This window comes from Streptomyces sp. WMMC500, assembly GCF_027497195.1.
Lineage (GTDB): Bacteria > Actinomycetota > Actinomycetes > Streptomycetales > Streptomycetaceae > Streptomyces.
Genome location: NZ_CP114905.1, coordinates 5,928,240 through 6,158,925 on the forward strand (window position 1 = coordinate 5,928,240; position 230,686 = coordinate 6,158,925).

A 230,686-nucleotide genomic window follows, 5' to 3' on the forward strand; every position below is an offset into this window, starting at 1 on the left:
GTGCGTCGAGGCTCTGCCAGCCGGACCACCGGCCGGACTCCGCCGACCTGGTCCGTACCTGCACGCGCGCGTGCAGCTCCGCCCCCGGCTCCTTCCAGACGACACCGACCATCGTGAACGGTGCGACGTCCGGCTTCGACAGGCCCACTGCGCCGGCCCCGGGGCCGCGCGAGGACCCGTCGAGCGGCGCGAGCGGCAGGGACTGCGTGCGGCCGTCCGCCCGCTCGGCCCCCTCGGCCCGCTGGGCCTGAGGGATCACGGACGCCACCGCGAACGGCGTCAGCGGGGCGAGCAGGGCGGCGGCGGATATGGCGATGATCGAAGAAGAAAATGGGTACATATGACGCATCCTGGCTATGTCGCCCACCGCTGTCCATTTGCCCCTGCCGGACGGAGTAACGCGACGGCGTAACCTGGCGGCGATGAACCCCACCGCCGCCACCCCCGCCGCCCTGCTCGACGCCGCCCTCGCAGGCGACCCGGCCCGCCCCCTGGTCACGTACTACGACGACACCACCGGCGAGCGCGTCGAACTGTCCGTCGCCACCTTCGCCAACTGGGTGGCCAAGACCGCCAACCTCCTCCAGGGCGACCTCGGCGCCGAGCCCGGCGACCGCCTCGCGCTGCTCCTGCCCGCCCACTGGCAGACCGCCGTCTGGTTGCTGGCCTGCGCCGCGACCGGCGTCACCGCCGTGCCCGCCGACCCCGACCCGGCCGCCGCCGACCTCGTCGTCAGCGGCCCCGACGCGCTGGCGCAGGCCCGCGCCTGCACCGGCGAGCGGATCGCGCTCAGCCTGCGCCCGCTCGGCGCCCGCTTCCCGCAGGCGCCGGACGGCTTCCTCGACTACGCGGCGGAGGTGCCCGGCCAGGGCGACCGCTTCCAGCCGTACGCGCCCGTCGACCCGAACGCGCCGGCGCTCGACGTCGCGGGCGCGGAGTTCACCGCCGCCGAGCTGGTCCTACGCGCCCGCGCGGACGCGGAGTCGCGCGCGCTGGCGCCGGGCTCCCGCACGCTGTCGACGCTCGGGTACGACTCGTGGGAAGGGCTCTCCGCGGGGCTGTACGCGCCCCTGGCCGCCGGCGCCGCGGTGGTGCTCTGCCCGTACCTGGACCGGCTCTCGCCCGAGCAGCAGGAGAAGCGCAGGGCCGACGAGCGCGTCGCGTAACACGCCCCCACCGCCCCACCGACCCGACTCCCGGCACCGCCCCCGAGCGACGCGCGCGAGCGAAGTTATCGGGCGTAACGCCTCATTCGTGATGCGATAGACCGAATGCGGCGGGCCGTACGACCCCGGGGGGTGCTCGGCCGTCTGCACCAGGTGGACACCGGCCGAGTGAGTGTGAGCGATGGGCGCAGACGAGACCGGCCCGTGGGAGGGCGCTTCCCCCGAACCGGGCGACCCCGGACGGGCCCGCCGCCCCGGCCGGGCACGCCGCCCCCGCACCCGCCGCCGCGTCCTCGCCCGCCGCGTCGGCCTCGCCCTGGCCGTCCTCGTCCTCGCCCTCTCCGGCGTCGGCTGGTACTTCTACCAGCGCTTCGACAGCAACATCACCGTCGACTCCGCCACCGCCCGCGAGCTGCAGCGCTACGAGGAGGACCGCCCCGCGCCCGCCGCCGGCGGGGCCACCAACGTCCTCCTCATCGGCTCCGACTCCCGCGCCGGCACCGACCGCTACGGCCGCGACACCGGCGTCGAACGCTCCGACACCGCCGTGCTCCTGCACCTCGCCGGCGACCGCGACAGCGTCACCGCCCTGAGCATCCCGCGCGACCTCATGGTCGAGATCCCCGACTGCCGCCGCCCCGGCGGCGGGAAGAGCGGCAAGCAGGTCAACCAGTTCAACTTCAGCTTCGCCTACGGCGGCGCCGCGTGCACGATCCGCGTGGTGGAGAAGCTCGTCGGGGTGCGCGTGGACCACCACGTCATCGTCGACTTCCAGGGCTTCACGAAGGTCGTGGACGCCGTCGACGGCGTGGAGATGTGCCTGCCCGCGCCGATGCGCGACGAATCGGCCAAGCTGCGGCTGCCCGCGGGCCGCCAGGTGCTCGACGGAGAGGAGGCTCTGGGCTACGTACGGGCGCGCAAGTCCCTCGACGGCGGCAGCGACACCCAACGCATGCGGCGGCAGCAGGAGTTCATGGCCTCGCTCGTCAACAAGGTGCAGAGCAACGGCGTGCTGTTCAACCCGCTGCGCCTCGCCCCGCTGCTGGACGCGGTGACCTCCGCGCTCACCGCCAACGAGGAGTTGTCGTCGCTCGCCGAGCTGTACGACCTCGTACGCCTCGTGCGCGAGGTGCCGCAGGAGCGCGTGCACTTCCTGACCGTGCCGCGCCGCCCGTACCACCTCGACTCCAACCGCGACGAACTGGTGCAGCCGGCGGCGGGCAGGCTGTTCGGGGCGCTGCGCGCCGACAGCGTCGTGCGCTTCGTCTCGGAGGGCAGGAAAGCGAAGCAGAAGCGGGACCCCGACGCACCGCCCGCCTTCGAGGGCACAACCCCCGCGGATGACATCTGCCGATAGAGCGGATCAACGCGCACAAGGGGGGCACGGTGTATGGAGTGGATGCGCGGGATGTCCTGTTACGAGTGCGTGGAATTTGTCACGGGCGTCGCCAGTCGCCGAAAGAGGCGGCTAGTGTGAGCCGACCGGCCGCCTGACAGGCGGTCGTCGAGTGTATGGAGAAAGACCGGGCGCCGGCCGGGGGAGGCGCTGACCGAGCGATGTGAGGGACCCAAGCGACCGTGGATGGGCGAGGCCGTGGACACGCCGGCGAGGTCGACCCCGCCGATCAGTGGGTGTTCAATCCCGAGACAGGCAGCTACGAACTGCGTCTCGACCCGCAGATCCCGGGCAGACAGGGCCCCCAGCCCCACGGCCAACACGCACCGGGTCCGCACGGTCACGCCCCGCAGGGCTACGGCGACGGCCCGCCCCAGGCGCCGCAGCAGTACATTCCGCAACAGAACGGGCAGCCCCCGCACGGCGGGCCCCCGGGCCCGCAGCATCCGCAGCCCCCGCATCCCCAAGCCCCGCATCCTCAAGGCCCGCATCCCCAAGCCCAGCATCCCCAGCACGCGCAGCCCCCACCGGGCCACCCCCACCCCGGCCAGGCGCAGGCCCCGCCCGGCGGGCACCAGCCCTCGCATGCCGAAGCCCCCGAACGCCCCCACGAGCCCCGCCTGCCGTCCCAGCGGCGCCGCGGCGCGGGGGGCGGCTCCGGCGGCGCGGGCGGCGGCGCCGGAACGGGCCCGGGGTCCGGCTCCGAAGGGCCGCGCAGCCGCCGCCGTCCCAAGCCGCGCAAGAGCCGCAAGAAGAAGGCGCTGATCTGGATCGCCGGCGGCCTCGCGCTCGTGCTCTTCGCCGTCGGCACCGCCGCGTTCCTCATCTACCGCAAGCTCAACGGCAACATCGACAAGGTCGACGTCGCCGGCGAGGACCACGCGGCGGTCATCGACGGCCCCGTCAACATCCTCGTGATGGGCACGGACAAGCGCACCGGCAAGGGCAACACCAGCTACGGCGACATGAACAGCCCCGGCCACGCCGACACCACCCTGCTGTTCCACGTCTCCGAGGACCGCACCAACGCCACCGCGCTGAGCATCCCGCGCGACATGATCACGGACATACCCGACTGCAAGACCAAGCAGGAGGACGGGAGCTGGAAGACCATCCCGGGCACGTACGGGACGAAGTTCAACGAAAGCCTCGGGCAGTACGGCCGTGACCCCGGCTGCACCTGGAAGACCGTCGAGAAGCTGACCGGTCTCGACGTGAACCACTTCATCCTCGCGGACTTCAACGCCGTCAAGGACCTGTCCAGCGCGGTCGGCGGCGTCGAGGTGTGCCTCGCCGAGGACATCGACGACCCCAAGTCGAAGCTGAACCTGCCGGCCGGCCGGCACACCATCGAGGGCGAGGAGGCGCTCGCCTTCGTCCGCACCCGCTACTCGGTCGGCTTCGGCAGCGACCTGAGCCGGATCGAACTGCAGCAGCAGTTCCTCAGCTCGCTCATCCGCAAGATGAAGTCCGGCGGCTCGCTCAGCAACCCGAAGAAGCTCTTCGACCTGGCCGACGCGGCCACCAAGGCGCTCACGGTCGACTCCGGCATCGGCAGTGCCAAGAAGCTCATGGACCTGGCCAACGACCTCAAGAAGGTGCCGCAGGACGAGATTACTTTCGCCACCTTGCCGGTTCTGGACAACCCTGAGGACCAGGCAACCGTCGTAATGGACGAGGCCAAAGCCAAGCCGCTCTTCAAACTGCTGGAGGCGGACAAGCCGTTCGACGGGGCGAAGAAGGACAAGAAGGACGAACCGGTGAAGAAGGCGGAGCCCGAGGAGGTGAGGGTCGAGGTCGTCAACGGCGGTGGGGAGTCCGGCATGGCGTCGGCCACCGCCTCGTGGCTGCTGGAGGAGGGCGCGGGCTACGCCGCCGAGGCGGGCAACACCCCGGACCTGCAGCCGGAGACCCGGCTTGAGTACGGCCCTGACCAGGCCGATCAGGCCGCGCGGCTCGCCGACATGATGGGACTGCCGAAGAAGGCCATGAAGAAGACGGGGGAGAACGCAGGGGCCGAAGGGACCATGACGCTCACGCTCGGTGAGGACTTCGCCGCGCCGGGCACCCCGGTCGAGGCGCCGGACAAGGCTCCGGACGGGGTGCAGAACGTCAAGGCCGACGACAAGAACGTCTGTGCGAAGTGAGGCGTACGTGCGGACTGGACACCGCACGTACGCCATCGACCAGGAGGCCCCATGCGCCGCAGCAATGTCCGCGGTAGCGGAGCGCACGGTCGTCCCGACAGAGCCCGCGAGCTCGGCTGGGACGACACTCTCTACGAAGACGCGGACGCGCCGGGTGTGCCCCGGCAGCGGGGCTACGCGCGTCACCCCGACGACGACTCGCACCACGGCCCGCACCACGACGGCCCGCCCCCCGGCGCCCGCCCCGGGGGCTACGGGGACGGCCCCGGCGACGGCGGCCCGCCGCCGCGCCCCCGACGCGGACTGCGCATCGCCCGCTGGTTCTTCGGCATCGTCGCCTTCCTCATACTCGGCACCGCGGCCGCCGGCTATCTCTACTACCGCGAGCTGAACAACAACCTGGAGAAGGACCCGCTCAACCTCGGCAAGAACAAGCTCGACGAGAAGCAGCCCAACGCCGACGGCCAGACCCCGCTCGACATCCTCCTCCTCGGGTCCGACAGCCGGAACTCCGACGAGAACGTCCGCCTCGGCGGCGCCCGCGCCGACCGCGGCCGCAAGCCGCTCGCCGACGTGCAGATGCTGCTCCACGTCTCCGCGGACCGCAGCAACATGTCCGTCGTCAGCGTCCCGCGCGACACCCGGGTGACGATCCCCGAGTGCACCGACCCCGACGACGGCACCGTCTACCCCGAGACCACCACCGAGACCATCAACACCAGCCTCCAGCACGGCGGTCCCGGCTGCACCGTCGCCGCCTGGGAGGCCATGACCGGCGTCTCCATCGACCACTTCATGATGATCGACTTCGCCGGCGTGGTGAGCATGGCCGACGCGGTCGGCGGCGTCCCCGTCTGCGTCCGCGACAACGTCTACGACGAGGACTCCGGGCTGCGCCTGGAGGAGGGCGAGACGACCATCAAGGGCGAGCAGGCACTGCAGTGGCTGCGGACCCGGCACGGCTTCGAGGACGGCAGCGACATCGGCCGCACCCACGCGCAGCACCAGTACATGAACGCGATGGCCCGCCAGCTCAAGGAGGGCGCCAAGCTCTCCGACCCCGGCAAGCTGCGCGCCCTCGCCGAGGCGGCGACCAACGCGCTCACCGTCGACGAGGGCCTGGGCTCGCTGAAGAAGCTGTACGACCTCGGCAACGACATCAAGAGGGTGCCCGCCGAGCGCATCACCATGACCACGATGCCGTGGGTGCCGGACCCGCAGAACGCCGCGCACGTCGTACCCAACGAGGAGGACGCGCCGCAGATCTGGTCCATGATCCGCAACGACGTCGCCTTCGACGGCAAGGACAAGCCCAAGAAGAAGAAGCCCGACGACCTCGTCGCCCAGGCGGAGCCGAAGGCGGACATCCCCGTCCTCGTGCAGAACGGCACCGGCACCACCATGTACGCCCCGGTCACCGGCCGGGCCGCCGACATCGCCCAGGTGCTCGTCGACGACGGCTTCACGCAGGCCGCCACCGACGCCACCCCCAAGTCGCAGGCGGACACGACCGTCTCGTACGCGACCGAGGAGCAGCACGCGAACGCCCTGGCGGTGGCCAAGTCGATCGGGCTGCCCGACCGGGCGGTGAAGCAGTCCGTCGGCGTCGACGGGGTGACGCTGGTCGTCGGCGCCGACTGGCGCGAGGGCGACGCCTACCCCGCGACCGAGGGCGGGGACGAGGGCGAGGAGACGGGTCCCGAGAAGGCCCCGGAGAGCGCCAACCCGCTGGCGGGCAGCGACAAGAAGGCGTGCATGGACATCAACCCGTCCTACACCTGGTGACCCGCGGGCCCCGTCCGCGTGCGCGGGCGGGGCCCTGAAGCAGCCGGCGGTACGGCGGTGGGCGGGCCGGCGGGTCAGCCGGCCGGGACCGCCGGGCGGCGGCTGGCGATCACCCTCTGCGCCAGCGACCGCGGGCTGGTGAGGAACCCCCAGCCCCACGACATGTGCATCGTCGCCAGCGCCACCGGGATCTGCAGCCGCGCGCGTACCGGCAGCCCGCGCCCCGCGGGCACCGAGCCGGCCGCTATCCCCAGCACGTACGCGAGCGGGACCAACAGCCCCAGCGGCGTCAGCGGGGTCACCAGCACCCCCGCGACGATCCCCGCGAGGGCGGCGGGCGGCGCGAGGTAGCGCGGGTTGATCGAGCCCTTGTGGTAGCGGGCGACGACGCGGCGCCAGCGGCCGTAGTCCTTGTACTGCCTGGCCAGCGCCCGCAGGTTCGGCCGCGGCCGGTACGAGACCTTCAGCTCCGGCGAGAACCAGACCCCGCCGCCGGCCGAGCGGATCCGGAAGTTCAGCTCCCAGTCCTGCGCGCGGATGAACTCCTCGTTGTACCCGCCCTGCTGCTCCAGCGCCTCCCGGCGGAAGACGCCGAGGTAGACGGTGTCCGCGGGGCCCGCCTCGCCGCCGGTGTGGAACGCGGCGTTGCCCACCCCGATGCGCGCGGTCATCGCCGCGGCGACGGCCTGCTCCCAGCTCGTCTCGCCCTCGGCGTGCATGATGCCGCCGACGTTCTGCGCGCCGGTCTCAGCCAGCAGCCGGACGGCGGTGGAGATGTAGCCGGGGGAGAGCATGCCGTGGCCGTCGACGCGGACGACGACCGGGTGCGAGCTGGCCCCGATGGCGGCGTTGAGCCCGGCGGGCGTACGGCCCGTGGGGTTCGGCACCGTCTGCACGCGGCAGCGCGCGCTGTCCGCGGTCTCGCGGACCAGCTCGGCGGCGATGGCGTCGGTGCCGTCCGTGGACGGGCCGAGGGCGATGACGACCTCCAGGTCGCCTGCGTAGTCCTGCTCCAGGATGTGCCGCACCGCCTCGCGGAGGTGCCGCTCCTCGTTGAGCACCGGCATGATCACGGAGACCGCGGGGGGCTTCGTCGCAGAGTCGTTCATAGCGCGGCACAGGTTACCGCGAACGGGGGATCGGGGCGTGCCCGCAGGGTGGCGTCGCGCGTACGGACGGCGTGTGCGGGGAAGGACGGCGCCCGTGTCCCTACCGTGGTCGGATCGTGCCCGTGCCACCGCCTGCCCCGCGGGCACCGACCGCCACCCGGGCACGGACGCGCGTGTACGCACCCGTACGCACCGGCCGACCGCCCGCACCCGAGCCCCGTCGGAGGTCCGTCCACCGTGCCAGCCCCGTCCGTGAAGCGCCCGCGCTGGGGTCTGCGGATCGCCACCGTGCTGTCCCTCCTGCTGCTGGCCACCGGCGGGGCCGGGTACTTCATGCTCAGCTCCATCGGCTCCGGCATCCACCGGGTCGACGCCTTCAGGGGCATCTCCGACCGCCCCCGGGAGGGCCACGGGCTCAACTTCCTCGTCGCCGGCGTCGACCGGCGCGACAGCGTGAGCGCGGCGGAGCGGCGCGAACACCACCTCGGCGGGGATCCGTGCAACTGCACGGACGCGCTGATGCTCGTCCACCTGTCGAAGGACCGCGACCGCGCGAGCGTCGTCAGCATCCCGCGCGACAGCTACGTCGAGCTGCCGCCGCACACCAACCGCGCGCTCGGCGAGCGGCGCACCGCGCACCCGGCGAAGGTCAACGCGGCGTACACGCACGGCGGCCCGCCGCTGACCGTACGCGCCGTGGAGAAGCTGTCCGGGGTGCACATCGACCACTACGTGGAGATCGACTTCGCGGCGTTCATGAAGACCGTGGACGTGGTCGGGGGCGTGCAGGTGTGCACGCAGCGCCCGCTGCGCGACAAGTACTCCGGTCTCGACCTGCCCGCCGGCACCAGCAGCCTCGACGGCGGTGAGGCGCTGGCGTACGTACGCGCCCGGCATCTGGACGGCGCGTCCGACATGGGCCGCATGAAGCGCCAGCAGCGCTTCCTGGCGGCCGTCATCGACAAGCTCACCGGCACCAGCGGCCTGATGAACCCGCTGCGCTTCCGCGAGGTCGGCTCGACGCTCCTGGGCTCGGTGCGTACGGACGCGTCGCTGGACACGGGCGCGGTGTTCGCGCTGGGCAAGGCGCTGCACGGGTTCTCGCCGGGATCGTCGGAGTTCGCGACGGTGCCGGTGGCGGACATGGACCACCGGGTGCCGGGGCTCGGCGCGACGGTCAGGTGGGACGAGGAGCGGGCGCGGCGGCTCTTCGACAGACTGCGCGAGGACCGGCCCCTCAAGGCGCGCGGCGGGGGTCCGGAGGGCCGGAAGGGCAAAGGGACCGGCAAAGGGAAGGGGAAGGGCGGGCCGACGCCGGTGGAGGTCCCGCCGGAGCGGATCCGGGTGCAGGTGGCGAACGGCACGGCGGAGACCGGCCTCGGCGGCCGGGTGGACCGGACGCTGGCCCGCACCGGCTTCGCCACGACCGGCGCGCCCACGACGGCGGCGCCGGCGGACCGCACGGTCATCACCTATGACCCGGAGTGGGACCGCTCCGCCCGCTCCCTGGCCGCGGCCCTCCCGCACGCGAAGCTGAGCCCGGTCCGCGGCCACGGCCCGCTCATGACGGTCACGCTGGGTGCGGACCACGAGCGGGTCCACCGGGTACGGCCCGCGGACCCGATCCTGGACGGCGCGGACGTCTGGTCGGCGGTCACGGGCGACGAGGTGCTCTGTACGTGACGCCGCCCGCGGCGCCCGGCACTCGCGGCGCCGAGCCGGGCCGGGTCCGCCCCGCCCTCAGGGGGTCTCGCGCCGCTCGCGCAGGTTCTTGATCGCGCGCCGGCGGGCGAGCCGGTGGGTGCGCCGGATCTGGGCCTCCTGGCAGCGCCGCTCGTCGCGCTCCGTCTCCGGGACGACGGGCGGGACCGGCCGCGGGCGCCCCTGGTCGTCGACCGCCGCGAAGACCAGGTACGCGCTCGCGACGTGCTTCGCCGGCGTCGACTCGTTCCACCGCTCCGCCAGCACCCGCACCCCGACCTCCATCGAGGTCCGCCCCGTCCAGTTGACCTGCGCCAGGACGTGCACCAGATCCCCGATCCGCACCGGCTCCAGGAACACCATCTCGTCCATCGACGCCGTCACCGCGGGCCCGCCGGAGTGCCGCCCCGCGACCGCGCCCGCCACGTCGTCGACCAGCTTCATGATCACGCCGCCGTGCACGGTGCCGAGGAGGTTCACGTCGTTCGCCGTCATGATGTGCGACAACGAGGTGCGGGAGGCCGGGGTCGGCTTCGCCTCGCCCGCCGCCGGGCGTGCCTGATCGTTCATGTGTGTCACTGTATGCGGCCCGCTGCTTTGCATCAGAACCGCTACAAGCCCGGCCCGATTCAGAACCCCCCTTCAGGTCGGCCCACCGGGCAGGGCACACTTCCCGCATGAGTGACTGGCCCGAGGGATGGACCGCAGACAGCCGGGACCGGTACGGGCGCGGCAGCCGCGCCTCGGATCCGGAGCCCCACCGCGTCATGCCCGTCGTGGGCGGCGGGGTGCCGCCGCAGCGATCCCGGGGCTACGACGACGGCCACGGTCCGTACGACGACGGTTACAACCAGGGGCAGGTCTACCGCAGCGGCGGCGGCGACCCCTCCGGCCCGTACGGCGACGACGGCGGCCGGCAGGCCGGCTACGGCAAGCCGCCGCCGGACTGGCGCAAGCGGGTCAGGATCGGCCTGATCTTCGCGCTCGTCATCCTCATCGTCGTGCCCGTGGCCACGTACTTCTGGGCGGACTCCAAGCTGCGCCGCGAGGTGGACCTCAGCATGGTCGAGGACCGCCCGGGCGACCAGGACGGCACGAACTACCTCATCGTCGGCTCCGACAGCCGCGAGGGCCTGTCCAAGGAGCAGCAGGACGAGCTGCACACCGGCTCGGTCGAGGGCAAGCGCACCGACTCGATGATGATCCTGCACAAGGGTGAGAACGGGAACACGATGATCAGCCTCCCGCGCGACCTGAAGGTCGACATACCGGCCTTCACCGGCTCGGAGAGCGGCAACCGCATCCCGGAGCAGCAGCAGAAGCTCAACACCGCGTACACCATCGAGGGCCCGTGGCTGCTGGTGCGCACGGTCGAGAACCTCACGGGCCTGCACATCGACCACTACGCCGAGATCGGCTTCGGCGGCTTCGCCAACATCGTCGACGAACTCGGCGGCGTCGAGATGTGCTTCGACGAGGCGGTCAAGGACAAGAACTCCGGCGCCGACTTCGAGAAGGGCTGCCAGAAGCTGGACGGCGCCGAGGCGCTGGCCTTCGTCCGCAACCGGTACGCGCTGCCGGGCGGCGACCTGGACCGGACGAAGAACCAGCAGAAGCTGCTGTCCAAGCTGGCCGACGAGTCAGCGAAGATGACGACGATCTTCAATCCGTTCAAGCTCTACCCGACCATGGGCGCCGGCCTGGACTCGCTGATCGTCGACAAGGACATGAGCCTGTTCAACGTGCTCCAGATGTTCTGGGCGATGAAGGGCGTCTCGGGAGGCGACGGCAAGTCGATGAACCTGCCGGTCCTCTCCGGCGGCAACGACCCCACGCTCGGTTCGGTACAGGTATTGGACGAGCCGAAGGCCGAGCAGCTCTTCGAGCAGCTCAGGAACGACGACAAGGTCACCGTGTCGGACAACTGACCAGGTTGACCGGTGGGGCGGGACCCCGGCCCGCGGCGGGCCGGGGTCCCGTCGTCGTACGGCCCCGGGGGCGCGCCGCGCTCAGCGCACCACCGTGAAGGTGTCCGCCGCCCGCGGCGGGCGCTGCCGCGGCGGCGCCGCCGCGTGGCCCACGGCCACCGCGCCCATCGGGTCCCAGTCCGCCGGCAGGTCCAGCACCTCGCGGACCACGTCCCGGCAGAACATCGTGGACGACACCCACGCCGAGCCCAGCCCCTCGCCGGCGAGCGCGACGAGGAAGTTCTGCACCCCGGCCCCGGTGGCGACGACGAACATCTCCCGCTCCGCGGCGTTGCGCCGGTCGTCGGGGTAGGTGTGCGAGCCGTCCATCACCAGGCAGGGGACCACCAGATACGGGGCCCTGCGCAGCACGTCGCCGCGGCGGATCCGCTTGGCGATGGACTCCTCGGTGAAGTTGCTCAGCTCCCGCAGGTCCCGGATCCACGCCTCGCGCATCGCGTCCAGCAGCTCCGTCCGCGCCGCCGCCGACTCCAGCAGCACGAACCGCCACGGCGTGGTGTGGTGCGGCGCCGGCGCCGTCACCGCGGCGGCCACGGCCCGCCGCACCGCCGCCGGGTCGACGGGCGCGTCGGTGAACTCGCGCACCGTACGCCGCTGCGTCACCGCCTCGCGGACCGCCTCCGAGGTGCCGAGCCGGAACATGTCCTCTGCCGGCTCCCGCACCAGCTCCCGCGCGCCGGGCCCGGCCTCCTCGCCGGCCGGGGCGACAAGCTGTGGCAGCCCGCTGAGCACCGCCACCGGCAGCCCCTCGGCCTTGCCCTTGACCAGCTCGCCGGCGGCGGCCAGTTCGTCGGCCGCGGCGACGACCGTGCCCTCCAGCGCGTTGCCGTACGTGTCCGGGGCGCCGCGCAGGTCGTCCAGCACCCGGACGCCGGCGGCGCCGATGGCGACGTCGGTGACGCCGTTGCGCCAGGGGCGGCCGAAGGTGTCGGTGACCAGGACGCCGACGTTGACGCCGAGGGCCTCGCGCAGGCCGGCGCGCAGCGCGCGGGCGGAGGCGTCGGGGTCCTCGGGGAGCAACAGGACGGTGCCCGCGGGGGTGTTGGAGGCGTCGACCCCGGCGGCGGCCATCACCAGGCCGTGCCGCGTCTCGACGATGCGCAGCGGGCCCCGGCGGGCGACGAGGCGGACGGCCTCGTCGTCGATGGCGGCCTCTCGGTCGCCGGGTGCCGCGGTGGTCCGGACGCGGCCCTCGGCCTTGCTGACGACCTTGGAGGTGACGATCAGGATGTCGCCGTCCGCGAGCGGGGGGCCGGCGGGGCCGGGCGGCGAGGTGGCCGCGGCGGCGACGAGCTTGGCGAGGTCGTCGCCCGGGCGCACCTCGGGGATGCCGGGCAGGGCCCGTACGCGGAACTCCGGGACCGGCGCCGCGCCGCCCGCGGCGGGCGGCGCGGTCCCCGTGCCGGGTTCCGTGTCCGTACCGGGGTCCGCCGTCATGCCCGTACCTCCTGAGCCAGCTCCAGTGCCGCCGCGGCCATCCGCGCCGTCGCGTCCGTGTCCCGCATCATCAGCGGCACCGCCCGGCAGCGGATCCCGGCGGCCTCCACCGCCGGCACCGCCGCCGCGTCCACCTCGTCGACCAGCCAGCCGTCGATGAGCCCTGAGCCGTAGTGCAGCGCGACCGCCTCCGCGGTCGTCTCGACGCCGACCGCGGCCAGCACCTTGTCCGCCATGCCGCGCACCGGGGCGCCGCCGACGATGGGGGACAGGCCCACGACGGGCACGTCGGCGTCGGCGATGGCCTCGCGGACGCCGGGCACGGCGAGGATCGTGCCGATGCTGACGACGGGGTTGGACGGCGGGAAGAGGATGACGTCCGCGTCGGCGATGGCCTCCAGGACGCCGGGCGCGGGCTTGGCCTGATCGGCGCCGACGGGCACCACGGCGAGCGCGGGCACGGAGGCGCGCAGCCGCACCCAGTACTCCTGGAAGTGGATCGCCTTGCGTTCGCCGTCCAGCTCGACGGCGACGTGCGTCTCGACCCGGTCGTCGGTCATCGGCACCAGCCGCACGCCCGGCTGCCAGCGGTTGCACAGGGCCTCGGTGACGGCACTGAGCGGGAAGCCGGCGCCGAGCATCTGGGTGCGCACGATGTGGGTGGCGAAGTCGCGGTCGCCGAGCCCGAACCAGCCGGGGCCGACGCCGTACGCGGCCAGCTCCTCCTTGACGGTGAACGTCTCGCCGTCGCGCCCCCAGCCCTGCCCCTCGTGGATGCCGCCGCCGAGCGTGTACATCACGGTGTCGAGGTCGGGGCAGACCTTGAGGCCGAACAGGTGGATGTCGTCGCCGGTGTTGCCGACGACGGTGACGTCCGCGTCCGGCTCTGCCTGCTTCAGGCCGCGGAGGAACCGGGCTCCGCCGATTCCGCCGGCCAGTACAACGATGCGCATGGCGCCCAGTCTTGCAGGCCGGGATCAGCGGCGGGCGGGCTCGTGCGGCTCACGGGCGGCGCGGCAGGCGGCTGCTTCTCCGGGGGGACGGTTCTCGTGCATCGGCATCTCGGTGAGGGCGGGGAAGTAGACGTGCAGGCTGACGGCCGGGGTCAGCGCGTCGTTGACGACTTCGTGGACGTACCCCGGCGCGAAGACGCGCTGCGCGCCGGGCGTGAGGGTGCGCGGGGTGTGGTTCGCGCGCTCGGTCAACTCCCCTTCCAGCACCGTGAGTACGCCGGAGGACGGGCCGTGGCCGTGCGCCCCGCTGCGCTGTCCTGGGAGCCAGCTCAGCAGCCACACCTCGTAGCCGGGGCCGGTGCGCAGCCGGTGGTACCAGCGGGTGACGGGGTCGTAGTCGACGAGCGGCGCCCAGGCGTCCCGGTCGGCGGCGAGCGCACGGGCCAGGCCGGCGAAGTCGGCGACGGTGACGGGGTGGGCGGGGGCGGGCGGGAGCAGGTGGGGGAAGGCGAGCGGGTCGCCGCCGATCTGGATGTCGCTGAGCATGGGGCTCGGGAGTCCTTGGCGTGTGTGGAGCGCGAGGAGTGCGGAGAAGCGGAGGGGAGTGCGCTGCGGGGCAGGCAACGGGCAGCAGGGAGCGGAGCTGGAGCCTCAGCGGCTACAACAGCTCGGACACTCCTCGCTCGGCCGGTACGGCCACGGACCCGACATGCGCATCAGCAGAGCGGATCGGGGCGGTGGTTGTCAACTGGATGCCCCCGTTGCCCGCAAGGATTCACACCTTCCGGTTGCGGGCCGTGGCGAAAGGTTTATGCATCCCGTTGTACGGAGAGACGGCGACCAACCGTGGGGCGACCCTCGGGGCCGGGGTGCCGTTGTGCATCCGTGACGCGACTGTGATCTTCTTCGCTTTGCCGGGCGGGCCGCAACGGCGCCGTAGCCCCGATCGTCTCCTCCGGTAGAGGTGCCTACCGGGGCCGCGGTCTATCGGACTGTCATGGTCTTGGCCGATATGAACACTATTCACGAGGGCTTGGTGCCGCAGGGTGAATAAGAGGTGCAATAGCAGATCCCGGCTTGACTGTGCCAGAGCCGCGTATCTGTAATTTCACACGTGTCCGTTCACGCGATTCGGTAACGGCAACATCACGGGGAAGCAAAGACGAGGGGCGCACATGACCGAGCTGTTCCAGCAGGTGCTGGTCGAGGAGGCGGACGAGGAGCTCGGGTGGCAGGAGCGCGCCTTGTGCGCCCAGACCGATCCCGAGTCCTTCTTCCCGGAGAAGGGCGGATCCACACGCGAGGCCAAGAAGGTCTGCCTCGCCTGCGAGGTCCGTTCCGAGTGCCTGGAGTACGCCCTCGCCAACGACGAGCGCTTCGGCATCTGGGGCGGCCTGTCCGAGCGCGAGCGGCGCCGGCTGAAGAAGGCGGCGCTCTAGCCCGCCGCCGGGTGGGCCCGCCGGGTGGGCCCGGCGCGGTGCGCGCGGCGCCCCGGCGTTCGCGCGGCGCGCGCCCGGCGCCCGTACGGCGTACGTGACCTCGGCGGAACCCGCTGCGGCCCGGGGAGCGTCCGCCAAGTCGCCCTCTGACGGAGGGACCCTCTAGTGTGGGGCACCGTCCACGACAGCCGCCACATTCCCGGGAGGTGACCCGGACTCCGCCCAGGGGTCCGCACCTCGATGTCCGAGCACCGCAACGCTGACTACGCGGCCGGCTACCCGGCATCCGCGACCGACGCAGCAGGCCGGCCCGGGAGCGCCGTTGCCGGTGGCGCCGCCGCCCCCGGCGACGGCGCCCCCGCCTTCCCGCGGCACGTCGTCACCGCCGTGCTCGTCTCGCACGACGGCGAGCGGTGGCTGCCCGACGCGCTCGCCGCGCTCACGGCGCAGGAGCGCCCCGTCCAGAACGTCATCGCCGCCGACACCGGCAGCGCCGACGGCTCCGCCCGTATCCTCACCGAAGCCCTCGGCGCCGAGCGCGTCCTGCACCTCGCCCGCCGTACCGGCTTCGGCACCGCCGCCGCGGAGGCCGCGCGCACCGCGGGCGTGCTCACCCCCGACCAACTGCCGTACCTGCGCCGCCCCAGCGGCTGGGACCCCGTCAGCCGCAGTTGGCGCGACGACGCGTACGACATGCCGGAGTTCCCGCACGGCGAGCCCGTGCAGTGGCTGTGGCTGCTGCACGACGACTGCGCCGCCGAGCCCGACGCGCTCGCCGCCCTGCTGCGGCTCGCCGACGACATGCCCTCCGCCGCGATCATCGGCCCCAAGCTGCGCGGCTGGTACGACCGCAGGCAGTTGCTGGAGGCCGGCGTCTCCATCGCCCACAGCGGCCGCCGCTGGACCGGCATCGACCGCCGCGAGCAGGACCAGGGCCAGCACGACGGCACCCGCGACGTGCTCTCCGTCTCCACCGCGGGCATGCTCATCCGCCGCGACGTCTTCGACCAACTCGGCGGCTTCGACGCCCGGCTGCCCCTCATGCGCGACGACGTCGACCTGTGCTGGCGCGCCCACAAGGCCGGCCACCGCGTCGTCGTCCAGCCCGACGCCGTCATGCGGCACGCCGAGGCCGCCGCGCGCGAGCGGCGCTCCATCGACTGCATCGGCAGAGCCGGGCAGACCGGGAAGGGCGCCAGCCCGCACCGCGTCGACAAGGCCGGCGCCGCCTACACCCTGCTCGTCAACTGCACTGCGGCGGCCCTGCCGTACATCGCCTTCCGGCTCGTGCTGGGCACCCTGCTGCGCACGCTCGCCTACCTGGTAGGCAAGGTGCCGCGCCAGGCCCTCGACGAGGTCGCCGGCCTCGGCGCCGTGCTGCTGAGCCCGCACCGCATCGCCGCGGCCCGCCGCCGGCGGGGGAACCTCTCCGGCAAGGCAGCCGTGCCGCCCGGCGACCTCAAGCCCCTGTTCCCGGGCCGCGGCGCGACCGTACGCGCCACCGTCGAGCAGGTGCTCAGCAACTTCAGCGGGCGCTCCGAGCCCGAGCTGTCCGGCGGCGGCCGGCACGGCGGCGGCGTCGAGAGCGGCCCCGGCGACGAGGACGCCGACTTTCTCGAAGTCGAGCAGTTCGCCCGGCTGAAGCGGGTGGCCCGCAAGCCGGGACCGGTGCTCTTCGCCGTCCTGCTGCTCGTCGCCCTCATCGCCTGCCGCGAGCTGATCGGCGGCGGTGCGCTCATCGGCGGCGCGCTGCTGCCCGCCCCCGCCGACGCCGGCGACCTCTGGTCGTCGTACGCCGACTCCTGGCACCCCGTCGGCACCGGCGGCACCCAGGACGCGCCGCCCTACCTGGCGTTCCTCGCCGGCCTCGGCACCGTCCTGTTCGGCAGCACCGACGCCGCGCTGACCCTGCTGCTCGTCTGCTCGGTCCCGCTCGCGGGCTTCACCGCGTACTTCGCCTCCCGGCCGCTCGTCAGCTCCCGGCTGCTGCGCGCCTGGGGCAGCGTCGCGTACGCCTTTCTGCCGGCCGCCACCGGCGCGCTCGCCGCCGGCCGCATCGGCACCGCGGTGCTCGCCGTGCTGCTGCCGCTCCTCGCCCGCGCCGCCGTCGCCGCGAGCGGGCTGCGCGGCCGGGCGAGCTGGCGCGGCGCCTGGGCGTACGCGCTGCTGCTGACCGTCACCGCCGCCTTCACCCCCGTCGTCTGGCCGCTCGCCGCCCTCCTGGCCGGAGCACTGGCCGCCTGGAGCGTCGTGCGCGGCCAGAGCCCCGTCGGCCACGTGCTGCGTCAACTCGCCGTCCTGGTGACCCCCGTGGTGCTTCTGGCGCCCTGGTCGCTGGACCTGCTGACCGCACCGTCCCGCTTCTTCACCGAGGCCGGGCTGGAGACCACCGCCGACGTGACCCCGCTCGGCCTGCTCCTCGCCTCGCCCGGCGGCCCCAACGCCGGCGGCGGCGTGCTGCTCGCCGGCGTCGTGCTCGCCGCGCTGGCCGCCCTGCTCCGCTCCGACCGGCGGCTGCCGGTGGGAGCCGCGTGGGTCGTCGCGGCCGTCGCCGGGCTGCTCGCCGCGGCCGGCGCGGGCGACGGCTGGACCGGGCCGCAGACGCTCGTCTACGGGCTGGCGCTGCTGACCGCCGCCGTCATCGGCGCCGACGGCGCCCGGCAGCGCGTGGCCGAGCAGTCCTTCGGCTGGCGGCAGCCGGCCGCGGTGCTCGTCGCCGTCGCCTGCGTCGTGGGCCCGCTGGCGCTGGCCGCCGGGTGGATGTGGCGCGGGGCGGACGGCCCGCTGGAGCGCGGCGGCGCCGACCAGGTGCCGGCGTTCGTCGCGGAGGAGAGCCGTACGGCGGACCAGCCGCGCACGCTGGTCATCGGCGGGTCGGCAGGCGAGGTCGCGTACATGCTCGTCCGCGGCGCGGGCGCCCGCCTCGGCGACGCCGAGCTGGCCGCGGCCGGCGGCGGCAACTCCCGGCTCTCCGGCACCGTTTCCGGGCTCGTGGCCGGCTCCGGCGCGGACCAGTCGGCGGAGCTGGGCGAGTACGCCGTGCGCTACGTGCTCGTACGCAACGACGCGCCCCGCACCTTCGGCCGCGTCCTCGACGCCACCCCCGGGCTGACCCGGCTCAGCCAGCAGGACGGCGGCGCGCTGTGGCGCGTCGACGTCCGGGTCTCGCGGGCCACCGTGGTCGCCGGCGAGGGCGCGGGCCAGCAGGCCGGCACCGAGCCGGTGCCGGTGCCCGCCGGGCCCGTCGAGGTACACACGGACCTCAAGGCGGGCCCCGAGGGCCGCGTGCTGCGCCTCGCGGACGCGGCGAGCGCCGGGTGGCAGGCCACCCTGGACGGCGAGCCGCTGGAGGCCACGACGGTCGACGGCTGGGCGCAGGGCTTCGAACTGCCCGGCTCCGGCGGGCGGCTGGACGTCACGTACGACACCGCCGTGACGCACACGGCGTGGACCTGGGCGCGCGGCGCGGCGCTCCTCGTGGTGCTGGTGCTTGCGCTGCCGGGGCGGCGGCGCGACGTGGACGACGACCTGCCGGAGGCGGGCGCGCCCGCGGTGCCGGCGCAGGCGCTGGAGGGCGACGGCCGGCGTGCCCGGCGGCTGCGGGCCGCGGCCGCCGCGGCGGAGGCCGAGGGCGCGGCCGGCGGGGCGCCCGCGGGCGCGGACGCGCCGGGTGCTGTGCCCGAGCCGCCCCCGATGCCGCCGGCTCCGCCCGGTGCGCCCGGTGCGCCCGACGAGCAGCCGGCCTGGGCCGGCGCGCCGGTGCCCGGCACCGGGCAGGCGGAGCAGGGCTACGGGGACACGGCCGCCGCCGACCCGTACGCGGCCCCGCCCCAGGGCTATGAGTGGGACGGCGCCGGCTACGGCGGGCAGTACGGCGGGACGCCGTACGAGGCGCCCTACGAGCCGCAGTACGACGCCGGTGCGTACGAGGGCGAGCAGCAGCCGGGCGCCCCCGCCGTACCGCAGCAGGGCGGGCAGGGCTACGGCGAGCAGGATCCGTACGGCACCGGCTCCTACCCCGACCCGTACTACGACGGACGGACCTACGGCGCGGGCGCCGAGCGGGACGGGAGCGACAACGCGTGAAGACCGGCCCTGTATCCCTGATCGCCGCCGCGGCCGCGCTCGCCGTCACCGCGGGCGTCGCCACGCTCACCGTCCCCGGCGAGGACGACGGCGGCGGGGCCGCGCCCGCCGCCGAGCGGATCGCCGTCGAGCGCTCCACCCTGCTGTGCCCGCAGCCGGGCGACACGGAGGTCGGCGAGACGACGTACACCTCTTTCGTGCCCCCGGGCGAGGACGACGAGGGCAGCGCCGAACTGCTGCCCGCCGCAACGGAGTCGGACACGGCCGACGAGGACCCCGAGGAGGAGGACCAGAAGGACGACGGGAAGAAGGACGAAGGGGACGGGCAGGACGACGCCCCGGATCCCGTGGCCCCCCTGAAGCGCCCCGGCACGCCCGCCGCGGCCACCACCGAGGAGGCCGGGGCCCCCGCGCTCGTCGGCACCGCCGAGGGCGGCTTCGCCCCCGGCTGGAGCGTGCAGCAGACGACCCTCGTCACCGCGGGCGACGGCCGCGGCCTGGCGGGCGCCCGCTGCACGGCGCCGGACAGCGAGTTCTGGTTCGCCGGCGCCAGCACGATCGACGAGCGCCGCGACTACGTGCAGCTCACCAACCCCGACGACGAGGCGGCCGTCGTCGACCTGGAGCTGTTCGACAAGGACGGCCAGGTCGAGAGCGAGGCCGGCAACGGCATCCAGGTCCCGGCCCGCGCCAGCGTCTCGGTGCTGCTCTCCACGCTGACGGAGGAGCCGTCGATCAACGTCGCGGTGCACGTCGCCGCGCGCTCCGGCCGCGTCGGCGCGGCCGTGCACGCCGCCGACGAGCAGCTCGGCGGCGACTGGCTCCAGCCCGTCTCCGAACCCGCGCCCGGCGCCGTCCTGCCCGGTATCCCCGGCGACGCCACCTCCGTGCGCCTCGTCGTCTACGTCCCGGGCGAGGACGACGCGGACCTCGCCGTGAAGCTCGCCGGACCGAACGGCTCGATCACCCCCGCGGGTTTCGAGTCGGTGCACGCCAAGAGCGGCATGACGACGGCGATCGACATGCAGAAGCTCACCCAGGGCGAGGTGGGTTCGCTGATCCTGGAGCCGGAGGACGGCAGTACGGCGCCCGTCGTCGCCGCCCTGCGCGTGACCCGGGGCAAGAACACCGAGCAGGAGATGGCGTTCATCCCCTCCGCGGCGCCGGTCGAGGAGCGCACCACCGCCTCCGGGAACTGGCCGAAGGCCGCGAGCCTGTCCCTGGCCGCGCCCGACAAGGCGGTCGAGGTCAAGGTGACCGCGTCGGCGGGCAGCGAGGGCGGCGAACCGGCGGAGGAGACGTACACGGTCAAGCCGCGCACCACCCTGACCGTCGAGCCGCCGAAGACGTCGGGCACCGAGGGCACCTTCGCGCTCACCGTCGAACGCGTCTCGGGCGGCCGCCTCTACGCCGCGCGCACGCTGGAGACGAAGGAGGACGGCATCCCGATGTTCACGATCCAGACGCTCCCCGACGACAAGGGCATGGTCGAAGTCCCGGACGCCGAGCAGGACCTGGGCGTCCTCACGGACTGACCCGCGGTGCCGCGTTCAGTCCTGGCCGTAGTGCGGATCGACCGACTCCGGGGCGACGCCGAGGAGTTCCGCGACCTGCTCGACGATCACCTCGTGGACCAGCAGCGCGCGCTCGTCGCGGTTCTTCGTGCGGATCTCGACGGGGCGGCGGTAGACGACGATGCGGTCCGGCACGCCGTCGCCCGTGACGAGCTTGCCGAGGGGCACCCCGCCGTCGTCCTCCCAGCCGGCCGGGCCGCTGCCGCCGGGAACGTCGAGGACGGCGAACTCGACGCCGGAGAGCTGGGGCCAGCGGCGCTCCAGGCGCGTGGCGGACTCGTGCACCAGGTCGACGAAGGCGTCCGAGCGGCTGACCGCCAGCGGCACCTGCGGCGGCGCCACGGGACCCCGCATGCCGCGGCCGTGGCGGTCGCGGGTGCGGCCGCGCGGGCGCGGCGAGGGCCCGGAGGGCGGTGCCGGTCGTTCTGTGTGCTCCATCACCGATGAGCGTAGCCCGCGCCGGGCCCGCCGCAGACCATCCGGGGCCAACCCCGGGAATGTCGCGAAGTGAACGGTCGGCGGAGGAATCAGCCCGCGGATGAACGGGTCGAAGCCCGCCGAAACCGGTTGGATTGACCTGATGTGCGCCCAGGGCTGATCACTTGCCCCGTCGTACGTACCGCCGATGTGACCGACGTCGCAGGTCAACTCGGCCGTACGCGACCGGCTTCGCGCCGCACGGCGACGACACGGGTGGGTGACGCGATGGTGAGTCGTCGCGGCCCGCTCAGGAGTGCGGTACCGTCCAACGTCGTGAGCCCTGTCCGTCGCTGTTCGCGCACCGCATGCGGCCGTGCCGCCGTGGCGACGCTCACCTACGTCTACGCCGACTCCACCGCGGTTCTCGGCCCTCTCGCGACCTACGCCGAGCCGCACTGTTACGACCTGTGCACGGAGCACTCCGAGCGGCTCACGGCCCCGCGCGGCTGGGAGGTCGTCCGGCTCGCGGTCCCCTCAGGGCCGGCGCGGCCCAGCAGCGACGACCTGGAGGCCCTGGCCAACGCCGTACGCGAAGCGGCCCGCCCGCCCCGCCGGGCGGCGGACGGCGACGGCATGGCCGCCCCGCGCGCCGTGGCCCCGGGCGGCCGGGACGCGGACCCCATGGAGGTCGCCCGCCGCGCCCACCTGCGGGTGCTCCGCTCCCCGGAAGGCTGACCTCCGCACCGCCGCACCGGAAGACCGCCGCCGTCTCCCGGACGGCCCCGCGCAGGCCCGGCCCCGGACGGCGCGTGTCCGCCCCATCGCGTACTGTGCAAGCCTCAGCAGCGTGCGAAGGGCGGTAACCGTGACCGATCTCTCGACGATCGTGAAGGCGTACGACGTACGCGGCGTCTTCCCCGAGCAGCTCGACGAGCCGCTCGTCGAGCTCTTCGGCGCCGCCTTCACCGAAACCACCGGCGCGGACAAGATCGTCGTCGGCCATGACATGCGCCCGTCGTCGCCCGCGCTGGCCGCCGCGTTCGCGCGCGGCGCCGTGGCCCGCGGCGCGGACGCCGTCCTCATCGGCCTGTGCTCCACCGACCAGCTCTACTTCGCCAGCGGCCATCTCGGCCTGCCCGGCGCCATGTTCACCGCCAGCCACAACCCCGCGCGGTACAACGGCATCAAGATGTGCCGCGCCGGCGCCGCCCCCGTGGGCCAGGACACCGGGCTCGCCGAGATCCGCGCCAAGGTCGAGCGGTGGCGTGCCGAAGGGCCGCCCGCGCCGGCCGCGAAGCCCGGCAGCGTCTCGGAGACCGACCTCCTCGCCGACTACACCGCCCACCTGCGCTCCCTGGTCGACCTCAGCGCCGTACGGCCGATGAAGGTCGTCGTCGACGCCGGCAACGGCATGGCGGGACACACCGTGCCCAGCGTCTTCGAGGGACTGCCCGTCGACGTCGTCCCCATGTACTTCGAGCTGGACGGCACCTTCCCCAACCACGAGGCCAACCCGCTCGATCCGAAGAACATCGTGGACCTCCAGGCCGAGGTCCGCAGGACGGGCGCCGACGCCGGCCTCGCCTTCGACGGCGACGCCGACCGCTGCTTCGTCGTCGACGAGAAGGGCGACCCGGTCCCGCCGTCCGCGATCACCGCGCTGGTCGCGGCGCGCGAGCTGGACCGCAACGGCGGCGGCACGATCATCCACAACCTCATCACCTCCTGGTCCGTGCCCGAGGTCGTCCAGGAGCACGGCGGCACGCCCGTACGCACCCGCGTCGGCCACTCCTTCATCAAGGAGGAGATGGCCAGGACCGGCGCCATCTTCGGCGGCGAGCACTCCGCGCACTACTACTTCCGCGACTTCTGGAACGCCGACACGGGCATGCTCGCCGCGCTCCACGTCCTCGCCGCCCTCGGCGGCCAGGACGGCCCGCTGTCGCGGCTCGTCGCCGCCTACGACCGGTACGCGGCCTCCGGTGAGATCAACAGCACCGTCGAGGACCAGGGCGGGCGGCTCGCGGCGGTCAGGACCGCGTACACCGGGCGCGAGGGAGTCACGATCGACGAGCTGGACGGGCTCACGGTCACGGGCGAGGGCTGGTGGTTCAACCTGCGGGCGTCCAACACGGAGCCGCTGCTGCGGCTGAACGTGGAGGCGGGCGACGCGGAGACCATGGCCCGGGTGCGGGACGAGGCGCTGGCGCTGGTCCGGGGCTGAGGCCGCGGGCGCCGCGGCGGGTCGGCTGGTAAGCCGGTAAGGGGCGCGGCCCCTGGGCGTACGGCCCTTACTGTGCCCGTACGCCGCCGCCTCCGTGCGCCCCCGTCCACAGCCCTTCGCCCGCGCGCAGGCGGGCGCGCAGGCCCGGCGGTAGGCTGGCGCCTGCCGCTCGTACGCACAGCCGAGCCCAGCACCGCCGCAGCCAGCCGAAGGGGACGTACATGCCGGTCGACGCCAGCCTCCTGGAGATCCTTGCCTGCCCGGCGTGCCACGCCCCGCTGCGCGAGAGCAAGGACGGCGCGGCCGGCGACGGCGCCTCCGACGCCCCCGGCGAGCCCGAGCTGCAGTGCACCTCCGACACCTGCGGCCTGGTCTACCCGGTACGCGACGAGATCCCCGTCCTGCTCGTGGACGAAGCCCGCCGCCCCGCCTAGGCCCCCGCCGCCATGCTGGACGAGTCGCTGCTCGACGACCCCGAGGAACTCGGCCGCGCCGACGCCCGCGGCCTGCTGCGCACCGCCGCCCAGGCCGGCGCCCAGATGCGCATCGCCGCCCGCCAGGCCGCCGAGTCCGACCTCGCCCGGGTCCAGCCCGACGGCCGCCCCCGCGCGCTGCTCGTCGCCGCCCCGGGACCCGTCGCGCACACCACCGCCGACCTGCTGCGCGCGCTGACCGCCGGCGCCTGCCCCGTCAGCGCCCTGCGCCCCACCGGCGCCCGCCCCGAGCCCAGCGCCCTGAACTGGACGCTGCCCGGCTGGGCAGGCCCGTACGACCTGCTGCTCATCGCCACCGACTACGGCCGCGAGCCCGGCCTCACCGCGCTCGTCGAGCAGGCGTACCGGCGCGGCTGCACCGTGGCCGCCGTCGCCCCCCGCAACTCCGCGGTCACCGAGATAGTCACCTCCCGCGGGCTCGCGCTGCCGCTGCTGCGCGCCCCCGGCGAGCAGATCGAGACCGGCGGCCTGTGGCCGCTGCTCACCCCGCTGCTCGCCCTCGCCGACCGCATCGGGCTGATCGACGCGCCGGACGACACCCTCTCCCGGGTCGCCGACCGCCTCGACATCGTCGCCGAGCGCTGCGGGCCGGCCATCGAGACGTACGCGAACCCCGCCAAGACCCTCGCCGCCGAGCTGGCCGAGTCGCTGCCGCTGCTGTGGAGCGAGGGCCTCGTCGCGGGCGTCGCCGCGCGCTACTTCGCCCGTCAACTGGCCGCCGTCGCCGGCCGCCCCGCGCTGCCCGCGGCGCTGCCCGACGCGCTCGCCGCCCACGGCATGCTCCTGTCCGGGGCGTTCACCTCCGGCGCCGACCCCGACGACATCTTCCGCGACCGCGTCGAGGAGCCCGCCGCGCTCCGCGCCCGCATCGTCCTGCTGCACGACGAGTCCGCCGACACCGCCCGCACCCCCCGGGAGGCCGCCCCGGCGGCCCGCGAACTGGCCTCCGCCCAGGGCACCCCCGTCAGCGCGCTGGAACCGTCCGACGGCGCGCCCCTGGAGGCCGCCGGGGAGCTGATCGCCACCGCCGATTTCACCGCCGTTTACCTCGCCCTGGCTGCGGGTTCCGCATGATCCGTACCAAAATGGCCGCATGGACCGCCTGAACAACACCGTCCGCCCGTACGCATGGGGCTCCGTCACCGCCATCCCCGAGCTGCTCGGCACCGACCCGACCGGCGAGCCGCAGGCCGAGCTGTGGATGGGCGCCCACCCCGGCGCGCCCTCCCGCGTCGACCGCGGCGCCGGACCCGTCCCCCTGGACCAGGTGGTCGCAGGCGACCCCGACGGCGAGCTGGGCCCGGCGACCGTGGCGCGCTTCGGGCCCCGGCTGCCGTTCCTGCTCAAGGTGCTGGCCGCCGCCGCCCCGCTGTCCCTCCAGGTCCACCCCGACCTCGACCAGGCCCGCGCCGGCTACCGCGACGAGGAGGAGCGCGGCGTCGCCGCCGACGCCCCCGAGCGCAACTACAAGGACGCCAACCACAAGCCCGAGCTGATCTGCGCCCTCACCCTCTTCGAGGGCCTGTGCGGCTTCCGCCGGGCCGCCGGCGCCGCCGACCTGTTCGACGGGCTCGGCGTCGACGGCCTCAAGCCGTACGCCGACGCGCTGCGCGCGCAGCCGGAGGAGGACGCGCTGCGCGAGGTCTTCGCGGGCGTGCTGGGCGCCGACCGGGACGAGCTGGCGCCCACCGTCGAGGCCGCGGGCCGGGCGGCGGAGAAGCTCGGCACGAGCGGCTCCCCGTACGCCGCCGACTACGCCGCCTACGGCGCGCTGGCCCGCGCCTGGCCCGGCGACCCCGGCGTGATCGCCGGTTTCCTGCTCAACGTCGTCAGACTGCAGCCCGGCGAGGCGCTCTTCCTCGGCGCCGGCGTCCCGCACGCCTACCTCGACGGCGTCGGCGTCGAGATCATGGCCAGCTCCGACAACGTGCTGCGCTGCGGCCTCACGCCCAAGCACGTGGACGTGCCGGAGCTGCTGAAGATCGTCTCGTTCGTGCCCGGCACGCCCGACGTGCTGCGGGCCGGTCCCGACGGCCGCTACGCCGTCCCCGTCGACGACTTCCGCCTGCACCGCCACGACCTCGACGAAGCCCCCGTCACCGTCGCCGCCCCGGCCGACGGCGCCGGCCCGCAGATCCTGCTGTGCACCGACGGCAGCGCCGAGCTGACCAACGCCGCCGGCGAGCACCTGGCCCTGCACCGCGGCGAGTCGGCCTTCGTCCCGGCCGCGGACGGCTCGCTGCACGCCACCGGGTCCGGCACGCTCTTCCGCGCCACGACGGCCACCTGACCGCACCCCGCCCGGCCCGCGCGCCCGCCGCGGGTTGTCCACAGCCGCAGGCGGCAGGGCTTGCGCCCACCGCCCGCGGTGCTGACAGAATGTGCCGCCGTGACAGGGCGCGGCCTCCCGCGGCGCCCCGCGGAAGCGGACGGAAGGGAACCGGCGCACATGGCTGCAGGCGGCGGTACGAAGGCGATCCTCGCGGCGCTCTGCGCCAACCTGTCGATCGCCGTTGCGAAGTTCGTGGCATGGGCCTTCAGCGGCTCGTCCTCCATGATCGCCGAGGCCGTGCACTCGCTCGCCGACTCCGGCAACCAGGCGCTGCTCCTCCTCGGCGGCAAGCGCGCCAAGCGGGCCGCCACGAAGGAACACCCCTTCGGCTACGGCCGCGAGAGGTACGTCTACGCGTTCCTCGTCTCCATCGTGCTCTTCACGGTCGGCGGCCTCTTCGCCGTCTACGAGGGCTATCACAAGATCGAGGACCCGCACGAGATCGACCACTGGTACTGGCCGGTGGGCGTCCTCGTCTTCGCGATCATCGCGGAGATCTTCTCCTTCCGCACCGCCATCAAGGAGTCCAACCAGGTACGGGGCAGCCAGACCTGGTGGCAGTTCATCCGCCGCTCCAAGGCGCCCGAGCTGCCCGTGGTGCTGCTGGAGGACCTCGGCGCGCTCGTCGGCCTGATCCTGGCACTCCTCGGCGTCGGCGTCGCCCTCGCCACCGGCGACGGCGTCTGGGACGGCGTCGGCACCGTGTGCATCGGCGCCCTGCTGCTGATCATCGCCGTCATCTTGGCCGTCGAGACCAAGAGCCTCCTCCTCGGCGAGGGCGCCAGCGAGGCCGACGTCGAGGCCATCGCCACCGCGCTCGTCGACGGCCAGGCCGTCACCCAGGTCATCCACCTCAAGACCCTCTACATCGGCCCGGACGAGCTGCTTGTCGCCGCGAAGATCGCGGTGCAGCACGACGACACCGCGGGCGAGGTGGCGCGCGCCATCGACGCCGCGGAGTCCCGGGTGCGCGAAGCGGTGCCGGTGGCGAGGATGATCTACCTGGAGCCGGACATCGCCCGCGCGAAGACGGACACGTAACGCGAGCGCGGCGCCCGCACGGACCCCGCCGGCCGGCTGCCTCGAACCCGCCCGCTCTCCTGCCCGGCCCGCGGTCTCACCGACCGTCCGGTCCGCGGGATGGCCGGTTCCCGTTGTCCACATGCCCTCCGCGGCAAGGCCCGCCTGCGGTAGATTCGTGGGGCAGAGCCAGACGTCGCTGCTGATGGCGATCGGGTGGCCCGCCAGCGGGCCGGCCGAGGGGGAGAGAGGGCCTCCGGCGGACTGAGCTGCAGAGGGACCGGTGTGCCCGTACGCGTGGCGGCACACACGCGCCAGGCGCACTTCCCGGCTGCGCTCAGGGAATCCGACCACCCTCAAGGAGTTGCGACGTGACTTCCACGACCACCGCCACGAGCCCGGACTTCAAGGTCGCCGACCTGTCCCTGGCCGACTTCGGCCGCAAGGAGATCCAGCTCGCCGAGCACGAGATGCCCGGCCTCATGGCCATCCGCAAGGAGTACGCCGAGGCCCGGCCGCTCGCCGGCGCCCGCATCACCGGCTCGCTCCACATGACCGTGCAGACCGCGGTCCTCATCGAGACCCTGGCCGCACTCGGCGCCGACGTCCGCTGGGCGTCCTGCAACATCTTCTCCACCCAGGACCACGCCGCCGCAGCCGTCGCGGTCGGCCCCGACGGCACCCCGGACGCCCCCAGCGGCATCCCCGTCTTCGCCTGGAAGGGCGAGACCCTGGAGGAGTACTGGTGGTGCACGGAGCAGGCCCTGACCTGGCCCGGCACCGACACCGGCGGCCCGAACATGATCCTCGACGACGGCGGCGACGCCACCCTCCTCGTCCACAAGGGCGTCGAGTTCGAGAAGGACGGCAAGGTCCCCTCGCCCGACACCGCGGAGAGCGACGAGGAGCGCGTCATCCTCCAGCTCCTCACCCGCACCGTCGCCGAGACCCCGCAGAAGTGGACCCAGCTCGCCTCCGAGATCCGCGGCGTGACGGAGGAGACCACCACCGGCGTCCACCGGCTCTACGAGATGCACGAGGCCGGCACGCTGCTCTTCCCGGCCATCAACGTCAACGACTCGGTGACCAAGTCGAAGTTCGACAACAAGTACGGCTGCCGCCACTCCCTCGTCGACGGCATCAACCGCGCCACCGACGTCCTCATCGGCGGCAAGGTCGCGGTCATCTGCGGCTACGGCGACGTCGGCAAGGGCTGCGCCGAGTCCCTGCGCGGCCAGGGCGCGCGGGTCGTCATCACCGAGATCGACCCGATCTGCGCCCTCCAGGCGGCCATGGACGGCTACCAGGTGGCGCGGCTGGAGGACGTCGTCGAGACGGCCGACATCTTCGTCACCGCCACCGGCAACAAGGACATCATCCTCGCCTCGCACATGGCGCGGATGAAGCACCAGGCGATCGTCGGCAACATCGGCCACTTCGACAACGAGATCGACATGGCCGGCCTCGCCGAACTGCCCGGCGTCGTCAAGGACGAGGTCAAGCCGCAGGTGCACACCTGGACCTTCCCCGACGGCAAGGTCCTCATCGTCCTGTCCGAGGGCCGCCTGCTGAACCTCGGCAACGCGACGGGCCACCCGTCGTTCGTCATGTCCAACTCCTTCGCGAACCAGACGATCGCGCAGATCGAGCTGTTCACGAAGACCTCCGAGTACCCGACCGGCGTCTACGTGCTGCCCAAGCACCTCGACGAGAAGGTCGCCCGCCTCCACCTCGACGCCCTCGGCGTCCGGCTCACCGAACTCCGGCCGGAGCAGGCGTCGTACATCGGCGTCAAGGTCGAGGGCCCGTACAAGCCGGACCACTACCGGTACTGAGGTACCGGACCCCGCACCACCGCCGCCCGCCCGGAACCCCCGGGCGGGCGGCCCCGCGCCGGGGCAGGGCCCGCCCGCGTAGGGTGCCGGACATGCCGCGCGGACGCTATTCCCTCCACGACCCGTACGACGGCACCCCGCTGGGCGACGAACACTTCCAGTGCGCCCCCGGCCCCTCCGGCTGGCGCTACACCGCCCGGACCACCGCCCCCGACGGCACGGCCACCGGCTCCGTCGACCTCACCATCGACCACCTCGGCCGCCCCGTCCGCCTCGAACTCCACGCCGCCGGCTGGCAGGTCCGCGGCGCGGCCCTGAACGGCGTCACCTGGGTCCGCTCGGACGCCACGGGAAACGAGGCCCGCGAGGGCAACGCCCGCGCCCAGGGCTTCACGGGCGGCTCCCCGGCCTTCCTCATCGCCACCACCCGCCTCCTCCCCGCACCCCCCACCCCCGCCGCGCACCGCCTCCGCCTGGTCGCCCTGACCCGCCCGGTCCTCGCCCCGCGCACGCTGGACCAGGCGTGGACACGAAGGGGAGAGGACACCCACGAGGCCGACACAGGTCTGCTGCGAGTGGTGAACTACGAGGTCAGCGACCTGGAGACGGGCGACACGCACCAGGTCCACATCGCCGGGGACGTGGTCCTGGCGGCCCCCGGCGTCGAACTCGAAGAACTCGACACCCCGCCCAACTCACTCGACACCTGAGGGCGATTCGCATCGCCCGCGGTTGACCTGGTACTGTTCACGTCGCTCGGGCAGGAGGTTACGACGACTCCGAAGCAGAGCATCTCTGAACTACCCGATCGGGAGCGGGAATTCGCACCGAAAAAGGTCTGGTAAGGTTCAGAACACCGAAGGGAAACGCCCGGAGAAGCCCGGTGAGGGTTTTGATGGAAGTGTCCGTTCTTTGAGAACTCAACAGTGTGCCAAGTAGTCGATGCCAAGTGTTTGATGTAGTGACACAGCAGTAGCGAGGCAGACTCGTTCTGTGGTGCCGCAAAATCTGTTTGGTTTTGTATGCATTTACGGAGAGTTTGATCCTGGCTCAGGACGAACGCTGGCGGCGTGCTTAACACATGCAAGTCGAACGATGATCCGGTTTCGGCCGGGGATTAGTGGCGAACGGGTGAGTAACACGTGGGCAATCTGCCCTGCACTCTGGGACAAGCCCTGGAAACGGGGTCTAATACCGGATAGTACCTTTGGGCGCATGCCTGGGGGTGGAAAGCTCCGGCGGTGCAGGATGGGCCCGCGGCCTATCAGCTTGTTGGTGGGGTGATGGCCTACCAAGGCGACGACGGGTAGCCGGCCTGAGAGGGCGACCGGCCACACTGGGACTGAGACACGGCCCAGACTCCTACGGGAGGCAGCAGTGGGGAATATTGCACAATGGGCGCAAGCCTGATGCAGCGACGCCGCGTGAGGGATGACGGCCTTCGGGTTGTAAACCTCTTTCAGCAGGGAAGAAGCGGAAGTGACGGTACCTGCAGAAGAAGCGCCGGCTAACTACGTGCCAGCAGCCGCGGTAATACGTAGGGCGCAAGCGTTGTCCGGAATTATTGGGCGTAAAGAGCTCGTAGGCGGCTTGTCGCGTCGGATGTGAAAGCCCGGGGCTTAACCCCGGGTCTGCATTCGATACGGGCAGGCTGGAGTTCGGTAGGGGAGATCGGAATTCCTGGTGTAGCGGTGGAATGCGCAGATATCAGGAGGAACACCGGTGGCGAAGGCGGATCTCTGGGCCGATACTGACGCTGAGGAGCGAAAGCGTGGGGAGCAAACAGGATTAGATACCCTGGTAGTCCACGCCGTAAACGGTGGGCACTAGGTGTGGGCGGCATTCCACGTCGTCCGTGCCGTAGCTAACGCATTAAGTGCCCCGCCTGGGGAGTACGGCCGCAAGGCTAAAACTCAAAGGAATTGACGGGGGCCCGCACAAGCGGCGGAGCATGTGGCTTAATTCGACGCAACGCGAAGAACCTTACCAAGGCTTGACATACACCGGAAACATCCAGAGATGGGTGCCCCCTTGTGGTCGGTGTACAGGTGGTGCATGGCTGTCGTCAGCTCGTGTCGTGAGATGTTGGGTTAAGTCCCGCAACGAGCGCAACCCTTGTCCTGTGTTGCCAGCACGCTCTTCGGGGTGGTGGGGACTCACGGGAGACTGCCGGGGTCAACTCGGAGGAAGGTGGGGACGACGTCAAGTCATCATGCCCCTTATGTCTTGGGCTGCACACGTGCTACAATGGCCGGTACAATGAGCTGCGATACCGCAAGGTGGAGCGAATCTCAAAAAGCCGGTCTCAGTTCGGATTGGGGTCTGCAACTCGACCCCATGAAGTCGGAGTCGCTAGTAATCGCAGATCAGCATTGCTGCGGTGAATACGTTCCCGGGCCTTGTACACACCGCCCGTCACGTCACGAAAGTCGGTAACACCCGAAGCCGGTGGCCCAACCCTTGTGGAGGGAGCCGTCGAAGGTGGGACTGGCGATTGGGACGAAGTCGTAACAAGGTAGCCGTACCGGAAGGTGCGGCTGGATCACCTCCTTTCTAAGGAGCACAGCGCCGCATGCAAGCAAGCGTCTTGCACGGCCAGCTCATGGGTGGAACATCGATTATCGTGCTCGCCGGCCGTGGTAGGCCGGGGGGCTTTGGCGCACTGTTGGGTGTCTGAGAGAGCGGGCCTTGGCGGGTTCGGGTCTCTTATGGGTTGTTGTTTGAGAACTGCACAGTGGACGCGAGCATCTGTGGCCAAGTTTTTAAGGGCGCATGGTGGATGCCTTGGCACCAGGAACCGATGAAGGACGTGGGAGGCCGCGATAGGCCCCGGGGAGCTGTCAACCGAGCTGTGATCCGGGGGTGTCCGAATGGGGAAACCCGGCAGTCGTCATGGGCTGTCACCCGCTGCTGAATGTATAGGCGGTTGGGAGGGAACGCGGGGAAGTGAAACATCTCAGTACCCGCAGGAAGAGAAAACAATTGTGATTCCGGGAGTAGTGGCGAGCGAAACTGGATGAGGCTAAACCGTTTGTGTGTGATACCCGGCAGGGGTTGCGCAGGCGGGGTTGTGGGAGCGAACTTTCATGGTCTGCCGGCTGTGAGGTGAGTGATAAACCGTTGCGATAGGCGAAGGGCATGCGAAAGGCCCGGCGTAGAGGGTAAGACCCCCGTAGCTGAAATCGTGGCGGCTTGCTTGTTTGTTTCCCAAGTAGCACGGGGCCCGAGAAATCCCGTGTGAATCTGGCGGGACCACCCGCTAAGCCTAAATATTCCCTGGTGACCGATAGCGGATAGTACCGTGAGGGAATGGTGAAAAGTACCGCGGGAGCGGAGTGAAAGAGTACCTGAAACCGTGTGCCTACAAGCCGTGGGAGCGTCGCACGCTGAGACTTGTTCTTGGTGTGTCGTGACTGCGTGCCTTTTGAAGAATGAGCCTGCGAGTTAGCGGTGTGTAGCGAGGTTAACCCGTGTGGGGTAGCCGTAGCGAAAGCGAGTCCTAGCTGGGCGTTGAGTTGCACGCTCTAGACCCGAAGCGGGGTGATCTAGCCATGGGCAGGGTGAAGCGGCTGTAAGAGGTCGTGGAGGCCCGAACCCACCAGGGTTGAAAACCTGGGGGATGACCTGTGGTTAGGGGTGAAAGGCCAATCAAACTCCGTGATAGCTGGTTCTCCCCGAAATGCATTTAGGTGCAGCGTCGTGTGTTGCTTGCCGGAGGTAGAGCTACTGGATAGGCGATGGGCCTTACCGGGTTACTGACCTTAGCCAAACTCCGAATGCCGGTAAGTTGAGCGCGGCAGTGAGACTGCGGGGGATAAGCTCCGTGGTCGAGAGGGAAACAGCCCAGAGCATCGACTAAGGCCCCTAAGCGTATGCTAAGTGGGAAAGGATGTGGAGTCGCAGAGACAACCAGGAGGTTGGCTTAGAAGCAGCCATCCTTGAAAGAGTGCGTAATAGCTCACTGGTCAAGTGATTCCGCGCCGACAATGTAGCGGGGCTCAAGCGTACCGCCGAAGTCGTGTCACTCCAGCATGACGGCTAACGCCGGCTGGGGTGGGTAGGGGAGCGTCGTGTGCCGGGTGAAGCCGCACCGTAAGGTAGTGGTGGACGGTTCGCGAGTGAGAATGCAGGCATGAGTAGCGATACACACGTGGGAAACGTGTGCGCCGATTGACTAAGGGTTCCTGGGTCAAGTTGATCTGCCCAGGGTAAGTCGGGGCCTAAGGCGAGGCCGACAGGCGTAGTCGATGGATAACCGGTTGATATTCCGGTACCCGCTGTGAGGCGCCAAACATCGAATCAGGTGATGCTAAGCCCGTGAAGCCCCCTTGTTGATCCTTCGGGTGATACAAGGTGTGGTGGAGCCGGTGATCCGAGCTTGTAGTAGGTGAGTGATGGGGTGACGCAGGAAGGTAGTCCAGCCCGGGCGGTGGTTGTCCCGGGGTAAGGGTGTGGCCCGTTGTGCAGGTAAATCCGTGCAACATGAGGGTGAGACCTGATGCCGAGCCGATTGTGGTGAAGTGGATGATCCTATGCTGTCGAGAAAAGCCTCTAGCGATGTTTCATGGCGGCCCGTACCCTAAACCGACTCAGGTGGTCAGGTAGAGTATACCGAGGCGTTCGGGTGAACTATGGTTAAGGAACTCGGCAAAATGCCCCCGTAACTTCGGGAGAAGGGGGGCCGCTTCCGGTGATGGCCTTTACGGCTGGAGCTGGGGGTGGCCGCAGAGACCAGCGAGAAGCGACTGTTTACTAAAAACACAGGTCCGTGCGAAGCTGTAAGGCGATGTATACGGACTGACGCCTGCCCGGTGCTGGAACGTTAAGGGGACCGGTTAGTCACCTTCGGGTGGCGAAGCTGAGAACTTAAGCGCCAGTAAACGGCGGTGGTAACTATAACCATCCTAAGGTAGCGAAATTCCTTGTCGGGTAAGTTCCGACCTGCACGAATGGCGTAACGACTTCTCGACTGTCTCAACCATAGGCCCGGTGAAATTGCATTACGAGTAAAGATGCTCGTTTCGCGCAGCAGGACGGAAAGACCCCGGGACCTTTACTACAGCTTGATATTGGTGTTCGGTTCGGCTTGTGTAGGATAGGTGGGAGACTGTGAAGCGGCCACGCCAGTGGTTGTGGAGTCGTCGTTGAAATACCACTCTGGTCGTGTTGGATGTCTAACCTGGGTCCGTGATCCGGATCGGGGACAGTGTCTGGTGGGTAGTTTAACTGGGGCGGTTGCCTCCTAAAGGGTAACGGAGGCGCCCAAAGGTTCCCTCAGCCTGGTTGGTCATCAGGTGGTGAGTGTAAGTGCACAAGGGAGCTTGACTGCGAGACTGACGGGTCGAGCAGGTGCGAAAGCAGGGACTAGTGATCCGGCGGTGGCTTGTGGGAGCGCCGTCGCTCAACGGATAAAAGGTACCCCGGGGATAACAGGCTGATCTTCCCCAAGAGTCCATATCGACGGGATGGTTTGGCACCTCGATGTCGGCTCGTCGCATCCTGGGGCTGGAGTCGGTCCCAAGGGTTGGGCTGTTCGCCCATTAAAGCGGCACGCGAGCTGGGTTTAGAACGTCGTGAGACAGTTCGGTCCCTATCCGCTGCGCGCGTAGGAGTCTTGAGAAGGGCTGTCCCTAGTACGAGAGGACCGGGACGGACGGACCTCTGGTGTGCCAGTTGTTCTGCCAAGGGCATGGCTGGTTGGCTACGTTCGGGAGGGATAACCGCTGAAAGCATCTAAGCGGGAAGCCTGCTTCGAGATGAGGACTCCCACCCCCTTTGAGGGGTTAAGGCCCCCTGTAGACGACGGGGTTGATAGGCCGGATCTGGAAGCCCTGTGAGGGGTGGAGGTGACCGGTACTAATAGGCCGAGGGCTTGTCCATAGCTGCTTGCGTCCACTGTGTAGGTTCTGAGACAACAACCCGCCCTTTTCAGGCTGCTTGTGTGTTTCATAGTGTTTCGGTGGTCATAGCGTTGGGGAAACGCCCGGTCTCATTCCGAACCCGGAAGCTAAGCCCGACCGCGCCGATGGTACTGCATGGGGGACCGTGTGGGAGAGTAGGTCACCGCCGAACAATTCTTGGATTCAACCCCTGGGCTGCCGCCCAGGGGTTGAGTCATTTCCGGGGGCCTTGCAGACTGGGACGATGGCCGAGGAGATTGCCGCGCTGCGTTGGGATGAGCCGTCGGACGACGGGGGCGCCCCCGCGGTTGTTCTGCTGGATCAGACGCGACTGCCCGCCGACGAAGTGGAGTTGGTGTGTGGCGACGTGCCGGCGTTGGTGCGGGCGATCCAGACGCTTGCCGTGCGGGGAGCCCCGTTGCTCGGTATTGCGGGGGCGTACGGCGTCGCTTTGGCGGCGGCGCGCGGGGACGACGTCGACCAGGCCGCCGACCTGCTCGCCGGCGCGCGGCCGACCGCCGTGAATCTGGCGTACGGCGTGCGGAAGGCGCAGAGCGCCTTTCGTACCTCCGTGGAGGCCGGTGAGGGCGCTGTCCGGGCCGCCGGTGCCGCGCTTGCCGAGGCGCGGGGGTTGCACGCGGACGACGCCCGGGCCAGCGCGCGGATGGCGGAGCACGGGCTGCGGCTGCTCGGCGAGCTGGTACCCCGCGGTGGTTATCGGGTGCTCACCCACTGCAACACCGGGGCGCTGGTGTCCGGCGGCGGGGGTACGGCGCTGGCCGTGGTGCTGGCGGCGCACCGGTCCGGGGAGCTGCGGCGGCTGTGGGTGGACGAGACCCGCCCGCTGCTGCAGGGGGCCCGGCTGACCGCGTACGAGGCGGGGCGGGCCGGCATGCCGTACACGCTGCTGACGGACAACGCGGCCGGGTCGCTTTTTGCGAACGGGGAGGTCGACGCGGTGGTCCTGGGCGCGGACCGGATTGCGGCGGACGGGTCGGTGGCCAACAAAGTGGGGACGTACCCGCTGGCGGTGCTCGCCCGCTACCATCGGGTTCCGTTCCTCGTCGTCGCGCCGACGACGACGGTGGACTTCGATACGCCGGACGGCTCTGCCATCGAGGTGGAGCAGCGGGCCGAGGGCGAGGTCACGGAGTTCTCCGTGCCGCACGCCGCCGGCTCCGGTCCGGGGCAGGCCGCGGCGGCGTATGCGGTCGCACCTGCGGGGACGCAGGCGTACAACCCGGCGTTCGACGTCACCCCGCCGGAGCTGGTGACGGCTCTGGTCACGGAGCGTGGGGTGGCCTCGCCGGTGACGGGGGATTCGCTCGCGGAGCTGGTTGTGCGTTGACCGCGGGTGATATTCAGGGGAAGCGGTACGTCGTGGCGGTGGCCGGGGCGTGACCTGGGACACGGGATTCTCTGTATGGGATGTGTAAATGGGATGATGTCGTCATGAAGGGACGCGTTCTCGTCGTCGACGACGACACCGCACTGGCCGAGATGCTCGGCATCGTGCTGCGCGGGGAAGGCTTCGAGCCGTCATTCGTATCCGACGGTGACAAGGCGCTTGCCGCGTTTCGCGAGTCGAAGCCCGACCTGGTGCTTCTCGACCTCATGCTGCCCGGCCGGGACGGTATCGAGGTCTGCCGCCTGATCAGGGCGGAGTCAGGTGTGCCGATCGTCATGCTGACGGCGAAGAGCGACACCGTGGATGTCGTCGTGGGCCTGGAATCCGGGGCCGACGACTACATCGTCAAGCCGTTCAAGCCCAAGGAGCTGGTGGCCCGTATCCGGGCCCGGCTGCGCCGGTCGGAGGAGCCGGTACCCGAGCAGTTGGCGATCGGCGATCTGGTGATCGACGTCGCCGGGCATTCGGTGAAGCGCGGCGGTGAGCCGATCGCGCTGACGCCGCTGGAATTCGATCTGCTGGTGGCGCTGGCGCGCAAGCCGTGGCAGGTCTTCACGCGCGAGGTGCTGCTGGAGCAGGTCTGGGGCTATCGGCACGCCGCCGACACGCGTCTCGTCAACGTCCACGTGCAGCGGCTGCGCTCGAAAGTCGAGAAGGACCCGGAGAAGCCGGAGATCGTCGTGACCGTCCGCGGCGTCGGCTACAAGGCGGGACCGAGCTGACGTGTTCCGCGTGCTGCCGCGGGAGGGCGTGCCCGGCGGGCCGGTGCAGCCGTTCGTCCGGCTGTGCGTGCGCTGGGTACGCCGTCCGTTGCGCGCGGCGACGAAGCTGTACCGGCGGAACATCCAGTTGCGGGTGGTCGCCACCACGCTGCTGATGTCCCTGGGCGTCGTCGTGCTGCTCGGCATCGTCGTCATCGGGCAGGTCCGTAACGGCCTGCTGGAGGCGAAGCTCGGTGCCGCGCACGGGCAGGCGCAGAGCGGCTTCGCGCAGGCGGAGATCCGGGGTGCTTCGGAGGAGCCCGGCAGCGGCGGCGAGGCCACGGCGTCCGTGAACTCCGCGGAGTGGCGGGCGGCCCTGGTGGAGCAGCTCATGGGCAGCGGGCAGGGGGTCGTGTCCGTCCTGGTGATGAGCTCCAGCGTGAGCAACGAGGCCACCGGCGCGACCGACAATCCGCGCGGCTCGCTCGTCTCGGACGACACGTCGGTGGACAGCATCCCGGCCGATCTGCGCGAGAAGGTCGACCGCGGCGGCGGCTCGGGGATCTACGAGCAGTACGCGCGCGTCTGGAAGCGCGGCTCGGACGAGAGCGAGCCCTCGCTGATCATCGGCAAGCGGCTGAACGACCCGAACAACAACCCTTACCAGCTCTACTTCGTGTTTCCCTTCACGCAGGAGGAGAAGACGCTGAGCCTGGTGAAGGGCACCCTGGCGACCGCGGGGGTGTTCGTGGTGGTGCTGCTCGGCGCCATCGCCTGGCTTGTCGTCCGCCAGATCGTCACGCCCGTGCGGATGGCCGCCAGCATCGCCGAGCGGCTGGCGGCCGGGCGGTTGCAGGAGCGGATGAAGGTCAGCGGCGAGGACGACATCGCGCGGCTCGGCCAGTCGTTCAACAAGATGGCGCAGAACCTCCAGGTGAAGATCCAGCAGCTCGAGGATCTGTCGCGGATGCAGCGCCGCTTCGTCTCCGACGTCTCGCACGAGCTGCGCACCCCGCTGACGACGGTGCGGATGGCCGCGGACGTGATCCACGAGGCGCGCGAGGACTTCGATCCGGTGACCGCGCGCTCCGCCGAGCTGCTGCTCGACCAGGTGGACCGGTTCGAGTCGCTGCTCTCCGACCTCCTGGAGATCAGCCGCTTCGACGCGGGCGCCGCGGCGCTGGACGCCGAGGCCGTCGACCTGCGGGAGATCGTGCGGCGCGTCGTGGGCGGTGCGCAGATGCTGGCGGACGCCAAGGGCGGGCGGCTGCTCGTCACGGGCGACGAGCGGCCGGTGATCGCGGAGGTCGACGCGCGGCGGGTGGAGCGGGTGCTGCGCAACCTGGTCGTCAACGCCGTGGAGCACGGCGAGGGCCGCGATGTCGTCGTACGTCTCGGGGCGTCGGAGAGCGCGGTGGCGGTGGCCGTGCGCGACTACGGCGTGGGGCTGAAGCCCGGCGAGGCGACGCGGGTGTTCAACCGCTTCTGGCGCGCCGATCCGGCCCGTGCCCGTACCACGGGAGGGACCGGGCTGGGGCTGTCGATCTCGCTGGAGGACGCCCGGCTGCACGGCGGCTGGCTGCAGGCGTGGGGTGAGCCGGGCGGCGGCTCGCAGTTCCGGCTGACGCTGCCGCGGACGGGCGGGGAGCCGCTGCACGGCTCGCCGGTGTCGCTGGAGCCGGACGACTCGCGGGCGCGGCGGGCGGCGCGGACGGTGCGGGAGCCGGGTGCGGTGAGCGTGGCGCCGGCCGGTGGTTCGGCCGGCGGTGAGCTGCTGGGGACCGTACCGGCGCAGGGCGGGCGGGGAACGGCCGCCGCCGCGCGGGCGGCGGCGCCACGGCCCGCGGAGCGGCCGGAGGCGGACCCGACGGCGCTGCCGGGCAGCGGGCGGCGGGTCAGCGGCTATGCGGGGGCGGCGGACGAGGCGCCGGGTGCCGAGGGCGAGGATGAGCCCGTCAGCGGGTCTGAGGGCGCTTCTGAGGGCGTCCCGGAGGGGGGCGAGGGCAGCGGTGAGGTCCCTAGTGAGGTCGGCGGCGAGGGGGAGCGCGGTGGTCGCGTCTAGGCGTACGGGAAAGACGGCGGCGGTACGCGGGCGGGTGCGCCGGGCGGCGGCCCGTACCCCGGGTCCGTACCGGCGCCGGCCTCCGGCCCGTGCGCGTCGGTACGCCACCGCCGCGCTGCTCGGCGGCTTCCTGCTCCTCACCGGCTGCGCGTCCATGCCCGACAGCGGGGGCGTGCACCAGGTGCCGCTGTCGGAGCAGCGTGAGGAGCCGCGCGCGCGTACGTTCGCGGAGCGGCCGGAGCCGGGGGCCAGGCCGCAGCGCATCGTGTCGGACTTCCTGGAGGCTCTGCGCAGCGACGACTACGCCACCGTCGCCAAGGCGTATCTGACCAAGAAGGCGCGCACGTGGACTCCCGGCGAGACGACGGTGCTCGCCGAGGCGCCCACGGTGGTGGAGCGCCCGACGGCGGGGCCGAAGCCGGTGAACGGCAGCAAGATGACCACGGCCGTCGTCCAACTGCGCGGCGACAAGGTCGCCTGGCTCAACGAGGCGGGCACGTACACGCCGGACGAGCGCCCGTACAGCCTGAACGTCGCGCTGTCGAAGGAGAAGAAGTCCGGCCAGTGGCGGATCGTGGACCCGCCGCGGGGGCTGGTGATCAGCCGGGCGGACTTCGAGCGGACCTTCCAGCCGGCGAGCACGTACCACTTCACGGCGCGCAGCAAGGACACGCTGGTGGCCGACCCCGTGTACGTACGGCGGCGGATCGACCCCGTGACGGACGCGGTGCGCACGCTGCTCGACGGGCCGGGCGGGCTGATCGGGTCGGTGACGGAGACGACGTTCCCGCAGCGCACCGCGCTGGCGCAGAACCAGCGGCTGACGGTCGACGAGGAGGGCACGCTGCGGGTGCGGCTCGCGATGGAGACGAGACCGGGGCTGCACACGTGCGAGCGGATGGCGGCGCAGGTCCTGCACACCGCGCAGAGCCAGGAGGGCGTGCGGGTCGACAACGTGGAGTTGCTGACGGCCAGGGACACCAGGATGTGCGACCTCAGCGCCACGGCGGGCGAGCGGTACGCGCCGGACCGGCTGGCCGGCCATCCCTCCTCGCTGTACTTCATCGACGCCAAGCACCGGCTGGTGCGGACCTCGTCGGGGCCGGAGGGGGGCGAGGCCGGGCCGGCGACGGTGATCAGCCCGCTCGGGGACGGCAAGCCGGCGTTCGGGTCGGCGGCGGTGGCCCGTTCGGAGAAGAAGGCGGCCGCCGTCACGGCCACGGGACGCGCGCTGTACGTGTCGTCGCTGGACGAGTCCTCGAAGCTGGGGGAGCCGCTGCTGACCAGCGGTGCCACCGAGGCGCAGGCCGAGCGGGGCGACGGGCTCACGGCGCCGAGCTGGGACGGGCTCGGCGACCTGTGGGCGGCGGACCGGGTCGGCGGGGAGTCGCGGCTGTACTGGATGGCGGGCGGCGCCGCGGAGCCGGTGCGCGTGGACGTCACGGGTCTTGACGGGCGGATCGAGGCGCTGCGGGTGTCGGCGGAGGGGGCGCGGATCGCGCTGGTCGTCAGCGAGGGGTCGGAGAGCCGGCTGGTGCTGGGGACGGTCTCGGTGAAGGACGGCGTACCGGTGGTGGCGCAGTTGCGCGACACGGGGGCGCTGGAGGAGGTGCGGGCCGTGGCGTGGGCGGGCGAGAGCCGGCTGCTGGTCGTGGGCCGGGAGTCCCAGGGCGTGCAGCAGATGCGGCTGGTGTCGACGGACGGGTCGGTGCCGCCGGCGGCGGAGCTGGGGCAGGGGCTGACCGGGGTGACGGCGGTGGCGGCGTCGGAGGACGGTACGAAGCCGCTGGTGGCGGCTTCGGAGGACGGGATCGTGCGGCTGCCGCAGAACGCGTACTGGAAGGCGGTGTCGGGCGGGGAAGGGGGCACGGCGCCGGTGTATCCGGGGTAGCGGCCGCGGGGTTCTGGCGCCGGGTTTTCCACATCCGCGGGGTTGTCCACAGGGGGGTCGCGGGTGTCGGTGGCGGCGGGCACGGTGGACGCATGCGGGGGACAGGGCGGGAACTGGCGGGGTTGGTGCTGCCGGCCGGCTGCGCGGGATGCGGGGCCGGGCGGGGCGCGGGGGCGCTGTGCGCGGGGTGTGCGGCGGAGCTGGCGGCGGGGGCGGTGCGGCGCGTGGTGCCCCGGCCGCGGCCCGCGGGTCTCCCCGCGGTGTACGCGGCGGTGGCGTATGCGGGCGCGGCCCGGGCGGCGCTGCTGGCGCACAAGGAACGCGGCGCGCTGAGTCTGGCCCGCCCGCTGGGCTCGGCCGTGGCGGCGGGGGTGCGGGCCGCGGCGGCCGTGGGTGAGCGCGTGGTGCTCGTGCCGGTGCCGTCGGCGCGGACGGCGGTGCTGCGGCGGGGGCACGATCCGGTGCGGCGTCTCGCGCTCGTGGCCGCGGAGCGGCTGCGGCGGGGCGGGATACGGGTGGAGCTGCTGCCGGTGCTGCGGCAGCGGCGGGCGGTGGCGGACCAGGCGGGGCTGAGCGCCGCGGCGCGGCGGCGGAACGTCTCCGGGGCGCTGGAGGTGGTGCGGGGCGGCGCGCTGCGGTTGCGTGCGCCCGGGTGCCGGGTGGTGCTCGTGGACGACGTGCTGACGACGGGGGCGTCCCTCGCCGAGGCGGCGCGGGCCGTGCGCGCGGCGGGGTGCCCCGGCGGGCTCGCGGCGGCCGTCGTGGCCGCGCCGCGGGACGCGTTCGAAGCAGGTCGCGCGTGTCCGCTTCCTTGACTGCATTCTTACGTTTCCGCAGGTAGAAAGGAGGTATAAGCACCTGATCAGACCGTAGGCGCCGCAGGGGGTGCCGCAGCATCTCAGGCGAGCTATGTTCGATTGTGAGGAGGCTGCGAAGACAGTGGATGGGCCGAATCCGCTGGATCCGATGGGGTGTCGATCTTGTCGGTGGGGGAGGAGGAGGTGAAAGCCGGTCCTCCCGCGAGGAGGACCCGGCGGCAGAGAACCCCGAGGCTCCGGCAACCACCGGGGCCCCAGCGCACCAAGGGACCGGCTTCGCCCGTCAGCTCAGCGGTACGCGGAGCCGCTCCAGAACGGAGTTCTGCGTGGACATCGTCGTCAAGGGCCGCAAGACCGAGGTTCCCGAGCGGTTTCGTCGGCATGTGGCCGAGAAGCTGAAGCTGGACAAGATCCAGAAGTTCGACGGCAAGGTGATCAGCCTTGATGTCGAGGTGTCCAAGGAGCACAACCCGCGGCTGGCCGACCGCTGCGACCGGGTGGAGATCACAGTTCACTCCCGGGGGCCCGTGGTGCGCGCCGAGGCGGCCGCGGCTGACCCGTACGCAGCCCTGGACCTGGCGACGGCCAAGCTGGAGGCGAGGCTGCGCAAGCAGCACGACAAGCGCAAGACCCGGCGGCCCGGCAAGGACCGCCGTACCGCCGCGGAGGTGGGCGACGTCGTCGCGCACGCGGCGCAGCTCACCGACGACGGTGAGCTGACCACCCCGTCGATGGAGACGACGGGGGAGAGCGAGCCGCGGCAGAACGGCTCTCGGCCCCTTCGCCGCGGGCCCCTGGAGGTGGACGGCGACGGCCCCCTGGTGGTGCGGGAGAAGACCCACGCCGCACCGCCGATGACGCTGGACCAGGCGCTGTACGAGATGGAGCTCGTCGGGCACGACTTCTATCTCTTCGTCGACTCCGACAAGAAACTGCCCAGCGTTGTCTACCGCCGGCACGCATATGACTATGGCGTGATCCACCTCGACCCGTATCTGATCGAGGCGTCGCTGCCCGATGGTGCGGGGGGCGCCCTGGGCGGCTGAAAGGCGACGGTAGGCGGGCGGCGGGGGCGTCACCCCGCCGCCCGATCGTGGAATCATGTGCGCGCACGGCAATGTCGGTGCCTGGGGGCAAGCGTGGCGGAGTTCGAGCTGAGCGGAGCAGGTGAGCCGAAGGCGGCGGTCGGTCCCCGGGAGGAGCCGATCCGCGTCCTCGTCGTGGACGACCATGAGCTCTTCCGCCGCGGCTTGGAGATCGTCCTCGCGCAGGAGGAGGACATCCAGGTCGTCGGCGAGGCGGGCGACGGCGCCGAGGCCGTGGACAAGGCCGCCGACCTCCTTCCCGACATCGTGCTGATGGACATCCGGATGCCCCGGCGCAGCGGCATCGAGGCGTGCACGGCCATCAAGGAAGTCGCGCCGAGCGCGAAGATCATCATGCTGACGATCAGCGACGAGGAAGCCGATCTCTACGACGCCATCAAGGCGGGCGCGACCGGCTATCTGCTGAAGGAGATCTCCACCGACGAGGTCTCCGCCGCGATCCGGGCCGTGGCGGACGGGCAGTCGCAGATCAGCCCGTCGATGGCGTCGAAGCTGCTGACCGAGTTCAAGTCGATGATCCAGCGCACCGACGAGCGGCGTCTCGTGCCGGCGCCCCGGCTGACCGACCGGGAGCTGGAAGTGCTCAAGCTCGTGGCCACCGGGATGAACAACCGCGACATCGCCAAAGAGCTGTTCATCAGCGAGAACACGGTGAAGAACCACGTCCGCAACATCCTGGAGAAGCTGCAGTTGCACTCCCGGATGGAGGCCGTCGTCTACGCGATGCGCGAGAAGATCCTCGAAATCCGCTGACGTCTCCCGGGCGCCCCGGCGGCGCGCCGATCCCCGCCGCACGCGCCGTGCCGGGGGGCCCGCGGCCCGTCGGTCAGCCCGCGGCCACGGCCTTCTCCGCCGCCCGCGCGAGCGGCGTGTGCAGCTCCGGCGGGCTGACCCGCTCCACCCGCACCGACTGCGCCCCGACCCAGCTCGCCGCCTCCGCCAGCGCCGCCGCCGTGGGCGCCACGGCCTTCGCCGGCGTCACACCGTTCGGCCGGTCGGCACCCAGCGTCACCTGGCGGGCGACGAGCGTGCTCCCCTCGCGACCCGGGTCGACCCGGCCCACGAGCCTGCCGCCGGCGAGCACCGGCATGGCGAAATACCCGTGTATCCGGCGGGGCTTCGGCACGTACGCCTCCAGCCGGTGCGTCAGTCCGAAGATCCGCTCCGTCCGCGGGCGGTCCCAGATCAGGGAGTCGAACGGGGAGAGCAGCGTCGTCCTGTGCCGCCCCCGCGGGGCGTCTGCCAGCGCTTCCGGGTCGGCCCACGCCGGCTTGCCCCAGCCCTCGACCTCCACCGGGACCAGGCCCGTGTCCCCCACGACGGCGCCGACCTGCTCACCTTTGAGACGGTGATAATCAGCCAGGTCCGCGCGCGTGGCCACGCCAAGGGCCCGGCCCGCCTGGGCGACGAGCCGGCGCAGGCACTCCTCGTCCGGCAGGTCGTCGTGGAACACCGCGTCCGGGACGGCGCGCTCGGCCAGGTCGTACACCCGCTTCCAGCCCCGGCGGGCCGTGACGACCACCTCGCCGGCGTCCAGCAGCGTCTCCACCGCGATCTTCGTCTCCGACCAGTCCCACCACGGGCCGCCGTTCTTCGCCCCGCCCAGGTCCGTGGAGGTCAGCGGGCCGTCGGCGCGCAGCCGGTCCACGACGGCGGCGCGGGAGCCCGCCGGGTCCTGCAGGTGATGCCAGCGGTAGCCGCGCGCGCGGCGCTCCCGGCGGCGGAAGGCGAACAGCGGCCACTCCTCGATGGGCAGGATGCACGCGGCATGCGACCAGTACTCGAAAGCGGCCGTCCCGGACCAGTACGCCGACTCCACCGCCTCGCGGCCGATCGCGCCCAGGCGCGCGTACGGCACCAGCTCGTGCGACCGGGCGAGCACCGAGATCGTGTCCAACTGCACCGCGCCCAGCCGCCGCAGCACACCGCGGGCACCGGCACGGCGGTCGGGCGCGCCCAGCAGCCCCTGGGCGCGCAGGGCGATACGGCGGGCGTCGTCGGCGGAGAGAGACACGTTCGTGGCCATGCCGGCGAGCGTAGAGCCTGGCTCTGACAACCCCCGGCCCCACGCTTGCCTGCAGGTCCGGCGGGCGGCGCGCACGGTGGACATCCCGTGCGGAGCCGGACACTCAGCGCGACGGAGCGGCCGGCGGGGTCGGAGCGGACGGCGCGGACGGCGCCGGCAGATACGGCAGCCGCGACTCCAGCCCCACGTCCGAGGGCAGCAGCGAGCCCACCCAGGCGTCGCGCCGCGTCCCGTGGTTGACGAACCACGAGCGCAGCGTGCCCTCCATCGTGAAGCCCGCCCGCAGCGCCACCGCCCGCGAGGGCTCGTTGCCCACCTCGGCGAACCACTCCACCCGGTCGATGCCCACCTCCGTGAACGCCCACCGAACCACGGCCGCCACCGCCTCCGCCGTGTACCCGCGCCGCCGCTGCTCCGGCACCGTCCAGTACCCCAGCTCCGCGACGCGCTCCGCGTGCCGCGCGGGGGTGAAGCCGACGAGGCCCATCGAGCCCACCAGCGCCCCGCCGTCGCGGGTGAAGACGCCGAAGTTGTACAGGGTGTCCTCGCGCCAGCCGGCCGGGCTGACCTTGAGGACGAAGTCCTCGGCGTGCCCGCGCCCGTACGGCGACGGGACGCGCGTCCAGCGCTGGATGCCGGGGTCCTGGCAGGCGGCCAGGACGGCGTCGACGTCGCCGGCTTCCATGGGCCGCAGCAGCAGCCGTTCGGTGTCCAGGGTGACGGGGTCCATCCACGGATTCTCCGCCCGCGACCCCCGCCCCGCCACGGCTTTTTCCGCCCCGCCGGCCCCGCCCGCCGCACGCCCGCCACGGGCTCCGCGGGGCCTTTGCGGCACTTTTCGCGGGGTTCGGGCGTTGACACGTACGGTGACGGCACCTAACGTCCCTGGGCCGGACCTCCCGGGGCACCCGCGTCCTCGCATACGATGGCCGGTGCGGCCGTGGGCTCCGTGAGGCCCGAGAGGAGCCCCAGAGGACAGGGGCCGCACCAGCGCACCCGACCGTGCCAGGCCCGACCGGCAAGGAGCCAGCCCAAAGTGTCCGTCTTCGGAAAGATCATGCGCGCAGGCGAAGGAAAGATCCTGCGCAAGCTCAACCGCATTGCGGACCAGGTCAACTCCATCGAAGAGGACTTCAAGGAACTCTCCGATGCCGAGCTGCGCGCACTGACCGAGGAATACAAGCAGCGGTACGCGGACGGCGAGTCCCTCGACGACATCCTGCCCGAGGCGTTCGCCACCGTACGCGAGGCGGCCCGCCGGATCCTCGGCGAGCGGCACTACGACGTCCAGATCATGGGCGGCGCGGCGCTGCACGAGGGCTACGTGGCGGAGATGAAGACCGGCGAGGGCAAGACCCTGGTCGGCACCCTGCCCGCGTACCTCAACGCGATCGCCGGCAAGGGCGTGCACATCGTCACGGTCAACGACTACCTCGCCCAGCGCGACTCCGAGTGGATGGGCCGCGTCCACCGCTTCCTCGGCCTGTCGGTCGGCTGCATCCTCGCCAACATGCCGCCGGCCCAGCGCCGCGAGCAGTACAAGTGCGACATCACCTACGGGACGAACAACGAGTTCGGCTTCGACTACCTGCGCGACAACATGGCGTGGTCGAAGGACGAGCTGGTGCAGCGCGGCCACAACTACGCGATCGTCGACGAGGTCGACTCCATCCTCATCGACGAGGCCCGTACGCCGCTGATCATCTCCGGCCCCGCCGACCAGGCCACCAAGTGGTACGCCGACTTCGCCAAGCTCGTCACCCGGCTGACCAAGGGCGAGCCGGGCGACCCGCGCCTGGGCAAGCAGGAGACCGGCGACTACGACGTGGACGAGAAGAAGCGGACCGTCGCCATCCACGAGGCCGGCGTCGCCAAGGTGGAGAACTACCTGGGCATCGACAACCTCTACGAGTCGGTGAACACCCCCCTGGTCGGTTATCTGAACAACGCGATCAAGGCCAAGGAGCTGTTCAAGAAGGACAAGGACTACGTCGTCATGAACGGCGAAGTCATGATCGTCGACGAGCACACGGGCCGTATCCTCGCCGGCCGCCGCTACAACGAGGGCATGCACCAGGCGATCGAGGCCAAAGAGGGCGTCGACATCAAGGACGAGAACCAGACGCTCGCCACGATCACCCTGCAGAACTTCTTCCGGCTCTACAAGCGTGCGGACCACGACGGCGAGGAGGAGCCGGGCCTCGCCGGCATGACCGGTACGGCCATGACCGAGGCCGCCGAGTTCCAGCAGATCTACAAGCTCGGCGTGGTGCCCATCCCCACGAACCGGCCGCTGGCGCGCATGGACCAGTCCGACCTGATCTACCGCACGGAGGAGGCGAAGTTCTCCGCCGTCGTCGACGACATCTCGGAGAAGTACGAGAAGGGCCAGCCGGTGCTGGTCGGCACGACGTCGGTGGAGAAGTCCGAGTACCTCTCGCAGCAGCTCAGCAAGCGCGGCGTGCCGCACGAGGTGCTCAACGCCAAGCAGCACGACCGCGAGGCCGTGATCGTCGCGCAGGCCGGCCGCCGCGGCGCGATCACCGTCGCCACGAACATGGCCGGCCGCGGCACCGACATCAAGCTCGGCGGCAACCCCGAGGACCTCGCCGAGGCCGACCTGCGCCAGCAGGGCCTGGACCCGGTCGAGCACGCCGAGCAGTGGGCGGCGGCGCTGCCGGGCGCGCTGCAGAAGGCGGAGGCCGCGGTCAAGGCCGAGTACGAGGAGGTCAAGGAGCTCGGCGGGCTGTACGTGCTGGGCACCGAGCGGCACGAGTCGCGGCGCATCGACAACCAGTTGCGCGGTCGCTCCGGCCGCCAGGGCGACCCCGGCGAGTCCCGCTTCTACCTCTCCCTCGGCGACGACCTGATGCGGCTGTTCAAGGCGCAGTTGGTGGAGCGCGTCATGTCGATGGCCAACGTGCCCGACGACGTGCCCATCGAGAACAAGATGGTCACCCGCGCCATCGCCTCCGCCCAGTCGCAGGTCGAGCAGCAGAACTTCGAGACGCGCAAGAACGTCCTGAAGTACGACGAGGTGATGAACCGCCAGCGCGAGGTCATCTACAGCGAGCGCAAGCGGGTACTGGAGGGCGAGGACCTGCACGAGCAGGTGCGCCACTTCATGGACGACACCATCGACGCCTACATCCAGGCCGAGACCGTCGAGGGTTTCGCCGAGGAGTGGGACCTGGACCGGCTGTGGCGGGCCTTCAAGCAGCTCTACCCCGTCTCCGTGACCGTCGAGGAGCTGGAGGAGGCCGCGGGCGACCGCGCGGGCATCACGCCCGAGTTCATCGAGGACATGGTCAAGGAGGACGTCCGCGCGCAGTACGAGAAGCGCGAGGAGCAGCTCGGCTCGGAGATCATGCGGGAGCTGGAGCGCCGGGTCGTGCTGTCGGTGCTGGACCGCAAGTGGCGTGAGCACCTCTACGAGATGGACTACCTCCAGGAGGGCATCCAACTGCGCGCGATGGCGCAGAAGGACCCGCTGGTGGAGTTCCAGCGCGAGGGCTTCGACATGTTCAACGCCATGATGGACGGCATCAAGGAGGAGTCCGTCGGCTACCTGTTCAACCTGGAGGTCCAGGTCGAGCAGCAGGTCGAGGAGGTCCCGGTGCAGGACGCGGCGCCCGCCGACGCGGCGCCGAAGGACGCGGCGCCGGCCCCGGCGATCCTCGCCAAGGGCCTGGACCAGCCGCAGCGCCCCGACCGGCTGCACTTCTCCGCGCCCACCGCGGAGGGCGGCGTCGCGGAAGGCGAGCTGGCCACGGACGGCGCCCCGGCGGGCGCGACCGCCGGCGCGGGCGACGGCCGCACCCGGGCGGAGCGCCGCCGGGCCCAGAAGGGCGGCTCGAAGGGCAAGCGGCGCAAGAAGTGATGCCGTAGGACGTTGAGGTACGGCGGGGCCGGTCCGGTGGGACCGGCCCCGCCGTCCGTCGTACGCGACGCCCGCGCCCTCAGGCCCGGCCGTGCGGACGGGCCGGGCCGACTTCGACCGCGGCGCAGCGCCAGCGGTGGTCCGGGCCCAGCTCCAGGCGGAAGGCCAGCGCCCGCAGACGGTCGCCCAGGGCGACGCGGGCGAACGCCTCGATGACGTCGGGCGCCGGGCGGCAGTAGCCGCACGCCCGCAGCTCGGGACGGGGGCCGCCGCGGAGCGGCAGCTCGTCGGCGAACGCGACCAGTTGGTCGTACGCGGGGCCGGCGGTGTGGCCGAGGAGCCAGTGCATCGGCCGCTGCCCGCTGAGCGCGAGCACCAGCCGCTCGGCGAACCACTCGTGCGGGCGCAGCTCCCCGGACGGGTGCCGTGCGGGCAGGCGGGCGGGGCGGCGGGTGTCGCGCCGGTTCGGCGGGGCGGTGCTGCCGCGGGGCCGCCGGCGCGGGCGGGCCGCGGGCCGCGCGGGCCCGTTGTCGGCCGGACGGTGTGCGGAGTCGCTCTCGGCCGCGTCGGGTGCCGGCCGGGGCGGCGGGTCCTGCGCCGGGCCGTCTGCCGGCTCGTGCGCGGGGTCGTCCCGGGGCGGCGGGTACGCCGCCTCGTGTGCCGGTTCGTGGGGCCGGCCGGGGGCCGGCCGCTCGTGCCGGGGTCCGCGCGGCGGCCCGGCCGCGGTGCCCCGGGCAGTCCCGGGCTCCGTCCCGTCCGGCGGGCCGGGCGCCGTGTCGCCGGCCGGCCCGTGCCGCTCCGGCCCGCGTTCCGGTCGGTCTTCCGGACGCCGCGCCGGTCGGTCGGCGGCCGGCCGGGTGTCTGTGGTCGTCACGCTGTCACCCCCGTGATGCGTGTGGTTCGCGATGCCCGATGGTCTACCGGCGCCCCGCGCCGCCCCGCAACACCCGCCGCCTCCTTCCCGGCCCGCCGCCGGATTCACCTGTCCAGGTGACGGCCCCCCTCCCGCGCCCGCCCGCCGGGCCTGTCGTGCCTGGCGCGGGGGTCGCCGACCGTGCCGTCGCGCCCGGCCCGGCCGTCCCACTCGGACGGGGGACCGCGGCCGTATAGTTCGCCCATGCGCGTGTACGTACCCCTGACCCTGCCCGGCCTTGCGCGGGCGTACGAGGCCGGTGAGCTGGGCCCGGCGCCGCTGGTGGCCTTCGCCGTGACGCCGGCGCTGCGCGAGTGGTACGTCTCGGACAACCTCGAGGAGCTGGAGTACGCGGCCCTCACCCGCGCCGCCCAGGCGTCGCTGCGGCTGCTGGCGATCGCCCCCGCCCCCGGCGCCCCGCCGCGCCGGGTCGTGGTGGCGGCGGAGTTGCCCGACGGCGCCGCGACGGCAGACCCCGATCGGGGGATGGACCCCGCCGCCATCGGCGAGGTGCGTGTCGCGGCGGCCGTGCCGCTGAAGCTGGCGGCGGCGGTGCACGTCGACGCGGACGACGCGGCGGCGGACGTCGCGGCGGCCGTGGCCGCGCTCGGCGCCGCGGACGCCGGGGACGACGACGCGCGGTTCACCGTCGACGGCGCGGAGGACCACGAACTGCTCTGGTACGGCGTCCAGGAGATCGAGAACCTCGTCGGCTGAGCGGATCTCCGGCCCGCTTGTCAGACCGGCCGGTTACCGTTCTGGGGTGCGTACACATCTCGTCTGGGACTGGAACGGGACCCTCTTTCACGACATCCAGGCGGTGATAGAGGCGACGAACGCCTCCTTCACCGAGCTGGGCCTGCCGCCGATCACGCTGGAGCGCTATCGCGAGCTGTACTGCGTCCCGGTGCCCCGGTTCTACGAGCGGCTGATGGGCCGGCTGCCGACGCCCGAGGAGTGGGAGGTCATGGACGAGGCCTTTCACCGGCACTACTGGGTGCGGGCCGAGGACGCCGCCCTCGCCGACGGCGCGGCGGAACTGCTGGCGCAGCGGCAGGCCGCGGGGCAGACGCAGTCGCTGTGCTCCCTCGCCCCGCACCAGCAACTGCTGCCGATGGTGCAGGCGCACGGCATCGCGGACCACTTCGTCCGGATCGACGGCCGCACCGGCCCGTCCGACGGCGGCAAGGCGACGCACATGGTGCGTCATCTCGGCGCGCTCCAGGGCATAGACCCGTCCCGTACGGTCGTCATCGGGGACGCGGTGGACGACGCCACGGCCGCGCGGCACGCGGGGGTGCGCGCCGTGCTCTACACCGGCGGTTCGCACAGCCGGGCGAGCTTGGAGGCCGCGGGCGTCCCGGTGGTGGACAGCCTGGCGGAGGCGGTCGCGGCGGCGGACGAACTGGCGGCGTAGCGGCGCCCGGACGGCCCTTCCGGCACCGGAGCGCCCTTCCGGCACCGGGCCGCACGCCCGGCCCGTACGCCCCGGGGGTGACGTTCGCCACCCGGCGGAACACCGTTCCCAACCGGGCCATACGGAAGGCTTTAGTCCAGGTGAAGGACGGTCCGCAGGCTGGAGAAGCTGTGCGGATCGTCAAAGAACGGGGGCTGCGTTTGTACACATTCGGCCGTGGACGCCGCCCGGTCCCCAGGGGATAGCCTGGTGGGCGTGATCAGCCCGATATCTCACCGGGGCGACGGAGGTGGGGCCCGCGGGGCCCCCACCGCGCCCCTCCCGGCGTCGGTCGGCGCCGGGGACCCCGACCGGGGGGCGGCTGATCGGCGAAACCGGTGCCGCCGCCCGATGATGGCCGGAAGCGGACCGGTGTGTTTCCCGTTCCGGCACGATGCCGCGCAGGGTCCGGAGGCATCCGGGCCGCGGTGCCGTGCCCGCTCGTCAGCAGGGGCCGGGGAGAACTCCCGGCCCACAAGAACCGTCACGCAACGGCGCGCGACAGGAGCCTGAGGACCATGCAGATCAAGCTGGCTGAAGCCAAGAACGAGCTGCTCGCGCGCGCCGCGCGGGCGGACGGGACGGGTGAGGGGGGATTGCCTCCCGAGACCCTCGACGCGTACCTCCAGCGCTACTACCTGCACACCGCGCCGGAAGACCTGCTCGGCCGCGACCCGGTCGACGTCTTCGGCGCCGCGCTCGCCCACTACCGCCTGGCCCAGAACCGTCCGCAGGGCACCGCCAACGTGCGCGTGCACACGCCGACGGTCGAGGAGAACGGCTGGACGTCCAGTCACAGCGTTGTTGAGGTAGTAACGGATGATATGCCCTTTTTGGTGGATTCTGTCACCAATGAGCTGTCCCGGCAGGGGCGCGGCATCCATCTGGTGATCCACCCGCAGATCGTCGTCCGCCGGGACGTCACCGGGCGGCTGCTGGAGGTCCTGGACGCCGGCCGCGACCCGAACGCGTCGCCGCCGTACGCCCGCGGCCTCGAAGACCTGCCGCACGACGCCGTCATCGAGTCCTGGATCCACGTCGAGATCGACCGCGAGTCCGACCGGCAGGACCTCAAGCAGATCACCACCGACCTGATGCGGGTCCTGTCCGACGCCCGCGAGGCCGTCGAGGACTGGCAGAAGATGCGCGACTCCGCCCTGCGCATCGCCGACGATCTCGACGACGAGCCGCTGCCCGACGACATGCCCACGCAGGAGGTGGAGGAGGCCCGGGAGCTGCTGCGCTGGCTCTCCGCCGACCACTTCACCTTCCTGGGCTACCGCGAGTACCGCCTGACGGTCAACAGCGACGGCGAGGAGCTGACCGCCGTCCCCGGCACCGGCCTCGGCATCCTGCGCGCCGACCCGTCGCACGCCGCCCACGCCAAGGGCGACGGCAAGCCGCAGCCCGCCTCCGAGTCCTTCCACCGGCTGCCCGCCGACGTCCGCGCCAAGGCCCGCGAGCACCGCATGCTGGTGCTCACCAAGGCCAACAGCCGCGCCACCGTGCACCGCCCGGCCTACCTCGACTACGTCGGCGTCAAGAAGTTCGACGCCGACGGCAACGTCGTCGGCGAGCGGCGCTTCCTCGGCCTGTTCTCCTCCGCCGCGTACACCGAGTCCGTACGCCGCGTGCCCGTCGTCCGCCGCAAGGTCGCCGAGGTCCTCAGCCGCGCCGGCTTCACGCCCAACAGCCACGACGGCCGCGACCTGCTGCAGATCCTGGAGACCTATCCCCGCGACGAGCTGTTCCAGATCCCCGTCGCGGAGCTGCAGTCCATCGTCATCAGCGTGCTCTACCTGCAGGAGCGCCGCCGGCTGCGGCTCTTCCTCCGCCAGGAGGAGTACGGGCGCTACTATTCGGCGCTCGTCTACCTGCCGCGCGACCGCTACACCACCAGCGTGCGGCTGCGGCTGGTCGACATCCTCAAGGAGGAGCTGGGCGGCACCTCCGTCGACTTCACCGCCTGGAACACCGAGTCGGTCCTGTCCCGGCTGCACTTCGTCGTCCGCGTCGACCCCGGCACCGGGCTGCGCGAGCTGACCGAGACCGACGTCCACCGCATCGAGAACCGCCTCGCCGAGGCCTCCCGCTCCTGGAACGACGGCTTCACCGAGGCGCTGGTCGCCGAGTTCGGCGAGGAGCGCGCCGCCGAGCTGGCCCACCGCTACGCCGGCGCCTTCCCCGAGGGCTACAAGGAGGACTTCGCGCCCCGCGCCGCCGTCTCCGACCTGCAGCACTTCGAGAAGCTCAGCTCCCGCGGCGGCGAGGAGAAGTTCGCCCTCAGCCTGTACGAGCCGGTGGGCGCCGCGCCCAACGAGCGCCGGCTGAAGGTCTACGGGTCGGGCGCGCCGTTCTCCCTGACCCGCGTGCTGCCCGTGCTGCACAACCTCGGCGTCGAGGTCACCGAGGAGCGGCCGTACCTGCTGCGCTGCGGCGGCGACCTCACCGACGCCTGGGTGTCGGACTTCGGGCTGCAGTTCCCGCCCTCGCAGAACGGCGGCGGCCTGGAGGTCGGCGAGGACGCGCGCGAGCGCTTCCAGGAGACGTTCGCCGCGGTGTGGAACGGCGAGGCGGAGGACGACGGGCTCAACGCCCTCGTGCCCGTCGCCGGGCTGACGTGGCGGCAGGCCATGGTGCTGCGCGCGTACGCCCGCTATCTGCGCCAGGCCGGCTCGAAGTTCAGCCCGGCGTACATGGAGGACACCCTCCGTACCAACGTGCACACCACCCGGCTGCTCGTGAGCCTCTTCGAGGCGCGCATGGCGCCGGAGCGGCAGCACGCCGGGCGGGAGCTGACGGACGGCCTCCTGGAGGAGCTGACCGGCGCGCTGGACCAGGTGGCCTCCCTCGACGAGGACCGCATCCTGCGCTCGTTCCTCACCGCCATCCAGGCCACCCTGCGGACGAACTACTTCCAGCACGACAACGACGGAAGCTGGCACTCCTACCTGTCGCTGAAGCTCGACCCGCAGGCCATCCCCGGACTGCCCGAGCCTCGCCCGGAGTACGAGATCTGGGTGTACTCGCCCCGCGTCGAGGGCGTGCACCTGCGCTTCGGCAAGGTCGCGCGCGGCGGGCTGCGCTGGTCCGACCGGCGCGAGGACTTCCGCACCGAGATCCTGGGCCTGGTCAAGGCGCAGGAGGTGAAGAACACCGTCATCGTCCCCGCCGGCGCCAAGGGCGGCTTCGTCGGCAAGCGGCTGCCGGACCCGGCGGCGGACCGCGACGCCTGGCTGGCCGAAGGCATCGCCTGCTACAAGACGTTCATCTACGGCCTGCTCGACATCACCGACAACCTGGTCGGCGGCGAGGTCGTGCACCCCAGGAACGTCGTACGGCACGACGAGGACGACACGTACCTGGTCGTCGCCGCCGACAAGGGCACCGCGACCTTCTCCGACATCGCCAACGAGGTCGCCGTCTCGTACGACTTCTGGCTGGGCGACGCCTTCGCCTCCGGCGGCTCCGCCGGATACGACCACAAGGGCATGGGCATCACCGCCCGCGGCGCCTGGGAATCGGTCAAGCGGCACTTCCGCGAGCTGGGCGTGGACTGCCAGACGGAGGACTTCACCGCCGTCGGCATCGGCGACATGTCGGGTGACGTCTTCGGCAACGGGATGCTGCTCAGCGAGCACACCCGGCTGATCGCCGCGTTCGACCACCGGCACATCATGGTCGACCCCGACCCGGACCCGGCCGTCTCCTACGCCGAGCGCCGCCGCCTCTTCGAGCTGCCGCGCTCCTCCTGGGAGGACTACGACACCGCGAAGCTCTCCGAGGGCGGCGCGGTGTTCTCCCGCAAGGCCAAGGCGATCCCGGTGAACGCCCGGATGCGCCGGGCGCTCGGCATCGGCGACGGCGCCGCGAAGATGACGCCGGCCGAGCTGATGAAGGCCATCCTCCAGGCGCCGGTCGACCTGCTGTGGAACGGCGGCATCGGTACGTACGTGAAGTCCTCGGTGGAGACGCAGGCCGACGTCGGCGACCGGGCGAACGACGCGATCCGGGTGGACGGCGTCGACGTACGGGCGCGGATCGTCGGCGAGGGCGGCAACCTGGGGCTGACGCAGTTGGGCCGCATCGAGTTCGCCCGCAGCGGCGGGCCGGACAACCAGGGCGGCAAGATCAACACCGACGCGATCGACAACAGCGCCGGTGTGGACACGTCCGACCACGAAGTGAACATCAAGATCCTGCTCAACCAGTTGGTCGGCGACGGCGACATGACCGTCAAGCAGCGCAACCGGCTGCTGGAGGAGATGACCGACGAGGTCGCCGCGCTGGTGCTGCGCAACAACTACGCGCAGAACACCGCCCTGGCCAACGCCGTCGCGCAGGCCCCCAGCCTGCTCCAGGCCCACCACCGCTACATGCGCAAGCTCAGCAAGGACGGCGCGCTCGACCGCGAGCTGGAGTTCCTGCCCAGCGAGAAGCAGATGCGCGAGCGCCTCACCGCGGGCCTCGGCCTCACCCAGCCCGAGCTGGCGGTGCTGCTGGGCTACACGAAGATCACCACCGCGGACGACCTGGTCGCCACCGGGCTGCCCGACGACCCGTACCTGGAGCGGCTGCTGTTCGCGTACTTCCCGCAGCCGCTGCGCGACCGCTTCCCCGACCAGATCCGCGCGCACGCGCTGCGCCGCGAGATCGTCACGACGGTGCTGGTCAACGACACCGTCAACACCGGCGGTACGACGTTCGTGCACCGGCTGAAGGAGGAGACCGGCGCCTCGACGGAGGAGATCGTACGGGCGCACACCGCGGCCCGCGCCATCTTCCACCTCGGCGACTTCTGGGACGAGGTGGAAACCCTCGACAACGTCATCGCCGCCGGCGTCCAGACCCGCATCCGGCTGCACTCGCGGCGGCTGGTCGAGCGCGCCACCCGCTGGCTGCTCAACAACCGGCCGCAGCCGCTGCAACTGGGCGAGACCATCGCCTTCTTCAGCGAGCGCATCGGGCAGGTCTGGGCGGCGCTGCCGAAGCTGCTGCGCGGCACGGACCTGGAGTGGTACGAGCGCAACCAGAACGAGCTGACCGACAACGGCGTCCCGGCCGAGCTGGCGCAGCGGGTCGCCACGTTCTCGGCGGCGTTCCCGACGCTGGACATCGTCGCCGTCGCCGACCGCACGGGCCACGAGCCGCTGGACGTCGCGGAGGTGTACTACGACCTCGGCGACCGGCTGTACATCAGCAGGCTGATGGACCGCATCGTGGAGCTGCCGCGGGCCGACCGGTGGCAGTCCATGGCCCGCGCGGCCATCCGCGAGGACCTGTACGCGGCGCACGCGCTGCTCACCGCGGCCGTGCTGTCGGCGGAGCCGGACGCGGAGGGCGAGGCGATCACGCCGGAGCTGCGGTTCAAGACGTGGGAGGAGAAGAACGCCGCCATCCTGGGGCGGGCGCGCAGCACGCTGGAGGAGATCCAGAGTTCGGACTCGTTCGACCTGGCGAACCTGTCGGTCGCGATGCGGACGATGCGCACGTTGCTGCGGACCAACCGGTAGCGGCGCGGGGCACGGGGCGCGGTGGTGACGGAACGGGGCGGGCGAATGGCGTAGTTTGTCCCGCATGGGGCAGACAGCCACGGACCAGCGACCGCCGCGCGTCGGCCCCGGTACGGCGTCCGTCGTCGCCGCGTACCGCCGTGCGCTCCCCCGCGCCGTCCGCCGCCACCTCGCCGTCCTCACCGCCCCGCACCACGCCGACCGGCTCCGCGCCGCCCTCCGGGCCCGCCGCGAGCAGGCCGCCACCGAGGCCCCCGGCCGCGTCGTCGTCACCGTCGACGGCCGGCCGCGCATCGCGCACCTGCAGCGGGCGCTCTCCCCGGTGCAGGCCCGCCGCGTCGGCGTGCTCGCGGTCACCCGGGCGCTGCGGACCGCGGGCGTCCCGTACTTCGCGGTGCGGGGCCGCGCGTGCGGCCCCTCGGTCGTCGCCGTGCCCGCGGCCCACCGCCGCCGGGCGGGCCGGGCGCTGGCGCGGCTGTGCCGGGTGCAGCCGGCGTACGTGACGGTGGTGGCGGGTCCGGGTGCGGGTGCGGGTGCCGCCGGTGAGTACGCGCGGCTCGTGCCCGGCTACGAACCGGGCGTCTGGCAGCAGTTGGAGAAGGCCGACGTGCTGCGCCTCACCTGGTTCCGCACCGAGCCGGGCCGCCGGGTGGTCGTCGGCGCCGACTCCGGCTGCGAGGTCGAGTTCTGGCACCGGGACGCCACCGGCGACCGGCTCCGTGCGCCGCGCCCCGGCCGCGTCGCCGACAGCGTTCCGGCCGGCGTCACCACGGTGAGGATGACCGACCGCGGTTCCTGGGGCTGCGGCCGGCTCACGCTGCGTACCCGCGAGGAGTTCGCGCACCCGCTGCCCGACGACGTCACGTACGCGATCGACGCCGTCTACACCTGGACCGACCCCGAACTGCGCCACGCGCTGCGCTCCCTCGCCACCTACGCGCCCTGGATCCGCCGCGTCCACCTCCTCACCGACGACGGCGTACCGCCGTGGCTGGACACCGCCCACCCGGGGCTGAACGTCGTCGGGCACCGCGAGGTCTTCGCCGACCCGACTGCGCTGCCGACGGTCAACCCGCGCGCCGTCGAGAGCCAACTGCACCACATCGACGGGCTGGCCGAGCACTTCCTGTACTTCGGCGACCGCCTCTTCCTCGGCACCGAGACCGTCCCCGAGCACTTCTTCCTGGCCAACGGCCGTACCCGGTTCTTCGTCTCGCCCGAAGAGGAGCCGCTGCCGCACGCTCCGCACCCGCTGCGGCGCAGCGTGCTGTGCGAGATCGAGCGCGAGTTCGGCGACCGGCACACGGCCACCGCCGCCCACCGCCTCCCGCACCGCCACGACCTGGCGATCCCGTCGTCGCTCTACCGGCACTACGCCGCCGCCACGGGCCGCGCCGCCGCGGCGACGCTGCGCCAGGCGGACGTGGACCTGGCCGCGACCGGCGCGGACGCCGCGCTGCGCGGGCTGCTGGCGGCGCGGGACCGGAGGGTGATCCGGGTCCGGGGCTCGGGGACGCCGGGGCTGCTGGGGGCGTTCCTGGAGGCGTACTTCCCCGTGCCGAGCGCGTACGAGCTGCCGGGATGAGGGCGGTGGCGGGAAGCGTGGCGGCCGAGCACCTGACGCTGCTCGACGGGCGGACGCTGAACGTGTGCGTGCGGCTGCCGGAGGCCGGGGCCGGCCGTACGGCGGCGTGGCTGCGGGCGGGTGACCGGGCGCTGCGGCTGGAGGTGGCGGGGGAGCGGGCGTTCGGCACGTACGTGGTGGAGCCGGTGGCGTGCGGGGCGGGGCGGGGGCGGCGCGGGGCGGCGGGGGCCGGGCACGGGCTGGAGGTGATCGCGGTGGAGGAGGGGGAGGCGCGGGAGTTGCGCGTGGAGTGGGCGGCCGGCCGGCGGCGGCGCCGTGGGTACGGGCTGGCCGCCGTCCCGGCCGTCGGGGAGGCCGTCGGCGCGGCGGCGGGGCCGGGGACGGGCCCCACGCGACCGGATCCGCCGCATCCGGACGGTTGGCGTGTCACCGTCACGTCGCCCGCGGCCGGCTGCCCCGCCGTACTGCGGGCGGAGCGGCTGCCGCCGCACGCCGAGGTGGACCGGGTCGAGGTGGGTTGGACGGAACTGGCCATCCACGGGCGGGTCGTGGGCCTGGCGCGGCCGGGCGTCGTGGCGCCCCGCGGCGGGTCGCCGGGCGGCGTGCTCGCCGCCGTCCTGCGCGGTGCCGCGCCCGCCGCCCCGGCCCCCGGGCCGCCCTCCGACGAGGGGCTCGTGGCTGAGCTGGTGATGCGCGGGGAGGGCGGGACGGTGTGCCGGCTGGGGACGACGGAGTGCGGGGGCGGGAGGTTCGTGGCGGCGGTGGCGGGCCGGGAACTGGCGAAGCTGGCGGAGTGGAGCGGGGAACGGACCTGGGACCTGCGGGTACGGGCCGGGGGGTGCGCGCTGCCGGGCGGGCGGTTGCTCGGCGACGTCGTCGACCCCGGGCGCGTACACCGGCTCCCGAACCGTCTGCTCGTCGCCGACTCCGGCGCCGTCGTCCGGACCGCCCCGGGCTACACCCCCGCCGGCCGGCTGATCCTCGTCACCGAGGTCGTGGGGGACGTCCGGTGAGGATCACGTTCCTGGCGGGGCCCGCCGCCGCACCGTCCGCGGCCGCCGCGTACGACAGCGCCGCGCGGGCCCTCGCGGCGTACCACGACGTGGAGTTCGCCGCCGGACCGGATCCCGCCGCCCTGCGCAGCCTCGACGCCGACGTGCTCGTCACCGCCGACCCCGGCCTCGTCCCCGCCGCCTGCACCTTCGCCCCCGCCCGCACCCTCACCGTCCACCGCGCCCCCCGGCCCGGCCACCCGCCGCCGCCCGGCGCGCCCGAGCTGGACGCGCTCGTCGTGCCGACCGAGGCCGACCGGGCGGCGTGCGAGGCGCAGTTGGGCCCGGCGGCGCCGCGGATCGCGGCCGTCCCCGACGACGCGCGCGCCGCCGGCAGGTGGCACGCACTCCTGACCGAGCTGGCCGCGCTCCGCGACGACGAACCCCGTCGCCAGCGCGACCGCGCCGACCGCGCCGCCTTCCACCGCGCCGCCACCGCCCCCGCCGCCGAGCCCCGCTCCCTGCCGCCCCACTCCGCGCCCGGGGCGGCGGAGCTGCGGCGGTGGGAGAAGGCGGTACGGGCTTCGGGGAGCGGCGGCACCCGCCGGCTCGTGTGGGCGGACGGGCAGGTGGCCGAGGTACGGGACGATCTCCTCGCCGCCGACGCGTACGCCGCCAACCTCCGCCTCGCCGCCGACGCGCTGGAGGCCGCCGACGTCCCGTACCTCCTGCTGGGCGACGCCTCCGAAGGCGCCGACGCGTCCCAGGGCACCGACGACGACGCTCCCCGCCACCGGCTCGCCGTGGACGCCGGCCTGCGCTCGCGCACCTGCCGCGCGCTGGCCGGCGCGTACCCCGGCCAGGCCGTCTACGCCGTGCCCCTCCACTCCCACGACGCAGCCGAGGCGGTCCCGGTCCCCGCCGAACTGCTCACCGCCACCGCCGCACCACCGGCGCTCCGCCTCTACCGCCCGTACGTCACCTCCGGCCGCACCGTCCGCTACGGCTCCGGCCACGGCTGCGACATCGAGTTCTGGCACCGCCGTCGGCGCGGCGGCGCGTACGCCACCCCGCGCGCTCCCACCGAGCTCGGCCCCACCCTGCCGTCGCTCACGCCGACCGCCGTGTCGTACGTCCAGGACCGGGCGTTCCCCACCCTGGGCGCGTTCGTCGCCGACCCCCGGCCGCCCGTGCACGCCGTCTACACGCGCACCGGCCCGGCGCTGCGCTACTCGCTCCGCTCCCTGGCGATGTTCGCGCCCTGGGTACGCCACATCCACGTCGTCGCCGAAACCCCGCCGCCCTGGCTGGACACCGACCGCCCCGGCCTCACCCTCGTCGGCCGGCGCCACCCCCGCGACGGCCTCTCCGCCCGCGTCCTCCCCCTCGCCGACGACGTGTTCCTCGGCCGCACGCTTCCCGCCGGGCGCTGTTCGGGCCCGCTGCGCGCCGAGGCCGCGGGCGGCCATGAGCCGCGGCGGCTCGACAGACTGTTCGCCCGCCGCGACACCGACGTCTTCTGTCTCGGCCTCGACGGCAAACTTCCGCGGGGCGTCCAGGCGTTTCTGGAGGGGTACTTCCCGGTGCCGTCGCCCTACGAGCGCGCGGGGGCGCGCAGGGAGGGCGTACGCGCGTGAGGATCGTCTTCCTGCTCGCCCGTGCCGACGAGCCGGGCGACGCCTCCCGGGCCGTCCTCACCCGCGCCGGCCACCTCGCCGCACGCCACGACGTCGAGGTCGTCAGCGTCTTCCGCACCCGAGACCGGCCGGCCCCGGCGCTCGACGCCGGCGTCCCGCTGCGCCACCTCGTCGACCGCACCGGCCCCGTCCCCGTACCGCTGCGGCCCACCGCCCTCACCGACCGCGCCCGGCAGCAGCTCGCCGCCGTCCCCGGCGCGCTCGTCGACCCCATCCTGGAACCGGACTTCGACGCGCTCACCGACACCGAACTCACCCTCGCCCTGCGCACCCTCGACGCCGACGTCCTCGTCACGGCCTCGCCCGCGCTGCCGGGGCCCGCCGCGGACCACGCCCCCGCGGGGGTGGTGCGGATCCACGAGGAGCACGGCGCGGGGGACGGTGCGTGGCCGGCGCGGGTGGGGGAGTGCGACGCGGTGGTGGTACGGACGGAGGGTGCGCGGCGGCGGCTGGCGGAGGCGCTGGGCGCGGGGTTGCGGGGTCCGGCGGCGGTGCCGCGGCTGGCGGCGATCCCGTACCCGGCGCCGGCCGGCTTCCGGCCACGCTCGTCGCGTACGACGCGGACGGCGGTGGTCGCGGGCCCGCTGACGCGGGCGGGCCACGCGGTCACGGCGTTCGCGTCGGCGTCCGCGGACGCCCCCGGCTGGCGGCTGCGGGTGTTCGGGGACGGCCCGGAGCTGCCGCGGCTGCGCCGGCAGGTGGCGGAGCTGGCGCTGTACGAGCGGGTGGAACTGCTGGGTTTGAGCCCGCACATGGCGCAGGAGTGGGCGAAGGCGAGCTTCGCCGTGCTGCCGTCGACGTGCGGCGAGGTGCTGGAGGCGTACGCGGCCGGGGTGCCGGCGGTGGCGTACGACGGGGCCGGCGGCCCGGCGGAGGTCGTCCGGGACGGGATCGACGGCCTGCTGGTCCCGCCGGGCGACGGGGCGGCGCTGGCGGGCGCGATGGCCCGGCTGATGGCGGACGACGCGGAACTGCTGCACCGGCTGGGCGCCGGCGCCCGCGCGGGGACGGGGCGGTTCGCGGCGGAGGCGGTGACGCGGGGATGGGAGGAGCTGTGCGCGGAGCTGGTCGCGGTCCCGGCGGCGGTACGGGCGGAGCGGGCGGCACGGCACCGCGTGCCGGTGGCGCGCGGGCGGTAGCGGCGCAGCCCGGCCGCACGCGGCGCTACGCCACCGGGGTGTGCGGTGCGCCGCGCGGGGCGGGAGCGCGGGTGGCCCGCGGGGGGCGCGGTGCCGCCGGCGGGGGCGTGCGGTGGCCGGTGAGCGCCGCGGAGAGCGGCAACTGCTCGTGCAGCGCCGAGCACAGCAGGACCACGGGCGCGAGCCCCAGCAGACCGTAGAGGAACGCGGGGCCCGCTTCCTTCGCCGCCGAACCCGCCAGCGTCGCCAGAGTCCCGGCCGCCGCCCCGATGACGGCGTGCACCGCGTGCCCCCGCAGCACCTCCCGCACCCGCACCAGCCCGCACCGCCCCCACCGCACAAGTTGCAGCGCGTGCCCCGCGGCCGGGCCCGCGGCGGCGGCGCAGGCCAGCAGCGGCAGGGCGTGGCCGGAGCCGCGCCACGGGAACACGAGGGCGAGGGCGGCGGCGGTGGCGAGGAGCACGACCAGGTGCGTGCCGAGGAGTTCGCGGCGCCGGCCGCGGGCGAGGTCGAGGGAGCAGCCGGCGGAGTAGACGAGTTGCAGCGCCGCCACGGCGCAGAGCCACGGCACGAGCGCCGTCGCGGACTCCCAGCCGGGGCCGAGGAGCAGCGCCAGCGCGGCGGGCCCCAAGCCGGCGGCGGCGCCGAACCCGGCGAAGGCGGCGGCGGAGGCAGCGGTGACGGCAAGGCGGGCGGCGGGGGCGTCGACGCGGCGGGTGCGGCCGGCGGTGCGACCGGCAGTGCGACCGGCAGTGCGACCGGGCGTGCGGCCGGGCGGGGGGCGGTCTCCCGGCACCCGCCGCCGGCCGGGTCCCCGGCCGGGGCCCGGCTCCCCGTCGTCGCCCGGGTCACCGCCGGGCCCGCCGCGTCGCCCCGGGGCCGGGCCGAGGTCCAGGCCGTGCTCCCCGTACGCGTCGCGGCCCGCGCCCGACGCCCGGTTCAGCACCCTGCCGTAGACGCCCACCGGCACCTCGCACAGCGCCGCGGCGCGCGCGTAGACCCCCGCCGTGCCCGGACCCAGCAGACGGCACACCGCCCACAGCGGTGCGCCCGCGGCGACGAGCCGCAGCAGCCCGTACCCGGCCGCGAACCACGAGAACCGGATCAGCCCCGCGGCCTGGACCGGAGCCCCGTCCGGCAGCGGTGTACGGGACAGGAGCAGCGCCGCGGCGCCGAGCGTCACCGCGGCGCAGACCGGCGCCATGGCGGCCAGCCCGAGGGGGTTGGCGCCGCCGCCGAGCAGAAGGATGCCGGTCGCGGCGCCGGCCGCCTGGCCGCCGGTGTCCGTCAGTACGGCGGCGCCGGGGCGGCCGGCGAGATGGAGGGCGGCGACGGCCGCGTCGGCGGCGGGCCGGCAGAGGAAGGTGCAGGCGAGGAGGCTGAGAAGGGAGGTGGTGTCGGGGGTGTGCAGGAGTGCGGCGGGCAGCGGGGCGGCGAGTTGCGCGACCGCGAAGCCGACGATCCCGGTGAGCGCGCCGAGGCGGAGCGCGGCGTGGGCGGTGGGCCGGGTCAGCGGCTCGGCGCGGCGCAGGGAGGCGGCGATGCCGGTGCCGGCGAGGAGGGTGAGGACCTGGACGGCGGTGAGGGCCACGGCGTACGCGCCGAGGTCGGCGGGGGAGACATGGCGGGCGGCGTAGGCGACGCAGCAGAGCTGGAGCAGCAGCCCGCACACGGCACCCCCCGTCCGCCAACCGGGCGGCGGAGCCGCGGCGCCGCCGCCGCGCGCGCGGGAGCCGCGCGGCCGGCCGGCGGCGGTGCCGCGGGGCTCCGCGGCGCCCGTCGCGCGCGCCGCGCCGGTGGCCCGGCCCGCCGCGCCGGCAGGTCCGCTCCCCGTACCCGACCCGGCGACCGCCGCCGGTCCGTGCCCCGCTCCGTCCCGCGCGTCCGTTCCGCCCCGCGTCCGCCGCACGCGCGGGCCCCGTCCCCTCAGCCTGGCGCGCAGCACGCCGCCCGCCGCGACCGCCGCCCGCGCCGCGCGGCGTACCGGCACCGCTCGTACCGCCGACTCCACCGCGCCCCGGCGCACCTCCCCGCCGGAGGCACCTCCGGCTGAGGCACCCTCGGAAGCACCTCCGCCCGGGGTGTCCCCGCTCACCGTCCCACCGCCTGTCGCCACGTCCACGGCAGTCGTCCCCCCAGCCCCGGCCCCAGCCCCGGCCCCAGCCCCGGCCGCGGCCCCGGCGGGCCCTGCGGCACCGCGTGCGGCGCGTTCCAGCCGCGGGGGAAGGGCTCGCCCGGGGGCACCACGACGTTCTCCTCCCTGCCGCACGCAAGCACCGCCCGCAGCCATCCCCGCTGCGTCGCGTAGAAGTCGTCCGTCAGCGGCTCCGGGGCGAACAGCCAGTCGCGGCACTGCCCCTGGACGTGCGGCGCGTAGCTCGTCGCGTCGTGCGCGCGCCACGGCGTCTCCGGGTGGATGAGATGCAGCCCGTACCCCAGATCCGTCAGCTCGCCCAGCGCCGCCGCCATCGCGCCCGCGTCCGTGCCGGGCAGCACCTCGCAGACGATCCATGGCCGGTGCTCGCGCAGCACCCCGCGCGCGCCGGCGAGGACTTCGGGCTCGTGCGTCTCGACGTCGATCTTGATCAGGAACGGCGCGTGGCCGTGCCGCTGCGCGAACCCGTCGACCGTGCCGACCGGCACCCGCACCGACTCCGTGTGCGCGCGGTGCGCGGCGTTGAGGGAGTTGGAGCTCTCCGCCTTCAGCGACAGGTACAGCTCCGCGGTGCGGCCGCGGTCCGAGAGCGCCATCTGCCGTACGTCGAAGCCCAGCCCGTTGCCGTCGCGCAGGGCGCGGCACAGCGCGGCCGTGCGCGGGGTCGGTTCGAAGGCGACGGTCTGCAGCCGCTTGGCGCCGTGCACGAGGTCGACGAGGGCCGCGTACAGCCCGATGTGCGCGCCGACGTCGTAGACCGCCGCGTGCGGCGGCGCGTACTGCGCGAGCGTCAGCAGCGTCGCCTGCGTCAGCGGCTCGTAGCCGGCGAGGCCCGCGCGGCGGAGCTGGCGCTGGACCGCGGTCTCCTTCCGGCTGAGCACGTTGATCGCGCGGGGGTACGCGGCGGCGCCGGGCGGCGCGGCCGGGTGCACCGGCGTGCGGACGGCCAGGGGCATGGCCTGCTCACCTCTCCAACGGGATCTCGAACGGGCCGGGGACGGGGAAGTACGCCTCCAGGAACGGCCGCACCAGCTCCACCTGCCCGGCCAGGTCGCCCGCGCCGGAGAGCGTGTCGTTGAGGCAGAAGACGTTCCGGTCGCGGCGGCGCAGCAGCCGCCGCAGGCGGGCGGCGAGGTCGGGATGGGCGAGGTCGACGTAGTCGTACGGGATCTGCCCCGGCACCGCGCGGCCGGTGAGGGCCGCGTAGTAGTGGTGGAACGCGGACGGGATGGACAGATCCGTGGCGCTGCGGAAGCGGCTCGCCGCGGTCTGCCGGTGCCGCTCGGGGAAGCGCTCCTCGATCTCCGCCAGGGTGCTGCGCCGCAGGGCGTGCGGCGTGTGCTTCATCTTCTGCGTGATGTGCGTGCCAAACCTCTCCTGCAGCAGCGCCCTGTTGTTCTTTCCCGCGATCGACACCGGCACGTCGCCGGCGTCGGGCGGCCCGGAGGGCAGCAGCGCGCGGGACGGGAAGTACCGGGTGATGCCGCTGGCCAGGAAGAACCGGTCGGGCAGCAGCGGGGCGCCGAGGAAGACGTCGTCGTTGAAGTAGAGGAAGTGTTCTGCCAGGCCGTCGATGTGGTGCAACTGGCTTTCGATGGCGTGGGAGTTGAACGTCGGCAGGACGCCCGGGTCGGTGAAGATGTCGCGGTGGTCGACGACCGTGAGGCGGGGGTGGGCGGTGTCGAGCCAGTCGGGGGCCTGGTCGTCGGTGACGAGGTGGACGTGCCGGATCCAGGGGGCGTACAGGTGCAGTGAGCGGAGCGAGTAGCGAAGCTCGTCGCGGTTGAGGTAGCGGGCGTCGTTCGCGGCCTCGGCGTGGTACGGGACGCCGCCCGCGGCGGCGCGGCGGCGGCGCCAGGCGGGGTCGTTTCCGTCGACCCAGGTGTAGACGGCGTCGACGGGGAAGGGCAGGTCGTCGGGGAGCGGGACGGTCATCTCGGGGCGGCTGCGGACGTCGGGGACGCGGCCGAGGGAGTCGGGGAGTACGAAGCGGGTGAAGAGGCGGCCGGGCGCGGTGACGTACGCGCCGTCGTGCGGCACGGACTCCACGACGCGGTTGAAGCGGGGCGCCACGAGCCGCGTGCCGCCCCGGCCCGCGCCGCCCTCGCCCGCCTCTCCCCGGCCCGCGTCGCCCGGGCCGCTCTCCTCGTCCGGTTCCTCCGCCCAGAACTCCACGTCGCAGCCGTAGCCCGCGCCCAGCAGCGTGTGCCCGCCGCGGTCCGTGTAGTAGCAGGTGAACCGGACGACCGCCGCCCCCGCGAGCGCCTCCCACGCCGCGGGGTCGCCGGCCGGACGTACCCGGTGCTCGGGGCGCCTGCGGCGTTCGGGCAGGCAGACGTAGCCGGGGTGTCCGGCGCACAGGGCGGTGAGGGCGGCGACGGCGCGGGCGCGGAGGGAGGCGGGCACGGCGACGGCGGTGGAGACGCTGCCGTAGCCGCGGACGGCGAAGTGCTCGACGCCGGCGGCGTCGAGGGCGGCGGTGACGAGGCGCAGGTTCTCGTTCCGGGCGTCCAGCGGCGTCGGGGAGCCCAGTACGACGGCGAGCCGGGTCTGGCCCCGGTAGTGGACGACCCGGCGGTCGGGGCGGCCGAGTTGGCCGGTGGCGCGCAGGGCGCGCAGCGCCGCGCGCTGCCCCGGCGCGGGGACCCGCCGGGAGACGGCGCCGAGCGCGCGCTCCACCCGGTGCCGGGCGGCGGGGCTCGCCACGGCGACGACGAGCCGGCGCACCCGGTGCGGCACCGCGCGCCGGTACTGGTGGACGAGCCAGGGCTGCCCGGGCTTCCCGCCGTTGGCGTCCACGGCGTACGTGGGGTACGGGCCGGGCCGCGCCGGAGCGGAGCGGGGGCGGCCGACTCCGGTCGCGGGGCGCGCCGGCGGCGGGGCGGCGGGCCGCGCGCCGCGGGTCTGTGTCATCCGTACCTCCGGCTTCCGAGCTTCCGGCGTTCGTACGCCCTGCTTCCTTCCCTCCGCCCGCCCTGCCTCCGGCATCCCCGGTCCCGCCGCGCCCCCTGACTCTTCGCGTCGTGCTCCCGCGTCCCGGTCATTCGCTGCGCACCACCGCACTCCCCGCCGGCCGCGGCAGCACCCCCGGGACGCCCCGCGCCACGCCGCCGGGCCCCGCCACCGGCGGGCACCCGGCCTCGCCCAGGAACACGTGGCGGACCACGCGCTCCGCGGCGTGCCCGTCGTCGTACGGGCAGAACCGCCGCCGGAACTCCGCGAGCCGCGCCGCGGCGGCGGGGGCGGCGTGGGCGCCGGTGGCGAGCACGTCGGCGATCTCGTCGGCGGTGCGGCAGACGAGGCCCGGCGGCCCGGCGGTGAGGTCGAAGTACGTGCCGCGCGCCACCCGGTACGCCTCCCAGTCGGCGGCGTGGATCACGATGGGGCGGCCGAGCAGGGCGTAGTCGAACATGACGGACGAGTAGTCCGTGAGCAGCGCGTCGGAGGCGAGGCACAGCTCGGTGAGCGACGGGTGCGCGGTGACGTCGAGCACGCCGGCCGGCGGGGTGCCGGGGAGCGCGGCGTCGTGGAAGTAGTGCGCGCGGGCCAGCACGACGACGTGCGCGCCGCGGGCGCGCAGCGCGCGGGCGAGGTCGCCGAGGTCGAGCGGGGGGACGTGGTCGGGCAGGTAGTCGCGGTGGGTGGGGGCGTACAGGACGGCGGTGGCGCCCTCCGGGATGCCGAGCCGCGCACGCGACTCGGCGCGCGCGGAGTGCGGCAGGGGCGCGCCGGCGAGGGCGTCGTTGCGCGGGTAGCCGTACTCCAGGGTGGTGTGGTCGGCCGGGTAGGCGCGGCTCCAGACCAGCGTGGAGTGGCGGTTGGCGGAGAGGCTGTAGTCCCAGCGGTCGACGCGGGTCATCAGCGCCGCGAAGTCCATGCCCGCCGCGCCCGCCGGGTGGTCGGCGAGGTCCAGGCCCATCTTCTTCAGCGGCGTGCCGTGGTGGGTCTGCACGTGGACCTGGCCGCGCCGCTTGACCACGTCCTGCGGGAAGTTGACGTTGTTGACGAGGTACGTGGCGCGCGCCAGGGCGCGGTGGCAGGCGCGCGAGCCGGGGCGCAGCACCCGTACGCCGGGCGGGACGGTGTGCGCGTAGCGGGGGCGGGCGATCCAGGCGGTGGCGAGGCCGGGGACCAGCTCGCGGGCCTTGGCTTCGAGTGCGGCGGGGTTGCAGGAGTAGCCGCGGTACCAGTACGCGGCGAAGACCGCCAGGTGCGGGTCGAGGGGCAGGCGGAGCTGGAGGCGGTAGTAGAGCCGGCCGCAGCCGGCGCGGGCGCGGCGGGCGGCGCGGCGGGCGAGGTCGCGGACACGGGCGAGGAGGCGGCCGGCGGCGCCGAGGAAGGAGAACGCCCGCCGGGTGCCGAGCCGTACGAGCAGATGCCGCGTCCGGACCCGTACCCCGGGCGCGACCCGCACGGCACCGCCGGCCGCGCCGCCGTCCCGGGCCCGAACCGCACCGCCCGCCCGTACGCCCGTCGCCGCCCGCGCCGCCGGCCCCGCTCCGTACCGCAGATACTGCGCCCGCGCCCGCCGGAAGAACTCCGCCCGCTTGTGCCGCGGCACCCGCTCGCCCCTGTGGAAGATCGCCGTCAGGTGGTCCACCATCCGGACGAACAGCACCGGCCGCCACCGCTCCAGCCGCCGCTCGGCGAGGAACGCGAACACCCGGTCGTACTGCTCGAAGACGTCGAGGTGCTGCTCCCCGGGCGTGCCGAGGATGTTGCCGGACCGCCGCTGCCGGTAGTGCACGCACACCCGGTCCAGCACCGCGATCCGCTCCGCGGACAGCAGCGCGGGGTACGTCCACGGGGCGTCCTCGTAGTAGCCGGGCGGGAAGCTGAGGCCCTGCGCGGCGACGAAGTCCCGCCGGTACGCCTTGTTCCACACCACCATCAGCAGCCGCAGCAGCTCCGGCCGCTCCGCCAGCGTGAAGACCTGCGGGCCGCGTTCGGCCAGGAGCTCGGCGCGTACGTTGCGGGTGTGGCGGCCGTCCCAGTAGGCGCGGGCGTAGTCGTAGACGAGGACGTCGGGGTCGCCAGTGGCGGCGAGCCGGTCGGCGATGGCCTGGAGGGCGCCGGGGACGAGGGTGTCGTCGCCGTCGAGGAAGAGGACGTAGTCGCCGGTGGCGCGCTCCAGGCCGGCGTTGCGGGCGCGGCCGAGGCCGACGTTGGCGCTCAGGTGGACGGGGGTCAGCCGCGGGTCGCGGGCGGCGGCGGCGTCGATGATCTCGCCGCAGAAGTCGGGGGAGCGGTCGTCGACCGCGATGACCTCCACGTCCGCGAAGGACTGCGCGAGCACGGACTCCAGACACTCGTCGAGATAGGCGTGGACCCTGTACGCGGGGACGATGACGCTGAACCGGGGCACGGACACATCCCAGGGCGGGCGGCGGCGGAAGGACGGTCCGCTGGTCGGAATGTCCTTCTTTCTGGTATCCGCCACGGTAGCCGCGGCGCCACACCCCCGGCCGTACGACAGGACGGCCGCCCGGGTGATGTCCCCGGGCGGCCGTCTCGCCTGCGGCTGCGCGCCGCCGCGTGCCTACTTCACCGCGCCCGCCATCACACCCGACACGAACTGCCGCTGGAAGGCGAAGAAGACGATGAGCGGGATGACCATCGAGATGAACGCGCCGGACGCGATCAGCTCGATGTTGCTGTCGAACTGCCGCGCCTGCTGCTGCACCGCCACCGTCAGCGGCGGCTTGCCCGGGTCCGCGAAGACCAGGGCCACCAGCATGTCGTTCCACACCCACAGGAACTGGAAGATGCTCAGCGCCGCGATCGCCGGCCCGCCCAGCGGCATCACGACGCGGAAGAAGAGCCGCAGCTCGCTCGCCCCGTCGATGCGCGCCGCCTCCAGCAGCTCCCGAGGGATCTCCGCGAAGAAGTTTCTCAGTAGGAAGATGGCGAACGGCAACCCGAACGCGACGTGGAAGAGCACCACGCCCGTGATCGTGTGGAACAGGTTCAGGTCCTTGTACAGCGACGCGATCGGGATCAGCGCCACCTGCACCGGCACCACCAGCAGGCCCACCACCGCCAGGAACACCCAGTCCCGGCCGGGGAAGTCCATCCACGCGAAGGCGTAGCCCGCCAGCGCGCCGATGACCACCACCAGCACGGTGGACGGCACGGTGATCCAGATCGTCGTCGGCAGCGCGCCCATCACGTCTTCGTTGCCGAAGAGCGCGTCGTACGTGTCCGTGGTGAGCTGCCCCGGATCGCCGAAGACCTTCCACCAGCCGGTCGTCGCGATGTCCGCCGGATCGCGGAACGAAGACAGCAGCAGCCCCACCGTCGGGGTCAGCCACAGGAACGCCACGATGATGAGGAACGCCCGGACCGCGCCACCGCCCGCGTACCGCCCGATGCGGGAGGCGATCGACTCCTTCGGCGGCGCCTCCGTCTTCGCCTCCCGCGGTTCCGGCTTCGGTGCGGTCTCCGCCGCTGCTGCGGTGGTCATCGGCCGGACTCCTTTCGCAGACGGCGGATATTGAAGATCATCACGGGGACGACCAGGAGCAGCAGCACGACGGAGATCGCGCTGCCCACGCCCAGGTCGGGCTCGGTGCCGGCGAACGCCTGCTGGAACAGCTCGACGGCCAGCACGTTGCCGTCCTCCAGCCGGGCGCTCGGCACGATGATGTAGACGAGGTCGAAGATCTTCAGCACGTTGATCATCAACGTGACGAGCACGACGGCCAGCACGGGCGCCAGCACCGGCACCGTGATGCGCCGGAACACCTGCCACTCGTTCGCGCCGTCGACCCGCGCCGCCTCCATCAGCTCCCGCGGCACCGACGCCAGACCCGCGGCGATCAGCACCATCGCGAAGCCGGCCCACATCCACACGTACGCGGCGATCACCGCCGGCGTGACGAGCGACGGGCCGAGCCAGTCGACGCCGCCGTACGCCTCCTCGAAGTTCGAGGCGGGCAGCCGGAGCTGAGCGCCGTCGGCCGCGGCCGGCAGCGTGAACGTGCCGTCGGAGGCCGTCGTGGCCGAGGCGACGACCTTGCCGTCCTTGACCGCCTCGACCTTGATGTCCTTCAGCGCCTTCTCACCGCTGTCGACGACGTCGGGCTCGCCGCCGCCGGGCTTGAAGTCCAGCCACACCGTGCCGCTGACGCCGTCGCCGGCGGCCTGCGGCTGCGCCGCCGGCTCCTCGCCGGCCGCGTCCTGCGGCTTCACCGCGACCAGCGGCAGCAGCGCCGTCTGCCCGGCGCTGACGGTGGCGTCGCTGGTGAACGGGCCCGTGTCCGGCCCTTTCAGATCGGCGTTGGGGCGCGGGCGGGCGCCCGGCCAGGGCGCGCCTTCGCTGAACGTGTCGTGGATCGTCGTCCACGCCGCGTTCGCGGCGCCGCGCTCCGGCTCGTTCTGGTAGACGAGGCTGAAGATGACGCCCGCCGCCAGCATCGAGATCGCCATCGGCATGAAGACGACCATCTTGAACGCCGTGCCCCACCGCACCTTCTCGGTGAGGACGGCGAAGATCAGCCCCAGTGCCGTACAGATCGCGGGCGCGACGAGCACCCAGATCAGGTTGTTGCGCAGCGCGGTGCGGATGCGGTCGTCGCTGAACAGTTCAGTGTAGTTGTCCAGGCCGATGAACTCGTCGCCGGAGATGTCGAAGAGGCTGCGGTAGACCGAGTACACGATCGGATACAGCACCAGGGCGCCGAGCAGGACCACGGCCGGCAGCAGGAACGCCACCGTGATCCAGCTCTTCGTCCGTACCACCGACTTCGGCGGCCTGCTCCGCTTCTCCTGCGTCTCCTGCGACTCGTGGCCCGGCGGGGCGAGGGGGGAGGGTGCGGCGGAGTCCGCCGCACCCCCCGCCGACGAGGTCGACATCAGGGTCTCCCTGCTCCGTCCGTCAGCTCTTGTACGCCGCGGCCGCGGCCTTTTCGAGGTCCTGCTGCGCGCCCTCGACGTCCTTCGGGTCGGCCAGGAAGTCCTGCAGCGCCTTCCACTCGCCCTTGCCCGCGGTGCCGCCGAAGTCGGCGGGCGCCTGGTCGGACATGTCGAAGCGGAAGTCGTCCCCGGCGTCGACGAGCGCCTGCGCGATCTCCCGCTGCACGTCGTTCGGGTACGTGGCCGCGTCCATGTTCATGTTCGGCGAGATGAAGCCGCCCGGCTCCGCCCACGTCTCCGCCGCCTCGGTGGACGACAGGTACGTCAGCAGCGCCTGCGCGCCCTTGGACCCGGTCAGCGTCACGGCCGCGTCGCCGCCGGTGACCACCGGCTTGTCCGGGCCGACCGCGGGGAACGGGAAGATCTTCGCGTCCTCGCCGACCTTCGCGTCGGTCTCGTTGACGAACGCGCCCACGAAGTCGGCCTCGAAGACCATGGCGGCGGCCGGGTTCTCCAGGTCGGCGAACGGAGCGGTCGCCGAGTCCGGGAACGCCATCTTCGTCGCCTTCTTGGCGCCGCCCGCGATCAGCGTGTCGTTGCCGAACAGTTCGCCGAGGGTGGTCAGCGCGTCCTTCACCGACCCGTCGGTCCACGGGATCTCGTGCGCCGCGAGCTGGTCGTACTTCTCCGGGCCCGCCTGCGAGAGGTAGATGTTCTCGAACCAGTCGGTCAGCGTCCAGCCGTCCGCGCCGGCGACCGCCACCGGCGGCACGCCGGAGTCGGAGATGAGCTGCGCGGTGTCCAGGAAGCCCTGCCAGTCCTCCGGCTCCTGGGCGCCCGCGTTCTCGAAGGCCGTGGTGTTGTACCAGACCAGGGACTTGTTGGCGGCCTTGCAGTACACGCCGTACTGCTCGCCGTCCACCGCGCCCAGATCCTGCCAGCCCTGCGAGAAGTTCTTGCCGAGCTCCTTCTTCGCGGCGGCGTTCAGCGGCTTCGCCCAGCCCTCCTTGACGAACTCCTGCAACACGCCCACCTGCGGCGCGAACACGACGTCCGGCGGCTTGCCGCCCGCGACCTGGGTTCGGACGAAGGACGCGACGTTGTCGCCGGTCGGCACGTACTCCACCGAGGCGCCGGTCTGCTCCTCGAAGCCGTCGAGAACCTTCTCGAAGTTCTCCTGCTCCGGGCCCGTCCACACGGCGCCGACGCGCAGCGACTCACCGTCCAGCTTCGGCAGCTTGACGCTGGAACCGGACTTGTCCACGTTCGCGCCGTCACCGCCGTTGTCGTCGCCGTCGTCGCCGCACCCGGCGGCGGTCACGGCGAGCGCGCCCGCGGCGACGATCGCCACCGCGGCCCGCACGACTCTCACCTGCTGCATCCCAGCCTCCCCAGGAAACGCGGGGCAGATGGGGTTGTCCCGTTCCGGCACAAACCTGCCCCGCGAGGTCTGTGCCGTTTTACCGGTGCGAAATGCTGTGGGGTATGTCCTACGCCCGGACCGGCGGCCCCGCAATAGCGCTTCGTACGCAAACCGCCTCAGCGGCCGTTTCGTGATCCGTCCGTGATGGGGAAGCGTTCGGAACGTGAAGGCGGGCGTGGGGTGGCCGGAGCCGAGGAAGGCGCAAAAACGGCTGGTGGGAGGGGGCTTGAAGAACCAACGGGTGCGGGTGCGGAGGGTGGGGAGAGAGTTCGGCCCGTGGAGGGAGGACAGGTGCGGTGGGTTGACGGCGGAGACGGGTGGGATGGCAGGTTGTTGCTGGAGGGACGTGTGGGGCGAATGGTGTGAGTGGGAAGTTGAGGGCAGGTGCGTGCGGCCGTGGGCGCGTACGAAGGGTGGAAGGTACGTACCTGCCGACTGGGGCCGTGGTGCGGAGATGAGAGCGGGCCGGTCCGGACAAGGCCGCGGGTGCTACGGGGACGGGGTGCGGGTGTCGTCCGGCTGGGCGGCGGGCGCGCCCGCGGCGCGCTGGAGGGCGCTGGCCAGGAGGGCGAGGTCCGTGGGGCCGTTGCCGAGCTCCCGCAGGGGGCGGCTCGTCGGAGGGGAGCCCATGCGGGCCCACTCCAGCGGTACGACCGTGGGCCGGGCCGTGGCCGTCCGGGGGATCCGGCCGGTGACCCGGGCCGCCTGGAACGGCACGGGCTCCGCCCCGGCGGCGCACAGCAGCCCGCGCCCGGGCGGCACGTCGTCGCCGCCGAGCACCACGTGGTGCGCGGCGCCGGAGACGGCGGCGGTGGCGGCGGTCGCCTCGGACCGCGCGGTGGCGGTGACGAGATGCATGCCGAGGGGGCCGCCGTCGCGGGCGATGGCCTCGACCACGCGGACGACCGACCCGGCGGCGGGGCGCGCGGGGCTGCCGAGGGCGGGGGCCACGAGGGCGTCGTAGTCGTCGACGAGCAGCACGACGGCGGGCGGGACCGCACGGCGCCCGGCGGTGGCGCGGGACTCCGGCTCGGCGCCGCCCCGAGCACCCGGGGACGCGCCCTGACCGCCACCCGTCCCGGTTCCCGATGCCGCCCCGGCCGGTGCGCCCGTACCGCTCGCCGTCCCCGCGCCGGGTCCCGTACCCGGTGCGTCCTCGGCGGCGGACCGGGGGCGCAGGCGCAGCGTGTTGCTCTGCGGGGCGTGTACGTCCGCCGCGCCCCCCGGCCGCGGGTCGCCCGCCGCCCGGGGGCCCGGGATCGCCGGGCCCTGCGGCGCCGGCTCGCCCTCCGGGGCGTACCGCGCGGCCCGGCGCTTGAACTCCGCCCCCAGCTCCTGCGCGAACTCCCGCATCCGCACCGGGTCGGAGGCCACCAGATACCCCGAGACGTGCGGCAGGTCCGCCGCCGCGCCCAGCGCGTCGCCCCGCTCCCGCCCCGCGCCGTCGACCAGCACCAACTGCAGCCGCTCCGGCGGCTCCCCGGCCGCCAGCGCGGCGGCGAAGGAGCGCAGCAGCTCCGACTTGCCGCCCCGCGCGGCGCCTTCGACCGCCAGCGGCCCGGCGGCGAGGTCGGTCAGGAGCCGCCCGCCGGGACCGGCGCCGAGCACCGCGGCCACGCGCGGGGCGCCCGAACGGGACTCCAGCCAGCGGGCGGTCAGCGCGGTGGGGGTGGCGCGGGCGAGGCCGAGCTCGTCCAGGAGGCGTACGGCCCCGGGGAGGGCGCCGCGGCGGGCGGGGTGCGCGTCGTCGGTCTCCTCGCGCTCGCCGTACGGGGCCAGCGCGCGGGCCAGTCGCTCCGCCCAGGCGGCGGACACGGCGTCGACCGTCCCGGCCGGCCCCGCGGCGCCCTGCCCGGAGGCGGCGACCTCGAACCAGCCGCCGGCCGCGCCGGGTTCTGCCGACGGCGCGAAGCCGTCGCCGCGCAGGCGCGCGCGGCCGGTGCCGTAGGCGGTGGCGGGGGAGGAGGCGGCGGCTGGGTCGCGGGCTGGGTCGCCGGCTGAGTCATGGGCTGAGTCGTCGGCTGCGGCACGGCCCGCGTACGGATACTCCGCGGACGGCTCCGCCCGCGCGGACGGCGCTACGGTCCCGGGGGCGCCCGGCTCTGCCGGGCGCTGGAGGAGGCGCAGGCCGGTGGCCACGTCACCGCTGAGCAGCCCGACCGCGCCGCAGGCGGCGAAGCCGGGCGCCGCCTCGCGGGCGGCGGCGTACGTCGCGGTCAACGGCGAGGCGGGGGTGGCGGGCGGGGTCTCCGCGAGGCAGACGACGTGCACGCCGGCGGCGGGGCCGTGCTCGGCCAGCCGGGCGACGGCGTCGCGGACGGCGGCCGTCCCCGGATCGCCGTCGACGACGACCACGCTGCGCAGCCCCGGCACCGGTTGCTCCAGGCGCCGCTGCAACTCGCCCACGCGCGCGGCGGCCTGCTCCCGGTCGTATGCCAGCAGCAGCCGGCAGTCCTGGCCCTGCCGCGGGCGCACGTGGGGGAGCCAGCCGGCCCACGACCAGTCCTCGACGCGCGACTCGTGCGGCCGGGCCGGGTCGGCGGAGACCAGCACGAGTTCGAGGACGTCGGGCCCGTGCAGCGCGGCGAGTTGGGCCACGACGGACCGCGCGAGCCCGGCGAGGCGGGCGCGCGGCCCGGCGAGCGCGAGCGACCCGGCCCGGCGCAGCCCGACGGTCAGGGGGGCCGTACCCCCGCCGGCCCTGAACTCGGTGCCGAGCCGCACCACGAGCGCGTCGGCGTGCTCACTGCCGCGGCGGAACACGAGCCCCCGCCCGCCGGCCCGCGCGGTGCCCGCGGTGTCGCCGGGGTGCGCGGGATGGTGCGCCGGGGCGTCGTCGGGGGTGTTGCCCGGGGCGTCGTCCGGGGCGGAGACGAAACCCGGCCGGTACGCGGCTTCGCCGGCCAGGGCCGCCAGCAGGACGGCGGCGGCGTCCGGGTACCGCTCGTGCAGCTCGGCCGTCCCGGCGCGTGCGGCGCCCGGCCGCGCCGCGGAGGGGGCGGCGGCCAGCGCCGCGGCGTCCTCCCGGCCGCCCAGCCGACGGGCCCAGGCACGGATCCCGCGGCGCGGCGGCTGCGGTACGGAGGCCGTCCCCGCGGCGGCGCCCCGGGGGCGCAACTCCGGCGGCACGACCGTGCCCCGCGTCGGCGTACCGCTCCGGCGCGGCGCGGCGCCGCCCGGCCCGCCCCGGCCGGGAGCGCCGTGCCCCTCGCCGTCTCCCGGCTCCGTCGCGGCGGAGCCGTGCGCCGCCCGCGCGTCGTCACCGTCGCCGCGCGCCGCGCCGGAGCCCTCGGCGAAGACGTGCGTCCCAACGCCGTGCGTACGGTCCGCTCCCACGGGCCCGTACCCGGCGCCCGCGCCGGGGCCCCGCCGCCCGGCTCCGGGCTGATCCGGATGTCCGCTCCCGCGCTCACCGCCGTACGCCGCACTCTCCCCGTCGCCCTCGTGCGCCCGGCCCGGCTCGGCGCCGCCGTACTCCGGGCCGCCGTACTCCGGGCCGCCGCCCGCCGGCCAGCCGCCGCCCAGGCCGCTCGTCGTCGTCCCCGGCTCCTGCGGCCGGCGCTGCTCCGGGACCCGGCTGTGCTCCGCAGACGCGGAGCCCCACGCCGGGTCCTGCGCCGCTCCCGGCCCCGGTCCGCCGCCGTGGCCCGCGCCGCCCCCGTCCGCCCGTCCGGACCCCGCGCCCCCGTGCACCGCCGCCTCGCGCGCGCCCGCCGCCGGCTCCGTGATCCGCAGCGCCGTCTCCCCCACCCGCAGCACCGCGTCCGTCCGCAGCGGCACCGGGGCCGTGCCCACCGGAACGCCGTCGACCGTCGTGCCGTTCGTGGAGCCCAGGTCCGCCACCGTGACGCCGCCGTCCGGCGCGACCGTCAGCGCGCAGTGGAGCCGCGAGACGTCCGGGTCGTCCAGCGGGACGTCGGCGTCCGCCGATCTGCCGATCCGGATCTGGCCGCCGTGCAGCAGGTGCACTCCGCCCGCGTCGGGGCCCGCGACCACCCGCAGGCTGGTGACCGCCGCCGCGTCCGCCTCCGGGGGCCGGCCGTGGTCCGGGTCCGCCGGGCCGCCGAGGCTCAGGACCGCGCCGTCCACCAGCGGGGGTTCGCCGAGCAGGGTGCGGTCCGGGTCGAGGAGCCGCCGGCCCGCGTACACGGGGACGCCCGCGCCGCCCCCCGCGCCGCCCGCTGCGCCCCCGCCGCCGCCCGCGGCCGCCGCCGCGTCGAGGAGGCCCCCGGCCACGGCGCCCAGTGTCGTGCCGGCAGGTGCGGTGACGATCACATCGCGGCCGCGTGCGGCGCCGCCGCCGCGCGTCGCCTGGACGGTCAGCCGGATCTGCATGCCGGTCACCGCTCCCTTCCCTGGGCAGGGCCGAATTCGAGGGCCGCGGTCATATTCCCATCTCCCACCGACAGCCCGCTGCCGGACCGGTGTTGGCGGATCTTGTATGGCTGCTTCCTGCCCCGACTTCGACTCGGAATTTGCCGTTACGGACCGCTCTTGACACCTTCGTCAGCCCTGCGGGGCAACCAACGACCGGGGAGCTGACGTCTTTCCTTCGCACAGGCGTCACGAAACGGCCGCGGACGGGCGATACGGCAGCACGGCACGGGTGAGAGCGCGCCGCGAACGGGTACCGCGTCCGCAGGGGACGCCGGAAGAGCGGCGGAAGGGCGGCGGAAGAGCCGCAGGAGGGCAGCGGAAGAAAACGGGAGGCGCCTTCCGGAAGACCGGGTGCCGGGGCGGGCCGGGAGGATGGCCTCCCGGGTCCGGACCGACCCCGGCGGACGCTGCGGTGACGCCACTAGAGTGGTGCAGATGGCGCACGGACCGACCGGTCCGCGGGCCGGCAGGAACGATCACGACCAGGGAGCGCATGACGTGCGGCCGGTAGGCAGCAAGTACCTCCTCGAAGAGCCGCTCGGGCGCGGCGCCACGGGCACCGTGTGGCGTGGCCGCCAGCGCGAGACGGCGGGGGCGGAAGCCGCCGTGGCGGGCAGCCCGGGCGAGGTGGTCGCCATCAAGGTCCTCAAGGAGGAGCTGGCGGGCGACCCCGACGTGGTGATGCGGTTCCTGCGGGAGCGCTCCGCGCTGCTGCGCCTCACCCACCCGAACATCGTGCGCACCCGCGACCTCGTCGTCGAGGGCGATCTGCTGGCCCTCGTCATGGACCTCGTCGACGGCCCCGACCTGCACCGCTACCTCCGCGACAGCGGCCCCTTCACGGCCGTGGCCGCCGCCCTGCTCACCGCCCAGATCGCGGACGCGCTGGCCGCCAGCCACGCCGACGGCATCGTCCACCGCGACCTCAAGCCCGCGAACGTGCTCCTCGCCGGCGGCCCCGGGCCCGACGGGGCCGGCCGGATGCACCCGATGCTCACCGACTTCGGCATCGCCCGGCTCGCGGACTCCCCGGGCCTGACCCGCACCCACGAGTTCGTCGGCACGCCCGCGTACGTGGCGCCCGAATCCGCCGAGGGCCGCCCGCAGACCTCCGCCGTGGACGTCTACGGCGCCGGCATCCTGCTCTACGAGCTGCTGACCGGCCGGCCACCCTTCGGCGGCAGCTCCGCCCTGGAGGTGCTCCACCAGCACCTCAACCAGGAGGCGCAGCGCCCGCCGGGCCTGCCGGACCCCATGTGGACCGTCGTCCAGTCCTGCCTGCGCAAGAACCCCGATGAGCGCCCCAGCGCCGAGAACCTGGCCCGCGGGCTGCGCACCGTGGCCGCCGGCATCGTCGCCGGCGCCAGCCCGGAGCAGGCCACCGCCGCCCTCGGCGTCGCCGCGCTCCTGGCGGCCGACCCGCATCCGGCGCAGGTCCCGGGCACGGGCGTCGGCGCGTCCGACCCCACGCAGATCCTCCCGGCGGGCAGCGGCGGCGCCCCCGGGCAGCAGGGGATGTACGACCCGAACGCGGCCACCAGCTTCCTGCCCGCCGGCGCCGCCGGTGCCGGGGGAGCCGCGGCGGGCGCCGCCGCCGCGCACGGCCAGCAGGGCCCCGGCGGCCCGGGCGCCCCGGGAGCCGAGGACGGCACCCGTGTGATGCCCGTCACCGACGGACCGCCGCAGCCGGAGGGCCCGCACCCCTGGGAGACCCAGATGCGCGCCGCGCGGGACCGCGGCGAGCAGACCCAGCAGATCGGCTACCTCGACCCCAGCGAGGACCCCCTGCGCCGCCGCCCGCCGCGGCGCGTGCAGCGCCGGCAGCCGCCGCCCGAGGCGTACGCGGCCCCGCCGCCCCGCCGCGAGCCGCAGCCCCAGCGCTACGAGCCCCGCCCGCAGCAGCCCGCGCCCCCGCCGCAGCAGCCCCCGCGCGAGCGGCGGCGCAGCGCGAACCCGATGCGCATCCCGGGGCTCGGCTGCCTGAAGGGCTGTCTGTTCACGATCCTCATATTGGTCGTCGGCTCGTGGCTGGTCTGGGAGCTGACGCCGGTCCAGGACTGGATCGCGGACGGCAAGGGCTTCTGGGACCAGATCACGGACTGGGCCACCGACTTCAAGAACTGGGTCTCGGACTTCAACGAGGCCGCCGACGACGCCGAGAAGACCAGGGACAACATCAACGACGGCGTCAACGATCTGAACAACCTCGAGGACGGGCTGCCGGACGGCGCGGGTCAGTGACCGCCGGGCCCGCCGGCCCGCGAAACCGCCCCCTGGCCTGTGCGCTTGCCGACAAGTCGACACCCACGGGGGGTTTCCGCGCCGGTCCGGCACCCAACGTCCGCGTCGCCGCGTAGCTTTGTCGTCATGGCACGCAGAATCGGCAGCCGATACGCCGCCCATCAGGTGATCGGACGCGGCAGCGCGGGCACGGTGTGGCTCGGCGAGGGCCCGGAGGGACCGGTCGCCATCAAGCTGCTCCGCGAGGACCTGGCCGAGGACCGGGAGCTGGTCGAGCGCTTCCTGCGGGAGCGCACCGCGCTGATGAGCCTGGACCATCCGCGGGTCGTCGGCGTCCGCGACCTCGTCGTCGACGGCCGCGACCTGGCGCTCGTCATGGACCTCGTCCGCGGCACGGACCTGCGCACCCGGCTGGAGCGCGAGCGCCGGCTGCTGCCGCAGGCCGCCGTCGCCATCGCCGCCGACGTGGCCGAGGCGCTCGCCGCCGCGCACGCCGCGGGGCTCGTCCACCGGGACGTCAAGCCCGAGAACGTCCTGCTGGACTCCGACGCCCCCGCCGGCCCCGGCGGTGCGCCGCCCGCGCTGCTCACCGACTTCGGGGTGGCCAAGCTCATCGACGCCCCCAGCCGCGCGGTGCAGCCTCCCCCCGCCGTGCCCCGCGGGCGCGGCGGCACCGCCGCCGGCACCCGGGTGCCGACCCAGCGCCGCGTCATCGGCACCCCCGACTACGTCGCCCCCGAGATCGTCGAGGGCCTGCCCGCGCGCGCCGCCGTCGACATCTACGCCCTGGCCACCGTGCTGTACGAGCTGCTGGCCGGCTTCACGCCCTTCGGCGGCGGCCACCCCGGCGCCGTGCTGCGCCGGCACGTGACGGAGACCGTCGCGCCGCTGCCCGGCATCCCCGACGAGCTGTGGGAGCTGCTGCTGCAGTGCCTCGCGAAGGCGCCGGCGTCCCGGCTGCGCGCGGTGGAGCTGGCCGCCCGGCTACGCGAGATCCTGCCGGACCTGGAGGGGCTGCCGCCGCTGGACGTCGAGGAGTCGCCGGACGGGGCGGACGGCCCGGGCGGCCGGTCGCCGGACACCATGCTGCTCGGCACGGACCGCGCGGCGGCCCCGGCGGGGGCCCTCGCCGCGGCCGGCGAGCCGACCGTGACCGGCGCCGGCGGACAGCCGCTGCGCGGCTCGGTGCCGCTGGTACGGTCCGCGGCGCCGGACTCCAACCGGGACACCCACACGAGCATGCGCATGCCCAGCGCGGACGAGCTGGCCGGCGGCGCCCGCGGCACCGCGCGCGTACCGCGGCTGGCCGGCCAGCCGCGGCCGGGCTCGGCCCGCGCCGCCCGCGCGGGCACGAGGCGGCGCGACGGGGGTGCCCCCACGCCCCTCGGGCGCAGGGGCAGGCTGAAGCTCACGGTGGCGGCGGCGGTCGTCGCCGTCGCGGGCGTGGGCGGCTGGCTGGTCGCGTCGGGCGGCGGCGACGGCGGGAACGGCGGTGGCGGCGGCGACCGCTCCACCACCTCGGAACCCTGAGCAGGCCCCCGCGCACGGGGGCCGGTCCGACCCGTAGCACGTCCACGGATACGCGCCACCTGCGACCGGAGTGTGCAGCGGTACGCTGGTGGGGTGGCAGCACCTGATGTATCCGAATCGCTCAAGGCCCTCAGCTCCAGCATGGACTCCATCGAGGCCGTACTCGACCTCGACAGGCTGAGGGCCGACATCGCCGCGCTCGAAGAGGAGGCCGCGGCCCCCGCCCTCTGGGACGACCCGGAGAACGCGCAGCAGGTCACCAGCCGGCTCTCCCTCCTCCAGGGTCAGTTGCGCAAGACCGAGGAGCTGCGCGGGCGGATCGACGACCTCGAGGTCCTCTTCGAGCTCGCCGAGAGCGAGGGCGACGCGGACACGCAGCGCGAGGCCGAGGGCGAGCTCTCCTCGGTGCGGCGCGCGGTCGAGGAGCTGGAGGTGCGCACGCTGCTGTCCGGCGAGTACGACCAGCGCGAGGCGATGGTCAACATCCGCGCGGAGGCGGGCGGCGTGGACGCCGCGGACTTCGCCGAGCAGTTGCAGCGCATGTATCTGCGCTGGGCCGAGCACAAGGGCTATCCGACGGAGGTGCTGGACACCTCGTACGCGGAGGAGGCCGGCATCAAGTCGACGACCTTCGCCGTCAAGGCCCCGTACGCGTACGGCACGCTCTCCGTCGAGCAGGGGACGCACCGCATGGTGCGCATCTCCCCGTACGACAACCAGGGCCGCCGCCAGACGTCGTTCGCGGGCGTCGAGGTGCTGCCCGTCGTGGAGCAGACCGACCACATCGACATCCCGGAGAACGAGATCCGGATCGACGTCTTCCGCTCCTCCGGGCCGGGCGGCCAGTCCGTCAACACCACGGACTCCGCGATCCGTATCACGCACCTGCCGACGGGCATCGTCGTCTCCTGCCAGAACGAGAAGTCGCAGATCCAGAACCGCGCCGCCGCCATGCGCGTGCTGCAGGCCCGCCTGCTCGCCAAGCGCAAGGAGGAGGAGCAGGCGAAGATGAACGCGCTCAAGGGCGACAGCGCCGGCTCGTGGGGCAACCAGATGCGGTCCTACGTGCTGCAGCCCTACCAGATGGTCAAGGACCTGCGCACGACGCACGAGGTGGGCAACCCGCAGGCGGTGCTCGACGGCGAGATCGACGGCTTCCTGGAGGCGGGCATCCGCTGGCGGAAGCAGCAGGAGCAGGCGGCCGCCGAGAGCTGAGTTCCCGGCCGCCGGTGGCCGGGTTGCGCCGCCGGCGGGCGGCGCGCACCGAACAAGTTATCGGCTGCAATTCCACGGCTGACCGCGGGCGTTGCGCTTTCCTTCGCGAGTGTCACAGTCGTGCACCACTTACCCCGGACAATGACCGGAAAAAGGTGCAACCCCGTCTCAACTCGCTTGACGCTCCACCGATTACCCGACAGGCTTGCCGCCGAGCTTTGTAGGTGTGTGGGGTTCGTGTGACTCAGGGGGGTATACCCGCCGCGAACAGGCCCCGTACCGACGCCAGCCCACTGACGAGTACGGCTACTGGGGGTAGCAGCAATGACGAACAAAGTGCGTGTACGGGTGGCGCGTGTCGCCGCCAGCGCGCTGATCGCCGGCGGGGCTTCCCTTGCCGCCGCCGGTGCCGCGCAGGCCACCGGCGACGACGGTGGCGACAGCGGTCGCCAGGGCTCCGGCCTTGAGGTCAACGCGATCGCCGGTGTGGCCGGTATCGGCGCCACCGACACCGGCGGCGACACCGTTGGCCCCGGCGGCGTCGATGACGGCGGGACCACGGACGACGGTGGCACGACTGACGACGGCGGGACCACCGATGACGGTGGCACGACCGACGATGGTGGCACCACCGATGACGGCGGGACCACCGATGACGGCGGGACCACGGACGACGGTGGCACGACCGACGACGGCGGCACGACCGACGACGGCGGGACCACGGACGACGGCGGGACCACGGACGACGGCGGCACGACCGACGACGGCGGCACGACCGACGACGGCGGGACCACCGACGACGGCGGGACCACCACCGACGGCGGTGCCGACGACGGTGGCTCCGGCGACGACGGCGGTCAGCAGACCACCGGCGGTCAGCAGACCACCGGCGGCACCGGCGGCGACAGCGACTGCGAGCTGGACGGCGACAGCGTGATCTGCGAGGCCGAGTCGACCTCCGGCGGCAGCGAGCCCTCGCCGGCCGGCGACAGCGAGCCGCAGGACGAGCTCGCCGAGACCGGCTCCAGCGGCACCACGTACCTGCTCGTGGGTGCGGCCAGCATCATCGCCGGCGGCGTCGGCTTCCGGCTGCTGCCGCGGCTGATGACCCGCAACGAGACGGCTGCCTGACCCGCGGCGCAGGCCGTACAGGCGACACGAAGGGCCCGGAGCGATGCGCTCCGGGCCCTTCCGCGTGCCGCACAGCGCTTCGGCACGCGTTCGATCAAGGAAATGTGATGTCGATCACATTCGCGGCTCCGTTCGCGAGCGTCGTACGCTCGCGCCCCCGCCGCGTCGCGGCTACGCCGTCCGCTGCTGCAGGAACAGCACCGCCGCCACGGCCGCCAGCAGCGCCAGCAGTATCCACACCGTGGTCGGCGTCACGCCGCGCCAGCCGTTCTCCTGGCGCATGCGCTCCCTGCTCGCCCGGCAGACGGAACAGCGGCCCTCGCTCACGGGTCCCGCACAGCTCGCGCAGACCAGCCAGTCGCGTGTCATGTGCTCCCTCCTCCCGCTTCGCTCTCCATGCCCCCTGAACCCACTCCTCCATCTACCACTGTGCCAGGTCCGGAGCGAATCGGCGCGCGTCCCCGGATCCCCGCAGGCGCCCGGGACGGTTTGTCCGTGACGAAACGCACCAACCGCCCACGGCGACTGCGCGCCCCCTCCGCCTTCGCGTAAGGTCACCTGCGACCGCGACAGGGAGCCCAGCGTGATCCGATTCGACAACGTCACCAAGCTGTACCCCAAGCAGAACCGCCCCGCGCTCCAGGACGTCTCGCTGGAGATCGAGCGCGGCGAGTTCGTGTTCCTCGTGGGGTCCTCCGGCTCCGGCAAGTCCACGTTCCTGCGGCTCATCCTGCGCGAGGAGCGGACCACGCACGGCCAGGTGCACGTGCTCGGCAAGGATCTCGCCCGGCTGTCCAACTGGAAGGTGCCGCAGATGCGGCGCCAGTTGGGCACGGTCTTCCAGGACTTCCGGCTGCTGCCGAACAAGACCGTCGCGGAGAACGTCGCGTTCGCCCTCGAAGTGATCGGCAAGCCCCGCGGCCAGATCCGCAAGACCGTCCCCGAGGTGCTCGACCTCGTGGGCCTGGCGGGCAAGGGCGACCGGATGCCCGGCGAGCTCTCCGGCGGTGAGCAGCAGCGCGTCGCCGTCGCGCGGGCGTTCGTCAACCGGCCCATGCTCCTCATCGCGGACGAGCCGACGGGCAACCTCGACCCGCAGACCTCGGTCGGCATCATGAAGCTGCTCGACCGCATCAACAGGACCGGTACCACAGTGATCATGGCCACCCATGATCAGCAGATCGTCGACCAGATGCGCCGGCGCGTCATCGAACTCGAGTTGGGGCGGCTGGTACGCGACCAGTCGCGCGGTGTGTACGGATACCAGCACTGAGCTGCTGCCCCCGGAGCTGAAAGGACGGGCATGCGCGCCCAGTTCGTCTTCTCGGAGATCGGTGTCGGTCTCCGCCGCAACCTGACGATGACCTTCGCGGTGATCGTCTCCGTGGCCCTGTCGCTGGCCCTGTTCGGGGCCTCCTGGCTCATGGGCAAGCAGGTCGACACCATGAAGGGCTACTGGTACGACAAGGTCAACGTCTCCATCTTCTTCTGCAACGAAGTGGACGCCGAAACCTCGCCCAACTGCGAGAAGGGTGCGGTCACGGCGGAGCAGAAGAAGGAGATCCAGGACGACCTGAACGCCCTGGACATCGTCGAGAGCGTGCAGTACGAGTCCAGCGAAGAGGCGTACAAGCACTACAAGGAGCAGTTCGGCGACTCCCCGCTGGCCTCCTCCCTCACGCCGGACCAGATGCAGGAGTCCTTCCGCGTCAAGCTGTCGGACCCCGAGCGGTACGAGGTCATCACCAGCGCCTTCGCCGACAGACCGGGCGTCCAGGAGGTACAGGACCAGCGCAACGTGCTGGAGAGCCTGTTCAACCTGCTCAACGGCATGACGTACGCGGCCATCGGCGTGATGGCGCTGATGCTCGTCGTGGCGATCATGCTGATCGTCAACACCGTACGGGTGTCGGCGTTCAGCAGGCGCCGGGAGACCGGGATCATGCGGCTGGTGGGCGCGTCCAGCGTCTACATCCAGTTGCCGTTCATCGTCGAGGCCGCCGTCGCCGGGCTGATCGGCGCGAGCTTCGCGGCGGTGCTGCTCGTCGGCGGCAAGCACTTCCTCATCGACAACTGGCTCGCTGACAAGATCCTGTTGATCAACTTCATCGGGTGGGACGAAGTGATCCGGGTGCTGCCGCTCGTCGTCGCGATCGGCCTGCTCATGCCGGGCATCGCCGCCTTCTTCGCCTTGCGCAAGTACCTCAAGGTCTGACAATCAGGGTGGGTGTGGCGTAGGCCACGTACGCGCCGTGGCGGGCGTCAACTCCCCATACGGCACCCGTTGCTGTCCTACACTCAGCGACATGTCGGGCCCGTCTGACGATGAGAAGCCCCGCAGCGCCTTCCGCCGCGGGGCCGGTCTGACGTTGGTCTTCGTCAGCGTCCTGGCCACCGGAGCCGCCACCGGGTCCTGGCCCGGCGAGGCGGAACGCCCGCCCAAGGTGCTCACCGGCCACGTCGCCGGGGAGCGGGTCTACGAGCCGCGCGCCGGCGAGGGCGGCACCGCCCACTCCGCGGGCGAGCTGGTCAGCCGCAGCGGAGACCGCTGGTCGACGGCGTACAGCGCGCGCGAGTACGAGTCGCTGCAGCGGATGCTGGCGGGCAAGTACGTCGGCGTCGGGCTGTGGATCAAGACCGACGGGGCCGGCCGGATGGAGATCGCCCAGGTGGGCGCGGACAGCCCGGCCGCCGAGGCCGGCATCCGGACCGGCGACCGGCTCCGCGCCGTCGACGGCACGCCGGTCGCGGGCCGGCCCGTCACCGAGGTCGTCGCGCTGCTGCGCGGCGACGAGCTGGGCGAGGGGGCGCGCGGAAGCACGGTGGTGCTCGCGCTGCAGCGCGGCGAGCGGCGTTGGGCGCGGCCCGTGCGCCGGGTGGAGCTGAAGGCCGAGTCCGTGACCGTACGGCAGCACAGGCCAGCGGACGACGGGGCCACGGCCCACGTGATCCGGGTGGAGAGCTTCACCCGCGGCAGCGGCGCCGAGGTACGCCGGGCCGCGGCCGGGGCCCGCGGCAGCGACGGCCTCATCCTCGACCTGCGGGGCAACTCCGGCGGCCTCGTCGTGGAGGCCGTCGAGGCGGCGTCGGGCTTCCTCGACGACGGGGTGGTGGCGACGTACGACCTGGAGAGCGGCCAGCAGGCGCTGTACGCGAAGCCGGGCGGCAACACCGAGACGCCGCTGGTCGTCCTCGTCGACGGCGGCACGATGAGCAGTGCCGAGCTGCTGGCCGGGGCGCTGCAGGACCGCGGCCGCGCCGTCGTCGTCGGCACCCGCACCTTCGGCAAGGGCTCGGTGCAGATGCCGAGGGCCCTGCCGGACGGCTCCGTCGCCGAGCTGACGGTCGGCGAGTACCGCACCCCGGCCGGGCGCAGCCTGGAGGGCGTCGGCGTCACCCCGGACCTCGACCTGGCCGTCACGGGCGACCGGGACGCCGAGGCGGAGGCCCGGACGGTTTTGAGTGGCCTCGGTGGCGGCGTTTAGGCGACAATGGCCCGGCTATGGGTAAAGACACGGGTCGCAAGCTGATCGCGCAGAACAAGAAGGCGCGGCACGACTACCTCATCCTCGACACGTACGAGGCGGGGCTCGTGCTGACCGGTACCGAGGTCAAGTCGCTCCGCCAGGGGCGGGCCTCGCTCGCCGACGGCTTCGCGCACCTCGACGGCGGCGAGATCTACCTGCACAACGTGCACATCCCGGAGTACTCGCAGGGTACGTGGACGAACCACACCGCGCGCCGCAAGCGCAAGCTCCTGCTGCACCGCGCCGAGATCGACAAGCTGATCGGCAAGACGCAGGAGACCGGGCTGACGATCGTGCCGCTGGCGCTGTACTTCAAGGACGGCCGGGCCAAGGTGGAGATCGCGCTGGCGCGCGGCAAGCGGGAGTACGACAAGCGGCAGGCGCTGCGCGAGAAGCAGGACAACCGCGAGGCGCAGAAGGCGATCTCCGCGGCCCGCCGCAGGTTCCGCGGCTGACCTGCGCGGACGGGCCCGTACGGCGGGGGAATGTGGTGGCATGCCGCGGCGTTCTTCCTCTACCATGGCAGCAGCGGCTCCTCGCGGGCTGCGCACCTTGAAAACACCACATGGGGATGATCGGTTTCGACAGCGGCTGTCGGAACAGGAGAAGCGAGCCGAGGAAGCGGCCATGATCTCGTTAACCACAGGCCGAAACAAATAATCGCCAACACCAAGCGCGATTCCTTCGCCCTCGCTGCCTAAGTAGCGACTTGCGAAGTGTCAGCCCGGGGGTGTTCCCGACCCGGATCCTGGCATCAGCTAGGGAACTCCACTGCTAGACCCGGTCACGGGGTGTAGCAGGACACATCACAGTGACTGAGCCCGTCGGAGACTTGTCCGCGTGATCTCCGGGGCCGAGAAAAACGTAGCGGACTGCGCTCGGAGAAGTCCTGTCCCTGCACCGTTGGACGCGGGTTCGATTCCCGCCATCTCCACGAAGGCGAGAGGCGACGTATGCCCACGGAAAGCGTGGGCCGCGTCGCCTTCGTCGTTTCTGCGCGGCTGCGCCGCGCGAGGCGGGGGCTCCGCCACCCGCACCCCCATGAGCAGGAGAGGCGACGTGTGCCTGCGAAAGCGCAGGCCGCGTCGCCTTCGTCGTTTCTGCACGGCTGCGCCGCGCGAAGCGGGGGCTCCGCCACCCGCACCCCCGTCACCGGGGTGGACCGGCGTCGTCAAGGGCGCGCAGGTGATCCGCCAACTGGATCAGCAAGCTCTGCGCCACCGGGGTGTGGCGGTACAGGAGGACCGGTGGGGAGGCGAAGTCGCCGAGTACGTGAGGGTTGGGGCGTACCCTCCGCGACATCCTCGCCAGCGTGACGCAGAACCTCGACACGTCCACCCTGCTCTCGTGGAACTCCTCCGGAGACACCCCGTAGAAGCAGCCGGGACCCAGCGACAGGTCCTCAAGCTCGTCCAACTCCGCGACGTTCTCCGTTCGTTTGAGCGCAGACTGCCGGCCCGCCCGCTCCGCCCGGTACAGCGGGCCCCGCAGGGACGACGGTGCGGTGGTCGCGCTGTCGAACCGGCGGTTCCGTAACTCTCCGTCGATGACGAGGCTTTCGAGCGCGTACGCGTGCCGGTGCACGGCCAGGGCCGGTTCGTGCGGGCGCCGTTCGCCGCGCGGCCAGCAGTGCAGGAAGTACCCCCGGCCCGCATGGTCTCTGGCCACTTCGAGCCGGAAGAAGCCCAGCGGGTGCCACAGGGCGGGAAGGCGCGCGAGGTCCAGCCGCCCGGCCAGCTCGCCGAGCGCGGCGACGACTCCGGCGGCGTCGTGAGCGTCGTAGGCCGCGGCGAGCACGGGAGCGACGGACTCGTCGCCGGACATCGAGGTCTCCGGGGCGTGGGGAGGTGGACCGTCTGTCTGGGGCGCGTTCACTATGCAAGTAGTTCTCGGCCCGGGCAATGGTGTGGGCACGGGGACCGATCGCTTTCGGACGGGGCAAGGTGCCGGGTCAGAGCGGGGGAGGGGTGTCGGGGAGGCGCTCGATGACGAGGAGCGCCGCGTCGTCGGACAACTGCCGGCGGGTGTGCCGGAGCAGGTCGGCGCGCAGGGCCGCGACGAGGCCGTCCAGGTCGACGGCGGCGTGGCGGGCGGCGCTGCCGGCGAGGGGGAAGTACACGCCGTGCTCGTCGCGGGCCTCGATGAACCCGTCGGTGTAGAGCAGCAGCCGCTCGCCCGGGCGGAAGGCGATGGTCTGGGGGACCGGCAGCGTGCCGACGAGCCCGCCGAGCCCGATCGGGAGGCCGGGCCGGGCGGGCGGGTGGCTGGTCACCTGGCCGCCGCCGATCAGCAGCGGCTCGGGGTGGCCCAGGTGCACGATGCGGGCGACGGGCTCGTCCGGCGGGATCTCCACCAGCAGAGCGGTGGTGAAACGCTCGCTGAAGGCCTCCGACGGGTCGTCGCGGTCGATCTCCCGCTGCGCCGTCTCCTCCATGCGCCCGGCGACCTCCCCGATCGTCGGCTCACGGTGCGCGGCCTCGCGGAAACACCCGGTCAGCACGGCGGACACGCCGACGGCGGGCAGCCCCTTGCCCCGTACGTCGCCGATGAGCACCCGCGCGCCGAACGGGGTGTGCAGCGCCTCGTACAGATCCCCGCCGATCTGCGCCTCCGCCTCGGCGGCGAGGTAGACGCTGCGCAGCGCGAGCCGGCCGATGCGGGGCGGCGGCGGGCGCAGCAGCGCGAGCTGCGCGGCCGCGGCCACCGACCGGACCTGCTTCAGCTCTCTCTCGCGCTTTCTCCGGATGACGGCGGCGGCGATGCTCGCCAGGCCCACGGCGGCGGCCGACGCGAGGGCCATGTCCGCGCTGAGGTCACCCCAGAGGTCGTGGTACAGGTGCGTCGCCACCGTCAGCCCGACCGCGACGAGGGCGACCGCGGCGGTGGCCAGGACGGAGATGGTCGCCGCGGCCACCACGGGCGCGGCGACCAGCAGCGGCGCGGTCCGGGTCGAGGCGGGGGTGGAGAGGTCGATGATCACCGCGACCACGATGATCAGCACGGGGAACAGGACGCGGGGGATCCGGGACGCGCCGGGTGGTGCGTGGGCCTCGGCGCCTCCGACATCGCGGCGGTGGCCGCGGTGCGGCGGGAGTCGCATGGCGAGGGCGTCCTTCGGTTGGTTTAGTCCTTATGTCCTGATTATTCGAGACTAGGTCACGGTAGGGGAGGCGACGCGACCGTGCGACCCGATCGGGGCGGGGCAGTGCTCTCAGTGGTGTTCCGGCGCGGCCCGTAGCGCCAGGGTCTCCGGGGCGAGGATCTCCACCTCGCCGCGGGCGTACGTCAGCAGGCCGTCGCGGCGGAGTCCCGACAGCGCGCGGTTGAGCGTGACGCGGGTGACCCCGAGGTGGTCGGCCAGGGGCTGCTGGCCGCCGGGGAGGGGGACGCGGGAGGAGCGGAGCCGCGCGGCTTCCGCCAGCAGCCAGGCCGCGAGCCGGGCGGACGCGGGGAGGGTCGCCGTCGCGGTGAAGCGGGTCTGCTGGTCGCGGGCCTGGGCGGCGAGGGTCCGCAGGACGTGGGCGCGTACGGCGGTGGCGTCGTCGACGAGCGCGAGGAAGTCGGCCCGGGGCAGGCTGCGTACGGTGCAGGGGGTGACGGCGGTGAGCGTCGCGGTGTGGCCGCGGTCGTCGATCACCGCGACCTTGTCCAGCGCACACGGCCCCGCCCAGGCCCCGACCCGTACGACCCGCCCGGCCGCGGACACGACGGTGGCGGCGACCCGGCCGTCGAGGAGGAGCAGCAGGTGCCCGGCCGGCTCGCCGGCCGCGCGCAGCACCTCGCCGGCGGCGTACCGGCGCGGGACGGAGCGCTGCCAGAGCGCGTGCAGCCGGGCCGGGGGGAGGCCGCGGAGCAGCGGGACGGCGTGGAGGGCGGCCGGTGCCTCGGGCGCGGCGTCCGGGTCCGCGGGCTGCCCGCCGGGCGTGCCGGCGGCCGGTGTCGGCGGGGTCGTGTCCGCCTCCGGCGGCGTGCCGTTGCGTGTATCGGGCGATACAGATCCCCTCACACCCCCGACCGTACCGTCGCCCCATGCTCGTACTCGAACTGCGCTTCGCCGCCACCCCCGCCCGTCTCGACGCCCGGCCCGCCCACCGTGACCGGCTCCACCGCCTCCACCGCGACAAGACCCTCCTCGCCGCCGGCCCCTGGGCCGACGACTCCGGGGCCCTGCTCGTCTTCGACACGACCCGCGACCGGCTCGACGCGATCATGGCCGACGACCCCTACTACCGCACCCCCGGCGTCGAGGTCGTCGGCGTCCGCGAGTGGACCCCCGTCGTCGGCCCTTGACCTCTTGACCTCGACCGCGGTTCACCCGGCACGCTGTCGGCGTGACCCGTCCCCTCGTCCCGCGCGCCTACCGGCCCGTGCTCGCGCACCCGCGGCTGCGCCGGCTGCTGCCCGCCTTCGTGGCCTCGGACTTCGGCGGCGGCATGAGCATGGTCGCGGTGGCGTGGCTGGCGATCGTCATCGCCCCGGACGGCAGCGAGGGCCTGCTCGTCGGGGCCGCGCTCGCCGCGTACGCGCTGCCCGGGGCGGCGGGCGTGCTGCTGCTCGGGCGGTGGCTGCGGAAGCTGCCCGCGCGCCGGCTGCTCATGGCCAACTGCGCGCTGCGCGGCACCCTGTTGGGCTGCGTGCCGCTGGCCTGGGGCGTCGGAGTCCTGGATCCCGTGACGTACGTCGTGCTGCTCGGCTGCTCGTCGGTGCTGACCGCGTGGGGCAACGCGGGGAAGTTCACGCTGGTCGGCGAGCTGCTGCCGGAGCAGCACCGACTGGCCGCCAACGCCCTTCTCGGCGCGAGCATGTCCACGAGCATCGTCGCCGGCCCGGCCGTGGCCGGGTTCCTCGCCACGGCCGTCAGCCCGGCGTGGATCGTCGGCCTGGACGCGCTGACGTACCTGCTGCTCGCCGTGCAGACGGCGCGGCTGGGGCCCGGCGCCGAGGAGTCCCCGGAGGCGCCCCGCAAGCCCCCCGCCGGTCGCGGGCTGCGGCTGCTGGCCAGGCAGCGTGAACTGCTCGCGATCCTCATCCTCACCTGGCTGTTCTTCGCCCTCTACGGCCCCGTCGAGGTCGCCCTTCCGCTGTACGTCACCGGGGAGCTCGACGGCGACGCCGGGCTCCTCGGCCTGTTCTGGACCGCCTTCGGCGTCGGCGCGGTCGTCGGCGGGCTGACCGTCGGCGCGCTGCGGCGGCTGCCGCTGTGGCCGGTGACGCTCGGCATCGTCGCGGGCTGGGGTGCGACGCTGCTGCTGCCGTACGGGCTCGGGGCCGGGACCGCGGGTGCGATGGCCTGCTTCGCGCTGGGCGGCGCGGTGTACGGCCCGTACCCGGCGCTGTCGTTCACCCTCTTCCAGAACCGCACCCCCGAGGGGTGGCTGACCACGGTGCTCGCGGCGCGCGGCGCGGTGCTGCTCACGTCGACGCCGGTCGGGGCGGCGCTCGGGGGGCCGCTGGTCGCGGCGGTCGGGCCGCGGGCGGTGCTGGCGGGGTCGGGGGCGGCGACGGTGGGGGTGGCGGTGGTGGGCGCGGGGGTGTGGCTGGCGTCGCGGGGGGCGCGGCCGGTGGCGGCGGGGGCCGCGGGGGGAGAGGCGGGCGGGGCCGGAGGCGGGAAGGGGGCCGGCGCCGCGGCCGGAGACGCCGCCGGCGACTCGCCCTGACTCCGGGCGAGAGTCCGGCACGCGGGACGGGGGGCGGGGACCGCGGGTGTCACGGGGCGGCGGCCCCGGTGTGCGGCGCGGGTACGCGCCCGAGCAGGGTCACTGCGAGCGCGCCCAGCGCCAGCGCACCGCCCAGCCACAGCACCGACCGCGTGCCGAACCCGTCCACCATCCGGCCGCCCGTGAACGCCCCCAGGGCGATGGCCCCGTTGAACACGGCCACGAACAGCGACGTCGCGCCCTCCCGGGCCCGCGGCGCGGCAAGGCCCAGCCAGGTCTGCGTACTCACCGACACACCGCCGTAGGCCAGCCCCCACACGACCAACAGGACCGCCGCACCCGCCACCGACAGCCCGGCCGGCGGCACGAGCAGCATGGCGGCGGCGAGCGTGCCGCCGATCACCAGCACGGTGCCGCGCAGCCGCCGGCCCACGCGGGCGCCGGCGGCGAAGTTGCCGGCGATACCGGCGATTCCGTACGCCAGGAGGAGGGCGCCGATCAGCGACGCCCCGACGCCCGCGAGGTCCTCCAGGATGGGGCGTACATAGGTGTATGCGGCGAAGTGGCCCGTCACCAGCAGGAACACCACGGCGAGCCCGGTGGCCACCCGGGCGTTGCCGACCAGCCGCAGCACCCCGCCGAGCGCGACCGCCTCCTCGGCGGGCAGCGGCGGCAGCAGCACGGCCATGGCCGCGGTCACGAGCAGCGCCAGCCCGCCGACGGCGAGGAACGCGGCGCGCCAGCCGAGGAGTTCACCGACGTACGCACCGGCAGGTACGCCGACGACCGAGGCGACGGCGACGCCGCTGAAGATCAGGGAGGTCGCCGCCCCGACGGACCGGGACGGCACCAGCCGCACCCCCAGCCCGCCGGCGAGGGACCACACGCCCCCGAGCGCGACGCCGACGAGCACGCGGGCCGCCATCATGACCGCGAAGTCCGGCGACCAGGCGGCGAGCGCGCTGGCGGCGGCCAGGAGCGCCATCAGGGAGCAGAGGACGAGGCGCCGGTCGAGCCGGCCGACCGCGGCGGTGACGAGCGGGGCGGAGAAGGCGGCGATCAGGCCGGTGACGGTGAGCGTCAGTCCGGCCGTACCTTCGCTGACGTACAGCGAACCGCTGAGGGGTGTGAGCAGACCGACCGGCAGCATCTCGGACGTGACCACGGTGAAGGTGCCGGCCGCCACGGTCGCCACGGCGGCCCACCCGCCGGTGGGGGAGGGCGGCGGCGCGGCGGTGGGGGAGGGGGCGTGCGCGGCGGTGGGTGCGGACAGCTCGTCGACTTTTGCCATGGCCTCAGCCAAGCCGGGCGGGAGGGAGGGGAACAAGCGTGAAGTGTTCATGCTTCTATGAGGTGGACTAATCAAACGGCGGGGGCGTACGCGCATGGCGATCACGGGCGAGGGGGCAAGCGGCGGTGGTCAGGCGGCCTCGGGCAGGGTGGAGATCCGCGAGCTGGAGTGCTTCCTGATCCTCGCGGAGGAGCTGCACTTCGGACGTACCGGCGAACGACTTTATGTATCCCAGGGCCGGGTCAGTCAGCTCATCCGCGCGCTGGAACACCGCGTCGGCGCGCGCCTGGTGGACCGCACCAGCCGCCGGGTCCGGCTCACCCCGCTCGGCGAGGACTTCCTCGCCGACCTCCGCCCGGCGTACGCGGCGGTGCGGGCGGCGGTCGACGACGCCCGGGCGGCGGCGCTGGGGATCGGCGGGCCGCTGCGCATCGGGTTTCAGGGGGTGGTGGGGTACGGATTCATGGACGTGGTCGCGGAGTTCGAGGACCGGCACCCGGGGTGCACCACCCGGATCACCGAACTCCCGCTCTGCGATCCCTTCGGGGCGCTGCAGCGCGACGAGGTGGACACGGCGGTGGTGCTGCTGCCGATGGCGGAGCCGACGCTGGTGCTGGGCCCGGTGTTCTCCGTCCAGCCGCAGTACGTGGCCGCCTCCCGCCGCCACCCCTTCGCCGCCCGTGCGGAGTTGCGGGCCGAGGACCTGGCCACGACCCCGCTGATCGGCGTGACCGCACCGGCCCCGCCCTACTGGCGCGAGGCCCAGGCCCCGACGCACACCCCGTCGGGCACGCCGGTCCCGCGGGGGCCGGCGGTGGGCACGCTGCAGGAGGGCTTGTCGCTGGTGGCGGCGAACCGGGGGGTGATGCTGCTGTGCCGCCCGACGGCGGAGCACCACCCGCGGGGGGATGTGGTGTACGTGCCGGTGAGGGGGCTGCGGGACTCGGCGCTGGGGCTGGTGTGGCGGGGGGACGGGGAGAACGCGCGAACCCGGGCGTTCGCGGAGGCGGTGAGGGGGGCGGTGGGTGGCTGAGGGGGGACGTCCGCGCCCACCCCCGTCCCCCTCGCGGGGTCTCCTCGCGGGTCCCCCCTCGCCGGGTCTCCCGCCGGCCCTCGCGGGCCCCCTCCGGCGACCTGCCCCGGACCCGCCCCGGGTGACCCACCCCTCCCCACGCCCCGGATGGCCCCGCGGCGGCGGCTGCGCCGCGCGCCCCCCAGGCGGCCGGCGCGGCGCCCCCGGCCCCCGCGCGACCCGCCTGCGCCGCGCGCCCCCAAGCCGCCCGGCAGCGGCGCCCCCGGCCCTCAGGCGGCCCGCCTGCCGCGCGCCCCCCACGCGGCCCGTCTGCGCCGCGCGCCCCCCAAGCCGCCCGGCAGCCGCCCGGCGGCGCCCCGCCCCCGCCCCTACCTGATGTTCCTCGTGTCCGCCTCCACCTCCGCCAAGTACTCCTCCATCGTCACCGGCCTCCCCCGCACCCCCGGTCGCCGCTCCCACGGCCGGGGCCCCTCCGGACGCCGGTACTCCACCCCCAGCGCCTCCAGCCGGCCCAAGTGGTGCGTCAACCGGCGCGCGAAGCCCGCCTCGTCCCGTTCCGGTGCGCACCACACCGTCTCCGCGAACGCGCTCATCCGCGGGAACGCCTGGTAGTCCAGGGCCCGGACGTTGTCGATCGCCTCCGTCCACAGGCCGCACTGCGCGCCGATGACCAGGTCCGCCGCCGGCGTGCCCCGCAGTTCCTCCGGGACCGGTTCGAAGGCGTAGACCTCCTCCACCGGAAGCACTGTGCCCACCGGGACCGGTTCTTCCGGGGCGTCCGAGGCGCGGTAGTCGAGGTAGACCTGGCGGGCCGGGCTGGTGATCACCTGGTGGCCGTCGCGGGCCGCCCGGACCGCGCCGTGGTTGTCGCGCCACGACACGATCGTCGCGGCGGGCGGCAGGCCGCCCTCCAGGATCTCGTCCCAGCCGAGCAACTGCCGTCCGCGCGCCTCCAGATGGTCCGACACCCGGCGGATGAACCAGCTCTGCAGCTCGTCCTCGTTGCGCAGCCCCAGCTCCGCCATCCGCGCCTGCGCCGCCGGGCTCGCCTTCCACTGGTCCTTCGGGCACTCGTCGCCGCCGACGCAGATGATCGGGCTGGGGAACAGCTCGATCACCTCGTCGAAGACGTGCCGTACGAAGTCCAGCGTCCCGTCGGAGACGTTGAGGATGTTCGACTTCACACCCCAGCCGGTCTCCACCTCCAACCGCTCCCCGGTGTTGCCCAGTTCGGGGTACGCCGCGATGGCGGCCTGTGTGTGCCCCGGCACGTCGACCTCCGGGACGACCAGGATGTGCCTCGCCGCCGCGTACGCGACGATCTCGCGGATGTCGTCGTGCGTGTAGTAGCCGCCGTGCGGCCGGCCGTCGCCCGTCTCGTTCCAGCCGGGCTTCGACTCGGTGCGCCAGGAGCCGATCTCCGTCAGCCGCGGGTAGCGCTTGATCTCCAGGCGCCAGCCCTGGTCGTCGGTGAGGTGGAAGTGGAGCACGTTCAGCTTGTGCAGGGCCATCTGGTCCAGCACGCGCAGCACGTCCCTCTTGGTGAAGAAGTGCCTGGCCACGTCCAGCAGGACGCCCCGCCACGCGAACCGCGGCCGGTCCTCGATCTCGACGCAGCCGACGTCCCACGGGCCCTCGTCGAGCGCGGTACGGCGCAGGGTGTGCGGCGGCAGGAGCTGGCGCAGCGTCTGCACGCCGTAGAAGGCGCCGGCCGGGCCGCCGGCGGCGATGCGGATGCCGTCCGGGCTGACCGTCAGGCGGTACGCCTCGGCCCCTGCGCCCACGCCCACGTCCCCGTCCACGCCCCCGCCCCCGTCCCCAGCGGTCAGTTCCTCGTCCAGCGTCAGCTCTATCCCGCCCCGCCCCGGCGGCAGGGTGCACCCCGTGCCCGGCAGGAGCTGTTCGCGCAGGACGCGGGCGACCGGGGCGAGCGCCGGATCGGCGACGTGCAGCGGGGTGTCCGGGCCCAGGGCGTACGAACCGGGGCGGGGGGAGCTGCGCGACGGCGTGGGGATGATCAAGGTCGGTCTCCGTTCGACGGGTTGACGATCAGCTTCGCCACTCCATATAAAGGGCTCCATCGTAAATATGTAAAGGAGTCCATCGTTAGTCGTTCGCGGCTGGTCGACGGACGACCCGTGGGCTCGGGAGGGGCGTCACGCAATGGCATCGGCAGCGGAGCTGGGCGGGGACCTGTCCCGGCTGCGGCACCTGAACTCGCTCGCGGTCGTGGACGTCCTGCGCGGCGCCGAGCCGCTCACCCTCACCGCCGTGGCCGAGCGCACCGGCCTGTCGCGGCCGTCCACCAAGGACGTCGTCGGCCAACTCGTCGGGCTGGGCTGGGTCGAGGAGATGGGGCCCGCGCCGGGCACCGTCGGCCGGCCCGCGCGGCGGTACCGGTTCCGTGCCGACGCCGGGCACGTGGCCGGCATCGACATCGGCGTGCACAGCGTGCGCGCCGCCATCGCCGACCTCGACGGCACCGTCCACGTCCAGACCCACCGCACCGTCGACCCCGCGACCCCCGTCGACGACCGCATCGCCGCCGCCGACCGGGCCGTCGCCGACTGCCTGGCCGCCGTCGGGCTGCGGCGTACGGACCTGTGGGCCGTCGGCGCGGGCACCACCGGCGTCGTGGACCGCGCCGGGACCGTGCAGTACTGCGCCGGCGTCGCGAACTGGACCGGCGTCGACCTCGCCGACCGCATCGGCGCGCTCTTCCCCTGCGCCGTGCAGATCGACAACGACTCCCGTCTCGCCGCACTCGCCGAGCGCCAGTGGGGCGTGGCCAAAGGCGTCGACGACGCCGTGTTCCTGCACGCCGGCCGGCGCACCGGCGCCGCGCTGGTCGTCGGGGGGCAGGTGCACCGCGGGTTCGGCGGCGTCGCCGGCGAGGTCGGCATGCACCCCGTGACGCACTGGGTCACCGCCGCCTCGTACCTCCACGACTGCCCGGCCGTCCCCCCGGGCGTGCCCAAGAGCGACGCCGCCCGGCACACCTTCGCCGCCGCCCGCGGCGGCGACCCCGTCGCGGTGGCGGCCGTGGAGCGGTACTGCGACGACCTGGCGCTGGGCACGTCGGCGATGGTCATGACCCTCGACCCCGAACTGGTCGTCCTCGGCGGCGCCTTCTCGCGCGCCGCCGACGTGCTGCTGCCGCGGCTGCGGCGCCGGCTGGAGGACGTGTGCCTGCGGGTGCCGGAGCTGCGCGCCTCCGCGCTTGACGAGGAGTGCGTCGCCGTCGGCGCGATCGGGCGGGCCGTGGCCCATCTGGACGGGGAACTGTTCGGCGGTGCCGCCGGGCAGATCGTCCCGCTCCACGACCTCGGCCCCGGCGGCGGCGAGCGCGCCCCCGGCGCGGCCCTCTCCGAAGGCGCCCCCCTCGCCCCCGGCAGCGCCCAGCGCGCCGAGCCGGCGGCAGAAACCCCAGGCCACCCGGGCGCCCCGCGCCACCCGGGCGTGCGGGCCCAGCGGCGCGATCCGGGCGGCCAGGGCACCCCGGGACCTGACCGAGCAGCAGGAGGTGCCCGTTGACGTCGACGCCCCGCACCGAGGCGACCGGCCATCCGACCGGCCGTCCGACCGCCCATCCCGTACGGAACGAAGGCGGCGCCCCGCCGACGTCCCCGGCCCTCCGCGCCGGTACCGCCCCGCCGCCCGCCGGCCCGCTGCGCACTCTGTGGCGGCGGACCGTCCCCGTCCGCTGGCTGGCGCCCAGCACCCTGCTCATCGCGGCCGTGATCGTCTTCCCGGCGGTCTACATGGTCGGGATGTCCTTCGTCGAGATCAACCGCATCGGCCTGACCGACGGCTTCGCCGGGCTGGAGAACTACCGCAACCTCTTCGCCGAGGACGAGCTCCCCGGCGTCGTCGGCAACACCCTCCTGTGGGTCGTGGTCGTCGTGGGCCTCACGGTCCTCCTCTCCCTCGCGCTCGCGCAGTTCCTCGCCAAGGACTTCTTCGGCCGCCGCCTCGTCCGGCTCGCGCTGATCGTGCCCTGGGCGACGTCCCTGGTGATGACCGCGACCGTCTGGCGCTTCATCTACGAGGGCGGGAACGGCCTGCTCAACCGGCTGCTGATGGATCTGCGGATCCTCGACTCGCCGGTCGACTGGTACAAGGACCCGGACATCGCCTTCTACTCCCTCATGGCGGTCGGGATCGTCACCTCGGTCCCCTTCACGGCGTACGTCCTGCTCTCCGGCCTCCAGACCATCCCCGGCGAGCTGACGGAGGCGGCGAAGATCGACGGCGCCGGGCCGTGGACCACCTGGCGGCGGGTGACGCTGCCGATGCTGCGGCCCTCGCTGACGGTCGCGCTCGTGCTCAACATGCTGCACGTCTTCAACGCCTTCGCCCTCATCTGGGTGATCATGGGCAAGACGGCCGGCAACCACGCCGACACCTCCGTCACCTTCATGTACAAGATCGCCTTCACCGGCCGGCTCGACACCGGCGAGGCCGCCGCCCTCGGCGTGCTCAACGTGATCGCGATCAGCATCCTCATCGCCGTACTCATCCGGCTGCTCAAGGGCCGCGAGAGCGCCGCGTCCGCCGGGCCGCGCCCGGGCGGCGAGGCCGCCGAGGCGCTCGGCCGCCGCGCGCGGCTCGCCTCGGCCGCCGTCGCCCGCGGCGTACGTCCGGTGACCGGGCCGCTGGCCGCCGGGTGGCGGCGGGTGCGGCACGTCGGGCTGCCGCTCGCGGGGCTCTGCGTCGCGCTGTTCTTCCTCGCGCCGTACGTCGCGATGTTCCTCGGCTCGCTGAAGACCGACGCCGAGCTGTTCCAGGTGCCCGCCGACTACCTGCCGGACGAGTGGGCCTGGTCCAACTACGCCGACGTGTGGGACAAGATCCCGCTGGCGAGCTACTTCAGGGTCAGCCTGATCGTGGCGCTGGTCTCGACGGCCGTGGTGCTGCTGATCGCCGCGCCCGCCGCCTTCATCCTGGCGCGCACCCACTTCCGCGGCCGGGGCGCGTTCCTCGGGCTCGTGCTGGTGTCCCAGATGTTCCCCGCCGTGGCGCTGCTCATCGGCCTGTACCGGGAGGCGGTGTTCACCGGCGGGATCCACAGCTACTGGTTCATCATCGCCGTCAACTGCGCCTTCAACATCGCCTTCGCCATCTGGATCCTGCACACCCAGTTCGCCTCCATACCCCTGGAGATCGACGAGGCGGCGATGCTCGACGGGCTCGGCCGCTTCCGGATCATGGTGCGGATGGCGCTGCCGCTCGCGGCCCCCGCGCTCATCACCGTCACCATCTTCACGTTCATCCAGGTCTGGAACGAGTTCGTCATCTCGCTGACCGTCTTCAACGAGCCCACCGAGAACCGGGTGCCGCTCACCGTCGGCGTCCAGCAGTTCGTGGGCCTGTACGAGACGAACTACCAGTACCTCTTCGCCGCCTCCCTGATGGCGATCGTGCCCGCGGTGATCCTGTTCGCGCTCATCGAGCGGTACCTGGTGAGCGGCCTGACGAAGGGCAGCACGAAATGAGCCACCCCATGCCCGGCAGAAGGGCCGTCCTGCGCGCCGGCGGCGCGCTCGCCTCCGCGTCGGCGCTCGCCGCGCTGGCGGCCTGCGGGCGGCCGATCCAGGCCGGCGACCCGAACGCCATCAAGGTCGTCATCGCGCAGTACACCGACGGCACGCAGCCGTACTGGCGCAGGCTCGTCGCGAAGTTCGAGGCCCTGCACCCCGGCAAGAGCGTCAAGCTGCAGATCATCGACTGGGGCAACCTGCAGACCCAGATCAACACCATGGTGCAGACGGGCCAGTTGCCCGACATCGCCAACCTCAACCTCTTCGCCGACTACGCCGACGCCGACCTGCTACACCCCGCCGAGGACGTCCTCACCCCCGAGGTCCGCGCCGACTTCCTGCCCGCCTTCGCCGACAACGCCTCCTTCCGCGGCCGGCAGTACGCGCTGCCGTTCCTCGCCACCGTCAACGGCATGTACTACAACAAGGCGATCCTCCGCGAGGCCGGCTTCGACGGGCCGCCGGCCACCCGCGACCAGTTCCTCGACGCCGTCGACCGGATCAAGGCGCTGCCCGGCGCGTACGTCCCGTACGGGCTGGCCCTCGGCATCGAGTCCGGGCACTACGAGTTCGGCACCTGGGCCCGCGCCCACGGCGGCGGCTGGACCGCGAACGGCAGGTGGGCCATCGACAGCGATCGCAACGTCGAAACGCTTGGCTTCCTCCAGGACCTCGGCAAGCGCGGCTACACCCAGCCCAACCCCGGCCAGACCAACCGCCCCGACGGCACCTGGCCGCTGTTCGCCCAGGGCAAGGCGGCGATGGTCTACGGCGCCTTCGGCGCACGGGCGTTCCTGGACCTGATCGAGAAGGGCGACGTCGACTACGGGCTGGCCGTGCACCCGGTCGCCCACGGCGCCGAGCCCGTCGCGCACGGGATCCAGGACTACCTGATGGCGTTCAGGAAGTCCGGCAACCGCGAGCTGGTCCGCGACTTCCTCAGCTTCTTCTACCGGCCCGGGAACTACGTGCCGTACCTGAAGACCGAGGGCCTGCTGCCCACGACCCGGTCGGCCGTCGACGTGCTCGAAGACGACCGGCGGGTCGGGCGGTACGTGGGGATGACGGGCCGGGCCCGGTTCGACCCCACCACGCGGCCGGTCTGGGCCGAACTGCTCGGGGTGATGGGCAACGACCTGGGCAAGGCCGTCAGCCAGAACACGGCGCCGCGGAAGGTGCTCCGCGAGTTCCAGTCGATCGCCGTCTCCGGCGGCTGACGGCCCCGACACGTCCGCGGCGGGCGGCCGTCCTCCCGCCCGCCGCGGACCACCACACCGATCAGCCGGTGCGGTGGTTGCCCTTCACCACCAGGGACGGCAGCCGCACCGCCGAGTCGTCCTCGGCGACCACGGCGAGCGCCACGGTGTTGCGCCCGTCGTCGCGGAGCAGCCCCGCGGGGAGGGTGAAGTCCCGCTGCGGGCCGATGCCGGCGCCGTACTGGCCGACGTTCCAGCCGTTGACGTACATCAGCAGCCGGTGCCCGGCGGGCGGCTCGCCGAACCGCAGGGCGAGGGCGGTGTCCTGGCCGTGCGGCAGGCCGAGCCGGAACGACGTGCGGTACCAGGTCACGGTGCCGCCCTCGACGTCCGGCCGGGACCGGCGCCAGTCACCGGACGCGGGAGCCTGCGGCAGGTGCCAGCCGTGCCGCTCGCCGTACAGGCCGCCGTTGTTGAACGGGCCGCGCTCGGTGTCGGCGAGGTCCTCGCCGCCGCGGGTCCCCTGGATCCGCCAGGCGATGTCCGCGGCCGAGCCGGGCAGCTCCGCCCGGACCAGGCCGCGCGGCTGCTTGAAGCGGGTGTCGTCGGCGATCCAGTCGTCGTTGTGGCCCATGTTCTGCACGAGGACGGCGACGACGACCTCCTCGCCCGGGGCGGTGTCCGGCAGCGTGAACGCGCCCGGCCCCGGGTCCTCGTTGACCGGCGGGTCGGAGTCCGCCTGAACGCCGCCCTGCGCCGAGCCGAGGTAGCGGCCGTCGGCCCACACCTGGTAGATCCCGCGGCGGCCGGTGATCGCGTTCAGCTTCAGCCCGGTCTCGGCGCCGGTGGCGGTGAACCGCCCGCGGTACCACAGGCTGCCGTGGTGGAAACCGTGGTCGTCGGCGTGCAGCGTCCGGTCCGCCGCCCGCCAGCGGGAGTCGTCGAAGTCCGGCCGCGCCTCCGGCGCCTCCGCCGCCGCCCGCCAGCCGGTCAGCTCCGGCGGCTCGACCGCCCGCGGCCCGGGCAGCGAGCCGAGCAGCGAACCGCTCGCGGTCCGCCGTACGGGCACCCGGTCGCCGTTCACCGCCAGCCGCCCGGCGCCGGTGAACACCTCGACCTCCCCGGCCCGTTCGGTGTCCGCCCGCAGCAGCGCCGTGCCGCCGCGGACCGCCCCGTCGCGGAGCAGCGCCGTGCCGCGTACCAGCAGCCCGCTCTCCGCGTCCTGCCAGAACTCCGCCGCGGTGGCGTCGGTGCCGAGCAGGAGCAGCAGCGGCGGCCGGCCGCCGCCGGTGATCCGCACCCGGGTCAGGTCTTCGTGGACGTAGTCGAGCGTCAGCGCGTCTCCTTCGCGGGCGTACGAGACGTCCGCGGCGCCGTCGAGCACCTCGACCCCGGGGCGGGACCCGTACTCCAGCACCGTCCGCCCGGCCTCGCCCTCGCGCCCGTACAGCAGCGCGACGTCCCGGCCGCCGGCGCTCGTGTGCGTCATCAGCTCGGAGCTGGAGAGCGCGAGCCGCTGCCCGCCGAAGGCGTAGTCGGAGAGGAGCACCTTGGCGTCCCGGCCGTCGAGGCGCACCGGCAGCGTCCGTCCGTCGCCGTAGTCGAGGACGGCGGAGTCGTCGGTGGTGGCGGGCGGGTCGGCGTGGCGGAGGAGGGTGAAGCGGGCGCCGGTGTCGGGGTTGACGCGGGCGGCGGTCTCCAGCGCCGGGTTGTCGGACGCCGGTGCCGCCGCCTCGTCCGTCTTCGCCAGTTGCCCGGCCGCCGCCCGCAGGAAGTGCGACTGCAGCTTGAACTCGTCGTACTTCTCCGTCAACTGCCGGTCCTCGGTGATCATCGCGCCGTAGTCGTACGAGGTGTAGACGTCGTTCGGCTGCGCCAGGTAGCCCCAGTTGGTGCCGCCGAAGCCCATGTAGTAGCTGAAGAGGGTGGCGCCGCTCCTGATCAGGTTGGACTTGTAGAAGTACTTCATGTAGGCGGGGCCGGTGAGCTTCCGGCACGCCTCGTACCCGGCGTTGTTGAGATCGATCGCCCCGCCCTGGTACTCGGCGGCGTACACGGGCGCGTCGGCCTTGAGCCGCCGCGTGATGCCGTCGCCCCACGGGCCCCAGACGGTGTCTGCGTTCTGGCACTCGAAGGACTGCGGGTAGTCGTCCAGACCGGGGATGTCGACGGCGCCCAGGCCCTCCGCCCAGTGCGGCGTCCAGGACGCCTGGCAGCACTGGTTGTGCGTGACGGGCACGTCCACGCCCTGCGCGTGCGCGAGGTCCTGGAGGTCCTGCATGTACTGCGCGTCGGTGTTCTGCGCGTACTCGTTCTCGACGTTGTAGAGGACGACCGGGCCGCCGCGGGTGACCTGGTGCGGCACGATGATCCGGTTGATCTCGGTCAGCCACTCCCGGTACGCGGCGGTGTACCCGGCGTCCGACGACCGGGCCCGCCCCTCGACGGTCTTCAGCCACGCGGGCAGCCCGCCGCCGCTGGTCTCGGCGTTGATGTACGGACCGGGCCGGACGACGGCGTACAGCCCGACGTCCTCGACGACGTCGAGCAGCCGGTCGACGTCGCGGACGCCGGAGAAGTCGTAGACGCCGCGCTTGGGGGAGTGGTAGCCCCAGTGGAAGTACAGGGACACGGTGTTGAACCCGGCGGCCTTGTACTTCTCCAGGACGTCCCGCCAGGTGTCCGGCGACGGCAGCCGGAAGTAGTGGAACTCGGCGCCCTGGAGCAGGACGCGCTCGCCGTCGACGATCAGCGAGTGGCGGTCGTAGGAGACGGTGTGAGCGGTGCGCGCGTCCGCGCGGGCGACGGGCTGCGGCCGTGCCTCCGGCGCGCGTTCCGGCGCCGGGGCGCCGGAGACCAGCCCGAGGCAGGCCGCCGCGGCGAGCGCGAGCAGCGCCGCGAGCGCGCGGCGCGGCCGCGCGTGGCGGCGGGTGACGAGTGGGTGCATGACGCTTCCTTCCGTGAGAAGGGCGAACGGCCGCCCGCCGGGTGCTGGCTGCGGCGGGCCGGGTGTGGCGGGGGCCGGTGGGGCCGGGTGGGTTGGGGGGTGTCCGGCTCGGGTGCGCTGTGCGGGGCGGTTGCGCGGGTGGTTCGGCGGGCGCTGCGCGCCGCCGTCCGGACGCCGCCCCGCGGCCCCGGAGGGCCTGGGCGACGCCTCGGACGGTCGTCGTGGCTGCGGGCCCGAGGCGCCCACCGCCGCCGGGACGCGACGCCGCGATGCCGCGGTCCCGCAGTGCCGCGAGGCGCGGGTGGTTCGGCGGGCGCTGCGCGCCGCCGTCCGGACGCCGCCCCGCGGCTCCGGAGGGCCGGGGCGACGCCTCGGACGGTCGTCGTGGCTGCGCGGCCCGAGGCGCCCACCGCCGCAGTGCCGCGATGCCGCGGTCCCCCCCCGGTGCCGCGATGCCGCGCTGCCGTGATTCCGTGCGCGCCTCGCTCCTCGTGATGCCGGGATGTCGCGCCTCGCGATGCCGCGGCTCGACCCCGCGACCCCGCGACCCCGCGGCTTCGCGAGCCCGCGCTCTCACGGCTCCGCGGCTCGGTCTCCGCGGCCCGCGGGCAGCGGCCGAAGGCTCAGCGCAGCGAGAACTCGGACAGGCGCAGCCCTTCGGAGAGGACCAGGTACACGTCCTGGCGGCGGGACGCCCCCTTCAGCGCCGCGGTGACCTCCGTGTACGTGTACCGCGACCCCGTGCTCGGCACGGGCACCCTGCCCGCCAGGCGGCCGTCCGGGCCGCCCAGGCGGACCTCCAGCGCGCCGTCGCCCGGCGACTCCTTCGCCACCCGGGCCACCAGCCGCCGCGCCCCGCCCCGCAGGTCCGCGTCCGCGAACAGCAGCCACGCGCCCGCCGACTCCGCGCCCACCGCCGTGCCCCGCGGCTTCGACTCGTCGACCAGCCGCACGCCCGCGTAGTCGTCGAAGTTCTCCGCCCGGGTCGTCCGCCGCAGATCCCGCGGCGGCACCGTCTCGCCGTCGACGGCCAGCTCCGCCCGCCCCCTGATGTCCCCGGACGAGGCGCCGACCAGCACCTCGTACGTGCTGCGCTCCACCACCCAGCGCTCCCGGGTGACGTCCCAGTGCGCCAGCGCGTCGCGCTCCAGCGGCAGCGTCACCGTGCGCGTCTCGCCCGGCCGCAGCGACACCTTCGCGAACGCCTGGAGCTTCTTCAGCGGCTGCTTCACCCGCGAGCTGCGCTGCCGCGTGTACAACTGCACGACCTCCGCGCCCGCCCGCCGGCCGGTGTTGGTGACCGCCACCGCGACCGCGCCGCGCAGCAGCCGCGGGCGGCCGTAGCGGAACGTGGTGTACGACAGGCCGTGGCCGAAGGGGTAGAGCACGTCGCCCGTGAAGTACTGGTACGTGCGGTCGTACTTGATGTTGTCGTACTCCAGGATCGGCGGCAGATCGGCCGTCGAGCGGTACCAGGTCTGGGTGAGCCGGCCCGCCGGGTTCACGTCGCCGAAGAGCACATCGGCGAGGGCGCGGCCCGTCTCCTGGCCGGCGTGGGTCGTCCACACCAGCGCCGGGACGTGCTCCTGCTCCCAGGTCAGCGTCGTGGGGTAGCTGTTCTCGACCACGACGACGGTCCTGGGGTTGGCCGCCAGCACGGCGCGTACCAGCGCGGACTGGGGGGCGGCCAGGCCCATGTCCTCGCGGTCGTCGGTCTCCCGGGCGGTGATGAACGGCATCGAGCCGACGACGACGATCGCGGTGTCCGCGGCCCGGGCCGCCGCCACGGCCTCGTCGATGCCGTCTCGAAGCGTTTCGAGGGTGTAGCGGGAGGCTTCGGCGGCGGGGCCGAGGACGAGCCCGCCGTCCTCGGCGCGGGCGCGGAGATAGACGGCGTCGCCGAGCCAGTTCTCGTACCCCGCGTACCTGAGCACCACCGTGCCGTCGTCCTGCTCCTCCGGCCGGAACAACTGCGAGACGAACCAGCCGTTGGGCTGGTCCTGGTCGTTGAAGAACCGGTAGCCCTCCGGCCCGTCGCCGTCCGGGTCGCGCATGCCGACGACCTTGCCGTTGGCGACGGACCGCAGCGTGACGATGCCCTCGCCCCAGCCGAAGACGTCGAACTGCTCGGTCTCGCCCGCCGCCGTCGCGCTCTCGGCCAGCGCCGCGCCCTCCGCGCCGGCCCCGGCGGTGACGTAGCGGCCGGTCGCGGCGTTCTTCAGCGCGACGCGGTCGACGGCCTCGCTCGTGGTGACCTCCGCGCCGGCGCCGAGCCGGTCGGCGATGCCCTTCAGCGGCGTGATCGCGTACGGCAGGCTGCCCGAGTACCAGTCGGTGTACAGGGTGTCGGCCAGCGGGCCGACGACCGCGACCTTCCGCAGCGCGCGGGCGTCGAGCGGCAGCGCGCCGCGGTCGTTCTTCAGCAGCACGACGGCCTCGGCGGCGGTGCGGCGGGCGAGCCTGCGGTGCGCGGGGCTGTCGATGACGGACCTGTCGAGGTGCCCGTACGGGCCGCCGTCCGCGGTGAAGTCGCCGAGGCGCGCGCGGATGTCGAGGATGTGCCGTACGGCGGTGTCCACGTCCGCCTCGGTGAGCAGACCCTGCGCCAGGGCCTCCCGGACGGCGGCGGCGGTCGGGCCGCCGTCGGTGTCGTCGGTGGTGAAGCTGTCGACCCCCGCCTTGAGGATGGCGGCGTCGGCCTCGGCGAGGGTGTCGAAGTACTTCTGCGAGCCGGTGGCCGGCAGGTTGTTGGGGGCCCAGGCGTCGGTGACGTTGAGCAGGGCGCGGTCGGTCCAGGTGCGTACCGAGGCGTTCAGGTCGGTGACCGTGCAGGGGCGGCCGTTGACGAGGTTGTACGCGGTCATGACGCCGCACGCCGCGTCGGCGGAGATCGCCGCCCGGTAGGCCGGCTCCTCGTACTCCCTGAGCACCCGCGGGCGGAGGTCCGAGGAGGTCTGGTCGCGGCGGACCTCGTTGTTGTTGGCCAGGTAGTGCTTGACGAGGGGTGCCGTCTTGAGGTTGTCGGGGTCGCCGCCGCTCAGCCCGCCCGCGTACGCCGTGGAGATCACGCCGGTCAGGTACGGATCCTCGGAGTAGCCCTCCTCGTTGCGGCCCCAGCGCGGGTCGCGCAGCAGGTTCACCACCGGCGCCCACACGTTCAGGCCCCAGCCGGCGGGGCGTTCGTGCTGGAGGCCGCGCACCTCGTCGCCGACGGCGGCGCCGACCTCGCGGATCAGCGCCGGGTTCCAGGTGGACGCGAGGCCGACGGCCTGCGGGAAGACGGTGGCGGGGCCGAGCCAGGCCAGGCCGTGCAGGGCCTCCGTGCCGGTGCGGAACGCCTTCATCCCGAGCCTGGGGATGGCGGGTTGCCACTGGTGGAGCAGGGAGATCTTCTCGTCCAGGGTGAGTTCGGCGAGCAGCGCGCGGACCCTGGCGGCGGTCGCCGGGGGCGCGGCGGCTGCCGGGGCGGTTCCGGCGAGCGTGGTCACGAGCGGGACGGCCAGCGGGACGGCGAGGACTGTTCTGCGTTTCACGTGTGCGACTCCTTCTGATCTTGTCGAATCGCTTCGACTGCGAGATGAGTTGCTCCGTTCCGTAGCGCGCGGCCGTGAGCCGGTCGGCCAATCGGCCGGCCGGCGGCTCGGCTAGCCGGCGCGCGGCGCCGTCGTGGCCCGCCGGGTCAGCCACGGCGGCAGCATCGTCGCCTCCGGCACGTCCAGCCGGTCGAGCTTGCGCATCAGCAGCTCCACGGCCCGCGCCCCGATCTGCGCGGACGGCACGGCCACCGACGAGATCGGCAGCGGCGCCTGCTCCGCCAGCTCGTCCGGGCAGATCGCCACCACCGACAGGTCCTCCGGCACCCGCAGCCCGAGCCGCCGAAACGCTTCGATCAGCGGCTGCACCACCGGCTCGTTGTGCACCACGACCCCGGTCAGCTCCGGGTGCTCGCGCAGCAGCCGCTCCGCCATCGCCTGCGCCGCCGCCGGGGTCGCCTCGCAGGGGTGCACCGTCGACGTCAGCCCCCGCTCGTCGGCCGCCGCGGTGAAGCCCTGCGTCACGCGCTGCGCGAAGCCCGTCCGGCGCAGGTACACGGCCGGTGGCGAGCCGACGAGGGCCACGCACCGGTGGCCCAGCTCCGCCAGATGCGTCACGCACGCCCCGCCGGCCGCCGCGAAGTCCAGGTCGATGCAGGTCAGTCCGGCCGCGTCGGCGGGGAAGCCGATGAGCACCGAGGGCCGGTCCAGGGTGCGCAGCAGCGGCAGCCGCGCGTCGTGCAACTGCACGTCCATGACGATGAGCGCGTCCACCAGCGCCGTGTCCGCCACCCGCCGCAGCCCCTCCTCGCCCTCCTCCTGGGTGAGCAGCAGCACGTCGTGGTCGTGCTGCCGGGCCGTCGTCACCACCGACACCGCGAACTGCATGACCACCGGCACGTGGATCCCGCTGCGGAACGGGATCACCAACGCCAGCACGTTGGACCGGCTGCTCGCCAGCGCGCGGGCGCCGGCGTGCGGGCGGTAGCCCAGCTCGCGGATGCTGGCCTCGATGCGCAGCCGGGTCTCCTCGGAGATCGGGCGCTTGCCGCTGAGCGCGTACGAGACGGTGCTCGGCGACACCCCGGCGTGCCGGGCCACATCGGTGATCTTGACCATCAACTCCCCCTGCTCCCCGCGCTCGACGTACCGGCCGTTCGGCATGCCGGACAGCCGGACCCTAGCCCAGCTCCGCCACGACGACCCCGCGGCCCGCCTCCGCGCGCACCGTCGGACCGCCCACGACCTCCAGCGCCCACGGCTTCCCGGCCCCGTCCGCTGTGCCGTCCTCCGCACCGCCCGCCGACGCCCGTACCGTGCCGCCCTCGCACACCACCGTGAAGACCGTCCCCCCGACCGGCACCCGGACCCGCTGCCCCGGCCGCAGCCCGTACGCCCGCAGCGTCACCCCGTCCGCGTAGTCGTAGTCCGGCCGGTCGTCCACCGCCCCCACCGGCAGCACCGCGCCCGGCCGCACCAGCACCGGCGCGCTCGCGAACCCGTGCCGCTCCCGCACCCACCGCGGCCCCGCCACCTCCGCGCCGCTCAGCAGATGCGTCCACGTGCCCTCCGGCACGTAGTACGACACCTCGCCCCCGTCGCTGAACACCGGCGCCACCAGCAGGTCGGGACCCAGCATGTACTGCCGCTCCAGATGCGTGCACGCCCGGTCCTCCGGGAACTCCAGCGCCATCGGCCGCATCATCGGCACCCCCGACTCGTGCGCCTCGCGCGCCACCGCGTCCAGATACGGCATCAGCCGCAGCTTCAGCTTGGTGAACACCCGCAGCACGTCCACGGCCTCCTCGTCGAAGAGCCACGGCACCCGGTACGACGACGAGCCGTGCAGCCGGCTGTGCGACGACAGCAGCCCGAAGGCGATCCACCGCTTGAACAGCGCGGGCGACGGCGTGCCCTCGAAGCCCCCGATGTCGTGGCTCCAGTAGCCGAAGCCCGACATCCCCAGCGACAGACCGCCGCGCAGCGACTCCGCCATCGCCTCGTACGTCGACTCGCAGTCGCCGCCCCAGTGCACCGGGAACTGCTGGCTGCCGGCCGTCGCAGACCGCGCGAAGACCACCGCCTCGCCCTCGCCGCGGTGCTTCTTCAGCACGTCGAAGACCGTCTGGTTGTAGAGGTAGGTGTAGTAGTTGTGCATCCGCTCCGGGTCGGAGCCGTCGAAGTACGCGACGTCGGTGGGCACCCGCTCGCCGAAGTCGGTCTTGAAGCAGTCGACGCCCATGTCGAGCAGCGCCGCCAGCTTGCCCGCGTACCAGGCGCACGCCTCGGGATTGGTGAAGTCCACCAGCGCCATCCCCGGCTGCCACAGGTCCCACTGCCACACCCCGCCGTCCGGCTTGCGCAGCAGATAGCCGGCGTCGCGGCCCTCGGCGAACAGCGGGGAGCGCTGCGCGATGTACGGGTTGATCCACACGCAGATCTTCAGGCCCCGCTCCTTCAGCCGCCGCAGCATGCCCGCCGGGTCGGGGAAGACCCGCGGGTCCCACTCGAAGTCGCACCAGTGGAACTCGCGCATCCAGAAGCAGTCGAAGTGGAAGACGGACAGCGGCAGGTCGCGTTCGGCCATCCCGTCGATGAAGGAGGTGACGGTCTCCTCGTCGTACGAGGTCGTGAACGACGTCGACAGCCACAGCCCGAACGACCAGGCCGGCGGCAGCGCGGGCCGCCCGGTCAGCGCCGTGTACTTGCGCAGGATCTCCTTCGGCGTCGGCCCGTGGATGACGTAGTACGTCAGCTCCTGCCCCTCGACGCTGAACTGCACCCGCGACACCGCCTCGGAGCCCACCTCCAGCGACACCCGCCCGGGGTGGTCGACGAAGACGCCGTAGCCGGCGTCGGTGAGGTAGAACGGCACGTTCTTGTACGCCTGCTCGGTGGCGGTGCCGCCGTCGGCGTTCCAGATGTCGACGACCTGGCCGTTCTTCACCAGCGGCCCGAAGCGCTCGCCGAGCCCGTAGACGTGGGTGCCGACGGTGAGCCCGAGCTGCTCGCGCAGGTAGTGCCGGGCCGGGCCGCCGCCGGGCGGCTCCGTCTCCATGATGCCCATGCCCTTGGGTCCCGAGGAGGTCAGCGGCCTCAGCCCGTCGGCGGTGAGGAAGTCCAGCCGCCACGGCCCGCCGCGCGCCACCCGCAGGGCGAGGCTGCCGGCGGTGAGCAGGGCGTGTTCGTCGTCGTAGCTGACGTGCGCGTGCGGCCCGGAGTCCGCGAGCTGGAAGCGGGGCCCGGTGTCGGTGCCGCCGTCGAAGTGGGTGAGCGTCACCCCGATCACGTCGGGCATGGGGGAGTGGCAGGAGACCGTCATGACCGGGCCCTTCAGCAGATCGCCGCGGTGCCGGATGGGCTGGGTCGGTGCGTGGACGTCCAGCGTGCCGTCCCCGGCGGTGACGTCGAGCACCTCCACGGGGTACGCGGCGCGGACTCCCGCACGCAGCATCCAGTAGCCGTCGGTGAACTTCATGCGCAGCCTCTCGGGGGTCGGTTCCGGGTCACTTCACCGCGCCCACGGCGATGCCGCGGGTCAGGGTCCGCTGGAAGAGGAGGAAGAACGCGATCGCCGGCAGCACGCCCAGCAGGGCGGCGGCGTTCGTCATCGTGGCGTCCATGTCCCGCTGGCCCTGGAGCACGCCGAGGGCGACGGACACGGTCTGGTTGTCGTCCGAGACGAGCATGACCAGCGGCAGCAGGAACTCGTTCCACGTCCAGATGAAGAACAGCACCAGCAGCACGCCGATCGTCGGCCGGCTGACGGGCACCACCACCCGCCACAGCACCTGCCACTTGCCCGCCCCGTCGATCCGCGCCGCCTCGATCACCTCGCGCGGGAACCCGCCGAGCACCGAGGCCAGCAGGTACGTGCCGAAGGCGGACTGCACGACGGTGAAGACGATCACCACGCTGAGACGGGTGTCGTACAGGCCCGCCTCCTTCGACAGGTAGTAGACCGGGTAGACCAGCGCCTCCTGCGGCAGCATGTTCGCCAGCACGAAGAACGCCAGCACCCACGCCCGCCCGCGGATCCGCCCGATGCCGATCGCGTACGCGCTCAGCACCGACAGCACCACCGCGAGCACCGCGACCGACCCGGAGATCAGCACCGAGTTCCACAGCTTCTGCCCGAAGTCGACGCGCTCCCAGAAGTCCGCGAGCCCGTCGAGGTACACGCCGTCGGGCATGCTCAGCGGCCCGTCGCTGCTGTACTCCTCCGGCGACTTCACCGCGTTCATCAGCACGACGAGGAACGGCAGCACCATGAACGCCGCGCCCAGCACCAGCGCCACGAGCACGGGATACTTCCTGACCGCGGTCATGTGGCCTCGTCCTCCGCCCTCGTCTGCAGCTTCAGGGCGACGACCGCCAGCGCGAGGATGAGCACGGTGAGGACCGTGGAGATCGCGGCGCCGTAGCCGGCCTGGAAGTTCTCGAAGAAGTTCTGGTACGCGAAGTACGACGGGACGTTCGTCGCCCCGCCCGGACCGCCGCCGGTCAGGACGTACACCATGCCGAAGACCTTCAGCGCCGCGATCGTGCACCACAGCAGCACCACCGCGATCTCCGGCCGCAGTTGCGGCAGCGTCACGTGCAGGAACCGCCGCCACCAGCCCGCGCCGTCCAGCTCCGCCGCCTCGTGCAGCGCCGGGTCGAGGCGCTGGAGTCCGGCCATGAAGATCACCAGCGGAAAGCCGATCTGCACCCACACCATCACGGCCATCACGCTGTACAGCGCCCAGTCAGGGTCGCCCAGCCAGTCCTGCTGGAGGGCGTCGAGCCCCATGGCGCCCAGGAGTTCGTTGAGCGAGCCGCTCTCCGGCGCCAGGATCCAGCTCCACACGATGCCGGCGACCGCGATCGGCAGCACCTGCGGCAGGTAGAAGCAGGCGCGCAGCACGGCCACCCAGCGGCTGCCGGCGTGCCGGCCGACGAAGTCGAAGAGCGCCGAGGCCAGCACGAGACCGAGCGCGGTCGGCAGCAGCGCCATCGCCGCGACCATGGCCAGGCTGTGCCGGAAGGACTCCCAGAAGTCCTCGTCGCCGAGGAGCCGGTCGTAGTTCTCCAGACCGGTGAACTCCGGCGAGCCGACGCCGCTCCACTCGGTGAAGCTGATCCCGGTGTTCATCACGAACGGCACGACGATGACGACGAGGAACGCCAGCGCGCCGGGGAGCAGGAAGAGCGCGTACGAGCCTTCGGTGGACGACCGGCGCGCACCGCCGGGGCGGCCTTTGCGCCACCGCCGGCGGGAGGGGGTTCGGCTCCCGCCGGCGGGGCGAGCCGCGTCCTTGGAGGCCGCGGTGACCGGGGCGCTCATTCCTGCAGCACGTTCTCGTCGTACTCGGCCTGGAGCGACTCCAGCACGTCGGCGGGCTCCGCGCTGCCGGTGAGGAGCTTCTGCGTCTCGGACGTCATCGAGTCGTAGAAGCCGTTGGCGGGCCAGTCGGGGTAGTAGGCGAGGCCGTCGGCGCCGGCGAGCGCCGTGTAGTCCTCGATGAGGGCCTTCGACTTCGGGTCGGTGATCGCGGCGGCGTCGGCCGCGACCGGGACGCCGCCGTTGTCGCCCAGGATGTTCTGGATGCCCTTCTTCATCGTGATGTCGATGAAGTCGTACGCGAGCTCCTTGTTCTCGGCGCCCTCCGGGACCACCCACAGGTTGCCGCCGGAGCCGAGGGTCAGGTCGCTCTCGGGCCACAGGAAGGTGTCCCAGTCGAACTTCTGCACCTCCGCCTGGAAGCGGCCGAACCACCAACTGCCGGAGAACAGCATCGGGTGCTTGCCCTGGATGAAGGAGACGCCGGCGTCCTCGGCCTTGGTGCCCGAGGAGTTCTCGGCGATGTAGCCCTTGTCGACCCAGTCGGCGAAGGTCTCGGCGGCGTAGGTCCAGGCGGCGTCGGAGAAGTCGGTCTCGCCGCCCATCTGGAAGGAGTCGACCCACGCCTTGTCGGCCCGGCTGAGGGCGAGCTGGTAGAGGTACTGCTGCGCCACGTACTCGGCGCCGGCGTTGGCGAACGGGGTGATCCCGGCGTCCGCGAACGTCGCGAGCGCGTCCTCCAGCTCCGCGAACGTGGTCGGGACCTCGACGCCGTGCTCCTCGAAGAGGTCCTTGTTGTAGTAGACCATCGTGAACTCGGCGTAGTTGGGGATGCCGTACCAGGCGCCGGAGCCCATGACGCCGCTCTCGTCGTACTGGCTGGTGGTCGCGACGGTCGGCGGGATGGCGTCGGCCCAGCCGCGCTTCTCCGCCTCCTCGCTGAGATCGGTGAGGAGCCCCTGCCGGGAGAGCTGGCCGGTGGTGGCGTTGCCCTTGTTGTACTCCAGGAGGTCGGGTGCCTCGTCGGAGTTGAGCACCTGCGGGGCGGTCTTCTGGATCTGCTCGAAGCCCTTCTCCTCGAACTCGACCTTCACCCCCGGGTGGCTCTTCTCGAACTCCTCGATGGCCTCGGCCCAGGCCTTGCCCATGGCGCTTTCGGGATTCTCGTAGTGCCAGAGCCGCAGGGTCTTGCCGTCACCCGACCCGCCGTCGCCGGAGTCGCCGCACGCCGCGAGCGTGCTCAGCGACAGGGCTCCCGCCAGGGCGGCGGCCAGCAGGCGCGCCCTTCTCCGTGCCTTCAACATCCACTGCCTCCGGGAGAGTCGTCCTCGCCTCGTCGAACCGTTTCGATGAGAGGTGTCGAAGCGCTTCGACGGAGGAACGTAGGGAGGGCCCGCCGGTATGTCAATGGCGTTGACAAAAGGCGTCGAGAAAGGGGACGGGCGCCCGCCGGCACCCGTCCCCTGCTGCGGTGGCGGCGGTACGCCGCGCGCCGCCCACGGCAGCCCGCCGCCTTTGGCGGTACGCCGCCTGCGGCAGAACACCCCCTACGGCAGTGCGCCCCCGAAGGCCACGCACGCCGGGCTCGGCGCGGCGGTGGTGGCGCCCGTGCGGCGCAGGGCGCCGGAGCGGGTGACGCGGAACGACACCACGTCGTCGCTGTTCTGGTTCGCCACCAGCAGCACGTCGCCGCCCGGGGCGAGCGCGAAGTGCCGCGGCCACGCGCCGCCGGTCGAGGTGGTCTCGCGCAGGTCCAACCGGCCGTCGGCGCCGACGGCGAACCGGGCGATGCTGTCGTGCCCCCGGTTGGACACGTACACCGTCCTGCCGTCCGGGTGCACGGCGACCTCCGCGCAGTAGCTCTCGCCGGTGAAGCCGCGCGGCAGCGTGCCGAGGGTCTGCAGCCAGCGGAACGTGCCGCGTTCCGCGTCGTACGTGAAGGCCGTCACCGACGACGTCAGCTCGTTCACCACGTAGACGAACCGCCCGCCCGGGTGGAACGCCAGGTGGCGGGTGCCCGAGCCGGAGGCGACCTGCATGAAGGGCAGCGGGTTCGGCGTCAGCTTGCCGGCCGCGGCGTCCAGCCGCCACGCCCAGACGCGGTCGGTGCCCAGGTCGGCGCCGAAGACGTGGCCGTACGCCGGGTCGAAGACGACCTGGTGCGGGTGCGGCCCGGTCTGGCGGTCCGGGTCGGGGCCGGTGCCCGTGACGGTGACCGTGTCCGAGACGGGTGCGGGGGTGCCGTCCGCGCGGAGCGGGACGACGGCGAAGGTGCCGCCGCCGTAGTTCGCGACGACCAGGTGGTCGCCGCGCTCGTCGAGCGCGCCGTGCGCGGGGACGCCGGGCACGGGCTGGTCGCCGGTGCGGGTCAGCTCGCCGGTGGCGGCGTCGATGGCGTACGAGACGACGCCGCCGCCCTTCTGCCCGTTCCAGGTGCTCACCTCGCAGACGGCGTACAGCACGGGCAGCCGCGGATGCACCGCCAGCCACGAGGGGTTGGGGACGCCGGGCACCTCCTGGACGGGGGTGAGGCGCCCGTCGCCGGCCATGCGGAACACGGCGAGTCCGGCGGGCGCGCCGGGGCCGCCGGCGTAGCCGCCGACGTAGACGGCACGGGGTCCGCGGGCAGCCGCCGCGGCGGCGGCGGGCGCCGCGGGTGCGGCCGACGCGGGCGAGGCGGAGCCCAGCGCGGGCACGACGCCGGCCAGCGCCGCGGCGCCGAAGACCGGCAGCATCTGGCGCCGGCTCGGTCCCGCGGGGTTCTCGGGGGCGGCGTCGGAGTCGGGATCGGGGGCGGCGTGCAAGGCGGTGCTCCTTTCGTGGCGGGCCGGTCACCGGTGGAGCGGAAGGGGCTCGGGGGCTGGAACGGCACGGTACGTGAACCGGTTCGACGGGCAACCGAGCCCGCTGGGCGGGCCGTTGCCGTACGGAACCGGCCGCGGCCCTCCGCCCGTACACCATCGGCTCACCGGCCCGTATCCGTCCACGGCGCGCACCGCCCTGCCCGGGTCCCCCGGTCCCCGGGCCGGCCGGCGGAGCGCCCCGTCCGCCCTACTCGGGCAGGCGGACGGACTGGGCGTGGCGGAAGACGTTCCCCGGGTCGTACGCGGCCTTGACCTGCTGGAGCCGGGGGTAGGCCTGCTTGTAGTACAGGTCGTGCCAGGGCGTGTCCGAGGTGTTCCAGCGCGGGTCGCCGAGGTCGATGTCCGGGTAGTTGATGTAGCAGCCGTCGTTGACCTCGTCGGGGACCGGGACGCCGCCGGTGGCCGCGTACACGTCGCGGTACATGTTCCGGATCCAGTCGAGCTTCGCGGCCTCCTCGGCGTCCTCGCTCCAGTACGCCTGGTACTGGAGCTTGAGGATCGAGTCCCGCTGCGGCGCCGCGGTGTCGTCCGTGCCGACGGCGTTGACCTGGGCCCCGTACGAGTCGATCGACACCAGCGCGCTGCGCTGGTCGGTCTCGGTGAGGTTCTCGTACATGGCGGATATCTGCTCGTCCGGGAACGCCTGCCGCAGGTACGCCGACTTGTAGTCGCCGCGCCCGCCCCAGCCGGAGCCGCCGAGCTGCCGGGTGGCGACCAGCCAGGGCCGCGCCTGCGGCGCGAACAGCTCGGGCATCGCCCGCATCTCGTTCGTCGACAGCGTCGTCGGCTGCGCCTCGCCCATGTGGCCGCCGATCTCGGCGAGGAAGTCGTCCAGCTTGCGCGCCGCGTCCGGCTGGGTGGCGTCGATCTGGGTGGTCATCGAGATCGAGCCGCTGGCCTTCGTGCTGCACACGAGCATGCTGAACATGCCGGCGTACGGATTGCCGGGGGCGCTGTACTCCTCGTAGAACGCGCTGTAGTTGCGCAGCAGCGTGCGGAAGCGGTCCTCGGTGATGGTGCTCCAGGACCACGACTGCTGGTGCACGTACACCTCGCCGGGCGGCTGCGGCAACTGCTTCTCCGGCGCCATCCCCTCGGTGCCGGGGGCGCGCAGGAAGTAGCGGGTGACGATGCCGAAGTTGCCGCCGCCACCGCCGGTGTGGGCCCACCACAAGTCGCGGTGCGGGTCGTTCTCGGCGCGGGTGGCCACGATGGCGCGGGCCTTGCCGGCGGCGTCCACGACGACGACCTCGACGGCGTAGATGTAGTCGCACGTCAGCCCGAACTGCCGGGACAGCAGCCCGAAACCGCCGCCCTGGATATGGCCGCCGGCGCCGACGGAGGAGCAGGAGCCGCCGGGGATCGTCACGCCCCAGACGCGATAGAGCTCCATATAGACCTCCATCAGCGTGCAGCCCGGCTCGATGACGAAAGCGCGCCGCTTCTGGTCGTACGAGACGTTGTTCATCGCCGACAGGTCGATGATGACCTGGGTGTCGGAGTGGTAGACGAACGCCTCGTAGCAGTGGCCGCCGCTGCGTACGGCGACGCGCTTTCCGGCACGTACGGCCTCCTCCACCGCGGCCACCACCTGCTCGGTGGTGGTCGCCACCCGCACCGCCTCGGGGCGGGCGCGCCAGCGGCCGTTGCTGCCGGAGACGAAGTCGGGATAGCGGGCGTCGGCGGGCGTGATGGTCGAGGCGGGGACGGCGCGGGAGGCGGCTCCGGCCGAGGTCGCGGCGGCGAGCTGGCCGGTGCCGAGGGCGGCGGCACCGCCTACGGCCGCGCTCGAAAGAAGTATTTTCCGGCGTGAGACGTTGTCCATGAGAAACTCCCGGCGGCGCAGAGGGAAATGGGCAGCACAAATTCCGGCGGCACGCACGTGCGTAGGCAGAAGAATTTCGTCGGGGGCGGCGCTCGATGCGGGAAGATGTTAATCCGGGGTGGCCGGGACGTAAACGCCGGTTTGGGAATGGCGGTATCCGGTTCCCTGATACTCGGGGGGAGTCGGGGCGCTGCCGTGGGGCGTTGCACGGAGCGCAGCCGGCGGAATGCGGCGGTCTGCTCGGTGGGGCCGTACGAGACGCCCTGCCGGCCGCCCCGAGGGCCTGCTCGACCCGGGACCGAGGCCCTACGACCGAACCGGCCGGACCGCGGTGGGCCGTCACCCCTGGGCCGGCAGTATGGTCCACCGCGTCCGCTGCGGCGACCCGCCGTCTCTCCGGTGGCGCGGGAACGGTCAGCGCATGGCGCAGAAGAGGATGCTCGGACAGTTTGCGGCAAAGGCCTAGAAGGAGATGTTCAGTCGCGTGACAGCATGGCTGTCACTGACCAGCGCTTGGCGAGGGAATCCCCGTTTAACGCGACCTCTTCGGGCGGGGAGGCGGAGTCGGAGAACGCCGCTGTGCCGGCTGATTGGTGGAGTGTTGTTGACCCTCAGGAGACCTTTCCGGGGCGCTCCCGGTCGGCCCTGAGCGGCCTGGCAAAAAATCTCCGGCGGTACCACGAATATTCGGCAGCGGCCACTGACGTTTTCTCAGCGAGTTGGTTTTCGTGAAGCGGGTTGATGTGGGGTGCGCCCTTGGGTCAGGCCGGACAGTGGTGCCCCCGAGTGCAGACGGACGTGAAGCCCCTGGTAGGACGGTTCTCACCACAAGATCGTCCACGTCACCAGAGGCTTCACGTTGGTCCCCTATGCTGCCATGCTCGACGTCCCGCGCCACGTGGTCGAGTACACCGCCCGCTTACTGGCCGCCCACCGCCGCCAGATCGGCACCCCGAAGGGCTCACGTGCACTGGGCCCGTTCCGCCAGGCCGTGTTCGTACTGCGCTGGTTCCGCGAGGCCGGCTGCGTGCACTGCCTGGCCCGCGACGCCGGCATCTCCCAGGCCACCGGCTACCGCTACCTTCACGAAGCCATCGATGTCCTGGCCGAACGCGCGCCCGACCTCCACGACGTCCTTGCCCGCTGCCGCATGCAGGGCATGAGCCATGTGGTCCTGGACGGCACCCTGATCTCCTGTGACCGGGTCGCCGGCACCACCGAGAACGGCAACGACCTGTGGTACTCCGGCAAAGCGAAACACTTCGCCGGGAACGTCCAGTTCCTCGCCGCCCCGGACGGCACCCCGCTGTGGGTCTCCGACGTCGAGCCCGGCTCGGTCCACGACCTGCGTGCCGCCCGGATCCATGCCCTGCCGGCCCTCTACCCGGCGGCCCGCGACGGCGTGCCCACCCTGGCCGACGTCGGCTACACCGGCGCCGGCATCGGCGTGCACACCCCCTTCCGCCCCCACCCCGACATCACCTCCCCGCTCGCCACCGACACCCGCGCCCACAACCGGCTCCTGCGCGGCATCCGCGCCCTGGGCGAACGCGCCGCCGCCGAACTCAAACAACGCTGGCGTGCCCTCCAGCACGTCACCCTCAGCCCAAGCCGCATCGGACACATCGCCCAGGCCGCCCTCACCCTCAACAACACATGGAAATGAATGACGTTGAGAAACCGTCACTGTGTACTGTTGCCAGAGTAGTGCGGCGGCGGCGAATATGGAGGAACAGCAGGTGATGTCGGATATACAGGAAGCTGGACCTGGAGCTGACTGAGTCGATCCGGTGGGTTTACCCTGAGCGCGAGCTGCGTCTGTTGTATCCTGCCCCATTTTGCTTCGTGGTCATAGCTTGATTGCCAAGTGTCAGCATTGCGACGCAGTTCGCCCAGCCTACGCAGGTCAGCGTCAGCACTTGCGTGGTGCCCTACGCTGTCTACATCTGCAAACCATTCATTCTCGAGCCGTAGCCAGTTTTCCGCCTCCCGATACAGCTAATGCCCTCGAGTCTGACGCTGACCCTGATCCATTTTTTCATTCAGGGCCTGATCGTGGCTCTTATGCAATTTATCGAACTTGCGCTCAAGTTCAGCCCGACGCTTCTGAAGATCTGCCAATCGCATGCTGACCGTCTGCGGTAGCAGTCGCTCCCACTCGGACGGACCCGGCCCTGTCGGGCTCCCTTGTCGTGGCTGCCCATCGCCGCCCGGGCGCGGATTACCCCAAGTGGGCTCTGGTTTCCTTGGATCGACCATTATGTCTACCTCGCCGGTCCCTTCACGATTTACCCGTCTCCTTTCTCGGCGTGTCGATGAGCCGCCTCGGCTGTGTGGCACGGATCGGTCTCCTCGCGCACTCGGCGAGTAGCTGGGAGCCGTTGAGGCGATGACGGTGTCGGAGTCGCCGTAGCCCCTGGACGGCGTCAGCCAGTGCCGAGGCAAGAGCGCAGTTCCCTGGCAATCTTCAGGGCCTCGTTCCGGGCCGGCTTCTCAGCCATCTGTGACGCATCGTGTCGGGTAATCTCATGCGCAGCAGCTTCTGCCGGAGACGCGGGGCCGGCGCGTGCTCAGGCGCCGCTTTGAATCAGACGGTCGTGGACTCCCACCATCTGATTCACTTGCGGTGCCAGGCATCGCGCCTCACCGGTTCCTTCCACATCACCATCCGCTGCAGTGAGAAAGCCGCTCCACAGGAGTCGAGACGCCGTTCAGCAGCGGGATGGCGCTCAGCCGTCAGGTGAACATGGCACAGTCCACACGTGATAACGCATCAGCCGCCCGTCTGGTTCAATACCGCTGCCGTGTGCTTGTGGTCACGCAGACACGTCCCCACTTTGCCGGGTTCCGATCGCGTTCAGGCCGTTACCTGGAGGGAGGGAGTCCCGACGAGTTGACTCAGGCCGGGCGGCGTTGCGCCGTGGCCGCGAGGGCCGCCGCCACGGCCGCGGCGAGGGGGACGGCGTAGCCGGCGGCGGGGTGCTGGTCCGCCCAACCGCCCGCCGCCCAGCCGCCGGTGGCGGAGCCGGCGGCGATGCCGGCGAGGAGGGCGGTGACGGCGAGGGTCATGCCCTCGTTGAGCTGCCCCGGCGGGGTCCGGGCCTGGACCAGGGACATGCCGGTGATCATCGTCGGGGCGGTGGCCATGCCGGCGACGAGGAGGGCGAGGGCGAGGAGCGGCAGGCGGCCGGTGGTGGCGGCGAGGAGCGGGAGGAACATGAGGGCCGCCATGGCGAGGACGCAGCGGAGGAAGAGGGGTTCGGGGGCCGCGTCCGTGCCCGTACGCCCGGCCGCTCCGGGTCCCCGCGCCCCGTAGACCAGGCCCGCCGCGCACGAACCGGCCGCCAGCAGCGCGAGGATGCCGCCCGCCGCAGCCTGCCGCCCGAGGCGGTCCGCATACGCGATCGTGACCACCTCCATCGAGCCGAACACCGCCCCCGCACAGCAGAACGCCGCGAGCAGCGGCGGGAACCCGGGCCGCCGCAGCGGCGACCGCGCCCGCTCGCCCGGCGCCCGCGGCCGGGGCGGGGGCTCGGTGGCGCGCTGGGCGGCGAAGAGGAGGATGCCGGTCATCAACAGGACGGCGCCGGTGACCGTGCCCGCCTCGGGGAAGACCGCGGTACAGAGCAGGGCGGCGAGGACGGGCCCGGTCATGAAGCACAGTTCGTCGGCGGCCTGTTCGAAGGAGTTGGCGGTGTGCAGGGCGGCTGCGTTGTCGGGGTCGGAGCCCGGGCCGGGGCCGCGGAAGGCGTGGGCCCAGCGGGCGCGGGACATGCCGCCGGTGTTGGGGGTGGTGGCGGTCAGGACGTACGCGGCGAAGAGTGTCCACGCGGGCGCGCGCAGATGGACGCAGAGCGCGAGTGCGAGGGAGCCGAGCGCGGCCGTCGCCGCCGCGGGGACGGCGATACGGGCCTGGCCGCGCCGGTCGACGAGGCGGGCGGTGAGCGGGCCGACGACGGCGGTGGCGGCGAGCCCGGCGGCGGGGACGGCGCCGGCGAGGGCGTACGAGCCGTAGCGCTCGGCGATCATGATGACGGCGCTGACGGAGAACATGCCCATGGGCAGCCGAGCGACGAGGTTGCCGACGGTGAAGGCGCGGGCGCCGGGGACGGCGAAGAGCCGGCGGTACGGGCCGAGGGCGGCGGCGAGCGGGTGCCTCGGGGTACGGGGAGGGGACATGCCGGAAAGGCTGGCCGCAGGCGGCCGCGGGGGTCCAACACCTGATCGCTGGCCATTCACGCGCGTACGTTGTCAAATAGCCGGATGCCCACCGCACCGAGGGACGTCGAGCCGCGGCTGCTGCGTGCCTTCGCGGCGGTCGCCGAGACCCTGCACTTCACCCGCGCCGCCGGCCGCCTGTACGTCGCGCAGCAGGCGCTGAGCCGCGACATCCGCAGGCTGGAACGCGAACTGGGCGCGGAGCTGTTCGTCCGCACCACGCGCCAGGTGCGGCTGACCGCGGAGGGCGAGCGGCTGCTGCCGTACGCCCACCGGGTGCTCGCCGCGTACGACGACCTGGCCGGCGCCGCGGACCCGCGGACCCGGCCGCTGCTCGTCGACGTCAGCGCCCGCTACAGCACGGGGCAGCGGGTCCTGGACGCGGCCCGCACGACGGCTCCGGACCTGGAGCTGGTCGCCCGGTTCCACAGCGGCCTGACCGGCGCGGCGGCGGAGATCGCCGCGGGGCGGCTGGACGTGTCCTTCGGCCGGGTGGCGGGTCTTGCGCCCGGGACCCGGGAGGGGCTGCGGCACGAGCTGGTCCGGCTGGAGCCGATGGCGGTGCTGCTGCCGTCGGCCCACCCACTGGCGGCCCGGCCCACGGTGCCGCTGGCGGCGCTGGCGGGCGAGACGCTGTACGCGGCCGACGGCAACGCGGCGACGGCGGAGTGGACGGACCTGGCCCGCGAACTCTTCGCCGCCCACGGCATCCGCCTCGCGGCGCCGTTCCCGGAGATCGACGGCGAGGCGGAGTTCGTCCGGCTGGTGCACAAGCACGGCTGGTCGGTGCTGGCGACGACGGAGTTCGCCGACATCCCCGGCATGACCCTGCGCCCCCTGACCGACCCGGTCCCGCTGTCCCCGGTCTCCCTGACCTGGCGCCGCGGCCTGACCCACCCGGGCCTCCGCGCCCTGCGCACGGCGGCCGCCCGCCTGGCCCGCGCACACGACTGGCTGCACCGCCCCGGCGGCGCCTGGCTCCCGGAGGCGGACCGCCACCTGCACGGGATTCCCGCCGAGCCCGCTCACGGGGGTCAGGCCGGGGGCGGGGCGGTCAGCTCGGAGGTGGCCCAGCCGGCCAGCAGGGGGAGCGCGCGGGCGGTGGCGGAGCCGGGTTCCACGTTGTAGACGCACAGGGTCTGCTCGGCGTCGCCGGGGACCTGGAACGACTCGTACGCGAAGTGGAGTTCGCCCGCGAGCGGGTGGACGTAGCGCTTCGCGCCGTGGGTGCGGCGCAGCACCTTGTGGTCGTGCCACCAGACCGGGAACTCCGGGCAGGCGACGGTGAGTTCGCCGACGAGCTCGGCGAGGCGCCGGTCGCCCGGGTGGCGGCCGGCCTCCAGCCGCAGGATCGCCACCGTCTCCGCGGCGATCCGCTCCCAGTCGCCGACGCGCTCGCGCGCCTGCGGGTCCAGGAGGTAGTAGCGGGCGAGGTTGCGCCGGGTGGCCGGGAGGGCGTCGAAGTCGGTGAGGACGGCCCGCGCGAGGTGGTTGGCCGCCAGCACGTCGGTACGGCGGCCGAGGATGAACGCCGGCACGTGGCTGAGCGTCTCCAGCATCAGATACAGGCCGGTCCTGACCCGCTGGGGCCGGTGGGGCGCGCGGCGTGCCGCGTGCGGCGCGGGCAGCAGGAGGTCGCTGAGGTGCTCGCGCTCCGACGCGTCGAGCCGCAGGGCGCGGGCCAGGGCCCCGACGACCTCGGCGGACGGGTTGCCCGCCCGGCCCTGTTCCAGGCGGGTGTAGTACTCGGTGCTGACGCCCGCAAGGCGCGCGACCTCGTCCCGGCGCAGGCCCGGGACGCGGCGGACCCGCCCGTCGGCGGGCAGCCCGGCGCGTTCCGGGCTGAGCGCGGCGCGCCGCCCGCGGAGGAAGTCGGCGGTCTCTCTGCTGCGGTCCATGGCTTCCAGTGTGGAGCGCCGCGCGCCGTTGCGGCCGCCTGAGGGTGGCCCTGGCAGTACCTGCCTGGTCAGGGCCTCTTCGGGCGCCCCGGCGGGGGGCGCCGGGCTGGTGTGCTTGAGCCGTGCCCCGGAGCAGCCCGGGGCGCGATCCCGTACCTCACTCACTTCCTTCGGAAGGTGTCTGCACCATGTCTGTACAGAACTCCGCCGGCCCGCTCCAGGGCCGCGTCGCGGTCGTCACCGGAGCCTCCAGCGGCATCGGCGAGGCCACCGCCGAGAAGCTCGCCGCTCTGGGCGCCCACGTGGCCGTGCTGGCACGCCGCGCCGAGCGGCTGGAGGAGCTGGCGGCCCGGATCGTCAAGAACGGCGGTCGCGCCCTCGCGATCACCGCGGACGTGACCGACCGGGCGGCGGTCCGGTCGGCGGCCCGGCGGGTGGCCGCCGAGCTGGGCGGCGCGGACCTGCTCTTCAACAACGCCGGCGTCATGCTTCCCGCGCCCGTCGAGGAGCAGGCGACGGGCCAGTGGCAGCACCAGATCGACCTGAACGTCACCGCCCTGACCCACGTGACCGGCGCGTTCGTCCCGCAGTTGGTGAAGGCCGCGGGGGAGCGCGGCGTCGCCGACCTCGTCAGCACCTCCTCGATCGCGGCGCAGAACATCTTCCCCACCTTCGCCGTCTACTCCGCCACCAAGGCGTACGTCACGCACTTCTCCCGCCATCTGCGCACCGAGCTGGGCCCGAAGAACGTACGGGTGTCGGCGATCGAGCCGGGCATCGTGGGCACCGAGCTGCAGAGCCACGTCACGGACGAGGGCGCGCGGCAATGGCTGGCCGGCTCGAAGGAGACCATGGAGTGGCTCACCCCGCAGGACGTCGCCGACACGGTCGCCTTCCTGGCCACGCTGCCCCCGCGGGCGAACCTCCAGCAGGTCACCCTGATGCCCACGGCCCAGCCCGCCTGATCCGGGCGCCGGGGTGGCCTCCCGGTGTCCATGACCGGGAGGAACGCGGGCGACCTTCCGGGACCGGTTCCTGTCCGGCCGGTGCGGACAAAGAGGCGTCCTGCCGCCGTCTCGCCGCCGGATCAGGTTTTGTCCAGCTTTCGTCAAGAAGCTGCCTCCAGAATGCCCGGGAACAGGTGGGAGCCGTGGACAGCGGTCCGGACGCCGGGGCATAGGGGTGAAGGTGGAAGGACCGGGCGGAGGCGGCGGGGCCGCGGTGGACGTGGCAGAGGGGCGCGGGGACACCGCAGGGCTCGACGGGCTGCTGCACGAGGTGAGACGCCAGGTGTCCCGCGGAGCCGAGCCGGATGAGCGGCAGGTCCTGGACTGGCTGCACGGACGCACCGGCGCGGACTTCGCGCTGGTCGCGGAGGACGGGGACACGGTGGAATCGTCCACCGCGGGTTTTCCCCGGGAGCTTCTGCGTTCGCTCGCTCCGCTGCTCGCGCGACTGTCAGGCGGGCAGTTGGCTGCTGCCGTGACGCGCGTCGACGTGTGGAACGTGCGCTGCGAGGTTCTCGGCGTGCACGGGGCGCGCCCGGTGCTGGTGGCCGCCGCCCGGTCGGTGCTGCGTCCGGAGGCGATCGCGCTGACCACGCACACCGGGAGCGTCATCACGCTGCTGCGCCGCGCCAGGGACGGCGAGCGGACGTGGCGCGGCTTCCACTACAAGGCGCGCCAGGTGCGGTTCGGCGTGTTCTCGGCGCTGCTGGTCGGAGAGCCGCTGCTGGCCCGCCGCATGACGACCGGTGCCGTTCCACCCTTGCTGCAGGCCGGCATGCTGCGGGTCCATCTGCTGCATTGCCCGCCTGCCGACCGCGACCGGATCGTGCGGACCTACCAGGATCCCTCCGGGTACCACGGCTCAGACCTGATGGTGCACTGCCCCGTCTTCAAGGAGCACGTGATCTGTCTCATCGCCGACGACACCGGTGCCCGGGCCGGACACGGCTCCGGCAACCACACCACCGGCCTGGGCGAGGCGCTGCGCCGCCTGGTGCGGGACAACGCCGGCTATGCGCTGGGCGCCAGCGGTCCGCATCCGCTCGGCGCGACGGCTGAGGCGTACGGACAGGCTGCCCATGCCCTGGCGGCCGCCCGCACCACTCCGGGCCGCCTGGCCTCCTACCACGGGCAGACGGCGCTGGACGGTGTGCTGCCCCGCCGGCCCGCTCTCGCCTGGGCTCGTGCCGTCCTGCGCCCGCTCGACTCCTTACCGAAGACCACCGTCGACATCACCCGCCTCCTGATGAGCATGCCCCGCGGGGCCGTGGCCCGCCTGCTCGACCTCAGCCGCAACACCGTCACCGCCCACATCAGACGTGCGGAACTGGCCCTCGGGCTGGATCTTGCCGATGTCCGCTCCCGCGCCGCCGTCCACCTCGCCCTCGCCCTCACCGGCGGCAGCACCACACACGAACCCGACGAGCCCCAACCACCCCCCAGCCTGGACGACTTGCTGCACACCGAGCCTGCCGCCGTCTGGGCCCGAACGTTCCTGAAGCCTGTGCGACCCCCGCAGCGCCGCACCCTTCAGGCGTGGATCGACGCCAACACCGACGGCCAGCAGGCGGCCCTCCGCCTCGGCATCAGCCGCAACACCGTCCGCGCCCACCTGCGAACCGCCGAGAGCCACCTCCGCCGCGACCTGCTGACCGCCGGCGCCGGCATCCACGACGTCGTCCACGCCCTCCACGTCGGTAACGCCCCGGCCATCTGAGCAACGTGCACAACCAGGACCCGAAGTTCAGCACCGTGCACATTGCCCCGCGTGTAAAGCGTCTCCTACGGTTCCTTGACGACGGCCCATCTGCCGAACGGTGAACAATGGCGGCCGTCCCACGAATGCCGAAGGAGAATGCCGTGGCAACCGTCAGGAATTTCTCGCTCCCCGGAATGGCCGCGGCGTCCTGCGCCGCCCTCGCGCTGACCCTCTCGATGCCGGGTACCTCCGCCGCAACGCCGGCCCCGGACCCGGACGGCGAGCACTGTGTCCTCGTCCTCAGCGAGTCGAGCGAGGAAACGGTGTGCTTCGCAACGGCGCAGGAGTCGACCACCTACAGGTCTGTCAAGCAACTGCGGAACTGGGTGACCCTCTACGACTGGGTCAACTTCAATGACTCGGGCCCTACCACCGCGATCGTCGCGGACGACTTCGAGGTGTGCACGGCGGGTACCGGCGACACCGACGCGGTACGGAAATCCCTCTACGGTCAGCTCTTCGTCTCGCGAAATCCCGACGGCGTTTCCGAGAACAACGCGTACAGCTCGATTCAAACGTTCAACGGGTGCGACATCAAACTCGCCGACTGGGTCAACAACAACGTCGACGGCGGTCGCTCAAGCTGGATCAACTCCTGCTCCAACCTCGACGGGAGCGGCGAGGGGGACTGCCCCACCGAGCACAACTGGAACAACCGCGCCAGTTCCTGGCGGATCAGCTAAGACACGAGAAGCTCGTCTCACCTCAACCGTGCCCTCCGGCGGCCCATGCCCCGGAGGGCAGGTCGGTGCTGCCCGGAAAGGGGCGACATGACACACCGGCACGGATTGCGCAGACGCCGCCTGTGGGCGACCGGCGTGCTCGCGCTGGCGCTCGGCGCCGGTCTCATCCAGGCACCGGCCTCGCGGGCGGAGGCGCCCCCGCCCTCGTCGGTCGAGGAGGTGTGGGACCAGCTCCAGCCGGCCGTGCCGGCCGGCGAGCCCGTCTCCGCACCCCCGGCCGCCGACGCGGTGGCCCCCGGCGAACGGGCCGAAGTGCTGGGTGAGAACTGGAAGTCCTCCGGCGACCGGGCCTGGACCACGTCCGGGGACGCCACGGGCTTCCACGTCCTCGTCGCCGACTCGCGCGACGGCTACGCCTGGCGCACGGCGGCCACACTCTCCGAGCCCGGCTTCGACACCGACACCTGGATCGGCAACGCGTGCGTGACCGGCTCCGGCGACCGGGCCGTGGTGGTGTACGCACCGCGGACGTTCACCAACGATCCCGTGCTGATGGGGCGTGGCGGGTTCACGGCCGTGGTCGACCTGGAGACGGGCAAGGTACGCAAGCTGCCCGTGAAGAGTTCGCTGTCGTACTACAACCCCGGCTGCGGAACGGGTGACTCGGCCGTGCTGACCCAGTCGGGCGGGGACCGCGACGCCACCCGGCTGACGCTCGTGGACGTGCCGCGTGCGGCCCCGGCCGAGCCGGTGGAGGTGGCGGGACAGGTCACCTCGGCGGTGCCCGTCGACGGCGAGGTGTACGCCGCTGCCGCGGGCCGGGTCGTACGGGTGGCGGAGTCCGGGCGGATGGAGGCCGTCGCCCGTACCGGCGGGGTTCCGTACCGGCTGACGCCGGACGCCGACGGCGGCCTGGCCTTCCTGGACCACGGCGGCCGGGAGACGGCGCGCGCGGCGCACCTGACCGCCGGGCAGCTCGCGGAGGGCCCGGCCACGCCGCGTACGCTCGCTGAGGGCCCGCTGAACGGCGCCGGCCTGACCCGGACCGCCGCCGGCGAGGTCTGGCTGACCGGCGAGATCAAGCAGGTGGCCGCCGGTCTGCCGGACGGCGTCAGGGTGAAGGCCGGTATCCCGCGGGACGCCGCGGCGTCCACCCGCGGCGCGGCGGTGGTGACCGCCGTGACCGGTGCGGACGGCGGCCAGACCGACGGTGCGGTGGCCGATGCCGCCGCGCCGCGTCCGGTGCGTATCGAGATGACCGCGCTCGCCACCGGCGAGGACGTCTCCTTCAGCCTCGCCCCCGGGACGGTCGCCTCCGGCGAGGCCGCCGACGCCGCGGCGGCCGAAGAGCCGCCCCGCACCATGGCCTCCCGCACCGAGCTGATCGAGAGTGAGCGGACCTGTTCCGTGCCGCGCAACGCCCCCCGCAACCAGGCGATGCAGCCGAAACCGCGGCAGGTGGAGTGGGCGGTCGACCAGGCGGTCAAGGGCACGCTGAACAGCCACATCTCGCGTCCGGCCAACTGGAAGAACCTGGACATGCCCGCCTACCAGCCGCAGTCGGCCGACATGTTCCCCAGGCCCACGCTCTCCGGCGGCGGCCAGATCCCCGCGCAGATCGCGCTCGGGGTGGCCATGCAGGAGTCCAACATGTGGCAGGCGTCCCGCTACACCGTCCCCGGTGTCACCGGCAACCCGCTGATCGGGAACTACTACGGCATCGACCTGTACGACGGCGACTCCGCGAACGACTGGGACATCAACTGGGCGGAGGCCGACTGCGGCTACGGCATCATGCAGATCACCGACCACATGCGGCGCTCCGGGAAGGAGGACGGCGCGCCGACGGCCTGGCCGTACCAGAAGCAGCGTGCGGTGGCCCTGGACTACACCGCCAACATCGCCGCCGGCCTGACCATCCTGGCCGAGAAGTGGAACCAGACCCGCAACGCCGGAATGACCCTGAACAACGGCGATCCGGCGAAGCTGGAGAACTGGTTCTTCGCCCTGTGGGCCTACAACTCCGGCTTCTATCCGGAGTCCGAGGCCGGGGCGAACGGCGGTGCCTGGGGCGTCGGCTGGTTCAACAACCCCGCCAACCCCGAGTGGGATCCGGCCCGTGACAACTTCATGGAGGACCGCTACGGCAACCCGCAGCACTCGGACGCCGCCCACCCGCAGGACTGGCCGTACCCGGAGAAGGTGCTCGGCTTCGCCGCCCAGCCGCCGGAGGCACTGGAGGCGCCCAGCACCACCGTCCCGGCCTTCCGCCCGGCCACCTGGAACGGGACCGACGGCGACGCGCTGACCCCGGGCTCCGCCAAGTACCACCGGGCCGGTGTCAAGCCGCCGATGACACTGTTCTGCACCGGCGCCAACGACTGCGATCCGGAGGCCGTCACCTCGCCCGCCGGGCCCTGCGGGCGCTCGGACTCCAAGTGCTGGTGGAACGGGGACGCGACCTGGAAGGACGACTGCGCCGCCACGTGCGGCAACGAGTTCGTACGGTTCAACTCCAGCTATCCCGAGGAGGCCGACGGGACCGCCTACCCGCCCAACTGCGCGCTCGACGACGTTCCCGCAAACGCGCTCCTCATCGACAACCTCGGCGAGAACATGCCGTCCATCCGGCCGGGGTGCGAGAAACGGTGGACCAACGCGGGCGAGTTCACCGCCGACTTCGGACCTGGTGAGACCCAGAACGGCACGCAGGTCTGGCCCGCCAAGACGGACTTCCACCAGATCGGCGGGGGCTTCGGCGCCGGGTTCTACTTCGCGCACGGCCGGGCCCCCGACGAGAAGGGCTGGCGCCTGCGGGTCGAGGGCACCTGGGCCTTCGACAGGGGGGTGACCGGCCCCGGCCTGGTCGCCGTCCACCTGCCCGACCACGGCGCCCGAACGGAGTACGCCCGGTACGAGATCGAGACGGCGAACGGCACCGAGGAACGGATCATCAAGCAGCACGGCGAGGGCAACCGCTGGGTGCTGCTCGGCGCGTTCCCGTTCGACAACAAGCCCATCGTCCGGCTGGACAACCTCGTACCCGGCGGCCAGGGCGAGGACAACGTCGCCTTCGACGCAGCCATGGTGATCCCCGTCGCCGGCGAGTTCGTGGAGAACCGAGTCGACGCGGCAGCCTACTTCGACGAGAACCAGAACCTGGACGCATACCCGTTCGCCGAGGTCCTGGCCACGCCCTTCGCCGACCGCGGCGAACTGCACGACTGGGCAACGAAACGCAGTGGCGACGCCATCGGCGCCGACGCCTGCTCCGGCGACCCCACCAGCAGTTGCGTGGGCCCGGCCATGAAGCAGGCCATGCAGTCCTGGCACAACCAGGCCGAGGCAGCCGGCACCGACCCGGTCGACCATCCACCGGGCACTTCCATACCGGCCTGGCTGAACTTCTCCAACCCCCACACCCAGCGGCCGGACAGTGCCGACAAACCCGGCTGGTTCGACCTGGACGACGGATCGTTCAAGATCAGATCCAGCGTGACGGTGTCCTACATCGTGCTCGATACCGGGGACATCCTCCAGGGAACGGAACGCGCCGAGTTCGACGACCGCACGGGAGACACCCATCTGCCGCAGTTCGTCCGGGACACCTTCGCCGCCGTCGAGGAGGACTACGGAATCGAGGCCCCGAACCTCGACTTCAGCGCCACCGACCTCAACGAGCACACCGGCACGACCACCCCCACCGACACCAACCGCACCGGCGTCATCCCCGGCCGTGCGTACGAGCCCGCCGCCAGCGGACCCACGCCGATCACCGACACGGGACAGCCGGCCTCAGACAGCGTGCCGGCAGACTGCGTGGCCGTTCAGTACACCTCCGGCGGATCGATCGGCTACCGGATCGCGGTGAGCGACGAGGCGCTTCTCCACCAGTCCGTCGGCAACTGGGCTTCCGAGCTGCAGTTCCACCCCAACGTGGCACCGGAGGTCTGGCTGGTGGCATCCGACATCACCAACTACTTCTTCAAGGACACCATCGGCGCGCTGTTCAGCCACGCGCCACCGATCTGGCAGGAGCTGCACTTCTGGTCCTGCGCCGACGGCAGCGTCCGCAAGCCCGGCGACCACGAACTGCTCCGCTCCAGCTACATGCCCAACCAGTACCTGTACGTCAACGACCGCGCGGCAGGCACGGACGGCCGCCCCTCCAACTCCGCGGCGCCCGTCCGGCGCGGTGACTACTACGCCTTCACCAACCCGCTCGGCGGCGACAGCCCGTACGGCCGGTGTACGAACACCTCCGGGCATGCCAGCAACCCCTGGGACATCGACCTTCTCGACAGCCCCGGCATCAATCCCGAGGGAGGGCACTGCACGACGGCTTCGTACTTCGACTAGGGAAGCCGGGTCTTCGATCTCGACGGGTCACGGCGGTGACGGGCGGGCTCACGTAGCCCGCCCGTCTTCGTGGTCACGGTTGCCGTCCGGCTAGTCCGCTACCGGTTCCTCCGCGTTGCGCCAGATCGTGAGGTCGAAGGTGACGTACGTCGCGTCGCCCGACTCGCCCTCGCCGCCGTACGTCGCCACCGCGATATGGCCCGCGTCGCTGAGCACGCAGAACTGCGATCCCGCGCTGATCTGGTCGAGGGTGATCTTCTCGGTGTAGCGGGTTTCCGCACGGCAGGTCTCCAGAGAGCCTTCCTGCGCGTTGTTCAGCAGGATGAACTTCCCGTTGTCGGAGCCGATCCAGGAGTCCGAGAAGAGGGTGTCGACGTAGTAGTACAGGTCGTGGCCGCTGTACTGGACGTCCCCCTCCTCCGGCCGCGGGGGGTCGTCGGCGAGCATGACCGCGTAGTTCTGCGTGATGTCGATGCCCTCGTACGAGACCGGCTCCGGGTCGGGCCGCGGCTTGTCCTTCGCGCCCGAGGCCGCCTCCTCCTCCGGACCGTCGGCGCCGCCACCGGTGTTGGCGCCGGCGCTGCTGCCCGGTGACTTGCTCGCGTCGTCCTTGCCGGAGTCGTTCGGCAGCAGGGCGCCGATGATCGCGAGGACCGCGATGGCTCCCACGACCGACGCGGCGACGATCAGCCCGGTCCGCTTGCGCTTGGGCGGCTGAGGGTGTGCGTAGGGACCGTGGACGGCCGGCGGCGGGGGGCGGTGGCCCGGCGGGGGAGTGGGCCGCATCGGGTGGCCGGGCGGGGGCGGCATCGCTCCGGGGACGCCCGGCGCGGTCTGCGTCGGCGCGGCGGCGGCCGGGGGGAACCCGGCCGGCGGGTACGGGTTGGCCGGGCCCGGCGCCGGTTGCTGCGGCGCGTACTGGGTCGGTGTCGGCGCGACGGTCGGCTGCGGCGGCGGGGTCTTCGCCGGTTCCGGCAACTGCAGCCGCTCGGTGATCGAACCGGCGACCGACCGGGGCAGCCAGTCCTCGCCCTGGCGCAGCGGCTCGGGCGAGATCTCGTGGCACAGCTCGATGACCTCCGTCAGGCTCGGCCGGCCGTCCGGGTCGCGGGTCAGGCAGCGGGTCACCAGGGGCAGCAACTCCGCCGGCACCCGGCTGAGATCGGGGTCCTCGTGCACGATCCGGTAGAGCACCGCGTGCGAGGACCCCTCGCCGTAGGCCGGTGAACCGATCGCCGCGAAGGCCGCGATCTGGCCGAGGGCGAAGATGTCGGTGGCCGGCCCGATCGTGCCGGCCGCCGCCTGTTCCGGCGCCATGAACGACGGGGTGCCCACGCTGACCCCGGTGCCGGTGAGCGCCGTGCTCTCCGCGGCGCGGGCGATACCGAAGTCGATCACGCGGGGGCCGTCGGAGGCGAGCAGCACGTTGGCGGGCTTGAGGTCGCGGTGGACGATGCCCGCGCCGTGGATGACGTGCAGGGCCTCGGCGACCCCGACGGACAGCAGCAGCACGCTGCCCAGCGGCAGTGCGCCGTGCTGCGCCACGGCGTGCGCAAGCGAGGGGCCCGGCACGTACGCGGTGGCCAGCCAGGGCTGCGGGCCTTCGGTGTCGGAGTCGATGACCGGCGCGGTGTACAGGCCCTGCACCCGCTGCGCGGCCTGGACCTCCCGCTGGAAGCGCCGCCGGAACTCGGGGTCCTCACTGAACTCGGCCCGGATCACCTTGATCGCGATGGGCCGGCCGCCGGGCGTGTAGGAGAGATACACCTTTCCCATGCCGCCCGTGCCGAGCACGGCGGCGAGCCGATAACCCCCGACGACGGCCGGGTCGCTCTGTTCCAGCGGCTTGAAAAGGCCGGCTGAAGGCGTGCTTGTCATGGTGATCGTCCCCCTGTTCACGGCGGTCGGGCTCCTGCCGACACCCCGAAGTCAACGCGGAGCGTACCGACTTTCCTTCGATGTCCTCGCCGCGGAGCGCAACAACCCTGCAACAACGGGTTGTGCGCGGGGGGTTGACGGGCCGCGTGGGCGTCCCTAGCTTCCGAAATCGATTTCATATCGAGGCGTCGAGGGATGCGGAGGCCCGCCATGACCGTCGACCACGCCGGCAGAACCGGCGCTCACGACTGCCGTCCCGGCACCGGCTGCTGCCCGCCACGGGGCTCCGCCGTGCCGGACGGGCTCAACCGGCGCGGGTTCGTCGCGCTCGGGGCCGCCGCCGCCGTGGCGCTGGGGCTGCCGCCCCGGGGTGCCGTGGCCGTGCCGGCCGAGAAGGGGCTGGACCAGAGGTGGTTCAAGGAACTGGGGCGGCGGGGGGAGGGGACCGCGTACCGCGGGGACGCGCTCCGCAACGTCGGGATGCCCGTGGGCGGGGTGGCGGCCGGGCAGGTCTATCTCGCCGGGGACGGGCGGCTGTGGCTGTGGGAGGTGGACAACCCCGACAGCTTCCCCTACGGCGGCGCCGACTGGCAGGGGCTCCACTACGCCGAACCGCTCCCGGTGACCACGCCGTTCGCCACCGGGTTCGCCCTGCGCTGGAAGTCGGAGAAGGGGACGGGCGGAACCCGGGCGCTCGACGGCACCGGGTTCGGGGACGTGGTCTTCCGCGGGCGCTATCCCGTCGGCACCGTCACCTACGCCGACCCCGCCGTCCCGCTCGCCGTCACCCTCGACGCGTACTCCCCCTTCGTCCCCACCGCCGTCGACGACTCCTCGCTCCCCGTCACCGTTCTCGAGTACGCCCTGCGCAACACCTCCGACCGTCCCCTCGCCGCCGAACTCCTCGGCTTCGCCGAGAACCCCGTGTGCCTGCGCAGCCGCACCGCCCAGCCGGTCACCCTCACCGCCGCCGCCTTCGACGGGGAAGCCGTCGGTGTGCAGTTCGGCGCCCGTCGGGGCACGCTTCCCGAGCCGCCGCGTGAAGAAATCGTTTTCGAAGACTGGGAGCGTACGGACTACGCCCGCTGGACCGCCACCGGCACCGCCTTCGGCACCGGACCCGTCACCGAGGTCGAATGCCCCGACTACTTCAAGCGCTTCGGCGACCTCGGCGTCTCCGGCACCCGCTTCGTCACCTCCCACCACTTCCGCGCCGGCGGCGACGCCGCCGCGGCCGACGGCCATCAGGGCAAGCTCGTCAGCGAGCCGTTCACCATCGAGCGCCGCTACGTCGCCGTCAGCGTCGGCGGCGGCAGCCAGGCCGGCAAGGCGTGCGTCAACGTCGTCGTGGACGGCGCGACCGTCGCCTCCTTCACCGGCCGCAACGCCGAGCCGATGGCCCCACGCGCGTACGACGTCAGCGCCCACGAGGGCAAGCGCGCCACCATCGAGATCGTGGACGAGTCGACCGGCGGCTGGGGCCACCTCAACGTCGACCGCATCCGGTTCACCGACGTCCCCGTGGCCGAGCAGCCCCTCGACGACCTCACCGACCACGGCACCTTCGCGCTCGCCGCCGCCCACCCCGACGCCCGTGTCCGCCCCTCCGTCGCCGACTGGTCCACCCCCGGCGCCCTCTTCGACTCCCCCGACGCCCCCGCGGAAGCGGACGGCGGGCGCGCCCGCTCCGGGGAGGGCCAAGCCGGGACCGTCACCGTCCCCGTACGCCTCGCGCCCGGCGCGACCGCCCGGGTCCGCTTCGTCCTCGCCTGGCACTTCGACCGCGTCGACCGGCAGCTCTTCGGCTACCTCACCGGCGCCGGCTCGCTCCGCCGCCACTACGGCACCCGCTTCGCCGACGCCCGCGCCGCCGCCGCGCACATCGGGCGGCGCGGCGACGAACTCGCCGCCGCCACGCACGACTTCGTCCGCACCTGGTACGAGGACGCGACCCTCCCGCACTGGTTCCTCGAACGGACCCTCGCCCCCGCCTCCACCCTCGCCACCTCCACCGCCCACCGCTTCCAGGACGGCCGCTTCTACGCCTGGGAGGGCCTCTACTGCTGCGACGGCACCTGCACCCACGTGTGGAACTACGCCCAGTCCGCGGCCCGCCTCTTCCCCGCGCTGGAGCGCGACACCCGCGAGCGCGTCGACCTCGGCCTCGCCTTCCACGAGGACACCGGCGCCGTCGACTACCGCGGCGAGGCCGCCCGGCACGTCGCCCACGACGGCCAGTGCGGCAACGTGCTGCGCACGTACCGCGAACACCTCATGGCCCCCGACGCCGCGTTCCTCACCCGCGTCTGGCCGCGCGTCAGGAAGGCCACCGAGTACCTGACACGCGCCGACGCGCTCGACGGCCGCCTGGCGGACGGCGTACTCGAAGGCGAGCAGTACAACACCCTCGACGCCTCCTGGTACGGCGAGATCCCCTGGATCTCCGGCCTCTACGTCGCCGCCCTGCACGCCGCCGCGGCCATGGCCGACGAGATGGCCGACGCCGCCTTCGCCGCCGAGTGCCGCGAGCTGGCCGCGCGCGGCACGAAGGAGCTGGAGGCGCGGATGTGGAACGAGCGCTACGGCTACTTCGAGCACCTCGTCGACCCCGCCCACGCGGACGCCATCAACTCCAACCGCGGCTGCCACATCGACCAGATGTACGGCCAGGCGTACGCCTTCCAGCTCGGCCTGCCGCGCGTCTTCCCCGAGGACAAGGCGCGTACCGCGCTCGCGAACCTCTACCGGCACAACTTCCTGCCCGACGCGCAGTCCTACAAGGAGGTCTCCGGCATCCCCGGCGGCCGGGTGTACTCCACCGCGGGCGAGGCGGGCACCGTCATGTGCACCTGGCCCTTCGGCGGCAGCGACACCGCGCCCGGCACCGGCGAGCCCTTCGCGATCGGTTACTTCAACGAGGTGTGGACCGGGCAGGAGTACCAGTTCGCCGCCCACCTCATGCACGAGGGCATGACCGACGAGGCGCTGGCCGTCACCCGCGCCGTGCACGACCGGCACAGCGCCGAGAAGCGGAACCCGTACAACGAGATCGAGTGCTCCGACCACTACGCGCGCGCCATGATGAGCCACGCCGTCTACCTCGCCGCCACCGGCTTCGACTACCACGGGCCGCGCGGGCGCCTCGGCTTCGCGCCCCGGATGGAGCGCGGCGGGGACTTCGCGGCGGCGTTCGTCACCGCCGCGGGCTGGGGCCTGTACCGCCAGCGCCGCCGGGGCCGCACGCTGACCGCCCGCGCGGAGCTGCGCTACGGGGTGCTGCGGCTGACGTCGCTGGCCGCGCCGGCGCGCGCGGGCGCGCGGGCCGCCACTGCGGAGGTGACCGGGCGGGACGGGCGCCGCCGGCGCGTCACGGTACGCGGGACGGTGGCGGAAGGGGCGCGGACGGCGGCGGAGTTCGCCGAGGAGGTCGTGCTGCGCGCGGGGGAGACGCTGGAGGTGACGTACCGGTGAGGCCGTCGCGTACGGGGACGGGGCCGGCCGGCGCGCCCGGCCCGGCTGCACCGGCCGGCCCGGCTGATCCAGCCGCCCCCGTGACCTTCGCCGCCGTCGGCGGCTTCCTCGGCGCCGGCAAGACCACCACCCTCGCCGCCCTCGCCCGCGAACTGCGCGCCCGCGGGCGGCGGGTGGCGATCGTCGCCAACGACCAGGGCGACGACCTCGTGGACACCCGCCTCGCCGCGGCCGCCGCCGGCTGGGCCGGCGAGGTCACCGGCGGCTGCTTCTGCTGCCGCTTCGAGGACCTGCTCGACGTCGTCACCCGGGCGGTCGGGGAGTACGGCGCGGACACCGTCCTCGCCGAGGCGGTCGGAAGCTGTACGGACCTCAGGGCCACGGTCGTACGGCCGCTGCAGCGGCTGTACGGGGCGCGGTTCCGCGTCGCGCCGCTGCTCACGGTGGTGGACCCGGCCCGCTTCGCGGCCATCGGCCGGGCCGGGGAGGCGGACCTCGCGTACCTCTTCGACCGGCAGCTCGCCGACGCCGACGTGATCGCGCTCAACAAGGCGGACACGACGGACCCGGCGCTGCTGACGGCGGTACGGGCAGCGCTGGCGGCACTGCACCCGACCACGCCGGTGCGGACGTACGCGGCCCGCACCGGCACGGGCGTGCCGGCGCTGGCGGCGATGCTGACGGGCGGAGGCGCGGAGGCCCCTGCGGGGGCGGCGGGCGCGGACACGCCTGCGGGCGTCGATGCGGTTCGGGGCCTGGACGCCCGCGGAGGTCCGGGCGCCCCTGCGGGCCGGGATGCGTCTGCGGGGCCGGACGCGCCCGCGGGGCCGGATGCCCCCGCCGGGCCGGATGCCCCCGCCGGGCCGGACGGCCCCGCGGGCGCCGGCGGCCTCATGTCCCCGAACCCCTCCGCGGGCTCGAACGCCGCCGCGGACCCCGCCCCCGCCGGGCCCGGCGTCGCCGCCGGTCCCGGGCCGGGCGCCGACCGCGACCTCGTCATCGACTACGACCGCTACGCCGCCGCCGAAGCACGCCTCGCCTGGCTCAACCACACCGCCGAGATCCGCGCCGTGCCGCAGGCCCCCGCCGCCGGCTTCTCCTCCGCGCGCTGGGTCGCGGTCCTGCTCGCCGAGCTGACCGCCGGCGTCGCGCTCGTCGGCCACGCCAAGGTCCACCTCACCGCGCCCGACGGGCGTACGACGAAGGCGTCCGCCGTCGGCGACGGCCGGGCGCCGGAGGTCGACTCCGACGGCGGCGCCATGCGCTCGGCGCGGGCGCTGGTCAACGCCCGCCTCGCCTGCCCCGCGGCCGAGCTGGACGCCGCGCTCGCCAGCGCGGTGCGCGCCGCCGACGCCGCGGCGGGCGCGGCCACCACGGCCGCGGCACCGCCCGCCGCGTTCCACCCCGCCTACCCCCGCCCCGTCCACCGCCTCCCGGCCTCCGCACCCCCGCCCTGACGCCCGCGGTGCCCGCGCCGCGGCCCCCGCATGACCGCCGCCGCACCCCTGTTACATCTGCGTGAAATCCGGCGATACACCAGGACCTGCGCGCGTAAACCGCCTGCCCACCGCCCTCCCCGCGACCGCGACACCCGTTTCCTCACCTGTCAAGACCCCCTCCCGTGAGGGCACGGTTGCGCGCGCGTCACTTGTCAACACAGGGTGGAAACCCGCCGTCCCTACGGTCACCCTGAACCAGATCCGCCGCCCCCGAAGGGCCGGCGACCCGCGACGAAGGGCAGGGACGGCTGCGATGACCGGCTCCGGGCAGACCGCGCGCAGGGGGAAGCGCTGGATCGAGGAGTGGGATCCCGAGAACGAGGAGTTCTGGGCGGAGAAGGGCGAGAAGACCGCCAACCGCAACCTCCTCTACTCCGTCTTCTCCGAGCACATCGGCTTCTCCATCTGGACTCTCTTCTCGGTGCTCGTCCTCTTCATGGGCGACGAGTACGGCATCGACGCGGCCGGGAAGTTCTTCCTCGTCTCCGTCGCCACCCTCGTCGGCGCCTGCGTGCGCGTGCCGTACACCTTCGCCGTCGCACGCTTCGGCGGGCGCAACTGGACGGTGTTCAGCGCGCTGATGCTCCTGCTGCCGACCACCGCCGCGTTCGCGGTGATGGAGCCGGGAACGTCGTATGGCACTTTCTTGTTGGTCGCCGCGCTCGCCGGGGTCGGCGGCGGGAACTTCGCCTCGTCGATGACGAACATCAACGCCTTCTTCCCGCTGCACCGCAAGGGCTGGGCCCTCGGCCTCAACGCCGGCGGCGGCAACATCGGGGTGCCCGTCATCCAGCTCGTCGCGCTGCTCGTCATCGCCGTCGCCGGCGACGGCCGGCCGCGGGTGCTGCTGGCGGTGTACATGCCGCTGATCATCGTCGCCGCGACGCTCGCGTGGCTGCGGATGGACAACCTGGCGCCCGTACGGAACGACACCGGGGCGGCGAAGGAGTCGGTCAGGGACGCGCACACGTGGATCATGTCGTTCCTGTACGTGGGCACCTTCGGCTCGTTCATCGGCTACAGCTTCGCCTTCGGGCTCGTGCTGCAGACCCAGTTCGACCGCACCCCGCTGCAGGCCGCGGCCGTCACGTTCATCGGGCCGCTGCTCGGCTCGGTGATCCGGCCGGTCGGCGGGTGGCTGGCCGACCGGTACGGCGGGGCGCGGATCACGCTGTGGAACTTCGCCGCGATGGCCGGCGCGACGGCCGTCGTCGTCTTCGCCTCCGTACGCGAGTCGCTGCCGGTGTACCTGGTCGGCTTCGTCGCGCTGTTCCTCTTCTCCGGGCTCGGCAACGGCTCCACGTACAAGATGATCCCCGGCATCTACCAGGCCAAGGCCTTCGCCATGGGGCTGCGGGGCGAGCAGGCGAACACGTACGCGCGGCGGCTGTCCGGCGCCGCGATCGGGCTCATCGGGGCGGTCGGCGCGCTCGGCGGCCTCGGCATCAACCTCGCGTTCCGGCAGTCCTTCCTCGCCAACGGCAACGGCACGGCCGCCTGCGTGGCCTTCCTCGTCTTCTACGCTGTGTGCTTCGTGGTGACCTGGGCCGTGTACCTGCGCGGGCCGCGCACGCGCGCGGCCCGCGCGGACGGCGCGGACGACCCGGAACCCCGGCAGCCCGCGTACGCCGGGGTGTGAGCGGAACGCCACAAACGGCACAGAACGGCACGAACGGCACCGACCGGGGAGCAGCGAACCATGACCGTAACCGCCGGGGTCAAACCCCTGGAGGGCTTCTCCGTCGGAGTCACGGCCGCCCGCCGCGCGGACGAGCTGAGCACCCTGCTGGAGCGGCGCGGCGCGGTCGTGCAGCGCGCGCCCGCGCTGCGGATCGTGCCCCTGCACGACGACGACGAACTGCTCCACACCACCCGCGCGCTCATCGACGACCCGCCGGACGTCGTCGTCGCCACCACCGCCATCGGCTTCCGCGGCTGGGTCGAGGCCGCCGGCGGCTGGGGCCTCGGCGAGGCGCTGCTCGACAAGCTCGCGGGCGTGGAGCTGCTGGCGCGCGGCCCGAAGGTGCGGGGCGCGATCCGGGCCGCGGGGCTGACCGAGTCGTGGTCGCCGGCGTCGGAGTCGATGGCGGAGGTGCTGGAGCGGCTGCTCGCGGAGGGCGCCGAGGGGCGGCGGGTGGTGCTGCAACAGCACGGCGAGCCGCTGCCGGGGTTCGTCGAGTCGCTCCGCGTCGCGGGGGCGGAGGTCATCGTGGTGCCGGTCTACCGGTGGATGCCGCCGGAGGACCCGGCGCCGCTGGACCGGCTGCTGGAGGCGGTCGTCGTCCGCGGCGTCGACGCGGTGACGTTCACCAGCGCCCCGGCCGCCGCGAGCTTCCTGGACCGGGCGGCGGCCCGGCGCTGCCGCGACGAGGTCCTCGACGCCCTGCGCCACGACGTGCTGCCCGCCTGCGTCGGACCGCTCACGGCGCTGCCGCTGGAGCGGCACGACGTGCCGACCTTCCAGCCGGAGCGCTACCGCCTCGGGCCGCTCGTCCAGCTCGTCGCCCTCGAACTGCCCGGCCGCGTACGGCCGCTGCCGGTCGCCGGCCACCGCATGGAGATCCGCGGCCACGCCGTGATCATCGACGGCGGGCTGCGCGCGGTGCCGCCGGCGGGCATGGCGCTGCTGCGGGCCCTGGCCCACCGGCCGGGCTGGGTCGTCTCCCGCGCGGAACTGCTGCGCGCGCTGCCGGGCGCGGGCAGCGACGAGCACGCGGTGGAGACGGCGATGACCCGGCTGCGTACGGCACTGGGCGTGCCGAAGCTCATCCAGACCGTCGTCAAACGCGGCTACCGGCTGTCCCTGGACCCGCCCACGGACGACAAGTACGCCGAAGGGTAGGCACCGCCGCGTATCCGCGGGTGCGCCGCTTTGAACGCTCCGGCAGCGCTCTCCGTACTCCTCGACCCGGAGGTGAGGAATGCGGGACGATGCCGTGGTGGCAGCGCAGCGCTCGAAGCCGACTCCCGACGAGGAGTTGATGCGGGTCCTCTACCGCGAGCACGCGGGCCCGCTGTTCGGCTTCGTCCTGCGCCTGGTCGCCGGGGACCGGCACCGGGCGGAGGACGTCGTGCAGGAGACGCTGCTGCGCGCCTGGCGGCACGCCGACGAGCTGGCCGCCGCCGACGGCTCGGTGCGGCCCTGGCTCGTCACCGTGGCCCGCCGGATAGTGATCGACGGGCACCGCAGCCGGCAGGCGCGCCCGCGCGAGACCGACCCCGCGCCGCTGGAGAGCGTCCCGGCCGCCGACGACACCGACCGGGTGCTGCGGCTGATGACGATCTCCGACGCGCTCGCCGACCTGACGCCCGCCCACCGCGCCGCGCTGGTGGAGACGTACTTCAGGGGCCGGACGGCGAACGAGGCGGCCGAGGTGCTGGGCGTACCGGCGGGAACGGTGCGCTCCCGGGTGTTCTACGCGCTGCGCTCGCTGCGGTTGTCCCTGGAGGAACGGGGAGTGGTGCCGTGACCGAGCAACGGCATCCGGACGTCGGCGCGTACGCGATCGGCGCGCTGGAGCACGACGAGGCGGAGCGGTTCGAGGAGCATCTCGCCGGCTGCGAGCGGTGCGCCGCCGCGCTGGCGGAGCTGGTCCCGGTCGCCGACATGCTGGCCGACGTGCCGCCGCCGCAGGAGCAGGAGCCGCCGCCCGGCGCGCTCGACCGGCTGCTGGCGGAGCTGACCGCGGTACGGGCCCGGCAGCGCCGGGTGCGCCGGAAGCTGGTCGTCGCGGTGGCGGCGGCGGCCGTGGTGGCGGTCGCGGCGCCGGTGGTGACGGCGGTGGTGCTGACCGGTGACGAGCCGGCGGAGCAGCGGCAGGAGGACGTCGCGGGGCAGGAGGTCAGGGCCGTGGACCCGGAGACGGGTGTGGAGGCCAGGATCGGCATGCGCCCGGTGACCTGGGGGACGAGCGTGGACCTGGATCTGCGCGGGGTGACGGGCCCGCGCCGCTGCGACCTCCAGGCCGTGGGCAAGGACGGCTCGCACGAGACCGTGACGAGCTGGGGTGTCCCGGCGGACGGCTACGGCGCCGGGACCGGCAGAAACGCGGGCGCCAGCGGCCAGGGCGGCGGGAACAGCCTGCGGACCTCCGGGGGGACGAGCATGTCGCCGGACGACATCGACCACTTCGAGGTGGTCACGTCGGACGGCGACCGCCTGGTGGTCGTCCCGACGGACGCCGGCTGAGGGCGGCGGACCGGCCGCCCCCGCCCCGCCGTCTCCGCCCCGCCGCCCTGCCTGCACCCGGCCACTCCGCCCCGCTGCCGGCTCCGTCACGCCCGCACACCCCCGCCGACCTGGGCTGACCTCTGCTCGCCTGTGCGCGAGAGGTAAGATGAACGGCTGCCTTGTCCGCACGAAGGGGGCCGCGGGTGACCGCGCACATCACCGCCCCGGACTCCGTCCGGGACCGCGAGATCCAGGCCGAGCAGGACCACCTGGACCGCGTGTACGACCGCCTTGAGGAGAAGATCCACGAGGCGGAGTTCCTCATGAGCGACGCCGCCAAGCGCGGCCAGGTCGGCACCCCCGGCGCGCTCGCCGAGCGCGACGCGCAGGTCTTCCGCGCCGGCGTCCATCTCAACCGGCTGAACAGCGAGTTCGAGGACTTCCTCTTCGGCCGCATCGACCTCCTGCCCGGCAAGGACGGCGTCCGCGGCCCTGACGGCGCGTACACCTCCGTCGAGCCCGCCGACGACGCCGTGGAGGGCGGCACAGCCGACACGGACGGCACGGGCACCGCCACCGGCACCGACACCGGCGGCGGCGGGCCACGCGCGCGGATCGCCGAGACGCTGCACATCGGCCGCCTCGGCGTCCTCGACGCCGACTACGCCCCGCTGGTCATCGACTGGCGTGCCCCCGCCGCCGCGCCGTTCTACCGCGCCACCCCCGTCGCGCCCGGCCGGGTCGTCCGCCGGCGCGTGATCCGCTCCAAGGGCCGCCGGGTGCTCGGCGTCGAGGACGACCTGCTGCGGCCGGAGCTGTCGGTGACGCTGGCCGGCGCCGCGCTGCCGGTCGTCGGCGACGGCGCGCTGATGGCGGCGCTCGGCCGGGCCCGTACGCACGCGATGCGCGACATCGTCTCCTCCATCCAGGCCGAGCAGGACACCGTCATCCGCGCGCCCGCCGCGTCCGTCACGGAGGTGGAGGGCGGGCCGGGCACCGGCAAGACGGCGGTGGCGCTGCACCGCGCCGCGTACCTGCTCTACCAGGACCGGCGGCGGTACGCGGGCGGGATCCTCGTCGTCAGCCCGACGCCGCTGCTCGTGGCGTACACCGAGGGCGTGCTGCCGTCGCTGGGCGAGGAGGGGCAGGTCGCGATCCGGGCGGTGGGCTCGCTCGTCGAGGGCGCCGAGGCGGCTCTCTACGACGAGCCCGCGGTGGCCCGGGTCAAGGGGTCGGCGCGGATGGTGCGGGTGCTGCGCCGGGCGGCGCGCGGGGCGCTGACGGCGGGCGACGTGCCGCAGCGGCTGCGGGTGGTCGCGTTCGGCGCCCGGGTGGAGCTGGACGCGCGGGAGCTGCGGCGCGTACGGCAGGCGGTCCTGGGCGGTACGGCGCCGGTCAACCTGCTGCGGGCCAGGGCCCGCCGGTTCCTGCTGGACGCGCTGTGGCAGAAGTCCGGCTCCCGGCCGCGCTACGACGATCCGGAGCTGGCCGCGGAGGCGCGGGCGGCGTTCGACGAGGACATCGCGACCGAGGACGACTTCCTCGCCTTTCTCGACGCCTGGTGGCCGGAGTTGACGCCGCGCGCGGTGCTCGCGTCGCTCGCCGACGAGCGGCGGCTCGCGGGCTTCGCCCGGCGCGTGCTGAATCCGGCGGAGGTCCGCGGCCTGGCCCGCTCGCTGGCCCGCGACGGGCTGACCGTGCACGACGTGGCGCTGCTGGACGAGCTCCAGGTGCTCCTCGGCGCGCCCGCGCGGCCGGCCAGGAAGCGGGAGCAGGACCCGCTGGACCAGTTGACGGGCCTGGAGGAGCTGACGACGTACGCGGAGCGCACCGCGCCGGCGGTGCGCCGCCGCGACGAGGAGCGGCAGGAGTACGCGCACGTCATCGTCGACGAGGCGCAGGACCTCACCCCCATGCAGTGGCGGATGGTGGGCCGCCGCGGCCGGCACGCGACGTGGACGGTCGTCGGCGACCCGGCGCAGAGCTCGTGGCCGGACCCGGAGGAGGCCGCCGCGGCCCGCGCGGAGGCGCTGGGCACCCGCCCCCGGCGCCGCTTCACCCTGACCGTCAACTACCGCAACCCGGCGGAGATCGCCGAGGTCGCCTCCCGGGTGCTGGCGCTGGCGATGCCCGGCACCGAGCCGCCGGAGGCGGTGCGGTCGACCGGAGTGGTGCCGGCGTTCGCCGTGGCCGGCGCGGATCCGTACGACACGGTGCGCGGGGAGGTCGGCCGGCTGCTGGCGGACGTGGACGGCACGGTGGGCGTGGTGGTGCCGATGGGCCGCCGCGACGAGGCCCGCGGGCGGCTGGCGGACCTCGGCGAGCGGGTGGTGGTGCTGGGCAGCCTGGAGGCCAAGGGGCTGGAGTACGACGCGACGGTGGTGCTCTCGCCGGCGGAGATGGCGGACGAGTCGCCGGCGGGCCTGCGGGTGCTGTACGTGGCACTGACCCGCGCGACGCAGCGGCTGACGGTCGTCGCCGCGCCGCCGGACCTGCCCGACGCCGACGGCGTCCCGGACCTGCTGCGCGCGTAGGTCCCGGCGACCGCGGGGAGCCGGGGGGCCGCCGAGACGGGAATGGCCTTACGGGGACGGTTTGTTAGCCTGGCAAGTGGCACCGGCCCGATCCATGCCCCCGGGCCCAACCATCGGCGCTTCGAGCGCCCACTTGCCGCGAGGCGAGCTGGCGGGTCGGTGCCACCAGGCTTCTCCGGGCCGGGTGTGCGGCAGTGCCGCGCACCCGGCCCGCGGTCTTTCCGGAGCCGCGTGTGCGTCCGGGAGCCGCGCGTTGCCCGCCGTCCCGTGCTGTGGAAAAGTGATTCCGCTTCCCGGAGGGTTTCCGGATACCGCCCGGTAGGTGCGACCATCAAACCGATCCGCAGCGGGGCGTGTCGCGCCCCGTGGCTTCACCACACAAGAGGGAACACACGGCCATGGCAACGGCGCCAAGCGTCTCCTACTCGAACACGGTCCGGCTTGAGGTGCCCGCGGGGGGCAACGCCGTCAGCCAGCTCACCTCCGCCGTGGAGTCCTCCGGCGGCAGCGTCACCGGCCTCGACGTCACCGCCTCCGGCCACGAGCGGCTGCGCATCGACGTCACCATCGCCGCCGCCTCCACCGACCACGCGCGCTCCATCGTCGAGAAGCTGCGCGGCATCGAGGGCGTCAGCGTCGGCAAGGTCTCCGACCGTACGTTCCTGATGCACCTCGGCGGCAAGATCGAGATGCAGTCCAAGCACCCGATCCGCAACCGCGACGACCTGTCGATGATCTACACCCCCGGCGTCGCCCGCGTCTGCCTGCAGATCGCCGAGAACCCCGAGGACGCGCGCCGGCTGACCATCAAGCGCAACAGCGTCGCCGTCGTCACCGACGGCTCCGCCGTCCTGGGCCTGGGCAACATCGGCCCCAAGGCCGCGCTGCCGGTGATGGAGGGCAAGGCCGCGCTGTTCAAGCGCTTCGCCGGCATCGACGCCTGGCCGCTGTGCCTGGACACCCAGGACACCGACGCGATCGTGGAGATCGTCAAGTCCATCGCCCCCGGCTTCGCCGGCATCAACCTGGAGGACATCTCCGCGCCCCGCTGCTTCGAGATCGAGGCGCGGCTGCGCGAGGCGCTGGACATCCCGGTCTTCCACGACGACCAGCACGGCACCGCCATCGTCGTGCTCGCCGCGCTCACCAACGCGCTGCGGGTGGTCGGCAAGGAGCTGGCCGACGTGCGCGTGGTGATGTCCGGGGCCGGCGCCGCCGGCACGGCGATCCTCAAGCTTCTGATCGACGCCGGCGCCAAACACGCCGTCGTCGCCGACATCAACGGCGTCGTCCACTCCGGCCGCGCCGACCTGGTGGACTCCGCGCCCGGCACCGCGCTGCACTGGATCGCCGAGAACACCAACCGCGACGGCCTCACCGGCACGCTCAAGGACGCCGTGCGCGGCGCGGACGTGTTCATCGGTGTCTCCGCCCCCGACGTCATCGACGGCGACGACGTGGCCGCCATGGCGCCCGACGCGATCGTCTTCGCGCTGGCCAACCCCGACCCCGAGGTGGACCCGGCCGCCGCCCGCGAGCACGCCGCCGTCGTCGCCACCGGGCGCAGCGACTTCCCGAACCAGATCAACAACGTGCTCGTCTTCCCCGGCGTCTTCCGCGGCCTGCTCGACGCGCACTCGCGGACCGTCAACTCCGTGATGATGATCGCCGCGGCCCGCGCCATCGCCGACGTCGTGCACGCGGACGAGCTGAACCCGAACTACATCGTCCCGAGCGTCTTCAACGACCGGGTGGCCCCCACGGTCGCCGACGCGGTCCGCGACGCCGCCCAGGCGGCGGGCGTCACGGAGCCCCCGACCAGCGGACCGTAACCGCCCCTGTACGCCGCGTGGGAACGGGCCCGGCCCCGGCGCGTCGGCTGGCTTTCGGACCGTGCGTACGTCATAAGTGTGCGGATGGACGGGCTGCGGTGTACGACGCGCCAGGGCGCCGGATTGGCGTTTCCGCCGCAGGTGAGGGCAGGATGCGTAGTCGGGCGCGAGGCGCTGTCACGGGACCCGGTTACGGGGACTGTCAGCGGGTCCTGGCAGCATCGGCTTTGATCTCACGCCTCAATGGCAAGAAAACACGGGAGACAGATATGAACCGCAGTGAGCTGGTGGCCGCGATCGCAGAACGCGCCGAGGTGACCCGCAAGGACGCCGACGCCGTCGTGGCCGCCCTCGCCGAGGTCGCCGGGGAGGTCGTCAGCAAGGGCGACGAGAGGATCACCATCCCCGGCTTCCTGACCTTCGAGCGCACGCACCGCAAGGCGCGCTCCGCCCGCAACCCGCAGACCGGCGAGCCGATCCAGATTCCCGCTGGCTACAGCGTGAAGGTCACGGCCGGCTCGAAGCTCAAGGAAGCGGCGAAGGGCAAGTAAGGCCCGCAGACCGAAGGAGGGCGGCCGAACCCCGGCAGGGGCGGCCGCCCTTCGCCTGTCCCGGCCGCCCTCCGCCTGTGCCGCTTGTACGGGCCCGTACGGCCCGTGCGCGCCCGCCGGTGCTCAGCCGGCCGCGGCGGCGACGGCCGGGACCTCCGGCAGCTCGGCGCGCGCGCCGAGGTCCGCGAGCTTCTGCAGGAAGTTCTCGTAGCCGCGGTTGATCAGGTCGATGCCGTGCACCCGCGAGGTGCCCTGGGCCGCCAGTGCCGCGATGAGGTACGAGAAGCCGCCGCGCAGGTCCGGGATGACCAGGTCGGCGCCCTCCAGCTTCGTGGGTCCCGACACGACCGCGGAGTGCAGGAAGTTGTGCTGCCCGAAGCGGCAGGGCGTGCCGCCCAGGCACTCGCGGTAGAGCTGGATGTGCGCGCCCATCTGGTTCAGCGCCGAGGTGAAGCCGAGACGCGACTCGTAGACCGTCTCGTGCACGATCGACAGCCCCGATGCCTGCGTCAGGGCGACGACCAGCGGCTGCTGCCAGTCGGTCTGGAAGCCCGGGTGGACGTCGGTCTCCAGCGCGATGGCGTTCAGCGGGCCGCCGGGGTGCCAGAAGCGGATGCCGTCGTCGCCGATGTCGAAGGCGCCGCCGACCTTGCGGAAGGTGTTGAGGAACGTCATCATCGAGCGCTGCTGCGCGCCGCGTACGAAGATGTCGCCCTCGGTCGCGAGCGCCGCGGACGCCCAGGAGGCGGCCTCCAGCCGGTCCGGCAGGGCGCGGTGGGTGTAGCCGCCGAGCTTGTCGACGCCGGTGATACGGATGGTCCTGTCGGTGTCCATCGCGATGATCGCGCCCATCTTCTGCAGGACGCAGATGAGGTCCTCGATCTCCGGCTCGACGGCAGCGTTGGACAGCTCGGTGACGCCCTCCGCCAGCACCGCCGTCAGCAGCACCTGCTCGGTGGCCCCGACCGACGGGTAGGGCAGCCGGATCTTCGTGCCGCGCAGCCGCTGCGGCGCCTCCAGGTACTGCCCGTCCGCGCGCTTGTCGATCCGGGCGCCGAACTGGCGCAGCACGTCGAAGTGGAAGTCGATGGGCCGGCCGCCGATGTCGCAGCCGCCGAGGCCGGGGATGAAGGCGTGGCCGAGGCGGTGCAGGAGCGGGCCGCAGAAGAGGATCGGGATCCGGGACGAGCCCGCGTGCGCGTCGATGTCCGCGACGTGTGCGCTCTCGACGTGCGTCGGGTCCAGCACCAGCTCGCCGGGCTCCTCGCCGGGGCCCACGGTCACGCCGTGGAGCTGCAGCAGGCCGCGCACCACCCGCACGTCGCGGATGTCCGGGACGTTGCGCAGCCGGCTGGGGGAGCTGCCGAGCAGCGCGGCCACCATCGCCTTGGGCACGAGGTTCTTGGCCCCGCGGACGTGGATTTCGCCCCTGAGGGGCGTACCGCCGTGGACGAGAAGGACATCGGCGCTGTCAGGAGCTGTCATGAGGCTCGCGATCCTGGAGACGGGCTGGGACAGACAGAAATGCTAATGCCCCGCCTACCCCCGTTCCCCGGGTCGGGTCGGGCCGGGGAACGTCATGAATTCGCTACAGAACCGGAACGGCGCCTTCGGGGGACTCTGCGTACGGCACGTGGGTACGCGGGGTGACCGCGCGGCGCGGTGCGGCACGGCGTGCGGGTGCGCGTGGTGACCGGCGGGGGCGTGGGGGAGTGCGGGTCGGGGGCGGTGTGGGCCAAGGCGCGGGTCCGCGGGTACGGGACCGCGCAGCGTGGCGACCGGCCGGGGCCCAGGGGTGTGGCGCCCCCGGGGAGCGCGCGCGCTGCCGGGCCCCGCACAACCGCCGGGGGTCCGGGGCGTGGCGCCCCCGGGGGTCGCGCCCCGCGCGCGCTCGTGCGCGCCCCGCAGGGCGTCGCGTGCGGACCCGGTGGGCCGGGAGAGGCGCCCGGGCCGGGGCGCGCGGCGCGCGGGTGCGCGCATTGCCGTATTCCTGAGACGTCCGCTCCCCACACGCCCGTAACTGCGGGATCATGTCCGCATGACGGAGGTGTCATCCCTCACGGGCCGGTTGCTGGTCGCGACGCCGGCCCTGACCGATCCGAACTTCACCCGCACCGTGGTGCTCCTGCTCGACCACGACGAGGAGGGGTCGCTCGGCGTCGTGCTCAACCGCCCGACGCCCGTCGGCGTGAGCGACGTGCTGCGGGACTGGGCCGACCTCGCCGGCGACCCCGGTGTGGTCTTCCAGGGCGGGCCGGTCTCCCTCGACTCCGCGCTCGGCCTCGCGGTGGTCCCCGGCGACCAGGGCGGCGGATCCAGCGGAGAGGGGCCGCTCGGCTGGCGCCGGGTGCACGGGGCCATCGGGCTGGTCGACCTGGACGCGCCGCCGGAGCTGCTGGCGGCGGAGCTGGGCACGCTGCGGATCTTCGCGGGGTACGCGGGGTGGGGCCCCGGGCAGTTGGAGGAGGAGCTGGACGACGGCGCGTGGTACGTCGTGGAGTCCGAGCCCGGGGACGTGTCCTCGCCTGCGCCGGAGGGGCTGTGGCGGGCGGTGCTGCGGCGGCAGCGCGGCGAGCTCGCCATGGTCGCGACATATCCGGACGACCCGAGCCTGAACTGATCCGCGCCGCCGTCGGTACCCTTGGCCACCATGAGCACTCCTCTCCCCGAGCCCGAACGCGGAACCGGCACCGGCACCCTCGTCGAACCGACGCCGGAGGTGTCGCACGGCGACGGCGACCACGAGCGCTTCGCCCACTACGTCCAGAAGGACAAGATCATGGCCAGCGCGCTCGACGGCACGCCCGTCGTGGCGCTCTGCGGCAAGGTGTGGGTCCCGGGGCGCGATCCGAAGAAGTACCCCGTCTGCCCCATGTGCAAGGAGATCTACGAGTCCATGGGCGCCGGCGGCGGCAAGGACCGCGACAAGGACGGCGGCAAGAAGAAGTAGCGGCACTCGGCCACGGTCCCCGGTCCCCGGACCGCGCCGGCGGCGCCCGCGGCGACGCGGGGCCCGTACCCCCGCCCGCGTCGCGTACGCCCCGTGTGCGGGCCGGGCTGCCCGCGTACGGGGCCGTCCGGGCGGCCCGATCCGCGGACGGAATGGTCTAGTCCAAATCGCCGTCCTGGGGCAGGATGAGTTCATGGATCTCATCCCCGCGCCACGCAGCGCCGCCCGCACCAGCGACACCGCGACCTTCGCCCTGGGCCAGGGCACCGTCCTCGCCGCAGGCGCCGGGGCCGACGACGTCGCCCGGTGGCTGCGCGCCCAGCTCGGCGCGGCCACCGGGCTGCCGCTCGCCCCGGGAGACCCGGACGACGGCACCCTCACCGACGCCGTACGCCTCGCCGTCGACCCCGCGCTCGCCCTCGCCGGCGGCCCCGCGGGCGGCCCGGTGGGTACGGCGGGCCCCGAGGCGTACCGGCTGGAGATCGGCCCCGACGGCGTCCGCCTCACCGGCGGCGGCCCCGCCGGGCTGTTCTGGGGCGCGCAGACCCTGCGCCAGCTCCTCGGCCCCCGGGCGTACCGCACCGCCCCCCTCGGCGAGCACGCCTGGGAACTGCCCCACTGCCGCGTCGAGGACGCCCCGCGGTTCGGCTGGCGCGGCTTCATGCTCGACGTCAGCCGGCACTTCCTCACCAAGCGCGAAGTGCTGCGCCACCTCGACCTGATGGCCGCGCACAAGCTCAACGTGCTGCACTTCCACCTCACCGACGACCAGGGCTGGCGCATCGAGATCAAGCGCCACCCCAAGCTCGCCGAGGACGCCTCCTGGCGTCCGCGCACCAAGGTCGGCCACCGCGCCTCCGACATCTGGGACGAGCGCCCGCACGGCGGCTTCTACACCCAGGACGACATCCGCGAGATCGTCGCGTACGCCGCCGCCCGGCACATCACCGTCGTCCCCGAGGTCGACATCCCCGGCCACTCCCAGGCCGCCATCCACGCCTACCCCTGGCTCGGCAACACCGACGTCGTCGACACCGAGGCGCTCGGCGTCTGGTGCGAGTGGGGCGTCTCGGAGAACGTCCTCGCGCCCACCGAGGAGGTGCTGCGCTTCTACGAGGGCGTCTTCGAGGAGGTGCTCGACCTCTTCCCGTCCACGTTCGTCCACGTCGGTGGCGACGAGTGCCCCAAGCACCAGTGGAAGTCCTCGCCGGCCGCCCAGGCCCGTATCCGCGAACTCGGCCTCGCCGACGAGGACGAGCTGCAGTCGTGGTTCATCCGGCACTTCGACCGCTGGCTCGCCGACCGCGGCCGGCGCCTCATCGGCTGGGACGAGATCCTTGAGGGCGGCCTCGCCGACGGCGCCACCGTCTCCTCCTGGCGCGGCTACGCCGGCGGCATCGCCGCGGCGCGGGCGGGCCACGACGTCGTCATGTGCCCGGAGCAGCAGGTCTACCTCAACTACCGCGAATCGGGCGCCCCGGACGAGCCCGTACCGATCGCCCAGGTGCGCACGCTGGAGGACTTCTACCGCTTCGAGCCCGTACCGCCGCAGCTCGACGGCGACGCGGCGGCGCGCGTCATCGGCACCCAGGCCAACGTCTGGAGCGAGGTGCTGGAGAGCCCGCAGCGCTTCGACTACCAGGTCTACCCGCGGCTCGCGGCCTTCGCCGAGGTCGCCTGGTCCGCCCTGCCGCCGTCCGCGGAGCGGGACTTCGCCGGGTTCGCGGCCCGCATGGAGGAGCACTACGGGCGCCTCGACGCCCTCGGCGTCGACTACCGCCCGCCCGGCGGCCCGCGGCCGTGGCAGCGGCGCCCCGGGGTGCTCGGACGCCCGATCGAAGGGCCGCCCCCGATCGTGTGACCCGGACGGCTGCCCCGGAAGTCGTACAAGCCTCCCCGAAGAGTGACAATCCCCACTCGGCGTCGCCGACCAGGTCCCCGTCCGGGCCCGCGAGTTGGCCGCCGAGCGGGGTACGCTCGTGTTCTTCCGCGCCGCCGGAGGCGGCCCCGGACCGTGACGGATGTGCCAGAGTTGCCACGTCCCGGCCGGGAGCCCGTACCGTACGGCGGAACGGCCGGAACTCCTGGGGGACACTGCGGAAGGGGCAGCCGGGTTGACCACTCACGCACCGCAGGCCGCACAGACGGTGGTGCTGCCGGACTCGCTCGACGAAGCGGTCGCGGCGCTCACCGCCATGCCCGCCGCCGTGCCCGTCGCCGGCGGGACCGACCTCATGGCGGCCGTCAACGCGGGCCTGCTGCGCCCGTCCGCGCTCGTCGGCCTCGGCCGGATCAGTGAGCTGCGCGGCTGGCACTACCAGGACGGCGCCGCCCTCCTCGGCAGCGGCCTGACCCACGCGCGCATCGGCCGGCCCGACTTCGCCGCGCTCATCCCCGCGCTCGCCGCCGCCGCGCGCGCCGCGGGCCCGCCGCAGGTGCGCAACGCGGGCACCCTCGGCGGCAACATCGCCTCCGCCGGCCGCACCGGCGACGCGCTGCCGGTGCTCGCCGCGCTCGACGCCACCGTGCTCATCGCCGAACCCGAAGGCGGACACCGCGAGATCCCGGTCAGCCACCTGCTCGCGGGCGTGGAGATGCTGCGCACCGGCGAGCTGATCGCGTTCGTACGGGCGCCGCTGCTGCACGCGCCGCAGGTGTTCCTGAAGGCAACGGGCCGCACGGGGCCGGGACGCGCGGTCGCCTCCGTCGCGTTGGTGCTCGACCCGGCGCGCCGCTCGGTGCGGTGCGCCGTCGGCGCGGTGGCGCCGGCGCCGCTGCGGCCGATGGAGGCCGAGCAGTGGGTCGCGGGGCTCATGGACTGGGACGGCCACCGCGGGCTGCCCCCGGAGGCGCTGGCCGCCTTCGGCGAGTACGTCGCCGCCGCGTGCATCCCCGACCCGCCGCCCGGCCCGGAGGGCGAGGAGGCGCCGCGGCTGCCGGCGGCGGCGTTGCACCTGCGGCGCACGGTGGCGGTGCTGGCGCGCCGGGCACTGGGGAGGGCGCTGTCGTGAGCCGGGAGCAGACGGGCGGAGAGCAGCAGCCGCAGTACGGCACCGGGGGCTGGCAGCCGATGCCGCAGGGCCCGGAGGGCGACCCGGACGCCACGGCGTTCGTGCAGTTGCCGCCGGAGGTGTTCCAGGAGGCGGACGCGGGCGCGCCGCTCGCGGCGCCGGGGCACGGGTACGTGCCGCCGCCGATAGCGGTTCCGGCGACGGACCCGGGGCAGACGGGGGCGTTCCAGATCCCGGAGGGGCTCAGCGGGCAGACCGCCGGGCAGGTGCCGGAGGCTCCGGAGGAGTACGGGCAGGGCGCGCCGTACGGATACGGGGAGGGCGCGCCGGATCCGGGCCAGGGCGGCGGCTACGGACAGGCCGAGGGCCAGGGCCGGCGGCCCGGGCCCGGGGCCGGGGGCTTCGGGCAGGCGGGCAGGCGCGCGGTGGCGGAGAGCCGGCGCGCGGCGATGGCGGACGGCGCCGCAGGCTACGCGCAGGGTGCGGGAGGTGCCCCGCAGGGCGCGGGGGGTGACCCGCAGGGCGCGTACGGACTTCAGCAGGACCCGGGCCGGACCGCGCCGAGGTGGAGCGCCGACCCCGCCTACCCCGCGGACCACGACCCGGATCCGGGCACCTGGTCCGGCGCCGCGCACCCCGGAGCCGGCGACGGCCCGTACGGCGACGTGCCGGGCCACGCCGAGCACCCCGCCGACCGCGAAGGACCGCCCGCCGAGGGCCAGATCAGCGCGTGGCGCCCGGTGCGGCAGGACGGCGGGACGGCGCCCTCGTGGGCGATCCCGACCGCGCCCGACGACCTGCCGGAGGACTCCGGCGAGTACGCGCTGCACGATCGTTCCGCGGGCGAGGCGCAGCCGGACGGCGAGGCGCGGGAGCACGCGGCGCCGGAGGCCCGGGACGTACCGCCCGGCCCACCGGACGCGGACCAGACAGAGCAGACAGACCAGACAGACGAGCTCCCGGAGGCGGCCGCCGTCGGGACGGCCCCGTCGCCCGCCCTGCCGCCCGACGAACACCCCCTCGCGTCGTACGTGCTGCGCGTCAACGGCGCCGACCGCCCGGTGACCGGCGCGTGGATCGGGGAGTCCCTGCTGTACGTGCTGCGCGAGCGGCTCGGCCTCGCCGGCGCGAAGGACGGGTGCTCGCAGGGCGAGTGCGGCGCGTGCTCGGTGAAGGTCGACGGCCGGCTCGTGGCGGCGTGCCTGGTGCCGGCGGCGACGGCCGCGGGCGCGGAGATCCGCACGGTCGAGGGCCTGGCCGACCAGGGTGTGCACTCCGACGTCCAGCGGGCGCTGGCCGCGTCGGGCGCGGTGCAGTGCGGGTTCTGCGTGCCGGGCCTGGCGATGACGGTGCACGACCTGCTGGAGGGCAACCACTCGCCGAGCGACCTGGAGGCCCGCCGGGCGCTGAGCGGCAACCTGTGCCGCTGCACGGGCTACCGCGCGGTCCTCGACGCCGTCCAGGAGGTCATCGCGGGCCGCCGCGCCCCCGAGGACGAGGACGCCGCGGACGACGCCGAGCGGGCCCGTATCCCGCAGCAGGCGGGCCCGGGCGAAGGCGGCGCCCACCCCGTCCAGGACACGGTCCGCATGCCCCCGCCCCGCCCCCCGAACCCCCACGAGGGAGGCCCACGGTGACGCCCCCCGCCCCGGAGCACACGGCCGCGACCGCTCTCCCCGCGTGCGCGGGGACGGACCGCGGGCGTGCGCCGCGGGACGACGCCGGACCGGGCGTTCCGCGCGTGCGCGAAGCCCGCCCCGCGCCCGGGCGCCCTCGTGACCACCGTCTCCACAGGAGGGAATCCGCCCCGTGAACCCTTCCCAGGAGCGCACCGCCACGCCCTCCGCCACGAGCGCCCTTCCTCCCGCGGACCCGGAGGGGCACGGCATCGGGGCCTCGCTCCCCCCGGCCGACCTCGCCGCCAAGACCGAGGGCACCTTCCCGTACGCCGCCGACCTGTGGGCCGAGGGCCTGCTGTGGGCCGCCCTCCACCGCTCCCCGCACGCGCACGCGCGGATCGTCTCCGTCGACACCTCCGCCGCCGAGGCCATGCCCGGCGTCCGCGTCGTCGTCACCCACCGCGACCTGCCGGACGCCGCCGACCACGGCCGCGGCGTGCGTGACCGGCCCGTCTTCGCGCACGACGTCGTGCGGCACCACGGCGAGCCCGTCGCCGCCGTCGCCGCCGACCACCCCGACACCGCGCGCCTCGCCGCCGCCGCCATCGCCGTCGAGTACGAGCTGCTCGACCCGGTCACCGACCCGCAGACCGCCTTCGAGGCCGAACCCCTGCACCCCGACGGCAACCTGATCCGGCACATCCCGCTGCGCTACGGCGACCCGCAGGCCGCCGGCGAGGTCGTCGTCGAGGGCACGTACCGCATCGGCCGCCAGGACCCCGCCCCCATCGGCGCCGAGGCCGGCCTCGCCGTGCCGCGCCCCGACGGCGGCGTGGAGATTTACGCCGCCGCCACCGACCCCCATGCCGTACGCGACCAGGTCTCGGCCTGCCTGGGGCTGGCCGCGGACCGGGTCAAGGTCGTCGTCACCGGCGTCCCCGGCGCCACCGCCGACCGCGAGGACGGCTCGATGCAGTTGCCCCTCGGGCTGCTCGCGCTGCGCACCGGGTCGCCCGTGAAGCTCCTCGCCACCCGCGAGGAGTCGTTCCTCGGCCACGCCCACCGCCACCCCACCCTGCTGCGCTACCGGCACCACGCCGACGCCGGCGGCAAGCTCGTCAAGGTCGAGGCGCAGATCCTGATGGACGGCGGCGCCTACGCCGACACCTCCGCCGAAGCCCTGGCCGCCGCGGTGTCCTTCTCCTGCGGCCCGTACGTCGTCCCGCACGCCTTCGTCGACGGCTGGGTGGTCCGGACGAACAACCCGCCCTCCGGCCACGTCCGCGGCGAGGGCGCCATGCAGGTGTGCGCCGCGTACGAGGGGCAGATGGACAAGCTCGCCGCCGCCCTCGGCATGGACCCCGCCGAGCTGCGCGCGCGCAACGTGATGGCCACCGGCGACCTGCTGCCCACCGGCCAGACCGTCACCTGCCCCGCGCCCGTCGCCGAACTGCTCACCGCCGTACGGGAGGCGCCGCTGCCGCCCGAGGAGGAGGCCCTGCTGCCCGGCGGCCCCGAGGGCGCGGGCGAGCCGGGCGTCGTGCGCCGGGGCGTGGGATTCGGGCTGGGCATGGTGCACATGCTGGGTGCCGAGGGCGCCGACGAGGTGGCCACCGCGACCGTGCGCGTCAGCGGCGGCGTCGCCACCGTCATCTGCGCGGCCGTCGAGACCGGCCAGGGCTTCGCCACGCTGGCCCGGCAGATCGTGCAGGAGGTCCTCGGCGTCGACGAGGTGAACACCGCGCCCGTCGACACCGACCAGCCCGCCGCGGGACCCGCCTGCCACGGGCGGCACACCTGGGTCTCGGGCGGCGCGGTGGAGCGGGCCGCGAAGATGGTCCGTACGCAACTGCTGCAGCCGCTGGCGCAGAAGTTCGGGATGTCCACGGAGCTGCTGACGATCGCCGACGGCAAGATCACGTCGTACGACGGCGTGCTGTCGACGACGGTCGCGGAGGCCCTGGAGGGCAAGGAGCTGTGGGCCACGGCGCAGTGCCGCCCGCACCCGACGGAGCCGCTGGACGGCAACGGGCAGGGCGACGCGTTCGTGGGCATGGCGTTCTGCGCGGTGCGCGCGGTGGTGGACGTCGACGTGGAGCTGGGCGCGGTCAGGGTGGTGGAGATGGCCGTCGCGCAGGACGTCGGCAAGGTCCTCAACCCGCGGCAGCTCGCCGCCCGGATCGAGGCGGGCGTCACGCAGGGCGTGGGCGCGGCGCTGATGGAGAACCTCCGTACGAACAAGGGCATCGTCCGCCGCCCCGACCTCACCGGCTACCCGCTGCCCACGGCGCTGGACGCGCCGGACGTGCGGATCGTGAAGCTGGTGGAGGAGCGGGACGTGGTGGCCCCGTTCGGCGCGAAGGCGGCGAGCGCGGCGCCGGTGGTCACGTCCCCGGCGGCGGTCGCGGCGGCGGTGCGGGCGGCGACGGGCCGGCCGGTGAGCCGGCTGCCGATCCGGCCGCAGTCGGCGGCGGTGCAGTAGGGCCGTGCGCTAGCGGCACGGGGTCGTGCGAGAGGTGACACCTCGCGGGCCGCCGGGCGCCCAATGCCCGTTATGCGGTGGTTGGGGCGGTACGGTCCGCGGGGAGCCGCGGCGCCACCGATGCCGCGCAGGCAAGGAGCACGTATGAAGACCTCGGCCCCCTCGACCCGGGCGACGTCCCAGGCCCCGCTGCCTCCCCAGGTCACCATGACCCTCGCCGCGCTCGCCGCCACGGCGGCGACCCCGCGCCCGTCGGGGGAGACGGTGGCGGAGCAGGCCGCGCGCGCCCGGCGCGGCATCGTGCAGCAGTTGGCGAACTCCCCGATCGTCAGCGGGTGGCACCTGCTGTGGCTCGCCCTCAGCCCGGACCACGCCCACCTCGTCTACGTCGCCCACAACACCGACGGCTCGAACCAGATCGCCGTCGTCGTCCGCGGCACCGCCGGCAGCCCGGCCGACATGGTGGAAGACCTCGACGTCGGCACGCTGGTGGCGTTCGCCCCGGCCGGCGGGGCTGAGCTGCTGCCGGTCTCGGCGGGCGCGATGGCGGCGTTCACGCGGGTGGTCACGGCGCGCGGCGCGACGGGGCCGGCGGCGGCCACGCCGGCCGGCGGGGACGGCCCGACGCTCACGGAGGAACTCGCCACCTTCCTTGAGAGCGCCCCGACCTCACCGCAGCCGACGGTCTGCGTCATCGGGCACAGCCTCGGCGGCTGCGTCGCCACCATGCTGGCGCCGTACCTCCAGGCGTGGGACTGGCCGGCGAACCCGCCGCGGTTCGGGCTCGTCACGTACGCCGCGCCGACCGCCGGCGGGAAGAGCTTCGCCGACTACGTCGACTCCCTGCCCTGGGTCCCGTACGAGCGTCACGTGAACGCCTACGACCTGGTCCCGGCGGCCTGGTGCGACCTGCGGACGGCGCTGGACTGGTACCCGGCGCCGGGGCCGCCGGCGACCGACGAGGTGAAGGAGCTGCTCCGCGCGATCGACGGTCTCCGCAGGGGCACCGTGTACGTCCAGCCCAGCGCGGACAACCCCCTCACGGTGAACCCCCACTACGAGACGCACGACCCCGCGCTCGTCAACAAGACGACGGCGGACTTCCTTCGCCAGGTCGCGTACCAGCACGCCGACGCCACCTATCTGGCCCTGCTCGGCGCCCCGCCCGTCCCCGGCGGCCCGACGGTCACCGGCCTGAGCCCCACCACCGGGCAGCGCGGCACGAAGGTCGCCCTCACCGGCAGCGGCTTCGACGCGGACACCACGGTCGACTTCGGCACGGTGCCCTGCACGGACTTCAGCGTCGACTCCGCCACCGGCATCACGGCGTACGCCCCGGACGGCGCCGGCCTCGCCGACATCCGCGTCACCAACCTCCTCGGCACGTCCCCCGCCGCCCCGGCGGCCCGCTTCGCCTACGGCCCCTCGTCCCCGGTGGCGATCACGGCCATCTCCCCGAACCGCGGCGGGGCCGACACCGTGGTCACCGTCGACGGCACCGGCTTCACCCCGGACGCCAGGGTCCTCTTCAGGAACCACCCCGCGGCACACGTCGACCACGAGTCCTCCACCCGCCTCACCGCCAGGGCCCCCCGCCACCTCCCGACCGACCCGGCGACGATGGACATCACGATCGCCACCGGCGTCGCCACGTCCCCGACGGGCCCGTACGACGAGTTCACCTACGGCGACTGAGCCGGCGCGCCGCCGGCCCGGGCGATGAGTTCCGCCGGGCCGGCTGGTCGGTCCGTGGTGAGCACAGAACCCGACGAGAGAGGTACGCGACATGAGCCACGACGGGATGAAGGTCGGCATGTACTCCTTCGACTGCGCCGACGCGGCGGCCCTGGCGGGCTTCTGGGCGGCCGTGCTGGAACGCCCGGTCGACGAGGGCGCGACGGCGGCGTACGCGACGATCGGCTTCGACGACGACGGCCCCACGTGGATGTTCCACCAGCCCGACGGCGACCTCCCCACGGGCGACAACCGCCTGATGCTCGACCTCGGCGGCGAAGCCGACTGGTCGCGGCAGGCCGACCGCGTGGAGGCCCTGGGCGCGGAGCGCGTCAGCGACAACGAGGTGACCGGCGTCCGCTGGGTCGTCTTCCGCGACCCGGAGGGCAACACCTTCCGCATCTTCGCCCCCCGCCCGCCGGCGGAGTGAGAAGCCCGCGCCGGAAAGAGGCCGGGACCGGTCCCGGGGCCCGGCCGTTAACCTGCGGCGCACGGTGCCCGACCGGGCGGGGCGGTCGGGCCCGGCCGGGCGAGAACGAAAGGGAGAGCCATGCGCCGTGCGCCTTCGCGCCACCTGATCGCCTGGACGGTCCTCGCAGCCGCCGCGGCCCCCCTCCTCACCGGCTGCGGAGACGACGGCGAGAACACCACCGACAACGCCGCCCGCAACACACCCCGCTCCTCGCCCCCGGCGACACCGAAGCCGGCCGAATCCCCGTCCCCACCGAAGCCCATCGCGGTCGACGGCGCCAAACTCGGCGCCATGGACACCGTGCTCGTCTACTGCGGCCCCGGCCTGCCGGGCAGCCCGAGGGAGGGCTGCGACTTGGGCCGCATCGGCACCGGGATCACCGATATCACCCGCCCGATCCACAAGAAGATCGCGGCGAGCCAGGACGAGGAGCAGTACGCCGACGTCTCCTCGGCGGCCAAGGGGCTGGAAAAGGCGGTGAAGACCCTGGAGAACTGCGGTGACTGGTACAGCGGGCGCGGTTCCGGCGGGGAGCGGGACGTGGCATGCGGTGTCGCGTGGAACACCCTCACCCACGAGTGGGGGGCCCTCAAAACGGCCCTGCCCTGGCCGTCCGCATAACCTCAGCCCTCGTTCACAGGGCCTCCGGCGGGAGGCCGTGGCGGGAATCGAACCCGCGTAACTCGCTTTGCAGGTTGGCCCCGCAGGTCAGCCCCATGATCCGCCCCCGTCCGCAACCGTTCAGACCCGTACGAACTCTGCGCTGGCCGGGCCTGACCGCACCCCCCTGGACGCCCGCGTACGGGTGCGAACGAGACGGAAGCTGAGACGGCACTGGGCCTCGCTGCTAGTACTCCAGCCGTAGATCGTGATCTTGCGGGTGGGGCACCGCTGATATGGGCGTGGCCACCGTTGGCCATCTGGACGAGATCGGCCGCGCCATCGGTGGCGTCCGTCGTTCTTCGCCTACTCAAGTCCACCGAGGCGAAGGGCGTCCTCGATCTCGCCGAGCTTCGCGGACGGCAGGACGCCCACCTGCCCGATCAGGTCTTCCCTGGTCAGGGTGACCAGCCAAGTGCAAGGGATGAGGCCGGGACGTGGCAGCGCGACTCTGAGGACGCCTTCGAGGGGCAGTCCTTCGGGGGCGCCTACTGTCACCTCAACGGCCACGCCGCTGAGATCGGTGCCCGCGGGAGCGACGACCTGCATCGCCAGGAAACCGGACGCCTCTTCTCCGGACAGCAGTACGACTGCCCTGCGCTCGTCGAAATCTGCCCACCAGACCTCGCCACGTCGCATATGTCCTCCTGACACGGGACGGCGCGCCTGCATCGCCCCTTCGGTCGCCGCCTACTCCAGCCACAGATCGTGAGGTTGGCTGGTCAGCGCCTGGTGAGGAGACGGCTGCGGCCACTGCTGATCATCGGTGTGTGAAGACAGAAGATCATGTGGTGGCCGCAGGTAACAGCGTAGTCCCTGCTGGCTGGCGGGATGTGTTCGAGGGCCTGATGGGTCGGATCGCGGGCCGGTTCGCCCGGGTCGAACCCCGTTTTCGGGCACGGCAGTTGGTACTGGGGCTGCTTGCGGACCTGCCGCGCAAGAACTGCTGGACGATCGCCGAGCACGTCGGGGACGCCACTCCGGGCGGGCTGCAGCACCTGCTGGGGCGAGCGAAGTGGGACGCCGATCTGGTCCGTGACGACCTGCGCGAGTTCGTGCTGGAGCACCTGGCCGACGACGAGGCCGTGCTGGTGGTCGACGAGACCGGTGATCTGAAGAAGGGCACGCACACCGTGGGCGTCCAGCGCCAGTACACCGGCACCGCGGGCAGGATCGAGAACTCCCAGGTTGCCGTCTACCTCACCTACACCTGCTGCCACGGTCACGCGGGCATCGACCGCGCCCTGTACCTGCCGAAGTCCTGGACCGGCGACCGGGACCGCTGCGAGCAGGTCTCTGTTCCGGACGAGGTCGGCTTCGCGACCAAGCCGCGGCTGGCCCAGCAGATGATCGAACGTGTCCTGGACGCCGGAGCCCCCGCTGCCTGGGCCGCCGGCGACGAGGTCTACGGCGACAACCCGAAACTGCGCGCCGCGCTGGAGAAGCGCGGGCTCGGCTACGTGCTCGCGGTCTCGTGCACCCACCGTGTCCTCACCGCGGCCGGTCCCCAGCGCGCCGACCACCTGGCCAAACGCGTCCCGCGCCGGGCCTGGCAGAAGCTGTCCGCCGGACGCGGCGCGAAGGGACACCGCTGGTACGACTGGGCGCTGGTCGCCATCACCGCAGGTGATCCGGCGGCCATCAGCACCTGATGATCCGCCGCAACCGCACCACCGGTGAACTGGCCTACTACCGCTGCTACTCACCCCGACCCGTGCCGCTCTCCACGCTGGTCAAGGTCGCGGGAAGCCGCTGGACCGTGGAGGAGACGTTCCAGAGCTCGAAGGGCCTGGCGGGGCTGGACGAGCACCAAGTGCGCCGCTGGGACTCCTGGCACCGGTGGGTCACGCTGGCCCTGCTCGCGCACGCCTTCCTCGCCGTCACCGCCACCCTCGAACGCCGCGACCAGGTCCCGACAGACGACGGGACCAGCCCAGGCGGACTCATCCCGCTCACCTGCAACGAGATCCAGCGACTGTTCACCGCCCTGGTCGTCCGGCCCGTCCGCGACACCGCCCACCGACTGCGCTGGTCGACCTGGCGCCGACGCCATCAAGCCCGCGCCCGCCACAGCCACTACCGCCGCCAGACCACCCTGCAGCCATGAAGATCACGATCTACGGCTGGAGTATTAGGCGCCCATCGGCTCGACAAGCTCAAGCCCGAGCACATCGAGACCTTCTACGCGAAGATGCAGGCCAACGGCAGCAAGCTCGCGACCGCTCACCAGGTGCACCGCACGTTCCGGACTGCGCTGAATGAGGCGGTACGCCGCGGGCACCTCGGCAGGAATCCGGTGCAGTTGGCCAAGGCCCCGAAAGTTGGTGAGTACGAGGTGGAGCCCTACTCCGTGGCGGAGGTTCAGCGGCTACTGAAGGCGGCCGACCGACACCGGAATTCCGCGCGCTGGGCTGTCGCGCTCGCGCTCGGACTCCGACAAGGGGAAGTGCTTGGACTCCGGTGGGAGGACGTAGACCTTGATGTCGGGTTCCTGGTGGTGCGCCGTAGTCGGCACCGGCCGCAGTACGCGCACGGGTGCACGGAGCCCTGCGGGCGGAAAGCCGGGTATTGCCCTGAGAGGAGACGAAGCAACCCGGAGACGTCCACCACGAAATCCCGCGCCGGCCGCCGCGCGGTCGGCCTCCCGCAACAGCTCGTAGACCTCCTCAAGGCTCGCCGAAAGGAGCAGGACGCGGAACGGCAGGCGGCCGGGGATCGCTGGGAGGAAGGAGGGTGGGTCTTCCCCGACGCACACGGCCGGATCGCCTCCCACCGCCACGACTGGGCCGCATGGAAGGTTCTGCTCACCGACGCGAAATTACGTGACGGGCGGCTGCACGACGCGCGCCACACCGCCGCGACGGTGCTTCTCATCCTCGGGGTCCCCGAGCGGGGCCGTCATGGTCCTCATGGGGTGGTCCACCACCGCCATGGCCGCGCGGTATCAGCACATGGTCGACGCGGTACGGCCGACGTCGCGCGCCAGGTCGACGGGCTGATCTGGAAGGCCGAGGGGACGGACCCGCCGGAGGACGACGACGGCGCGGCCGGCGCGCTCGTACCGGCCAACTGAGACGGGAACTGAGACGGACGCGCGAAGAAGGCGGCACCCGCGAGGGTGCCGCCTTTTCGTCTTTGCTGGTCACCGCATAGAGGCCGTGGCGGGAATCGAACCCGCGTTACTCGCTTTGCAGGCGAGCCCCTCAGCCACTCGGGCACACGGCCTTGGTGCACCGTCGAGCGTAGGCCGGGGGCGGGCGCGGCTCAATGCGGGGCGGGGGGATGTCACACGGTGGCAACGGCGCGTGCACACCGGGGACGTGCCGGGCGCGCGGGCGGGTCGGGGAGGCGCGGCCTAGGACCAAGGGACCGGGTGGGGCCCGACCTTCGACAGGGGCACATGTCGGTGTCGGGCCTTACCCTGCTGCTCATGGCCAGCCTCGAATCGCGCGACACCGACGTCGCCCCCGCCGGCGCCCCCGTCGCCCCCGAGGGTGTGCTGCGGCGGCCGTACCGGGCGCTCAGCATCGGGATCGTCACCGTCGTTCTGCTCATCGCCTTCGAGGCCACCGCCGTGGGTACCGCCATGCCCGTCGCCGCGCACGACCTGGACGGCATCGGGCTCTACGCCTACGCCTTCTCCGCGTTCTACACGACCGCGCTCTTCGCCATGGTCTTCTCCGGCCAGTGGTGCGACCGCAGCGGGCCGCTGCGGCCGCTGACCGCGGGGATCGGCGCGTTCGCCGTGGGGCTGGTCCTGTCCGGGACCGCGCAGGCCATGTGGGCGTTCGTCGCCGGGCGGGCGGTGCAGGGGCTCGGGGGCGGGCTCGTCATCGTCGCCTTGTACGTGACTGTGAGCCGGGCGTATCCGGAGCGGCTGCGGCCGTCGATCCTCGCCGCGTTCGCCGCGTCCTGGGTGGTGCCGTCCGTCGTGGGGCCGCTCGCGGCCGGGGGTGTCACCGAGCACCTGGGGTGGCGCTGGGTGTTCCTCGGCATACCGCCGCTGGTCGTCGTACCGCTGGTCGTCGCCCTCCCCGCGATACGCCGCCGCGCCCGCGGCCCCGTCGACCCCGCCGCGCCGCCCGCCCTCGACCGGCGCCGCATCCGGCTCGCGCTGGCCATCGCCGCCGGCGGCGGGCTGCTGCAGTACGCGGGGCAGGACCTGCGCTGGGTCTCGCTGCTGCCGGCCCTGGCCGGCGCCGTGCTGCTCGTGCCCGCGGTGCGCGTGCTGCTGCCGCGCGGTACGTACGTCGCCGCCCGCGGGCTGCCCACCGTCGTGCTGATGCGCGGCATCGCGGCGGGGTCGTTCATCGCCGCGGAGAGCTTCGTGCCGCTGATGCTCGTCACGCAGCGCGGGCTGTCGGTGACCGAGGCCGGCATGTGTCTGGCGGTCGGCGGCGCGACCTGGGCGCTGGGTTCCTGGACGCAGGCGCGGCCGCGGCTGGACCCGTACCGGACGCGGCTCGTCCGGATCGGCATGCTGCTGGCGGCCACGGCCATCGCGACCGCGCCGCTGGTGCTGGTGGAGTCGCTGCCGGTGTGGATCGTCCCCGTCGAGTGGGCCTTCGGGTGCTACGGGATGGGGATGGTCATCTCCGGCACGAGCGTGCTGCTGCTGAAGCTCTCCGCCCCCGAGGAGGCCGGCACCAACTCCGCCGCCCTGCAACTCTCCGACAGCCTCGCCAATGTCGTCCTCCTGGCTGTCGCCGGCGTCATCTTCGCCGCCCTCGGCGGCGCGGCCGTCGGCCACGGCGCCCTGGGCGCGGGCGGCGAGGCGCGGCCGGGCGCGTTCGTGGCGGTGCTGCTGCCAATGGCGGCGGTGGCGCTGGTCGGCGCGGCGGTGGCGGGGCGGCTGCGGACGACGCCGGGGTCTCATCCGGTACCGCATTGATACGCCTCGCGGTACCATTCTGGTATGGCCATGAACCTGAGGCTGCCGGATGACCTCCAGGAGGCGCTGAAGGAGCGCGCCGACGAGGAGGGCCGGAGCATGCACGCCATAGTGCTGGTGGCGGTCGAGCGGTATCTGACCGAAGAGGCCGACCGGGCCACGGTCCGCAAGCTGGGGGCGAAGTACGCCACGAACCATGCGGATCTGCTCCGGAGGCTGGGGGAGTAGCGCGTGAAGTACCTGACGGTCCAGGAAGCCCTGGACCTGGCGGAACTTGCCTGCGCCGGACAGCGGGTGGTGGTACGGGATCTGGGGCTGCTCACGTCGGCGCTGGGCCGGCCGCAGTCGCAGATGTTCGGCATCGAGGCGTATCCCGACCTGGTCGAGAAGGCCGCGGCGCTGCTGCAGTCCCTCACGACCAACCACCCGCTCGTCGACGGCAACAAGCGCATGGCCTGGATGTGCACGGTCGTCTTCCTCGACATCAACGGGGTGGAGATGCTGGACATCGACCAGGACCGGGCCTTCGACCTCGTCATCGACATCGCGACCGGCAAGACCGAGGACGTCGCCGTGATCGCGGCGGAGCTCCGGGCCCTGCGCCGGGGCGAGTCGGGCGAGTTGGGCGAAACGGGCGGCACGCGGCCCGGGTTCGTGTGAGGCTCCTCTCGTCCGGTGCGCCGCGGGCGGCGCGCGGCGCACCGGTAGGCTGACGCGGTTGCCGACGACCGACCGACCCCACCCGGAGACCGTGAGCACCACCTCTCATCACCTCTCACCGGCCTTCCCCGGCCGTGCCCCCTGGGGCACCGCCGGCAAGCTGCGTGCCTGGCAGGAAGCGGCCATGGACCGCTATCTCCAGGCCCAGCCCCGCGACTTCCTCGCCGTCGCCACCCCCGGCGCCGGCAAGACGACCTTCGCGCTCACCCTCGCGTCCTGGCTGCTGCACCACCACGTCGTCCAGCAGATCACCGTCGTCGCGCCCACCGAGCACCTCAAGACCCAGTGGGCCGAGGCCGCCGCCCGGATCGGCATCCGCCTCGACCCCGAGTACAGCGCCGGACCGGTCGGGAAGAACTACCACGGCGTCGCCGTCACCTACGCCGGCGTCGGCGTCCGGCCCATGCTGCACCGCAACCGCTGCGAGCAGCGCAAGACGCTCGTCATCCTCGACGAGATCCACCACGCCGGCGACTCCCGCTCCTGGGGCGAGGCGTGCCTGGAGGCGTTCGAGCCCGCGGCGCGCCGGCTCGCGCTCACCGGCACCCCGTTCCGCTCCGACACCAACCCCATCCCCTTCGTCGTCTACGAAGAGGGCAACGACGGCATCCGCCGCTCCTCCGCCGACTACACCTACGGCTACGGCAACGCCCTCGGCGACGGCGTCGTCCGCCCGGTCATCTTCCTCTCCTACAGCGGCAACATGCGCTGGCGCACCAAGGCCGGCGACGAGATCGCCGCCCGCCTCGGCGAGCCGATGACCAAGGACGCCACCGCCCAGGCCTGGCGCACCGCCCTCGACCCCCGCGGCGACTGGATGCCCAACGTCCTCACCGCCGCCGACCGCCGCCTCACCGAGGTCCGCCGCGGCATCCCCGACGCCGGCGGCCTCGTCATCGCCTCCGACCAGGACTCCGCCCGCGCCTACGCCAAGCTCATCAAGGAGATCACCGGCCACCGCGCCACCGTCGTCCTCTCCGACGACACGGGCTCGTCGAAGCGTATCGACGAGTTCACGGAGTCCGAGGACCGCTGGATGGTCGCGGTGCGGATGGTGTCGGAGGGCGTGGACGTGCCGCGGCTGGCGGTCGGGGTGTACGCGACGACGATCTCGACGCCGCTGTTCTTCGCGCAGGCGGTGGGCCGGTTCGTACGGTCGCGAAGGCGCGGCGAGACCGCGTCGGTGTTCCTGCCGACGATCCCCGCGCTGCTCGGCTTCGCCCACGAGATGGAGGTCGAGCGCGACCACGTCCTTGACAAGCCGAAGCCGGACGGCGAGGAGGACCCGTACGCCGAGAGCGAGAAGGAACTCGCCGAGGCGGAGAAGCAGCAGGACGAGGACACCGGCGACCAGGACGAACTGCCCTTCGAAGCGCTTGAATCGGACGCGGTCTTCGACCGGGTCGTCTACGAGGGCGCCGAGTTCGGCATGCAGGCCCACCCGGGCAGCGAGGAGGAGCAGGACTACCTCGGCATCCCCGGCCTGCTGGAGCCGGACCAGGTGCAGATGCTGCTCCAGAAGCGGCAGGCCCGCCAGATCGCGCACAGCAGGAAGAAGCCGGCGGAGGACGCGGACCTCCTGGAACTCCCCGCCGACCGGCGCCCGGTGGTCACCCACCGCGAGCTGATGGAGCTGCGCAAGGAGCTGAACTCCCTGGTCGGCGCGTACGTCCACCAGAGCGGCAAGCCGCACGGGGTGATCCACACCGAACTGCGCCGCGTCTGCGGCGGCCCGCCGAGCGCGGAGGCGACACCGGGGCAGATCCGGCAGCGGATAGCCAAGGTGCGGGAGTGGGCTACGCGGATGAAGTGAGGAGGGGGAGAGGGAGGGGGGCGGGGGCAAGCGCGCGCCGTCGGGCTGTCAGACCCGGCGTCTAGGCTGATCCGGCAGCCGACCTCCCGGGACGTACACATGCCCCCTTCAGACAGCAAGTACGACGTCAAGCGCGTGCTCAAGGAGTGCTACGCGCCGAAGAACACCGACTGGGCCCTCGTCGACGTACCGGCGCAGCGCTTCGTCGCCGTCGACGGCAGGGGCGACCCCAACACCAGCGCCGACTACACGCACGCGGTCGAGGCGCTGTACTCGGTCGCGTACACGATCAAGTTCGCGAGCAAGCGCACCCTGGGCCGGGACTTCGTCGTCGGACCGCTCGAAGGGCTGTGGTGGGCGGACCGCCCGGAGGTGTTCGTGACGCGGGACAAGGCCGCGTGGCAGTGGCGCATGCTGATCAGCCTGCCCGAGTGGATCACGGACGAGTTCGTCGAGGAGGCCAGGGCGACGGCGCTGGCGAAGAAGGGCGTCGACGCGCTGCCCGCGCTTCCCGCGCTGCGCGTCGAGACGCTGCACGAGGGGACGAGCGCGCAGCTCCTGCACGTGGGCCCGTACGACGACGAGGGACCGGCGCTGGCCAGGCTCCACGACGAGTACCTGGCCGCGAACGGCCTCCGGATGACCGGGCACCACCACGAGGTCTACCTCAGCGACCCGCGACGCACCCGGCCGGAGAAGCTGAAGACGGTACTCAGGCAGCCGGTCGCACGGGCCGGGTGAGGGTGATCACTCAGGCGTGGCGCAGGAGTGCGGAGGTCCGGCCGGTGACCGGATCGTGCTCCAGGACGACGTAGCGGCCGAGGACGGCCAGGGCGACGACGCAGGCGCCCATCTCCAGCCCCTCCTCCACGAGGGTGCCGAGCATGAGCGTGAGGCTGTGGTCGTTCTTGTGCGCCCAGCCGTTGAACGCCTCGACGACCAGCGCGCCCCCGAGATACACCCCCAGCGAACCCAGCAGCCCGTACCGCAGATCCCGCGGCAGGCGCCGCGCCCAGACCACGGCGCACACGGTGCCCGCCACGGCGAGGAGCGCCCCGGGCAGCACCCACGCGTGCGACGGCAGCGCGACCCCGGCGGTGTCCTTCCACGACTTGCCGACCTCGCCGAGGCGTTCGTGGAGGGAGACGGTCTCGTCGATGCTCAGCAGCGCGGTGGCGGCGGAGAACCCGAGCCACGACACCCGCCCGGGCCGGGCGCCGGGCCCGGTGAGCAGCGCCGCCGCGAGGGCGACGCCGGCGACGGCGAGGAGGAGGGTGCTGTTCCACCAGGTGGCGAGGTTGGCTTCGAGGTCGACGTTGAGCATCCGGCGGACGCTGGGTATGTCCTCGTAGGCGTTGATGGCGCGCGAGGTGAGGTCGGCGGCGAGGACGGCCAGGGTGATGCCCCCGGCTCCCCACAGCACCCACCGCCGGCCGCCGGGGGTGTGGGGTCCGGGCTTGGGCTCGGGTACGGCCGCCGCGGCGGCCGGGGGCGCGCCGGCCCCGGCGGGTTCGCCATCGGGGCCGTCCGCGTCCGGCCGGTGTGTCTCAAGGTCGGTCATAGTCGCGGAGATTAACGGCAGACCGTGGGGGAGAACTGCCCGGGGTGCCCTTGTATGAAGCAGTTCTCACGTCTCCTTCATGCATGAGGTGAACTTACCCCCGACGGCGGAAAATCAGGCAACCGGCGCCCATGCCCGCTTCATCAGCACGTCAGCGGGTGGGGGGCTCGCCGGGGCCGGGAGCCGGGCGGGGGGCGGGGGCCGGGCCCGGGGGTGGCTCAGCCGGGCTCGCCGGCGCCGGTGGCGCCTGGGGCGCCTGGGGCGTCGGCGGTGTCGTGGGCGAGGGCCCGGCGGCAGGCGGCGCGCGCCTCGGCCTCCTCGTCGGCGTCGCCGTCAGCCCCGCGGGCGTGCAGGATGTCCGCGAACCCGGTCGCCACCCTGACCAGGTTCTTCCGGTGTCTCGGCCGGTCGAGGTCGCGTTCGGCGGCCATGCGGTACGCCGTGCGCGCGGCGGCCACGGCGTCGTCGTACTCCCGCAGTTCGACGAGCACCGAGGCGAGTTCGTGGGAGGCGTGGAGGGCGTCGGAGATCCCGCCGGACTCCACGGCCCTGCGGAGCGCCTCGGCGGCGCCGGGCAGGTCGCCCGTGCCCCGTAGGACGGTGGCCTTGTCCCGGTAGGCCCGGCCGACGGCGGCGGGGTCCTCCTCGCGTTCGGCCAGCCGGTCGTAGAGGAAGACGAGGTCGCGCGGGAGGTACGTGTTCTTGATCATTTTGCGTACGTCGGCGGCCGTCGGCTCCACGTGCGCCGGCGGCTCGACGGGCGGCCCGGCGCGGTAGATCCGCACCCCGCCCCCGTACCCCTCGTGCCCGGTGATCACGCTGGCCGCGAGCATGCTGCCGTCGGGCGACCAGGTCAGGGTGGAGAGGTAACGGCCGCCCGTCCGGCAGCGCATCAGCAGCTCACCGTCGGAGACCCGCCACAGATCGATCAGCCTGGCCTCCATCCGCGTCGCGGAACTCGGACCGCAGGCCGCGACGTACTCCCCGTCCGGCCGGACGACCGCCGGGCCGCCGGCTACGGCGAGCGTGCCCAGGGCATGCCCGGTCTCCGGATCCAGGACGTGGACGTCCTTCCCCTGCCGGGCGAACATCCGGGTTTCGTCGCCGGTGAAGCAGACGTCCGAGACGGACCCCTGGCCTGGCAGAGGCAGGCGCCGCGCCGTACCGGACGAGGTCAGCACCTCGACCCGGTCCCGGGAGCCGTCGACCCGGTACCGGCCGGTGCGCGAGCGGGCCTCCCGCGGCTGCGGGGGGACGTCGACCTCGGTGCCGGTGTCCACGTCGTAGGCGCGGGTCGGAGCCTCGTCGTCCAGCGTCCCGCCGCCCTCGATGACGCGGCCGGTGATCCGGTGGGTGCCGGGCACCCACTGGATGTCCTGGCCCCAGAGGGCGCTGTCCGCGACGCGCGCGTGTTCGCTCCAGTCGTCGGTGCGGAGCACCACCAGCTCGCACGCCTGGCTGGTCATCGCGAGGTACTGCCCGTCGTCGGAGAAGGCCAGGTCGCTGGGCGTACCGGCATCGGTTTCCCCGCCCGCGAACACGTCGAGCGTCAGGGCGGGTTCGCGTAGGTCGAGGACCGTGGGGGCGTCGTCCGCCGGTATCTGGTCGGAGTCCGTCGGGTACGAGGTGGTGCCCCAGCCGTCACCGGGGCGCAGCGACTCCAGCCAGCGGCGGTCGGTCACCTCGACGTCGTAGTCGGCCTGCACGAGGAGGTCCTCGTCTTGCCAGGCGCCCTTGCGTTCGTAGTAGAAGTCGTGGAGGTCTGCCCATTTTTTAGGGAGTACGGGGTGGTTGCGGGTGGCGACCTGCTTGATGCGGCGGACGTAGCGGTGACTGTTCGCGGCCACCCAGTCGGGTTCGAGGACCTGGTCGGTGTCGAGCATGCGCAGCGGGTGGAAGGAGTCGCCGGGGCGCTCGCGGGTGGCTTCCCAGAGGACGCGGAAGAAGAAACTCGGATCGTGGGGGAGGGGCGCGTGGCTCCGGTCGTGGGTGTCGTAGTAGACGACGAAGACGCGGAGGCGTGCGCTTAGGGCGTCGGGGGCGATGGAGAGGATGCGGACGCCGTAGAGGTCGGTGGACATGTGCCCTCCGGGGTGGGGGACTTCGGAAGTGCCCCATGGTCACAGAGAGGTCTGACAGCGGGGTGGGGGGCCTGGGGGATGGGGGCCTGGTGGCCTGGGGAGGAGGGGGCCTGGTGGCCTGGGGGGTGAGGGCCTTGGGGCCTGCGCGGGTGTGCGGGTGTGCGGGGGAGCTTGATTCTTGCTCGGGTCACCCTGGCCGCTGCCCGTAGAGCCCCGCGCCTTCGGGCCTTCGGGTCTTCGCGCCCCCGCGCCCCCGCGCCTACTCCCTCCGCCCCGGTTCGCACGCCGCCTCCTGGGCTGCCATCACCTCGTCCCCGTGCGCGAAAGCCCACGCCCCCACCGCGCCGATCGGCGCCAGCAAGCTCTCCCCCAGCGCGGTCAGCCCGTACTCCACCCGCCCCGCCGCCGGCCCACGTCCCTCCACCCGTTCGACCAGGCCGTTGAACTGCAGCCGCCGCAGCGTCTCCGTCAGCACCTTCGAACTGATCCCCCCGATCCGTGCCCGCAGGTCGACCGGCCGTCTCGGGCCGTCGCGCAGCGCCCACAGCACCACCGCGTTCCAGGTGTTGGAGAGCAGGTCGAAAGCGAGGCGGGCGCGGCAGTCGGCGAGGAAGGCATCTGTCGTCACGTACCAAATGGTGCCTGAACAGCCTTCTAGCGTCGGTGGAAAAGCTCGGGCAGCAAGGCTCGTGCAGCAAGAGAGGAACGACGCGTGATGAGAATCGGCGTACTCGGAACCGGCAACATGGCCCACGCCCTCGCCACCCACTGGGTGCGCGCCGGCCACCACGTCACCATCGGCGGGCGCGACCCCCGCAAAGCGCAGCACCTCGCCTCACGCCTCGGCGCCGGTACCACGGCCGGCGGCCTCCGCGCCGCCGCCGAGTCCGGCCAGGACGTCGTGCTTGCCGCCCTCCCCTTCGAGGCAGGCGCCCCCGTCGTACGGGACCTGCGCGCCGCCCTCGACGGCAAGGTGCTGCTCGACTGTGCCAACCCCGTCGGGCCCGGCTTCCGCCTCCTGACCGACGGCGGCCCCTCGGCCGCGCAGCGCCTCGCCGCGGCGGCGCCCGGGGCCCACGTGGTCAAAGCCTTCAACCTCTGCCACGAAGACGTGTGGCGCATGCGCCCGCCCGTCTTCGGCGGGCGCCCGCTGGCCGTGCCGGTCTGCGGCGACGACGAGGCGGCCCTCGCGCCCGTACGCCGGTTGGTACGGGACGTCGGCTGCGTACCCGTCGCCGGCGGCGGGCTCGAACGGGCCGGGCTCCTGGAAGCGACCGCCGCCCTGTTCATCTCCCTCTGGGTCGGTGAAGGCGCGGACGCGCAAGCGATTGCGCCACCCCTGGCCTACGCGACCGGGCCGGCCGGGCCGACCGGCCACCAGGGAAGCGCGGTCGGCACGACCCCGTAGCCCCGCGACGGCGCGCCGCCATCTCGGTGAATCTCGACGCACGTGGCGGTGCCCCCTGGGCCCACGGACTGCCGAGAAGTCTTAAATCAGGCAATCTGCCATTATTCGGCCCACCACCATCGGGCCTCACGAATTGTGGAGCTGAGATGAGGCGTATCCGCCTGGCCGTCGTGAGCGCGGCCGCGATTGTGATGATGACCGCCGCGAGCGGGTGTTCCAGCGACGACGGAGGTTCCTCGGCCTCGGCAGAGGCGACCGCCTCGACCAAGGCATCAACCAAGGCAACGAGCAAGGCGTCGAGCGTCGCGGAGGACAGCGACAAGGGCACCGTGAAGACGGCCTCGGCCGGCAAGCTCGGCACCATCCTGGTCGACGAAGAGGGCAACACCCTCTACCTGTTCGAGAAGGACACGTCCACGACCTCGACCTGCGACGGAGAATGCGCCAAAGCCTGGCCGCCGCTGGAGACCTCCGGAACCCCCAAGGCCGGCGGCTCGGCGCAGGACAAGATGCTCGACACCTCGAAGCGGTCCGACGGGAAGACCCAGGTCACCTACAACGGCCACCCCCTCTACACCTACCAGGGCGACTCCAACCCCGGCGACACCAACGGCCAGGGCCTCGACCAGTTCGGCGCCAAGTGGTACGTCCTCGACGCCGACGGCAACAAGGTCGTCAAGGGCGACTCGGGGAAGTCGAGTTCGCCGGGCGGGTCGGGTTACTAGTCACGTCCCGACGAACGGGCCATCGACGTGACCTCGAAGACCGCTCACCGATCCCACCGCCGGCCCTCACCGGCACGCGGCGCCTTCTTCGTCGTCGGCGCCGCGCTGCCGGTGGCCACGGCGGTGGTGATCTGGCTGGTCGCTGAGCACCACACACCCGTCTACACGACGAGCCTCTTCGGCGAAACGGGCGAGGCCGCGGTCACCCTCAAGGCCCGCCTGGGCACCGCCCTGTTCGGCCTCGCAGTCGTCCAGGTCCTGCTGGCCCTCTGGATGTACGGGCTCCTGCCCGCCCTCTCCGCCGGGTCCCGCCCCGTGCGCCTCACGCACCGGGTGCTGGGGTGGGGAGCCTTCCTGCTGTCCGTGCCCATCGCCATCCACTGCATCCGCACCTACGGCGTGGAAACCACCAGCACCCGGGTCCACCTGCACTCCGTCATGGGCTGCGCGCTGTACGGAGCCTTCGTCGCCAAGGTCCTGGTGGTACGCAGCCGCCGTTTGCCCGGCTGGATGCTCCCCGCGGCGGGCAGCGCGTTGTTCGTCGCGATCGGGGTGATGTGGTACTCGGGAGCCCTGTGGGTCCTGAACGACTTCACCGTTCCCGGTCTGGAGTGACGACCAGGGCGATGAACTCGGTCCAGGCTTCGGGGGTGAAGCGGAGTACGGGCCCGTGGGGGTCCTTCGAGTCCCGTACGTGGATGGTGTCGGGGGACGGGGCTATCTCGATGCAGTCGCCGCCCTGCACGCTGCTGTAGCTCGACTTGAACCAGGCCAGCTCGTTCATAGCTCTCCTGCCACTTGCTCGATCAAGCGCACCGACTCCTCGGTGCTGAGGGCGCATGCGCGCATTGAACCGTAACGGAGCCAGAAGGCGCTCGTCTGGTCCCGGCCAACCCGAGACATCACGCAGCCTTGTGCCTCGACGTAGACGAACTGCTTACCATCGGCCGTTTCCAACAACACCATGTGCCCGTCCAGGCCGACATGCACCGCTCGTGATGAGGGCATGATCTGGACCTCGACATTCAGCAGCTCCGCGCACTCCAGCAGTCGGCGGAGCTGCACTCGCATCACCTCGCGACCCCCCACCATGCGTTGCAGCGTGGCCTCCTCGATGAGGAAGGCGAACGTCACCATGGGCTTTCTGCGGGTGAGCAGAGACTGCCGCGCGAGGCGTGCCGTCAACAACTTTTCGACCGTCTCCTCGTCGATGGGTGGGTATGCGCCGCTCAGCAGTGTCCGCGCGTATTCCTCCGTCTGAAGCAGGCCCGGGATCACCAGCGGATCGTACGAGAACCGGATCACCGCCTCCTTCTCCAGCACCGCCAAGTCGCGGAAGAATGTGGGTAACTGGGCGAAGTCCACCTCATCCTGCAACTCCGCCAACACGCCCCCCGCCTCCACCACATCCTCCGCCCGCTCCGTGAACTCCCCCTTCGCCGGCCGCCGCCCCTGCTCCACCGACGCGCAGTGATCCGGCGAATACCCCATCCGGTCGGCCAACTCCTCCTGCGTCAGCCCCGCCTTCGTGCGGAAGAACTTCAGCAGCTTGCCGTACGCGACCCAGCTCCCCGGCCTGTCGTCGTCGTTGATGCGCTTTCCCCGGCGGCGGTTGTTGTTCCCCATCTGTCCCACGCCCCTGTCTCGTCGTACGCGCGTGCTATCCGGGTACAACGACACGTATCGGCAAGGGTTTCGGTCATGGGCTCGTACAAAGCCAGCCCCCTCTCGTACGTGATGCTCCTGTCGGCCGGCAACCCTGCCCGCCCCCTCCCACCCCCCGCCACGGTTGCTTCATGCACGCACCAACCGCCGAACCGGCCCTCCCCGCCCTCCCCGTCCTCTCCGTCCTCTTCAGCCCCACCCCCCGCGGCGCCCGCCGCGCCCGCCTCCTCGCCCTGCACCAGCTCGGCGAGTGGGGCATCCCCCGCGACAGCTCCACCGCCGAGGCCGTCGCCGTCGTCACCGCCGAGCTGGCCGCCAACGCGGCCGTGCACGGGCGGCTGCGGGGGCGGTACTTCAGGCTGCGGCTGCATCTGCAGGAGCACGTCGTACGGATCGAGGTCTCCGACGCCCGCCCCGAACGCCCCGTGCCCACCGCCGCGATGGCCGGTACGACCCAGACCCACGCGGACAGCGACCACGGGCGCGGGCTCGTCCTCGTCGCCGCGTTCGCGGAACGGTGGGGGTGCTTTCAGCCCCACGTCGCCGTCAAGACCGTCTGGGCCGAAGTCCGCCGGTAGTCCCGGCCCTACTCCCCGCGCCTCAGAACAGCTTGCCCGGGTTCATGATGCCCAGCGGGTCGAAGACCGCCTTGATCTCCCGCTGCAACTCCAGTCCCACCGGCCCCAGCTCCTTCGCCAGCCACTCCTTCTTCAGCAGCCCCACCCCGTGCTCCCCCGTGATCGTGCCGCCGAGCTCCAGCCCCAGCGCCATGATCGCGTCGAACGACTTCCGGGCCCGCGCCGACTCGTCTTCGTCGGCCGGGTCGAAGCAGACGTTCGGGTGGGTGTTGCCGTCGCCGGCGTGGACGCAGGTGCCGATGGTCAGGTCGTACGTCGTGGCGATCTCGGCGACGCCGTCGAGGAAGGCGCCGAGGCGGCTGCGGGGGACGCAGACGTCGTCGATCATCGTGGTGCCGGTCATCGCCTCCAGGGCCGGGAGGGCGGCGCGGCGGGCGGCGAGGAGCAGCTCCGACTCGGCGGCGTCCGCGGCCGGGACGACCTCCGTGGCGCCGGCCGCCGTGCAGAGGGCGCCCAGGGCGGCGAGGTCGGCGGCCGGGTCGGGGGTGTCGAAGGCGGCGAGGAGGAGGGCCTCGGTGGTTTCGGGGAGGCCCATCTTCGTGAGGGCGTTGACGGCTCGTACCGTCGTACGGTCCATCAGCTCCAGCAGCGACGGCACGTGTCCGCCCGCCATGATGCGGCAGATCGCGTCGCACGCCGCCGCCGCCGACGGGAACTCCGCCGCCAGCGCCAACTGCTGCCCGGGCGCCGGCTTGAGGGCCAGCGTGGCGCCGACCACCGCGCCGAGGCTGCCCTCCGACCCGACGAAGAGGCGGGTCAGGTCGTAGCCCGCGACGCCCTTGGCGGTGCGGCGGCCGGTGGTGAGCAGGCGGCCGTCCGGGAGGACGACGTCGAGGCCGAGGACGTACTCCGCGGTGACGCCGTACTTCACGCAGCACAGGCCGCCGGAGCCGGTGCCGATGTTGCCGCCGATCGTGCATGACTCCCAGCTCGACGGGTCCGGCGGGTAGAAGAGGCCCTGGTCGGCGACGGCGCGGGAGAGCGCGGCGTTGACGACGCCGGGTTCGACGACGGCGATCCGGTTGACCGGGTCGATCTCCACGATGCGGTCCATCTTCAGGAAGGACAGCACGATCGCCCCGTCGTCCGCGTTCGCCGCGCCCGACAGGCCCGTGCGGGCGCCCTGCGGGACGACGGGGACGCGCATCGACGTCGCCGTCCGCATCACGTGCTGCACCTGCTCGACCGTCTGCGGCAGCACCACCGCCGCGGGCGTGCCGGAGGGGCAGAACCCGGCCATGTCGCCCGCGTACGACGCGGTGACGTCCGGGTCCGTCAGCACCGCCGCGGCGGGCAGGCCCGTGCGGAGTGCGGTGATCAGTGCCTCGTCCCCGACTGCTGCCTGACCGCTCATCTCTTCAGCCTGCATGTATTCAGCCTGCAACGACTCCGCTTCCGGCGAAACCCCTCACGTCACCCTCACGCCACCCGCGGGAGCTGGGCGTCCAGCCAGGGGAGACCCGCGTGGGAGAGCAGGACGAGCCCGAGCGCCACCGCCCGGAGCCCTCCACCTCCACGTCGGGGGCGGAACGCCGGGCGGCGGCGCTCGTGCGGCATAGCGAAGCCGGCGGATCAGAGGTTGCCGCGCTTGTCCTGTTCGCGCTCGATGGCCTCGAACAGCGCCTTGAAGTTGCCCTTTCCGAAGCCCATCGAGCCGTGCCGCTCGATGATCTCGAAGAACACCGTCGGCCGGTCCTGCACCGGCTTGGTGAAGATCTGCAGCAGGTAGCCGTCCTCGTCGCGGTCGGCGAGGATCTTCAACTCCCGCAGCTCGTCGAGCGGTACGCGGGTGTCGCCGACCCACTCGCCGAGGGTGTCGTAGTACGCGTCCGGCACGCCGAGGAACGCGACGCCGGCCGCGCGCATGGTCCGTACCGTGGCGACGATGTCGTTCGTGGCCAGCGCGATGTGCTGCACGCCGGGGGAGTTGTAGAACTCCAGGTACTCGTCGATCTGGGACTTCTTCTTGCCCGGCGCCGGCTCGTTGATCGGGAACTTGACCTTCAGCGTGCCGTCCGCGACGACCTTCGACATGAGCGCGGAGTACTCGGTGGCGATGTCGTCGCCCACGAACTCCTTCATGTTCGTGAAGCCCATGACCTTGTTGTAGAAGGCCACCCACTCGTCCATCTTCCCGAGCTCGACGTTGCCGACGCAGTGGTCGACGGCCTGGAACGTCCGCCGCGCCGGCGGCGCGACCAGGGGTTCCGCGGCCGCGTAGCCCGGCAGGTACGGGCCGTCGTAGCCGGTGCGCTCGACGAGGGTGTGGCGGGTCTGGCCGTACGTCGCGATGGCGGCGAGCACCACGGTGCCGTGCTCGTCCTTCAGCTCGTACGGCTCCTCCAGGCCGGTGGCGCCCTGCGCGACCGCGTGCGCGTACGCGGCGCGGGCGTCGGGGACTTCGAGGGCGAGGTCGATGACGCCGTCGCCGTGCTCGGCGACGTGCGCGTCGAGGAACCGGCCGCGGTCGGTGGCGGCCTTGACGACGGAGGTGAAGACGAAACGGGCGGAGCCGTTTTCCAGGACGTAACTGGCCGTCTCGCGGCTGCCGTTCTCCGGTCCGGAGTACGCGACCAGTTTCATGCCGAACGCGGTGGAGTAGAAGTGGGCGGCCTGCTTGGCGTTGCCGACCGCGAACACCACGGCGTCCATCCCCTTCACCGGGAAGGGGTCGTCCTGCCGGATCTGCGGAGCGGGCTGATCAATGGTCTCGGTCATGCTCAAAAGGGTCTCTCCGGTTGGCAAGGTGTGCAATAGTTGCCGAAATCACTGGACACCTTGACCGGTGTGACGCGGGACGGGCCGGGCTATCTGTGCAAGCTGACCAGCGAGGAGCGCGCGAAATGATCGATCAGCTCGACGGCCGGCTGCTGGAGCTGCTCGCGAACGAGCCGCGCATAGGCGTGCTGGAGGCCAGCCGCCGCCTCGGCGTCGCCCGCGGCACCACGCAGGCCCGCCTCGACCGACTGCGCTCCCGGGGCGTCATCCGCGGCTTCGGCCCGGACGTCGACCCGGCGGCTCTGGGCTACCCGGTGACCGCGTTCGCCACCCTGGAGATCAAGCAGGGCCAGGGCACGGACGTCCGCAGCCACCTCGCGCGGGTGCCGGAGGTGCTGGAGCTGCACACGATCACGGGCCACGGCGACATGCTGTGCCGGCTGGTGGCGCGGTCGAACGCCGACCTGCAGCGGGTGATCGACCTCGTCGTCGGCTTCGACGGCATCGTGCGGGCGTCGACGGCGATCGTGATGGAGAACCCGGTGCCGCTGCGGATCGTCCCGCTGGTGCGCCAGGCGGCTGGGGGCGCACCCGAGGGGGATCGGAGCGGGGGGAGCACCGGCGGGCCTACGGGCCCGCCGGGGCGGTGACCTTCGTCACGAAGCCCTCAAGGTTGCCCCACATGCGCGCGACGCGCTCGGCCTCCGTCAGCGACTCCTCCTGGGGCACGGTACGCAGCTTCGGCTGCCGCCTCCCGCGCAGGTAGAGCGAGCAGGCCAGGTCGGCGCAGACGTACAGGCCGACCGTGTTCCCCTGCCGCCCCCGCGCGCCCGCCAGCGGGGCGGCGAGGAGGCGGACGCCGGAGGAGGAGTGCGCGGTCAGACAGAGCTGGCACATGCGGGAGCGCACCGCGCTGGCGCGGCCGGCCGCCGGGACGCGCAGGGCTATCCCGAGGGGCCCGTCCGGGCGGGGGACGACGAGGTGGGCGCGGAGCGGGGCTCCTGGGTCCACCCAGCCGAGGAAGTCCAGGTCCGCCCAGGGCACCGCGGCGAAGTCGAGCGGCAGCCTGAGCCGGGCGGCGTCGCCTTTGGTGCTGTTCACGAAGGAGGCACGGATCTGTTTCTCACTGAGCGGTTCCACGTCGGCCGACCTTACGGAGCGGGCGTACGGACCGCACGCGAATTCCGGCCCGTACGGGCCCCGCGCCGGTCCGCGCAGCCCCTGCCGGGGCAGGAGTCAGCAGCTCGGCACGTCGCCGCCGGACTTCAGCGCCTTCAGCGACGCCACCGCGTCCGACAGCTCCTCCACCGGCACCAGCCGCAGCCCGTCGGGCAGCTCCGACTCCGCGTCGGCGCACTCCGCCGCCGGCACCAGGAAGACCGTCGCCCCGTCGCGCTTCGCGGCCTGCGTCTTCAGCGGCACGCCGCCGACCGCGCCGACGGTGCCGTCGCGGGCGATCGTGCCCGTACCGGCGATGACCTCGCCGCCGGTCAGGTCGTCGGGGCCGAGCTTGTCGATGATCCCGAGGGCGAAGAAGAGCCCGGCACTGGGCCCGCCGACGTCGGTGAGGCGCAGCTCGACGTCCACGCTGCCGGGGTCGCGGCCGAGGTGGTTCAGGGCGGCGGTGACGGCGGTGTTCTGGGACTCCCGCATCTGCTCAGCGTTGTACTCCCGGATCTCCTTTCGGGAGTCGCCCACGGGATAGACGGAGTCCTTGGGCATCACGGCCTCGTCGGTGGCGAACCAGCCGGACGCGATGTCCGCGAGGCGCAGGTCGACCTCCGGTCCGGTCGCGGCGATCGTCGTCATCCGCAACTCGCCGTCCGTGGGGTGCTGTTCCGCCCCGGAGACGGAGATGACCGGACTGCCCCGGTGGTCGCCGAGCACGTCGGCTGTCATCCCGGGCTTGGCGAGCGAGAACGGCAGCGGGACGAACGCCGCGGCGGCGAGCAGCCCGGCGACGGGCACCGCGGCGAGCGCGAGGGTCACACGGCGAGAGGGCACGGCCCCAATCTACGGTGCCCTCGCCGGGCGGGCGGAGCCGGATCCGCGCGGGGCGGGCCGCGCGGTGCCCTGGCCGGGCGCGCGGTGCCCGCCGGAGCGGGCTGCGCAGGATGCCGGGTCCGGCGCGCCGTGCCGCGTACGTTCCCGCGCCGGGCAGGCGGCGCCGGGTGGTCCCTCACCGGTCGCACCGCGCTCCGCGCGGCTAGCGCAGCGCCTGGGCCACCTCTCTGGCCGCCGTGACCACCCGCGGGCCCACCTCGCCCGGCACGATCTCGTGCAGCATCACCACGCCCACGCTGCCCTCGATGCCCGACACCCCCAGCAGCGGCGCCGCCGCCCCGCTCGCGCCCGCCTCCAGTTCGCCGTGGGTCAGGGCCAGCGCCAGCTCCGCGTCCGTCTCGCACGCGCCCGGGCCGAGGCCGCGGCCCTTGAGTATCGCCCGTCCCGCCGCGCCCTGGTCCAGGGCGTGCCGGAAGCCGGCGCGGTAGGCGACGTGGTAGTCGGTCCAGCTCGGCTCGACGACCGCGACGGCCAGCGCCTCGCTGCCGTCGACCAGCGTCAGGTGCGCGGTCGCGCCGACGTCCTCGGCGAGCGAGCGCAGCGCCGGCAGCGCCGCCTCCCGTACCAGGGGGTGCACCTGCCGGCCCAGCCGCAGCACGCCGAGCCCGACCCGCGCGCGGCCCCCGAGGTCGCGGCGGACGAGGGCGTGCTGCTCCAGGGTCGCGAGCAGGCGGTACACCACGGTGCGGTTGACGCCGAGCTTGTGCGACAACTCGGTGACGGTCAGGCCGTGGTCGGTGTCGGCGAGCAGCTTCAGCACGCGGAGTCCACGGTCGAGGGTCTGGGAGGTCTCTGCGGGCACGCCGCCTCCTCAAGTGATGTGCGGCCCTTCCCGCGCCGACGCACCCGTCCCTTGCAGCGCCGGCGCCTGGAGCCGCCGGCCGCACGTGGCGCCGGCTTGTGTCCACGGCGGCTCTGCCGTGGATCTGGGAGCCCCGCCTCCGCCTGTGCGGCGGGGTGTGCGGAAACCTAGCGAGCGGCACCGCTCAGCGGAAGACCCCGTCCAGAATCCGGTCAGGATCTTCCACGCGGGTCGCCTTTTGTGATCGTTGCGTGCGGCGCAACGGACTTGAGTGGCCGGATTAACCGCACATGGAAGAATCGTGCCATGACCGGCTCCGCAGAGATCGCCCCCACCGGCCCGCCGCACCGCGTCGCCGTCCTCGTACGGGACGGCGTGATGCCCCTCGAACTCGGCCTCGTCCACCAGATGTTCGGCTCCGCCGAGGCCGCGGGGCGGCGGCTGTACGAGGTCGTCACCTGCGCGCTGCGGCCGGGCCCGGTGCGTACCGACGCGGACTTCCCGGTGCTCGTCGAGCGCGGCCCGGAGGCGCTGGACGACGCCGGGACCGTCGTGGTGCCCGCGTCGCACGCCGAGGACGCGATCGAGGGCGCGGCGGAGGGCGCGGGGCAGGGGGAGCCGTCGCCCGCGCTGCGGGCGGCCCTCGGGCGGGTACGGCCCGACGCGCGCGTCGCGTCCGTCTGCACCGGCGCGTTCGTGCTCGCCGCCGTGGGCCTGCTCGACGGGCGCCTGGCCACGACGCACTGGAAGTCCGCCGAGCTGTTCCGCCGCCGCTTCCCGGCCGTACGGCTCCGGCCCGACGTGCTCTACACCGAGGACCGCGGCGTCCTCACCTCCGCGGGCGAGGCCGCCGGCATCGACCTGTGCCTGCACATGATCAGGTCCGACCACGGCGCCGCCGTCGCCAACGACGTCGCCCGCCGCACCGTCGTGCCCCCGCACCGCGACGGCGGGCAGGCGCAGTACGTGCCGCGGCCGGTGGCCGAGCCGGAGCTGTCCACCACCGGCCGCGCCCGCGCCTGGGCGCTGGCGCACCTCGACCGGCCCCTCGCGCTGCGCGACCTGGCCGCGCGGGAGTCGATGAGCGTACGGACCTTCAGCCGCCGGTTCCGCGAGGAGACCGGCGTGACGCCGCTGCAGTGGCTCACCCGGCAGCGCATCGAGCGGGCCCGGCACCTGCTGGAGGAGACGGACCGGAGCATCGACCGGGTCGCGGCGGACGCGGGGTTCGGCACGGCGGCGTCGCTGCGGCAGCACATGCAGGCGGCGCTGGGCGTCTCGCCGACCGCGTACCGGGGCACGTTCCGCGGCCCGGGGCAGCTCCCGGCGGGGACGGCGGCGTAACGGGCGGCGGGACAACGGGCCGCCGGGCAACGGGTCGCGGCGCTCACGTGTCGCCGGACTCGTCCGACGGCCACGGGTCGCTCAGCCACAACTCGTCCCGCGTCGCGGACCCCAGCAGCTCCCGCAGCCCCTCGTCCAGACCGAGCTGCGTCACCTCCGCACCCGGGGGCACGGCCCGCAGCGTGCGCTCCAGCCAGGTGGAGACCGCGGCGGCCGGGGCCTCGATCAACGCGTCGCCGTCCGAGGACGTCAGCGCCAGGCAGATGACGCTCCCGGCCGCGGACTTCGTCGGCCAGACGCGCACGTCCCCGTGGCCGCACGGCCGGAACACCCCCTCCACGAGCAGCTCGCGGGCGAACGACCATCGCACCGGGGCCGCCGAGCCGATGTGGAAGCTGATGTGGACGGCGTACGGGTCGGACGACCGGTACGTCAGTCTGGACGGAACCGGAACACTTCTTTCCGGCGACAGGACGAGCCGCAGCTCCAGTTCGCGTTCCACCACGGTCCGCATGGTGTGGCACCTCTCTTGTCGAGCCTCACGCAGGTCCGGCGGGCCTGTGTGAGAAGAGAGGGGCCAACCGCCGTGCTCTTACGCGACTTCCGCAGAGTTCCCCCGATCGTTCGACAAGTCTCTTAAGGCGGAACGGGGGTGAGGCGGACCCGGCCGTCCGCGGGTTCTGGTAGATGTGGTCCCTATGAGCGCCCCGACACCACCCTCCGGCGGCGGGATCCCCGGCCCCGGTTACTACCCCGACCCCTCCATCCCGGGCTACGTCCGGTACTGGAACGGTGCGGCGTGGGTTCCCGGCACCAGCCGCCGCGCACAGGAGGGCGAGGAGGAGCCGGCCGCGACCGCCGAGGGGCGGGAGAGCGCGGGCGGCACCGAAGGCCCTGCGGGCACCGGGAGCCCGGAGGGCACGGAGGGTCCCGCGGACGCCCCGCCCGCCGCCGCGTCCGGCCCGTCGCCGAGCGAGACGGGACCGGTGTTCCTCGACGAGGAGGAGCCGCTCGACGCCCCGCCCGCCCCCCGCGGGCGGCACGCGCGCGGGGGAGCCCAGGACGACGTACGCGACGACGTCCGGGACGCGGCCGAGGCCGCGGCCGCCGCCGGGGAGCCGGCGGACGCGCAGGGCGCGTGGCAGGCGGTCGACGTCGTGGACGTGGCGGAACGGGCCGACAGCCGCGTCGCCTGGGGCGCGCGTGACCCGCAGGAACCGCCGGCGCTCACGGTGCCGGCCGAGCTGGGCGGCGGCGCGCCGGACCCGGCCCGCGCCGAGGAGGAGCCCCGGGTGCCGGGAGCGCGCCGGGCGGGCGAGAGCGCGGCGGAGCAGGAGGGCGGGCAGGCCGCCCCGGGTGCGTACGACGAGGACCGGCCGGGCGTGCCGCTCGGCCGCGACCCGCGCGTGGGCGGCGGCTCGTGGGGCGAGCAGGTGCGGCGGCTGGCGGGGCCGGCACCCGTACCGGCGCCCGCGGCTCCCGAGGAGACGCGCGAGCCCGGGCCCACGGGGCGGGGTGAAGCAGGCGCCGACTCCGGGTTCGGGGCCGCGGACCCGCGGCAGGCCGCCGGCGGCTACGCGCCGTCGCCGACCGAGCCCGACGTGCCCCACGCCCTCCCCGCACCGGCCACCCCCGAACCGCCGCAGGCGCGGCCGGCGCCCACGGCCCCCGACGTACCGGTGTCCCCGCCGCCGTCGCCGGGCACGCCCGAGCTGCCGCAGCCGCGCCCCGCGCAGCCGCAGCTCGCGCCGCAGGGCGGGCACGCCGCGCCGCCGCTGACCCCGGCCGCGCGCACGGCCCCGCCCGCCGCCCCGCAGCAGCCGCCCGCCGCGCAGCTCCCCGAGCGGGCCGCCCGCGCCGAGCTGCCGCAGGGCGGCGGCGCGGGGGCGGGCGAACCGCCGGTCGTGCCGTGGCGCCCGCCGACGGAGGACCCCTTCCTCAGCGCCGCGCAGGGCACCGCCCCGCCCGCCGGGCTCGGCCGCCGCCTCGGCGCCCGGCTCGTGGACGCGCTGCTGGTCGGCGGCGTCGTCGCCGCGGTCGCGGTGCCGCTGGTGAGCAAGTCCGTGGACCACGTGCAGGACAAGATCGACGCGGCCGAGGAGTCCGGCAAGACCGTCACGGTCTGGCTCGTCGACGGCACCACGGGTCCGTACCTCGCCCTGGTCCTCGGCCTCTTCCTCGTGCTCGGCCTGATCGTGGAGGCGCTGCCGACCGCGAAGTGGGGGCGTACGCCCGGGAAGCGCCTCTTCGGCGTGCGGGTGCTGGACATCGAGTCGCAGGACCCGCCGGCGACCGGCTCGGCGCTGCGCCGGTGGCTGACGTACGCGGTGTTCCTGCTGCTGCCGCTGATCGGGCTGGTGAACGTCATCTGGTGCGCCTTCGACAAGCCGTGGCGGCAGTGCTGGCACGACAAGGCGGGGCGCACGTACGTGGCGCGCGGCTGAGCCGTTCGGCCGCGCCCGGAGTGCGGGCCGGTGGCGCCCGCGGTCGACTCGGTGCATGACGAGCTCCGACCACGGCGAGGGCGCCGACCCGCACCGCAGGAGGCCCACGCGCGCGCAGCAGCCGGCGGAAGGCGCGCCGTCCGACGGCACGCGGCGGCCGGAGGAGGAGGCGGAACCGCCGCCTGGCGACGAGCACGGGGCGCAGGAGTCACACGAGGGGCACGGGCCGCCGGCCCGCGGCAGTGGTACGACGCGTCCGGTGGGCCGCCCGACGACGTCCGAGCGGCCGGGCGGCGGCCCGGCACAGGGCGCCGCACCCGGTCCCGGCGTCACTCCGCCCACGGGTCCCGACGCGACCTCGTCCGAGGGCCCCGCCGCCACCCCGCCCACCGGGCCTGAGGCCACGCCGTCCGCCGGTCCTGCCGCCGCCCCGCCCACCGGTCCCGACGCGGCCTCGCCCGAAGGTCCCGCCGCCACACCGCCCACGGGCCCGGACGCCACGTCGCCGTCCGGTCCCGGCGCACCCCCGTCCCCGGGCGCCGGACCCGACTACGGCGGTGCGCCGCCCCCCGGCGCCGGCTCCCCGTACGACCAGCCGCCCGGCGCCATGCCCCCGCCCCCGCCCGCGTACGGCGTCGGCGACCAGGGCGGCTACGGCAGCCAGCCCGGCCCCGGCAGCCACCCCGGCTACGGCGGCTCCCCGTACGGCGCGCCCGATCCGCGGCTCGCCGGCATGCCGCCGCTCGGCGGCCTCGGCCGCCGGCTGCTGGCGCGCATCATCGACGCCCTGATCGTCTACATCCCGGTGTCGCTCTTCCTCACCCTCATCGGCCAGATCGACGACTTCGCCGACACCGACAACACCGGCTCCCAGTACGGCTGGGGCCTCTTCGGCATCCTCGTCTACCTCGTGTACGAGGGCCTGATGCTCACCCGCAGCGGCCAGACCGTCGGCAAGAAGCTCATGGGCATCCGCGTCGGCATGCTGGAGAACGGCGCGGTCCCCGCCGGGAATCCGGGCTGGATCCGGGCGGCCGTGTACTCGCTGCCGGGGCTCGTGCCCTGCATCGGCACCCTGTTCTGGCTCTACAACGTGCTGTCGTGCACCTGGGACAGGCCGTACCGCCAGTGCGTGCACGACAAGGCGGCCAGGACCGTCGTGGTCTCGACCGAGGGCCAGCGCTTCACCCCCTGACCCGCCGGGCACAGCGAAGCGGCCGGCGACCCCTCGGTCGCCGACCGCTTCGCGTGCTGTCCTGCCTCGGCCCGTCCCCCGTGGGCGCCCGGGCGGGCGCCCCCGTTGCCGTCTCAGTGCGGCGCGGACTGCGCGCCGACCGGCCGCCGGTCCGCCGCGGGTGCGGCGATCCCGTCCGGCCGCGCCACCACGACCGCCTCTTCCGCCGGTAAGGCGGGAGCGCGGCGGGAGCGCGGCACGGGAGCGGTCAGTGCGACGAGCACCCCGAGCGCCAGGGCGGTGACACAGATCGCCACGAGGGCGATGGCTGCGCCGGCCTGCGAGAGCAGCAGCATGGCTGCGGCTGAGGCGATGACTGTGGCCGACCCGTACAGGATTTGGGAGAGAGTCGGACGCGGCATGGCAGCCCCCCTGGTGGGCTCAGCATCGGTACGGACGGGTGAACGTGCCGAAGGGCGGCCCCGTGCGTGCAGCCGCCCCCCACTACCCAAGCCGTTGCCCGGCCCGGACTGCAAGTAAGCGTGACCTTACCCACTCGGGGGGTGCACGAGGGGGCGCACGGTGTCATGGCGGGGGCTGCGGCGCGGTGTTCCGGTGCCGTAGTCCTCTGAAGTGTCCAAGTCAAGACTGTCTTTTCTCTGTTCACTCCGGTCGAATGCAGGCACACCTATTCGTGCGGCGACGCGGGAGGGACAGCTCAAACGTGAAGAGCAGGCAAAGAAAGTTGTCAAATACTGCCGTCACCACGGTGGTTGCAGCCGCACTCGGCGCGGCTCTCCTGCCCCTGGGCCAGGCGGCCGCCGACACCGGCGACGGAGCGGCCCAGCTTGAGCGCCGGGACCCGGCGCAGGCGCCGAAGCATCAGGAGCACGATCTCGACGGCCCGTTCAGCAAGGAGCAGGAGGCGCGCCAGAAGGCCGCGCTGGAGCAGTTGCTGTCCGGCGAGACCGAGGCGCTGCCGCGGGCGAAGAAGGACGGCTCGACCGTCGTCAAGCTGGACGACGGCAAGTACGCCGAGCTGGGCCCCGGGACGAAGACCGACAAGATCTTCACCGTGCTGGTCGAGTTCGGCGACGACGTCGACAACGAGACCATGTACGACCCGGACGGGCCCGAAGGACCCGAGCCGCCCGTCGTGAAGTACGGCGGCGACCCGGGCCCCGCGCACAACCGGATAGCCGAGCCCGACCGGGCGGTGGACAACTCCACCGACTGGAAGGGCGACTTCAACCGGGAGCACTACCAGGACCTCTACTTCTCCAAGGACGCGGACAAGCAGTCCATGGCGAAGTACTACGAGAAGCAGTCCTCCGGAAAGTACACGGTGGACGGCGAGGTCAGCGACTGGGTCTCGGTGAAGTGGAACGAGGCCCGCTACGGCTCCAACTACTGCGGCGACTCCACCTGCGCCTCCGTCTGGGACCTGGTGCGCGACGCGACCGCGAAGTGGGCCGAGGACCAGAAGGCCGCCGGGAAGACCGACGCCGAGATCAAGGCGCAGCTCGCCGAGTACGACGCCTGGGACCGCTACGACTTCGACGGCGACGGCACCTTCGACGAGCCCGACGGCTACATCGACCACTTCCAGCTCGTGCACGCCGGCGAGGACGAGTCCGCCGGCGGCGGCGTTCAGGGCGAGGACGCCATCTGGGCGCACCGCTGGTACGCCTACGGCACCGACGCCGGCAGCACGGGCCCCGGCGAGAACAAGGCCGGCGGCACCCAGATCGGCGACACCGGCGTGTGGGTCGGCGACTACACCGTCCAGCCGGAGAACGGCGGACTCGGCGTCTTCGCCCACGAGTACGGCCACGACCTCGGCCTGCCCGACCTGTACGACACCGCGGGCGGCGAGAACTCCACCGCCTTCTGGTCGCTGATGTCCTCCGGCTCCTGGCTCGGCCGCGGCAAGGAAGCCATCGGCGACCTGCCCGGCGACATGACCGCCTGGGACAAGCTGCAACTCGGCTGGCTGGACTACGAGACGGCCAAGGCCGCGACGCGTTCGAAGCACACTCTCGGCCGCGCCGAGGAGCAGAAGGACGGCAGGCCGCAGGCGCTCGTCGTCGAGCTGCCGGAGAAGGCCGTCACCACGACCATCACCAAGCCCGCCGAGGGCACCAGGCAGTGGTGGAGCGGCATGGGCGACGACCTGTCGAACACCCTGACCCGCACGCTCGACCTGACGGGCAGGTCCGCCGCCTCGCTGAGCCTCAAGGGCTGGTGGGACATCGAGGAGGACTACGACTTCCTCTACGCCGAGGTCTCCACGGACGACGGCGCCACCTTCACCCCGCTCGACGGCACCGCCGACGGCGCGCAGATCCCGCGCGACGGCGGCGACCGGCCGGCGCTGACCGGCGTCTCCGGCCAGTACCGCGACCTGGCGTACTCCCTCGACGCCTACGCGGGCCAGGAGGTCCAGCTCCGTTTCCGCTACCAGACCGACGGCGGGGTGGCGCAGAAGGGCTTCGCCGCCGACGCGTTGACGATCACGGCGGACGGCGAGGAGGTCTTCGCGGACGGCGCCGAGGGCGACGACGCGGGCTGGACGGCGGACGGGTTCTCGCGCGTCGAGGAGTCGTTCACCAAGGACTACCCGCAGTACTACATCGCCGAGAACCGGCAGTACGTGTCGTACGACAAGACGCTCAAGACCGGCCCGTACAACTTCGGCTGGACGACCGACAAGCCCGACTGGGTCGAGCACTTCCCGTACCAGAACGGCCTGGTGGTGTGGCTGTGGGACACCTCGCAGCTCGACAACAACACCAGCGTGCACCCCGGCGAGGGGCTGGTGCTGCCGGTCGACGCGCACGCGAAGCCGGAGAAGTGGGCGGACGGCTCGCTGATGCGCAACCGCATCCAGTCGTACGACTCCGCCTTCAGCACCCAGCGGACCGACGGCTTCACCCTGCACAAGGACGGGAAGCCGGCGAAGATCAGGTCGAAGAAGGGCGTCTCGGTCTTCGACGACCGTAAGGGGACGTACTGGTACGAAAGCAACAAGGGCGGCAGCGTGAAGGTGCCCGACACCAACACGAAGATCTCCATCGTCCAGGAGCCCGGTCATGGCCGGACCATGACGGTCCAGGTGGCGCCCTCGGCTCGGTGATCCGGTAAAACAGCAGGTCAAAGGCGTATCGGCCGCTGCCCCTGGCGGGGCGGCGGCCGATCGCGTAAAGATGGCGTGAGCAGCCGGACCGCAGGACGACCACGTGAGGAGCGCCATGGGCGGTGGAGGATTCACCAAGCTGCCGGACGGCAGCATGGTCGTCGCCGTCTCCGTGCCGGGCCCCGTGCCGGGCCGGCGGATACGCGTCCTGGTCCACGCCGCGAACCGCGCCAGGGCCCTGACGCGGCTGCGCAACCTCGGCCTGCGCTCCGTCTACCTCCGCGGCAACGCGCACCCGCCCACGCCGGACGAGGTGACCGCCGTGCTGTGCCACCCCGACGGGCTGGTCTGGCGCGGCTCGCTCGACGACGACACCGAGCCCTGGCACCCGATAGCGGCGCTGTTCCGGCTGGCGACGTAGGCGGCGTCAGCCGACGACCGGCTTGCCCGTCAGCTCCACGCCCGCGTCCGCCAGCTCCCCCAGCGCCCGGTGCGTGGTGTCCTCGGCCACCCCCGCCGTCAGGTCCAGCAGCACCTGCGTGCGGAAACCCTCCGCCGCCGCGTCCAGCGCCGTCGCCTTCACGCAGTGGTCGGTGGCGATGCCCACCACGTCGACCTCCGTCACCTCCCGGGCGCGCAGCCAGTCCGCCAGCGGCACGCCGTTCTCGTCCGCCCCCTGGAAGCCGCTGTACGCCCCCGCGTACGCACCCTTGTCGAAGACCGCCGAGATCGCGCCGGAGGCGACGGTCGGGGCGAAGTTCGGGTGGAAGCCGACGCCCTCCGTACCGGCCACGCAGTGCCGCGGCCAGGTGTGCTCGAAGTCCGGGTGCGCCGAGAAGTGGTCGCCCGGCTCGATGTGGTGGTCGCGGGTGGCGACGACGTGCTGGTAGCCGGCGGTGGACCGGCCGATCAGGTCGGTGATCGCGGCGGCGACGTCCGCGCCGCCGGTCACCCCCATGCTGCCGCCCTCGCAGAAGTCGTTCTGCACGTCAACGACGATCAGTGCACGATGCATGGTGCGATGCCCTTCGTGAGTCGGCGTCGGAAGGACGGAGCGCTGGGGAACGAAGCGCCGCGCGTCCCGGTTCTCTGCCCGCTGGGCCGGGCGTCATACGTGTTCCGATAGGTACTCCGTCGGCAGGACCGGCTCGCCCCTGGAGAGCTGGGTGGCGGACAGCGGCAGCCCGTCCCTGGCCTCGACGTGCCGCGCCCTGGCGTCGTCCATCGGCTCGCGGCCCACGATCTTCCCGCCGCGCACCAGCGGCACCAGCAGCTCCCGCCCGGCCAGCTCCGCCGGCAGCTCCCCGGTGCCGACGACCTCCGCCTCCGCCACCCCGTACGCGTCCAGCCGCCGGGCCGCCCACTTCCGTCCGCCGATGGACGTCTTCCCGCCGGTCGACCGCTTCGCCACCGGCACCAGCGGCGCGTTTGGGGCGTCGGAGGCGGCGCGGGCCACCAGCTTGTAGACCATCGAGCAGGTCGGGTGCCCGCTGCCGGTGACGAGCCGGGTGCCGACCCCGTACGCGTCCACGGGGGCGGCGGCGAGCGAGGCGATGGCGTACTCGTCGAGGTCGCTGGTGACGATGATCCGGGTCTTCTCCGCGCCCAGCTCGTCGAGCTGCTGGCGCACCCGGTGCGCGACCAGCAGCAGGTCGCCGGAGTCGATGCGCACGGCGCCCAGCTCCGGACCCGCGACCTCCACGGCGGTACGGACCGCGTCGGCCACGTCGTACGTGTCGACCAGCAGCGTGGTCCCCACGCCCATGGACTCCACCTGCGCGGTGAACGCCTCGCGCTCGCTGTCGTGCAGCAGCGTGAAGGCGTGCGCGGCGGTGCCGACGGTGGGGATCGCGTAGCGGAAGCCGGCCGCCAGGTCGGAGGTGGAGGTGAAGCCGCCGACGTACGCGGCCCGCGAGGCGGCCACCGCGGACAGCTCGTGCGTGCGCCGGGCGCCCATCTCGATCAGCGGCCGGCCGCCGGCGGCGACGGCCATCCGGGACGCGGCGGCGGCGATGGCGGAGTCGTGGTTGAGGATCGACAGCACCACGGTCTCCAGCAGCACGCACTCGGCGAAGCCGCCCTCGACGCGCAGCACGGGGGAGCCGGGGAAGTACACCTCGCCCTCGGGGTAGCCCCAGATGTCGCCGGTGAAGCGGAAGTCCGCGAGCCAGTCCAGGGTCGGGGCGTCGACCACGTCGTGCTCGCGGAGGAAGGCCAGCACCTCGGGCTCGAAGCGGAAGCTCTCCAGGGCGTCCAGCACGCGGCCGGTGCCGGCCACGACGCCGTAGCGGCGGCCCTCGGGCAGCCGGCGGGTGAAGGTCTCGAAGACCGAGCGCCGCTCCGCGGTGCCGGCGTGCAGCGCGGCCTGGACCATGGTCAACTCGTAGTGATCGGTGAAGAGGGCCGTCGAGGGGACGGTGACCGGCAGCTTCAGTTCCGACATGCACCTGATCCTACGCCCATACTCGTCACACTGACGATTTCGGGTGTCCGAATGGCTGCGGCACGGCCTCGGGTGGCAGCATGGGGGGCGTCAGGGCTGCGGTAGCAGCCGGAGCTAACGAGGAGTTGCCGCCAACCGTGAGCGTCGCACCCACGGAGATCGAGCGCCCGGAGACCGTCGAGTCCCAGTCACCCGCGGCGGTGCCTGAACCGGACGTCCCCTGGGTGACGATCGTCCACAACGACCCGGTGAACCTCATGAGCTACGTGACGTACGTCTTCCAGGCGTACTTCGGATATCCCAGGGAGAAGGCACGCAAGCTCATGATGGACGTACACACCAAGGGGAGGGCCATCGTCTCCAGCGGCAGCCGCGAGGAGATGGAGCGGGACGTGCAGGCGATGCACGGCTACGGCCTGTGGGCCACCCTCCAGCAGGACCGCTGATGGCGGGGCACTTCGAGGCGGTCCCCGGCGGCGGCGCGGCCGTCGCGCTGGACGAGCTGGAGATCTCCATCCTGCGTACGCTCACCGTGCAGTTGCTGGAGCTGATCGGCCCCGGCGACGAACCCGCGGACGCCCCGCCCGCCGCCGACCCGCTGGACGCGCTCTTCGCCGAGGGCCCCAGCAAGCCGCCGGCCGACCCGGCGCTGGCGCGGCTCTTCCCCGACGCGTACGGCGAGCCCGGCAAGGGGCCGGACGACGAGGAGCGGGCCCGCTCCGCGGAGTTCCGCCGCTACACCGAGCCGGAGCTGCGCGAGAGCAAGCGGGAGAACGCCCTGGCGGTCGTCCGCGGGCTCGACATGCTGACCATGCAGGGCGACGGCGGCGCGGTGCTCAAGATCGGCCCCGAGGAGTCGCGGCAGTGGCTCGCGACGCTCAACGACCTGCGGCTGGCCATAGGCGCGCGGCTCGACATCCGGGACGACGACGACGGCGAGGTGCTCTTCCGGCTGCCGGACGAGGACGAGCGCAAGCCGATGGTGATGGCGTACCTGTGGCTGGGCGGGCTCCAGGAGACCCTGATCGAGACGCTGATGGCGTAGGCCCGTGGGCCCCGCCGCGGGACGGCCCGTTCGGGTGAATGTGCACATAATCACCCTTTTTCCGTGGTAAAGCTGCAGTCGGGGGACTGCACGGGAAAGGGCACAACTCCACATGACCACTGCGAAGGTCCCGGAGGACGGCCGCGCGGCCAGGGCCTCCGACGAGGGCTACGAGCGCGGGCTCGGCAGCCGCCAGATCCAGATGATAGCCATCGGCGGCGCCATCGGAGTGGGCCTCTTCCTGGGTGCCGGCAAGATCATCGAGAAGGCCGGGCCCAGCCTCATCCTCCTCTACGCGCTCGCCGGCGTCGTCATCTTCTTCATCATGCGGGCCCTGGGCGAACTGCTGCTCTACCGGCCGGTCTCGGGCAGCTTCGCCGAGTACGCGCGCGAGTTCCTCGGCCCCTACTTCGGGTACGTCACGGGCTGGACGTACTGGCTGATGTGGGCCGTCACCGGCATGACCGAGCTGACCGCCGCAGCGATCTACATCAACTACTGGTGGCCCGCCGTCCCGCAGTGGCTCAGCGCGCTCGGCTTCCTTCTGCTCCTCTTCGGCGTCAACCTGATCTCGGTGAAGATCTTCGGTGAGCTGGAGTTCTGGTTCTCGATGGTCAAGGTCACCGCGATCATCGGCATGATCGTCATCGGCGTCGGCGTCCTCACCCTCGGCTTCTCCGCCGCCGGATCCACCGCCACCACCACGAACCTCTGGAGCCACGGCGGCTTCTTCCCCCACGGCGTCGGCGACAGCCTCATGACCCTCCAGGGCGTGATGTTCGCCTACCTCGCCGTCGAACTCGTCGGCGTCACCGCGGGCGAGAGCGCGCACCCCGAGAAGAGCCTGCCCAAGGCGATCAACACGCTGCCGTGGCGGATCGTCGTCTTCTACGTCGGCTCGCTGATCGTCATCCTGTCCGTGGTCCGGTGGACGGAGTTCAGCGACGGCGTCAGCCCGTTCGTCGCCGCCTTCGGCAGGATCGGCATCCCGCTGGCCGCCGGCATCGTGAACTTCGTCGTGCTCACCGCCGCCCTGTCGTCGTGCAACTCCGGCATGTACTCCACCGGCCGCATGCTGCGCGACCTGGCCGCCAACGCCGAGGCGCCGAAGCTCTTCGGCAGACTGAGCCCGCGCCGGGTGCCGGCCGCGGGCATCGCCATGTCGGTCGTGGTCATGTCCGTCGGCGTGGTGCTCAACTACCTCGTGCCGGAGAAGGCGTTCGGCTACGTCATGTCCGTGGCCACCGCCGCCGGCATCTGGACGTGGGCGATGATCCTCGTCAGCCACATCCGCTACCGCCGCGCGGTCGTCGCCGGCCGGCTGCCCGCCTCGTCGTTCCCGGCGCCGGGCGGGGTGGTGTGCAGTTGGCTGGCGTTGGCGTTCCTCGCCTTCGTCACCGTGCTCACCGCGCTGGACGCCGACGCCCGCGTCTCGCTGTACGTGGGCGCCGGGTGGGCGGTGCTGCTGTCGGGCGGCTGGGCGCTGAGCCGGCGGCGGGCCGCGGCCCGCACGGGGGAGGCGGCGCCGGAGTACGCCGCGGGGGCGCAGTAGGCGGCGGGCCCGGCCCCGGGGGTGCCGCGCCCGCCGCCCGGCGCGTAGGGTCCGCGGGCTACGCCCAGAGCTGGCCGTGCAGCGCGGCGACGGCCTCCTCCGTGGTCGCGGCGGTGTAGATGCCCGTCGACAGGTACTTCCAGCCGCCGTCCGCGACGAGGAACGCGATGTCCGCGCTCTCCCCGGCCCGTACCGCCTTGCGGCCCACGCCGATCGCGGCGTGCAGCGAGGCCCCGGTGGAGACGCCCGCGAAGATGCCCTCCTCGCTGAGCAGTTCGCGGGTACGGGTCACGGCGTCCTCGGAGCCGACGGAGTAGCGGGTGGTGAGCACCGACTCGTCGTACAGCTCGGGGACGAAGCCCTCGTCGAGGTTGCGCAGCCCGTAGACGAGGTCGTCGTAGCGCGGCTCGGCGGCCACGATCTGCACGTCGGGGCGCTGCTCGCGCAGGAACCGGCCGGCGCCCATGAGCGTGCCCGTGGTGCCGAGGCCGGCGACGAAATGGGTGATCGAGGGCAGGTCGGCGAGGATCTCGGGGCCGGTGGTGGCGTAGTGGGCGCCGGCGTTGTCGGGGTTGCCGTACTGGTAGAGCATCACCCAGTCCGGGTGCTCGGCGGCCAGTTCCTTGGCGACCCGCACGGCGGTGTTGGAGCCGCCCGCGGCGGGGGAGGAGATGATCTCCGCGCCCCACATGGCGAGCAGTTGGCGGCGCTCCTCGCTGGTGTTCTCCGGCATCACGCAGACGATGCGGTAGCCCTTGAGCTTCGCCGCCATGGCCAGCGAGATGCCGGTGTTGCCCGAGGTGGGCTCCAGGATCGTGCAGCCGGGGGTGAGCCGGCCGTCCTTCTCCGCCTGCTCGACCATGAAGAGCGCCGGCCGGTCCTTCACGGAGCCGGTGGGGTTGCGGTCCTCCAGCTTGGCCCAGATCCGCACCTCGGGGGCGGGGGAGAGGCGCGGCAGGTGCACCAGCGGCGTGTTGCCGACCGCGGCGAGCGTGTTGTCGTACCGCATCAGACCGAGCCGCCGGCGACGGCGGGCAGGATCGTCACGCTGTCGCCGTCGGCGAGCTTGGTGGCGATGCCGTCGAGGAAGCGGACGTCCTCGTCGTTGAGGTACACGTTGACGAAGCGGCGCAGGTCGTCGCCGTCGACCAGGCGCTCGCGGATCCCGGCGTGCCGGGACTCCAGGTCGTCGATCAGCTCGGCCAGGGTGGTGCCGTCGCCCTGCACGGCCTTCTGACCGTCGGTGTAGCTGCGGAGGATGGTCGGGATGCGGACCTCGATGGCCATTTCGGGGCTCCTGTGGGATACGGGGAGTCGGGCTGCGGGCGCCGGCGGGCGCGGGCCGGCCGCGTCCGCGGGCGGGCGTACGCGGCCGGGGCCGCCGGGGTCGGGCCGGCGTCAGGCGCGGCCGGCCGCGCGGGGCGGCGCGGGCGGACAGGCGGCACTGGCGAGACGGCAGAGGTCGACGTGCAGACGGGCGACGAGCAGCACCTGCCGGCCCGGGGCTTTCCGGGTCACGTCGTGGTCAACCATGAACTCATCGTATCGATTCCCCGTCCGCGTGCCGGATCGCCGTTTCATGATGCGGACCGGGTGCTCAGCGCGCGGGCGCGTCGTCGTAGGAGGCGACCACGGTGACGTCCTCCTCGGTGATCACACCGTCCACGATGCGGAACGACCGGAAGGAGACGGGCCCTTCACCGTTGCCGGACTCGGCGGTGGAGACCAGGACGTAGTGCGCGCCGGGCTCGTTGGCGTAGGAGACGTCGGTGCGGGACGGGTACGCCTCGGTGGCGGTGTGCGAGTGGTAGATCACCACCGGCTCCTCGTCGCGGTCGTCCATCTCCCGGTAGAGCCTGAGCAGGTCCTGCGAGTCGAACTCGTAGAACGTGGGGGAGCGGGCGGCGTTGAGCATGGGGATGAAGCGCCGCGGCCGGCCGTCGGCGGGTGCGGGGGCCGGGCCCGCGACGACGCCGCACGCCTCGTCGGGGTGGTCCTTGCGGGCGTGGGCGACGATCTGCTCGTACAGCTCCTCCGAGATGGTCAGCATGGGCGCAAGGATGACACGGCGGCGGAGGGCGTACCTCGTACGTTCCGAACGCTGAGACGAATCGGCTCGGATGCCGGGCGGGCGCCGCCGGGCAGGGGTGCCGGGCGGCCTCAGGTGTCCGACAGGTGGCGGACCTGGTCCCACACCGCCGGGTCCACCGGGCCGGACCTGCGGCGGAAGTCCCGGAGGTGGATCTCGCGCAACTCGTCCGTCGCCAGGAACCCCGGGCGGCCCCGGGCGTCGTCGACGGTGGCGGGCGGCAGCGGGATCACGCCGGGCCGCTCGCCGTCCCGCCGGGTGGTGATCCGGGCCACCGTCACGGTGACGCCGGCGGTCTTCACCACCAGGCACGGCGCCACGCCGTCGGCGGCGTACCCGTCCTCGTCTCCGTCGTCGTCCCCGTCCGGGACGCGCGCCCACCACACCTCGCCCGGCCGCGGCCCGGCGCCCCGCTCGCCCTCCGGCCGCCGGTGCGCGCGCCGCACCCGCCCGAAGCTGTCGACCAGCCCGGCGATCACGGCCAGCACCACCACGGCCACGATGGCCGGCCACCACGAGGTGTCCATGCGCCGATCCTAGGACCTGCCCCCGTCTCCCGCCCGCGTCGTGACACCGGCGCCCCCGCGTCGTGCCGCGGCCGACGCCGCGCAGGTGGGCACGCGGACCGTGCCCCGTCGCCATACTGGTGATTCCGCCCACAACCGGGATGGCCGGGGGACCGCTGCGGCCCGTCCCGGCTTACCCTCGGCAGAGCCGGCGGGGCATCGTCGCCCCGTCCCGACCGTGCCGGAGGTCCCTCCCCGATGAAGCTCACCGTCGTCGGTTGCTCGGGCTCGTTCCCGTCCGCGGACTCCGCGTGTTCGAGCTACCTGGTCGAGGCGGAGGGCTTTTCGCTCCTGCTCGACATGGGCAACGGCGCGCTGGGGGCACTGCAGCAGCACTGCGGACTGTACGACCTCGACGCCATCCTGCTGAGCCACCTGCACGCGGACCACTGCATCGACATGTGCGCCTACTTCGTCGCGCGCTACTACCGCCACGACGGCGGCCCCGCCGAGGTGCTCCCCGTCTACGGCCCCAAGGGCACGGAGCAGCGGCTGACCACGGCATACGCGGACACCCCCTCGGAGACGTCGATGAGCGAGGTCTTCGACTTCCGGGCGCTGGAGCGCAGCGCGTTCGAGATCGGCCCGTTCACGGTGCACGCGGACCGGGTGAGCCACCCCGTCGAGGCGTACGCCTTCCGGATCGAGCACGGCGGGCGCAGCCTCGTCTACTCCGGCGACACCGGCCCCTGCGGGGCGCTGACCGAACTGAGCGCGGACGCCGATCTGCTGCTGTGCGAGGCGGCGTTCACGCACGGCCGCGAGGAGATCCCCGACCTCCACCTCAACGGCCGCGAGGCGGGCGAGGCCGCCGCGGCGGCGGGGGTGGGGCGGCTGGTGCTGACCCACATCCCGCCGTGGACGGACCCGCAGGTGAACCTGCGGGACGCGAAGGGCGCGTACGAGGGGCCCGTCGAACTGGCGCGCGCGGGCGCGGTGTACGAGGTCTGAGGGTCCCCCTCACGCCTTGTACTGGGCCTTCTCCTCCTCCGCTATCTCCTCGTCGGTCTCCCGGCCCGGGGTGGGCAGGTTGAACCTGACGATGGCGAAGCGGAAGATCACGTAGTAGACCGCCGCGAAGCACAGCCCCATCAGCGCCAGCCCCCACGGGTTGGTCGCGATGCCGAGGTTGTGCAGGCCCGTACCGAGGACCGGCCAGATGTAGCCGAAGGCGACGCCGAGGAGCAGGCCCGCGAAGGACCATGCTGCCTATCGCGACGCTGCCTGCCGCCGCGCTGCTCACCCGGCTCGGCGCCCCCGACATGCTGGGCAAGGAGTCCCTGCCGGACTCCCTCAACAGGATCGGCGAGTTCATGGCCGCGGGCGGCTGCGCGCTGCTCGACAACATGGCGATCCTCTTCGCCATCGGCATCGCGATCGGCTTCGCGCGCAAGTCCGACGGCTCCACCGCGCTCGCCGCCGTCGTCGGCTACCTGGTCTTCAGCAACGTCCTCGGCACCTTCCACGACGACAACACCGACGCCCCCGTCGACGCCGGCGTCCTCGGCGTCGTCGTCGTCATCGGCCTCGTCGCCGCGCTTCTCTACCAGCGGTACAGCCGCACCAAACTCCCCGACTAGCTCGGCTTCTTCGGCGGTCGCCGGCTCGTGCCGATCCTCACAGGCTGCGGCCCAGGCGCTGGGCGTTGGCCATGATGCGGGACCCGCGGCCCTCTTGCCGGCCTGGTCGGCACCGGCCGATACGGAAGCCGTGGACATCACACTCCTCCATCGGAACGCAGGTGGTCTACACCTTTGAGTGATGTAGGCCTGTTCTCATACGGGGAGTGCGGCTGACGGAATATTCTATTCCGATCGCGGGCGCTGCCGGGGTATTAAGTCCCGTTTTGCGGATATCGGCGAGGTCGGCGCTTCTCGCCGGCTGGCGCATAGTGGAGTAGACCAGTGCCCTCATGGGAGAAACCTGGAGCGTGTGGCATGCCCAGCAAGGCTGAGAAGATCGTCGCTGGCCTCGGCGGGATCGGGAACATCGACGAGATTGAGGGCTGCATCACCCGCCTCCGCACGGAGGTCGTGGACCCGGCGCTGGTCGACGACGCCGCGCTGAAGGCCGCGGGCGCCCACGGCGTCGTCCACCTGGGCACGGCGGTCCAGGTCGTCGTCGGCACGGACGCGGACCCCCTGGCCGCGGAGATCGAGGACATGATGTAGTCGACGGGGACGGGGACGGGGACGGGGACGGGGACGGGGACGGGCCGCGGGGCCTCGTCCGGGGGTGGGGGCTGTGGCGGGGGTCGGGGCGGGGCGCGTTGCGTATCCGTCGACGGAGCGCGTTCGGCGAGGACCGGGTGTCTGCTTCGTCCGACCTGCCTGAGTTTGCCTCCGGCTTGGTCTCCGAAATCACCAACGATCCGGATGCCTGCGGAACTTTGCCACGCCCTGCGCGTAACCGGAGCGGAGCGTTCGGATATGCCGGTTCCGGCAACTCTCATCCTGCGGAATGCAGAATGGAATTTCAGTTGCCTGGGTGTGGCGGCAGCGGAACGCACCCCTGCCTCCACGTTATCCACAGGCTCAAATCCGGGGTGGTGGAGGCCGCGGCGGCTCCGATAGCGTCGTCTGCCTGACGTATCGTCACCGCTACCGGGAGTTGATCGTGTCCCCCCGCGCCCTTTCCGCCGCCGCGCTGGCGGCTGTTGCCACCCTGAGCCTGCTGCTGACCGCGTGCGGCGGCGACGAGGAAGGTGACCCCCCTTCGGACGACAAGATCCAGGGCGCCGACAAGGGGGAGGAGTCGCCCTCGCCGAGCGCTCCGGAGGAGGCGGCGGGCAGACCGGAGATCAAGCTTCCTGAGGACATCACGTACCAGTTCGAGTGGTCCAAGACCGGTGATCCGGACAAGGACGCCGTGCTCCAGGACGGGGAGCAGCTCATCAAGGCGATCGACATGGCGATTGTGGAGCAGGATCCGACCCACGAGGCGTTGCTGTTCTACACCGAGGGTGATGCAGCGGCGGAAGCTGAGCGGTTCGTCCAGGGCTACGTAGACGACAAGGACCGCACGACAGGGCGTTACCGCTTCTACAACGAGCAGGTGCAAGTCGCAGGAGACGGCACGGCGACGCTGCTGTATTGCGAAGACCAGTCGAAGGCGTATGCCAAGTCATTGAAGACCGGCAAGGTTTACGTGACGGATCCTTCCGCAGATGACTACGTCGTCTACAACTCCAAGATGCGCAAAGACGGCAACGGCGTGTGGGTCACCGAGGAGATCTTGGCGGAGAGGGGGGCCGCACAGTGTCAGTAGTGCGAATGCTGCGCAGGATCGCCGTTGTGGTCGGTGCTTCGGTGGTCTTAGCAATCACCGCTGCACCGGTTCATGCAGGAGATGACAAGGGGGACGGCGACGTTTTCGGTGGTGGCGGCGACGGCGGCGAGTACACCGATGGCGGTGCCGAGGGGCAAGTGCTCGACGCAGGGTCCGGCGGGATGGTGATCGACGAGTCTGCGAATGGGCCGGGGGCTGGGGGAGGGCCCCGCGGGTCCGGTGGAGCGCTGGATCCGGTGGGAGATTGGTCGCCGCCGCCGTGCTGGTATGCGCCGAAGTACACGCCCGAGCAACTGAAGAAGGAGCGGGAGCACACCTGGTCGCTGGACTCCACGGGCCATCAGTTCGACAGTATGGAGCGGGCCAAGTACGTGACGGGCGGTATTGAACCGGGAACGTACAAAGACTTCAACATGGCCAAGTCTGGTAAGGGCTTCTGGTGGGACGGCTACGTGCCGGACGGTGGTGAGGGCGTCCCCGGAGCGATGGACTGCGACGAGGGGCCGTTCTGGGTGGACAGGGGCGATCCCCCGCCGGCCCAGTACGAGAATGCCGTCACGCCGCAGATTCTCGCGGAGCTCGCTTACGACCGTATTCGCGTGCCGGACACCGAGATCAGCCTCAAGCCCGACGCGGAGAACGCGCAGAAGGTGAACCTCCCCACCTGGGCCTGGCTGGACGACGCCACCTTCGAACCCGTCTCGGTCACCGCCAGGGTGCCGGTGCTGGGCTTATGGGCCAGAACCACCGCCACCCCCGTCTCGCTCACCATCGACCCCGGCACCGACGAGGCCGAGTTGCATCCCTCCTCGGGCACCTGCCCCATCAACGACGACGGCTCCATCGGCACCCCGTACTCACCGGGGTCGGCCGAGGAGACGCCGCCGTGCGGGCTGACCTACCTGCGTGCCACGCCGGACGGTGAGACCTATCCGTTCCGGGCCACGATCACCTGGTCCATCGAATGGGAAGGCTCCGGCGACACGGGCGGCGACCTGCCCGACGGTTCCTTCGGCGCGACCACCGAGCTGGAGGTCGACGAGATCCAGTCCATCGTCCGCTGACGCGCGTGAGGAGGGCATGTGAGCGATCTGTACGTGGACATGGAGACCCTCGACCGGGTCCGGCGCAACATCGAGCGCATATCGGAGCTGATGAAGCGGCCGGGCCGGGAGATGGAGGAGGTCGACGGCTGGTCCATGGGCGTGGACGCGCTGGCCAGTCGGATGGATGAGTTCGGGGACGAGTGGTCGTACGGCATCGGGCAGATCGAGAAGTTCTCCGATGCCGCGTCGGAGGCCCTGCTGAAGGTCAAGCAGGAGTTTCAACGGGTGGACGGTGAGCTTGCCGACGCCCTCCCGCGATCGCGCTCCCAGGCCGGCGGGGGACGTGCATGAGTGCGTTACAGCCGGCCGACTTCTCCTCCCTCGGGTTCATGCCCTGCCCGGGGGACCTGCGCGGGGCCGAGAACGTCGCCGGGGTGGTGCGGCGGACGGCGCGGGCGCTGTCGGAGATATCCCACGTGCTGCACGGCACCGGGCCGGGGGACTGGAAGGGAAAGGCGGCGGAGGCGTTCCGCGAGAAGTTCGAGGACGACTTCCGGCCCAAGATGGACGAGGCCCGTGACTCGTTCGGCATGGCCGCCACGGCCCTGGAGGGCTGGGCCGAGTACATGCGTGTCCAGCAGGCGACGGCGCGCCGGCTGGAGCGGGAGGCCGAGGACGCCGAGCGCGAACTGAGCAAGGCGCTGCGCAAACTGGACTCGGCCACCGATGACGACGAGCCCTCGGACAGCGGCTCCCCGGACCGGTACCGGCAAGCCAGCACGGCAGGGGACAAGCCAGATCGGGCCCGCGAGGAGGAGCAGCGCCGGGAGGCGCAGGGCGCGGTCGACGACGCCTCCGTGCGGCTGGAAGACGTACGCCGCCGCGCCCGTTCGCTGGCCGACGACTACCGGGCGGAAGGACACGCGGTCGCGAACCGCCTCCGCGGCGCGATGGAGATCGCCCCGGACGAGCCCGGACTGTTCGACAAGATCGGCGACACCATCAGCGATCTGTCCGGCTCGTTCGGCGAGTACCTGGAGACGGTCACCGAGGGCATCGCCAAGCTGGCCGACGACGTCGTCCAGTGGGTGGAGGACCACGCGGCCAACATCGCTGCGGTCGGGGATGTGTTCGCGGCCGTCAGCGCGGTATTCGGGGCAATCTCTACGGCTCTCTACATCGCTACCGCGGCGACTAAGATTCCCCACCTCGCATTGGCTGCTGCCGCTTTCGGTAACGTGGCGGAGGGTACGGCAACCCTTGCCTTCGCCGCGCACGGTCTAGCTCGGTTGGCAGGGGCCGATGTCTCAGATCGCACGTTAGCGCAGGATGCGGCGGGTGCAATCCCCTTCGGAGCTAACGTGCGATTTGTAGGGAACACTGGACGGGCTATTGCGGATAGTCGACACGCTGCAGGTGCCTCTATGCTCGGACTGCTCGACTCGTGGGCTGGGCTTAAGGAGAATCCCGAGGTGTTCGGTAATTTCATTCCCCAAAGCAACCGGCAGAAGGCGCAGATGTTCCTGCCCGGTGGGGGTGGCGTCATGCTCGTCGGGCTGGAGAACGCATGGAAATCGGCCTGATTGTCTGGGAGTGATGTGGGATGAATGATGGAGAAGTCATCGCCTACTTCGACGGACGGCCGACCGCGGAGATCACGATTCACTCGGCCTGGGACGTCCCGCGGATGGCCGACATGGCCTATGAGTTCGGTTATGTGCTTTGCCGGGTCTTTCATTGGCGGAGCACGACACGGCTGGTCTTCGAGCGAGATGACACAGATCACGCACGGCGCAGAGCCGTATGGTCCCTGAACTACTATCGAGCGTATGGAAGATGGGGTCGCCAGCAGCCCCAGTTTCAGCTTCCCAGCTATATGGGTCGCCGTGTTGAACCGCTGGATGCGGCGCGAGCACGCTATGCCTTGGCGCTTTTTCGGAACAAGGTGTGGCACGTGCGCCTGGCCATATCTGGGGCCGCGCTCATCGCCGTCGTCGTTTGGCACTACCGAGACAGCGTCGCGGTGGTTGTCCCGGTGGCGCTGGCTGGCGGTTCACTGATGTTGGTCGCGGGCATTTCACCGTGGCTGCCGAGTAAGCGACTGAGGCGGTATGAGCAGACGGTGAAGACATTCGAGCTGCAGCAGGCGGTTGAGCGGGGGTTCATCCCGCCTCCGCCGCCCAGTAACGGAGACTGAGGGCGGGCCTCATGGCATTGGTTACCTTCGAGGTTCCTGCGGGCTATAGCCAGATTCCCGTTGGGGTGACTCTGGCTCAGAGCCGTGAGTTTGTGGCCGGTCCTGCTGCTGCGTGGGGGGTGGCGGGCGACGAAGCGGAGAACCAAGCGGTCCAACTGCAGCAGTGGTCTACTGCACTGCAAGTGCTCGGTGCCATGTACGCGGGGGCGTACTGGCAGGGGGAGGGTGATCAGCCGCGGTTCGGGGTTCTGCTCGTGGCTGCTCAGCCGCTCGCCCACGGTGACCCCCACCTCGCCTCGCGGGGACTCCCGCATGCTCTGCGTGACCCCGAGGACGGTGCGATAGCCGCCAAGCCGTTCGACTTGCCCTGCGGCCCGGCGTCCGTCTTCGTACGACAGGTCGGCCTGCCCATGGGCGAGGAGCAGTCCGCCGCGGGGGGCGATGCTGTGGTGCCGGTCGGGGAGTTCCAGGCGTTCGTTCCGGTGCCTCGCGATCTGTCGGCCGGGCGTGAGGAGATGGTCGTCGTCGCCTTCCAGACGCCGGATCTGGACCACTGGGACACGTACGCGCAGCACCTCGTGTCCCTGCTGAAGAGCATCGAGTTCGACGAGGAGCCGGGGGACGGCTGAGCGGGACGTCCGTCGGCGCAGTGTCGGGCGATTGAGACAGGCAGACCGTGGCAGATTGACGACGATGCGAAGCTCCGGCGGTTCCAGGCAGCTCGGGAAGGGGTACCTGGGACAACCGGAGCTTCGTTGCGTGCGAAACGACTTTTGAATCAGCCCTGGTCGGTGGGGAACTCGTTCGCCTTGACTGCTGTCACGAAGGACCGCCAGGCGTCGCCGGTGAAGACGAGGGCGGGGCCGTGGGGGTCTTTGGAGTCGCGTACGGGGACGGCGGGGTGGCCGTCGGCGATCTCGATGCAGCTCCCGTTGCTGCCCCCGCTGTAGCTGGACTTACGCCACGTCGTCAACGTTGACGCAACGGCGATGACATGATCACGCATTCCGGAACTCCTCTGCTGCTGCCTCTAGGAGAGAAATGGACGCACGGTGAGACAGTGCATCACCGAGTGCGAGACCGTAGTACGTGTGGCACGTCGCGACCCGGCCCGGATCGTCGAGCAACTGCCCCGTGGTCACGCCCTCAACGTACGACACCGGCGCCATGGCGTCGAACGACATAAGGCTCATCATTCCCTCCATCAGCGAGTGCGCCCCGGCAGAGAAGGGGACCACGTGTAACCGGATGCGCCCGGCGTCAGCGAGGCTCGCGATGTGCTCTACCTGCGCTGCCATGACCTCCGGGCCTCCGACCGCGCGCCGAATGACGCCCTCGTCAAGGACCGTCCACAGGGCCGGAGACTTCGGATCGTCGAGGATCCGAGCCCGTTCAAGCCGGTTGAGGACCCGCCGGTCAAGCTCCTCCCACGTGTGGTTGGGCTGCACCGCCCGGAAGATCGCGCGGGCGTAGTCCGCTGTCTGGAGCAGCCCGGGTACCGCAGAGACGGCAAACTCACGAATGACAACGGCCAGTCGCTCCAGCTCTGCTGCCTCCGCGAAGTGGTCGGCGTAGGGGCCCTCAAGGTTCACGAGCCAGCGCGCGAAGAACCCGTCGGTCCCCAGAGCCTGGTCGATCCGCTGGGCGTCCTCCATCCGAGGCAGCCGCCGCCCGGCCTCGAAGTGGCTGATCAGCGTCGGAGAACACACCACCACCTCGGCCAGCGCCTCCTGCGTCATCCCCTTCGCCAGCCGCCGGAGCCTCAGTTCCTCGCCGTACTTCTGGCGCGGGGTCTTGCACGTCTCCATGTTGCCTCCCACGTGAACGACGCACCGTCAGCCGAACAACTCTGGTGCAGCGTAGTAGCACCAAGTAATGCTTGATGTACAGAAAGCGATGATTCGACAGAAGGGGTAAATCCATGGGTGAGGAAGGTCAGTGCGGGGGACGGCGCCCGGGTGGTCGCCCCCCGGTTGCAGTCGCTGGGCGACCCGCGGGGACGGGGGCGTTGGGCTTCATGGCGGGCGGATAGGGTCGGAGTCATGGCTACCTCTGAGACCCCCGGCGGCTTCGGCCGTGTCGACGGACGTACCCCCGCCGAACTGCGTCCCGTGGCGCTGGAACGCGGCTGGAGCATGCACGCCGAGGGGTCGGTGCTGGTGTCCTTCGGCGACACCCGGGTGCTGTGCACCGCCAGCTTCACCGAGGGAGTGCCGCGCTGGCGCAAGGGCAGCGGGGAGGGGTGGGTCACCGCGGAGTACGCGATGCTGCCGCGGTCCACGAACACCCGGGGCGACCGCGAGTCCGTCCGCGGCAAGATCGGCGGGCGGACGCACGAGATCTCCCGGCTGATCGGCCGGTCGCTGCGCGCCGTCATCGACTTCAAGGCGCTGGGCGAGAACACCGTCGTGCTCGACTGCGACGTCCTCCAGGCCGACGGCGGCACCCGTACCGCCGCCATCACCGGGGCGTACGTGGCCCTCGCCGACGCCGTCGCGTGGGGCCGGCGGAACAAGCTGATCAAGTCCAAGGCGACACCGCTGACCGGCACCGTGGCCGCGGTCAGCGTCGGCATCGTCGGCTCCGTGCCGCTGCTCGACCTCTGCTACGAGGAGGACGTGCGGGCGGAGACCGACATGAACGTCGTCTGCACCGGCGACGGACGCTTCGTCGAGGTGCAGGGCACCGCCGAGGGCGAGCCGTTCGCCCGCGCCGAACTCGACGCGCTGCTCGACCTCGCGGTCGGCGGCTGCGCGCAGCTCGACACGCTGCAGCGCAAGGCACTGGAGGGAGACCAGTCAACTACCCGGCCCTGAAGGGCCGGGCTTGCAGGCAGAGTGAGACGTGATGCCCCACTGTGGTTCCCTGCGTCCGGTACCGCTAGGCGGTACTGGGGCGGTTGACTGCGCCCCGCTTCCACACAGCATCGGCCCGGTGGGCGATGTTGCGGGAGCCGTTGTGGTCCGCGTGCAGGACGATCCCGCAGGACTTGCACGCGAACCGGGCCTGGCTGGTCCGGTTGGACCGGTGCGTGTGCCAGCACTCGGAGCACTGGCGGGAGGTGTTGCGCGGGTCCACATGGACCACGGGCACACCTGCCCGCTTGGCTTTGTACTCGACGAACGCGCCGAGCTGGGCGAATGCCCAGGAGCGCAGTCGTGCCCGCTGGTCTTTCTTGGCCGTGACCCTCTGGCGGATACCGGACAGGTCTTCCAGTCCGATGCCCCGGGAGGTGCGTTCAGCGGTGGCGACGAGCTTCTTGGCGATGATGTGGTTGCGCTGGGTGGCGTACCGGGATTCCTTGCGCCGCTGGCGCTTGAGGGCCCGGGCCGTGCTCTTGGTGCGCTTCTTCTGGAGCTTGGTGCGCAGGTCGCGCTTGCGCTGCCGGTACCGGTTGACCTGACGTCCGGCCATGATCTCGCCGTCGGAGGTGGTGGCGATGTTGACGATGCCGAGATCCACCCCGAGGAAACCGTCAGGCGCGTACGCCTCGGGTTCGGGGGCGTCGATGGTGGCGACCAGGAAGAACATGCCGTCCCGCATCACCAGGTCGGATTCTCCCTTGCGGGAGGCCAGGAGCGTCATCGCCTCGGGCGCGCACACGAACGGGATGCCCTTGATCCGCCCGGCAACCGTCCAGATGGACACGGTCTGGGCGTCCAGGTTCCAGGTCAGGATGCGGTCGTCGTACGGCTGCGCCGCACCCTCCCGGAAACGGATCGGCTTCGACTCCACCCGCGTACGGCGCTTGGAGCCCTCCGGGCCGTAGTTCCCCGCCCGCAGGTTGCCCTTGAGCGTGGCGTACGCATCACACACCTTCTTGACGGTGCGTACAGCAGCCTGCGCCCCGAGATCAAAGTCCGCCTTGATGTGGTGGTACACGGCATCCTGCAACCCGTTCCGGCGCTTCAGGTCCTTCGCGAACGCCACCTCGGATGCCGCGTTCGCGGCCCGGTTGCAGGCGCGCAAGGTCGCTGCCAGTGCGTCCGCGTCATGAGCGGACGCAGGCAACAACTTCACCTGCGCGACAATCTTCACGCAGAACACGCTATTACGGTGGATCATCGGAGGCCAACTTGCCGTACAGGCACGGTCTTTCGCCCTGGCGGCGAAACCCCGCCCCTAGCCCCGCTACGCGGGAGCTTCGATTCCTCCCCGGCCTGAAGGCCGGGGCATCCTCGAAGGAGACACAGTGAAGGGAAAGAAGTTCTTCGTGCGCGGAGGCGCCGCGCTCGCGGCGGCCGCCGCCGCGGTGACGCTCACCGGCGCGTGTGACGCGGTGAACAAGGCCATCGACTGCGGCCAGCTCGCCACCGAGATAGCGGCCGACGTCGACCGGTTGCAGGAGGCCGTTTCCGGCGCCGGCGAGAGCCCGCAGGGCGCCGCGAACGCGCTCGACGAGATCGACAAGAGCCTCAACGACTTCGGCGACAAGTCCGACGACGCCGACGTCGGCGCCGCCGTCGACGACCTCCAGCAGGCCGTCGACAACGCCCAGCAGGCCGCCGACCGCGGCGACGTGCCCGACTTCCGGCCGGTCGGCGACGCCGCCGGCGAGCTGACGAACGTCTGCACCCCGTGACCGCGCACCGCCTCGTCCTCGCCACCCGCAACGCGGGCAAGATCACCGAACTGCGCACCATCCTCGGCGAGGCCGGCGTCGACGCGGAGCTGCTCGGCGCCGACGACTTCCCCGACGCCCCCGACGTGCCCGAGACCGGCGTCACCTTCGCCGCGAACGCGCTGCTCAAGGCGCACGCGCTGGCGCAGGCCACCGGGCTGCCCGCGGTCGCCGACGACTCCGGGCTCTGCGTCGACGTGCTCGGCGGCGCGCCCGGCATCTTCTCCGCCCGCTGGGCGGGCCGGCACGGTGACGACGCGGCGAACCTCGCCCTGCTCCTCGCCCAGCTCTCCGACGTCGGCCCCGAGCACCGCGCCGCGCACTTCGCCTGCGCCGCGGCGCTCGCGCTGCCCGACGGCACGGAGCGCGTCGCGGAGGGGCGGCTGGAGGGCACGCTGCGGTACGAGCCGGCGGGCACCGGCGGCTTCGGGTACGACCCGATCCTCCAGCCCCTGGGCGAGGACCGTACCTGCGCGGAGCTGACCCCCGAGGAGAAGAACGCCATCAGCCACCGCGGCAAGGCCTTCCGCGCCCTGGCCCCGTCGGTGCGGGAGCTGCTCAAGGGCTGAGAACCGCCGCCTCGCGTACGGGCCGCCCCGCGCCCCCGTACCTGCGCGGAACGGGCGCCGCCGGAACCCTCCGGCGGCGCCCCTCGCGCGGTTCTGCCGCTACGCTGCCTTGATCTCCTGCCGCTGCCGGCCCAGCCCGTCGACCTCCAGCTCCACCACGTCCCCCGCCTTCAGGTACGGCTTCGGCTCCGCCATCCCGAGCGCGACCCCCGCCGGCGTACCGGTGTTGATCACATCGCCCGGGTAGAGCGTCATGAACTGGCTGAGATACCGGACCACGTGCGCCACCGGGAAGATCTGGTCGGCCGTCGTGCCGTCCTGCCGCTTCTCGCCGTTCACCCACAGCCGCAGCCCCAGGGCCTGCGGGTCCGGCACCTCGTCGGCCGTCACCAGCCACGGGCCCAGCGGGTTGAACGTCTCGCAGTTCTTGCCCTTGTCCCACTGCCCGCCCCGCTCCAACTGGAAGGCGCGCTCGGAGACGTCGTGCGCCACGGCGTAGCCGGCGACGGCGGCCAGCGCGTCCGCGTCGGACTCCAGGTAGCGGGCCGTACGGCCGATGACCACCGCCAGCTCCACCTCCCAGTCCGTCTTCTCGCTGCCGCGCGGCACGAGGACGGCGTCCTCGGGGCCCACCACCGTGTCCGGGGCCTTCATGAAGAGGATCGGCTCCGCCGGGATGGCCGCGCCGGTCTCGGCGGCGTGGTCGTGGTAGTTCAGCCCGATGCACACGATCTTGCCGATCCGGGCCAGCGGCGGGCCCGTCCGCAGGCCCTCGCCGGCCAGCGCCGGCAGCTCGCCGGCCGCGGCGGCGTCCCGTACGCGGGCGAGCGCCGCGTCGTCGGACAGCAGCGCTCCGTCCACGTCGGACACGACTCCGGAGAGGTCCCGCAGGGTCCCTCCGTCGTCCAGCAGGGCCGGGCGCTCGCTCCCCGGCGGTCCGACACGCAGCAGCTTCATGTGATGACTCCCCTCTCCGCGGTCGATCGATCATCCGTTGACCGGTGTTCACTCCGCAAGGCCCCGTTCAGCCCGTGGACCCGGTTGGCGGGGCGGGGCGGTAGAGGAGGGTGCGTTCCGCGGCGGTCCAGGCGGTGGTGGTCGCCAGGTAGAGTCCGGCGGCGAGCGGCACGATCGCGGCCGTGACCAGGGTGCCGAAGGACAGCAGGGGCAGCCAGCGGGTCAGCCCGGCGGCGGGGCCGGGCAGTTGGGCGGGCTCAGGTGCGGGCTTCCCGCCCTTCTTCCCCTTCCTGCCCGCCGCCTGCCCCGCCTGTGCCGCCTTCTGTACGGCCGCCGCCTCCGCCTTCCGCTCGGCGAGCATCCGCCGGCCGCGCCAGAACGTGTACGCGGCCACCGCGGCGATCACCGCGAACAGCCCCGCGTACACCCGCCCGTGCGCGCCGAACACCCCGCCGTCGGCGAGCGCGTCGGACCACCGCCCGCCCAGCGGGGCGCCGAGCAGGGTGTGGGTGAGCAGGTCGTGGTCGTGGCCGGTGAAGAGCCGGTACATCACCATGAACACCGGGATCTGCAGGACCATCGGCCCGCAGCCCGCCAGCGGCGAGGCGCCGGCGTCCGCGTACGTCTCGGTGAGCGCGCGGCGCAGCCGCTCGGGATCGCCGCGGTGCTTGCGCTGCACCTCGGCCACCTGCGGCGCGAGGTCCCTGCGCACGCGGTCGCCGCGCGCCGCCGCGCGGGCGAGGGGGTGCAGGGCGAGGCGTACGCACAGGGTGAAGACGATGATCGCGACGGCGGTGGCGGAGGCGCCGAAGAGGGGGTCGAGGGTGTCTGCGAGCGTGGACAGGAGCGCGGAGAGCGCGCCGAATACGGACATGGAAGGGCTCCACGGGTCTCGTCGTGCCGGATGAGGGGGCGGCGTGACGAGCCGTGCGGGGCGCCCGGCGGGCGGTGATCGCGGGGTAACGGGCAGCGCACGGGCTGCGCGCTACGGGCGGGGGTGCGCCGGTGCGCCTACACGGCCGTCGACAGGCGACGGCCGGGCGCCCGGGGCCGCGGGCGGCCCGCGGAGTCGGGGTCCCGCTGGGGCAGGAAGGCGGTGCGCAGCGCCCGTTCGCGCAGCGCGGTGCGGATCTGCGCCTGCGACGGCGGCGGTACGGCGGCGGCGACGCAGGCCACCGCGGCGAGCAGCGTCAGCGCGGCGGAGGCGGCGGCGCCGGCGAGGCCGGTGGCCACGCCGGTCTCGTCGAGGACGACGTCGGCGGCGAGGAGCAGCAGGGCGACGGCAAGCGCGCGCGTGCGGGTCATGGCCCCCAGGACGCGCAGCGTCCCGGTGGTCCTCCCCGCGCCGTCCGCCGTCTCGCCGTGCATGGGGGCATCGTACGCCGTACGCCCCGGCCCGTGAGCCCGGACTCAGCCCGCGACGGCCCGGTACACGGTGTAGATGACCAGGCCCGCGAGCGAGCCCACCACCGTGCCGTTGATGCGGATGAACTGCAGGTCCCGGCCGATGTTCGCCTCGATCTTGCGCGACGTCTGGTCCGCGTCCCAGCTCGCGACCGTGTCCGAGATCAGCGAGGTGATCTGGTGCTGGTACGTCGTCACCACGTGGGTCGCGACGTCCTCCGCCCAGCCGTCGACCTTCGCCTGCAGCCGCTCGTCCGCCGCCATCCGCTGCCCGAACGACAGCAGCGCCGCCCGCGCCCGCAGCCGCAGCTCGCTGCGCTCGTCCTCCGCCGCGCCGACGATCATGCCGCGCAGCGACGTCCACGCCGAGGCGATGAAGTCCTGCACCTCGTCGCGGGCGAGGATCTCGCCCTTGAGCCGCTCGACGCGCGCCCGGGTCGGGGTGTCGCCCTGGAGGTCGGCGGCGAAGTCGGTGAGGAACCGGTCGAGCGCGCCGCGCGCCGGGTGCTCCGGCGAGTCGCGCATCTCGCCGATGAACCGCAGCAGTTCCTTGTAGACGCGCTCGCCGACCCGGCGGTCGACGAACTTCGGGGTCCAGCCGGGCGCGCCCCCGGCGACCGCGCCGACGACCGACGGGCCGTTGAGGATCAGCCACGCCTCGGCGCGTTCGCAGACCAGGTCGACGACGCGGCGGTGGCCGCCGTCCGCGACGACCTTCTCCAGCAGCTTGCCGAGGCCGGGACCGACCTCCAGGGCGGCGGCCCGGCGGTTGATGGCCTCGCCGACGATGGCCTGCACGTCGTTGTCCCGCAGGACGGCCAGAGCGCCGCGCAGCACGGTCGACGCCTCGGCGGTGACGCGGTCGGCGTTGGCGGGCTCGGCGAGCCAGCCGCCGACGCGGCTGCCGAGGCCGAGAGCGTGCAGCCGGGTGCGGACGACGTCGGCGGAGAGGAAGTTCTCGCCGACGAAGTCGCCGAGGCTCTGGCCGAGCTGGTCCTTCTTGGTGGGGATGATCGCGGTGTGCGGGATGGGCAGCCCGAGGGGCCGTTTGAAGAGCGCCGTGACCGCGAACCAGTCGGCCAGCGCGCCGACCATGCCCGCCTCCGCCGCCGCGGCGACGTAGCCGGACCAGGCGCCGGCGCCGTTGTGCTGTGCCCAGCGGGCGAGCGTGAAGACCGCGGCGGCCAGCAGCAGCAGGCCGGTGGCGATGGTCTTCATGCGGCGCACGCCGCGCCGCTTCTCCGCGTCGGCGTCCGTGTACGCGAAGCCCCCGGGTCCTTCCGCTGCCGCTCGGTCCATCCCGCTCCGTCCGCTCACGCCGTTTCCTGACGGCCATTGTCCCCGGGCCCGGCACCATCTTTCACTTCAGGAACGGTTGGCGGGTTCCCGGTGTCCCGGGCGGGGGCCGGGGCCACGTTCGTAACTTTACCTTCCGGATGGTAAAGTTACGCTCCATGCGACCGAGCTCCCGCACCCCCATCCTCGAAGCGGCGGTCCGCGTGGTCGAACGGTCGGGCATCACCGCCCTGACGCTCGACGCCGCCGCGGCCGAGGCCGGGCTGACCAAGCCCGGGCTGATGTACCACTTCCCCACCCGCGACGCGCTGCTGCTGGCCATCCAGCGGCACCTGACCGAGTTGCTGGACGCCCAGCTCCGGGCCGAGTTGGGCAAGCCGTTCGAGGAGGCCACCGCCCGCGAGCGCGCCGCCGCCTACGTGCGGTGCTGCGGGCAGGGCGCCGGCGCGGGGACGGCGGACTTCGTCTTCATGGTCGCGTCGGCGACCCGGCCGGAGCTGGCGCGGATCTGGGACGAGTTCGCGGACCGCTGGGCGCCGGAGCCGCCCGGTCCCGATCCGGATCCGGAGGCGCTCGACCTGTTCCTGGCCCGGGTGGCGGCGGACGGGCTGTGGCTGTACCACGCCACCGCGCACGCCCCGCTCTCCCCCGAGGTGGCGGAGGCGGTGCGCCGCCGGCTCGCCGCGCTGACCGACCCGGCGCCCTGACGCCCGCCCCCGTACGCACACGCAGAAAGGAGGGTTCTCCGTGATCATGGCGCGCCGCTGGTGGGTGCTCGCGACCGTCTCGGCGGGGCTGCTGCTCATCTCCCTCGACATGACGATCCTCTACACGGCGCTGCCCACCCTCACCGCCGACCTGGAGGCCGACGCCTCCGCGAAGCTGTGGATCATCAACGCCTACCCGCTGGTGATGGCCGGGCTGCTGCTGGGCGCCGGCACGCTGGGCGACCGCGTGGGCCACAAGCGGATGTTCCTGACCGGGCTCGTCCTCTTCGGCGCCGCGTCCACGGTCGCCGCCTTCGCGCCCTCGTCCGCCGTGCTGATCGGCGCCCGCGCGTTCCTCGCGGTCGGCGCGGCGGCGATGATGCCCGCGACGCTGGCGCTGGTCCGGCTCACCTTCGACGACGAGCGCGAGCGCGGCATCGCCATCGGCATCTGGGGCACGATCGCCGTCGTCGGCGCGGCCCTCGGGCCGGTCGCGGGCGGACTGCTGCTCGACCACTTCTGGTGGGGCTCGGTCTTCCTCGTCAACGTCCCCGTCGTGCTGGTGGCGCTGGTGGCCACCGCGGTGCTCGCGCCCGGCGGCTCCGGCCGCAGGGACCGGCCGTGGGACCCGGTGGCCTCCGTGCAGGTCATGGCCGGGCTCGTCGGCCTCGTGTACGCGATCAAGGAGGGCTCCCGGCCGGAGCCCGACCCGCTGCACATCGCGGTGGCGCTGCTCGTCTCCGCCGCCGGGTTCACCGTCTTCGTACGCCGCCAGCGCACCCGTACGTACCCGCTGATCGACTTCGCGCTCTTCCGCAGCCGGCAGTTGCTCGCCGGCGTGCTCGGCGCCGGTCTTTCGATGTTCGCCACCGCGGGCATCGAGCTGATCCTCGCCCAGCGGCTCCAGCTCGTGCTCGGCCTCAGCCCGCTGCACGCCGGGCTGCTGGTGGCCAGTTCGGCCGTCGGCGCGCTCCCGGCGGGCGTCGTCGCCGGGAGCCTGGTCTACCGGGTACCGACGCGGCACCTCATCGGCGGCGGCCTGCTCGTCGGCGCCCTCGGCGCCGCGCTGGCCCTGCTGCTCACCCCGGGCGTCGGCCTGCCGGCCGCCGGGCACTCCGCGGGCTGGGTGATCCCCGGCACGGTCCTGATGGGCCTGGGGCTCGGCGCGGCCATGACCGCGGCGTCCGCGGCGATCATCGGCGGCGCGCCGCCGCACCGGGCCGGCATGGCGTCCTCGGTCGAGGAGGTCTCGTTCGAACTGGGCAGCCTCACCGGCGTCGCCGTCCTGGGCAGCGTCCTGACCGCCGTCTACACCGCCACCGTCGAGCTGCCCGCCGGCGCCCCCGGGGCGGCCTCCGACAGCCTGGACGAGGCCCGCGCGGTCGCCGGCGAACTCCCGCCGGGCGACGGGCGGTCGCTGCTGGAGGCCGCCGCCTCGGCCTTCGACAACGGCTACACGCTCACGCTGGCCGTCACGGTCGCCGTCCTGGCGGTCGGCGGCGTCGTCACCCGCCTCCTCCTCGGCCACCGCACGGCCGGCGCCGCGCCGGAGGAGCCGGAGGAGCCGGAGGAGAAGGACTCCGGCGACGGCCCGGAGGGCGTCGGGGCCACGACCGGAACGTCCGCCTCCCCTCGCTAAGATGGCGGACCGCCGCACACGGCGCGTACGGACGAACGGGGGAGCAGGCTGACGTGACGACCAGGACGGGGTACGCCGTGCTCGCCGCCCTGGTGGCGGTCGTGGCGCTGCTCACCTTCGGCGTCCACACCGTCACCGACCGCCCCGACGCGCCCGTGCCCCCCGGCGCCGGCGGCGGCGCGGACCCCGCCGCCCCCGCGTCCGTCGGCGGCTGGGCCGGCACGTGGGCCGCCGCGCAGGCCGCGGCCGAGCCGGGGACGCGGGACGGTTTCGCGGGGATGTCCGTGCGGAACGTCGTGCACACCTCCATCGGCGGCGCCCGGGCCCGGATACAGCTCTCCAACGAGTACGGCAGCACCCCGCTGACCCTCACCCGCGCCAGCGTCGCCGTCGCCGCCGGGGCCGGCGCCCCCGCGGCGCAGCCGGAGACGATGCGCCCGCTGACCTTCGCCGGCACCGGCGCGGTGACGATCCCCGCGGGGCGGACGGTGACCAGCGACCCCGTGCGGCTGCGGGTGCCCGCCGACACGGACCTGCTGGTGACGACGTACGCGCCCGCGCCGGCCGGCCCCGTCACGTACCACCCGCACGCGCCGCAGACCTCCTACCTCGCCGCGGGCGACCACACCCGGGACACCGAAGGGGCGGCGTACGACCGGGAGTTCCGGTCCTGGCGCTACGTCACCGCCGTCGACGTCTGGAGCGAGCACGCCACCGGCGCCGTCGCCGTCCTCGGCGACTCGCTCACCGACGGCACCTCCTCCACCCCCGGTGCCAACCGCCGCTGGACCGACTACCTCGCCCTGCGCCTGCGCCAGGAGCCCGGCGCCCCGCGGTACGGGGTGCTCAACCTCGGCCTTTCCGGCAACCGGCTGCTCGCCGACGGCGGCACCCGCTACCCCGGCAACGGCCCCTCCGGGCTGAACCGCCTGGACCGCGACGTGCTCGCGCGCACCGGCGTCAAGGCCGTCGTCGTGGAGCTGGGCATCAACGACATCCTCAAGTCCCCCCGGACCGCCGACCCGGACGCCCTCGTCGCCGGCCTGCGCGAGACCGCCCGGCTCTCCCGCGACCGGGGCCTTCGGGTGCTCGGCGCGACGCTGATGCCGTTCCGGGGGCACCCGGCGTACACGCCGCGGGCGGAGCGCGTACGGCAGGAGGTCAACGAGCGGATACGCGCGGGCGGCGTCTTCGACGCGGTCGTCGACTTCGACGCCGCCCTGCGCGACCCGGACCGCCCCCGGCGCCTGCACCCCGCGTACGACGCGGGCGACCACCTGCACCTGACGGACCTGGGCTACCGGGAGATGGCCCGCACCCTGGACCCCGCGGACCTGGGGCCCCGCGCCCAGGCCGTGCTCTGAGCGCGCCGCCCGGCACCCCCTAGGGGTACTCCAGCCCTACTCCAGCCGCTTGCGGCGCTCCTCGCGCGCCAGCCGCCGCTCTTCCCTGGCCAGCCGCCGCTGCTCCCTGGCCGCCTCCGCCTCCGCGCGCCGGGCGGCCTTCGTCTTCTTCCGGCTCGTCCCCACGCCGCCCCAGAAGGCGAAGCCGGTGAGCGTGACGCGCGGGGTGCCGGGGGTGTGGGGGATACCGGTCTGGGAGTGGTCGAAGCCGCCCATGATGCCGATGCCGCGCACCTCCAGCGCCATGTCCGGCGGCAGGATGACGTTTGCGCCGCCCATGACGCAGAAGCAGCGGATCTCCGCCTCCGCGGCCTCGAAGTCCGCCTCGCGCAGGTCCAGCTCGCCGCCGCCCCAGAACGAGACCATCGTGAACCGCCGCGGCACGGTCCACCGGCCCTTGCGCTGGAAGCCGCTCATGATCGCGATGCCCCTGTGCGACGTCGCCTCGCCGCCGATGCGCCCGGCCCAGCCGGACACCGGCCGGGCCGCCGGGGCCGCGGGGGCCGCCGCGCGCGGCGCGACCGCGGGCGGGGCGGCCCCGGGCGCGGGCAGGTCGCGGGTGAGCGGTTCGAGCTGGGCGTAGGTCTTCGCCCGGTACGTCTCCTCCAGCCGCTCCTCGAACTCGTCCATCGCGAGCCGGCCCTCCGCCAGCGCGTCACGCAGGATGTCGGCGACCCGCTCCCGGTCGGCGTCCGAGGCACGCAGCTCCGGCAGATGCTCCTCGCTCGTCATACGACCGAGCCTAGGCGTACATCCGCGCGATGACGTCCTCGATGTCGGGTTCCCGCACCGAGAGGTCCACCAGCGGCCACCGCTCGGCCACCTCGGCGACGAGCGGCGCCGCGCTCGCCCCGGCGGGGAACGCGAGCCACTGCCGCGGGCCCTCCACCTTCACCGTGCGGCAGCCGGCGACGTCGATGGGCGGCAGTTCGCGCTCCAGGTCGACGACGAGCATCCGCTCGCTCTCGCCGACCGCGTGCAGCCCGTCGAGGTCGCCGTCGTACATCAGCCGGCCGTGGTCGATGACCATCACCCGCTTGCAGAGCTGCTCGATGTCGGACAGGTCGTGCGTGGTGAGCAGCACCGTCGTGCCGCGCTCGGCGTTCAGCTCGCGCAGGAACTCCCGCACCTTCGCCTTGCTCAGCACGTCGAGACCGATCGTCGGCTCGTCCAGATACAGCACGTCGGGGTCGTGCAGCAGGGCCGCCGCGATGTCGCCGCGCATCCGCTGGCCGAGCGAGAGCTGCCGCACCGGCACCTCCAGCAGGTCGCCGAGGCCGAGCAGTTCGGTGCAGCGCTCCAGGTTCGCGTGGTAGCGGTCGTCCGGGATGCGGTACATGCGGCGCATCAGCCGGTACGAGTCGAGCAGCGGCAGGTCCCACCACAGGGTGGTGCGCTGGCCGAAGACGACGCCGATGCGCCGGGCCAGCCGCGTCCGCTCGCGCGCCGGGTCGATGCCCGCGACGCGCAGCCGGCCGCCGCTGGGGGTGAGGATGCCCGTCAGCATCTTGATGGTGGTGGACTTGCCCGCGCCGTTGGGGCCGATGTAGCCGACCATCTCGCCGCGCGGCACGGAGAACCCGATGCCGTCGACCGCGCGCACCTCGTGCCGCGTCCGGCGCAGCCGGCCCGCCCGGCGGCGTACGACGAAGACCTTCTCCAGGTCCTCGACCTCGATCACGTGTTCCTCCCCTTCCTCTTCTTCCTCCTCGCGCTGCCCGCACCGGCCAGGTCAGCTTCCGGTGCTGCGGTACCCGCGCAGCCCCGCGCGCCACGCCAGCCCGGCCAGCGCGCAGCAGGCGGCGGCGACCAGCGGCGAGGCGAAGTCCACCCAGCCGGGCAGGCCCAGCGGGTCGTCCCGGCCGAGGATGTGCAGGGCCGGCATCCAGTTCACGAACGCCAGCGGCACGACGAACGTGACGCCGCGCACCAGCTCCTTGCTGAAGATCGTCGGCGGGTACTGGGTCATCGTGTTCCCGCCGTAGGTGAACGAGTTCTGCACCTCCGCGGCGTCCGTGGCCCAGAACTGGAACGCCGCGCCGACGGCGAACACCGCCCCGTAGATCGCCGCCCCCGACACCACCATGACCGGGAGCAGCAGCACCGCGACCGGCGTCCACGCCACGCCGTCCAGCGCCGTCAGCGACCAGACGAGCACGATCAGCCCCTGCAGCACCCGCCCGACCCGGCGCAGCGCGAAGCGGTCGGCGGCTATCTGCGCGAACACCGGCACCGGCCGGACCAGCAGCGTGTCCATCGTGCCGTCGCGGATCCGCCTGCCGACCCGGTCCAGATTGCCCAGCAGCAGGTCGGCCAGGCCCAGGGAGGTGGAGGTGGCGCCGTACAGGAGCGCGACCTCGGCGAACGTGAAGCCGCCCAGCACGTCGGTGTGCGAGAACATGATCGCGATCGCGGCGAAGTCGGCGGCGGTCATCAGCAGATTGCCGAGCGCGGTCATCGCGAACGACATGCGGTACGCCATCGTCGTACGCACCCACATGGCGACGATCAGCCCGTACCCCCGCGCCCCCGTGGCCAGGTCAGCCACCCTGCACCACCACCCTGCGGGTCGCGACCGCCTGCAGCGCCCGCCCGGCGGCCAGCAGCGCCGCCGCCCAGCCCGCCTGGAACGCCAGCGCCCCGGCGAGACCCGCGCCGGTGTGCCGGCCGAGCAGCACGTCGGCGGGGACCTGGAGCATCGCCGCCCAGGGCAGCGCCTGGGCGACGTCGCCGAAGACGCCGGGGAAGACGGTCAGCGGCAGCAGGGTGCCGGAAAGGAGCATCGCCACCAGCGAGTTGAGCAGGTTGATCCCCTGGCCGTCGAGCAGCCAGAACGCGGTCAGCCCGACCAGGTAGCGGAGGGCGAAGCTCACCAGGCAGCCCAGCGTCACGGAGACCAGGAACAGCAGCCAGGTGTGCGCCGCCGTGGGCAGCGCCAGCTCGAACGCCAGCGCCCCCGCCGCCATCGGGACGACGCCCCGGCCGAGCAACTGGAACGCGGCCCGGCCGAGGTCGTGGGTGAGCCACCAGAGCTGGAGGTCCGCGGGCCGGTAGAGGTCCACGGCGACGTCGCCGGAGCGGATGCGCTCCTGCAACTCCTCCTGGAAGCCGTAGCCGAGGAGGGCGGCGGGCGCGAGCAGCGCCTGGCCGACCCAGACGAAGGTGAGCGCCTGCGCCTGGTCGTAGCCGCCGAGCTGCGGGCGCTCGTGCCACAGCGCGATGAAGGTGTACGCCAGGATGAAGCCGAAGACCGTGTTGGTGAAGACGCCGGCGGCGGTGGCCGCCCGGTACGTCGCGAACCGGCGGAAGCCGCCGGCGGCCACCAGCCCGTACAGCCGCAGCGCCTGCACGGCCGGTGCGTCCCCGAGGGCGTCCGTGCCGCGCATCCCCCGCCACCTCCGCTTTCTCCGGAGGGCTCCGCCGGGAGCCCCGCGCACAAAGGCCCCGACTCTAGTCCAGTCGGGTTGAGCCGGGCGACCGGTTATCCACGCGCCGCGGATATCTGCATTCAGAATGACAAACTGCTCGCAAGTCTCATATCAGGTGACAGATCGAGCCCCACGGACGGCAGATGAGCCACACGGAGATGCGACGGCCCACCCGGAGCTTCGGCCCCGAGGAGGAACCGGAGGACGCCGACGTCCCGGACGGCGCACCGGCATCCCCGCCCGTCCTGCCCCCGCCCCCGCCCCCGGCCCGGTCCGCGCCGGTCCGCCGGCGGGGCGCGTACCGCAGGACCTGGTGGAAGGTGCTGCTGGGGGCCGCGATGCTGACGGTGGCGCTGGCCTCCGGGGCGTTCGCCGTGGGCTACCTGACCGTCGACATCCCGCGGCCCAACGACATGGCGACCGCCCAGAGCAACCACTACTTCTACGCCGACGGCTCCAAACTCGCCGACAAGGGCGAGGTCGACCGCGAGAGCGTGCAGCTCCAGCGCGTTCCCGACCACGTGCGCATGGCCGTCCTGGCCGCCGAGGACCGCGCGTTCTACTCCGACTCCGCGGTCAACCCGATGGCGATGGTCCGGGCCGGCTTCCACACGCTGACCGGCAAGGGCACCCAGTCGGGCTCGACCATCACCCAGCAGTACGTGAAGAACTACTACCTCGACCAGGCGCAGACGATCAGCCGCAAGCTCCGCGAGGCGTTCATCGCGATCAAGCTGGACCGCGAGGTCACCAAGGACGACGTCCTGGAGGGCTACCTCAACACCAGCTACTTCGGCCGCAACGCCTACGGCGTCCAGGCCGCCGCCCGGGCGTACTACGACAAGGACGTCGAGGAGCTGACCGTCGCCGAGGGCGCGTTCCTCGCGACGCTGCTGCAGGCCCCGAGCACGTACGACGTGGCCGTGTACCCCGACAACCGGCCCGCCGCCGAGGCCCGCTGGGACTACGTGCTGGACGGCATGGTCAAGGAGGGCTGGCTCGCGCCCGGCGTCCGCGACAGCCTGAAGTTCCCCGTGCCGGAGCCGTCCCGGCTCGACCCCGGCCTGTCCGGGCAGCGGGGCTATCTCGTCGAGGCCATCAACAGCTACCTCATCGAGCACCGCATCATCGACGAGAAGACCCTCGCCGCCGGCGGCTTCCGCATCGTCACGACGCTGCAGCCCGGCAAGCAGGACGCGTTCGTCGGCGCCGTCGAGGAGCAACTGACGTACTACCTCGACCCGGAGTCCAACCCCGCCGACTCCTACGTGCGCGTCGGCGGTGCCTCCATCGACGTCGGCAGCGGCGAGGTCGTCGCGCTGTACGGCGGCACGGACTACACCCAGCAGTACGTGAGCAACGCCACCCGCCGCGACTACCAGGCCGGCTCCACCTTCAAGCCGTTCGTCTTCGCCGCCGCCGTGCAGGAGAAGGCCCACAACTGGGAGGGCAGGCGGATCACGCCGCGGACGATGTACGACGGCGACAACGACCGCCGGGTGATCGGCAGGAAGGGCAAGCCCCTGCGCTACTCGCCGAGCAACCAGGACGACGTCTCCTACGGCCGCATCAGCGTCGCCGACGCCACCAACGACTCGGTCAACTCCGTCTACGCGCAGATGGCCCAGGACGTCGGCCCCAAGAAGGTCCGCCGCACCGCCGTCCGCCTCGGGCTGCCGTCCGACACCCCGGAGCTGAAGGACCACCCCTCCATCGGCCTCGGCACCGCCACCCCCAGCGCGCTCGACCTCGCGCAGGCGTACGCCACGCTCGCCGGCCACGGCGACCACGGCGGCTACCGGCTCGTGGACAGGCTCAGCCGCAACGGCGAGATCTTCCAGCTCCCGCCGCGCCGCCCGCAGCCCGTGGTCTCCCGCACGGCCGCGGACGCGACGACCGCGATGCTGCAGAACGTCGTCGAGAACGGCTCCGGCGAGGAGGCGCAGATCGCCGAACGCCCCGCGGCCGGCAAGACGGGCACCGGCGAACACGACCGCTCGGCGTGGTTCGCGGGCTACACCCCGGAGCTGGCGACGGTGGTCGGCGTGATGGGGCAGGACCCCGAGACGGGCGCGCAGAAGTCGCTGCACGGGGTGCTGGGGGAGGACCGGATCAGCGGCGGCGGGGTGCCGGCGCGGATCTGGGGCGCGTACACGCGGAACGCGCTGTGGGACGTGCCCGTCAGCGACTTCGACCTGGAGATCGGCCACAGGCAGCGGATGCCGTCCGAGCCGCCCGCGGCGCCGGACCCCCTGTCCGCTCCCACCGCGTTCCCGGCCGTGCCCGCGCCGCAGGCACCGGCGCCCGCGGCGCCCGCCGGCGCGGCACCGCCGGTGCCGTAGGGGCCACCGGCGGTCGCCGCGGGAGAGCAGCACCGGCCGCGCGGGCAGCACGGCAGCACGGGGATCAGTGGCCGGACGTCGCCTTCAGGCCGACCACCGCGACCAGCAGCAGGGCGACGAAGAACACCCGCGCCACCGTCGCGGGCTCGCCCAGCACCGCCCCACCGCAGCAAGCCGCCGCGGACGGCGGCCCCGGCGGTCGTCCGGGCCCGTTACCGGTATACGGGCCCGTTACAGGTAGAGGCCCGTGGAGTCCTCCGAGCCCTCCAGCCGCTCCGAGGCGACCGCGTGCAGGTCGCGCTCGCGCAGCAGCACGTAGCCCACGCCCCGCACCTCGACCTCGCCGCGGTCCTCCGGGTCGAACAGCACCCGGTCGCCCGGCTCGACCGTCCGCACGTTCTGCCCGGTGGCCACCACCTCCGCCCAGGTCAGCCGGCGGCCCACGGCCGCGGTCGCGGGGATGACGATGCCGCCGCTGGACCGGCGCTCGCCCTCCGCGGCGTCGGTGCGGACGAGTACCCGGTCGTGGAGCATCCGGATGGGCAGCTTGTCGTGGGGCGTATTCACGGACTCGACGGTACCCGCGACGCTAGCGGCGGCGTCGCCTGCCCCGGGACTTCCCCGGCCGGCGCGACCCCAGCGCCAGCAGCCCGGCGACGGCCACGATGGTCACCGCGACCGGCACGATGCGCTCCAGCCGGGGGGCGCCGTCGGGTGAGACGAGCACGCCGCGGGCGCTGCCGACGGCGCGGTTCGCGACCACGAACGCCTGTCCCGCGGTGCGGTCCACGACGCCCTTCGTGCGCGCCTTGGCCTCGTCCACCAGGTTCTTGGGGCTCACCCGCAGCGAGATCTCGTCGAGCGTCGCGGCGAGATCCTGCCGCCGGCGGGCGATGTCCGCCTCGATCTGCGCGGGAGTCCTGCCGTCCGACACCGCGGTGCCTCCGTCCTCGCCGTCCGTCTGCTGGTCGACAGTCTGTCAGCCGTTACGCTCGGGTGCGACATCCGCCCCGCACCAGCAGTAGGGAAAAGCACCATGAGCGAGCGACTTCAGCCAGGCGACACGGCCCCCGCCTTCACCCTGCCCGACGCGGATGGCAAGGATGTGTCCCTCGCCGACCGCCGCGGCCGCAAGGTCATCGTCTACTTCTACCCGGCCGCGCTCACCCCGGGCTGCACCAAGCAGGCCTGCGACTTCACCGACAACCTCGACGTGCTCGCCGCCGCCGGCTACGACGTCATCGGCGTCTCGCCCGACAAGCCGGCGAAGCTGGCGAAGTTCCGGGAGAAGGAGTCGCTGCGGGTGACGCTCGTCGGCGACCCCGACAAGGCGGTGCTGACGGCGTACGGCGCCTTCGGCGAGAAGAAGCTCTACGGGAAGACGGTGACCGGCGTCATCCGCTCCACCGTCGTCGTCGACGAGGACGGCAGGGTCGAGCGGGCCCTGTACAACGTCAAGGCCACCGGTCATGTCGCGAAGCTCCTCAAGGATCTCGACGTCAGTTCGCCCGCGTGAGGTAGCCGGAGACCACCAGGTTGCCCGTGTAGCTCTTCGCCATCGGCTCGTACGCGCCGCCGCAGGTGAGCAGGCGGATCTCGGCCCGGCCGCGCTTGTGCTGCCCGTAGACGCGCTGGGCGTCGAAGTCGTCCTTGGCGACGGTCTCCACCCGCTCCACGGTGAACACCGCCGTGCGTCCGTCCGCGCGCATCACCGTGACCTCGTCGCCGGGGCGCACGTCGCCCAGGCGGTAGAACACCGCCGGCTTGGCGCGGGTGTCCATGTGCCCGACGAAGACCGCGACGCCGGCCTCGCCGGGCCGCGCGCCGCCGCGGTACCAGCCGATCTCGTTCGCGTTGCCGAACGGCGGCGCCTCCACCGCGCCGTCCTCGTCCAGGCCGCGGCTGAGCACCGGGCCCTCGACCCCCACCGACGGCACCGCGACGCCCGCGGGCGCGGAGCCGGGCAGCGGGCGGGCCGCCGGCGGCCCGTCGCGGAGCACCTGCGCGGCGGCGGCCCCGTCGGAGATCGCGCCGTCGCCGTCCTCGGCGCCGAGGTCGCGGCCCCACAGGACCAGCCCGAGCAGGAGCACGGCCCAGGCGGCGGCGGTGACGAGGCCGGGACGGCGGCCGGTGCGCTCAGCGGCCATCGGGGGTGCCGTCGGGAGTGCCGTCGGGGGTGCCGTGGGCGGTGCCGGCCGCGGTGCCGCGCGTGCGGCGGCGTACGAAGGCGAGGGCGAGGACCGTCGCGCCGCCGCCGACGAGCGCGAGGGGCAGGGCGGGCACCTGGCTGTTCTTCTCCTCCTGTGCCTGTGCCGTCTGCCCCGTCTCCGATGTCTCCGATGTCTGCGTCTTCTTCGCCGTGCCGCCGCCGCCCGCCGTCACCGGCGACCAGGGCTGGTGGTGCCAGTTGTTCTTCCAGTGGTCGGGCCGCTGGTGCGGGTCCTCCACCACCACCTTGCCGCGTGCCACGCGCCGGCCGCCGTCGCAGTCGACCCACACCGCGTGCGTCCCGGCCCGTACGGTCCACTTGATCTTCCCGCGCCCGGTGAGCCCGCCGTAGTTCTGCGGCCGCAGGTTCACCGGCGCCTCGAACGCCTGCGAGGTCGCCGTGGCGAAGTCGCCCCGGCAGACGCCGGTGCTCACCTCGACCGGATCGCCGCGCTGCACGCGGTAGGGGGTCACGCTCACGTCCCCCTGCGCGTACGCGTCGGCACAGGAGACGGCGGCGCCGCCCGTCAGCAGGAGAACGGCGGCGAGGCAGACACGTTCCGGGCGCATGGGACCTCCGGGAGCTCTCACTCCCAGGGTCGCGACGTGCCCCGTCCCCGCATCCGCACGGCCGCCCCGCTACGCCGATCCGGCCGCCGTCCACCCGAACGGCGGGTGCGGGCGGGCCCGTCGCGCGCCGCGCGCCGGCTCAGATCAGCTCGACCAGGTCGGCGATCGAGTCGGCGATGTGCGCGGGCCGGTACGGGAAACGCTCCACCTGGTCCGCCCGGGTGAGCCCGGTCAGCACCAGGTACGTCTCCATGCCGGCCTCCAGACCCGCCAGCATGTCGGTGTCCATCCGGTCGCCGATCATCGCGGTCGACTCGGAGTGGGCACCGATCTGGTTGAGCCCGGCGCGCATCATCAGGGGGTTGGGCTTGCCGACGAAGTACGGCTCCTTGCCGGTCGCCTTGGTGATGAGCGCGGCGACGGCGCCGGTCGCGGGCAGCGGGCCCTCGGTGGACGGGCCGGTCTCGTCCGGGTTGGTGGCGATGAAGCGGGCGCCGTCCTCGATCAGCCGGATGGCCTTCGTCAGCGCCTCGAAGCTGTACGTGCGGGTCTCGCCGAGGACGACGTAGTCGGGGCGGTGGTCGCTGAGCACGTAGCCGTGGTCGTGCAGGGCGGTGGTGAGGCCGGCCTCGCCGATGACGTACGCGGTGCCGCCGGGGCGCTGGTCGTCGAGGAACTTGGCGGTGGCGAGGGCGGAGGTCCAGATGTTCTGGACGGGCACGTCGAGGCCGATGCGGGAGAGCCGGGCGTGCAGGTCGCCGGGGGTGTACATGGAGTTGTTGGTGAGCACGAGGAAGGGCTTGCCGGAGTCGCGCAGCCGCTTGATGAAGGCGTCGGCGCCGGGGATCGGGATGCCTTCGTGCATCAGCACCCCGTCCATGTCCGTCAGCCAGGACTCGACCGGCATGCGCTCCGCCATTGCTGTCTCCAACCGGTGCCTCGGGGACGGGGTCACCAGCCTAGACGCAGGTGCGGCGGGGCCGGTGGGGGTGGTGGGGCAGGAGTGGGCAGGAGTGGGGGAGGGGTGGGGGTCAGTGGCCGGGGTCGGGTGTGGTGTGGGGGCGGGTGCCTCGGGGACGGGGTCGCCGGCCTGGGCGCAGGTGCGGCGGGGCCGGTGGGGGTGGTGGGGCAGGAGTGAGCAGGAGTGGGGGAGGGGTGGGGGGCAGCGGTCGGGGTCGGGTGTGGCGTGGGGGCGGGTGCCTCGGGGACGGGGTCGCCGGCCTGGGCGCAGGTGCGGGGGGGCCGGTGGGAGTGGTGGGGCAGGAGTGGGGGAGGCGTGGGGGTCAGCGGTGGGGCGGCCGGGGCGGGGTGTGATGTGGGGGCGGTGAGGCGCGGCGTGCGGGGGCGGTGCGGCGGAGGTGGCGGGCGGTCAGGAGGAGGGCGGTGCCGAGGAGGAGCGACCCGGCCGCTCCGGCCGCCGCGGCAGTCGCCCCGGTGCCCGTGGCCGCCAGGCTCTCCGGCATCGGGGCCGCGTCGGGGAGGAGGGGCGGGGCGGGCGGTACGTCCGCCGGCCACCTGGGTGCGGGGGTGCCCTTCGGCGCCGGTGAGCCCGCCGTTCCCGGCCCCTCCGGTGCCCGCGGCGAGCCCGCGGGTCCCGGTGCCGGCGGCGCGTCCGGTGCGCCCGGCTCGTACGGACCAGGCGGTGTCTGCAGCGCTCCCGGCCCGTACGGCACCGGCGGTGAGCCCGGCGTTCCCGCCCCGCCCGGCATCGGCGGTGAGCCCGGCGTTCCCGCCCCGCCCGGTGCCGGACGCGCGCCCGGCGTTCCCGGGGCGCCCGGTGCTGCCCGCGGTGTCTCCGGTGCTTCCGGAGTCCCGGAAGTCCCCGGCATCCCCGAAGCCCTCGGTGGCGCCGGGGTCGCCGGTGTTCCCGGCGTGCCACCCGGCGTCGGGCCCTCCCGCCTCCCCGGACCCGCGCTCTCCCGCACGCCGGGCGGCTCCGTGCCCGGCGGAGCCTCCCGCGGCTGCGCGGTGCGCTCCGCCGGGTCCCGCGGTTCCGCGGTCCCGCCGCAGCACCGCCTCTCCCGCTCGACGCTCACCTCGTAGTCCTTCGACTGCCCCACCCACTCGCCGTCGTCCCCGCGCCGCTGCACGGCGGTCACGTTCACGGTCACCCGCCCCGCCGGAGCGCCGCCCGCGAAGCCGAGGCGTACCGGCACCTCCGCGCGCTCCCCCGCCCGCAGCACGAAGCCGCGGAACCCGCCCGCGAACACCCCCGCGCTCTCGTCCGCGCCGGTCCGCTCGAACGCCACCGCCCGCCAGCGCCGCGCCTCCGCGTCGTAGAACTCCAGCCGGACGTCGTCCGGCCGGAGCCGGCCGGACGCCTCGTGGCCGAGGACGGCCACGGGGTGCACGTCGCGGCAGGTCCCGGCCGAGGCGTTGTGCAACCGCAGGGTCACGCGGCCCCGCGCGCCGCCCGCCCGCAGCGCGGCGCCGTCGCCGCGCAGCGCCGTCTGCACGGGGAAGCGGCCGGCCCCGGGGTCGCCGCAGCGCGGCGCGGACGCGCGGCCGGGCGGCTCCTGCGCCGCCGCGGCGGAGGGGAGCAGCAGGACCGCGGTGGCGGCCGTGAGGGCGAGTGCGGAGCGCGGTCCCATGCCCGCGACGCTGCCACGGCCCCCGTACCGGCGATCGGCGAGGCGGCTCCGAACGGCGCAACGCGCACCCGCGGGACGCCCGTCCGGCGCAACCCGGTCCGTACGGACGCCGCGCACCACCTGCCCCCGCCCGCCCCCGGCCCGCCGTGGGCGGTGTGGTTGAGTGACGACCATGGATGGCATCCCTGGCACCCCCCTGCGCGTCGGTCTCCTCGGTTACGGACTCGCCGGGTCCGTCTTCCACGCCCCGCTCGTCGCCGCCACGGACGGGCTCGTCCTCGACACCGTCGTCACCGGCGACCCCGGGCGGCAGGAGCAGGTGCGCGCCGCGTACCCGGACGCCACCACCGTCGCCACCGCCGACGACCTCCTCGCCCGCGCCGACCGCCTCGATCTGGTCGTCGTCGCCTCCCCCAACCGCACCCACGTGCCGCTGGCCGCCGCCGCGCTGGGGGCCGGGCTGCCCGTCGTCGTGGACAAGCCGCTGGCCGCCACCGCCGCCGAGGCCGAAGAACTGGCGGCCCTCGCCGAGTCCCGCGGGCTGCTTCTCTCCGCCTTCCACAACCGCCGCTGGGACAGCGACTTCCGTACGCTCGCCGCCCTGCTCGCCGACGGCGCACTCGGCGACGTCCACCGCTTCGAGTCCCGCTTCGAGCGCTGGCGCCCCGCGCTGCGCGGCGGCTGGCGCGACTCGGCCGACCCGGCGGACGTCGGCGGGCTGCTGTACGACCTGGGCAGCCACCTCGTCGACCAGGCGCTGACCCTCTTCGGCCCGGTGACCTCCGTCTACGCCGAGTCCGAGGCGCGGCGGGCGGGCTCGGTGGTGGACGACGACAACTTCGTCGCGCTGGTGCACGCCCGGGGTGTCCGCACGCACCTGTGGATGACCGCGATGGCCCCGCAGCTCGGGCCGCGCTTCCGGGTGCTGGGCAACCGCGCCGGGTACGTGAAGTACGGGCTCGACCCGCAGGAGGCGGCGCTGCGCGAAGGACGCCGCCCGGGGGACGGGACGGAAGGGGCCGACGGGACCTGGGGCGCGGAGCCGGAGTCCGCCTGGGGCCGGCTCGGCGCCGGGGAGTCCCCGCTCACCGGCGGCGGCGAACCGGTCCCCACGCTCCCCGGCGACTACCCCGCGTACTACGCCGGCATCGCCGAGGCCCTGCGCACCGGCGCGCCCCCGCCGGTCACCGCCGCCGAGGCCGCGGCGACGCTGCGGGTGCTGGAGGCGGCCCGCAGGTCGGCGGCGGAGGGCCGGGTCGTACGGCTCGCGGAGGGTGGCTGAGCACCTCGGGGGAGCCGGTATGCTTGACAGCGTCGTCGAAGACGACCTGCGCCGCTAGCTCAGTTGGTTAGAGCAGCTGACTCTTAATCAGCGGGTCCGGGGTTCGAGTCCCTGGCGGCGCACGCACCCCGAAGAGCCCGGTCCTGGCGGCCCGGGCTCTTCGCGTGTCCGCGCTAGCCGAGCCGGTACGCCCCGGCCGCGACGGCGTCGCGCACGGCCGCGGCGGTCGCCTCGGGCGGCTGGCCCCCGGTGTCCAGCGCGTGCCTCTCGTACGGGCCGAGGTCGGCGAACTCCCGGTGCATCGCCCGCACCGGCTCCGGGTCGGTCAGCGCGCCGGGGCCGGTGCGGGCGGTGGCGCGGGCCAGGGTCGTCCGCTCGTCGGGGCGGAGGACGACGTAGTGCAGGGGGACGCCGGCGGCGCGGGCGGCGGCGCGGTAGGCGTCGAGGAACCAGGGTCCGACGACGCCGTCGAGCACGACGCGGTAGCCGCCGGCGGCGTAGCGGGCGGCGGCACCGGCGGCGACGGCGACGACGGTCTCGTTCTGGCGCCGCGCGGCGGGCAGGTAGGGGGCGATGACGCCGCGGGTGATGAAGCCCCAGAAGTCGTCGGTGTGGA

Annotated in this window: 180 protein-coding genes, 2 tRNA genes, 3 rRNA genes, 1 other RNA gene and 4 pseudogenes (2 of these 190 only partly in view); 113 read left to right on the forward strand and 77 right to left on the reverse strand. The window is 73.1% G+C overall.

Features of this window, described 5'->3' with window-relative positions; genetic code table 11:
- Window positions 1–340, reverse strand: the 5' portion of a protein-coding gene (locus tag O7599_RS25615; protein WP_281617968.1) for a peptidoglycan recognition protein. The gene continues 950 nt to the left of window position 1, outside the view; only the first 340 of its 1,290 coding nucleotides appear in the window; its start codon is at window positions 338–340; the stop codon falls past the left edge of the window.
- A gap of 82 nt (window positions 341–422) precedes the next feature.
- On the opposite strand from O7599_RS25615, the gene O7599_RS25620 reads away from it, so the two are divergent.
- The 4 genes from O7599_RS25620 to O7599_RS25635 all read left to right on the forward strand — a co-directional run bounded on the left by O7599_RS25620 (window position 423) and on the right by O7599_RS25635 (window position 6,494).
- Window positions 423–1,166, forward strand: coding sequence for a TIGR03089 family protein (locus tag O7599_RS25620; RefSeq protein WP_281617969.1), 744 nt, complete (start codon window positions 423–425; stop codon window positions 1,164–1,166).
- 181 nt (window positions 1,167–1,347) lie between these two features.
- Window positions 1,348–2,523, forward strand: a complete 1,176-nt coding sequence (locus tag O7599_RS25625; protein ID WP_281617970.1) for an LCP family protein — start codon at window positions 1,348–1,350, stop codon at window positions 2,521–2,523.
- 221 nt (window positions 2,524–2,744) lie between these two features.
- Window positions 2,745–4,709 carry an LCP family protein gene (locus O7599_RS25630; protein ID WP_281617971.1) on the forward strand — a complete coding sequence of 655 codons (1,965 nt, stop codon included), beginning with the start codon at window positions 2,745–2,747 and terminating at the stop codon, window positions 4,707–4,709.
- 51 nt (window positions 4,710–4,760) lie between these two features.
- Complete coding sequence (locus O7599_RS25635; protein ID WP_281617972.1) at window positions 4,761–6,494, forward strand: LCP family protein; 1,734 nt, start codon at window positions 4,761–4,763, stop codon at window positions 6,492–6,494.
- A gap of 74 nt (window positions 6,495–6,568) precedes the next feature.
- Here the strand turns inward: O7599_RS25635 and O7599_RS25640 are convergent, their stop codons facing one another.
- Window positions 6,569–7,603 carry a glycosyltransferase family 2 protein gene (locus O7599_RS25640; RefSeq protein ID WP_281617973.1) on the reverse strand — a complete coding sequence of 345 codons (1,035 nt, stop codon included), beginning with the start codon at window positions 7,601–7,603 and terminating at the stop codon, window positions 6,569–6,571.
- Between the two features lie 237 nt (window positions 7,604–7,840).
- On the opposite strand from O7599_RS25640, the gene O7599_RS25645 reads away from it, so the two are divergent.
- Window positions 7,841–9,286, forward strand: coding sequence for an LCP family protein (locus O7599_RS25645; protein WP_281617974.1), 1,446 nt, complete (start codon window positions 7,841–7,843; stop codon window positions 9,284–9,286).
- 57 nt (window positions 9,287–9,343) lie between these two features.
- On the opposite strand, the gene O7599_RS25650 is transcribed toward O7599_RS25645, so the two are convergent.
- Complete coding sequence (locus O7599_RS25650; RefSeq protein WP_281617975.1) at window positions 9,344–9,874, reverse strand: acyl-CoA thioesterase; 531 nt, start codon at window positions 9,872–9,874, stop codon at window positions 9,344–9,346.
- A 197-nt stretch (window positions 9,875–10,071) separates the two neighbouring features.
- Here O7599_RS25650 and O7599_RS25655 point away from each other — a divergent pair, with 197 nt between their 5' ends.
- Window positions 10,072–11,232, forward strand: coding sequence for an LCP family protein (locus O7599_RS25655; protein WP_281623508.1), 1,161 nt, complete (start codon window positions 10,072–10,074; stop codon window positions 11,230–11,232).
- An 81-nt stretch (window positions 11,233–11,313) separates the two neighbouring features.
- On the opposite strand, the gene O7599_RS25660 is transcribed toward O7599_RS25655, so the two are convergent.
- Genes O7599_RS25660 through O7599_RS25670 form a run of 3 tightly spaced genes read right to left on the reverse strand, consistent with a single transcriptional unit; the run spans window position 11,314 to window position 14,228 of the window.
- Complete coding sequence (locus O7599_RS25660) at window positions 11,314–12,729, reverse strand: coenzyme F420-0:L-glutamate ligase (protein ID WP_281617976.1); 1,416 nt, start codon at window positions 12,727–12,729, stop codon at window positions 11,314–11,316.
- Complete coding sequence (gene cofD, locus O7599_RS25665; RefSeq protein WP_281617977.1) at window positions 12,726–13,682, reverse strand: 2-phospho-L-lactate transferase; 957 nt, start codon at window positions 13,680–13,682, stop codon at window positions 12,726–12,728. The genes O7599_RS25660 and cofD overlap by 4 nt, the downstream gene beginning before the upstream one ends.
- A gap of 24 nt (window positions 13,683–13,706) precedes the next feature.
- Entirely contained in the window at window positions 13,707–14,228 is a 522-nt protein-coding gene (locus O7599_RS25670; RefSeq protein WP_281617978.1) for a cysteine dioxygenase family protein, read from the reverse strand.
- A gap of 629 nt (window positions 14,229–14,857) precedes the next feature.
- On the opposite strand from O7599_RS25670, the gene O7599_RS25675 reads away from it, so the two are divergent.
- The 3 genes from O7599_RS25675 to O7599_RS25685 all read left to right on the forward strand — a co-directional run bounded on the left by O7599_RS25675 (window position 14,858) and on the right by O7599_RS25685 (window position 20,742).
- Complete coding sequence (locus O7599_RS25675; RefSeq protein ID WP_018840771.1) at window positions 14,858–15,121, forward strand: WhiB family transcriptional regulator; 264 nt, start codon at window positions 14,858–14,860, stop codon at window positions 15,119–15,121.
- Between the two features lie 240 nt (window positions 15,122–15,361).
- Window positions 15,362–19,207, forward strand: coding sequence for a glycosyltransferase family 2 protein (locus O7599_RS25680; protein ID WP_281617979.1), 3,846 nt, complete (start codon window positions 15,362–15,364; stop codon window positions 19,205–19,207).
- Complete coding sequence (locus O7599_RS25685; protein ID WP_281617980.1) at window positions 19,204–20,742, forward strand: DUF5719 family protein; 1,539 nt, start codon at window positions 19,204–19,206, stop codon at window positions 20,740–20,742. The genes O7599_RS25680 and O7599_RS25685 overlap by 4 nt, the downstream gene beginning before the upstream one ends.
- A gap of 15 nt (window positions 20,743–20,757) precedes the next feature.
- Here O7599_RS25685 and O7599_RS25690 read toward each other — a convergent pair whose 3' ends face one another.
- The gene (locus O7599_RS25690; protein ID WP_348652632.1) at window positions 20,758–21,135 is read right to left on the reverse strand and encodes a metallopeptidase family protein; all 378 of its coding nucleotides are present in this window, start codon (window positions 21,133–21,135) and stop codon (window positions 20,758–20,760) included.
- 351 nt (window positions 21,136–21,486) lie between these two features.
- On the opposite strand from O7599_RS25690, the gene O7599_RS25695 reads away from it, so the two are divergent.
- From O7599_RS25695 to O7599_RS25780, 18 genes are all read left to right on the forward strand, one after another.
- Complete coding sequence (locus tag O7599_RS25695; protein WP_281617982.1) at window positions 21,487–21,936, forward strand: DUF3499 domain-containing protein; 450 nt, start codon at window positions 21,487–21,489, stop codon at window positions 21,934–21,936.
- Between the two features lie 130 nt (window positions 21,937–22,066).
- Window positions 22,067–23,425: a phosphomannomutase/phosphoglucomutase gene (locus tag O7599_RS25700; RefSeq protein ID WP_281617983.1), complete on the forward strand. Its 1,359-nt coding sequence runs from the start codon at window positions 22,067–22,069 to the stop codon at window positions 23,423–23,425.
- Between the two features lie 221 nt (window positions 23,426–23,646).
- Window positions 23,647–23,859, forward strand: coding sequence for a Trm112 family protein (locus O7599_RS25705; protein ID WP_281617984.1), 213 nt, complete (start codon window positions 23,647–23,649; stop codon window positions 23,857–23,859).
- A gap of 12 nt (window positions 23,860–23,871) precedes the next feature.
- Entirely contained in the window at window positions 23,872–24,993 is a 1,122-nt protein-coding gene (locus tag O7599_RS25710) for an SIS domain-containing protein (RefSeq protein ID WP_281617985.1), read from the forward strand.
- Between the two features lie 19 nt (window positions 24,994–25,012).
- Window positions 25,013–26,209 (forward strand): mannose-6-phosphate isomerase, class I, encoded by a 1,197-nt coding sequence (gene manA, locus O7599_RS25715; protein ID WP_281617986.1) that lies wholly within the window; start codon window positions 25,013–25,015, stop codon window positions 26,207–26,209.
- Between the two features lie 159 nt (window positions 26,210–26,368).
- Window positions 26,369–27,292 carry a cation diffusion facilitator family transporter gene (locus O7599_RS25720; protein ID WP_281617987.1) on the forward strand — a complete coding sequence of 308 codons (924 nt, stop codon included), beginning with the start codon at window positions 26,369–26,371 and terminating at the stop codon, window positions 27,290–27,292.
- A gap of 350 nt (window positions 27,293–27,642) precedes the next feature.
- Window positions 27,643–29,106, forward strand: a complete 1,464-nt coding sequence (ahcY, locus tag O7599_RS25725; protein ID WP_281617988.1) for an adenosylhomocysteinase — start codon at window positions 27,643–27,645, stop codon at window positions 29,104–29,106.
- A gap of 92 nt (window positions 29,107–29,198) precedes the next feature.
- Window positions 29,199–29,816, forward strand: coding sequence for a hypothetical protein (locus O7599_RS25730; RefSeq protein ID WP_281617989.1), 618 nt, complete (start codon window positions 29,199–29,201; stop codon window positions 29,814–29,816).
- Window positions 29,817–30,133: 317 nt separating this feature from the next.
- Window positions 30,134–31,659: ribosomal RNA gene (locus O7599_RS25735) — 16S ribosomal RNA — on the forward strand.
- A 199-nt stretch (window positions 31,660–31,858) separates the two neighbouring features.
- Window positions 31,859–34,986, forward strand: a 23S ribosomal RNA gene (locus O7599_RS25740).
- 75 nt (window positions 34,987–35,061) lie between these two features.
- Window positions 35,062–35,178: ribosomal RNA gene (rrf, locus tag O7599_RS25745) — 5S ribosomal RNA — on the forward strand.
- Together the 16S, 23S and 5S rRNA genes form the textbook arrangement of a ribosomal RNA operon.
- A gap of 72 nt (window positions 35,179–35,250) precedes the next feature.
- Window positions 35,251–36,354: an S-methyl-5-thioribose-1-phosphate isomerase gene (gene mtnA, locus O7599_RS25750; protein WP_281617990.1), complete on the forward strand. Its 1,104-nt coding sequence runs from the start codon at window positions 35,251–35,253 to the stop codon at window positions 36,352–36,354.
- A 104-nt stretch (window positions 36,355–36,458) separates the two neighbouring features.
- Window positions 36,459–37,136, forward strand: a complete 678-nt coding sequence (mtrA, locus tag O7599_RS25755; RefSeq protein ID WP_018840454.1) for a two-component system response regulator MtrA — start codon at window positions 36,459–36,461, stop codon at window positions 37,134–37,136.
- Window position 37,137: 1 nt separating this feature from the next.
- Entirely contained in the window at window positions 37,138–39,177 is a 2,040-nt protein-coding gene (gene mtrB, locus O7599_RS25760) for an MtrAB system histidine kinase MtrB (RefSeq protein WP_281617991.1), read from the forward strand.
- Window positions 39,164–41,068, forward strand: a complete 1,905-nt coding sequence (locus O7599_RS25765; protein WP_281617992.1) for an LpqB family beta-propeller domain-containing protein — start codon at window positions 39,164–39,166, stop codon at window positions 41,066–41,068. Before mtrB ends, O7599_RS25765 begins: the two co-directional genes overlap by 14 nt.
- 92 nt (window positions 41,069–41,160) lie before the next feature.
- Window positions 41,161–41,883 (forward strand): phosphoribosyltransferase family protein, encoded by a 723-nt coding sequence (locus O7599_RS25770; protein ID WP_281617993.1) that lies wholly within the window; start codon window positions 41,161–41,163, stop codon window positions 41,881–41,883.
- Between the two features lie 329 nt (window positions 41,884–42,212).
- Window positions 42,213–42,932 (forward strand): ribosome-associated translation inhibitor RaiA, encoded by a 720-nt coding sequence (raiA, locus tag O7599_RS25775; protein WP_348652564.1) that lies wholly within the window; start codon window positions 42,213–42,215, stop codon window positions 42,930–42,932.
- 93 nt (window positions 42,933–43,025) lie between these two features.
- Window positions 43,026–43,745 (forward strand): response regulator transcription factor, encoded by a 720-nt coding sequence (locus tag O7599_RS25780; protein ID WP_281617995.1) that lies wholly within the window; start codon window positions 43,026–43,028, stop codon window positions 43,743–43,745.
- Window positions 43,746–43,818: 73 nt separating this feature from the next.
- On the opposite strand, the gene O7599_RS25785 is transcribed toward O7599_RS25780, so the two are convergent.
- Both O7599_RS25785 and O7599_RS25790 read right to left on the reverse strand, forming a co-directional pair.
- The gene (locus tag O7599_RS25785; protein WP_281617996.1) at window positions 43,819–45,018 is read right to left on the reverse strand and encodes a crosslink repair DNA glycosylase YcaQ family protein; all 1,200 of its coding nucleotides are present in this window, start codon (window positions 45,016–45,018) and stop codon (window positions 43,819–43,821) included.
- Window positions 45,019–45,121: 103 nt separating this feature from the next.
- Complete coding sequence (locus O7599_RS25790) at window positions 45,122–45,748, reverse strand: GNAT family N-acetyltransferase (protein WP_281617997.1); 627 nt, start codon at window positions 45,746–45,748, stop codon at window positions 45,122–45,124.
- 306 nt (window positions 45,749–46,054) lie between these two features.
- On the opposite strand from O7599_RS25790, the gene secA reads away from it, so the two are divergent.
- On the forward strand, window positions 46,055–48,898 hold the full coding sequence (gene secA, locus O7599_RS25795) for a preprotein translocase subunit SecA (RefSeq protein ID WP_281617998.1): 2,844 nt from the start codon (window positions 46,055–46,057) through the stop codon (window positions 48,896–48,898).
- A 79-nt stretch (window positions 48,899–48,977) separates the two neighbouring features.
- Here the strand turns inward: secA and O7599_RS25800 are convergent, their stop codons facing one another.
- A complete protein-coding gene (locus O7599_RS25800; RefSeq protein WP_281617999.1) occupies window positions 48,978–49,772 on the reverse strand; it encodes an Rv3235 family protein in 795 nt (264 codons plus the stop codon).
- A 243-nt stretch (window positions 49,773–50,015) separates the two neighbouring features.
- On the opposite strand from O7599_RS25800, the gene O7599_RS25805 reads away from it, so the two are divergent.
- From O7599_RS25805 to O7599_RS25835, 7 genes are all read left to right on the forward strand, one after another.
- A complete protein-coding gene (locus tag O7599_RS25805) occupies window positions 50,016–50,528 on the forward strand; it encodes a hypothetical protein (protein WP_281618000.1) in 513 nt (170 codons plus the stop codon).
- A gap of 46 nt (window positions 50,529–50,574) precedes the next feature.
- Window positions 50,575–51,228: an HAD family hydrolase gene (locus O7599_RS25810; protein WP_281618001.1), complete on the forward strand. Its 654-nt coding sequence runs from the start codon at window positions 50,575–50,577 to the stop codon at window positions 51,226–51,228.
- Window positions 51,229–51,785: 557 nt separating this feature from the next.
- Entirely contained in the window at window positions 51,786–56,780 is a 4,995-nt protein-coding gene (locus tag O7599_RS25815) for an NAD-glutamate dehydrogenase (protein WP_281618002.1), read from the forward strand.
- Window positions 56,781–56,844: 64 nt separating this feature from the next.
- Window positions 56,845–58,365, forward strand: a complete 1,521-nt coding sequence (locus O7599_RS25820) for a stealth conserved region 3 domain-containing protein (RefSeq protein ID WP_281618003.1) — start codon at window positions 56,845–56,847, stop codon at window positions 58,363–58,365.
- Entirely contained in the window at window positions 58,362–59,378 is a 1,017-nt protein-coding gene (locus O7599_RS25825) for a hypothetical protein (protein ID WP_281618004.1), read from the forward strand. The genes O7599_RS25820 and O7599_RS25825 overlap by 4 nt, the downstream gene beginning before the upstream one ends.
- On the forward strand, window positions 59,375–60,994 hold the full coding sequence (locus O7599_RS25830; RefSeq protein WP_281618005.1) for a hypothetical protein: 1,620 nt from the start codon (window positions 59,375–59,377) through the stop codon (window positions 60,992–60,994). The genes O7599_RS25825 and O7599_RS25830 overlap by 4 nt, the downstream gene beginning before the upstream one ends.
- Entirely contained in the window at window positions 60,991–62,193 is a 1,203-nt protein-coding gene (locus O7599_RS25835) for a glycosyltransferase (protein ID WP_281618006.1), read from the forward strand. The genes O7599_RS25830 and O7599_RS25835 overlap by 4 nt, the downstream gene beginning before the upstream one ends.
- A gap of 25 nt (window positions 62,194–62,218) precedes the next feature.
- Here O7599_RS25835 and O7599_RS25840 read toward each other — a convergent pair whose 3' ends face one another.
- The 8 genes from O7599_RS25840 to O7599_RS25875 all read right to left on the reverse strand — a co-directional run bounded on the left by O7599_RS25840 (window position 62,219) and on the right by O7599_RS25875 (window position 77,960).
- Window positions 62,219–64,288, reverse strand: a complete 2,070-nt coding sequence (locus O7599_RS25840; protein WP_281618007.1) for an oligosaccharide flippase family protein — start codon at window positions 64,286–64,288, stop codon at window positions 62,219–62,221.
- A complete protein-coding gene (locus O7599_RS25845; RefSeq protein ID WP_281618008.1) occupies window positions 64,285–65,304 on the reverse strand; it encodes an FkbM family methyltransferase in 1,020 nt (339 codons plus the stop codon). Before O7599_RS25845 ends, O7599_RS25840 begins: the two co-directional genes overlap by 4 nt.
- Window positions 65,305–65,311: 7 nt before the next feature.
- On the reverse strand, window positions 65,312–67,261 hold the full coding sequence (locus tag O7599_RS25850; protein ID WP_281618009.1) for a stealth family protein: 1,950 nt from the start codon (window positions 67,259–67,261) through the stop codon (window positions 65,312–65,314).
- A 127-nt stretch (window positions 67,262–67,388) separates the two neighbouring features.
- Window positions 67,389–69,719 (reverse strand): bifunctional glycosyltransferase/CDP-glycerol:glycerophosphate glycerophosphotransferase, encoded by a 2,331-nt coding sequence (locus O7599_RS25855; RefSeq protein WP_281623509.1) that lies wholly within the window; start codon window positions 69,717–69,719, stop codon window positions 67,389–67,391.
- Window positions 69,720–69,887: 168 nt separating this feature from the next.
- Window positions 69,888–70,811, reverse strand: a complete 924-nt coding sequence (locus tag O7599_RS25860) for a carbohydrate ABC transporter permease (protein ID WP_281618010.1) — start codon at window positions 70,809–70,811, stop codon at window positions 69,888–69,890.
- The gene (locus tag O7599_RS25865) at window positions 70,808–72,202 is read right to left on the reverse strand and encodes a sugar ABC transporter permease (protein WP_281618011.1); all 1,395 of its coding nucleotides are present in this window, start codon (window positions 72,200–72,202) and stop codon (window positions 70,808–70,810) included. The genes O7599_RS25860 and O7599_RS25865 overlap by 4 nt, the downstream gene beginning before the upstream one ends.
- A gap of 22 nt (window positions 72,203–72,224) precedes the next feature.
- The gene (locus tag O7599_RS25870; RefSeq protein ID WP_281618012.1) at window positions 72,225–73,583 is read right to left on the reverse strand and encodes an ABC transporter substrate-binding protein; all 1,359 of its coding nucleotides are present in this window, start codon (window positions 73,581–73,583) and stop codon (window positions 72,225–72,227) included.
- 531 nt (window positions 73,584–74,114) lie between these two features.
- A complete protein-coding gene (locus O7599_RS25875; protein ID WP_281623510.1) occupies window positions 74,115–77,960 on the reverse strand; it encodes an FHA domain-containing protein in 3,846 nt (1,281 codons plus the stop codon).
- A 540-nt stretch (window positions 77,961–78,500) separates the two neighbouring features.
- Here O7599_RS25875 and O7599_RS25880 point away from each other — a divergent pair.
- From O7599_RS25880 to O7599_RS25895, 4 genes are all read left to right on the forward strand, one after another.
- Complete coding sequence (locus tag O7599_RS25880; RefSeq protein ID WP_281618013.1) at window positions 78,501–80,243, forward strand: serine/threonine-protein kinase; 1,743 nt, start codon at window positions 78,501–78,503, stop codon at window positions 80,241–80,243.
- 126 nt (window positions 80,244–80,369) lie between these two features.
- Entirely contained in the window at window positions 80,370–81,773 is a 1,404-nt protein-coding gene (locus O7599_RS25885; protein WP_281618014.1) for a serine/threonine-protein kinase, read from the forward strand.
- Between the two features lie 93 nt (window positions 81,774–81,866).
- On the forward strand, window positions 81,867–82,988 hold the full coding sequence (prfB, locus tag O7599_RS25890; protein ID WP_281618015.1) for a peptide chain release factor 2: 1,122 nt from the start codon (window positions 81,867–81,869) through the stop codon (window positions 82,986–82,988).
- Between the two features lie 324 nt (window positions 82,989–83,312).
- The gene (locus tag O7599_RS25895; RefSeq protein ID WP_281618016.1) at window positions 83,313–84,119 is read left to right on the forward strand and encodes a hypothetical protein; all 807 of its coding nucleotides are present in this window, start codon (window positions 83,313–83,315) and stop codon (window positions 84,117–84,119) included.
- Between the two features lie 171 nt (window positions 84,120–84,290).
- On the opposite strand, the gene O7599_RS25900 is transcribed toward O7599_RS25895, so the two are convergent.
- Window positions 84,291–84,488: a hypothetical protein gene (locus tag O7599_RS25900; RefSeq protein WP_281618017.1), complete on the reverse strand. Its 198-nt coding sequence runs from the start codon at window positions 84,486–84,488 to the stop codon at window positions 84,291–84,293.
- A gap of 214 nt (window positions 84,489–84,702) precedes the next feature.
- Between O7599_RS25900 and ftsE the strand changes: the two genes are divergently transcribed.
- The 5 genes from ftsE (at window position 84,703) to ssrA (ending at window position 88,583) form a co-directional block, all read left to right on the forward strand.
- Window positions 84,703–85,392 carry a cell division ATP-binding protein FtsE gene (gene ftsE, locus O7599_RS25905; protein WP_281618018.1) on the forward strand — a complete coding sequence of 230 codons (690 nt, stop codon included), beginning with the start codon at window positions 84,703–84,705 and terminating at the stop codon, window positions 85,390–85,392.
- A 30-nt stretch (window positions 85,393–85,422) separates the two neighbouring features.
- Window positions 85,423–86,334, forward strand: coding sequence for a permease-like cell division protein FtsX (gene ftsX, locus O7599_RS25910; protein WP_281618019.1), 912 nt, complete (start codon window positions 85,423–85,425; stop codon window positions 86,332–86,334).
- 154 nt (window positions 86,335–86,488) lie between these two features.
- Complete coding sequence (locus O7599_RS25915) at window positions 86,489–87,604, forward strand: S41 family peptidase (RefSeq protein WP_281623511.1); 1,116 nt, start codon at window positions 86,489–86,491, stop codon at window positions 87,602–87,604.
- A gap of 17 nt (window positions 87,605–87,621) precedes the next feature.
- On the forward strand, window positions 87,622–88,101 hold the full coding sequence (smpB, locus tag O7599_RS25920; RefSeq protein ID WP_281618020.1) for an SsrA-binding protein SmpB: 480 nt from the start codon (window positions 87,622–87,624) through the stop codon (window positions 88,099–88,101).
- Between the two features lie 112 nt (window positions 88,102–88,213).
- Window positions 88,214–88,583, forward strand: a transfer-messenger RNA (tmRNA) gene (gene ssrA, locus O7599_RS25925).
- 212 nt (window positions 88,584–88,795) lie between these two features.
- Here the strand turns inward: ssrA and O7599_RS25930 are convergent.
- The 3 genes from O7599_RS25930 to O7599_RS25940 all read right to left on the reverse strand — a co-directional run bounded on the left by O7599_RS25930 (window position 88,796) and on the right by O7599_RS25940 (window position 91,652).
- Entirely contained in the window at window positions 88,796–89,470 is a 675-nt protein-coding gene (locus O7599_RS25930; protein WP_281618021.1) for a hypothetical protein, read from the reverse strand.
- Window positions 89,471–89,597: 127 nt separating this feature from the next.
- The gene (locus O7599_RS25935) at window positions 89,598–90,746 is read right to left on the reverse strand and encodes a PP2C family protein-serine/threonine phosphatase (protein ID WP_281618022.1); all 1,149 of its coding nucleotides are present in this window, start codon (window positions 90,744–90,746) and stop codon (window positions 89,598–89,600) included.
- 111 nt (window positions 90,747–90,857) lie between these two features.
- The gene (locus O7599_RS25940) at window positions 90,858–91,652 is read right to left on the reverse strand and encodes a Crp/Fnr family transcriptional regulator (RefSeq protein WP_281618023.1); all 795 of its coding nucleotides are present in this window, start codon (window positions 91,650–91,652) and stop codon (window positions 90,858–90,860) included.
- Window positions 91,653–91,675: 23 nt separating this feature from the next.
- Between O7599_RS25940 and O7599_RS25945 the strand changes: the two genes are divergently transcribed.
- Entirely contained in the window at window positions 91,676–91,936 is a 261-nt protein-coding gene (locus O7599_RS25945; protein WP_281618024.1) for a YciI family protein, read from the forward strand.
- 41 nt (window positions 91,937–91,977) lie between these two features.
- On the forward strand, window positions 91,978–93,303 hold the full coding sequence (locus O7599_RS25950) for an MFS transporter (RefSeq protein WP_281618025.1): 1,326 nt from the start codon (window positions 91,978–91,980) through the stop codon (window positions 93,301–93,303).
- 49 nt (window positions 93,304–93,352) lie between these two features.
- Here O7599_RS25950 and O7599_RS25955 read toward each other — a convergent pair whose 3' ends face one another.
- Window positions 93,353–94,498, reverse strand: a complete 1,146-nt coding sequence (locus O7599_RS25955; protein WP_281623512.1) for an MFS transporter — start codon at window positions 94,496–94,498, stop codon at window positions 93,353–93,355.
- 190 nt (window positions 94,499–94,688) lie between these two features.
- On the opposite strand from O7599_RS25955, the gene O7599_RS25960 reads away from it, so the two are divergent.
- Window positions 94,689–95,627, forward strand: coding sequence for a LysR family transcriptional regulator (locus O7599_RS25960; protein ID WP_281618026.1), 939 nt, complete (start codon window positions 94,689–94,691; stop codon window positions 95,625–95,627).
- A 368-nt stretch (window positions 95,628–95,995) separates the two neighbouring features.
- Here the strand turns inward: O7599_RS25960 and O7599_RS25965 are convergent, their stop codons facing one another.
- Window positions 95,996–97,648, reverse strand: a complete 1,653-nt coding sequence (locus O7599_RS25965; protein ID WP_281618027.1) for a beta-N-acetylhexosaminidase — start codon at window positions 97,646–97,648, stop codon at window positions 95,996–95,998.
- 142 nt (window positions 97,649–97,790) lie between these two features.
- Between O7599_RS25965 and O7599_RS25970 the strand changes: the two genes are divergently transcribed.
- From O7599_RS25970 to O7599_RS25980, 3 genes are read left to right on the forward strand one after another with little or no spacing between them, the layout of a single operon-like run.
- Entirely contained in the window at window positions 97,791–99,161 is a 1,371-nt protein-coding gene (locus tag O7599_RS25970; protein WP_281618028.1) for an ROK family transcriptional regulator, read from the forward strand.
- Window positions 99,158–101,122: an ABC transporter permease subunit gene (locus O7599_RS25975; RefSeq protein WP_281618029.1), complete on the forward strand. Its 1,965-nt coding sequence runs from the start codon at window positions 99,158–99,160 to the stop codon at window positions 101,120–101,122. The genes O7599_RS25970 and O7599_RS25975 overlap by 4 nt, the downstream gene beginning before the upstream one ends.
- 8 nt (window positions 101,123–101,130) lie before the next feature.
- Complete coding sequence (locus O7599_RS25980) at window positions 101,131–102,384, forward strand: extracellular solute-binding protein (RefSeq protein WP_281618030.1); 1,254 nt, start codon at window positions 101,131–101,133, stop codon at window positions 102,382–102,384.
- A 61-nt stretch (window positions 102,385–102,445) separates the two neighbouring features.
- Here O7599_RS25980 and O7599_RS25985 read toward each other — a convergent pair whose 3' ends face one another.
- From O7599_RS25985 to O7599_RS26025, 9 genes are all read right to left on the reverse strand, one after another.
- A complete protein-coding gene (locus O7599_RS25985; protein WP_281618031.1) occupies window positions 102,446–105,310 on the reverse strand; it encodes a beta-galactosidase in 2,865 nt (954 codons plus the stop codon).
- Between the two features lie 623 nt (window positions 105,311–105,933).
- Window positions 105,934–108,843, reverse strand: coding sequence for a glycoside hydrolase family 3 protein (locus O7599_RS25990; RefSeq protein ID WP_281618032.1), 2,910 nt, complete (start codon window positions 108,841–108,843; stop codon window positions 105,934–105,936).
- Window positions 108,844–108,954: 111 nt separating this feature from the next.
- The gene (locus tag O7599_RS25995; protein WP_281618033.1) at window positions 108,955–110,007 is read right to left on the reverse strand and encodes a LacI family DNA-binding transcriptional regulator; all 1,053 of its coding nucleotides are present in this window, start codon (window positions 110,005–110,007) and stop codon (window positions 108,955–108,957) included.
- 16 nt (window positions 110,008–110,023) lie between these two features.
- Window positions 110,024–112,321, reverse strand: a complete 2,298-nt coding sequence (yicI, locus tag O7599_RS26000; RefSeq protein WP_281618034.1) for an alpha-xylosidase — start codon at window positions 112,319–112,321, stop codon at window positions 110,024–110,026.
- 28 nt (window positions 112,322–112,349) lie between these two features.
- Window positions 112,350–113,171, reverse strand: coding sequence for a carbohydrate ABC transporter permease (locus tag O7599_RS26005; RefSeq protein WP_281618035.1), 822 nt, complete (start codon window positions 113,169–113,171; stop codon window positions 112,350–112,352).
- Window positions 113,168–114,169, reverse strand: coding sequence for a sugar ABC transporter permease (locus O7599_RS26010; RefSeq protein ID WP_281618036.1), 1,002 nt, complete (start codon window positions 114,167–114,169; stop codon window positions 113,168–113,170). Before O7599_RS26010 ends, O7599_RS26005 begins: the two co-directional genes overlap by 4 nt.
- Window positions 114,166–115,470 (reverse strand): extracellular solute-binding protein, encoded by a 1,305-nt coding sequence (locus tag O7599_RS26015; RefSeq protein WP_281618037.1) that lies wholly within the window; start codon window positions 115,468–115,470, stop codon window positions 114,166–114,168. The genes O7599_RS26010 and O7599_RS26015 overlap by 4 nt, the downstream gene beginning before the upstream one ends.
- Window positions 115,471–115,713: 243 nt before the next feature.
- Entirely contained in the window at window positions 115,714–116,970 is a 1,257-nt protein-coding gene (locus O7599_RS26020; protein WP_281618038.1) for a lactonase family protein, read from the reverse strand.
- Window positions 116,971–117,217: 247 nt separating this feature from the next.
- The gene (locus tag O7599_RS26025) at window positions 117,218–118,855 is read right to left on the reverse strand and encodes an FAD-binding oxidoreductase (protein ID WP_281618039.1); all 1,638 of its coding nucleotides are present in this window, start codon (window positions 118,853–118,855) and stop codon (window positions 117,218–117,220) included.
- A gap of 877 nt (window positions 118,856–119,732) precedes the next feature.
- Here O7599_RS26025 and O7599_RS26030 point away from each other — a divergent pair.
- Entirely contained in the window at window positions 119,733–120,521 is a 789-nt protein-coding gene (locus tag O7599_RS26030; RefSeq protein WP_281617744.1) for a transposase family protein, read from the forward strand.
- A gap of 1,232 nt (window positions 120,522–121,753) precedes the next feature.
- Here O7599_RS26030 and O7599_RS26035 read toward each other — a convergent pair.
- Complete coding sequence (locus tag O7599_RS26035) at window positions 121,754–123,034, reverse strand: MFS transporter (protein ID WP_281618040.1); 1,281 nt, start codon at window positions 123,032–123,034, stop codon at window positions 121,754–121,756.
- Window positions 123,035–123,118: 84 nt separating this feature from the next.
- On the opposite strand from O7599_RS26035, the gene O7599_RS26040 reads away from it, so the two are divergent.
- Window positions 123,119–124,201 (forward strand): LysR family transcriptional regulator, encoded by a 1,083-nt coding sequence (locus O7599_RS26040; RefSeq protein ID WP_281618041.1) that lies wholly within the window; start codon window positions 123,119–123,121, stop codon window positions 124,199–124,201.
- Here O7599_RS26040 and O7599_RS26045 read toward each other — a convergent pair.
- Window positions 124,108–124,971 (reverse strand): helix-turn-helix transcriptional regulator, encoded by an 864-nt coding sequence (locus O7599_RS26045; RefSeq protein ID WP_281618042.1) that lies wholly within the window; start codon window positions 124,969–124,971, stop codon window positions 124,108–124,110. The genes O7599_RS26040 and O7599_RS26045 overlap by 94 nt on opposite strands.
- A 188-nt stretch (window positions 124,972–125,159) precedes the next feature.
- Here O7599_RS26045 and O7599_RS26050 point away from each other — a divergent pair, with 188 nt between their 5' ends.
- From O7599_RS26050 to O7599_RS26065, 4 genes are all read left to right on the forward strand, one after another.
- Window positions 125,160–125,936 carry an SDR family oxidoreductase gene (locus tag O7599_RS26050; RefSeq protein ID WP_281618043.1) on the forward strand — a complete coding sequence of 259 codons (777 nt, stop codon included), beginning with the start codon at window positions 125,160–125,162 and terminating at the stop codon, window positions 125,934–125,936.
- 256 nt (window positions 125,937–126,192) lie between these two features.
- Entirely contained in the window at window positions 126,193–127,695 is a 1,503-nt protein-coding gene (locus O7599_RS26055; RefSeq protein WP_281618044.1) for a helix-turn-helix domain-containing protein, read from the forward strand.
- 143 nt (window positions 127,696–127,838) lie between these two features.
- Window positions 127,839–128,420, forward strand: coding sequence for a hypothetical protein (locus tag O7599_RS26060; RefSeq protein WP_281618045.1), 582 nt, complete (start codon window positions 127,839–127,841; stop codon window positions 128,418–128,420).
- A gap of 87 nt (window positions 128,421–128,507) precedes the next feature.
- Window positions 128,508–132,779: a transglycosylase SLT domain-containing protein gene (locus O7599_RS26065; protein ID WP_281618046.1), complete on the forward strand. Its 4,272-nt coding sequence runs from the start codon at window positions 128,508–128,510 to the stop codon at window positions 132,777–132,779.
- Between the two features lie 90 nt (window positions 132,780–132,869).
- Here the strand turns inward: O7599_RS26065 and O7599_RS26070 are convergent, their stop codons facing one another.
- Window positions 132,870–134,657 (reverse strand): serine/threonine-protein kinase, encoded by a 1,788-nt coding sequence (locus O7599_RS26070; RefSeq protein WP_281618047.1) that lies wholly within the window; start codon window positions 134,655–134,657, stop codon window positions 132,870–132,872.
- A 210-nt stretch (window positions 134,658–134,867) separates the two neighbouring features.
- On the opposite strand from O7599_RS26070, the gene O7599_RS26075 reads away from it, so the two are divergent.
- From O7599_RS26075 to O7599_RS26115, 9 genes are all read left to right on the forward strand, one after another.
- Window positions 134,868–138,128, forward strand: a complete 3,261-nt coding sequence (locus tag O7599_RS26075; protein WP_281618048.1) for a GH116 family glycosyl hydrolase — start codon at window positions 134,868–134,870, stop codon at window positions 138,126–138,128.
- Window positions 138,129–138,208: 80 nt separating this feature from the next.
- Entirely contained in the window at window positions 138,209–139,585 is a 1,377-nt protein-coding gene (locus tag O7599_RS26080; RefSeq protein WP_281618049.1) for a GTP-binding protein, read from the forward strand.
- A gap of 295 nt (window positions 139,586–139,880) precedes the next feature.
- Window positions 139,881–141,266: a nitrate/nitrite transporter gene (locus O7599_RS26085; RefSeq protein ID WP_281618050.1), complete on the forward strand. Its 1,386-nt coding sequence runs from the start codon at window positions 139,881–139,883 to the stop codon at window positions 141,264–141,266.
- A gap of 60 nt (window positions 141,267–141,326) precedes the next feature.
- The gene (locus O7599_RS26090; RefSeq protein ID WP_281618051.1) at window positions 141,327–142,469 is read left to right on the forward strand and encodes a uroporphyrinogen-III synthase; all 1,143 of its coding nucleotides are present in this window, start codon (window positions 141,327–141,329) and stop codon (window positions 142,467–142,469) included.
- A 79-nt stretch (window positions 142,470–142,548) separates the two neighbouring features.
- Window positions 142,549–143,097, forward strand: coding sequence for a sigma-70 family RNA polymerase sigma factor (locus O7599_RS26095; RefSeq protein WP_027741680.1), 549 nt, complete (start codon window positions 142,549–142,551; stop codon window positions 143,095–143,097).
- Window positions 143,094–143,816: a zf-HC2 domain-containing protein gene (locus O7599_RS26100; protein ID WP_281618052.1), complete on the forward strand. Its 723-nt coding sequence runs from the start codon at window positions 143,094–143,096 to the stop codon at window positions 143,814–143,816. The genes O7599_RS26095 and O7599_RS26100 overlap by 4 nt, the downstream gene beginning before the upstream one ends.
- A gap of 185 nt (window positions 143,817–144,001) precedes the next feature.
- On the forward strand, window positions 144,002–146,332 hold the full coding sequence (locus O7599_RS26105) for a UvrD-helicase domain-containing protein (RefSeq protein ID WP_281618053.1): 2,331 nt from the start codon (window positions 144,002–144,004) through the stop codon (window positions 146,330–146,332).
- A gap of 398 nt (window positions 146,333–146,730) precedes the next feature.
- Window positions 146,731–148,164 (forward strand): NAD-dependent malic enzyme, encoded by a 1,434-nt coding sequence (locus tag O7599_RS26110; RefSeq protein WP_281618054.1) that lies wholly within the window; start codon window positions 146,731–146,733, stop codon window positions 148,162–148,164.
- 269 nt (window positions 148,165–148,433) lie between these two features.
- Window positions 148,434–148,715 carry an HU family DNA-binding protein gene (locus O7599_RS26115; RefSeq protein WP_027741684.1) on the forward strand — a complete coding sequence of 94 codons (282 nt, stop codon included), beginning with the start codon at window positions 148,434–148,436 and terminating at the stop codon, window positions 148,713–148,715.
- A 123-nt stretch (window positions 148,716–148,838) separates the two neighbouring features.
- On the opposite strand, the gene murA is transcribed toward O7599_RS26115, so the two are convergent.
- Window positions 148,839–150,200, reverse strand: a complete 1,362-nt coding sequence (gene murA / locus O7599_RS26120) for a UDP-N-acetylglucosamine 1-carboxyvinyltransferase (protein ID WP_281618055.1) — start codon at window positions 150,198–150,200, stop codon at window positions 148,839–148,841.
- Between the two features lie 553 nt (window positions 150,201–150,753).
- Between murA and O7599_RS26125 the strand changes: the two genes are divergently transcribed.
- The 9 genes from O7599_RS26125 (at window position 150,754) to O7599_RS26165 (ending at window position 161,604) form a co-directional block, all read left to right on the forward strand.
- Window positions 150,754–151,335: a YqgE/AlgH family protein gene (locus O7599_RS26125; RefSeq protein ID WP_281618056.1), complete on the forward strand. Its 582-nt coding sequence runs from the start codon at window positions 150,754–150,756 to the stop codon at window positions 151,333–151,335.
- Window positions 151,336–151,365: 30 nt separating this feature from the next.
- The gene (locus tag O7599_RS26130) at window positions 151,366–151,665 is read left to right on the forward strand and encodes a DUF3039 domain-containing protein (protein WP_281618057.1); all 300 of its coding nucleotides are present in this window, start codon (window positions 151,366–151,368) and stop codon (window positions 151,663–151,665) included.
- Window positions 151,666–151,858: 193 nt separating this feature from the next.
- Complete coding sequence (locus O7599_RS26135) at window positions 151,859–153,526, forward strand: beta-N-acetylhexosaminidase (RefSeq protein WP_281618058.1); 1,668 nt, start codon at window positions 151,859–151,861, stop codon at window positions 153,524–153,526.
- A 253-nt stretch (window positions 153,527–153,779) separates the two neighbouring features.
- Window positions 153,780–154,676, forward strand: coding sequence for an FAD binding domain-containing protein (locus tag O7599_RS26140; RefSeq protein ID WP_281618059.1), 897 nt, complete (start codon window positions 153,780–153,782; stop codon window positions 154,674–154,676).
- Entirely contained in the window at window positions 154,673–156,313 is a 1,641-nt protein-coding gene (locus O7599_RS26145) for a 2Fe-2S iron-sulfur cluster-binding protein (RefSeq protein WP_281618060.1), read from the forward strand. Before O7599_RS26140 ends, O7599_RS26145 begins: the two co-directional genes overlap by 4 nt.
- 172 nt (window positions 156,314–156,485) lie before the next feature.
- On the forward strand, window positions 156,486–158,777 hold the full coding sequence (locus tag O7599_RS26150) for a xanthine dehydrogenase family protein (protein ID WP_281618061.1): 2,292 nt from the start codon (window positions 156,486–156,488) through the stop codon (window positions 158,775–158,777).
- 144 nt (window positions 158,778–158,921) lie between these two features.
- Window positions 158,922–160,472 (forward strand): IPT/TIG domain-containing protein, encoded by a 1,551-nt coding sequence (locus tag O7599_RS26155; protein WP_281618062.1) that lies wholly within the window; start codon window positions 158,922–158,924, stop codon window positions 160,470–160,472.
- 91 nt (window positions 160,473–160,563) lie between these two features.
- Complete coding sequence (locus O7599_RS26160; RefSeq protein WP_281618063.1) at window positions 160,564–160,941, forward strand: VOC family protein; 378 nt, start codon at window positions 160,564–160,566, stop codon at window positions 160,939–160,941.
- Between the two features lie 120 nt (window positions 160,942–161,061).
- The gene (locus O7599_RS26165; RefSeq protein WP_281618064.1) at window positions 161,062–161,604 is read left to right on the forward strand and encodes a hypothetical protein; all 543 of its coding nucleotides are present in this window, start codon (window positions 161,062–161,064) and stop codon (window positions 161,602–161,604) included.
- Window positions 161,605–161,949: 345 nt separating this feature from the next.
- Here O7599_RS26165 and O7599_RS26170 read toward each other — a convergent pair whose 3' ends face one another.
- Window positions 161,950–162,282 carry a type II toxin-antitoxin system PemK/MazF family toxin gene (locus O7599_RS26170; protein ID WP_281618065.1) on the reverse strand — a complete coding sequence of 111 codons (333 nt, stop codon included), beginning with the start codon at window positions 162,280–162,282 and terminating at the stop codon, window positions 161,950–161,952.
- Window positions 162,283–162,491: 209 nt separating this feature from the next.
- Between O7599_RS26170 and O7599_RS26175 the strand changes: the two are divergent.
- Both O7599_RS26175 and O7599_RS26180 read left to right on the forward strand, forming a co-directional pair.
- A pseudogene (locus tag O7599_RS26175) lies at window positions 162,492–163,750 on the forward strand (IS701 family transposase).
- A 24-nt stretch (window positions 163,751–163,774) separates the two neighbouring features.
- Window positions 163,775–164,716 (forward strand): annotated as a pseudogene (locus tag O7599_RS26180) (tyrosine-type recombinase/integrase); the annotation flags it as partial.
- 80 nt (window positions 164,717–164,796) lie between these two features.
- On the opposite strand, the gene O7599_RS26185 reads toward O7599_RS26180, so the two are convergent.
- Window positions 164,797–164,868 (reverse strand) — tRNA-Cys (locus O7599_RS26185).
- A gap of 205 nt (window positions 164,869–165,073) precedes the next feature.
- Here O7599_RS26185 and O7599_RS26190 point away from each other — a divergent pair.
- The 5 genes from O7599_RS26190 (at window position 165,074) to O7599_RS26210 (ending at window position 169,808) form a co-directional block, all read left to right on the forward strand.
- Window positions 165,074–166,534 (forward strand): MFS transporter, encoded by a 1,461-nt coding sequence (locus tag O7599_RS26190; RefSeq protein WP_281618066.1) that lies wholly within the window; start codon window positions 165,074–165,076, stop codon window positions 166,532–166,534.
- Window positions 166,535–166,564: 30 nt separating this feature from the next.
- The gene (locus O7599_RS26195) at window positions 166,565–166,762 is read left to right on the forward strand and encodes an Arc family DNA-binding protein (RefSeq protein WP_281623513.1); all 198 of its coding nucleotides are present in this window, start codon (window positions 166,565–166,567) and stop codon (window positions 166,760–166,762) included.
- A gap of 3 nt (window positions 166,763–166,765) precedes the next feature.
- Window positions 166,766–167,194, forward strand: coding sequence for a type II toxin-antitoxin system death-on-curing family toxin (locus O7599_RS26200; protein WP_281618067.1), 429 nt, complete (start codon window positions 166,766–166,768; stop codon window positions 167,192–167,194).
- Window positions 167,195–167,285: 91 nt separating this feature from the next.
- A complete protein-coding gene (locus tag O7599_RS26205) occupies window positions 167,286–169,067 on the forward strand; it encodes a DEAD/DEAH box helicase (RefSeq protein WP_281618068.1) in 1,782 nt (593 codons plus the stop codon).
- Window positions 169,068–169,166: 99 nt separating this feature from the next.
- Entirely contained in the window at window positions 169,167–169,808 is a 642-nt protein-coding gene (locus O7599_RS26210) for a GyrI-like domain-containing protein (RefSeq protein ID WP_281618069.1), read from the forward strand.
- Between the two features lie 10 nt (window positions 169,809–169,818).
- Here the strand turns inward: O7599_RS26210 and O7599_RS26215 are convergent, their stop codons facing one another.
- The 3 genes from O7599_RS26215 to O7599_RS26225 all read right to left on the reverse strand — a co-directional run bounded on the left by O7599_RS26215 (window position 169,819) and on the right by O7599_RS26225 (window position 173,337).
- On the reverse strand, window positions 169,819–170,628 hold the full coding sequence (locus O7599_RS26215) for a hypothetical protein (RefSeq protein ID WP_281618070.1): 810 nt from the start codon (window positions 170,626–170,628) through the stop codon (window positions 169,819–169,821).
- A gap of 218 nt (window positions 170,629–170,846) precedes the next feature.
- Complete coding sequence (locus O7599_RS26220) at window positions 170,847–172,709, reverse strand: WD40 repeat domain-containing protein (protein WP_281618071.1); 1,863 nt, start codon at window positions 172,707–172,709, stop codon at window positions 170,847–170,849.
- Window positions 172,710–172,968: 259 nt separating this feature from the next.
- Entirely contained in the window at window positions 172,969–173,337 is a 369-nt protein-coding gene (locus O7599_RS26225; RefSeq protein WP_281618072.1) for a helix-turn-helix domain-containing protein, read from the reverse strand.
- Between the two features lie 87 nt (window positions 173,338–173,424).
- Between O7599_RS26225 and O7599_RS26230 the strand changes: the two genes are divergently transcribed.
- From O7599_RS26230 to O7599_RS26240, 3 genes are all read left to right on the forward strand, one after another.
- The gene (locus O7599_RS26230; RefSeq protein WP_281618073.1) at window positions 173,425–174,117 is read left to right on the forward strand and encodes an NAD(P)-binding domain-containing protein; all 693 of its coding nucleotides are present in this window, start codon (window positions 173,425–173,427) and stop codon (window positions 174,115–174,117) included.
- A gap of 146 nt (window positions 174,118–174,263) precedes the next feature.
- Window positions 174,264–174,842, forward strand: a complete 579-nt coding sequence (locus O7599_RS26235) for a hypothetical protein (protein WP_281618074.1) — start codon at window positions 174,264–174,266, stop codon at window positions 174,840–174,842.
- 27 nt (window positions 174,843–174,869) lie between these two features.
- Window positions 174,870–175,457, forward strand: a complete 588-nt coding sequence (locus tag O7599_RS26240) for a DUF6529 family protein (protein WP_281618075.1) — start codon at window positions 174,870–174,872, stop codon at window positions 175,455–175,457.
- Here O7599_RS26240 and O7599_RS26245 read toward each other — a convergent pair.
- A complete protein-coding gene (locus O7599_RS26245; protein WP_281618076.1) occupies window positions 175,435–175,626 on the reverse strand; it encodes a DUF397 domain-containing protein in 192 nt (63 codons plus the stop codon). The two genes, O7599_RS26240 and O7599_RS26245, sit on opposite strands and share 23 nt — an antisense overlap.
- Entirely contained in the window at window positions 175,623–176,468 is an 846-nt protein-coding gene (locus O7599_RS26250) for a helix-turn-helix transcriptional regulator (protein WP_281618077.1), read from the reverse strand. The genes O7599_RS26245 and O7599_RS26250 overlap by 4 nt, the downstream gene beginning before the upstream one ends.
- A 170-nt stretch (window positions 176,469–176,638) precedes the next feature.
- Between O7599_RS26250 and O7599_RS26255 the strand changes: the two genes are divergently transcribed.
- Complete coding sequence (locus O7599_RS26255) at window positions 176,639–177,085, forward strand: ATP-binding protein (protein ID WP_281618078.1); 447 nt, start codon at window positions 176,639–176,641, stop codon at window positions 177,083–177,085.
- A gap of 22 nt (window positions 177,086–177,107) precedes the next feature.
- Here the strand turns inward: O7599_RS26255 and O7599_RS26260 are convergent, their stop codons facing one another.
- Together O7599_RS26260 and hppD are read right to left on the reverse strand one after the other, a co-directional pair.
- A complete protein-coding gene (locus O7599_RS26260; RefSeq protein WP_281623514.1) occupies window positions 177,108–178,499 on the reverse strand; it encodes an FAD-linked oxidase C-terminal domain-containing protein in 1,392 nt (463 codons plus the stop codon).
- Window positions 178,500–178,717: 218 nt separating this feature from the next.
- Window positions 178,718–179,863 (reverse strand): 4-hydroxyphenylpyruvate dioxygenase, encoded by a 1,146-nt coding sequence (gene hppD / locus O7599_RS26265; RefSeq protein ID WP_281618079.1) that lies wholly within the window; start codon window positions 179,861–179,863, stop codon window positions 178,718–178,720.
- A 125-nt stretch (window positions 179,864–179,988) separates the two neighbouring features.
- Between hppD and O7599_RS26270 the strand changes: the two genes are divergently transcribed.
- Window positions 179,989–180,513 carry an Lrp/AsnC family transcriptional regulator gene (locus O7599_RS26270; protein ID WP_281618080.1) on the forward strand — a complete coding sequence of 175 codons (525 nt, stop codon included), beginning with the start codon at window positions 179,989–179,991 and terminating at the stop codon, window positions 180,511–180,513.
- On the opposite strand, the gene O7599_RS26275 is transcribed toward O7599_RS26270, so the two are convergent.
- The 3 genes from O7599_RS26275 to O7599_RS26285 all read right to left on the reverse strand — a co-directional run bounded on the left by O7599_RS26275 (window position 180,491) and on the right by O7599_RS26285 (window position 182,729).
- Window positions 180,491–181,003, reverse strand: a complete 513-nt coding sequence (locus O7599_RS26275) for an FBP domain-containing protein (RefSeq protein ID WP_281618081.1) — start codon at window positions 181,001–181,003, stop codon at window positions 180,491–180,493. The genes O7599_RS26270 and O7599_RS26275 overlap by 23 nt on opposite strands.
- A 96-nt stretch (window positions 181,004–181,099) precedes the next feature.
- On the reverse strand, window positions 181,100–181,852 hold the full coding sequence (locus tag O7599_RS26280) for a S16 family serine protease (RefSeq protein ID WP_281623515.1): 753 nt from the start codon (window positions 181,850–181,852) through the stop codon (window positions 181,100–181,102).
- 217 nt (window positions 181,853–182,069) lie between these two features.
- On the reverse strand, window positions 182,070–182,729 hold the full coding sequence (locus tag O7599_RS26285; protein ID WP_281618082.1) for a helix-turn-helix domain-containing protein: 660 nt from the start codon (window positions 182,727–182,729) through the stop codon (window positions 182,070–182,072).
- 306 nt (window positions 182,730–183,035) lie between these two features.
- Here O7599_RS26285 and O7599_RS26290 point away from each other — a divergent pair, with 306 nt between their 5' ends.
- Window positions 183,036–184,073 carry a helix-turn-helix domain-containing protein gene (locus O7599_RS26290; protein ID WP_281618083.1) on the forward strand — a complete coding sequence of 346 codons (1,038 nt, stop codon included), beginning with the start codon at window positions 183,036–183,038 and terminating at the stop codon, window positions 184,071–184,073.
- 43 nt (window positions 184,074–184,116) lie between these two features.
- On the opposite strand, the gene O7599_RS26295 is transcribed toward O7599_RS26290, so the two are convergent.
- Window positions 184,117–184,587: an SsgA family sporulation/cell division regulator gene (locus tag O7599_RS26295; protein WP_281618084.1), complete on the reverse strand. Its 471-nt coding sequence runs from the start codon at window positions 184,585–184,587 to the stop codon at window positions 184,117–184,119.
- Window positions 184,588–184,771: 184 nt separating this feature from the next.
- Between O7599_RS26295 and O7599_RS26300 the strand changes: the two genes are divergently transcribed.
- Window positions 184,772–186,517: an RDD family protein gene (locus tag O7599_RS26300; protein ID WP_281618085.1), complete on the forward strand. Its 1,746-nt coding sequence runs from the start codon at window positions 184,772–184,774 to the stop codon at window positions 186,515–186,517.
- A 55-nt stretch (window positions 186,518–186,572) separates the two neighbouring features.
- Window positions 186,573–187,712, forward strand: a complete 1,140-nt coding sequence (locus O7599_RS26305; protein ID WP_281618086.1) for an RDD family protein — start codon at window positions 186,573–186,575, stop codon at window positions 187,710–187,712.
- Window positions 187,713–187,825: 113 nt separating this feature from the next.
- Here the strand turns inward: O7599_RS26305 and O7599_RS26310 are convergent, their stop codons facing one another.
- Complete coding sequence (locus tag O7599_RS26310) at window positions 187,826–188,113, reverse strand: hypothetical protein (RefSeq protein ID WP_281618087.1); 288 nt, start codon at window positions 188,111–188,113, stop codon at window positions 187,826–187,828.
- Window positions 188,114–188,643: 530 nt separating this feature from the next.
- On the opposite strand from O7599_RS26310, the gene O7599_RS26315 reads away from it, so the two are divergent.
- Window positions 188,644–190,827, forward strand: a complete 2,184-nt coding sequence (locus tag O7599_RS26315; protein WP_281623516.1) for an immune inhibitor A domain-containing protein — start codon at window positions 188,644–188,646, stop codon at window positions 190,825–190,827.
- A 115-nt stretch (window positions 190,828–190,942) separates the two neighbouring features.
- Window positions 190,943–191,248, forward strand: a complete 306-nt coding sequence (locus O7599_RS26320; protein WP_281618088.1) for a hypothetical protein — start codon at window positions 190,943–190,945, stop codon at window positions 191,246–191,248.
- A 6-nt stretch (window positions 191,249–191,254) separates the two neighbouring features.
- Here the strand turns inward: O7599_RS26320 and O7599_RS26325 are convergent, their stop codons facing one another.
- Window positions 191,255–191,842: an isochorismatase family protein gene (locus O7599_RS26325; protein ID WP_281618089.1), complete on the reverse strand. Its 588-nt coding sequence runs from the start codon at window positions 191,840–191,842 to the stop codon at window positions 191,255–191,257.
- A gap of 93 nt (window positions 191,843–191,935) precedes the next feature.
- Window positions 191,936–193,270, reverse strand: coding sequence for a nicotinate phosphoribosyltransferase (locus O7599_RS26330; protein ID WP_281618090.1), 1,335 nt, complete (start codon window positions 193,268–193,270; stop codon window positions 191,936–191,938).
- Window positions 193,271–193,407: 137 nt separating this feature from the next.
- On the opposite strand from O7599_RS26330, the gene clpS reads away from it, so the two are divergent.
- From clpS to O7599_RS26345, 3 genes are all read left to right on the forward strand, one after another.
- On the forward strand, window positions 193,408–193,716 hold the full coding sequence (gene clpS, locus O7599_RS26335; protein WP_018834043.1) for an ATP-dependent Clp protease adapter ClpS: 309 nt from the start codon (window positions 193,408–193,410) through the stop codon (window positions 193,714–193,716).
- A complete protein-coding gene (locus tag O7599_RS26340; RefSeq protein ID WP_281618091.1) occupies window positions 193,716–194,315 on the forward strand; it encodes a DUF2017 domain-containing protein in 600 nt (199 codons plus the stop codon). The genes clpS and O7599_RS26340 overlap by 1 nt, the downstream gene beginning before the upstream one ends.
- A 112-nt stretch (window positions 194,316–194,427) precedes the next feature.
- A complete protein-coding gene (locus tag O7599_RS26345; protein ID WP_281618092.1) occupies window positions 194,428–195,867 on the forward strand; it encodes an amino acid permease in 1,440 nt (479 codons plus the stop codon).
- A gap of 58 nt (window positions 195,868–195,925) precedes the next feature.
- On the opposite strand, the gene O7599_RS26350 is transcribed toward O7599_RS26345, so the two are convergent.
- The 5 genes from O7599_RS26350 to O7599_RS26370 form a co-directional block, all read right to left on the reverse strand.
- Entirely contained in the window at window positions 195,926–196,876 is a 951-nt protein-coding gene (locus O7599_RS26350) for a cysteine synthase (RefSeq protein ID WP_281618093.1), read from the reverse strand.
- The gene (locus tag O7599_RS26355) at window positions 196,876–197,154 is read right to left on the reverse strand and encodes a MoaD/ThiS family protein (RefSeq protein ID WP_281618094.1); all 279 of its coding nucleotides are present in this window, start codon (window positions 197,152–197,154) and stop codon (window positions 196,876–196,878) included. The genes O7599_RS26350 and O7599_RS26355 overlap by 1 nt, the downstream gene beginning before the upstream one ends.
- Before the next feature lie 111 nt (window positions 197,155–197,265).
- Complete coding sequence (locus O7599_RS26360; protein WP_348652565.1) at window positions 197,266–197,400, reverse strand: putative leader peptide; 135 nt, start codon at window positions 197,398–197,400, stop codon at window positions 197,266–197,268.
- Between the two features lie 64 nt (window positions 197,401–197,464).
- Window positions 197,465–197,917 carry a M67 family metallopeptidase gene (locus O7599_RS26365; protein WP_281618096.1) on the reverse strand — a complete coding sequence of 151 codons (453 nt, stop codon included), beginning with the start codon at window positions 197,915–197,917 and terminating at the stop codon, window positions 197,465–197,467.
- Between the two features lie 110 nt (window positions 197,918–198,027).
- Window positions 198,028–198,483 carry a type II toxin-antitoxin system PemK/MazF family toxin gene (locus O7599_RS26370; protein ID WP_281618097.1) on the reverse strand — a complete coding sequence of 152 codons (456 nt, stop codon included), beginning with the start codon at window positions 198,481–198,483 and terminating at the stop codon, window positions 198,028–198,030.
- 237 nt (window positions 198,484–198,720) lie between these two features.
- Here O7599_RS26370 and O7599_RS26375 point away from each other — a divergent pair, with 237 nt between their 5' ends.
- Window positions 198,721–199,473, forward strand: coding sequence for an MBL fold metallo-hydrolase (locus O7599_RS26375; RefSeq protein WP_281618098.1), 753 nt, complete (start codon window positions 198,721–198,723; stop codon window positions 199,471–199,473).
- Between the two features lie 9 nt (window positions 199,474–199,482).
- Here the strand turns inward: O7599_RS26375 and O7599_RS26380 are convergent.
- Window positions 199,483–199,662 (reverse strand): annotated as a pseudogene (locus tag O7599_RS26380) (PTS sugar transporter subunit IIA); the annotation flags it as partial.
- Window positions 199,663–199,724: 62 nt separating this feature from the next.
- Here O7599_RS26380 and O7599_RS26385 point away from each other — a divergent pair.
- The 8 genes and pseudogenes from O7599_RS26385 to O7599_RS26420 form a co-directional block, all read left to right on the forward strand.
- Window positions 199,725–200,099, forward strand: a pseudogene (locus O7599_RS26385) (PTS transporter subunit EIIC); the annotation flags it as partial.
- Between the two features lie 360 nt (window positions 200,100–200,459).
- On the forward strand, window positions 200,460–200,693 hold the full coding sequence (locus tag O7599_RS26390; RefSeq protein ID WP_281618099.1) for a PTS glucose/sucrose transporter subunit IIB: 234 nt from the start codon (window positions 200,460–200,462) through the stop codon (window positions 200,691–200,693).
- A 445-nt stretch (window positions 200,694–201,138) separates the two neighbouring features.
- Window positions 201,139–201,789, forward strand: coding sequence for a hypothetical protein (locus tag O7599_RS26395; protein WP_281618100.1), 651 nt, complete (start codon window positions 201,139–201,141; stop codon window positions 201,787–201,789).
- 5 nt (window positions 201,790–201,794) lie between these two features.
- Window positions 201,795–202,874, forward strand: a complete 1,080-nt coding sequence (locus O7599_RS26400; protein ID WP_281618101.1) for a hypothetical protein — start codon at window positions 201,795–201,797, stop codon at window positions 202,872–202,874.
- Between the two features lie 18 nt (window positions 202,875–202,892).
- Window positions 202,893–203,207 carry a hypothetical protein gene (locus tag O7599_RS26405; protein WP_281618102.1) on the forward strand — a complete coding sequence of 105 codons (315 nt, stop codon included), beginning with the start codon at window positions 202,893–202,895 and terminating at the stop codon, window positions 203,205–203,207.
- Window positions 203,204–204,439: a putative T7SS-secreted protein gene (locus O7599_RS26410; protein ID WP_281618103.1), complete on the forward strand. Its 1,236-nt coding sequence runs from the start codon at window positions 203,204–203,206 to the stop codon at window positions 204,437–204,439. Before O7599_RS26405 ends, O7599_RS26410 begins: the two co-directional genes overlap by 4 nt.
- Window positions 204,440–204,459: 20 nt before the next feature.
- Window positions 204,460–205,053: a hypothetical protein gene (locus tag O7599_RS26415; protein ID WP_281618104.1), complete on the forward strand. Its 594-nt coding sequence runs from the start codon at window positions 204,460–204,462 to the stop codon at window positions 205,051–205,053.
- Between the two features lie 254 nt (window positions 205,054–205,307).
- Entirely contained in the window at window positions 205,308–205,682 is a 375-nt protein-coding gene (locus O7599_RS26420; protein ID WP_281618105.1) for a hypothetical protein, read from the forward strand.
- Window positions 205,683–205,831: 149 nt separating this feature from the next.
- Here the strand turns inward: O7599_RS26420 and O7599_RS26425 are convergent, their stop codons facing one another.
- Both O7599_RS26425 and O7599_RS26430 read right to left on the reverse strand, forming a co-directional pair.
- The gene (locus tag O7599_RS26425; protein ID WP_281618106.1) at window positions 205,832–206,059 is read right to left on the reverse strand and encodes a DUF397 domain-containing protein; all 228 of its coding nucleotides are present in this window, start codon (window positions 206,057–206,059) and stop codon (window positions 205,832–205,834) included.
- On the reverse strand, window positions 206,052–206,861 hold the full coding sequence (locus O7599_RS26430) for a helix-turn-helix transcriptional regulator (protein ID WP_281618107.1): 810 nt from the start codon (window positions 206,859–206,861) through the stop codon (window positions 206,052–206,054). Before O7599_RS26430 ends, O7599_RS26425 begins: the two co-directional genes overlap by 8 nt.
- A 234-nt stretch (window positions 206,862–207,095) precedes the next feature.
- On the opposite strand from O7599_RS26430, the gene rph reads away from it, so the two are divergent.
- On the forward strand, window positions 207,096–207,869 hold the full coding sequence (gene rph, locus O7599_RS26435) for a ribonuclease PH (protein WP_281618108.1): 774 nt from the start codon (window positions 207,096–207,098) through the stop codon (window positions 207,867–207,869).
- Between the two features lie 64 nt (window positions 207,870–207,933).
- Here rph and O7599_RS26440 read toward each other — a convergent pair whose 3' ends face one another.
- A complete protein-coding gene (locus tag O7599_RS26440) occupies window positions 207,934–209,118 on the reverse strand; it encodes a transposase (protein WP_281618109.1) in 1,185 nt (394 codons plus the stop codon).
- A gap of 127 nt (window positions 209,119–209,245) precedes the next feature.
- Between O7599_RS26440 and O7599_RS26445 the strand changes: the two genes are divergently transcribed.
- Complete coding sequence (locus tag O7599_RS26445; protein ID WP_281618110.1) at window positions 209,246–209,635, forward strand: hypothetical protein; 390 nt, start codon at window positions 209,246–209,248, stop codon at window positions 209,633–209,635.
- A complete protein-coding gene (rdgB, locus tag O7599_RS26450; protein ID WP_281618111.1) occupies window positions 209,632–210,243 on the forward strand; it encodes an RdgB/HAM1 family non-canonical purine NTP pyrophosphatase in 612 nt (203 codons plus the stop codon). Before O7599_RS26445 ends, rdgB begins: the two co-directional genes overlap by 4 nt.
- Before the next feature lie 99 nt (window positions 210,244–210,342).
- Here the strand turns inward: rdgB and O7599_RS26455 are convergent, their stop codons facing one another.
- From O7599_RS26455 to O7599_RS26470, 4 genes are all read right to left on the reverse strand, one after another.
- Window positions 210,343–211,200 carry a fumarylacetoacetate hydrolase family protein gene (locus O7599_RS26455; protein ID WP_281618112.1) on the reverse strand — a complete coding sequence of 286 codons (858 nt, stop codon included), beginning with the start codon at window positions 211,198–211,200 and terminating at the stop codon, window positions 210,343–210,345.
- A 67-nt stretch (window positions 211,201–211,267) separates the two neighbouring features.
- Window positions 211,268–212,074 (reverse strand): membrane protein insertase YidC, encoded by an 807-nt coding sequence (gene yidC, locus O7599_RS26460; RefSeq protein WP_281618113.1) that lies wholly within the window; start codon window positions 212,072–212,074, stop codon window positions 211,268–211,270.
- Between the two features lie 137 nt (window positions 212,075–212,211).
- Complete coding sequence (locus O7599_RS26465; RefSeq protein WP_281623517.1) at window positions 212,212–212,505, reverse strand: DUF6412 domain-containing protein; 294 nt, start codon at window positions 212,503–212,505, stop codon at window positions 212,212–212,214.
- 105 nt (window positions 212,506–212,610) lie between these two features.
- Entirely contained in the window at window positions 212,611–213,903 is a 1,293-nt protein-coding gene (locus O7599_RS26470; protein WP_281618114.1) for a DUF445 domain-containing protein, read from the reverse strand.
- Between the two features lie 155 nt (window positions 213,904–214,058).
- Between O7599_RS26470 and O7599_RS26475 the strand changes: the two genes are divergently transcribed.
- The 3 genes from O7599_RS26475 to O7599_RS26485 are packed head-to-tail and all read left to right on the forward strand — an operon-like array spanning window position 214,059 to window position 217,610.
- Window positions 214,059–214,607, forward strand: coding sequence for a TetR family transcriptional regulator (locus O7599_RS26475; protein ID WP_281618115.1), 549 nt, complete (start codon window positions 214,059–214,061; stop codon window positions 214,605–214,607).
- A gap of 46 nt (window positions 214,608–214,653) precedes the next feature.
- The gene (locus O7599_RS26480; RefSeq protein WP_281623518.1) at window positions 214,654–216,246 is read left to right on the forward strand and encodes an MFS transporter; all 1,593 of its coding nucleotides are present in this window, start codon (window positions 214,654–214,656) and stop codon (window positions 216,244–216,246) included.
- A gap of 53 nt (window positions 216,247–216,299) precedes the next feature.
- Window positions 216,300–217,610 carry an SGNH/GDSL hydrolase family protein gene (locus O7599_RS26485; RefSeq protein WP_281618116.1) on the forward strand — a complete coding sequence of 437 codons (1,311 nt, stop codon included), beginning with the start codon at window positions 216,300–216,302 and terminating at the stop codon, window positions 217,608–217,610.
- 36 nt (window positions 217,611–217,646) lie between these two features.
- On the opposite strand, the gene O7599_RS26490 is transcribed toward O7599_RS26485, so the two are convergent.
- Genes O7599_RS26490 through O7599_RS26505 form a run of 4 tightly spaced genes read right to left on the reverse strand, consistent with a single transcriptional unit; the run spans window position 217,647 to window position 221,035 of the window.
- Window positions 217,647–218,381: a DUF1707 domain-containing protein gene (locus O7599_RS26490; protein ID WP_281618117.1), complete on the reverse strand. Its 735-nt coding sequence runs from the start codon at window positions 218,379–218,381 to the stop codon at window positions 217,647–217,649.
- 10 nt (window positions 218,382–218,391) lie between these two features.
- Window positions 218,392–219,330, reverse strand: coding sequence for an ATP-binding cassette domain-containing protein (locus O7599_RS26495; protein WP_281618118.1), 939 nt, complete (start codon window positions 219,328–219,330; stop codon window positions 218,392–218,394).
- A gap of 51 nt (window positions 219,331–219,381) precedes the next feature.
- The gene (locus O7599_RS26500; protein ID WP_281618119.1) at window positions 219,382–220,197 is read right to left on the reverse strand and encodes an ABC transporter permease; all 816 of its coding nucleotides are present in this window, start codon (window positions 220,195–220,197) and stop codon (window positions 219,382–219,384) included.
- The gene (locus tag O7599_RS26505; RefSeq protein ID WP_281618120.1) at window positions 220,190–221,035 is read right to left on the reverse strand and encodes an ABC-2 family transporter protein; all 846 of its coding nucleotides are present in this window, start codon (window positions 221,033–221,035) and stop codon (window positions 220,190–220,192) included. Before O7599_RS26505 ends, O7599_RS26500 begins: the two co-directional genes overlap by 8 nt.
- Window positions 221,036–221,220: 185 nt before the next feature.
- Between O7599_RS26505 and O7599_RS26510 the strand changes: the two genes are divergently transcribed.
- On the forward strand, window positions 221,221–223,419 hold the full coding sequence (locus O7599_RS26510) for a transglycosylase domain-containing protein (RefSeq protein ID WP_281618121.1): 2,199 nt from the start codon (window positions 221,221–221,223) through the stop codon (window positions 223,417–223,419).
- Between the two features lie 231 nt (window positions 223,420–223,650).
- Here the strand turns inward: O7599_RS26510 and O7599_RS26515 are convergent, their stop codons facing one another.
- Window positions 223,651–223,953 (reverse strand): co-chaperone GroES, encoded by a 303-nt coding sequence (locus O7599_RS26515; RefSeq protein WP_281623519.1) that lies wholly within the window; start codon window positions 223,951–223,953, stop codon window positions 223,651–223,653.
- Between the two features lie 55 nt (window positions 223,954–224,008).
- Window positions 224,009–224,353 (reverse strand): DUF3618 domain-containing protein, encoded by a 345-nt coding sequence (locus O7599_RS26520; protein WP_281618122.1) that lies wholly within the window; start codon window positions 224,351–224,353, stop codon window positions 224,009–224,011.
- Window positions 224,354–224,455: 102 nt separating this feature from the next.
- Between O7599_RS26520 and bcp the strand changes: the two genes are divergently transcribed.
- Window positions 224,456–224,935 carry a thioredoxin-dependent thiol peroxidase gene (bcp, locus tag O7599_RS26525; RefSeq protein WP_281618123.1) on the forward strand — a complete coding sequence of 160 codons (480 nt, stop codon included), beginning with the start codon at window positions 224,456–224,458 and terminating at the stop codon, window positions 224,933–224,935.
- Here bcp and O7599_RS26530 read toward each other — a convergent pair.
- From O7599_RS26530 to O7599_RS26545, 4 genes are all read right to left on the reverse strand, one after another.
- Complete coding sequence (locus tag O7599_RS26530) at window positions 224,919–225,566, reverse strand: class F sortase (RefSeq protein WP_281618124.1); 648 nt, start codon at window positions 225,564–225,566, stop codon at window positions 224,919–224,921. The genes bcp and O7599_RS26530 overlap by 17 nt on opposite strands.
- Window positions 225,556–226,197, reverse strand: coding sequence for a hypothetical protein (locus O7599_RS26535; RefSeq protein ID WP_281618125.1), 642 nt, complete (start codon window positions 226,195–226,197; stop codon window positions 225,556–225,558). The genes O7599_RS26530 and O7599_RS26535 overlap by 11 nt, the downstream gene beginning before the upstream one ends.
- Window positions 226,198–226,336: 139 nt before the next feature.
- Window positions 226,337–227,116, reverse strand: a complete 780-nt coding sequence (locus tag O7599_RS26540; protein WP_281618126.1) for an HAD-IIA family hydrolase — start codon at window positions 227,114–227,116, stop codon at window positions 226,337–226,339.
- Between the two features lie 364 nt (window positions 227,117–227,480).
- A complete protein-coding gene (locus O7599_RS26545) occupies window positions 227,481–228,788 on the reverse strand; it encodes a hypothetical protein (protein WP_281618127.1) in 1,308 nt (435 codons plus the stop codon).
- A 172-nt stretch (window positions 228,789–228,960) separates the two neighbouring features.
- Here O7599_RS26545 and O7599_RS26550 point away from each other — a divergent pair, with 172 nt between their 5' ends.
- Window positions 228,961–230,070 carry a Gfo/Idh/MocA family oxidoreductase gene (locus O7599_RS26550; RefSeq protein ID WP_281618128.1) on the forward strand — a complete coding sequence of 370 codons (1,110 nt, stop codon included), beginning with the start codon at window positions 228,961–228,963 and terminating at the stop codon, window positions 230,068–230,070.
- A gap of 48 nt (window positions 230,071–230,118) precedes the next feature.
- A tRNA-Lys gene (locus O7599_RS26555) sits at window positions 230,119–230,192 on the forward strand.
- A gap of 51 nt (window positions 230,193–230,243) precedes the next feature.
- Here O7599_RS26555 and O7599_RS26560 read toward each other — a convergent pair.
- Window positions 230,244–230,686: the 3' portion of a nucleoside/nucleotide kinase family protein gene (locus tag O7599_RS26560; RefSeq protein ID WP_281618129.1), read on the reverse strand. It continues 775 nt past the right edge of the window; only the last 443 of its 1,218 coding nucleotides appear in the window; the start codon falls outside the window, past its right edge; the stop codon is at window positions 230,244–230,246.

Bases quoted from the DNA above. Each gene is read 5' to 3' on its own strand.
- O7599_RS25620 (WP_281617969.1), top strand. From the start codon at position 423: ATGAACCCCACCGCCGCCACCCCCGCCGCCCTGCTCGACGCCGCCCTC.
- O7599_RS25625 (WP_281617970.1), top strand. From the start codon at position 1,348: ATGGGCGCAGACGAGACCGGCCCGTGGGAGGGCGCTTCCCCCGAACCG.
- O7599_RS25635 (WP_281617972.1), top strand. From the start codon at position 4,761: ATGCGCCGCAGCAATGTCCGCGGTAGCGGAGCGCACGGTCGTCCCGAC.
- O7599_RS25640 (WP_281617973.1), bottom strand. From the start codon at position 7,603: ATGAACGACTCTGCGACGAAGCCCCCCGCGGTCTCCGTGATCATGCCG.
- O7599_RS25650 (WP_281617975.1), bottom strand. From the start codon at position 9,874: ATGAACGATCAGGCACGCCCGGCGGCGGGCGAGGCGAAGCCGACCCCG.
- O7599_RS25655 (WP_281623508.1), top strand. From the start codon at position 10,072: ATGCCCGTCGTGGGCGGCGGGGTGCCGCCGCAGCGATCCCGGGGCTAC.
- O7599_RS25660 (WP_281617976.1), bottom strand. From the start codon at position 12,729: ATGACGGCGGACCCCGGTACGGACACGGAACCCGGCACGGGGACCGCG.
- cofD (WP_281617977.1), bottom strand. From the start codon at position 13,682: ATGCGCATCGTTGTACTGGCCGGCGGAATCGGCGGAGCCCGGTTCCTC.
- O7599_RS25670 (WP_281617978.1), bottom strand. From the start codon at position 14,228: ATGCTCAGCGACATCCAGATCGGCGGCGACCCGCTCGCCTTCCCCCAC.
- O7599_RS25675 (WP_018840771.1), top strand. From the start codon at position 14,858: ATGACCGAGCTGTTCCAGCAGGTGCTGGTCGAGGAGGCGGACGAGGAG.
- O7599_RS25680 (WP_281617979.1), top strand. From the start codon at position 15,362: ATGTCCGAGCACCGCAACGCTGACTACGCGGCCGGCTACCCGGCATCC.
- O7599_RS25690 (WP_348652632.1), bottom strand. From the start codon at position 21,135: ATGCGGGGTCCCGTGGCGCCGCCGCAGGTGCCGCTGGCGGTCAGCCGC.
- O7599_RS25695 (WP_281617982.1), top strand. From the start codon at position 21,487: ATGGTGAGTCGTCGCGGCCCGCTCAGGAGTGCGGTACCGTCCAACGTC.
- O7599_RS25705 (WP_281617984.1), top strand. From the start codon at position 23,647: ATGCCGGTCGACGCCAGCCTCCTGGAGATCCTTGCCTGCCCGGCGTGC.
- O7599_RS25710 (WP_281617985.1), top strand. From the start codon at position 23,872: ATGCTGGACGAGTCGCTGCTCGACGACCCCGAGGAACTCGGCCGCGCC.
- manA (WP_281617986.1), top strand. From the start codon at position 25,013: ATGGACCGCCTGAACAACACCGTCCGCCCGTACGCATGGGGCTCCGTC.
- O7599_RS25720 (WP_281617987.1), top strand. From the start codon at position 26,369: ATGGCTGCAGGCGGCGGTACGAAGGCGATCCTCGCGGCGCTCTGCGCC.
- O7599_RS25730 (WP_281617989.1), top strand. From the start codon at position 29,199: ATGCCGCGCGGACGCTATTCCCTCCACGACCCGTACGACGGCACCCCG.
- mtnA (WP_281617990.1), top strand. From the start codon at position 35,251: ATGGCCGAGGAGATTGCCGCGCTGCGTTGGGATGAGCCGTCGGACGAC.
- mtrA (WP_018840454.1), top strand. From the start codon at position 36,459: ATGAAGGGACGCGTTCTCGTCGTCGACGACGACACCGCACTGGCCGAG.
- O7599_RS25770 (WP_281617993.1), top strand. From the start codon at position 41,161: ATGCGGGGGACAGGGCGGGAACTGGCGGGGTTGGTGCTGCCGGCCGGC.
- O7599_RS25785 (WP_281617996.1), bottom strand. From the start codon at position 45,018: ATGGCCACGAACGTGTCTCTCTCCGCCGACGACGCCCGCCGTATCGCC.
- O7599_RS25790 (WP_281617997.1), bottom strand. From the start codon at position 45,748: ATGGACCCCGTCACCCTGGACACCGAACGGCTGCTGCTGCGGCCCATG.
- O7599_RS25805 (WP_281618000.1), top strand. From the start codon at position 50,016: ATGCGCGTGTACGTACCCCTGACCCTGCCCGGCCTTGCGCGGGCGTAC.
- O7599_RS25815 (WP_281618002.1), top strand. From the start codon at position 51,786: ATGCAGATCAAGCTGGCTGAAGCCAAGAACGAGCTGCTCGCGCGCGCC.
- O7599_RS25820 (WP_281618003.1), top strand. From the start codon at position 56,845: ATGGGGCAGACAGCCACGGACCAGCGACCGCCGCGCGTCGGCCCCGGT.
- O7599_RS25825 (WP_281618004.1), top strand. From the start codon at position 58,362: ATGAGGGCGGTGGCGGGAAGCGTGGCGGCCGAGCACCTGACGCTGCTC.
- O7599_RS25845 (WP_281618008.1), bottom strand. From the start codon at position 65,304: ATGCCCCTGGCCGTCCGCACGCCGGTGCACCCGGCCGCGCCGCCCGGC.
- O7599_RS25850 (WP_281618009.1), bottom strand. From the start codon at position 67,261: ATGACACAGACCCGCGGCGCGCGGCCCGCCGCCCCGCCGCCGGCGCGC.
- O7599_RS25860 (WP_281618010.1), bottom strand. From the start codon at position 70,811: ATGACCACCGCAGCAGCGGCGGAGACCGCACCGAAGCCGGAACCGCGG.
- O7599_RS25865 (WP_281618011.1), bottom strand. From the start codon at position 72,202: ATGTCGACCTCGTCGGCGGGGGGTGCGGCGGACTCCGCCGCACCCTCC.
- O7599_RS25870 (WP_281618012.1), bottom strand. From the start codon at position 73,583: ATGCAGCAGGTGAGAGTCGTGCGGGCCGCGGTGGCGATCGTCGCCGCG.
- O7599_RS25875 (WP_281623510.1), bottom strand. From the start codon at position 77,960: ATGCAGATCCGGCTGACCGTCCAGGCGACGCGCGGCGGCGGCGCCGCA.
- O7599_RS25885 (WP_281618014.1), top strand. From the start codon at position 80,370: ATGGCACGCAGAATCGGCAGCCGATACGCCGCCCATCAGGTGATCGGA.
- O7599_RS25895 (WP_281618016.1), top strand. From the start codon at position 83,313: ATGACGAACAAAGTGCGTGTACGGGTGGCGCGTGTCGCCGCCAGCGCG.
- O7599_RS25900 (WP_281618017.1), bottom strand. From the start codon at position 84,488: ATGACACGCGACTGGCTGGTCTGCGCGAGCTGTGCGGGACCCGTGAGC.
- ftsX (WP_281618019.1), top strand. From the start codon at position 85,423: ATGCGCGCCCAGTTCGTCTTCTCGGAGATCGGTGTCGGTCTCCGCCGC.
- smpB (WP_281618020.1), top strand. From the start codon at position 87,622: ATGGGTAAAGACACGGGTCGCAAGCTGATCGCGCAGAACAAGAAGGCG.
- O7599_RS25930 (WP_281618021.1), bottom strand. From the start codon at position 89,470: ATGTCCGGCGACGAGTCCGTCGCTCCCGTGCTCGCCGCGGCCTACGAC.
- O7599_RS25935 (WP_281618022.1), bottom strand. From the start codon at position 90,746: ATGCGACTCCCGCCGCACCGCGGCCACCGCCGCGATGTCGGAGGCGCC.
- O7599_RS25945 (WP_281618024.1), top strand. From the start codon at position 91,676: ATGCTCGTACTCGAACTGCGCTTCGCCGCCACCCCCGCCCGTCTCGAC.
- O7599_RS25960 (WP_281618026.1), top strand. From the start codon at position 94,689: ATGGCGATCACGGGCGAGGGGGCAAGCGGCGGTGGTCAGGCGGCCTCG.
- O7599_RS25970 (WP_281618028.1), top strand. From the start codon at position 97,791: ATGGCATCGGCAGCGGAGCTGGGCGGGGACCTGTCCCGGCTGCGGCAC.
- O7599_RS25980 (WP_281618030.1), top strand. From the start codon at position 101,131: ATGCCCGGCAGAAGGGCCGTCCTGCGCGCCGGCGGCGCGCTCGCCTCC.
- O7599_RS25985 (WP_281618031.1), bottom strand. From the start codon at position 105,310: ATGCACCCACTCGTCACCCGCCGCCACGCGCGGCCGCGCCGCGCGCTC.
- O7599_RS25995 (WP_281618033.1), bottom strand. From the start codon at position 110,007: ATGCCGAACGGCCGGTACGTCGAGCGCGGGGAGCAGGGGGAGTTGATG.
- yicI (WP_281618034.1), bottom strand. From the start codon at position 112,321: ATGAAGTTCACCGACGGCTACTGGATGCTGCGTGCGGGAGTCCGCGCC.
- O7599_RS26005 (WP_281618035.1), bottom strand. From the start codon at position 113,171: ATGACCGCGGTCAGGAAGTATCCCGTGCTCGTGGCGCTGGTGCTGGGC.
- O7599_RS26010 (WP_281618036.1), bottom strand. From the start codon at position 114,169: ATGAGCGCCCCGGTCACCGCGGCCTCCAAGGACGCGGCTCGCCCCGCC.
- O7599_RS26015 (WP_281618037.1), bottom strand. From the start codon at position 115,470: ATGTTGAAGGCACGGAGAAGGGCGCGCCTGCTGGCCGCCGCCCTGGCG.
- O7599_RS26025 (WP_281618039.1), bottom strand. From the start codon at position 118,855: ATGGACAACGTCTCACGCCGGAAAATACTTCTTTCGAGCGCGGCCGTA.
- O7599_RS26030 (WP_281617744.1), top strand. From the start codon at position 119,733: ATGCTCGACGTCCCGCGCCACGTGGTCGAGTACACCGCCCGCTTACTG.
- O7599_RS26035 (WP_281618040.1), bottom strand. From the start codon at position 123,034: ATGTCCCCTCCCCGTACCCCGAGGCACCCGCTCGCCGCCGCCCTCGGC.
- O7599_RS26040 (WP_281618041.1), top strand. From the start codon at position 123,119: ATGCCCACCGCACCGAGGGACGTCGAGCCGCGGCTGCTGCGTGCCTTC.
- O7599_RS26045 (WP_281618042.1), bottom strand. From the start codon at position 124,971: ATGGACCGCAGCAGAGAGACCGCCGACTTCCTCCGCGGGCGGCGCGCC.
- O7599_RS26050 (WP_281618043.1), top strand. From the start codon at position 125,160: ATGTCTGTACAGAACTCCGCCGGCCCGCTCCAGGGCCGCGTCGCGGTC.
- O7599_RS26065 (WP_281618046.1), top strand. From the start codon at position 128,508: ATGACACACCGGCACGGATTGCGCAGACGCCGCCTGTGGGCGACCGGC.
- O7599_RS26070 (WP_281618047.1), bottom strand. From the start codon at position 134,657: ATGACAAGCACGCCTTCAGCCGGCCTTTTCAAGCCGCTGGAACAGAGC.
- O7599_RS26075 (WP_281618048.1), top strand. From the start codon at position 134,868: ATGACCGTCGACCACGCCGGCAGAACCGGCGCTCACGACTGCCGTCCC.
- O7599_RS26085 (WP_281618050.1), top strand. From the start codon at position 139,881: ATGACCGGCTCCGGGCAGACCGCGCGCAGGGGGAAGCGCTGGATCGAG.
- O7599_RS26090 (WP_281618051.1), top strand. From the start codon at position 141,327: ATGACCGTAACCGCCGGGGTCAAACCCCTGGAGGGCTTCTCCGTCGGA.
- O7599_RS26095 (WP_027741680.1), top strand. From the start codon at position 142,549: ATGCGGGACGATGCCGTGGTGGCAGCGCAGCGCTCGAAGCCGACTCCC.
- O7599_RS26110 (WP_281618054.1), top strand. From the start codon at position 146,731: ATGGCAACGGCGCCAAGCGTCTCCTACTCGAACACGGTCCGGCTTGAG.
- O7599_RS26115 (WP_027741684.1), top strand. From the start codon at position 148,434: ATGAACCGCAGTGAGCTGGTGGCCGCGATCGCAGAACGCGCCGAGGTG.
- murA (WP_281618055.1), bottom strand. From the start codon at position 150,200: ATGACAGCTCCTGACAGCGCCGATGTCCTTCTCGTCCACGGCGGTACG.
- O7599_RS26125 (WP_281618056.1), top strand. From the start codon at position 150,754: ATGACGGAGGTGTCATCCCTCACGGGCCGGTTGCTGGTCGCGACGCCG.
- O7599_RS26130 (WP_281618057.1), top strand. From the start codon at position 151,366: ATGAGCACTCCTCTCCCCGAGCCCGAACGCGGAACCGGCACCGGCACC.
- O7599_RS26135 (WP_281618058.1), top strand. From the start codon at position 151,859: ATGGATCTCATCCCCGCGCCACGCAGCGCCGCCCGCACCAGCGACACC.
- O7599_RS26155 (WP_281618062.1), top strand. From the start codon at position 158,922: ATGAAGACCTCGGCCCCCTCGACCCGGGCGACGTCCCAGGCCCCGCTG.
- O7599_RS26160 (WP_281618063.1), top strand. From the start codon at position 160,564: ATGAGCCACGACGGGATGAAGGTCGGCATGTACTCCTTCGACTGCGCC.
- O7599_RS26165 (WP_281618064.1), top strand. From the start codon at position 161,062: ATGCGCCGTGCGCCTTCGCGCCACCTGATCGCCTGGACGGTCCTCGCA.
- O7599_RS26170 (WP_281618065.1), bottom strand. From the start codon at position 162,282: ATGCGACGTGGCGAGGTCTGGTGGGCAGATTTCGACGAGCGCAGGGCA.
- O7599_RS26190 (WP_281618066.1), top strand. From the start codon at position 165,074: ATGGCCAGCCTCGAATCGCGCGACACCGACGTCGCCCCCGCCGGCGCC.
- O7599_RS26195 (WP_281623513.1), top strand. From the start codon at position 166,565: ATGAACCTGAGGCTGCCGGATGACCTCCAGGAGGCGCTGAAGGAGCGC.
- O7599_RS26210 (WP_281618069.1), top strand. From the start codon at position 169,167: ATGCCCCCTTCAGACAGCAAGTACGACGTCAAGCGCGTGCTCAAGGAG.
- O7599_RS26215 (WP_281618070.1), bottom strand. From the start codon at position 170,628: ATGACCGACCTTGAGACACACCGGCCGGACGCGGACGGCCCCGATGGC.
- O7599_RS26220 (WP_281618071.1), bottom strand. From the start codon at position 172,709: ATGTCCACCGACCTCTACGGCGTCCGCATCCTCTCCATCGCCCCCGAC.
- O7599_RS26230 (WP_281618073.1), top strand. From the start codon at position 173,425: ATGAGAATCGGCGTACTCGGAACCGGCAACATGGCCCACGCCCTCGCC.
- O7599_RS26235 (WP_281618074.1), top strand. From the start codon at position 174,264: ATGAGGCGTATCCGCCTGGCCGTCGTGAGCGCGGCCGCGATTGTGATG.
- O7599_RS26245 (WP_281618076.1), bottom strand. From the start codon at position 175,626: ATGAACGAGCTGGCCTGGTTCAAGTCGAGCTACAGCAGCGTGCAGGGC.
- O7599_RS26250 (WP_281618077.1), bottom strand. From the start codon at position 176,468: ATGGGGAACAACAACCGCCGCCGGGGAAAGCGCATCAACGACGACGAC.
- O7599_RS26255 (WP_281618078.1), top strand. From the start codon at position 176,639: ATGCACGCACCAACCGCCGAACCGGCCCTCCCCGCCCTCCCCGTCCTC.
- O7599_RS26260 (WP_281623514.1), bottom strand. From the start codon at position 178,499: ATGAGCGGTCAGGCAGCAGTCGGGGACGAGGCACTGATCACCGCACTC.
- hppD (WP_281618079.1), bottom strand. From the start codon at position 179,863: ATGACCGAGACCATTGATCAGCCCGCTCCGCAGATCCGGCAGGACGAC.
- O7599_RS26270 (WP_281618080.1), top strand. From the start codon at position 179,989: ATGATCGATCAGCTCGACGGCCGGCTGCTGGAGCTGCTCGCGAACGAG.
- O7599_RS26290 (WP_281618083.1), top strand. From the start codon at position 183,036: ATGACCGGCTCCGCAGAGATCGCCCCCACCGGCCCGCCGCACCGCGTC.
- O7599_RS26295 (WP_281618084.1), bottom strand. From the start codon at position 184,587: ATGCGGACCGTGGTGGAACGCGAACTGGAGCTGCGGCTCGTCCTGTCG.
- O7599_RS26300 (WP_281618085.1), top strand. From the start codon at position 184,772: ATGAGCGCCCCGACACCACCCTCCGGCGGCGGGATCCCCGGCCCCGGT.
- O7599_RS26305 (WP_281618086.1), top strand. From the start codon at position 186,573: ATGACGAGCTCCGACCACGGCGAGGGCGCCGACCCGCACCGCAGGAGG.
- O7599_RS26310 (WP_281618087.1), bottom strand. From the start codon at position 188,113: ATGCCGCGTCCGACTCTCTCCCAAATCCTGTACGGGTCGGCCACAGTC.
- O7599_RS26320 (WP_281618088.1), top strand. From the start codon at position 190,943: ATGGGCGGTGGAGGATTCACCAAGCTGCCGGACGGCAGCATGGTCGTC.
- O7599_RS26325 (WP_281618089.1), bottom strand. From the start codon at position 191,842: ATGCATCGTGCACTGATCGTCGTTGACGTGCAGAACGACTTCTGCGAG.
- O7599_RS26330 (WP_281618090.1), bottom strand. From the start codon at position 193,270: ATGTCGGAACTGAAGCTGCCGGTCACCGTCCCCTCGACGGCCCTCTTC.
- O7599_RS26340 (WP_281618091.1), top strand. From the start codon at position 193,716: ATGGCGGGGCACTTCGAGGCGGTCCCCGGCGGCGGCGCGGCCGTCGCG.
- O7599_RS26345 (WP_281618092.1), top strand. From the start codon at position 194,428: ATGACCACTGCGAAGGTCCCGGAGGACGGCCGCGCGGCCAGGGCCTCC.
- O7599_RS26350 (WP_281618093.1), bottom strand. From the start codon at position 196,876: ATGCGGTACGACAACACGCTCGCCGCGGTCGGCAACACGCCGCTGGTG.
- O7599_RS26355 (WP_281618094.1), bottom strand. From the start codon at position 197,154: ATGGCCATCGAGGTCCGCATCCCGACCATCCTCCGCAGCTACACCGAC.
- O7599_RS26360 (WP_348652565.1), bottom strand. From the start codon at position 197,400: ATGGTTGACCACGACGTGACCCGGAAAGCCCCGGGCCGGCAGGTGCTG.
- O7599_RS26365 (WP_281618096.1), bottom strand. From the start codon at position 197,917: ATGCTGACCATCTCGGAGGAGCTGTACGAGCAGATCGTCGCCCACGCC.
- O7599_RS26370 (WP_281618097.1), bottom strand. From the start codon at position 198,483: ATGGACACCTCGTGGTGGCCGGCCATCGTGGCCGTGGTGGTGCTGGCC.
- O7599_RS26375 (WP_281618098.1), top strand. From the start codon at position 198,721: ATGAAGCTCACCGTCGTCGGTTGCTCGGGCTCGTTCCCGTCCGCGGAC.
- O7599_RS26390 (WP_281618099.1), top strand. From the start codon at position 200,460: ATGCCCAGCAAGGCTGAGAAGATCGTCGCTGGCCTCGGCGGGATCGGG.
- O7599_RS26400 (WP_281618101.1), top strand. From the start codon at position 201,795: ATGCTGCGCAGGATCGCCGTTGTGGTCGGTGCTTCGGTGGTCTTAGCA.
- O7599_RS26410 (WP_281618103.1), top strand. From the start codon at position 203,204: ATGAGTGCGTTACAGCCGGCCGACTTCTCCTCCCTCGGGTTCATGCCC.
- O7599_RS26415 (WP_281618104.1), top strand. From the start codon at position 204,460: ATGAATGATGGAGAAGTCATCGCCTACTTCGACGGACGGCCGACCGCG.
- O7599_RS26425 (WP_281618106.1), bottom strand. From the start codon at position 206,059: ATGCGTGATCATGTCATCGCCGTTGCGTCAACGTTGACGACGTGGCGT.
- O7599_RS26430 (WP_281618107.1), bottom strand. From the start codon at position 206,861: ATGGAGACGTGCAAGACCCCGCGCCAGAAGTACGGCGAGGAACTGAGG.
- rph (WP_281618108.1), top strand. From the start codon at position 207,096: ATGGCTACCTCTGAGACCCCCGGCGGCTTCGGCCGTGTCGACGGACGT.
- O7599_RS26440 (WP_281618109.1), bottom strand. From the start codon at position 209,118: ATGATCCACCGTAATAGCGTGTTCTGCGTGAAGATTGTCGCGCAGGTG.
- O7599_RS26455 (WP_281618112.1), bottom strand. From the start codon at position 211,200: ATGAAGCTGCTGCGTGTCGGACCGCCGGGGAGCGAGCGCCCGGCCCTG.
- yidC (WP_281618113.1), bottom strand. From the start codon at position 212,074: ATGTCCGTATTCGGCGCGCTCTCCGCGCTCCTGTCCACGCTCGCAGAC.
- O7599_RS26465 (WP_281623517.1), bottom strand. From the start codon at position 212,505: ATGACCCGCACGCGCGCGCTTGCCGTCGCCCTGCTGCTCCTCGCCGCC.
- O7599_RS26470 (WP_281618114.1), bottom strand. From the start codon at position 213,903: ATGGACCGAGCGGCAGCGGAAGGACCCGGGGGCTTCGCGTACACGGAC.
- O7599_RS26475 (WP_281618115.1), top strand. From the start codon at position 214,059: ATGCGACCGAGCTCCCGCACCCCCATCCTCGAAGCGGCGGTCCGCGTG.
- O7599_RS26480 (WP_281623518.1), top strand. From the start codon at position 214,654: ATGGCGCGCCGCTGGTGGGTGCTCGCGACCGTCTCGGCGGGGCTGCTG.
- O7599_RS26490 (WP_281618117.1), bottom strand. From the start codon at position 218,381: ATGACGAGCGAGGAGCATCTGCCGGAGCTGCGTGCCTCGGACGCCGAC.
- O7599_RS26505 (WP_281618120.1), bottom strand. From the start codon at position 221,035: ATGCGCGGCACGGACGCCCTCGGGGACGCACCGGCCGTGCAGGCGCTG.
- O7599_RS26510 (WP_281618121.1), top strand. From the start codon at position 221,221: ATGAGCCACACGGAGATGCGACGGCCCACCCGGAGCTTCGGCCCCGAG.
- O7599_RS26515 (WP_281623519.1), bottom strand. From the start codon at position 223,953: ATGCTCCACGACCGGGTACTCGTCCGCACCGACGCCGCGGAGGGCGAG.
- bcp (WP_281618123.1), top strand. From the start codon at position 224,456: ATGAGCGAGCGACTTCAGCCAGGCGACACGGCCCCCGCCTTCACCCTG.
- O7599_RS26530 (WP_281618124.1), bottom strand. From the start codon at position 225,566: ATGGCCGCTGAGCGCACCGGCCGCCGTCCCGGCCTCGTCACCGCCGCC.
- O7599_RS26535 (WP_281618125.1), bottom strand. From the start codon at position 226,197: ATGCGCCCGGAACGTGTCTGCCTCGCCGCCGTTCTCCTGCTGACGGGC.
- O7599_RS26540 (WP_281618126.1), bottom strand. From the start codon at position 227,116: ATGGCGGAGCGCATGCCGGTCGAGTCCTGGCTGACGGACATGGACGGG.
- O7599_RS26545 (WP_281618127.1), bottom strand. From the start codon at position 228,788: ATGGGACCGCGCTCCGCACTCGCCCTCACGGCCGCCACCGCGGTCCTG.
- O7599_RS26550 (WP_281618128.1), top strand. From the start codon at position 228,961: ATGGATGGCATCCCTGGCACCCCCCTGCGCGTCGGTCTCCTCGGTTAC.